224 protein-coding genes and 2 tRNA genes are annotated in these 197901 nt (G+C 68.1%); 114 read left to right on the top strand and 112 right to left on the bottom strand.

Going from position 1 to position 197901, the window contains the following annotated elements; all coding sequences use genetic code 11:
* Positions 1 to 462 (top strand): calcium-binding protein (locus tag H0B54_RS14395; protein WP_425490040.1); only part of this gene is annotated, 462 nt, incomplete at its 5' end.
* 92 nt (positions 463 to 554) lie between these two features.
* On the opposite strand, the gene H0B54_RS14390 is transcribed toward H0B54_RS14395, so the two are convergent.
* Entirely contained in the window at positions 555 to 1463 is a 909-nt protein-coding gene (locus tag H0B54_RS14390) for a LysR family transcriptional regulator (protein WP_188260893.1), read from the bottom strand.
* 107 nt (positions 1464 to 1570) lie between these two features.
* Between H0B54_RS14390 and H0B54_RS14385 the strand changes: the two genes are divergently transcribed.
* The 8 genes from H0B54_RS14385 to H0B54_RS14350 all read left to right on the top strand — a co-directional run bounded on the left by H0B54_RS14385 (position 1571) and on the right by H0B54_RS14350 (position 8007).
* Positions 1571 to 2302 (top strand): SDR family oxidoreductase, encoded by a 732-nt coding sequence (locus H0B54_RS14385; protein WP_188260892.1) that lies wholly within the window; start codon positions 1571 to 1573, stop codon positions 2300 to 2302.
* Positions 2303 to 2312: 10 nt separating this feature from the next.
* Positions 2313 to 2825: a carboxymuconolactone decarboxylase family protein gene (locus H0B54_RS14380; protein ID WP_188260891.1), complete on the top strand. Its 513-nt coding sequence runs from the start codon at positions 2313 to 2315 to the stop codon at positions 2823 to 2825.
* Positions 2822 to 3187, top strand: coding sequence for an Atu4866 domain-containing protein (locus tag H0B54_RS14375; protein WP_188260890.1), 366 nt, complete (start codon positions 2822 to 2824; stop codon positions 3185 to 3187). The genes H0B54_RS14380 and H0B54_RS14375 overlap by 4 nt, the downstream gene beginning before the upstream one ends.
* A 176-nt stretch (positions 3188 to 3363) precedes the next feature.
* Positions 3364 to 3993 carry a calcium-binding protein gene (locus H0B54_RS14370; protein ID WP_188260889.1) on the top strand — a complete coding sequence of 210 codons (630 nt, stop codon included), beginning with the start codon at positions 3364 to 3366 and terminating at the stop codon, positions 3991 to 3993.
* Positions 3994 to 4075: 82 nt separating this feature from the next.
* Positions 4076 to 5806: a type I secretion system permease/ATPase gene (locus H0B54_RS14365; RefSeq protein WP_188260888.1), complete on the top strand. Its 1731-nt coding sequence runs from the start codon at positions 4076 to 4078 to the stop codon at positions 5804 to 5806.
* Positions 5807 to 5820: 14 nt separating this feature from the next.
* Complete coding sequence (locus H0B54_RS14360; RefSeq protein WP_188260887.1) at positions 5821 to 7158, top strand: HlyD family type I secretion periplasmic adaptor subunit; 1338 nt, start codon at positions 5821 to 5823, stop codon at positions 7156 to 7158.
* A gap of 262 nt (positions 7159 to 7420) precedes the next feature.
* Positions 7421 to 7771, top strand: a complete 351-nt coding sequence (locus H0B54_RS14355; RefSeq protein WP_246472521.1) for a hypothetical protein — start codon at positions 7421 to 7423, stop codon at positions 7769 to 7771.
* Entirely contained in the window at positions 7768 to 8007 is a 240-nt protein-coding gene (locus tag H0B54_RS14350) for a hypothetical protein (RefSeq protein ID WP_188260885.1), read from the top strand. Before H0B54_RS14355 ends, H0B54_RS14350 begins: the two co-directional genes overlap by 4 nt.
* 35 nt (positions 8008 to 8042) lie before the next feature.
* Here the strand turns inward: H0B54_RS14350 and H0B54_RS14345 are convergent, their stop codons facing one another.
* From H0B54_RS14345 to H0B54_RS14290, 12 genes are all read right to left on the bottom strand, one after another.
* A complete protein-coding gene (locus tag H0B54_RS14345) occupies positions 8043 to 8291 on the bottom strand; it encodes a hypothetical protein (protein ID WP_188260884.1) in 249 nt (82 codons plus the stop codon).
* 70 nt (positions 8292 to 8361) lie between these two features.
* A complete protein-coding gene (locus tag H0B54_RS14340) occupies positions 8362 to 9015 on the bottom strand; it encodes a glycoside hydrolase family 19 protein (RefSeq protein ID WP_246472520.1) in 654 nt (217 codons plus the stop codon).
* 64 nt (positions 9016 to 9079) lie between these two features.
* Positions 9080 to 9601 carry a gp53-like domain-containing protein gene (locus H0B54_RS14335; RefSeq protein ID WP_188260883.1) on the bottom strand — a complete coding sequence of 174 codons (522 nt, stop codon included), beginning with the start codon at positions 9599 to 9601 and terminating at the stop codon, positions 9080 to 9082.
* Complete coding sequence (locus H0B54_RS14330; protein WP_188260882.1) at positions 9598 to 9999, bottom strand: hypothetical protein; 402 nt, start codon at positions 9997 to 9999, stop codon at positions 9598 to 9600. The genes H0B54_RS14335 and H0B54_RS14330 overlap by 4 nt, the downstream gene beginning before the upstream one ends.
* Positions 10000 to 10009: 10 nt before the next feature.
* A complete protein-coding gene (locus H0B54_RS14325) occupies positions 10010 to 12415 on the bottom strand; it encodes a glycosyl hydrolase family 28-related protein (RefSeq protein ID WP_188260881.1) in 2406 nt (801 codons plus the stop codon).
* A 17-nt stretch (positions 12416 to 12432) separates the two neighbouring features.
* Positions 12433 to 13122 carry a YmfQ family protein gene (locus H0B54_RS14320; protein ID WP_188260880.1) on the bottom strand — a complete coding sequence of 230 codons (690 nt, stop codon included), beginning with the start codon at positions 13120 to 13122 and terminating at the stop codon, positions 12433 to 12435.
* Positions 13110 to 14165 (bottom strand): baseplate J/gp47 family protein, encoded by a 1056-nt coding sequence (locus H0B54_RS14315; RefSeq protein WP_188260879.1) that lies wholly within the window; start codon positions 14163 to 14165, stop codon positions 13110 to 13112. Before H0B54_RS14315 ends, H0B54_RS14320 begins: the two co-directional genes overlap by 13 nt.
* Positions 14158 to 14601, bottom strand: a complete 444-nt coding sequence (locus H0B54_RS14310) for a phage GP46 family protein (RefSeq protein ID WP_188260878.1) — start codon at positions 14599 to 14601, stop codon at positions 14158 to 14160. The genes H0B54_RS14315 and H0B54_RS14310 overlap by 8 nt, the downstream gene beginning before the upstream one ends.
* A gap of 2 nt (positions 14602 to 14603) precedes the next feature.
* The gene (locus H0B54_RS14305) at positions 14604 to 15140 is read right to left on the bottom strand and encodes a phage baseplate assembly protein V (protein WP_188260877.1); all 537 of its coding nucleotides are present in this window, start codon (positions 15138 to 15140) and stop codon (positions 14604 to 14606) included.
* Positions 15137 to 16267 carry a phage baseplate assembly protein gene (locus H0B54_RS14300; protein WP_188260876.1) on the bottom strand — a complete coding sequence of 377 codons (1131 nt, stop codon included), beginning with the start codon at positions 16265 to 16267 and terminating at the stop codon, positions 15137 to 15139. Before H0B54_RS14300 ends, H0B54_RS14305 begins: the two co-directional genes overlap by 4 nt.
* Positions 16264 to 17490, bottom strand: a complete 1227-nt coding sequence (locus H0B54_RS14295) for a DNA circularization protein (RefSeq protein WP_188260875.1) — start codon at positions 17488 to 17490, stop codon at positions 16264 to 16266. The genes H0B54_RS14300 and H0B54_RS14295 overlap by 4 nt, the downstream gene beginning before the upstream one ends.
* Positions 17491 to 17492: 2 nt before the next feature.
* Positions 17493 to 19247, bottom strand: a complete 1755-nt coding sequence (locus H0B54_RS14290) for a tape measure protein (RefSeq protein ID WP_188260874.1) — start codon at positions 19245 to 19247, stop codon at positions 17493 to 17495.
* A 75-nt stretch (positions 19248 to 19322) separates the two neighbouring features.
* Here H0B54_RS14290 and H0B54_RS14285 point away from each other — a divergent pair, with 75 nt between their 5' ends.
* The gene (locus H0B54_RS14285; RefSeq protein ID WP_188260873.1) at positions 19323 to 19796 is read left to right on the top strand and encodes a hypothetical protein; all 474 of its coding nucleotides are present in this window, start codon (positions 19323 to 19325) and stop codon (positions 19794 to 19796) included.
* A 128-nt stretch (positions 19797 to 19924) separates the two neighbouring features.
* Here the strand turns inward: H0B54_RS14285 and H0B54_RS14280 are convergent, their stop codons facing one another.
* From H0B54_RS14280 to H0B54_RS14200, 17 genes are all read right to left on the bottom strand, one after another.
* Complete coding sequence (locus H0B54_RS14280) at positions 19925 to 20065, bottom strand: hypothetical protein (RefSeq protein ID WP_188260872.1); 141 nt, start codon at positions 20063 to 20065, stop codon at positions 19925 to 19927.
* Entirely contained in the window at positions 20062 to 20361 is a 300-nt protein-coding gene (locus H0B54_RS14275) for a phage tail assembly protein (RefSeq protein ID WP_188260871.1), read from the bottom strand. The genes H0B54_RS14280 and H0B54_RS14275 overlap by 4 nt, the downstream gene beginning before the upstream one ends.
* Positions 20361 to 20726: a phage tail tube protein gene (locus H0B54_RS14270; protein ID WP_188260870.1), complete on the bottom strand. Its 366-nt coding sequence runs from the start codon at positions 20724 to 20726 to the stop codon at positions 20361 to 20363. Before H0B54_RS14270 ends, H0B54_RS14275 begins: the two co-directional genes overlap by 1 nt.
* Before the next feature lie 15 nt (positions 20727 to 20741).
* Positions 20742 to 22232, bottom strand: coding sequence for a phage tail sheath subtilisin-like domain-containing protein (locus tag H0B54_RS14265; protein WP_188260869.1), 1491 nt, complete (start codon positions 22230 to 22232; stop codon positions 20742 to 20744).
* Between the two features lie 3 nt (positions 22233 to 22235).
* Positions 22236 to 22394, bottom strand: coding sequence for a DUF2635 domain-containing protein (locus tag H0B54_RS14260; protein WP_188260868.1), 159 nt, complete (start codon positions 22392 to 22394; stop codon positions 22236 to 22238).
* Positions 22395 to 22403: 9 nt separating this feature from the next.
* A complete protein-coding gene (locus tag H0B54_RS14255) occupies positions 22404 to 22982 on the bottom strand; it encodes a phage tail terminator protein (protein WP_211109374.1) in 579 nt (192 codons plus the stop codon).
* Complete coding sequence (locus H0B54_RS14250) at positions 22979 to 23413, bottom strand: HK97-gp10 family putative phage morphogenesis protein (RefSeq protein WP_188260867.1); 435 nt, start codon at positions 23411 to 23413, stop codon at positions 22979 to 22981. The genes H0B54_RS14255 and H0B54_RS14250 overlap by 4 nt, the downstream gene beginning before the upstream one ends.
* Positions 23410 to 23745, bottom strand: coding sequence for a phage head closure protein (locus H0B54_RS14245; RefSeq protein ID WP_188260866.1), 336 nt, complete (start codon positions 23743 to 23745; stop codon positions 23410 to 23412). The genes H0B54_RS14250 and H0B54_RS14245 overlap by 4 nt, the downstream gene beginning before the upstream one ends.
* Positions 23745 to 24053 carry a head-tail connector protein gene (locus H0B54_RS14240; protein WP_188260865.1) on the bottom strand — a complete coding sequence of 103 codons (309 nt, stop codon included), beginning with the start codon at positions 24051 to 24053 and terminating at the stop codon, positions 23745 to 23747. Before H0B54_RS14240 ends, H0B54_RS14245 begins: the two co-directional genes overlap by 1 nt.
* Positions 24054 to 24056: 3 nt before the next feature.
* The gene (locus H0B54_RS14235; protein WP_188260864.1) at positions 24057 to 24299 is read right to left on the bottom strand and encodes a hypothetical protein; all 243 of its coding nucleotides are present in this window, start codon (positions 24297 to 24299) and stop codon (positions 24057 to 24059) included.
* A 48-nt stretch (positions 24300 to 24347) separates the two neighbouring features.
* Complete coding sequence (locus tag H0B54_RS14230) at positions 24348 to 25550, bottom strand: phage major capsid protein (protein ID WP_188260863.1); 1203 nt, start codon at positions 25548 to 25550, stop codon at positions 24348 to 24350.
* Between the two features lie 28 nt (positions 25551 to 25578).
* Complete coding sequence (locus tag H0B54_RS14225; protein WP_188260862.1) at positions 25579 to 26235, bottom strand: HK97 family phage prohead protease; 657 nt, start codon at positions 26233 to 26235, stop codon at positions 25579 to 25581.
* Positions 26232 to 27449, bottom strand: coding sequence for a phage portal protein (locus tag H0B54_RS14220; protein WP_211109373.1), 1218 nt, complete (start codon positions 27447 to 27449; stop codon positions 26232 to 26234). The genes H0B54_RS14225 and H0B54_RS14220 overlap by 4 nt, the downstream gene beginning before the upstream one ends.
* A gap of 14 nt (positions 27450 to 27463) precedes the next feature.
* Positions 27464 to 29155, bottom strand: coding sequence for a terminase large subunit (locus tag H0B54_RS14215; protein WP_188260860.1), 1692 nt, complete (start codon positions 29153 to 29155; stop codon positions 27464 to 27466).
* 3 nt (positions 29156 to 29158) lie between these two features.
* The gene (locus tag H0B54_RS14210; RefSeq protein WP_188260859.1) at positions 29159 to 29500 is read right to left on the bottom strand and encodes a hypothetical protein; all 342 of its coding nucleotides are present in this window, start codon (positions 29498 to 29500) and stop codon (positions 29159 to 29161) included.
* Positions 29501 to 29715: 215 nt separating this feature from the next.
* On the bottom strand, positions 29716 to 30114 hold the full coding sequence (locus H0B54_RS14205; RefSeq protein ID WP_188260858.1) for an HNH endonuclease: 399 nt from the start codon (positions 30112 to 30114) through the stop codon (positions 29716 to 29718).
* A 92-nt stretch (positions 30115 to 30206) separates the two neighbouring features.
* Positions 30207 to 30395 (bottom strand): hypothetical protein, encoded by a 189-nt coding sequence (locus tag H0B54_RS14200; RefSeq protein WP_188260857.1) that lies wholly within the window; start codon positions 30393 to 30395, stop codon positions 30207 to 30209.
* Positions 30396 to 30470: 75 nt separating this feature from the next.
* Between H0B54_RS14200 and H0B54_RS14195 the strand changes: the two genes are divergently transcribed.
* Together H0B54_RS14195 and H0B54_RS14190 are read left to right on the top strand one after the other, a co-directional pair.
* Entirely contained in the window at positions 30471 to 30752 is a 282-nt protein-coding gene (locus tag H0B54_RS14195) for a type II toxin-antitoxin system RelE/ParE family toxin (protein ID WP_014241542.1), read from the top strand.
* Positions 30753 to 30754: 2 nt separating this feature from the next.
* Complete coding sequence (locus tag H0B54_RS14190) at positions 30755 to 31057, top strand: addiction module antidote protein (protein ID WP_188260856.1); 303 nt, start codon at positions 30755 to 30757, stop codon at positions 31055 to 31057.
* 88 nt (positions 31058 to 31145) lie between these two features.
* On the opposite strand, the gene H0B54_RS14185 is transcribed toward H0B54_RS14190, so the two are convergent.
* The 12 genes from H0B54_RS14185 to H0B54_RS14130 all read right to left on the bottom strand — a co-directional run bounded on the left by H0B54_RS14185 (position 31146) and on the right by H0B54_RS14130 (position 36806).
* A complete protein-coding gene (locus tag H0B54_RS14185; protein WP_188260855.1) occupies positions 31146 to 31424 on the bottom strand; it encodes a hypothetical protein in 279 nt (92 codons plus the stop codon).
* Between the two features lie 208 nt (positions 31425 to 31632).
* On the bottom strand, positions 31633 to 32319 hold the full coding sequence (locus H0B54_RS14180; protein WP_188260854.1) for a hypothetical protein: 687 nt from the start codon (positions 32317 to 32319) through the stop codon (positions 31633 to 31635).
* A 2-nt stretch (positions 32320 to 32321) separates the two neighbouring features.
* The gene (locus H0B54_RS14175) at positions 32322 to 33065 is read right to left on the bottom strand and encodes a hypothetical protein (protein ID WP_188260853.1); all 744 of its coding nucleotides are present in this window, start codon (positions 33063 to 33065) and stop codon (positions 32322 to 32324) included.
* Entirely contained in the window at positions 32995 to 33957 is a 963-nt protein-coding gene (locus H0B54_RS14170; RefSeq protein WP_188260852.1) for a hypothetical protein, read from the bottom strand. The genes H0B54_RS14175 and H0B54_RS14170 overlap by 71 nt, the downstream gene beginning before the upstream one ends.
* Positions 33954 to 34157 carry a hypothetical protein gene (locus H0B54_RS14165; protein WP_188260851.1) on the bottom strand — a complete coding sequence of 68 codons (204 nt, stop codon included), beginning with the start codon at positions 34155 to 34157 and terminating at the stop codon, positions 33954 to 33956. The genes H0B54_RS14170 and H0B54_RS14165 overlap by 4 nt, the downstream gene beginning before the upstream one ends.
* Before the next feature lie 6 nt (positions 34158 to 34163).
* Complete coding sequence (locus H0B54_RS14160; RefSeq protein ID WP_188260850.1) at positions 34164 to 34706, bottom strand: hypothetical protein; 543 nt, start codon at positions 34704 to 34706, stop codon at positions 34164 to 34166.
* Entirely contained in the window at positions 34703 to 34885 is a 183-nt protein-coding gene (locus H0B54_RS14155) for a hypothetical protein (RefSeq protein WP_188260849.1), read from the bottom strand. The genes H0B54_RS14160 and H0B54_RS14155 overlap by 4 nt, the downstream gene beginning before the upstream one ends.
* A complete protein-coding gene (locus H0B54_RS14150; RefSeq protein WP_188260848.1) occupies positions 34882 to 35415 on the bottom strand; it encodes a DUF2312 domain-containing protein in 534 nt (177 codons plus the stop codon). Before H0B54_RS14150 ends, H0B54_RS14155 begins: the two co-directional genes overlap by 4 nt.
* Positions 35412 to 35840 (bottom strand): DUF1064 domain-containing protein, encoded by a 429-nt coding sequence (locus tag H0B54_RS14145; RefSeq protein ID WP_188260847.1) that lies wholly within the window; start codon positions 35838 to 35840, stop codon positions 35412 to 35414. The genes H0B54_RS14150 and H0B54_RS14145 overlap by 4 nt, the downstream gene beginning before the upstream one ends.
* Positions 35840 to 36118: a hypothetical protein gene (locus H0B54_RS14140; RefSeq protein WP_188260846.1), complete on the bottom strand. Its 279-nt coding sequence runs from the start codon at positions 36116 to 36118 to the stop codon at positions 35840 to 35842. Before H0B54_RS14140 ends, H0B54_RS14145 begins: the two co-directional genes overlap by 1 nt.
* Positions 36118 to 36342 carry a hypothetical protein gene (locus H0B54_RS14135; protein ID WP_188260845.1) on the bottom strand — a complete coding sequence of 75 codons (225 nt, stop codon included), beginning with the start codon at positions 36340 to 36342 and terminating at the stop codon, positions 36118 to 36120. The genes H0B54_RS14140 and H0B54_RS14135 overlap by 1 nt, the downstream gene beginning before the upstream one ends.
* The gene (locus H0B54_RS14130) at positions 36342 to 36806 is read right to left on the bottom strand and encodes a hypothetical protein (RefSeq protein WP_188260844.1); all 465 of its coding nucleotides are present in this window, start codon (positions 36804 to 36806) and stop codon (positions 36342 to 36344) included. Before H0B54_RS14130 ends, H0B54_RS14135 begins: the two co-directional genes overlap by 1 nt.
* 28 nt (positions 36807 to 36834) lie before the next feature.
* Between H0B54_RS14130 and H0B54_RS14125 the strand changes: the two genes are divergently transcribed.
* Positions 36835 to 36978 (top strand): hypothetical protein, encoded by a 144-nt coding sequence (locus tag H0B54_RS14125; RefSeq protein WP_188260843.1) that lies wholly within the window; start codon positions 36835 to 36837, stop codon positions 36976 to 36978.
* Positions 36979 to 36981: 3 nt separating this feature from the next.
* Positions 36982 to 37173 carry a hypothetical protein gene (locus H0B54_RS14120; RefSeq protein WP_188260842.1) on the top strand — a complete coding sequence of 64 codons (192 nt, stop codon included), beginning with the start codon at positions 36982 to 36984 and terminating at the stop codon, positions 37171 to 37173.
* 182 nt (positions 37174 to 37355) lie between these two features.
* Here H0B54_RS14120 and H0B54_RS30530 read toward each other — a convergent pair whose 3' ends face one another.
* A complete protein-coding gene (locus H0B54_RS30530) occupies positions 37356 to 37592 on the bottom strand; it encodes a transcriptional regulator (RefSeq protein ID WP_188260841.1) in 237 nt (78 codons plus the stop codon).
* A gap of 123 nt (positions 37593 to 37715) precedes the next feature.
* On the opposite strand from H0B54_RS30530, the gene H0B54_RS14110 reads away from it, so the two are divergent.
* Positions 37716 to 38123 (top strand): helix-turn-helix transcriptional regulator, encoded by a 408-nt coding sequence (locus tag H0B54_RS14110; RefSeq protein WP_188260840.1) that lies wholly within the window; start codon positions 37716 to 37718, stop codon positions 38121 to 38123.
* 785 nt (positions 38124 to 38908) lie between these two features.
* On the opposite strand, the gene H0B54_RS14105 is transcribed toward H0B54_RS14110, so the two are convergent.
* The 3 genes from H0B54_RS14105 to H0B54_RS14095 form a co-directional block, all read right to left on the bottom strand.
* Entirely contained in the window at positions 38909 to 39616 is a 708-nt protein-coding gene (locus tag H0B54_RS14105; RefSeq protein ID WP_188260839.1) for a hypothetical protein, read from the bottom strand.
* A 238-nt stretch (positions 39617 to 39854) separates the two neighbouring features.
* Positions 39855 to 40130, bottom strand: a complete 276-nt coding sequence (locus H0B54_RS14100; protein WP_188260838.1) for a hypothetical protein — start codon at positions 40128 to 40130, stop codon at positions 39855 to 39857.
* Between the two features lie 30 nt (positions 40131 to 40160).
* Entirely contained in the window at positions 40161 to 40448 is a 288-nt protein-coding gene (locus tag H0B54_RS14095) for a hypothetical protein (RefSeq protein WP_188260837.1), read from the bottom strand.
* Between the two features lie 274 nt (positions 40449 to 40722).
* Here H0B54_RS14095 and H0B54_RS14090 point away from each other — a divergent pair, with 274 nt between their 5' ends.
* The 17 genes from H0B54_RS14090 (at position 40723) to H0B54_RS14010 (ending at position 49340) form a co-directional block, all read left to right on the top strand.
* Positions 40723 to 40899: a hypothetical protein gene (locus tag H0B54_RS14090; protein ID WP_188260836.1), complete on the top strand. Its 177-nt coding sequence runs from the start codon at positions 40723 to 40725 to the stop codon at positions 40897 to 40899.
* 27 nt (positions 40900 to 40926) lie between these two features.
* Positions 40927 to 41316, top strand: a complete 390-nt coding sequence (locus H0B54_RS14085) for a hypothetical protein (protein WP_188260835.1) — start codon at positions 40927 to 40929, stop codon at positions 41314 to 41316.
* Positions 41316 to 41516, top strand: a complete 201-nt coding sequence (locus H0B54_RS14080) for a hypothetical protein (protein WP_188260834.1) — start codon at positions 41316 to 41318, stop codon at positions 41514 to 41516. The genes H0B54_RS14085 and H0B54_RS14080 overlap by 1 nt, the downstream gene beginning before the upstream one ends.
* A 53-nt stretch (positions 41517 to 41569) precedes the next feature.
* On the top strand, positions 41570 to 42322 hold the full coding sequence (locus H0B54_RS14075; protein WP_188260833.1) for a hypothetical protein: 753 nt from the start codon (positions 41570 to 41572) through the stop codon (positions 42320 to 42322).
* Between the two features lie 88 nt (positions 42323 to 42410).
* Complete coding sequence (locus H0B54_RS14070; protein ID WP_188260832.1) at positions 42411 to 42737, top strand: hypothetical protein; 327 nt, start codon at positions 42411 to 42413, stop codon at positions 42735 to 42737.
* Complete coding sequence (locus H0B54_RS14065; RefSeq protein WP_188260831.1) at positions 42737 to 43492, top strand: hypothetical protein; 756 nt, start codon at positions 42737 to 42739, stop codon at positions 43490 to 43492. Before H0B54_RS14070 ends, H0B54_RS14065 begins: the two co-directional genes overlap by 1 nt.
* A complete protein-coding gene (locus H0B54_RS14060; protein ID WP_188260900.1) occupies positions 43492 to 43656 on the top strand; it encodes a hypothetical protein in 165 nt (54 codons plus the stop codon). The genes H0B54_RS14065 and H0B54_RS14060 overlap by 1 nt, the downstream gene beginning before the upstream one ends.
* 10 nt (positions 43657 to 43666) lie before the next feature.
* The gene (locus tag H0B54_RS14055) at positions 43667 to 43912 is read left to right on the top strand and encodes a hypothetical protein (RefSeq protein WP_188260830.1); all 246 of its coding nucleotides are present in this window, start codon (positions 43667 to 43669) and stop codon (positions 43910 to 43912) included.
* Between the two features lie 3 nt (positions 43913 to 43915).
* Positions 43916 to 44131 carry a hypothetical protein gene (locus tag H0B54_RS14050; RefSeq protein ID WP_188260829.1) on the top strand — a complete coding sequence of 72 codons (216 nt, stop codon included), beginning with the start codon at positions 43916 to 43918 and terminating at the stop codon, positions 44129 to 44131.
* Complete coding sequence (locus H0B54_RS14045) at positions 44128 to 44898, top strand: hypothetical protein (RefSeq protein WP_188260828.1); 771 nt, start codon at positions 44128 to 44130, stop codon at positions 44896 to 44898. Before H0B54_RS14050 ends, H0B54_RS14045 begins: the two co-directional genes overlap by 4 nt.
* A gap of 1 nt (position 44899) precedes the next feature.
* Positions 44900 to 45550 (top strand): ERF family protein, encoded by a 651-nt coding sequence (locus H0B54_RS14040; protein WP_188260827.1) that lies wholly within the window; start codon positions 44900 to 44902, stop codon positions 45548 to 45550.
* Between the two features lie 5 nt (positions 45551 to 45555).
* Complete coding sequence (locus tag H0B54_RS14035; protein WP_188260826.1) at positions 45556 to 45909, top strand: DUF968 domain-containing protein; 354 nt, start codon at positions 45556 to 45558, stop codon at positions 45907 to 45909.
* Complete coding sequence (locus tag H0B54_RS14030; RefSeq protein WP_188260825.1) at positions 45906 to 46418, top strand: hypothetical protein; 513 nt, start codon at positions 45906 to 45908, stop codon at positions 46416 to 46418. The genes H0B54_RS14035 and H0B54_RS14030 overlap by 4 nt, the downstream gene beginning before the upstream one ends.
* A 38-nt stretch (positions 46419 to 46456) precedes the next feature.
* Positions 46457 to 46804, top strand: a complete 348-nt coding sequence (locus H0B54_RS14025; RefSeq protein ID WP_188260824.1) for a hypothetical protein — start codon at positions 46457 to 46459, stop codon at positions 46802 to 46804.
* A 24-nt stretch (positions 46805 to 46828) separates the two neighbouring features.
* Positions 46829 to 47068 (top strand): hypothetical protein, encoded by a 240-nt coding sequence (locus H0B54_RS14020; protein ID WP_188260823.1) that lies wholly within the window; start codon positions 46829 to 46831, stop codon positions 47066 to 47068.
* A 10-nt stretch (positions 47069 to 47078) separates the two neighbouring features.
* Complete coding sequence (locus H0B54_RS14015) at positions 47079 to 48143, top strand: hypothetical protein (RefSeq protein ID WP_188260822.1); 1065 nt, start codon at positions 47079 to 47081, stop codon at positions 48141 to 48143.
* A 165-nt stretch (positions 48144 to 48308) separates the two neighbouring features.
* Positions 48309 to 49340, top strand: a complete 1032-nt coding sequence (locus H0B54_RS14010; RefSeq protein WP_188260821.1) for a hypothetical protein — start codon at positions 48309 to 48311, stop codon at positions 49338 to 49340.
* Positions 49341 to 49367: 27 nt separating this feature from the next.
* Here the strand turns inward: H0B54_RS14010 and H0B54_RS30225 are convergent, their stop codons facing one another.
* Positions 49368 to 49490, bottom strand: coding sequence for a hypothetical protein (locus H0B54_RS30225; RefSeq protein WP_281390045.1), 123 nt, complete (start codon positions 49488 to 49490; stop codon positions 49368 to 49370).
* Between the two features lie 71 nt (positions 49491 to 49561).
* Here H0B54_RS30225 and H0B54_RS14005 point away from each other — a divergent pair, with 71 nt between their 5' ends.
* Together H0B54_RS14005 and H0B54_RS14000 are read left to right on the top strand one after the other, a co-directional pair.
* Positions 49562 to 49921 (top strand): hypothetical protein, encoded by a 360-nt coding sequence (locus H0B54_RS14005; RefSeq protein ID WP_188260820.1) that lies wholly within the window; start codon positions 49562 to 49564, stop codon positions 49919 to 49921.
* A gap of 235 nt (positions 49922 to 50156) precedes the next feature.
* A complete protein-coding gene (locus tag H0B54_RS14000; RefSeq protein ID WP_188260819.1) occupies positions 50157 to 51242 on the top strand; it encodes a tyrosine-type recombinase/integrase in 1086 nt (361 codons plus the stop codon).
* Between the two features lie 81 nt (positions 51243 to 51323).
* On the opposite strand, the gene H0B54_RS13995 is transcribed toward H0B54_RS14000, so the two are convergent.
* The 7 genes from H0B54_RS13995 to cysE (H0B54_RS13965) all read right to left on the bottom strand — a co-directional run bounded on the left by H0B54_RS13995 (position 51324) and on the right by cysE (H0B54_RS13965) (position 56457).
* Positions 51324 to 51398, bottom strand: a tRNA-Met gene (locus H0B54_RS13995).
* Positions 51399 to 51529: 131 nt separating this feature from the next.
* Complete coding sequence (gene mnmA / locus H0B54_RS13990) at positions 51530 to 52663, bottom strand: tRNA 2-thiouridine(34) synthase MnmA (protein ID WP_188260818.1); 1134 nt, start codon at positions 52661 to 52663, stop codon at positions 51530 to 51532.
* 138 nt (positions 52664 to 52801) lie between these two features.
* Positions 52802 to 53131 carry a ferredoxin family 2Fe-2S iron-sulfur cluster binding protein gene (locus H0B54_RS13985; RefSeq protein WP_035672428.1) on the bottom strand — a complete coding sequence of 110 codons (330 nt, stop codon included), beginning with the start codon at positions 53129 to 53131 and terminating at the stop codon, positions 52802 to 52804.
* Positions 53132 to 53176: 45 nt separating this feature from the next.
* On the bottom strand, positions 53177 to 53842 hold the full coding sequence (gene hscB / locus H0B54_RS13980; RefSeq protein ID WP_188260817.1) for a Fe-S protein assembly co-chaperone HscB: 666 nt from the start codon (positions 53840 to 53842) through the stop codon (positions 53177 to 53179).
* 142 nt (positions 53843 to 53984) lie between these two features.
* The gene (locus H0B54_RS13975; protein ID WP_188260816.1) at positions 53985 to 55097 is read right to left on the bottom strand and encodes a cysteine desulfurase family protein; all 1113 of its coding nucleotides are present in this window, start codon (positions 55095 to 55097) and stop codon (positions 53985 to 53987) included.
* A 26-nt stretch (positions 55098 to 55123) separates the two neighbouring features.
* The gene (locus H0B54_RS13970; RefSeq protein WP_014239836.1) at positions 55124 to 55606 is read right to left on the bottom strand and encodes an Rrf2 family transcriptional regulator; all 483 of its coding nucleotides are present in this window, start codon (positions 55604 to 55606) and stop codon (positions 55124 to 55126) included.
* A gap of 77 nt (positions 55607 to 55683) precedes the next feature.
* Positions 55684 to 56457, bottom strand: a complete 774-nt coding sequence (gene cysE / locus H0B54_RS13965; protein WP_343068939.1) for a serine O-acetyltransferase — start codon at positions 56455 to 56457, stop codon at positions 55684 to 55686.
* Positions 56458 to 56722: 265 nt separating this feature from the next.
* On the opposite strand from cysE (H0B54_RS13965), the gene H0B54_RS13960 reads away from it, so the two are divergent.
* A complete protein-coding gene (locus H0B54_RS13960) occupies positions 56723 to 57385 on the top strand; it encodes an alpha/beta hydrolase (protein ID WP_137140188.1) in 663 nt (220 codons plus the stop codon).
* 17 nt (positions 57386 to 57402) lie between these two features.
* On the top strand, positions 57403 to 57546 hold the full coding sequence (locus H0B54_RS13955; protein ID WP_188260814.1) for a hypothetical protein: 144 nt from the start codon (positions 57403 to 57405) through the stop codon (positions 57544 to 57546).
* Between the two features lie 11 nt (positions 57547 to 57557).
* On the opposite strand, the gene H0B54_RS13950 is transcribed toward H0B54_RS13955, so the two are convergent.
* Positions 57558 to 58652 carry an anhydro-N-acetylmuramic acid kinase gene (locus H0B54_RS13950; protein WP_425490038.1) on the bottom strand — a complete coding sequence of 365 codons (1095 nt, stop codon included), beginning with the start codon at positions 58650 to 58652 and terminating at the stop codon, positions 57558 to 57560.
* 94 nt (positions 58653 to 58746) lie between these two features.
* Between H0B54_RS13950 and tyrS the strand changes: the two genes are divergently transcribed.
* Positions 58747 to 60000, top strand: a complete 1254-nt coding sequence (tyrS, locus tag H0B54_RS13945) for a tyrosine--tRNA ligase (protein ID WP_188260812.1) — start codon at positions 58747 to 58749, stop codon at positions 59998 to 60000.
* 167 nt (positions 60001 to 60167) lie between these two features.
* Here tyrS and H0B54_RS13940 read toward each other — a convergent pair whose 3' ends face one another.
* Positions 60168 to 63800, bottom strand: a complete 3633-nt coding sequence (locus tag H0B54_RS13940; RefSeq protein WP_188260811.1) for a YhdP family protein — start codon at positions 63798 to 63800, stop codon at positions 60168 to 60170.
* Positions 63801 to 63902: 102 nt separating this feature from the next.
* On the opposite strand from H0B54_RS13940, the gene H0B54_RS13935 reads away from it, so the two are divergent.
* Complete coding sequence (locus H0B54_RS13935; protein WP_188260810.1) at positions 63903 to 66911, top strand: bifunctional [glutamine synthetase] adenylyltransferase/[glutamine synthetase]-adenylyl-L-tyrosine phosphorylase; 3009 nt, start codon at positions 63903 to 63905, stop codon at positions 66909 to 66911.
* On the top strand, positions 66908 to 67408 hold the full coding sequence (gene bcp, locus H0B54_RS13930) for a thioredoxin-dependent thiol peroxidase (RefSeq protein WP_188260809.1): 501 nt from the start codon (positions 66908 to 66910) through the stop codon (positions 67406 to 67408). The genes H0B54_RS13935 and bcp overlap by 4 nt, the downstream gene beginning before the upstream one ends.
* A 39-nt stretch (positions 67409 to 67447) precedes the next feature.
* On the opposite strand, the gene H0B54_RS13925 is transcribed toward bcp, so the two are convergent.
* Both H0B54_RS13925 and parA read right to left on the bottom strand, forming a co-directional pair.
* On the bottom strand, positions 67448 to 68443 hold the full coding sequence (locus H0B54_RS13925) for a glycosyltransferase family 61 protein (protein ID WP_188260808.1): 996 nt from the start codon (positions 68441 to 68443) through the stop codon (positions 67448 to 67450).
* 39 nt (positions 68444 to 68482) lie between these two features.
* Positions 68483 to 69130 carry a ParA family partition ATPase gene (parA, locus tag H0B54_RS13920; protein ID WP_188260807.1) on the bottom strand — a complete coding sequence of 216 codons (648 nt, stop codon included), beginning with the start codon at positions 69128 to 69130 and terminating at the stop codon, positions 68483 to 68485.
* Positions 69131 to 69241: 111 nt separating this feature from the next.
* Here parA and H0B54_RS13915 point away from each other — a divergent pair, with 111 nt between their 5' ends.
* The 3 genes from H0B54_RS13915 to H0B54_RS13905 all read left to right on the top strand — a co-directional run bounded on the left by H0B54_RS13915 (position 69242) and on the right by H0B54_RS13905 (position 72607).
* The gene (locus tag H0B54_RS13915; RefSeq protein ID WP_188260806.1) at positions 69242 to 70213 is read left to right on the top strand and encodes an L-threonylcarbamoyladenylate synthase; all 972 of its coding nucleotides are present in this window, start codon (positions 69242 to 69244) and stop codon (positions 70211 to 70213) included.
* 190 nt (positions 70214 to 70403) lie between these two features.
* Positions 70404 to 71840: an FAD-binding oxidoreductase gene (locus H0B54_RS13910; protein WP_188260805.1), complete on the top strand. Its 1437-nt coding sequence runs from the start codon at positions 70404 to 70406 to the stop codon at positions 71838 to 71840.
* A 101-nt stretch (positions 71841 to 71941) separates the two neighbouring features.
* Entirely contained in the window at positions 71942 to 72607 is a 666-nt protein-coding gene (locus H0B54_RS13905; protein ID WP_188260804.1) for a hypothetical protein, read from the top strand.
* A 16-nt stretch (positions 72608 to 72623) separates the two neighbouring features.
* Here H0B54_RS13905 and H0B54_RS13900 read toward each other — a convergent pair whose 3' ends face one another.
* Positions 72624 to 73652, bottom strand: a complete 1029-nt coding sequence (locus H0B54_RS13900) for a lysozyme family protein (RefSeq protein ID WP_188260803.1) — start codon at positions 73650 to 73652, stop codon at positions 72624 to 72626.
* Positions 73653 to 73877: 225 nt separating this feature from the next.
* Here H0B54_RS13900 and H0B54_RS13895 point away from each other — a divergent pair, with 225 nt between their 5' ends.
* The 4 genes from H0B54_RS13895 (at position 73878) to H0B54_RS13880 (ending at position 76834) form a co-directional block, all read left to right on the top strand.
* Positions 73878 to 75677 (top strand): acyl-CoA dehydrogenase, encoded by a 1800-nt coding sequence (locus tag H0B54_RS13895; protein WP_188260802.1) that lies wholly within the window; start codon positions 73878 to 73880, stop codon positions 75675 to 75677.
* 136 nt (positions 75678 to 75813) lie between these two features.
* Complete coding sequence (locus H0B54_RS13890; RefSeq protein WP_188260801.1) at positions 75814 to 76056, top strand: hypothetical protein; 243 nt, start codon at positions 75814 to 75816, stop codon at positions 76054 to 76056.
* Positions 76053 to 76490, top strand: coding sequence for a hypothetical protein (locus tag H0B54_RS13885; protein ID WP_188260800.1), 438 nt, complete (start codon positions 76053 to 76055; stop codon positions 76488 to 76490). The genes H0B54_RS13890 and H0B54_RS13885 overlap by 4 nt, the downstream gene beginning before the upstream one ends.
* A 68-nt stretch (positions 76491 to 76558) precedes the next feature.
* Entirely contained in the window at positions 76559 to 76834 is a 276-nt protein-coding gene (locus H0B54_RS13880) for a hypothetical protein (RefSeq protein WP_188260799.1), read from the top strand.
* 6 nt (positions 76835 to 76840) lie between these two features.
* Here the strand turns inward: H0B54_RS13880 and pcsA are convergent, their stop codons facing one another.
* The 9 genes from pcsA to H0B54_RS13835 all read right to left on the bottom strand — a co-directional run bounded on the left by pcsA (position 76841) and on the right by H0B54_RS13835 (position 86217).
* Positions 76841 to 77602 (bottom strand): phosphatidylcholine synthase, encoded by a 762-nt coding sequence (pcsA, locus tag H0B54_RS13875; protein ID WP_343068938.1) that lies wholly within the window; start codon positions 77600 to 77602, stop codon positions 76841 to 76843.
* Between the two features lie 81 nt (positions 77603 to 77683).
* Positions 77684 to 79030 carry a glycolate oxidase subunit GlcF gene (glcF, locus tag H0B54_RS13870; RefSeq protein ID WP_188260798.1) on the bottom strand — a complete coding sequence of 449 codons (1347 nt, stop codon included), beginning with the start codon at positions 79028 to 79030 and terminating at the stop codon, positions 77684 to 77686.
* 7 nt (positions 79031 to 79037) lie between these two features.
* Entirely contained in the window at positions 79038 to 80291 is a 1254-nt protein-coding gene (gene glcE, locus H0B54_RS13865) for a glycolate oxidase subunit GlcE (RefSeq protein ID WP_188260797.1), read from the bottom strand.
* A gap of 23 nt (positions 80292 to 80314) precedes the next feature.
* Positions 80315 to 81802: an FAD-linked oxidase C-terminal domain-containing protein gene (locus tag H0B54_RS13860; RefSeq protein WP_188260796.1), complete on the bottom strand. Its 1488-nt coding sequence runs from the start codon at positions 81800 to 81802 to the stop codon at positions 80315 to 80317.
* Between the two features lie 117 nt (positions 81803 to 81919).
* Positions 81920 to 82444, bottom strand: a complete 525-nt coding sequence (locus H0B54_RS13855) for a methyltransferase domain-containing protein (RefSeq protein WP_188260795.1) — start codon at positions 82442 to 82444, stop codon at positions 81920 to 81922.
* A 172-nt stretch (positions 82445 to 82616) separates the two neighbouring features.
* Positions 82617 to 82742, bottom strand: a complete 126-nt coding sequence (ykgO, locus tag H0B54_RS13850; RefSeq protein WP_012973122.1) for a type B 50S ribosomal protein L36 — start codon at positions 82740 to 82742, stop codon at positions 82617 to 82619.
* A 131-nt stretch (positions 82743 to 82873) separates the two neighbouring features.
* A complete protein-coding gene (locus H0B54_RS13845) occupies positions 82874 to 83839 on the bottom strand; it encodes an SAM-dependent methyltransferase (protein ID WP_188260794.1) in 966 nt (321 codons plus the stop codon).
* Between the two features lie 149 nt (positions 83840 to 83988).
* Positions 83989 to 84933 (bottom strand): penicillin-insensitive murein endopeptidase, encoded by a 945-nt coding sequence (gene mepA, locus H0B54_RS13840; RefSeq protein WP_188260897.1) that lies wholly within the window; start codon positions 84931 to 84933, stop codon positions 83989 to 83991.
* Between the two features lie 150 nt (positions 84934 to 85083).
* A complete protein-coding gene (locus H0B54_RS13835; RefSeq protein ID WP_188260793.1) occupies positions 85084 to 86217 on the bottom strand; it encodes an ABC transporter permease in 1134 nt (377 codons plus the stop codon).
* Between the two features lie 144 nt (positions 86218 to 86361).
* Between H0B54_RS13835 and H0B54_RS13830 the strand changes: the two genes are divergently transcribed.
* Positions 86362 to 86730 (top strand): hypothetical protein, encoded by a 369-nt coding sequence (locus H0B54_RS13830; protein WP_188260792.1) that lies wholly within the window; start codon positions 86362 to 86364, stop codon positions 86728 to 86730.
* Between the two features lie 68 nt (positions 86731 to 86798).
* Here H0B54_RS13830 and H0B54_RS13825 read toward each other — a convergent pair whose 3' ends face one another.
* The 3 genes from H0B54_RS13825 to H0B54_RS13815 are packed head-to-tail and all read right to left on the bottom strand — an operon-like array spanning position 86799 to position 89343.
* Positions 86799 to 87740 carry an ABC transporter ATP-binding protein gene (locus tag H0B54_RS13825; RefSeq protein WP_188260791.1) on the bottom strand — a complete coding sequence of 314 codons (942 nt, stop codon included), beginning with the start codon at positions 87738 to 87740 and terminating at the stop codon, positions 86799 to 86801.
* Complete coding sequence (locus H0B54_RS13820) at positions 87737 to 88696, bottom strand: HlyD family secretion protein (protein ID WP_188260790.1); 960 nt, start codon at positions 88694 to 88696, stop codon at positions 87737 to 87739. Before H0B54_RS13820 ends, H0B54_RS13825 begins: the two co-directional genes overlap by 4 nt.
* Positions 88693 to 89343, bottom strand: a complete 651-nt coding sequence (locus H0B54_RS13815) for a TetR/AcrR family transcriptional regulator (RefSeq protein ID WP_094307461.1) — start codon at positions 89341 to 89343, stop codon at positions 88693 to 88695. Before H0B54_RS13815 ends, H0B54_RS13820 begins: the two co-directional genes overlap by 4 nt.
* 367 nt (positions 89344 to 89710) lie before the next feature.
* Between H0B54_RS13815 and nifA the strand changes: the two genes are divergently transcribed.
* From nifA to H0B54_RS13750, 13 genes are all read left to right on the top strand, one after another.
* On the top strand, positions 89711 to 91591 hold the full coding sequence (gene nifA / locus H0B54_RS13810; RefSeq protein ID WP_188260789.1) for a nif-specific transcriptional activator NifA: 1881 nt from the start codon (positions 89711 to 89713) through the stop codon (positions 91589 to 91591).
* Positions 91592 to 91713: 122 nt separating this feature from the next.
* Positions 91714 to 92604: an adenylate/guanylate cyclase domain-containing protein gene (locus tag H0B54_RS13805; RefSeq protein WP_188260788.1), complete on the top strand. Its 891-nt coding sequence runs from the start codon at positions 91714 to 91716 to the stop codon at positions 92602 to 92604.
* Between the two features lie 285 nt (positions 92605 to 92889).
* On the top strand, positions 92890 to 94446 hold the full coding sequence (nifB, locus tag H0B54_RS13800) for a nitrogenase cofactor biosynthesis protein NifB (RefSeq protein ID WP_188260787.1): 1557 nt from the start codon (positions 92890 to 92892) through the stop codon (positions 94444 to 94446).
* Between the two features lie 79 nt (positions 94447 to 94525).
* Positions 94526 to 94717: a 4Fe-4S binding protein gene (locus H0B54_RS13795; protein WP_014239802.1), complete on the top strand. Its 192-nt coding sequence runs from the start codon at positions 94526 to 94528 to the stop codon at positions 94715 to 94717.
* 44 nt (positions 94718 to 94761) lie between these two features.
* A complete protein-coding gene (locus tag H0B54_RS13790) occupies positions 94762 to 95295 on the top strand; it encodes a hypothetical protein (protein ID WP_188260786.1) in 534 nt (177 codons plus the stop codon).
* Positions 95292 to 96065 (top strand): 4Fe4S-binding leucine-rich repeat protein, encoded by a 774-nt coding sequence (locus H0B54_RS13785; protein ID WP_188260785.1) that lies wholly within the window; start codon positions 95292 to 95294, stop codon positions 96063 to 96065. The genes H0B54_RS13790 and H0B54_RS13785 overlap by 4 nt, the downstream gene beginning before the upstream one ends.
* 34 nt (positions 96066 to 96099) lie before the next feature.
* On the top strand, positions 96100 to 96396 hold the full coding sequence (locus tag H0B54_RS13780; RefSeq protein WP_188260784.1) for a nitrogen fixation protein NifZ: 297 nt from the start codon (positions 96100 to 96102) through the stop codon (positions 96394 to 96396).
* Positions 96397 to 96419: 23 nt separating this feature from the next.
* Entirely contained in the window at positions 96420 to 96731 is a 312-nt protein-coding gene (locus H0B54_RS13775) for a nitrogen fixation protein NifZ (RefSeq protein ID WP_188260783.1), read from the top strand.
* A gap of 34 nt (positions 96732 to 96765) precedes the next feature.
* Positions 96766 to 97917: a cysteine desulfurase family protein gene (locus H0B54_RS13770; RefSeq protein WP_188260782.1), complete on the top strand. Its 1152-nt coding sequence runs from the start codon at positions 96766 to 96768 to the stop codon at positions 97915 to 97917.
* 76 nt (positions 97918 to 97993) lie between these two features.
* Positions 97994 to 98203, top strand: coding sequence for a putative nitrogen fixation protein NifT (gene nifT / locus H0B54_RS13765; RefSeq protein WP_094307453.1), 210 nt, complete (start codon positions 97994 to 97996; stop codon positions 98201 to 98203).
* Between the two features lie 5 nt (positions 98204 to 98208).
* Positions 98209 to 98493, top strand: a complete 285-nt coding sequence (locus H0B54_RS13760; RefSeq protein WP_145622397.1) for a hypothetical protein — start codon at positions 98209 to 98211, stop codon at positions 98491 to 98493.
* Between the two features lie 14 nt (positions 98494 to 98507).
* Positions 98508 to 99704: a DegT/DnrJ/EryC1/StrS family aminotransferase gene (locus H0B54_RS13755; protein WP_188260781.1), complete on the top strand. Its 1197-nt coding sequence runs from the start codon at positions 98508 to 98510 to the stop codon at positions 99702 to 99704.
* A gap of 97 nt (positions 99705 to 99801) precedes the next feature.
* Positions 99802 to 100692, top strand: a complete 891-nt coding sequence (locus H0B54_RS13750) for an SIR2 family protein (protein ID WP_188260780.1) — start codon at positions 99802 to 99804, stop codon at positions 100690 to 100692.
* A 165-nt stretch (positions 100693 to 100857) separates the two neighbouring features.
* On the opposite strand, the gene H0B54_RS13745 is transcribed toward H0B54_RS13750, so the two are convergent.
* The 5 genes from H0B54_RS13745 to H0B54_RS13725 all read right to left on the bottom strand — a co-directional run bounded on the left by H0B54_RS13745 (position 100858) and on the right by H0B54_RS13725 (position 104722).
* The gene (locus tag H0B54_RS13745; RefSeq protein ID WP_188260779.1) at positions 100858 to 101484 is read right to left on the bottom strand and encodes an FMN-dependent NADH-azoreductase; all 627 of its coding nucleotides are present in this window, start codon (positions 101482 to 101484) and stop codon (positions 100858 to 100860) included.
* 149 nt (positions 101485 to 101633) lie between these two features.
* Positions 101634 to 102401 (bottom strand): class II glutamine amidotransferase, encoded by a 768-nt coding sequence (locus H0B54_RS13740; RefSeq protein WP_188260778.1) that lies wholly within the window; start codon positions 102399 to 102401, stop codon positions 101634 to 101636.
* A 75-nt stretch (positions 102402 to 102476) separates the two neighbouring features.
* On the bottom strand, positions 102477 to 102905 hold the full coding sequence (locus tag H0B54_RS13735) for an ArsC/Spx/MgsR family protein (RefSeq protein ID WP_188260777.1): 429 nt from the start codon (positions 102903 to 102905) through the stop codon (positions 102477 to 102479).
* Between the two features lie 8 nt (positions 102906 to 102913).
* Positions 102914 to 103807, bottom strand: a complete 894-nt coding sequence (gene draG, locus H0B54_RS13730; RefSeq protein WP_188260776.1) for an ADP-ribosyl-[dinitrogen reductase] hydrolase — start codon at positions 103805 to 103807, stop codon at positions 102914 to 102916.
* 27 nt (positions 103808 to 103834) lie between these two features.
* Entirely contained in the window at positions 103835 to 104722 is an 888-nt protein-coding gene (locus tag H0B54_RS13725; protein WP_188260775.1) for an NAD(+)--dinitrogen-reductase ADP-D-ribosyltransferase, read from the bottom strand.
* 343 nt (positions 104723 to 105065) lie between these two features.
* On the opposite strand from H0B54_RS13725, the gene H0B54_RS13720 reads away from it, so the two are divergent.
* The 15 genes from H0B54_RS13720 to H0B54_RS13650 all read left to right on the top strand — a co-directional run bounded on the left by H0B54_RS13720 (position 105066) and on the right by H0B54_RS13650 (position 120817).
* Entirely contained in the window at positions 105066 to 106316 is a 1251-nt protein-coding gene (locus H0B54_RS13720) for a hypothetical protein (protein ID WP_246472519.1), read from the top strand.
* Between the two features lie 270 nt (positions 106317 to 106586).
* Entirely contained in the window at positions 106587 to 107468 is an 882-nt protein-coding gene (gene nifH, locus H0B54_RS13715) for a nitrogenase iron protein (protein WP_014239786.1), read from the top strand.
* A 141-nt stretch (positions 107469 to 107609) separates the two neighbouring features.
* The gene (gene nifD, locus H0B54_RS13710; protein WP_094305955.1) at positions 107610 to 109049 is read left to right on the top strand and encodes a nitrogenase molybdenum-iron protein alpha chain; all 1440 of its coding nucleotides are present in this window, start codon (positions 107610 to 107612) and stop codon (positions 109047 to 109049) included.
* Between the two features lie 30 nt (positions 109050 to 109079).
* Complete coding sequence (nifK, locus tag H0B54_RS13705; RefSeq protein WP_188260773.1) at positions 109080 to 110639, top strand: nitrogenase molybdenum-iron protein subunit beta; 1560 nt, start codon at positions 109080 to 109082, stop codon at positions 110637 to 110639.
* A 217-nt stretch (positions 110640 to 110856) separates the two neighbouring features.
* On the top strand, positions 110857 to 111387 hold the full coding sequence (locus H0B54_RS13700) for an RrF2 family transcriptional regulator (RefSeq protein WP_094305888.1): 531 nt from the start codon (positions 110857 to 110859) through the stop codon (positions 111385 to 111387).
* A 146-nt stretch (positions 111388 to 111533) separates the two neighbouring features.
* Positions 111534 to 112742, top strand: a complete 1209-nt coding sequence (locus H0B54_RS13695; RefSeq protein WP_188260772.1) for an NAD(P)/FAD-dependent oxidoreductase — start codon at positions 111534 to 111536, stop codon at positions 112740 to 112742.
* Positions 112743 to 113181: 439 nt separating this feature from the next.
* Entirely contained in the window at positions 113182 to 114669 is a 1488-nt protein-coding gene (locus H0B54_RS13690; RefSeq protein WP_188260771.1) for a methyl-accepting chemotaxis protein, read from the top strand.
* 189 nt (positions 114670 to 114858) lie between these two features.
* Positions 114859 to 116262 (top strand): nitrogenase iron-molybdenum cofactor biosynthesis protein NifE, encoded by a 1404-nt coding sequence (gene nifE, locus H0B54_RS13685; RefSeq protein WP_188260770.1) that lies wholly within the window; start codon positions 114859 to 114861, stop codon positions 116260 to 116262.
* 5 nt (positions 116263 to 116267) lie between these two features.
* Positions 116268 to 117668: a nitrogenase iron-molybdenum cofactor biosynthesis protein NifN gene (gene nifN / locus H0B54_RS13680; protein ID WP_188260769.1), complete on the top strand. Its 1401-nt coding sequence runs from the start codon at positions 116268 to 116270 to the stop codon at positions 117666 to 117668.
* A 47-nt stretch (positions 117669 to 117715) separates the two neighbouring features.
* The gene (gene nifX, locus H0B54_RS13675) at positions 117716 to 118117 is read left to right on the top strand and encodes a nitrogen fixation protein NifX (protein ID WP_188260768.1); all 402 of its coding nucleotides are present in this window, start codon (positions 117716 to 117718) and stop codon (positions 118115 to 118117) included.
* A 4-nt stretch (positions 118118 to 118121) separates the two neighbouring features.
* A complete protein-coding gene (locus H0B54_RS13670; RefSeq protein WP_114860858.1) occupies positions 118122 to 118586 on the top strand; it encodes a NifX-associated nitrogen fixation protein in 465 nt (154 codons plus the stop codon).
* Between the two features lie 10 nt (positions 118587 to 118596).
* Positions 118597 to 118803, top strand: coding sequence for a CCE_0567 family metalloprotein (locus H0B54_RS13665; protein WP_094305893.1), 207 nt, complete (start codon positions 118597 to 118599; stop codon positions 118801 to 118803).
* Positions 118804 to 118978: 175 nt separating this feature from the next.
* Positions 118979 to 119272: a ferredoxin III, nif-specific gene (gene fdxB, locus H0B54_RS13660; protein ID WP_094305894.1), complete on the top strand. Its 294-nt coding sequence runs from the start codon at positions 118979 to 118981 to the stop codon at positions 119270 to 119272.
* Positions 119273 to 119362: 90 nt separating this feature from the next.
* Entirely contained in the window at positions 119363 to 119953 is a 591-nt protein-coding gene (locus H0B54_RS13655; protein ID WP_188260767.1) for a nitrogen fixation protein NifQ, read from the top strand.
* 90 nt (positions 119954 to 120043) lie between these two features.
* Positions 120044 to 120817: a hypothetical protein gene (locus H0B54_RS13650; RefSeq protein WP_188260766.1), complete on the top strand. Its 774-nt coding sequence runs from the start codon at positions 120044 to 120046 to the stop codon at positions 120815 to 120817.
* 86 nt (positions 120818 to 120903) lie between these two features.
* On the opposite strand, the gene H0B54_RS13645 is transcribed toward H0B54_RS13650, so the two are convergent.
* Positions 120904 to 121401 carry a hypothetical protein gene (locus H0B54_RS13645; protein ID WP_188260765.1) on the bottom strand — a complete coding sequence of 166 codons (498 nt, stop codon included), beginning with the start codon at positions 121399 to 121401 and terminating at the stop codon, positions 120904 to 120906.
* A gap of 281 nt (positions 121402 to 121682) precedes the next feature.
* Here H0B54_RS13645 and H0B54_RS13640 point away from each other — a divergent pair, with 281 nt between their 5' ends.
* From H0B54_RS13640 to H0B54_RS13585, 12 genes are all read left to right on the top strand, one after another.
* Positions 121683 to 122063 (top strand): HesB/IscA family protein, encoded by a 381-nt coding sequence (locus H0B54_RS13640; protein WP_188260764.1) that lies wholly within the window; start codon positions 121683 to 121685, stop codon positions 122061 to 122063.
* 47 nt (positions 122064 to 122110) lie between these two features.
* Positions 122111 to 123028, top strand: coding sequence for a Fe-S cluster assembly protein NifU (gene nifU / locus H0B54_RS13635; protein ID WP_188260763.1), 918 nt, complete (start codon positions 122111 to 122113; stop codon positions 123026 to 123028).
* 3 nt (positions 123029 to 123031) lie between these two features.
* Positions 123032 to 124237 (top strand): cysteine desulfurase NifS, encoded by a 1206-nt coding sequence (nifS, locus tag H0B54_RS13630; RefSeq protein ID WP_145679125.1) that lies wholly within the window; start codon positions 123032 to 123034, stop codon positions 124235 to 124237.
* Between the two features lie 262 nt (positions 124238 to 124499).
* Positions 124500 to 125645 (top strand): homocitrate synthase, encoded by a 1146-nt coding sequence (nifV, locus tag H0B54_RS13625; RefSeq protein WP_188260762.1) that lies wholly within the window; start codon positions 124500 to 124502, stop codon positions 125643 to 125645.
* Between the two features lie 13 nt (positions 125646 to 125658).
* Entirely contained in the window at positions 125659 to 126537 is an 879-nt protein-coding gene (cysE, locus tag H0B54_RS13620; RefSeq protein ID WP_211109371.1) for a serine O-acetyltransferase, read from the top strand.
* Positions 126538 to 126554: 17 nt separating this feature from the next.
* Complete coding sequence (gene nifW / locus H0B54_RS13615; protein WP_188260761.1) at positions 126555 to 126878, top strand: nitrogenase-stabilizing/protective protein NifW; 324 nt, start codon at positions 126555 to 126557, stop codon at positions 126876 to 126878.
* A 347-nt stretch (positions 126879 to 127225) separates the two neighbouring features.
* Positions 127226 to 128077 (top strand): electron transfer flavoprotein subunit beta/FixA family protein, encoded by an 852-nt coding sequence (locus H0B54_RS13610; RefSeq protein ID WP_188260760.1) that lies wholly within the window; start codon positions 127226 to 127228, stop codon positions 128075 to 128077.
* 53 nt (positions 128078 to 128130) lie between these two features.
* Positions 128131 to 129210, top strand: coding sequence for an electron transfer flavoprotein subunit alpha/FixB family protein (locus tag H0B54_RS13605; RefSeq protein WP_188260759.1), 1080 nt, complete (start codon positions 128131 to 128133; stop codon positions 129208 to 129210).
* A gap of 30 nt (positions 129211 to 129240) precedes the next feature.
* On the top strand, positions 129241 to 130542 hold the full coding sequence (locus H0B54_RS13600; RefSeq protein ID WP_188260758.1) for an FAD-dependent oxidoreductase: 1302 nt from the start codon (positions 129241 to 129243) through the stop codon (positions 130540 to 130542).
* Positions 130539 to 130832 (top strand): ferredoxin family protein, encoded by a 294-nt coding sequence (locus H0B54_RS13595; RefSeq protein WP_094305907.1) that lies wholly within the window; start codon positions 130539 to 130541, stop codon positions 130830 to 130832. The genes H0B54_RS13600 and H0B54_RS13595 overlap by 4 nt, the downstream gene beginning before the upstream one ends.
* 221 nt (positions 130833 to 131053) lie before the next feature.
* Positions 131054 to 131353, top strand: a complete 300-nt coding sequence (locus H0B54_RS13590) for a hypothetical protein (protein ID WP_188260757.1) — start codon at positions 131054 to 131056, stop codon at positions 131351 to 131353.
* Positions 131354 to 131567: 214 nt separating this feature from the next.
* Positions 131568 to 133559, top strand: a complete 1992-nt coding sequence (locus tag H0B54_RS13585; protein WP_188260756.1) for a methyl-accepting chemotaxis protein — start codon at positions 131568 to 131570, stop codon at positions 133557 to 133559.
* 53 nt (positions 133560 to 133612) lie between these two features.
* Here the strand turns inward: H0B54_RS13585 and H0B54_RS13580 are convergent, their stop codons facing one another.
* From H0B54_RS13580 to recD2, 4 genes are all read right to left on the bottom strand, one after another.
* Complete coding sequence (locus H0B54_RS13580) at positions 133613 to 136594, bottom strand: DUF3369 domain-containing protein (protein WP_188260755.1); 2982 nt, start codon at positions 136592 to 136594, stop codon at positions 133613 to 133615.
* Positions 136595 to 136744: 150 nt separating this feature from the next.
* Positions 136745 to 137464 (bottom strand): Crp/Fnr family transcriptional regulator, encoded by a 720-nt coding sequence (locus H0B54_RS13575; RefSeq protein WP_188260754.1) that lies wholly within the window; start codon positions 137462 to 137464, stop codon positions 136745 to 136747.
* A gap of 220 nt (positions 137465 to 137684) precedes the next feature.
* Entirely contained in the window at positions 137685 to 138290 is a 606-nt protein-coding gene (locus tag H0B54_RS13570; protein ID WP_094305911.1) for a cold-shock protein, read from the bottom strand.
* Positions 138291 to 138641: 351 nt separating this feature from the next.
* Complete coding sequence (recD2, locus tag H0B54_RS13565; protein ID WP_211109370.1) at positions 138642 to 140837, bottom strand: SF1B family DNA helicase RecD2; 2196 nt, start codon at positions 140835 to 140837, stop codon at positions 138642 to 138644.
* A 240-nt stretch (positions 140838 to 141077) separates the two neighbouring features.
* Between recD2 and H0B54_RS13560 the strand changes: the two genes are divergently transcribed.
* Positions 141078 to 143249, top strand: coding sequence for a malate synthase G (locus tag H0B54_RS13560; protein ID WP_188260894.1), 2172 nt, complete (start codon positions 141078 to 141080; stop codon positions 143247 to 143249).
* Between the two features lie 177 nt (positions 143250 to 143426).
* On the opposite strand, the gene H0B54_RS13555 is transcribed toward H0B54_RS13560, so the two are convergent.
* Positions 143427 to 143501: transfer RNA gene (locus tag H0B54_RS13555), tRNA-Val, on the bottom strand.
* 233 nt (positions 143502 to 143734) lie between these two features.
* Here H0B54_RS13555 and H0B54_RS13550 point away from each other — a divergent pair.
* The 3 genes from H0B54_RS13550 to H0B54_RS13540 all read left to right on the top strand — a co-directional run bounded on the left by H0B54_RS13550 (position 143735) and on the right by H0B54_RS13540 (position 147458).
* Positions 143735 to 144613, top strand: a complete 879-nt coding sequence (locus H0B54_RS13550) for an N-formylglutamate amidohydrolase (RefSeq protein WP_188260753.1) — start codon at positions 143735 to 143737, stop codon at positions 144611 to 144613.
* Positions 144614 to 145075: 462 nt separating this feature from the next.
* Positions 145076 to 146473, top strand: a complete 1398-nt coding sequence (otsA, locus tag H0B54_RS13545; RefSeq protein WP_094305913.1) for an alpha,alpha-trehalose-phosphate synthase (UDP-forming) — start codon at positions 145076 to 145078, stop codon at positions 146471 to 146473.
* A 10-nt stretch (positions 146474 to 146483) separates the two neighbouring features.
* Entirely contained in the window at positions 146484 to 147458 is a 975-nt protein-coding gene (locus H0B54_RS13540) for a glucokinase (RefSeq protein ID WP_188260752.1), read from the top strand.
* A gap of 7 nt (positions 147459 to 147465) precedes the next feature.
* On the opposite strand, the gene H0B54_RS13535 is transcribed toward H0B54_RS13540, so the two are convergent.
* A complete protein-coding gene (locus H0B54_RS13535) occupies positions 147466 to 148059 on the bottom strand; it encodes a uracil-DNA glycosylase (RefSeq protein WP_246472518.1) in 594 nt (197 codons plus the stop codon).
* A gap of 101 nt (positions 148060 to 148160) precedes the next feature.
* On the opposite strand from H0B54_RS13535, the gene H0B54_RS13530 reads away from it, so the two are divergent.
* Complete coding sequence (locus tag H0B54_RS13530; RefSeq protein ID WP_188260750.1) at positions 148161 to 148562, top strand: 4a-hydroxytetrahydrobiopterin dehydratase; 402 nt, start codon at positions 148161 to 148163, stop codon at positions 148560 to 148562.
* A gap of 175 nt (positions 148563 to 148737) precedes the next feature.
* Positions 148738 to 149922 carry a glycosyltransferase family 4 protein gene (locus H0B54_RS13525; protein ID WP_188260749.1) on the top strand — a complete coding sequence of 395 codons (1185 nt, stop codon included), beginning with the start codon at positions 148738 to 148740 and terminating at the stop codon, positions 149920 to 149922.
* Positions 149923 to 149925: 3 nt separating this feature from the next.
* On the opposite strand, the gene H0B54_RS13520 is transcribed toward H0B54_RS13525, so the two are convergent.
* The 10 genes from H0B54_RS13520 to minC all read right to left on the bottom strand — a co-directional run bounded on the left by H0B54_RS13520 (position 149926) and on the right by minC (position 159927).
* Positions 149926 to 151128, bottom strand: coding sequence for an aminotransferase class V-fold PLP-dependent enzyme (locus tag H0B54_RS13520; RefSeq protein ID WP_188260748.1), 1203 nt, complete (start codon positions 151126 to 151128; stop codon positions 149926 to 149928).
* Positions 151125 to 151520: a cupin domain-containing protein gene (locus H0B54_RS13515; RefSeq protein WP_188260747.1), complete on the bottom strand. Its 396-nt coding sequence runs from the start codon at positions 151518 to 151520 to the stop codon at positions 151125 to 151127. The genes H0B54_RS13520 and H0B54_RS13515 overlap by 4 nt, the downstream gene beginning before the upstream one ends.
* Positions 151517 to 152515 carry an N-acetyl-D-Glu racemase DgcA gene (gene dgcA / locus H0B54_RS13510; protein ID WP_188260746.1) on the bottom strand — a complete coding sequence of 333 codons (999 nt, stop codon included), beginning with the start codon at positions 152513 to 152515 and terminating at the stop codon, positions 151517 to 151519. Before dgcA ends, H0B54_RS13515 begins: the two co-directional genes overlap by 4 nt.
* 79 nt (positions 152516 to 152594) lie before the next feature.
* A complete protein-coding gene (locus H0B54_RS13505) occupies positions 152595 to 153701 on the bottom strand; it encodes a methyl-accepting chemotaxis protein (protein ID WP_188260745.1) in 1107 nt (368 codons plus the stop codon).
* Positions 153702 to 154131: 430 nt separating this feature from the next.
* Positions 154132 to 155442, bottom strand: a complete 1311-nt coding sequence (locus H0B54_RS13500) for a methyl-accepting chemotaxis protein (protein WP_188260744.1) — start codon at positions 155440 to 155442, stop codon at positions 154132 to 154134.
* On the bottom strand, positions 155417 to 155965 hold the full coding sequence (locus tag H0B54_RS13495; protein WP_188260743.1) for a PAS domain-containing protein: 549 nt from the start codon (positions 155963 to 155965) through the stop codon (positions 155417 to 155419). Before H0B54_RS13495 ends, H0B54_RS13500 begins: the two co-directional genes overlap by 26 nt.
* Before the next feature lie 234 nt (positions 155966 to 156199).
* Complete coding sequence (locus H0B54_RS13490) at positions 156200 to 157579, bottom strand: CRTAC1 family protein (protein WP_188260742.1); 1380 nt, start codon at positions 157577 to 157579, stop codon at positions 156200 to 156202.
* A 240-nt stretch (positions 157580 to 157819) separates the two neighbouring features.
* The gene (minE, locus tag H0B54_RS30525) at positions 157820 to 158215 is read right to left on the bottom strand and encodes a cell division topological specificity factor MinE (protein WP_094305925.1); all 396 of its coding nucleotides are present in this window, start codon (positions 158213 to 158215) and stop codon (positions 157820 to 157822) included.
* Entirely contained in the window at positions 158212 to 159009 is a 798-nt protein-coding gene (gene minD, locus H0B54_RS13480) for a septum site-determining protein MinD (RefSeq protein WP_425490036.1), read from the bottom strand. Before minD ends, minE begins: the two co-directional genes overlap by 4 nt.
* 159 nt (positions 159010 to 159168) lie before the next feature.
* Entirely contained in the window at positions 159169 to 159927 is a 759-nt protein-coding gene (minC, locus tag H0B54_RS13475; RefSeq protein WP_211109368.1) for a septum site-determining protein MinC, read from the bottom strand.
* A gap of 740 nt (positions 159928 to 160667) precedes the next feature.
* Here minC and H0B54_RS13470 point away from each other — a divergent pair.
* From H0B54_RS13470 to H0B54_RS13420, 11 genes are all read left to right on the top strand, one after another.
* Positions 160668 to 161405, top strand: coding sequence for a PhoH family protein (locus H0B54_RS13470; RefSeq protein WP_188260741.1), 738 nt, complete (start codon positions 160668 to 160670; stop codon positions 161403 to 161405).
* A gap of 287 nt (positions 161406 to 161692) precedes the next feature.
* Positions 161693 to 163837: a bacteriohemerythrin gene (locus tag H0B54_RS13465; protein ID WP_188260740.1), complete on the top strand. Its 2145-nt coding sequence runs from the start codon at positions 161693 to 161695 to the stop codon at positions 163835 to 163837.
* 12 nt (positions 163838 to 163849) lie between these two features.
* On the top strand, positions 163850 to 164110 hold the full coding sequence (locus H0B54_RS13460) for a hypothetical protein (RefSeq protein WP_188260739.1): 261 nt from the start codon (positions 163850 to 163852) through the stop codon (positions 164108 to 164110).
* Positions 164111 to 164182: 72 nt separating this feature from the next.
* Complete coding sequence (locus tag H0B54_RS13455; protein ID WP_094305930.1) at positions 164183 to 164785, top strand: SCO family protein; 603 nt, start codon at positions 164183 to 164185, stop codon at positions 164783 to 164785.
* A gap of 176 nt (positions 164786 to 164961) precedes the next feature.
* Positions 164962 to 165324 carry an AtpZ/AtpI family protein gene (locus H0B54_RS13450; RefSeq protein ID WP_014239729.1) on the top strand — a complete coding sequence of 121 codons (363 nt, stop codon included), beginning with the start codon at positions 164962 to 164964 and terminating at the stop codon, positions 165322 to 165324.
* 12 nt (positions 165325 to 165336) lie between these two features.
* Positions 165337 to 166080 carry a F0F1 ATP synthase subunit A gene (locus H0B54_RS13445; RefSeq protein WP_094305931.1) on the top strand — a complete coding sequence of 248 codons (744 nt, stop codon included), beginning with the start codon at positions 165337 to 165339 and terminating at the stop codon, positions 166078 to 166080.
* 73 nt (positions 166081 to 166153) lie between these two features.
* Positions 166154 to 166378 carry an ATP synthase subunit C family protein gene (locus H0B54_RS13440; RefSeq protein WP_014239727.1) on the top strand — a complete coding sequence of 75 codons (225 nt, stop codon included), beginning with the start codon at positions 166154 to 166156 and terminating at the stop codon, positions 166376 to 166378.
* An 87-nt stretch (positions 166379 to 166465) separates the two neighbouring features.
* Positions 166466 to 167116 carry a F0F1 ATP synthase subunit B family protein gene (locus H0B54_RS13435; RefSeq protein ID WP_188260738.1) on the top strand — a complete coding sequence of 217 codons (651 nt, stop codon included), beginning with the start codon at positions 166466 to 166468 and terminating at the stop codon, positions 167114 to 167116.
* Entirely contained in the window at positions 167113 to 167592 is a 480-nt protein-coding gene (locus tag H0B54_RS13430; RefSeq protein WP_172428638.1) for a F0F1 ATP synthase subunit B family protein, read from the top strand. Before H0B54_RS13435 ends, H0B54_RS13430 begins: the two co-directional genes overlap by 4 nt.
* A 97-nt stretch (positions 167593 to 167689) precedes the next feature.
* Positions 167690 to 168490: a DODA-type extradiol aromatic ring-opening family dioxygenase gene (locus H0B54_RS13425; protein WP_188260737.1), complete on the top strand. Its 801-nt coding sequence runs from the start codon at positions 167690 to 167692 to the stop codon at positions 168488 to 168490.
* A 192-nt stretch (positions 168491 to 168682) separates the two neighbouring features.
* The gene (locus H0B54_RS13420) at positions 168683 to 170755 is read left to right on the top strand and encodes an ATP-binding protein (RefSeq protein ID WP_188260736.1); all 2073 of its coding nucleotides are present in this window, start codon (positions 168683 to 168685) and stop codon (positions 170753 to 170755) included.
* Between the two features lie 19 nt (positions 170756 to 170774).
* Here H0B54_RS13420 and H0B54_RS13415 read toward each other — a convergent pair whose 3' ends face one another.
* The 13 genes from H0B54_RS13415 to fdhD form a co-directional block, all read right to left on the bottom strand.
* Positions 170775 to 171473: a class II aldolase/adducin family protein gene (locus tag H0B54_RS13415; protein WP_188260735.1), complete on the bottom strand. Its 699-nt coding sequence runs from the start codon at positions 171471 to 171473 to the stop codon at positions 170775 to 170777.
* Between the two features lie 183 nt (positions 171474 to 171656).
* A complete protein-coding gene (locus H0B54_RS13410; protein ID WP_188260734.1) occupies positions 171657 to 172661 on the bottom strand; it encodes a WD40 repeat domain-containing protein in 1005 nt (334 codons plus the stop codon).
* Positions 172662 to 172760: 99 nt separating this feature from the next.
* Positions 172761 to 173138 carry a hypothetical protein gene (locus H0B54_RS13405; protein ID WP_188260733.1) on the bottom strand — a complete coding sequence of 126 codons (378 nt, stop codon included), beginning with the start codon at positions 173136 to 173138 and terminating at the stop codon, positions 172761 to 172763.
* Between the two features lie 11 nt (positions 173139 to 173149).
* Positions 173150 to 174211: a formate dehydrogenase subunit gamma gene (locus H0B54_RS13400; protein ID WP_188260732.1), complete on the bottom strand. Its 1062-nt coding sequence runs from the start codon at positions 174209 to 174211 to the stop codon at positions 173150 to 173152.
* 46 nt (positions 174212 to 174257) lie between these two features.
* Positions 174258 to 174452: a hypothetical protein gene (locus tag H0B54_RS13395; RefSeq protein ID WP_137115813.1), complete on the bottom strand. Its 195-nt coding sequence runs from the start codon at positions 174450 to 174452 to the stop codon at positions 174258 to 174260.
* Positions 174449 to 175045: a formate dehydrogenase FDH3 subunit beta gene (gene fdh3B, locus H0B54_RS13390; protein ID WP_014239715.1), complete on the bottom strand. Its 597-nt coding sequence runs from the start codon at positions 175043 to 175045 to the stop codon at positions 174449 to 174451. The genes H0B54_RS13395 and fdh3B overlap by 4 nt, the downstream gene beginning before the upstream one ends.
* Positions 175046 to 175065: 20 nt before the next feature.
* Positions 175066 to 177954, bottom strand: a complete 2889-nt coding sequence (locus H0B54_RS13385; RefSeq protein ID WP_188260731.1) for a formate dehydrogenase subunit alpha — start codon at positions 177952 to 177954, stop codon at positions 175066 to 175068.
* Positions 177955 to 177969: 15 nt separating this feature from the next.
* A complete protein-coding gene (locus H0B54_RS13380) occupies positions 177970 to 178170 on the bottom strand; it encodes a hypothetical protein (protein WP_038529100.1) in 201 nt (66 codons plus the stop codon).
* Between the two features lie 163 nt (positions 178171 to 178333).
* Positions 178334 to 178945, bottom strand: a complete 612-nt coding sequence (locus tag H0B54_RS13375; RefSeq protein ID WP_188260730.1) for a molecular chaperone TorD family protein — start codon at positions 178943 to 178945, stop codon at positions 178334 to 178336.
* 289 nt (positions 178946 to 179234) lie between these two features.
* On the bottom strand, positions 179235 to 179828 hold the full coding sequence (locus H0B54_RS13370; RefSeq protein ID WP_188260729.1) for a DUF3306 domain-containing protein: 594 nt from the start codon (positions 179826 to 179828) through the stop codon (positions 179235 to 179237).
* A 137-nt stretch (positions 179829 to 179965) separates the two neighbouring features.
* Positions 179966 to 180460 (bottom strand): DUF3305 domain-containing protein, encoded by a 495-nt coding sequence (locus tag H0B54_RS13365; protein ID WP_094305942.1) that lies wholly within the window; start codon positions 180458 to 180460, stop codon positions 179966 to 179968.
* On the bottom strand, positions 180457 to 181083 hold the full coding sequence (gene mobA, locus H0B54_RS13360) for a molybdenum cofactor guanylyltransferase MobA (protein WP_188260728.1): 627 nt from the start codon (positions 181081 to 181083) through the stop codon (positions 180457 to 180459). Before mobA ends, H0B54_RS13365 begins: the two co-directional genes overlap by 4 nt.
* A complete protein-coding gene (fdhD, locus tag H0B54_RS13355) occupies positions 181073 to 181954 on the bottom strand; it encodes a formate dehydrogenase accessory sulfurtransferase FdhD (protein ID WP_094305944.1) in 882 nt (293 codons plus the stop codon). The genes mobA and fdhD overlap by 11 nt, the downstream gene beginning before the upstream one ends.
* 119 nt (positions 181955 to 182073) lie before the next feature.
* On the opposite strand from fdhD, the gene H0B54_RS13350 reads away from it, so the two are divergent.
* Positions 182074 to 182769, top strand: coding sequence for an ABC transporter permease (locus H0B54_RS13350; protein ID WP_188260727.1), 696 nt, complete (start codon positions 182074 to 182076; stop codon positions 182767 to 182769).
* Positions 182770 to 182900: 131 nt separating this feature from the next.
* Positions 182901 to 183737 (top strand): ABC transporter substrate-binding protein, encoded by an 837-nt coding sequence (locus H0B54_RS13345; protein WP_094305946.1) that lies wholly within the window; start codon positions 182901 to 182903, stop codon positions 183735 to 183737.
* Between the two features lie 92 nt (positions 183738 to 183829).
* On the opposite strand, the gene H0B54_RS13340 is transcribed toward H0B54_RS13345, so the two are convergent.
* Complete coding sequence (locus H0B54_RS13340; protein WP_246472517.1) at positions 183830 to 185053, bottom strand: D-alanyl-D-alanine carboxypeptidase family protein; 1224 nt, start codon at positions 185051 to 185053, stop codon at positions 183830 to 183832.
* Positions 185054 to 185592: 539 nt separating this feature from the next.
* Between H0B54_RS13340 and H0B54_RS13335 the strand changes: the two genes are divergently transcribed.
* Complete coding sequence (locus tag H0B54_RS13335; protein WP_343068934.1) at positions 185593 to 186246, top strand: hypothetical protein; 654 nt, start codon at positions 185593 to 185595, stop codon at positions 186244 to 186246.
* Positions 186247 to 186266: 20 nt separating this feature from the next.
* On the opposite strand, the gene H0B54_RS13330 is transcribed toward H0B54_RS13335, so the two are convergent.
* Positions 186267 to 187028 carry a proteasome-type protease gene (locus tag H0B54_RS13330; protein WP_188260724.1) on the bottom strand — a complete coding sequence of 254 codons (762 nt, stop codon included), beginning with the start codon at positions 187026 to 187028 and terminating at the stop codon, positions 186267 to 186269.
* A gap of 420 nt (positions 187029 to 187448) precedes the next feature.
* On the opposite strand from H0B54_RS13330, the gene H0B54_RS13325 reads away from it, so the two are divergent.
* The 4 genes from H0B54_RS13325 to clpA all read left to right on the top strand — a co-directional run bounded on the left by H0B54_RS13325 (position 187449) and on the right by clpA (position 191845).
* Positions 187449 to 187985 (top strand): phasin family protein, encoded by a 537-nt coding sequence (locus H0B54_RS13325; RefSeq protein ID WP_094305950.1) that lies wholly within the window; start codon positions 187449 to 187451, stop codon positions 187983 to 187985.
* 268 nt (positions 187986 to 188253) lie between these two features.
* A complete protein-coding gene (locus H0B54_RS13320; protein ID WP_188260723.1) occupies positions 188254 to 188739 on the top strand; it encodes a phasin family protein in 486 nt (161 codons plus the stop codon).
* Positions 188740 to 189194: 455 nt separating this feature from the next.
* Complete coding sequence (gene clpS, locus H0B54_RS13315) at positions 189195 to 189521, top strand: ATP-dependent Clp protease adapter ClpS (protein WP_038529118.1); 327 nt, start codon at positions 189195 to 189197, stop codon at positions 189519 to 189521.
* Positions 189522 to 189529: 8 nt separating this feature from the next.
* The gene (gene clpA / locus H0B54_RS13310; RefSeq protein ID WP_014239699.1) at positions 189530 to 191845 is read left to right on the top strand and encodes an ATP-dependent Clp protease ATP-binding subunit ClpA; all 2316 of its coding nucleotides are present in this window, start codon (positions 189530 to 189532) and stop codon (positions 191843 to 191845) included.
* Positions 191846 to 191926: 81 nt separating this feature from the next.
* Here clpA and H0B54_RS13305 read toward each other — a convergent pair whose 3' ends face one another.
* On the bottom strand, positions 191927 to 192133 hold the full coding sequence (locus H0B54_RS13305; RefSeq protein WP_188260722.1) for a YegP family protein: 207 nt from the start codon (positions 192131 to 192133) through the stop codon (positions 191927 to 191929).
* Between the two features lie 139 nt (positions 192134 to 192272).
* Between H0B54_RS13305 and H0B54_RS13300 the strand changes: the two genes are divergently transcribed.
* Positions 192273 to 193385, top strand: coding sequence for a CaiB/BaiF CoA transferase family protein (locus tag H0B54_RS13300; protein ID WP_188260721.1), 1113 nt, complete (start codon positions 192273 to 192275; stop codon positions 193383 to 193385).
* 16 nt (positions 193386 to 193401) lie between these two features.
* Here the strand turns inward: H0B54_RS13300 and H0B54_RS13295 are convergent, their stop codons facing one another.
* Entirely contained in the window at positions 193402 to 194715 is a 1314-nt protein-coding gene (locus H0B54_RS13295; protein WP_188260720.1) for a pentapeptide repeat-containing protein, read from the bottom strand.
* A 180-nt stretch (positions 194716 to 194895) separates the two neighbouring features.
* Between H0B54_RS13295 and H0B54_RS13290 the strand changes: the two genes are divergently transcribed.
* Entirely contained in the window at positions 194896 to 195372 is a 477-nt protein-coding gene (locus H0B54_RS13290) for a nucleoside deaminase (RefSeq protein WP_109068644.1), read from the top strand.
* A 6-nt stretch (positions 195373 to 195378) separates the two neighbouring features.
* Here the strand turns inward: H0B54_RS13290 and H0B54_RS13285 are convergent, their stop codons facing one another.
* On the bottom strand, positions 195379 to 196587 hold the full coding sequence (locus tag H0B54_RS13285; RefSeq protein WP_188260719.1) for a GNAT family N-acetyltransferase: 1209 nt from the start codon (positions 196585 to 196587) through the stop codon (positions 195379 to 195381).
* An 89-nt stretch (positions 196588 to 196676) separates the two neighbouring features.
* Positions 196677 to 197144 (bottom strand): RidA family protein, encoded by a 468-nt coding sequence (locus tag H0B54_RS13280; RefSeq protein ID WP_094305964.1) that lies wholly within the window; start codon positions 197142 to 197144, stop codon positions 196677 to 196679.
* Between the two features lie 423 nt (positions 197145 to 197567).
* On the opposite strand from H0B54_RS13280, the gene H0B54_RS13275 reads away from it, so the two are divergent.
* On the top strand, positions 197568 to 197901 hold a 334-nt coding region (locus H0B54_RS13275), incomplete at its 3' end, for a flagellin N-terminal helical domain-containing protein (protein WP_484463094.1).

The following is a 197901-nucleotide window of genomic DNA, read 5'->3' as shown; positions in this document are numbered from 1 at the left end:
GACGACACGCTCAGCGGCGGGGCGGGCAACGACACGGCGCTGGGCGGGGCGGGGCGCGACCTGATCGGGCTCGGCGCGGGCCATGACCTGGCCAATGGCGGGGCGGGCAACGACACGCTGTTCGGCGAGGAGGGCGACGACACGCTGTTCGGCGGGGCGGGCGACGACGTGCTGCACGGCGGGGCGGGCAACGACGTTCTGTTCGCCGACGGCGGGGCGGACACGCTGTGGGGCGGGGCCGGGGCGGACGTCTTCGCCTTCGGGCGGGCCTCGGGCGGGTCGGTGGTGATGGACTTCGAGGTTGGGGTGGACCGCTTGGCCTTCCACGAGGCGGGCATCGACCTGGGCGCGGTGATCCGCTCGGCGCGGGTGGAGGGCGGCAACACCACGCTCGACGTCGGCGGGGGCAACCGCATCACCATCCTCGGCCAGACCGGCAACGTCGCCGCCTGGTTCGGCTGAGCGGCGTCGCAGCGCGCTCCGCAAACGAAAGGCGTGTGCCGGAACCTTCGGGCTCCGGCACCCGCCCTTTCCTTTTCAGGACGTGGGGGCGTTCACGTGATCGGCCGGCCGCCGTTCCGCGCCCGCAGATGGTCGATGAGGGCGCGCAGCCGCGGCGGCACCGTCCGGCGGCTCGGATAGTAGAGATGGAAGCCGGCGAAGGGCGGACAGAAATCCTCCAGAACTGCCAGCAGCGCGCCGCGCTCCAGATGGGGCCGGAAGGTCTCCTCCATGCCGCAGGTCAGGCCGGCACCGGCCAGGGCCAGCCGGACCATCATCCCCATGTCGTTGGTGGCGACCCGCGGATTCACCGCGATGTCGAAGTCGCGGCCATCCTCGGTGAACTCCCAGCGGTAAGGCGCCACGTCCGGCGCCGGGCGCCAGCCGATGCAGCGGTGGGCGAGAAGGTCGCGCGGATGGGCGGGGCGGCCCGCCTGCGCCAGATAGGCCGGTGAGGCCACCACCAGCTGCCGTTGCTTGGTGGAGACCGGCACCGCGATCATGTCCTGCTCGATGGCCTCGCCCAGCCGGACACCCGCGTCGAAACCCGCCGCGACGATGTCGAACTCCTCGTCCGTCACCAGGATGTCGATGCCGACCGATGGGTAGGCGGCCAGGAAGCCGGCCAGCGCTTCGCCTTCCAGGATGCTTTCCGCAATGGACGAGACGGCCAGCCGCAGCGTTCCACCGGGCGCCCCGTGCGTCGAGGCGATGACCTCCAGCGCCGTGCCGATCTCCGCCAACGCCGGGCGCGTCGCGGCGAGCAGATGCGCGCCCGCGTCGGTCAGCCGGACGCTGCGCGTCGTCCTCTGGAGAAGCGGCACGCCGATCCGATCCTCCAGCCGACGGACCGCCTGGCTGACGGCGGAGCGGGTGACGCCCAGGCGCTCGGACGCCCGGCGGAAATTGAGCGTCTCGGCAACCGCCAGAAACGCCGCCATGCCTTCGAAGGGATCGCTCATTGGTTAGATATGCTAACCAGCCCGTTCATAATTGGCAACTCGAACTATCGATCATCGGATCATAGCTTGTCTCCATCACCGCAACGATCGACGGAAGGGAGCATGACATGACCGCGATCACCGACAAGACGATCCTCATCACCGGCGCCTCCAGCGGCATCGGCGAGGGCACCGCCCGCGTCCTCGCCGCCGCCGGCGCGAAGCTGGTGCTTGGCGCCCGCCGGACGGACCGGCTGGAGGCGCTGGCCGCCGACATCCGGGCCGGCGGTGGCACCGCGGAGGTCCGCCCGCTGGACGTGACGAGCCGCGAGGACATGGCCGCCTTCGCCGCCTTCGCGCGGGAGCGGTTCGGGCGCATCGACGTGCTGGTCAACAACGCCGGGGTCATGCCGCTGTCTCCCATGGCCTCGCTGAAGGTCGAGGAGTGGGACCGCATGATCGACGTGAACATCCGCGGCGTGCTCTACGGCATCGCCGCGGTGCTGCCGATCATGAACGGCCAGGGCTTCGGCCAGATCATCAACATTGCCTCCATCGGGGCGCTCGCCGTTTCGCCGACCGCCGCGGTCTACTGCGCGACGAAATACGCCGTGCGGGCCATTTCCGACGGGCTGCGCCAGGAAAACGAGCGGTTGCGCGTCACCTGCGTCTGCCCCGGCGTCGTAGAATCGGAGCTGGCCCACACCATCACCGACCCGGAGGCCGAAGAGCTGATGCGGGCCTACCGCGCCGTCTCCATCAAGCCCGACGCCATCGGGCGGGCCATCCTGCACGCCATCGAGCAGCCGGACGACGTGGACACCAACGAGATCGTGGTCCGTCCCACGGCCAGCCGTTGAGGAGGGCAGCATGACGTTCGGCACCGACACCCGTGCCCGCAATCCCGCGCGCCTGCGCGCGTTCGTTGCGGCGGGGCTCCTCGCCGCGGTTCCGGCGATGCCCGCCACCGCCCTGGCCACCGCCCTGACCACCGATGAGCGCGCCAAGCGCGGCGGCGAGGTGGTCCGCAGCCTGAACAACGGCCAGCCCCAACCCACCCTGGAACGGATGCGCGAGGAGTTCCCCTTCCTGGCGGAGGCCACCGAGGCCTACGCACTGGGCGACGTCTGGTCCCGGCCGGGGCTGGACACGCGGACCCGCCAACTGGCCGCGGTCGCCGCCTTCGCTGCCATCGGCGAGACGGCCTTCATGAAGATCCACGCCGGCTACGCGCTCAACGCCGGCGTCTCCGAGGACGAGTTGAAGGAGATCGTCTACATGGTGACCGTCCCCGCGGGCTTCCCCCGCGCAATCTCCGCCGCGCGCACCCTGTCGGACCTGTTTGCCGAGCGCCACCCGTCGGCGGAGGGAAACACGCCATGAAACGCGCACTCGCCCAGACCGCAACCCTGACCGCCGCCCTGCTCGCCGCCGGCGCCGAGGCCCTGCCCGACCGGAAGGCGCTGGCCCAGACCGCCGACCGTTCCGCCATGGAGAGCCCGCCGCAAGCGGATCACCCCTATGTCGGCCTGTGGGTGACGGAGGACGGCCGCATCCGCCATGAGCTTCTCCCCAACGACCGCTACGTCGAGGCGCGGGGCAACCGGGAGAAGGCGTATCAGGGCCGCTATCGGGTCACCGGCAACCACATCGACTATTGGGACGACACCAGCTTCACCGCCGACGGCGTCTTCATCGACGGAGTGCTGCACCATGCCGGGATGATCCTGCACCGGCGGCGCTGACCGCCGCGCATTTTCTCTCCTGACTGAAAATGTGAAGTGGACAACAGTGCCGGATGCCCGATCCGGGAAGAATGGCTGTGCAAGGGCGAGATCTTCAGAGCGAAACGGCAAGAATAAAGCCGAATGAAGCATCTCTCCTTGCATGGCACAATCCCCTGATCCGAAGGAAACGCATCATGGCAAACGTCTATGGCACCAACAACGCCGACTTCCTCGACATGATCAAGTACGGTGTCAGCAATGACTACGTGCAAGGCTATGACGGCAACGACACCATCCTCGGCTGGTACGGCAACGACACGCTGGATGGCTGGAACGGCAACGACGTGCTCTACGGCGAGTCGGGCAACGACCTGCTGATGGGCTATTACGGCACCGACACGCTCTATGGCGGCAGCGGCAACGACCAGCTCTACGGCGAGAGCGGGTACGACAAGCTCTACGGCGGCGAGGGCAACGACACGCTGAGCGGCGGCGACACCTTCGACGACCTCTACGGCGGCATGGGCAAGGACCAGATGACCGGCGGGGCCGGGGCCGACTGGTTCTTCTTCGAGACGAAGGACAGCGGCGACATCTACGCCGGCAACGCCGACACCATCACCGACTTCAAGGACGAGGACCAGATCTGGCTGAAGGGCAACTACAGCTACGCCGGCTCGACCAGCGCGCCCGCCGACGGCCAATACAGCATCTGGCAGAAGGACGGCAACTACGTCGTCACGTGGAACGCGGCCAACGACACCGGCTTCCACGACCTGATCGTGAAGGGCGACAACCCGATGGGCGACATCTCCTTCTACTGATCCGCCTGACCGAGGTACCGGGCGCGCCGTCCTTCCCGGCGCGCCCCTTTCCCTTCTCCCAGACGACAGGAGCGCCCTTCCCATGGCCGCAAGGGAATCCCGCCACAACTCTCCGGCAGGCCCACCCGCCCTGCGCGCGATCCGGCGGCGCATCATGACCGGCCTCGCCGCCGCGGGCGGGTTCAGCGTCTTTCTCGCCCTCATCCAACTGGCGATGCCGCTCTACACGATGCAGGTCTACGACCGCGTGCTGGGCAGCCGCAGTGTGGAGACTCTGGTGGCCCTGTCGCTGCTGGCGCTGGGCTGCTTCGCGGTGTTTGGGCTGGTCGAGGCGATCCGCGGGCGGCTGACCCAGGCCATGGGCCATCTGGCGGCCCGCAGCCTGACCATGGACGCGCTGGAAGCGTCGATGGGGGGCCTGCTGCGCGGCGGCGCCAGCCGCCCGGCCCAGGTGCTGCGCGACGTCAACGAGCTGCGCCAGTTCCTGTCCGGGCCGAGCCTCACCGCGCCGCTCGACGCCGCGCTCAGCCTCGTCTTCCTGCTCTTCCTGACACTGATCCATCCGCTCTACGGCCTCGTCTGCGGGGCGAGCATCCTGTGCCTGGTGGGGATGAGCCTGCTCGGCCGCCTGCTGACCATGCCGGGCGCCGCGGAGGCCAACCGCGCCCTGTGCCGCCACGGCGCCGAGATCGAGGCGGCGTCGCACAGCGTGGAGGCCGTTGCGGCCATGGGCATGATGGGCACCCTGCGCCGCCGCTGGCAGGCGGTTCAGGACGACCATCTGGCGCTGGTCAACCAGACCACGGGACGGTCGCAGGCCGTCGCCTCGCTCGCCAAGGTCTCCCGGATGGCGGCCCAGGTGGCGATCCTCGCCGCCGGCACGATGCTGGTGCTGGACCGGCAGGTGTCGCCGGGCAGCATGCTGGCCGCCTCCATCCTGATGGGCCGAGCGCTGGCGCCCTTCGAGCAGCTGATCGACTCCTGGCGGAACTGGTCCTCGGCCCGCGAGAGCCTTCGCCGTCTGCGCGGCCTGTTCATGGCGGATGCGGTGCCCGCGCCGGCCGCGCCCCTGCCCCGCCCCAGCGGTTCCCTGCTGCTGGACCGCGTGACCTACGTCCCGCCGGGGTCCGACCGCCCGACTCTGCGCGGCCTCTCCTTCTCGGTGGAGCCCGGGGAGGCGGTGGGCATCGTCGGCCCCTCCGCGGCGGGCAAGTCCACGCTGGCCCGGCTGCTGGTCGGCGTTCTGGAGCCGACCCAGGGCGGGGTCTATCTCGACGGCCACAATGTGTGGCGCTGGCACCGCGACGACTGCGGGCGGCATGTCGGCTATCTGCCGCAGGGCGTCGGCCTGCTCGGCGACACCGTGGAGGACGCCATCGCCCGTCTGGGCGAGCCCGACCCGGCGCTGGTCACCGCGGCGGCGCGGCGGGCCGGCGTGCATGAGATGATCGGCCGCCTCCCCGACGGCTACCGGACGTCGATCGGCGAGGGCGGCGCCCGGCTCTCCGGCGGGCAGAGGCAGCGCATCGCCCTCGCCCGGGCCCTTTACGGCGATCCCCGCCTGATCGTTCTCGACGAGCCCAACGCGAACCTGGACCAGTCCGGCGAGGCGGCGTTGCTGCGCGCCATCGCCGAGGCCAAGGCCGGCGGCGCCGCGGTGGTGGTGATCGCCCATCGCCGCTGCGTCCTCGACGCGGTGGACCGCATCGTCGTGCTGCGCGACGGCATGATCGACCAGACCGCGACGCGGGCCGAGATGGTCCGGCGTCTGGGTACCGCCACACCGCAGCCGGCCGCTGCCGCCACCATCTGATTGGAGACTTCGAGATGACGACGACCGACACGATGCTGGGCCGAAGCGCCATCCCTGCGGAGCAGCGCCGCGCCGAGCCCTCCATCGGCGGAGCGGTGCGGGCGGGCTGCGCGGCGATCGCCCTGGCGCTCGGCGCCGGGCTCGGCTGGGGCTTCCTGGCCCCGCTGGACAGCGCCGCCCACGCGCCGGGCACGGTGGTGGTGGACGGCAACCGCAAGACCATCCAGCATCTGGAAGGGGGCATCGTCGCCGAACTGGCGGTGCGCGACGGCGACACGGTGGCCGCCGGGCAGACCCTGCTCCGCCTGGAAGGGACGCAGAGCCGCGCCACCCTGGAGGAGCTGTCCGCCGAACAGGCCGCCGCCCTGGTCCGCATGGCCCGCCTGCGCGCCGAATACGCCGGGCAGCGCGCCTTCTCCGTCCCGGCGGAGCTGGTGGATGGGAGCAGCGCCGCCCGGCGCGCCCTGGCTGTGCAGCAGCAGTTGTTCGCCGCCCGCTGGACCCGCCACGACGGCGATATGGCCGTGCTGCGCGAGCAGCGCCTCCAGGCCGAGCGCGAGGTGACCGCCCACCGCGCCCAGGAGCGCGCGGCGGCCGAACAGATCGTCTTCATCGAGGAGGAACTGGCCGGCGTTCTGGACCTCTTCAACAAGGGGCTGGAGCGCAAGCTGCGGGTTCTGTCGTTGAAGCGCGCCATGGCCGATCTGGCCGGCACCCGCGATCAATCCCGCGCCCGCGCTTTGCTGGCCGAGCAGGCGGTGACGGTCGCCGACACCCAGCTCCATGCCAAGGAGACGGCCCGCCGCTCCGACATCGCCGCGGAGATGGAGGAGGCGCAGAACGCCCTGGACCAGACCGCCGCCCGCCTGAAGGCCGCCCGCGACGCGGTGGAGCGCACGGAGATCCGCGCGCCCGTCCCCGGCCGCGTGGTCGGGCTGACCGTTTTCACCGTGGGCGGGGTTGTGAAGCCGGGCGAGCCGCTGATGGACATCGTTCCCGACAGCGGCCCGCCGACCATTGAGGCGCGCATCGACCCGTTGGACATCGACGTGGTGAAGGCCGGCCAGACCGCGCAGGTCCGCCTCAGCGCCTTCAAGCCGCGCCGCACACCGGCGATCGACGCCACCGTCGTAGACGTGTCCGCCGACCGCCTGACCGACCCGACGACCCATGCCCCCTACTTCGTGGCCCGCATCCGCCCACTGCCCGGCGCGCTGGAGCGCATCGGCCCGGCGGCCCTGCATCCGGGCATGCCCGCCGACGTGCTGATCGCGACCGGCCAGCGCCGGGCCATCGACTATGTGCTGGCACCGTTGCAGGACGCCATGGCCCATGCATTGACGGAGGATTGAGGGGGAGCGCGGCTTTCCACGCCAGCCAAAGAAAAAGCCCGCCAAGTCGAAGACTTGACGGGCTTTCGTGATGGTAGCAGCGGAGGGATTTGAACCCCCGACCAAGGGATTATGATGCCGCTGTCATTTCTCTGTATTCCAATGGGTTACCATAGACGAGCGCGTCTAACCGTTCACGCCGGGTCAATGGCTTACGAGAAATTTGTCTAACCAGAAACGGGCCTCTTGTTCTACGTCCGTTCCCATGGCAGCATCAGCCCCCATGAGCCACGACTATCCCCCTCGCGCGATCCATGAAGCCGCCATCGCCATGGCCGGCGGGCCGGAGCTTTGGAAGCAGATGGGACCGGAGATCCAGGGCCAGTACATCGGGTGGGCCGAGCGCGCGGCCCCGGCCCTGATGGGCGGAGGGGCGGTCCCGTGGAGCGAATTGGCGATCCCAGTCCGGCTCGCCCTCTCCGACTGCCGCGGATCGCTGACTCAGAAGAAGGCCGAAGGGGCCGCGCTGGACATCATCACGAACAAGGTTCTGGAGCGGCTTGAGCGGTGCGGCTATACCGTGTTCGCTGGCCGCCCCGCAGAGGCCCCCAAGACACACAGTCCAAAGCTATGACCTACGCTGAGCTTATCCAGGCGATCAACACCGGCCGCCGGGAGCCGGGCGGATGCACGCCGCCCGTTGTCGATGCCGTCATGGCCGAAGGCGAGGAAACCCGCTTGACGGTCAACGCGATCCTCGGGTGGGAAATCCGGCATGGGCGAAAGGCCGGAGCTGGAGACGAAGCCGCTGTGATGGAACTGCGCGCCACGCTCGTCGCCAATATGGAGGCGGCCCAAGCGAAGGGGTAACCGGGCCGCCTCCTTACCGGGGCGCCCCTGCCGTCTCACGGGGCACCCTGCCCCACCTGACGGGCCGCCTCATCCGCCTTCACGATCACGTCACGGGCGGCGGGCGGCACGAGGTAGGCCACAGACGGCACGATCCCTGCGATGATGTAGCCGATCAGGTCGGCGGGAATGTCCACGTCGGCATACTGGCGCAGGAGCGAGGCAATCACCGCTGCGGCGACGCCGGCAAGGCCACCGGCCCAGACCTTGCGAGCGGGGATCATGGTGGACATGCGGAACATCATGGGTGCCTCCTTTCAGGCGCGAAAAGCCCGCCGCGGAGGTCCGGGCGGGCTGGGGTGGGGGAAACGTGGTTCAGGCCACGGCGACAGGAGAAATGCCCAGCGCTTCCGAGGCGAGGGCATACCGGGAAAGCCGGTCCTCCTGACCGTTCAGGCCGCCGTTGATGCGCCGGGTGATCGCCTCCAGCTCTCCGGCATCGGCCAGCCTGTTCAGGCCATTCACCGTCCAGAACCATACGGCAGAGGCAACGGCGCCGTCAGGCGTCTCCAGCCACGCTGGCATGGCCTCCAGCGGCTTGCCAGCCCATCCGGAACAGCGCTGGTAGTTGTCGCGCCCGGTGATCTGGATAAGCCCCCTGCCCCGGTATCTCCAGCCGTCGCCGCTCGCCTCAGGCCCGTTGCCCATGCGGTCGCCGTAGACGCGGTTGGCGATGCGCTCCGGCTGGCGGGCATAGGCGGTCGCCGTCGCCGCGTCCCGGAAGCGCTGGGGCCACGTCTTGCGCAGCCCTTCCGCCGAGTAGTTCAAATTCTCGGTCCACACGCGCAGGCCGCCGGACTCATGCCCCACCTGGGACAAGAAGGCCGCCACCCGCTGCGGCGTGTTGATCGCAGCAGGAGGCAGGCGCGCAGCCATGGACGCGGCGAAGGCCGGCAACTCCCGGCCAGTCGGGAACAGGCGTTGCAGCAGGTCGAGCGTCACCGCCGCGCCGGAAGGCACGTTGCTCATCGGGTCCTCCAGAAATGCGAAAGGCGCCTCGCGGGCGCCGGGGGATTGGAGTGTTGTCGCGGTGTCACTTGCCGATGGCGAAATACGAGAAAGCCGCTGCGGAACTGGCGACAAAGCCGGTCCCGTTCCAGGTAAAGCTCTTGAACGTCGCGCCCGTCTGGCTTTTCGCCGATGGCCCATAGACCGTCACGTTGTTGGTCGCCCAGGTGCTGGCCGTGTTCTCCGCCGGGAACGCGTGCCAGCAGGCGGTCGGGAACGCCTTGTCAAACGTGACCGTGCAGCTGCCGGCGCTCATGACCCCGGAGCCCCAATTGAAGAGGATACCGCCGGCCAGCATGATGTGCCCGGTCGCCGAGGCGTTGCGGTCGTTCAGCCCCAGCGCCTGGGCGAGCTGGTCATACTGGCCTGGGTCCAGCGTGATCCCGCAGGCCTCGATCGCGCGGGCGATCTCCTCTTGGAAATGGTTGAACATGCCGGCGTTCAGCGTGGTAGCGGGGTCGCCGGTCAGGGTGGACCCGTCTTTGAAGCCGGGTTTGCCGGCGCCGAACAGGTCCACCGCGCGGGTGGGGGTATCGATGCGCTTCATTTGGCTTCACCGTTCTTTTGAGAGTCCAGTTCGGCGACGCGCGCCAAGAGAGCGTCACGCTGCTGGAGCAGCCGGTCCACGGTCCCGACTGCCTGGGCGAGTTGCCCTTCCGCAGTGACGCGGGCCTGCGTCTCCGCCTCCAGGGCCGCTACCGCGGCGCCCAGATCAGCGTCGGATGCGGCCTTGGCCGTGAGGGCGTCGGCCTGCGCCTGGGTTAGGAGGTCGGCCAGCGGGAAGCCGGGGGCCGTGTCGAGCGTCAGCGGTTCGGCCGCGCCGAGGCTTTCGGCGCGATGCTCGCCATCGATCGTGATGTAGCGGTACTGGACGTGTGCGCCGGCCAGACGGCCCGCTTGGTCCCACCGGATCAGTAGTTCGTAGGGGTGCTTGGTCGTCTGCATTTCGATCCTCTTAAGAAACGACGGCGCGGTCCGTGACGCGCCGCCAGTTGGTGCCGTCCGCGAAGGCCGGGACAGCCCCGCCACTCTCGTTTGAGACGTAGATTTCCTTCCCCGCCACGCTGGCGCTGGGAAGGGTCGCCACCGTGTACGAGCGAAGGCAGATCAAGCGGTTAGGGTCCACGACTGAGGTCCCGCCGCTGCGCAGCTCTCCCCCCGCCTCCAGGTTGAGGTTCCCGCCGCTGTCGATGGACACCAGCGAGACGGTATCCGCGTTGTTGCGCCAGATGAAGCCGCCGCCGCCGAGGACTTCGCGGCGGTTGTTGGACCCGTCCGTGTACGAATAGGCGTGCGCCGACCCGGTCCCGGAGAGCCGCAGCTTGTGCCCGTTGCTCAACACGATGGCCGCGGCGCTGTACGTCGCCCCGCCGCTGTTGATGAGCGACGTCATCGAGGCCCCCGACGCCCCGGAAAATCCGGCCCCGGAGACGCCGCCGCCCAACACGATGCCGTTGGTGAAGGACCCGCCGCCGACCCCGCCGACCTGGAGTGCCGGCCCGAGACCGGGGAGGTTGAAGGCGTTGATGTAGACGCCTCCGGTCCCGCTGTTGACCGTCGTCCCCGTGGTCGGCTGAACGTCAACTTCCAGGCCGACGATCTTCGTGTTCGTCGTGCCCGAGACGTTGCCCGCGATGATGTTGCGGCCAAAGACCGTGCTGTTGGACGCCTTCGCAATCGCCACATCGATCCCGGCCACCACATCCGCCGGACAACCGTCGTTGACCGCGTAGGTGAACGTCGTGGCGACGGGGCTTCCTGCCGTGGTCCCGCCCGCCGTCGTGCTGTCGAAGGTCCGGCTTGCCGCGGTGTGGGCATAGGTTATGCCCGACCAGATGCCAGCGATGTCCTCGACTTTCTGGCTTCCAGCCTCCAGCAGGTTGTCCACCTGCATCTTGACCCCGGCGATGGGCGCTTGGTTGCCCAGGGCATAGCCCGTGAGGTTGACACGGTTGTCCGCGCCGCTGTCGCTCGCCGCGCCGCTGTTGGCCTCGCTGAAGGAGAAGCGGTTCCCGGACGCACTCGGGCCGAGGATGACCGACGTCCCGCAGTCCTGAACGTGCCCATCGAACGACCCCGACGAGACCACGCCGCTGAACGCGACACCTGCCGTCTTGGCCCCGATGATCGAAACGCCCGAGACCTTCGGTGACAGGCTGGTTCCGGCGACGATGATCCCGTTTTCTTCGACACCAGATGGGCTTGAGCAGTTGATCCACCCGCCGGAAATCCCAAGGTGCTGGACGTCCGTTGCCGAAACGCCGCTGCCGTCGAAGTCGAAGCCGGACGTGTTGCGCAGCACCTCAAGGTTGGCGAACTTCACATCCTGCGCGCCGTTGATCTCAACGCCGTTAGCGCGGACGTCAACGTGCAGGTTCGCGAAGTGGGCGGCGAGGATCGTGTTGGGGCTGGCCCCGTTGGTCAGCCGCAAGCCGGCGGTGTTTGGCCCCAACTCGCAGTTGGTTGCGTAGATGCCCTCATACCAGCCATCGACCCACGTCCCCCAATTCGCGTAGGAGACGCGCACCCCATTCCAGTAGTGGCCGAGCTTGGCGACGTTGCCCGAGCTGTCCAGCAGGATGCCGTAGCGCATCGTCCAGCAGTCGGCCTGCGTCGGCGCCACCGCCTGAGCAGACCCGAGCACGCGCACGTTGTTCATGACCGTGCCGGAGGCGTTGGTCAGCCACAGGCCATGGGACAGGCCGCCCGTCAGCGGGACATGGCCGACCAGCACGTTCTGCGCCGTGAACAGCGGCAGAGCGCTCGTTTCCGCCGGCCACTCGCCACGCACCGCGGCAAGAGCGGTCGACGCGGAGCAGACGAAGGACACGTTGGTTAGGCGCAATGACTTCAGGCGGCCCGCCCCTGGGCCACTCTGAACCACGTTGGTCGTGGTGGCGGTATAGTGAAGGCCGTGACCGCTGTGCACGATGAGAAGCTGCGCAACCGACGAGCCATCCGCCTCAATGGCAAGCGGGACGTCAGCACAGGTCAGATCGTCCTCCAGCCTGTAGTAACCACCGGCCGGGACCCGCAGAACGCCGCCGCCGCGCTCAACGAGATGGTCGATGGCCTGCTGGAAGGCGGGAGCGTCATCCGTTTCGCCGTCACCCACCGCTCCGAAATCGAGAACGTTGGCGACCTCCCCGGCCCTGTCGTCGAGCGTGCGCCCCCGCACCGTCACTGCGTCGCCAGGACCATCCTCCCGCAGCAGCGGGAAGCCGCCGGGCGTCTCGCCATCGTGGACGGTCAGGGTTTTTTTGTCCGTGTCGATGATCAGTTCACGATCCAGCCCCACGACGGACGCAAGCTGGCTCGTCGGGCCGCCCAGGAGGGCGACCCGCTTCAGGTCTTCGGTCATGCGGATGCTCCTTGGGCTTAGAACGAGCCCCAGTCTTCAGTTGCCTCGGGGCCGCCGATCAGGTCCAGCGTGCCCCAGTCTTCCGCCGCGCCGCCGTCGCGCAGCCAATCTTCGTCGGGTAGGTAGCCGAACAGCGCCACCGTATGCGCCGGCGCCGCCCGGCGGACGACGCACTCCAGCACCGCCGATCCCCATGCGCGCAGCGCCTCGTCGCACCCGCTGGTCGCGGTGAACGTGTAAGCCCCAGCCCTCACCGGCACGTTCAGGCGCCATGCGTGCGGCCATCCCACATCGGCCGTGTTCAGCGCCGCGCTGCAGGCCGATCCGCAGGTGAAAGCCGCGAACTCGGTGATCGTGCAGCCGGGATACCCCATGCTGGCGGCCAGCCCGATGAAGAACGCCCGGCTTTGCCCGCCCCGCGCCGTGATCTGCGCGGCAAGCCGTCGGCGCCGCTCGGCCAGACCGACCGCCGGGCCGGTGCAGGCGTCCGGCAGACCGGCGTTGCGCTCCCAGGCCGGCAGCATTTCCAGCGTGGTCCGCGAGTCTGCTTCATCGAGCAGGCCCAGCGCCCGGTTGTGGACGCGCGCCAGCCCGTCGGCGATGGCCTGGAGCAAGGGATCATCCGACGGCCACGCCGGACCGGTTGGGCGCAGGCCCAGAAGCAGCCCGTAGTAGTCATCGCCCGATGCTGCGCTCACGACAGCCATGTGATCGCCCCCAGCGTCGCGATGTGCCCGGCCGGCGACACCACGTCATCTGTCGGCGACACAAGGTCATGCCGGTATTCACCGGTCGCCAACGAGATCGCCTCGCGCAGACGGGACAGGTACAGCGTCCCTCCGGGCTCGGCTTCGCGCGACAGGAAGTCGCGCAGTTCCGCTTCAACCGCGGCGCGGGTTGCCGCTCCATCCGGGGTGAGACGGATCGACAGAGCCAGAGGATCGGCCACCGGCGCGAAGACCGTGACTGCGGCGGTGACCGGCCGCAGGGCGTCGATGTGGGTCTGCACCAGCGCAACATCGCCGACGGCGGGGATGATGTCCGCGCGCCCGTCGCACACAAAGGTGACCCCGACCGACCCGATCCCCGTGTGGAAAGGATAGACCCAGGCGCGGGTTACTCCAGCGACTTCCAGAGCCCAGGCTTCATAATCCGCCGCGTTGCCGCCGTGCGGGGGCTCCTGGATGCGCGCGATCAGGCGCGCCCGCAAGGCGTCGTCGGCTTCGATGTCGGCGCCGCCACCGATGGCCGCGACCACCGCCGTTGACTGCGCCCCGGCGATGGGACTTGCCAGCGTGAGAAGCGCCCCGGCCGGCAGGTTCCCGGCCGCTCCGGCAGTGGCCGCGGCGACAGCGACGGTCGCCGTTCCGCCGGTAGCGGTCGCGTTGGCGGTCACCGTGTAATCCCCGACGCCCGCGCGCTGCATCACCGTCCCGGCGGCGATGGTCACGCCATTGCTGGCCGTGATGGTCACGGTTCCGGTGGCCGCGGTTGCCGCCTTGCGCGCGACACCCCAGAGCGAGGCGTGCCGATCCAGATAGGCCGTAGCCGCCGTGTCCGGCAGGATCTGCGCCGCCAGGAAATCGATGAAGCCGTACACGCTGTGCAATGCCCCCGCCTGAACGCGCGCCTGCACCTCGCCGTCTGCGCGGCGCAGCACCTCGTCCACCCCAAGGCGCGCCAGGACGTCGGCTCGAACCTGCTCGATCAGCTCGGACAGCGTTGGCCTGGTGTAACCGGTGTCAGCCATTGATCGCCTCCCAGGCGTTGTCGAAACGGATGTCGGTGGGGGTCCCGTCCCGCCGCCAGATGCGGCAGATCAGCGACAGGCCATCGGGTCCGCGCCGGTCTGCGGTCACCTCGACGCGCTGCGCCACGCCGTCGGCGACCAGCCATGCAAGGGCCTCCTTGGCATACTCGCGGGCGCGATTGACCGTCTCCTGCGTCAGCTTCTCGCGGCTCAGCAACCAGAGCCTGGACCCGATGCGGTCGCCGGTCACCGTTGGGAAGGTGTCCCCCCACCATCCCATTTTCTGGTCAGCCGGCAGCACGTCGCCGGGCTTGGCCCGCCCCCAGGTGAACAGGGACATGAGCACCGCCCTGGCGAGCGGGTCGCCCTTGGTCAGGTCGAGCGAGAGCGGCGCGCCGTCGATGACGACGGTGCGGTCCTGCTGGAAATAGCTCATGGCTACATCCCTTGGTTTGGGGCCCCGGTCGTGCCGCCGCTGTCGCCGGGATGGGTGTGGCTGTCGTAGACGCCGCGCATCTCGTCCATGGTCCGACCGCCCGTGTCGCAACGGTCGCGCACTTCTCCGGTCACTTCCAGCAGCGGCGTCTCGATGCGGACTTTCGCGGCGGCCTTGATGACCAACTCTCCGCCGCGCTTGATGCGGATCTCGTCTCCCTCGTCGGTGTAGATGCAGACCTCGCCGGGCTGGAGGTCGCCAGGGCGATGGCGCGCATCGGACACCGCCGCGGCAATGCCGTGGCTGCGGTCCCCACCAACGAACACAACCACCGCCGTTGCCCCCGGCAGCGGGTGCGCGGTGAAGCCGTAGGGCTCGGCGTGCTCCACACCGTCCTTGGCCTCGTCCGCCAAAAGCTGGACCTGTACAACCTGCGCGCCGGCCTGCCCCACCGCCGTGACGATGCCGCGGGCCAGCATATTTTGGATGCCGCGCTTGAGCGGCGCGGCAAGCTTCGAGAAGGCGCGGGCGTCCATCATTTGAACTCCACCACGGTTTCGCCCGGCTTGGCCCCGGAGCCGCCCTTCTTCTTGGCGTCCGGAGACTCCGGCAGAAGCTCGTACGCGGCCATTGGGGCAACAGTCAGCGTCGTGGTCGTGCCGCTTTCCGATAGACCGTAGGTCACTTCGGCAACCAGCATGTCTAGGCTGAAGCCAAGGATCGGGTCACGGACGTGGACGATCTGGTTCGGCTCCCACAGGGCGCCGCTTGCCTGTCGCCATCCCTGCACCGTGTAGCTTGCCTGATAGCTCTTGCCGGCGCGGTGCGCAGCCTCGAACCGCGCCCGGTCACGGGCGCTCACGCCGTCCGGCTGACCGTCGGCGACGATGACGAGAACGCGCTTGCGCTTGATGCCGCTGTCGGCCTGCCGCGCCTGGACTTGGCTCGTCGCCGCCGCGGGCTTGCTGTTGCCGGAGAAGTCGATCAGCGTCGCCTTCGCGTCGCTCTCACTGCCCTGTCTCTGCCCCTTCACCACGTATTCGCTGAAGCGGTCCCTGAAGTCGAGGTCGGCCGATCCGGAAAGAACGTTCTCCCCGACCACGAGCGCCGTTGTCGCCTTGGCCGAACCCGCTCGGGTCAGGACCAAGCGCCCTTGCGCGTCGTCTGTGGACAGCAGCGCACGGAGCTTGAGCAGGCGGTCGATGCTCTCGAACACGCTCTCTCCAGGCTGGAGTTGGTGGTCGGCGATGGGCGCCCCGGTATCCACCACAGCGATCACCGGCACGCCGTAAGGGGCCGCCATGTCCGCCGCGATCTGCTCGATCTTCCGCCCTTTCCATTGTCCCGGCGCATTGATGGCGGAGCAATCCACCAGATCGGCCGTCCTGGACCTCCCCTTGACGCCGACGGTCACGGAGGTTGCGTCGTAGGTGATCGGCGTCCCGTCCACATAGCCGGTCAGCACCAGATCGGAGCCGATGTAGACCTTGCACGCATCCCCCGGCGCTATGCGGCGCGGTACATCGGAGCCCGGCCAACGGTCGGTGACCACCAGGGTGAAGTCGCGGGCCTGCCGGTCGATGCCGGCGGAAATGCTGACGGCCTTCCAGCCCCCATAGTCCGAGCCGTTGACCAGCAGCCGCACCCGGTCGCGTTCCTCCGTCATGCCAGCACCTTCAGCGGTTCGGGCGGCACGAAGCCGGGATGCGCGATGCCGTTCCGGGCCACGATCTCATCCCCCCGCCCGGCATCCTCGTACAGGTCGTAGGCCAGCACGAGCGATGGCTGCACAGTGCTCGGCGTGACGGTGGACAGCCGGGCCGATCCAGCGGAACGGGAGGTGATGTCCTGCACCACCGCCACCCGCAGATCGGTGAGCGCCCGGAATGTGTCGTCCGACACGCCAGGCCGCATCGCCTCCGCGTCGATCTGCGCGGCCAGCCGGTCGCGGGTCTGGATCGCGTCATCGTAAACCGGCCATTCGGCGTCCGCCGCGGTGCGGGCCGACTGCACCAGAGCGCCGCGACGAAACAGGCTGGCCGTCGCCTCGCTGTTGGCCGCCTGCTGCCGCCTGGCTGGCGTGCTGACCGCGTAGGATGGCGGCGGCGGGCTGTAGCCGGCAACCTGTGAGAGTTCGCCCAGCCGGGACGCGGGAGAACCGACAGCGCCGGCGGGCGACGCAACGCCCAAGGTCGATCCCCCGCCTCCTCCGCCCCCGCCGCCGAAAGCGGCGAAGAGGTTCATGACCCGACCGCCCAGGGACATCGGCACCCCAAAGAGTTCGGTCAAATCCCCGAGCAGGCCACTCGCCAGCTGCCGCCACCCTCCGCCACCACTGCGCATGGCCCGTTCGGCGAAGCCAAGCGCCGACGTGAAGTCCGCCACCGCCGCCTGATCCACGAAATCCGGGACGCCCTCGATGCCGAAGGCGCTCGCGAAGTCGCCGATTGCCGCACTGGACAGCGCGTCCGCCTTAAGCCTGGACGTCTCCGCTGTGTTGACCGTGGCGCTGGGGAATGTCAGTTCCCCGGCCTCCACGAAGGACAGCGAGAAGCGGCACAGCCCGCCCTCGTCGCGGCTGTGAGCCACTCGGCATTCGCCGTCGGCGACCACCTGCAGCGTGCCATACTGCGGGTGGACCAGCTCGCCGGAGCCGGCCTCCTCCAACGCCGCCAGCAGGCGGCCCCGCTGGGCCATGTAGTCCGGCCCGATGACGTAGGCGGTCAGGGTGATCTTGCGGGTGGCCCGCCCCAGGTCCTCGGCATAGGGCTTATCGCGCTGCGGGTATTCATGGAGCTGCACGCGGCGGCCGGCGGTCAGGTCGTCGGAGTCCACTTTGAAGGGAACCCCGCGGAAGGACGCGGGCCGGAGTTGGTCACGCCATGCCATGGTCAGTACCCCAGGGCCATGGAGCGGTAGCCGACATCGGTGTTGAGGTCCACGCCCGCGGTCTGCGTGCGCGTCTCAACCCGCGTGCCCGGCGGCGCCCCGTTGATGTTGATGTCCACAGCACCGCGAAGCTGCTGGCCCTGCGCGCTCGCCACGAGGGCCGGGCTTGGCGCCGGCGCCATGGGGCCGGTCGGGGCCGCAGCGGGCTCCACCGTCAGCCCGAGCTTGTCCGTCACCCAGGATGGCAGGGCGCTCGTCAGGCCAGCGATCTGCGCCCGCAGCGCCCCGGCGATGTCGATGTTGAACAGCGACTTGATCCAGTCGGACACCTTTGTGAAGATGGCGCCGATGGCATCGCCCCATCCCGTGAACCAGTTGAGCAGCCCCTGCCCGATCTGCTTCAGGCCCTCCATCGCCGCGGCGAAGTCGCCGGTGAAGACGCCCTTCACAAAGACGACGAACCCGCCGAAGATCTCCTTTACCGCCTCCCACATCCGTTCGAACCACGGCGCGACCTGATCCCAATTGGCGTAGATCAGGGCGGCCGCGCCAGCGATGAGGAGCGCCGCGGCGATCACCGGGTTCGCCGCCAGCACGGCAGCCAACTGGATGAAGGCCGTCATCACTGAAGCGATGGCGGCAACCACCGGCAGCGCAAGAACCATGGCAAGGCGGGTCGCCACCGTCTCGACGGAGGTGAAGTGCGCGATCACCGGCTGGAGGAAGGGCAGCATTGCTTTGATGGCGGTTCCGATCCGCTCAAACGCGCCCGGCACCGACTCCACTTGGCTCGGGTCCAGGTCGGATACCCGCGTGTAGCCGAACAGGAACTCCCGGAGGTCCCGCACCGCCGTCTTGATGTCGAAGCCGGAGAACGCCGCCCGCAGGTTCGTCACCGCCGTGACCATCAGGTCGCTGATGTCGGTGGCGATCCGCTTGAGCGTGCCGTCCTGCTCCCACTGGTTCAGCATGTCGAGGAAGTCTTTCAACTGGTCCTTCATAACGTTGAAGTACCCAGCATCGCCGATCATCTTTCCGAAGCGCGCGAACGAGTCCATAAGGTTGGACCACAGGCCGTCCCAAGTTGCCGAAAGTTTGTCCATCCCCCCGTCAAACCCCTTGAGAGAGATGATTTTCATCATGGCCTTTTGCATTTGCGCGGCATCACCTTTCTTGACGACGCCCCGCATGGCTTGTCCAAGCCTGTCGGTAAAGTGAAGCGTTACTTTGTCTCCGTTGGTGTCCGCCGTAATCTGGAGCGCCTCCTTCAGTCGCTCATATTCACCCGTCTGCGCGTCGGCGAGCGCCTCAACAAGGGCTTCCAACGGCTTCCCACCAGCGGCGGCCGCATCACCGAGACTTCTTAGGACGCCGTTCATTGGGTTGATGCCGTAGGCCTTCAACTTGACGAAGGCGTCGGTCACCTCCGCCAGTTCGTAGGGAGTTTTGGCCGCGAAGTCGCTGATCCAGTCCATTGAGGCTTTCGCCTTCTCGGAACTCCCTTCGATAGTTTCCAAAATGGTCTGGAACTTCTCGAACTGCGCCGACACGCCGAGAACGGCTTTTCCTCCGGCGGCCACCGCAGCGACGCCACCAGCGCCGAAGATCGCACCGACCCCCAGCGCGCCGAGCCGAGAGCGCATGTTCTGCGCCGCCGCTCCGACGTCCTGCATCGCCTTGGCCGGGGCCTTCAAGGACGCCACAACCCCTTTCATGGGGCCAGACACCTTGTCCACAACGGAGATGACGGCCTTCATGTTAAAGTTTGACATGACTCGACTCTGCCCCCTGTGGTTTTTAAGCTCCTCCGGCTTCAACCGAAGGAGGATGCGATGAAGATCGCCGCCCGTGTTTTTGGTGGATTATCTCTACTAATAGCTTGCATCGGATCGGCGGCTGCGGCTGATCCGATCGTCAACATTCCAACAATCTATTTACAGAATAAGGCTGATGTTCAGAAGCAGTTAGGGAAGCCATCTAAGTGCGAAAAGATCAAATACGGCGACAAATGCTACTATAAATCAGGAAATGTGAGCGTGGTCTTTATTAACGGCGCCGCGGATTGGATATCTGTCGATAACATTTCAATTCCGTACAACGAAAACTCTCTTCTTTCTCTAGGTCTTGCCGCAAGCAAGGCAACATTTGCGAATGAGCACATCATTCGCTGGGACGATACTTTTCATGAAGCAGCGGCGCCAAACGCGAGTGGAGAGACTGAAATGCTTATGATCCTCAGCTTGAGCCTGTTCCCAGGCAAGCCTGGGGAGGCGTCGAGCGTTTACGTCAAGGTGGCAACAAAGTAGCCATCTCTCGTTTTGCCCAGACACAAGGGCGGCCCATCTCCGGGCCGCCCCTTCCCTGTCAGGCGGGGAACATCGGCTCAAGGAAGGCGACAGTCGCCACCCCCAAGCGCCCCAAGAAGTAGCTTCCCTCACGACTGCGCGCGCCGGAGTTCTTCCCCGATGCGCGCCGTCTGAGCCTCAAGGACCAGCAGCCGGGAGATGGTCAGGCGATCCATCTCGCTCGGCTGCATCTTCCAGGCCCAGCCGATGTCGTGGAACCGCTCGATCAACCCTCGTCCGCCGGACTCTGGCTCTGATCCCCATCCCCGAAAAAAGGGATGATGGTCGCCATGCAGGCGTTGAAATCCTGCGCCGTCATGGCCTTCACGCTCGACGGCGGGACGGCGGCAAGGCGGGAGATGTACTTGACGATGACGCCGGCCAGCGGGGTGAACGAGCCGTCCCCGCTCATCTGGAGCGGGTAGCCGCAGACCATGATGTCTTCGCAGTTCGGTTCGCGGAAGGTCAGGGTCCTGACCTCCTCGCCATGCGCCTGGATCGGCTTCTTGAGCGTGACGGTGCTCATCACTTCATCTCCTCGCACTTCATGCCCTCGAAGGTCACCGAAACCTGACCTTCGCCGGCGTCGAGCTCCAGCGCGCCGGCCACCCAGGCGTTGCGCAGGGTGTAGACCTTGCCGTTCGCCAGTTCGGCGGTGATTGTCGCGTCGGTGATGGCGCGCAGCGTTTCCAGCGACAGGCCACCGATGTCCGAGAGGTCGGCGGAGATCGACGGGACGCGCGGCGTCTCCTTGTAGCCGTGCACGCCGTCCATGCCGGCGATGCCTTCACGCTCGATGCTGTCCGGGGACACGGTGAGGCTGCCGCGCAGGGCATATTGGGCGCCGTCCACCTTCAGGTAGCAGACGCCCGCGATGCGGTTGTTCGCCATGGATCAGGCCCTCCTTCAGGCCGTGTACTGGAGACGGAACTGCGCCAGCACGGCGAAGACGCGGAGCTGGTTCACGAGGTCCGGCGGGTAGAGGACGTTGATGCGGTTCGGATCGGTGCTGTCACGCTCGACCACGAGGTTCGCCTTGAAGGCGGCCATGTTCTCGACCAGGCCAAGGGACTCCATCTCGCTGTACTGCGCGATCAGTTCCGCACGGATGATCTTCGGGGTGACGATGGCTTGGCCGGCGCCGAAGGACGTGCCGTCGTTCGCCAGCTTGTGCCGGGCGAACTTGGTCGTGATGGCGTTGCGCATGCGGCGAATGATGGTCGCCAGCGTGAACAGCGTCTCGACATCCAGGAACGACGGGTCCGGCTGGCCGAAGGCGTTCTTCTGGTAGGTCGTGATCGCGCGCTCGATGCGCACGGTGCCGTCGGCGCCGACCATGTGCGTTGCCACGCCGTCGAACAGCAGGATTTGCCGTTCGGACAGTGTGAAGCGGCTCGGCACCGGGGCGGCCAGCACGCCGACCAGCGGCAGCGTCTGGAGCGGGCGGGCCGGGTCGGCGCGCAGGCTCTTGGCCGCCTGCGCGGTCAGGGCCGCGGCCCACTCCCAAGGCGGGGTCGGGCTGGCGCTGTAGCCGATCACCGTCGCGTGCGGGTCGTTGCGCAGGTTGCCGAAGGTGGACAGTTCCGAGACGGTGCCACGCTTGGCACCGAAGACGTGGCCGAACACCTGCCTGGACCACGACCACCGACCCGTCTGGTCATCCATCAGCGTCTTGATGGCGTCCAGGCTGGAAGTGTCGGCATAGGGGCAGGCGATGAAGTCGAACGGCTCGTCGCCCAGGGCCGCAAGGCCGGCGGCCAGGGACGGAGCAGTCGCGCCGCTCGTCATCGCCGTGACCCCCGCCGTCAGACCGGGCGGGGTCGCCTCACCGCCCTGCGCGCCGCGGTAGTTCAGCCGGAGGTCGATGTCGTTGCCGAGCGGCCCCTTGTTCTTGGCCGTCAGGGTGACCGTGCCAGTGTCCGCCGCCGCAGTGACCGGAAGGTCGGTGTTGGCGTTGATCGCCGCCGCAAGCGCGGTCGCAACGGTCGCGCCGCTCGCCCCGGTGGCGACGCCCTGCTGGACCCGCTTCCCGGCGATGTAGAGCGACAGCGCGCCGGCAGCGGTCGCCGTGCCGGTCAGAGCCACGGTGCCGGTTGCCGCGACCGCGGCGCCATCATCGGCGAGCGGCAGGCACCAGACTTCGCCGAAGTCGTCGTTGATGCGATAGGCGGCCATCGCCAGGGCCAGCATGGAGCCGGCGCCGAACAGGGCGCGCGCCTGATCCGCGCTCGACACTTGGACCGGAACGCCCGCGGTGGCGGCGCCGGCGGGCAGCATCTGGCCGATCAGAAGCGCCCGCTGGTCCTGCGTGAAATAGCCGGCCTGCGATCCATCGACCTCCGCATAGAAGAGGGGCACGCGGATGTTGCTCGGGATGCTGGAGAAGCCAACGGACATGGGTTACGCCTCCTTCTTCGCGGGCTTCGCCGCGGCGATGTCGCCGTCCTGCAGGCGGCGCATCCAGTACTGGTCTTCGGGAACCTCGCGGCCCGCGCTGGGCAAAGGCTCCCCCGTCACCGGGTCGCGAACGAGCAACCCGGCCTTGGGCTTCACGAACATGCGTGGCTCCTAGGTCGTGGGGATGGTGAAATCGCCCTCGGCCTCGGGGCGCCCATCGGGGCCGGGAGAGGCGAGGTTCGGGTCGGTCGGGTCGATGGCATCGACGGTTGTGTGGACGCCTTCCAGAGCGGGCAGTGCGTCGAGGTCAGCTCCCTGGCCGGTCATATCGGCCGATATTCCAAGGTCGGCGCCGAAATCGAACTGGTAGTACAGCCGGGCGCGGTCCATGTGGATCACCCGACCGCCCTCGTATTCGATCCAGCCGTGTCTATCGGTAGGACACCAGCCGAGCAGAGCACGCCACAGCGCGGCGCGAAGGTCGTCCAGCTCGTCGGCGGCGGCCTGCCCGCGCTCGTCGGAGCGGTTGGACACCACGACCACCACGGCGAAGGCGTCGCGAATGTCCTGCTCGTATTCGTTCTGGCCCTTGACCGCTTCGGCGCTGTCCTCCAGTGGCAGCACGTAGGCCGCCGGCACCGTGAGGTTGCTCGCCTCGGGGATCGGCTTGAAATCGGCGGCCCCGGCCACGCGGTTCGCGAAGGCGGGACAGCGCGCCCGCAGGCGCTGAATGATCGGGGACAGCTTCATCGCGGCACCAGCGAGTCACGCAGCGCGGAGCGGAGCAGCTTGCGGATCGGCTCCTCGTGGCGGTGCAGGGCTTCGTCCATAAACGGGCGGGCCTCCATCTTCTCGGTGCCGAAGGCAAGGAAACGGGCGTAGAAGATCCGGCGCGGCGCCGGACCGACGGACATCGACAGGCCGTCCTTGTCCAAGGTCCGGTAGTAGATCGACCGTTGCAGGGCGCCGGTCAGCTTGGCCGGCGGCGATCCAGGGGCCGACGCGCGGTGCAGAAAATCGCCCCACACCCGATAGCGGCGCCCTGCCCCCTTCTTCTTTCCGGCCAGCTTGCGGCCTTCGCGCCGCACCAGCGCGGCCCCGGCGCGCACCGCCTTGCGGAGCTTGCGGCGGTCGAAGTCGATGGTCCGATGCCCGAGCAGCCGCTCGTGCAACTCGATCATGGGACACCCCCCAACTCCTCGACGTCCAGAACGGTGAATTCTCGCGCCGTCCCTAGATCCGCCGACCGTTTCACCCGGTAGCGTCTGCCGTCGGCGTCGATGACGTGTTCGGCGGTGACGTCCTGCCGACGCCGTATCGTGATCCGGTGCGTGACCATGTTCCCGGTTTGCACGCTCCCATAGTAGATGCCGCCGCCGACCGGCTCGACCTTGGACCAGACCCGAGCCACCTCGGGGAAGCTCTGATCGATGCCGTCCACGACGTCGGGGAACTCCTGCCACCGCCGGATCACCGCCCGGCGGTTCAGGTCGCCTGCCGATGGGCGCTGCATTACGCGACGCTCAGCTTGCGGTGCGGCCACAGCAGCCGCTCGACGGTCGGGTTTACCGTGTGGCTGGTGCCGACGATGGATGCCTCTCGGTTGGCGTAGAGGTCGCCAAGGATCAGCAGTATCGCAGCCTTTACAGAAGCCGGCACAGGCACCTCATCGCCGTCGACGTTGGTCCACGGCACTGGACGGTTCAGGACCTGCGCGGCAAGGTCTTCGGCAGCGGCAAGCTTCAGATCGATGTCGGCGTCGTCATCCGTGCCATCGACGCGGAGATGCGCCTTCGCCTCCTCCAGAGTGACGACGCTCATGGATCACCCCTTGGCCTTGCTCGTGACCTCGGCTTTGTTCGCCGGCGCCCCCTCAATCTTGTCTTCGGGTACCGGCCCCTCCGATTTCTGGCGCTCCTCGTCGCCGTCGTCCGCAAGCGCCTCCAGGGCGCCAAGGCGCAGTAGGTTGGCGGCGTCGATGGGGAACATCTCCCGCAACTCGCCGGGTCGATAGAACCGGTCCCCGTCCATCGGGCGCAGAACGCGGTAGGTCTTCTTGTCGGCCATGTGGCTCTCCTGATAGGGAAGAGGCGGCCCGTAAGCCGCCCCGCCCGATTACGTCACGCGGCCGAAGTCGCCGTAGATGAAGGCTTCCGGCCGGTAGACGGCCAGGGCCAGCCGCTCCTCGCAAAGCATGGTGACGAGGTTCTTGACGAAATCGTCCTCGTTCTCCGTGGCGATCTCGACGCGCGCCAGCCAGCGGTCGAACACCTGGGCGCCCATTTTGAAGGCGCCGGTCAGGAACTTGTCGACCGAGATGGCCTGGGTCGTGACCACCGGCAGCCCCCAGAGCGTCGGGGCGATGGAGCCCTGCGGGTTGCCGATGATGTAGCGGCCCTCGCTGTCCTTCAGGGTCTCGATCCAGGCCCAGTCGATGGGGTTCAACACGTGGCCGGTCGCCGGCAGTTCGGCGAGGGCCGCCTGCAGCATGGCGAGGCGCAGGACGTCGATGCTGGTCGGGCTGGTCAGGGTGATCGGCGCGCTGTAGGCGGTCGCCTGCGGGATGATGCCGAGCAGGTTCTGGCCGGTGCCGTCGCCGTTCAGGAGCTGCGTCTCCTCCTTATAAGCCAGCCCGTAGCGAAGCCGGCCGTCGATGTAGGAGGCGAGCTGGGCCGCGTCATCGAGGATCTGACGGGACGCCTTGGCGTGGTGCGCGATGACCTTGGCCGTGGTGGTCACCAGATCGAACTTGATGTCGGATTGCGGCTTCGCCGCGCCTTCCGCCACCATGCCGGCGTTGTTGGTGAAGCCCGTCTCCTTGACGTACTCCAGCGCGTTCCCGTCCATGCGGCCGGGCGTCAGGAGGTCGCGGATGGTCATCCGGCGGTTCGGCAGGCCGACGATGCCGGGGATGCGGGTGGTCTGCACCAGATCTCCCGCGGCGCCCGCCGTGTCGGTGGTCGCCGAGGTGATGGTGGCTTTCACCTGAAAGTCGACACGCCCGCGCGGCTGGACCTGCCCCAGGAAACTCTTGACGCGCTCGTCCTCCACGAACTGCTCGCCGAGGGTCTTCTGCTCGTCAGTGCCCTGCTTCTGACTGCGGGCGGCCTTCTGTTCCAGCTCGGCCAACTGCTCGGCGATGGCGTTCAGCTTCAGCAGCGCCTCGTCGGCCTTCTCCTTGGTGGAGGCGGCGACCTTGCCGGTCTCCTTGGCCTCGGTCAGGGCCTTCTCGGCGATGGTCTTGGTCTCATCCAGCGCCTTGTCGAAGGACGCCTTCACCTCCGCGGCCAGCTCGGCCGCGCTCTTGTTCTCGCTCATGTGGGGGAACCCCTGGATGATTGGTGGGTCAGCGGCTCAGCAGGGCCGCCAGGAACTCGGTCGCATCACTCGCCTTCGCCTCGGGCTCCCCCCGAAGATGCGGCGACGCCTTGCCGGCGATGGCCGCAGCAAGGCTTTTCGAGAAGCCGCCTGCATCCCGCAGGAACTCCTCAAACTCACGGACGGTCGGCAGGCTGCCGGCCTCCAGAATGGATTTCACGGAGGTCACCCGCGCCTGGATGTTCATGGGCATGGTGACCAGCGAGATTTCCCGCAGGTCCAGCTTCTTCAGCCGATAGACCCCGCGGCGCTTCTCGTCCTCGACCATCCCGCCGGCCGGGATGCGATAGCCGATGGACATGCCGCCGAGCGCCTTCGCCTTCAGCAGCCCATGGGCACGCTTGGCGAGCGGGTCGTCATCGATCAACAGTTGCCCGCGCACGTAGAGGCCCTTCGTGTCCTCGGCGATGTCCTTCCAAATGCCAATGGGCTCCCGCTGGTCGTGCTGCCAGAGCATGGGGATGGCCCGGCCATCAGCCTTTGCCTTCACCACGCTCTCGATGAAGGCCCCCGGCTCAACCACGTCGCCGCCCTGATCGACGTTGCCGAACGTCGAGGCGTAGCCCTCGAACTCGCCAGCGTCGCCGGTGGACTTGGTTTCCAGGGCGAAATCGAAGGTCTTCATGGCTTGGCCTCCACGGGCTTGCTACCGCTCTGGCCGGTGCCGGCCTGCGTGATCGGAACGTTCTGCATCTGCATGCGCGGCACGTCGCCGCCCTCCACCGGTGGCAGGTTCTCCAACGCACGCACCTCGTTGATGACCATCACGCCCTTGTCCAGCATGACGCCGTAGAACTGCGCACGCGCCGCGCTGTCGCCGCGCAGCAACCCCTCAAGGTTGAACTCAACCGTGATCCCGGCCGCCCGATCCTGTGGCGTGAGAAGCTGCTTTTCGATGGCCTGCTCGATACGCTTCAGCCGGCGGCGCAAGGTGAACTTCTGGAACCCTAGGGTCTGTTGTTCCAGGCCGGTGCCCCAGGATGTCGATTTTTCCGTATGACCCACCATGAACGGTGGAACGCCGAAGAACCGGCATATCTCTTCGACTGAAAAGCCTCGCGATTGCAGCATCTGCGCATCTTCTGGCTTGATCGTGATGGCTTCTAGCTTGCTCCCACCCTCATTGATGAAAGGACGCCCAGTATTGACGGCGCCGATGTACTTCTCGGTCAGGCTCGTCTCGGCGATCTTCCTCTGTTCATCGGTCAGAAATTTATCGAAGGTCAGCGCCATTGACGGTCGCATGCCGTTCTCGAACATCTTTCCGGCCGCCCGATCAATGGCTGTCGCCAAGCCGAAGGTATGCCGACCGAAAGCCAACGTGGAATGCCCGCCAAGCGGAGAGCCTCCGAACCCACGGATGTGCAGCATGTCGCGCTGCATCACCTCGTGGGTTTTCCCGTCCTCTGACCAGCGGTATCGCAACTCGCCAGACGCGGAGCGATCCACCGTCATGATGCTCGGCTTGATCGGCGTCAGCGCGACCACCCGGCCGCCGGCCCGGCTGATCGGCGCGTAGGCATTGCCCCACAACTCCATCCCGGACACCGCGTATTCCCAGAAATCGACTGCAGTCTGGTCGGCGTTCGGACTGTCGTGCAGCACGCGGTAAAGCGGGTGATCCTTAGCCACCTCGCGGTCGCCGTTGGCGTTGGTCCGGTAGACCATCAGCGGCAGCGACGCGATGGTCCCAGCCAGCAGGTTGGTGCAGGCCCATACAGCCGACAAAGCCAATGCGCTGGTTTCGGTGACGACCTCGCCAGCATGGCTCGCCGCACCTTGCGGCGCCCATCCAGTCGGGTCCGTCAAGGACAGGGCCTTGCGCACGAAGCCGGCCATTTTGCGCCATAGGTTCATCGTGCCCTCGACAAACTTGCGAAGAAGTTGTTGATCCCACCGCCGCGGGCTTCAGGGTTCGTTGCCATCAGCGCCACCGCGTCGAAGACCGCCATCAGCGGGTCGATCTTGGCGTTCCCGCTCGCCTGCTTGGTGATCGACACGGCGTTGCCCTTCGGCTCCGCCTTGGCGTTGCCCACCGACCAAGCCATGAGAGGGCGCCCGCCGTGCACGATGTCGCCGCCGGCCAGCTTGCGCTCCGTCGTCTTGATCGCGCTGTTCAGCTTCCAGCCCTGCGGGATGCCGATAATCCGCTCGATGTCGATGCCGCGACCGGTCAGCTCGTCCACGATATCGCCGATGCCAGCGGCGTCCACGCCGATGCCCTTGTCCGCCAACAGACCAGCGTGTTCGACCCGCATCACGATGTCGGCGACCGCGGCGACGTCATCGCCGGGCTGGTCCACAATCGCCAAATCCCCGTCGTCCTGGAAGCCGAGCAGCCGGGCCGCTTCCTGCTTGCGCCGCTCCAGAACGATCCTGTGTGCCCACGCCTTGTTCCACAGCAGCCACTTCCGTGTTTCCCGGCACCGGCCAAGCACGGTCAGGCCGAGCAAGTCGTCCAGGCCGCCGCCGTCGATGCCGACAACCACAACTTCGGAGCGCTCCAGCAGAGCCTCCAGCGTCAAGGCGCGGTCGATGTTCGCCGGCTTGTCCCAAAAGTCCGCCCCGGCCCATCGGTCGGACCGCAGCGCCAAGCCGATTTCAACGTTCAGATGCTTGGACAGGAAGCCGCGCAGCGACTCCTCACCGGCCGCCGCCGCCTTGTCGAACTCACGCTCCAGGAACTCCTCATCGACCGATGCCCCAAGGTTCGGGTTGGTGACGTAGAAGTTCGCCTTGTTCCGATGGCCGTCCTGCTTCAGAACCCGTTCCGGAAACTCGTACAGGACCGGCAAGAACCGCTTGTCCTGGATCCGGCCGTCCCGAACGCCGCGGGCGTATTGCAGCTTCTGGCGGAAGACGCCGGCCGGCGGGTCGTCGCTCTGCGTCGTGGCGTAGATCACGAAACCTTCTGGCCTCGACGCCAGACCACCAATCGCCTCGCGCAGCATGTTCTCCGCGTTGGGCCGCTTGCCGAACAGCCATAGCTCATCCACCAGCGTGCCGATGGCCTTCTTGCCGGATACCGTGTCGCTGTCCGCCGCGATGACCTTCAGCGTCGCCTTGGTTTGCCGGTGTGTGATCGTCCGGACGTGCTCCTGAACGTGCAGGAGGTCGGTCAACTCGGGATCGGCGCGGATCATGTCGCGCGCCGGGAAGAAGCTGTTGTTCGCAACCTCGATGGTCGGGGCGATGATCTGGAATTCCCCCGACAGCCGCCAGTTCCGCAGCAACGCCGTCATCATGATCCCGGAAGCGCCCGTCGATTTGGCGTTTTTCTTCGAAATCAACAGGAGGTATTCGGTAATCAGCCGCCGCCCGCTGTTCGGGTCGTAGGAACCAAAGATCGACGCGACGAAATCCTTCAGCCAGGGCCGCGCCGCATCGCCCATCATCGGGCTGCCGGGCGCATCCACGATCCGGAGCTGGTTGAACACGTCAAGCGCCGCTTCGGCTTCCGACGGAAATAGCGGGGCGAATGGGATCAGGCTCTGCCTGTTGAGGATGCGATCCTCCCAATCCGGGCAGGCCGTGGTCCAGTCCATCGCTTACCTCGTGTTGTCCACCGCCAGCTTTGGCGGAGCCGGCGGGGCGAAACGGCCTTGCGCCGCAGCCTTCGCCGCCTCCTCCTTCTGTTCCTTCTTGCCCGCCACCGCTGCTTCCATCTTCGGGTGCTGGAAGGGCATCGCCGCTATGGCCAGCCGGATTTTCGCGTCCATCGGCGCGTCGTCGCGGTTGATGACGTCCATGGCGAAGTCCAGGGCCGTTTTGAACCGCTTGGACTCTGGGGGCGCAGCCTCAAGCGTGCGCTCCACCGCCTTTTCCTGCTTGCTGGCCTTGGTCGCTCCCTTGGGACGACCAGCGCCCGCCCGATAGCCGCCTCGCGCCATTTGATTTACCTCCGCTCACCACCCTGCAAACCGTTGACATCACGCGCTGAAATTCAAACGCGCCGGCTGTCCGGAAATCAAACAGGGGGATATTTTCTCTCGATGAGTGGGGTCGCGGTCTTCAGCCACGACGCGCTCCGAACTTTTACCGCCCCCCTCCCGTCGTCCGTTGCGCCTTATGCCGTATAAGGCAGCGCAACTTTCTTTCGCGCCTCCTACCCCCGACGGGCGAAGCCCTGATCCCGCGCCGTACGCCCCGAGTGGCAGGGCCTGCACAGTACCCGGAGGTTGGAGCGCTCAAGCCGGAGGTCAGGACGATCCTGCACGCTCTCAATGTGGTCCACCTCAGCGAAGGGCGTGGTCGCCGTGGCTTCGCTCTTGCGCAGGACCACCAGCGTCCCGCACCGTTCACATCGACAGCCGCGCTCTATGACCACCGCGTCCCGCAGCTTCTGCCATTCGCGGTCGTAGCCGCGCTGGTGCGCGCTTCCACGCTGCCGGTCAAAGAAGCGCTTGCGGTCCTGTTCTGTATGGGGCGCCGGGATGAACACCCTGCCGGTGCGGGGCTCAAGAGTGCCGATACGGGAGCCAAGCGAGCGGAGCTTGCCGGCCATGCTTCACCTCCCGGTCATCCGGACCACAATGGCCACCAGAAGGACTGCACCAGCACCAGAGGCCAGGGCGATGATGGACAGGGTGTAGGCGGTCACGCCGGCTCTCCCATCAGCGGCTCACCCCCGATGCCTTCGGGCCATGCCGTCGTCTCGGTGAGGATGGCGTCAGCGCGGCGGGCGCGGGCCTGGGCGTCGATGCGGCGTAGCTCGGCGTCGTGAGCGTCGGGGCCACAGGTGCAGCCGTCTCCCGTCATGCAGGTCTCGGCACAGCGTCCGGTCATGGCGTGACCTCCATTTGTAGCCTGTAGGATACGTTTTCCATTGACGTCATGTAGCTCACAGGCTACATTGTTCCTATGAAGACGATCCGCACCACTCCCGAATACGACGCTTGGTTCGCCGGTCTCCGCGACACCCGCGCTCAGGGCCGCATCGATGTCCGCCTGCGCCGCCTGTCGCTGGGCAACGCGGGTGACGCCAAGTTCTTCGACGGGATCGGGGAACTCCGCATCGACTACGGCCCCGGCTACCGAGTGTACTTCGTGGAGCGCGGTGACGTGATCGTCCTGTGTGGTGGCGATAAGCGGACCCAGCCCCGCGACATCAAGACCGCTAAGAAGCTGGCAGAGGAGTATTGACCATGGCAAAGGCTACCAAGGTGTGGGACCCGGCGGAACGCCTCACCACACCGGAGGCAATCGCCGACTACCTCGATGCCGCCCTGGAAGATGGCGACCCGAAGGTCATTGCCGCCGTCCTGGGCGATATCGCCAGAGCCAAGGGCATGGCCGACGTGGCGCGGACTGCCGGGCTGTCCAGGGAGAGCCTGTATCGAGCGCTCAGCGAGAACGGCAATCCCTCCCTTGCCACCGTGCTTGCGGTGACAAAGGCGTTGGGCATCTCTCTGTCGGCGCGGCCAGGGGGCGACGCAGACGCCGCCTAACGCCTTTGCCCCATGCGCTGCCGCGCCGCCTCGATGACCGCGACCATGGAGGCCAGCACGCCGGAGGGGATGTCCAGGAGGGAGAGCATCAGGCGTCACCGGTGGCCGGGCGGGTGCGGAGCGCGCTCTCGATGCGCTGCAAAGACCCGCGGACGTCGTGCACGCTCTGCTCCATGCGGGCCATGCGCTCGCGGAGGTCGTCGTGGTCGTCCACCCGTTCCTTGAGTAAATCCAGGGACCGGGCGAGACCGTCGATCATCGCGTCACGCTTGGCGGCATTCCAGCTCATGCGGATCATGAACCACAGGAGGCCGGCTAAGGGCACGGCAGCAGCGCCGGCCATGGCGAGGAGGTCGGATGGCTGCACGGCAGTGTCCTTGGTGGGGGATCAGCGGGCGCGCACTGGGGGAGAAGCGACCGGGGCATACCGATGCGGCGCGCGCCCGCTGAACTCGGGGGAACGTTCGTTCCGAATGGGGAAACGACGAAACCCGCCGCGGATTTCTCCGGGCGGGCTACGCTTAGCGCTACGTGGTGCAACGTACCACCAAAGATGCGTTACTATTCCCCATCCGTCAAGCACAATTCCTGCCACCTTTGGCATTTCCTCTGCCCCGTTTGCGCAGGTCGCAGTAGAGGCTCATGGCCTCCCGGAGCGCGTCGGCGACGGAGCCGTTCCGCATGCAGCGGGCGGCCTCCACCTCGTTGCAGGTCATGCCCTCCACGATCACGTCGAGCACCGGGCCGGTCTGCCAGCGGCGGGAGTCCTTGCGGATCCTCCTGGCGGCCATGGCCCGCTCCGCCATGGCGTCCACCCACGCGTTGTAATCCTCCTGCACGCGCACGGCCCATTCCGTCTCGGTCTCGCCGTCGGAGCGGCCGGGGCCGCCCAGGCGCTCCATCGAGCACGCCTTCAGCCCCATGCCGGCGATGATGATCGTCACCGCGGAGCGGATCAGGTGGGCGGCGTCGTACTGCTCCTGCGAAAGCCCGCGCTCCGGGCCGCGATTGAGCAACAGGACCAGCGTGTCAGGGCGGAGCTTGGCGCGGGTCTGCGCCGTGCCGCGGTCGTTCTCGTGGACGTCCACGACAATCCCGGTCTTTCGGTCCCGGTGCCGCCCGAAGCCGTCGAGGAAGTCCGCCCGCGCCTCCTGGCGCATCAGCTCGCGCCGGGCCTCGTCGGCGGCGATGGCCTGCTTGACGGCAAGTCGCGTCCGCTCGGCCTTGGTCAGCACATCGGTCGCGGCCAGTGCAGTTTCCATTCTCAGCCCTCCATGCGGCGCGCGTGGGAGGCGGCCGGCGGTTGCTGCATCGCGCTCCATGGCGTGTTGGGGCGTTCGATCTTCCGGAAGCCGGCCAGCCCTTCGGCGACACGGCGGCGGGCGGCGGCGGTGCTGTCGTCTCGCACCTGGCGGAGGTCGTCACGCTCGGCGGGCATGGCCTTCACGGGGCCTTCGGAAAGGGCCTGTAGGGCGGCCTCCTTCGCGGCGGCGGCGGCGGCCAGTTCCGCCGGGGTGCGCTCGCGCGGCGCGTCGGACGGCTCTGCGGCGCGGGCCTTGGCGTCCATGTCGGCGCGCATCTTGGCCGTGCGGAGGCGGCGGAGGCGGTCGGAGCGCTCCCGCATTTCAGCTTCGGCGCGGGCGCGGATGTCGCCGGGCGTCGGGAGGTTCCGGTAGGCGTGCCGGTCAACGGTTGCCTTGACCGCATCGGCCAGGATGTCGCCGGGGATGTCGGACAGGGCGTCGCGGTAGCCGCGCACGATCTCCGCCACCTGGGCGCGGCGCACGCCCGGCTGTCCGCCCTGCTGTTCGGTCGGTTCCAGCGGGACAATCCCGAACCGCTGCACCCACTCGACCAGCGGCTTCATCGCGATGGCGAAGGCTTCCGGGCTGGCCGGCGCGGCGTGCTGCTCGGCGGCGGCGATCAGTGCCGGGAGCTTAGTGCGCTCGCCAGCCGGGACCGGCTCCGCAGGCGTCCAGCTCTGGAGCCACGATGTCGCAGCCGTCAAGGATGCCGCCAAGGCCGGAGTCAGGGTCGAATTCGAACGAGCGGGCAGCGGGACGACGTTGCTGGGCGGCAGGCTGTCGAGGCTTTCGGTCATCGTAACCCCCTTCGAGGAGCTTGTTCGCGTTCTTGGGCTTGAGCATGAAATCGAGGTCGGCGCGCCAACCGCTGGCGTTCTCGCCGGTCAGGAAGGGGCTGCCGCGGACCCGCTGGCAGAACTCCGTCCAGCGCTCGAGGCTGCCCTCGAACGTGTCGTGGAGGCGGCGGCGCAGGGCGGCTTGGCGGCCCTTATCCAGGCCGCGGGGCACTGGCAGCACATCGCCGCACACGTCCCGCCAGATGGCGGCCATGGCCTTCAGCGTCTCGACGGAGGCGGTTTCCGTGCGATCCAGCTTGATCAGATCCGGCTGGGCTTCGTCCGCTGGCTCGGCGGCGACATCCCTAGAGGCGTCAGCCTCTAGGGTAAGTTCTTTCCCTGTATTCTCTTTTGTATCGGTCGCGTATCGGTCGCGTATCGGAAGCGTATCGGCTTCCGTATCGGGAAGCTGCTTAGCGATACGCGCCGGAACCTGATATTCGTCGTATTTGCAAATGGTTAGGATAAGGCGACCGTTCTCAACGATACGCGTCACCATCGTATCGGTTTCAAGACGGTCGATGAACCGCTGCACCGTGCCGAGAGACCAACCCCAAGCTTCCGCGAGGTAGCGGTAGGCGCAGCACAGTTGCCCACGCTTCAGGTCAACCCACTTCCCGCCGACGTTGGAGCGCGTGTCCTTCCAGGCGGCCTCTTCGATCAGCCAAGCCCAGGCCGCTCGCTTGCAGAACGGGTCGCGCTTCCCGCCAAGGGCCGGGTTGTCCATCCACCCACGGTGCATGAGGTAGTAGCCGGTCATGCGGCGGCCCTCCTGCGCTGATACTTCATCGCGTCCCACCACGCGGCGACGACATGGGAGGCGTCATGCCATGTGATGGCCGAGCGATAGGCGACCGGGCGGCCAAGGATCGCCTCAACCACCTGACGGGCTGACAATCCGCTCCGCCGCGCCCACGCGCAGTGCTCGGCGGCAACTTCAATTGCGGTCAGTCGGCTCATGGCGCCCTACTCCGCCGCTATGGAGGGGAGGACACCGACGAACAGGCCAAGGGACTCCAGGCGGACGCGGATGATCTCGGCGATCCACGCGCCCTCGTCGCTGCACTGCTCGTAGTCGCTGGCTCCCTGTGCGTCGGCGAGGAGCGCCGGGAAGGCCCGCAGGAAGGCAGCGTTCATGATGCCGCGCTGCCGGTCGGCGCTCTGCACGATTGGCGAGAGCCAATACAGGCAGGCCAGCACCAGGGAGCGCGGGTACATGCTCACGCCGTTCTTGGTGACGGCGAAATGGACGATGCCATCCACGGCGGCGATCAGCAGCCGGCGCGTGGGCCACGGGAGATCTCGGAAGTGGTCATCGAAGGCGACGATCAGATCGCGCATCACCGGGGCGTAGGCCGCGGCCATGCTCGGCGGGGCCTTGCCTTCAGCAAGCGCGGTCGTGACGACGCAGTTGAGGATTGACGCGGGGATGGCGTTCTCGACGCGGGCCTTGTAGTCGGCGTTGTTACGGACCAGCGCGGGGATGCGGAAGCCGGCGGGCTTGGTCATGCGGATGCACTCCCCTTGCGGCGGGCGGCGCGCATGGCCTTCACATCCTGCGCGAGAGCCGCGGTGATGAGCCTCTGGAGATCCCGGCGGCGGAACATCCGCTTGCCCTTCGGAGCCGCGTCGGCGGCCCGCTTGGCTTCGTCCAGGTCGGCTTTCGTGATGGAGCGGCGGGGCTTCATGGGCGGGCCTCAGCGCGCATGTGCCCATCGGCGCCGGCAATGAAGGAGGTCGGCAGGTCAGCCGGCCAGTCGGCACGCCCGGCGCCTGGGGAGATGTGCAACTCGGTGCCCGGCGGGAACTTCGCCGAACGCTGAATGCGCTCGTCGCCGCACGCCAGACCTTCGGCCATGCGTCGCACCGGGTCGAACACCTCGCCGGTCTCCGGATCGAAGCCGTCCGGCTCCTTCGCCTTGCTGGCGGCGATGGCCTGCTCAATCGGCGTCGGCTCGGTCTCGGAGGTCACGACACCCAGCCGCGTGCCGGTCACGTTGGCGTACAGGATCAGGTCGTTGATGAACTCCGCTTCCTTGTCGTTCGTGTCCTTGCGGCGGATGGCGACCAGCTTATCCAGGGCCTTGACGTTGAAGCCCGCGCCCTTCACCTCGGCGCGAAGCTCCTTCAGGTCCTCCTTCAGACCGTCGATCTCGTCCAGAAGGCGCTCCATGCGGTCGGCGAACTGCTTGATCATGTCTTGAGCGGTGGCGGTCATGCCTGGATCTCCGTGATGCGGATGCCGTAAAGGGCTTCCACGAGGCGTTTCTTGAGCCGGTAGACCGGGGTCCGGACGCCCTTGACGTCCTCCGTCACGGTCTCGCCAGCCCGGCGGTATTCGAAGTCGGCAATCCACTTCCCGATGCGGATGCCGTTGACGGTGATCTCGTAGGGGACCTGGAGGCGCAGCCCGGCGATCAGCCCGGCGCGCTCCTCCAGCTTCAGCGCAGCGTACCGGGCGGCCTCGGCCTTGCTGTCGAAGGTGATGCCGTCCACCGGGGTCTTCTCAGCGCCGAACTTGTTGGCCCGCCTCTCGGCCAGCACCTCGTCCCGGATGCGCTCGGCCAGGCGCACGTTGCCGATCTGGCGCTGCGCGTCAGGCCCAAGGCGGGCGAGGTCGGAGGAGGAGAAGCGCGCCGACATCAACCGTCCGCCTTCTTCCGCCGGCCGGCGGCAGAGATGGCCGCCCGTGTGTTGGCAGACACGCGGCGCTTGGCGGTGCCAGACCGGCGGGCGCGGGCCATGGCCTCCAGCTTTGCGGTAGCCGCAGCCAGATCGCCGGGCTTGATCGTCACCACCGGGACCAGCTTCTCGGCGACGGCCCGGCGGACTTGCTCCGCCATGTCAAGGGCGGCAGCGCGGGCGCCGAGAGGGCGGGCCATGGTCAGGGCGGTTACGGGGTCCAGGGCACGGTGATGCATCACACAGCCTCCCCGGCCTGAGCCTTGCGGCGCTCCGGCTCCGGACACCCCAGCGCCAGAAGGACCGAGCGGGTGAGCGGCTCGAAGGCCACGGTGCGGGACTTCTGCTTGACCGGCGGCAGAGCGTCGAACTTGTCCCGGTCCCCATCGCTGTCCAGGCGGAGCCGGTAGGCGTTGTGGGCGACGGCGGCGACCAGCTCGGGCGTTACGATCGGGAGCGACATCACGCGGCCTCCCGGCGGAGGCGGGCCTTCAGCGCCCCAATGACCGAGACACGGCGGCCAGCCAGAGAGCCACGGCCTGAACCGCCGCTCGCAATGTCTGCCGCAAGGTCCGCCTGCTCGGCGGAGAGCTGGGTGTCGAGGGCGGCTTGCCGGGCGTCGAGGCGGCGTTCATGGATGTCCTTCACGGTGGCGATGGGGTGGATGACGCGGGTCACGAACGCCATGCCTTCGCGGGCGATGATGGTGACCAGATGCTTTCCGGTGGGGCCGGTGCTGAGCCACTGACCGGCGGTGCGGCGGCAGACGCCATAATCGGCGGCAATGTTCTCACGCACCTTGCGGTCGTCGTACTTGTCCCGGAAGTAGCGGCGAAGGAGACGGGCCAAGTCCTTCATCTTGTCGGCAGCTTGGGCAACCTTGCTGCCCCGGTTGGGGCGCACAACGCCCTGAGATTGAATGTCCATGTAATCCCCCGATTACTACGATTGAGGCATGACGAACGACCCAAAGGCCGCTCAGGTCGCCTCAGCTATTGTGACTTTGCTCCGTCTGCTGGCCCGCATGGCGCCGCGAAAGGCGCTGCTGTGCCTGGAGCTGGCGGAGCAGTTGGAAACTGAATTCGCGAAGGAGCCCTGACCGATGGCCCGACCCTGTCCGCCGAATGGACTGGCCCGCGCCGCGTGGTTCCGCGAGACCGCCGCCGAGGTCGAAGAGACCGACCCGAAGCAGGCGATCTACTGCCGGGGCATCGCCGACCAGATCGAGCGGCGCGAGATGGGCGCCCTGCCCCTGGTCCGGCTGATGCACGACCAGAGCCCCAACCAGAGCTGAGGCGCGAACGTGGCAGGCCATCACCCCACAGAGGGACCCCGCCCACACCCATGCACCCGTGACACCGGCCCGGAAGGACCGGTACGCTCGGCGCGTGATATGCTGGAGGGGAACCCTGTGCCCAGCGCCAGCGGCGAGGCGCGCGGCGAGGAGGCAGGCGTAGTCAGCCATGGCCGGGCCTCCTATGCGCGGGCTTCGTGCTGGGGCGGGCGGCGGCGCGGCTTGGCCGGCGGATACAGATCGGGGCGCAACGCGGACCGGGATACTTTCCCTCCCGTCGCCTCCTCCACCTGGATCACGCGTTCCGGCGGGCACCTCCGCCACTGAGAAATGGCTTGGCTGCTGATTTGGAGGCGGCGCCCCAGTTCTGCCGGTCCACCCACTGCCGCTATCGCTTGAGAGAGAGCATGGTCTTTCATCCCCCTAATGTAAGCGACGCTTACCTCACTTTGCAAGCAAGAAACGTAAGCGACACTTGCGTTGAGTTCCGTAAGCCGAACTTTCACAGTCTGGCTTTGCCGCTTCCGGAAAAGCCAGCGATCATGGACCTGCCGAAGAGCTTACGAGACGCGCGGAAAGCCAAGAAGCTGACCCAAGACAAGGTGGCCACCCAACTTGGCGTGTCCCGCCCAGCCGTAGGTCAGTGGGAAAGCGGCGAGACAACTCCGGAACCGAAGAACCTTCTCGGGCTCGCTCGGCTCTACGGTCTTGACGTCGAAGCACTAGCCGATCTTCTCCCAGGCGGGGCGGCAGCCGTCTTTCGAGCCTACTCCGCGCGCAATCACGCCATGTCTGCCGCGGCTCATGACCTCACGGACGAGGAATGGGGCTTGGTGCTGATATATCGTCAGCTTCCCGATGAGGATAAGGCGTGGCTGTGGGAGCAGATCCATCGAGAAGCACGGAGGGCCGGCATCTCTCTTGATGACGCTGGACAGCAGCCTGAATAATCCGGGCCACGGCCTCGGGCGGCAGCCTCCGCAGCGCTGCCACCAGGAGACGTTCATCGCTAGACAACATTGCGCCATGCGGCGGCGCCCCCTCAGCTTTCCCCAACCGTTCCTCAGCGCCGGTCATTACGCTTCCCCCAGAACGAAAAGTGAACAAACCTTGTCACAGATGCGCGAGCTAGTCCACCGCTAGCTTGACGGCTGTCCCATTTGAAGGACTTCAATCCTGCTATGGCGGCGCGCGCTGATCCCGGCGGGGAGCGGGGCAAACATATGCGCGTATGCAATAATGGGTTCCCAATTCCACACCTCTCGTGCAACAGTCACCAATGCCGCCGGTAAGGTGCGGACGGTGAGTTGCGGCCTTCAGCGCTGATGCGCCGCAGCAATACCCGGTGAGGTGGGACTCTGAGGGCTGGGGCGGGAGTCACGATCCCTAACCAGTCCTTCCGCCTTTGGGCTTAGGCGGGAATGAACTCTACCGAGTGCCCTTCTGCTATTGGTAGAGCTTTTTTATTTCATACCCGTAACCAACGCGAACTTAGCCGCATACTGAAATATGTAAAATCCCCGCAACCCCTTCATTTCCCTTAAGGTTGCAAGCGTATGCCCTTGGGGTGCGGCAGGTTGACGCAGGCGTTAGGCTGAGAATGGCACAGCGCATCCATGTGATGAACATCACATGCCCGGCGGCCACCCCAGGGCAAGCAGCCAGCCCGCCGCTGAAGTGCAAACCCGGAAACGCGAAGGGCGCCCGAAGGCGCCCCGGAGAGACAGTGCGCGGCCTATTCGCTGGCCGGCGGCGTGATAGTGGGCCATAGATTGGCAATCTGTTCACAAGCGGCTTCAATGTCCTTCATCCGCTGCTTAACAGATTTGGCACCCTCGTGAATGGTCCCGGAACCCACGTCGATCACAAAGCTGATGCGATGATCCACCGCGCCGTCGTCGATATGGAACCACCGAAAATACTCCTGCAATCCTGCGGAAATATACCCAGCGCAATCGGTCGTTAGGCTGCTTGATGATGGGAAGTGCAACTTCACGCCACCAATCGTCGGCTTTCCCTTGGTGTTCTTCCCGGTCAGGATAACCTCTGGACGGACGCTGATATCGACATTGCGTATGCGCAGTGACTGAGATTGCTGAGGGGCCAGCTTTGGGGTTGCGCCGAAAAGATTAATATCATCAACAATGTTGATGAATTTGTCGATAGCCTCGATGTTGCCGGAATTTCTTCTCTGCTCATAAGTATTTGCCGGAACCTTCTGGTCTAATACTGCAATACGCTTTTCGAGAATGCTTTGATCCGACAGACCGTTTGCTATAAATTGCGAAATAACCTCTTGCGCATCGCGATAGTATGTTGTAATGTACGGCGGCGGGTACTTCTGATCCCTGATGATCCGGGTTTGTCTCGCCGCTTTGGCAACAATGTATTCGCTCAGCTTGTTTATGGACATGCGCGGGTCGTTATTCGCCTTAGCCATCATGCATTCCTATGGATGAGGGGTGAAATCATGGAAGAGTTCTTCGCCGAGGCCGTGATATCGGATAGGCGCTCGCTATGCATCGGACCCATCACTCGAGAAGAGGCAAGCAACATCGAAGGCGGCTCGACGTCATTGGGGATTGGCCTTTATCTGTTGTCCATAGACAGAACCGATCCATCCTCCCCTCCGGAAGTGCTTGCTCAGTTAACGTCTGATGAGGCCGCGAAGAAACTGGCCGCTATCCTGCGCGCCGTAGGGGGGCGGTAACCCCCTCTGCCAAATCACCTACAGCGGATCCCTCGCCTATCCGCTCCATCACCCTCGCCAGGATTTCCGCCATGGCGTCGGTGGCCTCCAGCGGCACGCCCGGCCATTCCGCGGCGATCTTGGTGAGTCCGTTCATCCCGGCCTTGATGGTTGCCAATGGGTCCGCGCTCATCATGCAGCGCTCAAGGACAAGTAGCTCCACCAGCAACTCCAGGGCCGCCACGCGGGCGGACAGGTCTTCGGCCATCTTCCCCTCCCTCACCTCAACCACGCGGGCTTAGCGGCCCGGCGCCAGCTCGGGGCGCTTTCCCCTGAGTCGCAGCAGATCAAAGGCCAGCCATAGGGCCTGCGGGATGGCGTAGACGCTCACCGCCTTGAGCGGGGCGAACGCCCCTTCATCAGCGAGCCCCATTCCGCCGACCAGGGCAGCGATCAGCAGCGACACCGCGTTGGCCAGCACCAGCTTCCTGGCGCCGCCATCCCAGCTCTTCAGAAGCCACAGCATCAAAGCCCTGAGGAAGAAGGTTGGCACGAGGCCGCCGACCATCTGAGCAACAACCGCCATCGACACATACCCTCGCATGAGCGCCCGACGTCACGCGCCACCGTGACGAGTATGGGCGAGATTGCGCCTCTCCGACAATGTAAGCGTCGCTTTCATTTTTTTGTTGCACATCGCCGTAAGCGTCGCTTACTATTCCTCTCACGCCACCCCTCTTCGGGATCACCGATCAGCCGGATGGGGTGGCGGTTCCTCCCTAGACTCACCGCCGGGCCGCGCTCCATCCAGCAGCGCCCGGCGGCCTTCTCGGGGAAGGGAATTCAACGAGGGGGAACCGATGACCGCCACCGAACGCGCCGCACAGAGCCGCCGCATCGTCTCCAACCGGCTTTACGCCGACGCCTACAAGCCGCAGCCCGCGACCGCCACCACGCCGTACCAGAAGCCGCGCCTGTCCGCCTACTGGCTGGAGCAGAAGTGCGCCGCTGATTACGCGCTGGACGCCACGGCCTGACCACCACAGCACACGGGGGACACCAACATGACCAGCACGCCGAAGTTCATCACGCTGACCGACACGGACGGCAACAAGGAGCGCGTCAACGCCGATCACATCACTTGGTACACCGCCAATCGCAAAGGCGGATCGCGCGTCCTTCTGATCGACCATGACAGCGCGAATTACTACGCCGAGCCCCCCGAGCAGATCGACGCGATGCTGGGGGTGGACGGTACCAAGCGGGTTAGCGACGCCGATAGGGCTTCCATCAGGGCCGTGGCGTTCTGGGAAGCTATGGCCGCCGTCGCTGACATGATCGACCCGGACAGCGACCCGAAGTGGCCGACAAGCCCCGCTGCCGTCCGTATCGCCAAACTCCACAAGGCGGAATGCGCCGCCCTCTCTGCGGCCACCGGCACGGGAGAGGCGTGATGACCAGCGCCCCCAACTACTCCCCGGCCCCGTCTCTGATCGACTGGCTGAACCGCGGCGGCCTCGCCGATGTCCGCGAAGGGGCGGAGATGTTCGCCGCCTTCGCCGACTTCGGCCAGATGTTCGGCGAGCCTGACCGCGGAGACGCCGAGTTCGCGGCCATGCTCCACGGTCGATACCTGGACCTGTTGGCCGCCTGACCGCTCCTCTCGCTCCACACGCCCGCCGGATACCGACAAACAGGAGACAGCCCATGAAGATCAAGCGTGTAGTCGTGTGGTTCTCCTGCGGCGCTGCCTCTGCCGTCGCGGCGAAGCTAGCGCTGAAGAAATACCGCGGCGAGCACGAGGTGGTGATCGCATACACCGACACCGGAGCCGAGCACCCGGACAACGAGCGGTTCATGGCCGATTGCGTCAGGTGGTTCAACGCGCCAGTCGAGGTGCTAAAGAGCCCGGAGTTCGCCGACACATGGGCGGTATGGGAGAAGCGGAAGTTCGTCTCCGGGATCAGCGGGGCTCCCTGCACTGGCGAACTCAAGAAGGCTCCGCGGTGGGCATTTGAGCGGCCGGGCGACCTGCATGTCTTCGGCTTCACCGAGGAGGAGCGGCGCCGCTCTGATCGCTTCCGCGAGCAGAACCCGGATGTTTGGTTAGAGACGCCGCTGATCGACGCCGGGCTGCGCAAGGCCGATTGCCTCGCCATGATCGAGCGCGCCGGGATCGCTATCCCTGCAGTCTATTTGCTCGGCTTCCAGAACAACAACTGCCTGCCGTGCCCGAAGGCCACCAGCCCCGGCTACTGGAACCGGATGCGCCGCCACTTCCCAGAGCAGTTCAACCGCATGGCCGAACTGTCCCGCAGGCTCGGCGCCAGGCTGGTCCGGGTGAACGACGAGCGCCTGTTCCTGGACGAACTGGACCCGGCCATCGACTCCAGCGAGGTCGAGCCAGACATCGAATGCTCAATCCTCTGCCACATCGCCGCTCAAGACATCGCCGCCTGACCGTACGCCAGCGGCCACCCCGCCGCCGGCTACCGAGAGCGGATCACCGGTCCGCTGCCGATAGCCGAGACACCAAGGGAGACCCCCTATGCTGATGACCGAAGAACAGGCCCGTACCAAGTGGTGCCCGAAGGCACGGGCCTCTGACCAAGCCGAGCCCCCGCTTTCCATCAATCGCGTGCGCACCAACAAGCCGGATGGTGATTGCCTTTGCATCGCCTCAGACTGCATGGCGTGGCGGTGGGCCGGCGAGAAAACCGCTTACCAACGCCTCGTGGGGCGCAATGACCCGACGCCGGAACCGCCGTGGGCGCCGACTGGTCGCGTGTCGACGGCCGGACGGGAGGTCTGGGAAATGGATGCTGGGAGCCGCCAAGGCTTCTGCGGCGCCTTCGGCAAGCCGGAGGCCGCGTGATGCGTGACATCCCGATCATCTTCAGCGCGCCGATGATCAAGGCGCTGCTTGCCGGCAGCAAGACGCAGACGCGCCGCATCCTGAAGCCGCAGCCGAAGACGTTCGCGGTCGATGACAAAGGAACGATGTGCGACGTCGGGCTACAGCACCTCGAAGGCGACCCGCGTCCGCGCATCTGGCTCTGGAAGAACGGCGCGGGCGTGCTGACCGAACAGAAGGTGCGCTTTGCGGTCGGCGACCGGCTGTGGGTCCGGGAGACGTGGGCCGAGACGTGGGAGAAGCGCCCATGGTATCGCGCGACGCCTGAAGACGGCCTCCACCCTATAAAGCCGATCCCCTCCATCCACATGCCCCGCCGGGCCTCCCGTCTGACGCTGGTGGTGGAGGGCGTGAAGGTCGAACGGCTCCAGGATATCAGCGAAGAGGACGCGCGGGCGGAAGGGGCGACGCAGCGCGACACCGGTTTCCGCGAATGCCAGATGTCGGTCGATGGTGGCCAGACATTCCAGACCGCACGTTGGCCTGCTGACTCTTGGCCCATGAATTGGGAGGAAGCCGAGCACAGAGCCCGCACCAGCCCGTACGCCAAGCGCCTCGCGGACTGCGCCCTCGGCTCTGCGCGCATGGCATTCGCCAACTATTGGCGGCGCCTGCACGGAGATGACGCCTGGGCTGCTAACCCGTTCGTCGTCGCCCTGACCTTCACCGTCATCCGCTCGAACATCGACGCCATCCCCTCGCAGGAGGCCGCGTGATGCGCTCCGCCCTCGAAGACCCCGCCGTCAGCGGCCCCATCGCGGAAGCTGACATGGACGCTGCCGAGCTTGCCTTCGTGATCGTCTTCACCAGAGCCGCCGCCATCGTCTTCACCACCATCGGCCTCGGCCTGTATGCGGCCGTCAACTTCTTCCTGCCGTGAGGGACACGCCATGACCGCAATGCTCTCCACGCCGATCCGCGCTCACAGCACGGACTACATCGACACCCTCTACACCGTCGCGGAGTCCCTGGAGGAGCAGCCGCAGAAGCTCTACGGCGCCATCCGCTCCGTGGTCGATACCGTCCAGGAGTGCCGGGACGAAGTGTCCGCCGCCATCGAGGCCCACCCGGAAGTCGCCGCCGCCCTCCTGCCGACGCTGACCAAGCTGCGCCGGCTCGCTCGCACGGGGCACTGAGCCATGGCCTGTCTCCACCGCCTTGCTCCAGACGAGCGCGCCGACCTGATCGAGGCGCACCGTCACGCCGCAGCCCTGAAGGCCATCATCGACCGGGTGTTCGCCAACGCGTCCCCGGACCTTCACGACGAGATGACGTGGCTCGTCGCCAACGTCACCGATGCCGCCTCCGACTTGGCCGGCATCGTCTCCAACACCGAGCCGATGAGCTTCCGATGAACGCGATCACCCGCATCCACGCCGACGATGCCGCGGAGAACCCGCGCGCCGTGATCGGCAGCAACGGCGCCCCGGAGCCGACCCCGTTCGAGAAGTCCGAAGCCGAAGTCTCCAAGCTCTACGACGAAGCCGCGCTGTGGCTCGACGGTGCAACGGTGGACAGCCAGGAATTGGCGGACGGCATCGCCAACCTGCTGAACATGATCCGCGCCGCGGAGAAGGCCGCCGACGCCGCCCGCAAGGCAGACAAGGAGCCGCACCTGAAGGCCGGGCAGGCGGTGGACGCCGCCTATAAGCCGATCCTGGAGAAGGCGAAGCTCGCCACCGACGCCTGCAAGAAGGCTCTGGCCCCGTGGCTGGAGAAGCTGGAGGCGGAGAAGCGCGCCGCCGCCGAAAAGGCCCGCCAGGATGCGGACGAGAAGCGCCGCGCCGCTGAGGCCGCCATCCGCGCCCGTGACGCCGCCAATCTGGAGCAGGCGGCCGCCGCCGAAGCGCTGCTGAAGGAGGCGCAGAAGGCCGAACGCGCCGCCACCAAGGCGGAGAACGACGGCGCCAAGGCCGGCAACGGTCAGTTCGGCCGCGCGGTCTCCCTGCGCACCATCCACGCGCCGGTCATGACCGACCCCCGCGCCGCCGTCCTGCACTACTGGGCCGCCAACCGGGACGAGATGACCGCCATCCTCCAGGGCTTCGCCGAGCGCGACGTTCGCGCCGGCAAACGCGACATCCCCGGCTTTGAGATCCGCACCGAACAGAAGGCCGTCTGAGATGCAGACCAGCGACAGCATCGCCGCCATTTCCGCCGCACTCGCCAAGGCGCAGGGGGCCATCGAAGGCGCGAAGAAGGACAGCGAAAACCCGCACTTCCGCAACAAGTACGCCGACCTGTCCAGCGTGTGGGAAGCCTGCCGCACGCAGCTCGCCGCGAACGGGATTGCGGTTGTCCAGGCCCCCGGCACGGACGAGAACGGGGCCGTCACGCTCACCACAACCCTTGCCCATTCGTCCGGCGAATGGATGCGCAGCGTCATGGCCTGCAAGCCTGCGAAGGCTGACGCCCAGGCGCTCGGCTCCGTCATCACCTACCTGCGCCGCTATTCGCTGGCCGCCATGGTCGGCGTTGCGCCGGAGGACGACGACGGCGAAGCAGCCAGCGGGCGCGGCGGGCAGGGCAAGGACCGGGACACCGGCATGACGCCATCCGGACGCCAGCAGGAGCCGACCGATGGCGAGAAGGCCGCCGCCGAGACGATCCGCATGGGCATTGAGATGTCCGAGACGCCGGACGAGCTGACCAATTTCTGGCGTGAGCACATCAAGCACCTCCGCGAGCTTCCCAAGCCGCTCTATGAGGAGCTGGCGCGCGTCGCGGGCGACCGGAAGAAGCTGCTGACCACTCCGGCCCACGCCGCGGAGTGACGGCCATGCTCCCCGCCCGCCTCCCCAAGCGCAAGACCGACACCGGCCGCCCACAGCGCGACCGCTGCCCCGGCCACCTCGCCTTCGTCCGCCAGCACGGTTGCTGCGTCCCCGGCTGTCAGGGCCGCCCCATCGAGGCCGCCCACGTCCGCACCCACGGCGACGGCGGCATGGGGATGAAGCCCAGCGACGACCGCGCCATCAGCCTGTGTTCCGAGCATCACCGCCAGCAGCACAACGTCGGGGAGCTGGAGTTCCAGCGCCGGCACTGCATTGACATGCTGAAGCTGGCGCGGGAGTTCGCCGCCGCCTCCCCGGCCTGGAAACGCTACCTCGCGAAGAAGGCGCAGGGGCTATGACCAACCCGATCCCGTTCCGCTGGGAAGGCGACTGCTTCACCCCCATGCCGGGCTTTGGGAAGCGCTGTGACGAACTGTTCGTTGTCGGTCAGGCATACCGGCTGGTCGAGCAGGAGGACCGTTCCGCCGCCTCGCATCGCCACTATTTCGCCTGCATCAACACGGCGTGGGAGAACCTGCCCGAGCGGCTGTCCGCCGACTTCCCCACCCCTGACCATCTGCGCCGCTTCGCCCTGATCCGTGCCGGATACGCCGACAGCCGCACGCTGGTCGCGTCGTCCAAGGCGGAGGCCGTCCGTCTGGCTGCCTTCGTCAAGCCGATGGACAGCTATGCCGTCGTGGTCGTGACGGACGCCACGGTGACGGTGTGGACGGCCCGCAGCCAGTCCGCGAAGGCCATGGGGAAGAAGGACTTTCAGGAGTCCAAGGACGCCGTACTGGACGTGATCGCCGGGTTGATCGGCACCGATCCCGCCACGCTGTCCGCCCAAGCCGGTCAGGCCGCCTGACCCTCCCCACCTGACCACGCGCCTACTGGAGACACGCCATGACCGAGCCTGCCTACAATCCGCGCAAGCGCTTCGTTGGCGAACTGGACGCGACATCCATCGCCACAATTCAGGGGTGGGCTATCGCGCGTTACAACGACAACAACAGCACGACAGCCACCAACGAAGGCAACGCCCGCCTCTCCGCCGCCTCCGACAACGCCGTCCTCGAACTTGCCGAGCGCCTTGGGTGCAACGCCGTGGAACTGGCGGAGAGGCTGGAGAACGGCGGGCTGGTCAAGGTTGCCGCGTTCCTTGAGGCCATCGTGAACGGCACCGGCGAGCCGGAGACACGCGCCGTCGCCCGCGCCGCCCTTTCCCACCTGACCACCCCCGCGCCGCGCTGAGCGCAGAGCGCAAGGAGAGAGACCATGACCGATTTGACCTATGTGCCGCCGGAGCCTCCCGCGCGCCCCTTCCGCGTCGGCGATGAGGTGGAAACCGTTAACCGCAACGGCGACGCCATGGGCCGCCAGCACATCACCCGCGTCAAGGGGAGGATCGTCACCACCGACTGCGGCCGGACGTGGACGAAGGATGGATGGTGGTATGGCGATACCAGAGCCTACCCGTTCCCGAGCATCCGCCATCCCGCCACGTCCGCGGCCTGAGGAGACACCCATGAGCGACAAGATCACCGCCCGCCGCAGCCGCGAACCCTTCGAAGCCCGCGGGCGCTTCATCTGGGGCGGCCCGACCGAACACGACGCCATCGTCGGCGAGGTCTACGACAACGGCCAGCCCTTCCCGGAGGAGATGGCGAAGGTCTGGGCCGCCTCCTACCAGATCATGTTCCCGGCGCTCGCCGAAATCCGGAACCGTGCCCGTTCGGCCGTCCTCGGCGATAGCGAGTATCCGTTGCTTGACCTCGCCTGGATCGCCGACACGGCGGCCAATGCCCTGCCGGTCCCGACCATCGGCGATGTGAACGGCACCGCACCGGAAGCGCCCCGCCGCTCCTCCGTGCAGGAGGCCGCCCCGGCCGTACCGCCGCTGGGAAAGCTCATAGCCCTGGCTTCTTGCGTCGAGGAGAAGGTCAACGCCGAAGGTGGCGAGGCGACCGTTCCCCGGATCGTCGCGCTGACGGTTGCGGCCATCAACGAAGCCGCTGCTCAGGAGGCTGCCCAGGCAACTGCGGCGGACGGGGTGCCGGAGGTGGGCCTTCGGGACGCCGCTGAAAGCGTACTTGATCTGGTTGAAACGCTGTCCGATGGGGACTTGACGATTGCGGGCAGGAGGGAAATCGCTGATTTGCGGTCCGCTCTCAGTGGCACCCCGGTTTGCGCGAAGATCATCCCCTACACCGACGAGGACGACCGGCCTGATCCCGCCATGAACGGGCTGGTAATGCTCGCCATCGGCCGCGACGTCGATGCGCCTGACCACGTGCTGGACCGCATCCCGGATGACGCGGCCGAAACCCTGGTCCGGCTGCTTTCCTCAGCGCCCGCCGCCCCCACGGCACAGGGGCAGGTGCAGGGGTGGCAGCACCCCAGCGCCGCCCCGACCGAGCGTGGGGCGCCGATCCTGCTCAAGTTCCGCGTCGCCGGCGAAACCCACATCGCAGAGGGAAGCGTCACCGATGGCGGGTGCCTGTGGGTGCCTTACGTCTCGTTCCACCGTGACGACCCGTCCGTCTTTGGCGTTATCGCCCTCCCCTCCGCCCCCTCCGCAGGGGAGGCGTAAGGCCATGGACCACATCATCCTCTTCGCCACGCTCGTCTTTCGCCCGCACCCCTATGCCCGCCCGTGCCATCCGTGGTGGAGGGCATGGACGGATTGCTTCGTTGGGCCTGTCGAGGCGTGGCGCCTCGCTGGCGTTCTCGCTGATTGCCCGAAGGACTGACCGCCATGACCACCGACACCGCCCCGCTGAGCGCGCCGCAGATGACCACCCTGGACGAATACCTTTCCCGGCTCCCCGCCGAGCAGCGCCAAGCCATCGTTGACGGAGGGAAGGATGTGCTGATCAACGCCCTGTCCGCGCGCGTCGCGGAGCTGGAGGTGGACAACAAGCGGCTGAAAATCGAGTGCGTGTCCTGGAAGAGCCTTTACGAGCGCTTCGCCGGTCACCTTCGCCGGGCCTACAACGTGGCCGTGAAAGCTGGCGGTTCGCCACGGCACGGCGAGTTCGACACTGCGGAAGCCGTAGCAGATGTGGTCGGCAGCCGCGATGCTTGGAAGGCCCGCGCCACCCAGGCGGAGGCCCTGCTTTCCGACCTCTGCCGCCTGACCGGAGCCGAGAGCCACGCCGCCGCCGTCTCTGTCGTCGCCACGATGCTGGCCGGGGCTGATGCCCAGGCATACGGCGGAGTGGTGCGTGTCTATGCGGAGGAGAAGGCGGCACGGACCAAGGCGGAGGCCGAGCGGGACGAGGCGCGGGCGGACCTTTCCCGCGCCCTGGACAAGGCCAACCGTGAAGCTGACGAGATGACCGACCGCTGGCACGCCGACCAAGCCGCCCTCTCCGCTGCCGAGGCGCGAGAGGCGCAGATGCGGGAGGCGCTGACTGTGGCCGCTGATCGGCTGGCTTACATCGCTGGACTCGAAACGCCGTCAGCAGCCCCTATGCTCGCCAGTATCGCGGCAGCATCTGTTCGCTCCGCCCTGTCTCCCGCCCAGCCGTCGCAGGGCGCGGACCCGCTCGTCACCGCCTACGACAACGGCGTGGACCATGCGTGGGGCGTCGCCAAGCCGCTCGCCGAGGCTGCCGAAGGCGTCATCAACTGGTGCGACTTCGCCATGTCCCAGCCCGGCGAGTTCGACCCGCACGGCGTCCGCAACCTGTCCGGCCCGGCCTTCGACAAGCTGCGCGAGGCGGTTGGTGAGGCCCGAGCTGCCGGCCTCCTGACCACCGAGACGACGGAGGGCGGGAATGAGTGAGCGCAAGCTGACGGACGCCGAAGCGCGTCACCTCGGTTGGATTGCTGACGTCGAGAAGAAGGGCGGCGTGATGACGGCCTTCACCGCAGCCATGGTGTCGTGGGCACATTCTGCGGGGATGGCATCCATGAAGCCGGCCAGCAGGTTCATGGTGCGGCCCTCACTCACCCCGGCGGGCCGAGCCGCCCTTTCACAGCACCGGGAAGCGCAGGGAGGCGGGAATGGGTGAGCGCATCAGCGTGAAGAAGCGGGCGGGCCTGACGTGGGGCGAGTCCGTGGCCGTCGCCCGCAAGCGGATCAAGGATGGACCGTACCTGATTTCCCGGCATGGCGGATGGTTTCGACCGAAGGCCCAAGGCTACACCAACCATTTGTCGGAGGCCGGCATCTTCACTGCCGACGAGGCGCGCCGGTACATCGATGTGGACGGCCTGTCCGTCGTGCCCGCCGGCCACGTCATCACCGGGATCGATTGGGAGATAGCCGACCTCGAAAAGCGGCTGGCGGCGGCCAAGTGCCTTCGGGCGGCCATTGCCCAGCACGCGCCCGCGGTCGGCGCAGCGCAGGGAGAGGGGGAGTAGGATGGCGGTGAATGCTGAACGTCTCCCGGATTGGCCGCGCCTTCTCAACAAGGAATTGGCCGCCGCCTACATCGGGGTTTCCACCGCGAAACTCGCCGCGCTCCCTATCTCGCCGGTTCGGATAGGCTCCCGAGTCGTCTACGACCGGCGGAGCCTTGACCGGTGGGCTGACAACCTTGGGGGGCCCGCGGCGCCGGACGACCCCATCGACAAGCTTCTGGACAGGCTGTAACGAATGCTGGTCAGGCTGAAGGGCATCAAGACGTACCGGTCCAAGGGCAAGGTCTACCACTACCACCGGGCGACGGGGACGCGGATCGTCTCCGAGCCCGGCACCGCTGCCTTTGTCGAGGAGGTGCGCCGGCTCGATGAAAAGGCCCTGCAGGTCGCTGACCGCCCAGGCACCCTTGGCGGGCTGATGGCGGCCTATCGCGCCAGCCCTGAGTTCGCCCGCCTGTCCGATACGACCAAGGCCGATTACCGGGAGGTCATGGACTACCTGCAGCCACTCGCCGACGTCGCCTTGGCGCGCATCGACTCCCCGTTCGTCCTGAAGCTCCGCGACAAGACGTTCGCCAAGCGAAAGCGGCGGTTTGCCAACTACGTCCTGGCCGTTCTGTCCATCCTGCACAACTGGGGCACGCCGCGCGGCATCACCACCGGGAACCCGGCGGAGAAGGTGCCCAAGGTGGAGCGCCCGCGGAAAGAGGCCGAAGCGAACCGGGCATGGAAGGCAATCGAGCTGGAGACAGTCATGCTGGCCGCGCCGGACGAACTCCGGGTCCCGATCGCCCTTGCCGCCTTCGCCGGCCTGCGCCAGGGCGACGTGATCCGCCTGCCATGGACGGCCTACAAGGGTGGCGTGATCGAGTCGCGGCAGGCCAAGACGGGCGATCCGATCTGGGTGCCGGTCCACTCCGAGCTGCGCGCCCTTCTGGATGCGGCGCGGGACCGCCTCCCTACCCTTGCTGAGAAGCTGTCCGCCAAGGGCAAGCCAATCCCGACCACCATCGTCATTGGACAGCGCGGCGAGTCGTTCACCGAAGACGGGTTCCGCGCCCGCTTCTTCAAGCTGGTTCGTGAACTGGAAACCAAGGAGTGGGTGTGGCCCGGCCTCACCTTCCACGGCCTGCGGCACACCGCCGCCACCATGCTCGCCGACGCGGGATGCGACACGCGCGACATCCAGGCTGTGCTTGGGCACCGGACGGCGGCCATGTCGGAGCACTACGCCAAGGAAGCGGATCGGAAGCGCCGAGCGTCGGCGGCAATCACCAAACTGGAACGCGCGCGGAACAGCGGAGGCGGTGACGGTGTCTAACCGATTGTCTAACCGCCCAGAGTGGCAGTGACCCAGAAATGAAGAAGGCCAGCCAACCCCTTGGATTAGCTGGCCTTTTGATGGTAGCAGCGGAGGGATTTGAACCCCCGACCAAGGGATTATGATTCCCCTGCTCTACCACTGAGCTACGCTGCCATCGTGCTTACCATCATCTCCCGGCGCGGTCCGTTTCGGTGTTGGCCGCCGCGGTTCGTGCCGGGGCCGCTTATGTATTCCAGGGGGACCGGGGTGTCAACGCCGAAATTTCACTTTTTGCGAAGTTTTCGTCAGGCCCCCGTTCCGGCAATCCAGCCGCCGCCCAGCACCCGGTCGCCCTGGTAGACGACGCAGGCTTGGCCGGGGGCCACGCCGTATTGCGGCTCGTGCAGCTCGGCCTGCGCGGTGCCGTCCGCACCCAGCCGCCACAGCGCCGGGGCCGGCGGCTGGGCGGAGCGGAGCTTCACCTCGACCTCAAGCCCCTCGCCGGGGGCCAGGGCGGGGCCGAGCCAGTTGACCTCGCGGATCGTCACCACGCTGCGCGCCAGATCGCGGCGCGGGCCGACGACGACGCGGCGCTGGCCGGGCTCCAGCCGGACGACGAACAGCGGCTCCTCCTCGCCCCGGATGCCGCCGATGCCCAGCCCCTTGCGCTGGCCCACCGTGTAATGGACCACGCCGCGGTGGCGGCCCAGGACGCGCCCGTCGACATGGACGATATCGCCGGGCTCGACCGAGCCGGGGCGCAGCTTCGCCACCACGTCGGCGTAGGAGCCGTTGGGGACGAAGCAGATGTCCTGGCTGTCCGGCTTGGCCGCCACCTCCAGCCCGTGGCGCTCGGCCAGGGCGCGGGTCTCCGGCTTGGTCAGGCCGCCCAGCGGGAAACGCAGGAACTCCAGTTGCTCGCGCGTCGTGGCGAACAGGAAATAGCTCTGGTCGCGGCCGGGATCGATGGCGCGGTGCAGTTCCGCCCCCGCCGCCCCCTGGACGCGGCGCACGTAATGGCCGGTCGCCAGGGCGTCGGCGCCGAGGTCGCGGGCGGTGTTCAGCAGGTCGCGGAACTTGACCCGCTGGTTGCAGCGCACGCAGGGGATCGGCGTCTCGCCGCGCAGGTAGGTGTCGGCGAAGTCGTCGATCACGTCCTGGGAGAACTTGCCCTCGTAATCCAGCACATAGTGCGGGATGCCGATGCGGTCGGCCACTTGACGGGCATCGTAGATGTCCTGCCCGGCGCAGCAGGCGCCCGGCTTCTGCAGGGCGATGCCGTGGTCGTAAAGCTGGAGCGTGATGCCGACCACGTCGTAGCCCTCCTCCCGCAGCACGGCGGCGGTGACGGAGGAATCGACGCCGCCGGACATGGCGACGACCACGCGGGTGTCCTGGGGACGTTTGGCGATGCCGAGGGAGTTGGCGTAGGAGATCATGGCGCCCTATATGGGCCGGTTCCCAAAAAATTCACCACCGGGAAACCGGCGCGCCTGCCCGCTCGCGGGCACGGCGCCCCCGGTTCTCCGGTGGCGGGTGCAGACCGCGGCGGCCCCGGAAGGCGCCGCGGCGGTGCGTCAGCGCATGGCGTTGTTGGTGCCGCCGGGCAGGCGCACGGCCAGACCGTCCAACTCCTCGCTGATGATGATCTGGCAGCCCAGGCGCGAGGTCTTGGTCAGGCCGAAGGCGAGGTCGAGCATGTCCTCCTCGTCCTCCGATGCCTCGTTCAGCACGTCGAACCACTCCGGCTCCACGATGACGTGGCAGGTCGAGCAGGCGAGCGAGCCCTCGCAGGCGCCTTCCAGGTCCAGGCCATGCTTGTGCGCGACCTCGAGCACGGACAGGCCGAGCGGAGCGTCCACCTCGTGGCGGGTGCCGTTCGGCTCGATGAAGGTCATCTTGGGCATTGGGGTGCTCTCCTGAACAAAGGCGTCGGTGTGCGGTGGCGATGGTTAGAGTGTCTTCGGAACAAGGCCGGAGCGCCGCGTCCGGGATTCGGCCGCCAGCGCCTCCAACCGCTCCAACCGCGCGAGGATGCGCGCGGCGTTGTCGGTCTGCCCGTTGCGGAAGGCAATGGCAAGATACTTGATGCAACTTTCCACGCGTTGCCCGATGTCCTGAGCCAGCCGGTCCACCGCGGCGACGTCCGGGGCGCCGTCCAGCCGGTCGGCGAGCGCCGTCACCTCCTCGTCCTCCTCCGCGGTCAGCGCGGCGGAGGGAGCGTTCAGCAGATCCAGCAGATAGCGGGCGCGGCGCACCGGGTCGCGCAGCGTCTCATAGGCTTCGCCCAGCGCATCGGCCTGGGCGCGGGCGTTGGCCTGCTGCCGCGCGCCGCGCGCCGCGAAACGCTCGGGGTCCATGGCGCGGGAGAAGCCGGCGTGCTGGCGGGCCAGCGCCTCCGGCTCGATGTCGAAGCGGCGCTCCAGACCCAGCCGGGTGAAATGGTCGAGCGGGCGCGGCGCCTGCACCGCCCCGCAGGAATGGCAGAACATCGCGCGCGCCGCGACCGAACGGCCGCACAGCCAGCACGGCTCCAGATCGCCGTCGATGGTCCCGGCGATGCCCTTGGGAGCCTCCCCTTTGGGAAACCGCGGCGGGCCGGAATCGGATGTCGTCATGCTTGCCGTCCGTTGAAACGCTGCACAGGTCGGCGGTGAGGCCGGCGGGTCGCCGTCCCTTCGGCCGGGTGATACCCAGAAGCGGGGCGCCGCGCAACCTTACACGGCCCGCGGCGGGAGGAGGAGACCAATGGAAAGGCGATTACGCCGCAGGGGCACGCGCCAGCCTTGCCGCCATGGCGGCGTAGGCGGCGGCAAAACGCTCCACCGCCGCGTCGTCGCTGTCCCAGCCCAGGCTGACCCGGATGGCGCAGGCGGCGTCCCCGGCGCTCTCGCCCATGGCGGACAGGACGTGGGACGGCTTCACCTTGCCGCTGGAGCAGGCCGAACCGGCGCTGACCGCCACCCCGGCGAGGTCCAGCGCCATCACCTGCGTCTCCCCCGCCACGCCGGGCAGCAGCAGGTTGCTGGTGTTGCCGACCCGCGCCGCGCCGGCCCCCATCACCCGCGCGCCAGGAACGGCGGCGAGCGCAAGCGCCTCCAGCGCGTCGCGCAGGGCGGTCAGGCGGGCGCTGTCGGGAAGTTCCTCCCGCGCGAGGCGGGCGGCGGCGCCGAAGCCGACGATGCCGACAACGTTCTCGGTGCCGGCGCGGCGGCGCTTTTCCTGCCCGCCGCCGCGGATCAGCGCCTCCGGCTCCAGCCCGTCGGCGAGGATCAGGGCGCCCACGCCGGCGGGACCACCGATCTTGTGGGCCGACAGGGTCAGCAGGTCGGCGCCGAGCGTCGCAAGGTCGAGGGACAGGCGGCCGGCAGCCTGCACCGCGTCGCAATGGACCAGCGCGCCGTGCGCGTGGGCGATCCGCGCCGCCTCGGCCACCGGCTGGATCACGCCGGTCTCGTTGTTGGCGAGCATCAGGGAAACTAGGGCGGGTCCCTGTCCGTCGGCGAGCAGGCGGTCGAGCGCGGCGAGGTCGGCAACGCCGTGGCGGTCCACCGGGATGCGGGCGGCGCCGGGAACCGCCTCCAGCACCGAATCATGCTCGATGGCCGACGTGACGACCGCCCGGCCGGGAAAGCCGCGCAGCGCCAGATTGTTGGCTTCCGTCCCGCTGCCGGTGAAGAAGACCTGGGCCGGCCGCACCCCGGCCAGGGCGGCGACCCGGGCGCGCGCCTCTTCCACCGCGCGGCGGACCGTGCGGCCGAAGGCGTGCACCGACGACGGGTTGCCGGCGAGATCCATGGCCTGGATCATCGCCGTCTTCACCGCCGGCTTCAGAGGCGCCGAGGCGTTGTGGTCGAGATAGACGCGGGTCATCGGGACGAAGGCCGGAGGGCGCTCCCTTACTCCGCCGCGACCGCAGCGCCCTCGTCCGCCGGCTGCGGGCCGCGGATGGTCAGGCTGCTGGTGCCGATGATCCGCCGCTCCACCACGTCGGCCACGGTGACCGAGCTGAGATACATGTGGATCTGGTTGCCCAACTCCTCCCACAGGTCGTGGGTCAGGCAGCGCGAGCGGTTGGTCCGGCAGCCCTGCGGCGTGCCGTTGGCGCAGCGGGTCGTGCGGATCGGCTCGTCCACCGCCAGGATGATGTCGGACACGCGGGTCGCGTCCGCCGGATGGGCCAGCAGATAACCGCCGCCGGGACCGCGCACGCTCTTCACGAGGCCGCCCTTGCGCAGCTTGGCGAACAGCTGCTCCAGGTAGGAGAGCGAAATCTCCTGCCGGTCGGCGATGTCGGCAAGGGCGACGGGGCTCCCCTGGCTGGTGGCAGCAAGATCGACCATGGCCATGACGGCATAGCGTCCCTTGGTGCTGAGTCTCATTTTACCCTCCTTACCCTTCCTTCACCCCGGCCCGACCGTTCAGCGGATCGGCGCCAAGCCTCGTGTTTGTGTTTGGTTCAACAGGACGCCGCCGGACCGCTGTCGGCGGACACCGGCTCGCGCACCCCATTGTCGGTCCGGACGCTCCCGTTGGGACTGCCCGATGTTTCGTATACGGATGAATTATGCGCGCCACCGCGCTCCGATTCCAGTTCCTCGACGCGCCGGCGCAGGGTGGACACCTGATCGAGCAGGCCGTTCAGCGCGCGCGCCACCGGATCGGGGATGTCGCCGCAGGGCGTGCCGTAGGGCATGAACTTCTGCGTCTCGACGCGGTCGCGCGTCACCACCGCCTTGGCCGGGATGCCGACCACCGCGATGCCCGGCGCCACGTCAGCCACCACGACGGCGTTGGCGCCGACGCGGGCGCCGCGCCCGATGGTGATGGCGCCCAGCACCTTGGCCCCCGCACCGACGATCACGCCGCTCTCCAGCGTGGGATGGCGCTTGCCCTGGTTCAGCGAGGTGCCGCCCAGCGTAACCCCATGATAGAGCATCACATCGTCGCCGATCTCGGCGGTCTCGCCGATGACGACGCCCATGCCGTGGTCGATGAAGAAGCGGCGCCCGATGGTGGCGCCCGGATGGATCTCGATGCCGGTCAGCGCCCGGGCGATCTGCGAGACGGCGCGCGCCAACAGATGCCAGCGGCGATCCCAGCAATAGCGCGCGACGCGGTGCAGGACGATGGCGTGGAAGCCGGGATAGCACAACGCGACCTCGGCCCGTGACCGCGCGGCGGGGTCGCGGGCCATGATACCGTCGATCTCTTCGCGAAGATGCTTGAACACCGGAACACCCGCCGTGGTATAGTCCGCCCTCTTGCCGGAAGAGGTGATCTTTCGCAAGAGCCCTCGACCCGTGCCTCGTCGGTCGCGCGGGTTGCCCTGGAAGGACGCATCGACGCATATATGATGACCAAGCAAAACGGTCAAGAATTGTGTGCGAAAAATCCATGCTTGTCCATGGGCAACCACGTCCGCTTGCCGTGGCGTCCGCTCACCGCTCCACCGGTGGTCCGGATCACCTTATATTCGCGTCAGGATCGCCGTTCCCATGCCTGAAGTGATGATCAACGGTCCGGCCGGACGGCTGGAAGGGCGCTACACACACGGCACGATCCCCAACGCGCCGGTGGCATTGCTGCTGCATCCGCACCCGCATCACAACGGGACCATGAACAACAAGGTGGTCTTCACCCTGTTTCAGTCCTTCACGAAGCGCGGCTACTCCGCCCTGCGCTTCAATTTCCGGGGGGTTGGCCGCAGCCAGGGCGCCTACGACAAGGGCGAGGGGGAGCTGGCCGACGCGGCGGCGGCGCTGGACTGGCTGCAGACGCACAACCCCAACGCCCCGGTCTGCTGGATCGCCGGGGTGTCCTTCGGGGCGTGGATCGGCATGCAGCTTCTGATGCGCCGCCCGGAGATCGATGGCTTCGTGTCCGTCTCCCCGCCGGCCAACCTGTTCGACTTCTCCTTCCTGGCGCCCTGCCCCTCCTCCGGGCTCATCATCCACGGCGACAAGGACGAGCTGGTTCCGGGGGCGGCGGTGAACAAGCTGGTCACCAAGCTGTCGCACCAGAAGGACATCCGCATCGACCACCGCGTGGTGCCGGGCGCCAACCACTTCTTCGCCAACCGCAGCGACGATCTGGCGGTGCAGGTGGACGACTATCTGGACCGCGCGATGGGCAACCCCGTCGCCGCCGTGGCGGAATGAGTGGCGGAGTGGCCGTCGTGAAGGCCCTTCGCCTCACCTTCCTCGCCGGCTTCGCGGCGCTCCTTCTGTCCGGCTGCAGCAACGCCCAGATCGCCAGCACCTTCGGGAACTGGTGCAAGCACGCCGACAACTGCACCGACAACAGCCGCCCGCGCCCGTAACCGCCTCACCCTCACCCCATCGGGTGGAAGCGCCCGCCGCTCATCGGCCGGGGCACGCCGGTCGTGGCCGGCAGGCTGAGCGGCAGGCCCTTGCGGCTGCGCACCGCCAGATAGGCGAAGGCCTCGGCCTCCAGCGCATCGCCGTTCCAGCCCACCGCCTCCACCGGATCGACGGGCACGCCCAGCCGGCCGACCAGCATGCCCATCAACGTCGCGTTGTGCCGCCCGCCGCCGCAGACGAGCCAGCGCAGCGGTGCCTCCGGCAGATGCGGGACGATGCGGGCGACCGACGCGGCGGTGAAGGCGGTCAGGGTCGCCGCGCCATCCTCCACCGACAGGCCGCGGACGGGCGCCGGGTCGAAGGCGTCGCGGTCCAGCGACTTTGGCGCCGGCAGGTCGAAATAGGGATGGGCGAGCAGCGCCGCCAAGGCGCCCTCGTCCACGTTGCCCCGCGCCGCCAGCGCGCCGCCGGAATCGTAGCGCGCGCCCTGGCCGGACAGCACCCAGTCATCCACCAGCGCGTTGCCCGGCCCGGTGTCGCAGGCAATGACCGCGTCCGCGTCCTCCCCGATCCAGGTGACGTTGGCCACGCCGCCGATGTTCAGCACGGCCAAGGGCCGCGGCAGGGCGTCGGCCAGCGCGCGGTGGAACAGCGGCACCAGCGGGGCGCCCTGCCCGCCCGCCGCCACGTCCGCCGTGCGGAAATCATTGACCACGGCGATGCCGGTCGCCCGCGCCAGCCGCGCGCCGTCGCCGATCTGCCAGGTGCGACGCTGCGCCGGGTCGTGGAAGATCGTGTGGCCGTGGAAGCCGATCAGGTCCACCGCGGCGGCCTCCGTCCCGGCCTCCGCCAGCAGGCGGCGCACGGCGTCGGCGTGGGCGTCGGTCAGGGCCTGCTCGACCGCCTCCACCGGCCCCTTGCCGCCGAGGCAGGAGCGCAGCTCGGCACGGAAGCCGTCCTCGTAGGGAATGGTCACGAAGGCCAGCGGCTCCACCCGGCGCTCGCCGTCGGTGCGGACCAGCGCCGCGTCGATCCCGTCCATGGAGGTGCCGCTCATCAGCCCGACGACCGTCTGCATTCCCTGCCTCATTCTATCGGGCCTCATTCCCCTATCGAGCTGGCCCCGAGAATTGTGGGGCCGCGCGTTCCATGCTAACAGACGCGACCCTGGACCCTACCACGACAGCCGGATCGCGGCCATGACGACGCTGACATCGGATTTCCTCCGCACGCTGCAGGAACGCGGCTTCATCCACCAGTGCACCGACCTCGCCGGGCTCGACGAGCGCGCGGCGAAGGGGCCGATCATCGCCTACATCGGCTTCGACTGCACGGCGGACAGCCTGCATGTGGGCAGCCTGCTGCCGATCATGATGCTGCGCTGGCTGCAGAAGACCGGCCACAAGCCGATCGTCCTGATGGGCGGCGGCACGACCAAGATCGGCGACCCGTCGGGCAAGGACGAGGCGCGCCAGCTCCTCACCGACGAGGCCATCAACGCCAACATGGCGGGCATCAAGCGCATCTTCGGGCGCTACCTGTCCTTCGGCGACGGCCCCACGGACGCGGTGATGGTCAACAACGCCGACTGGCTGGATGAGCTGAAATACATCCCGCTGCTCCGCGACATCGGCCGGCACTTCACGATCAACCGCATGATGACCTTCGAATCGGTCAAGCTGCGGCTGGACCGCGAGCAGCCGCTGACCTTCCTGGAATTCAACTACATGATTCTCCAGGCCTACGACTTCGTGGAGCTGTTCCGGCGCGAAAAGTGCCTGCTCCAGATGGGCGGGTCGGACCAGTGGGGCAACATCATCAACGGCGTCGAGCTGGGCCGCCGCACCGACGGGGCGGAGCTGTTCGGCCTGACGACGCCGCTGCTGACCACCTCCTCCGGCGCCAAGATGGGCAAGACCGCCGCCGGCGCGGTGTGGCTGACCGCCGACAAGCTCAGCGCCTATGATTTCTGGCAGTACTGGCGCAACACCGAGGACGCGGACGTCGGCCGCTTCCTGCGCCTCTACACCGAGCTGCCGCTGGACGAGGTGGCGCGGCTGGAGTCCTTGGAGGGCGCCGGCATCAACGAGGCCAAGAAGATCCTCGCCCACGAGGTGACCAAGCTCGCCCACGGCGAAGAGGCCGCCCTGGAGGCCGCCGAGACCGCCCGCCGCACCTTCGAGCAGGGCGCCGCCGCCGAGGGCCTCCCGAGCATCGACGTGCCCCGCGCCGAGCTTGAGGCCGGCGTCGCGGTGGTGGACCTGCTGGTCTCCGCCGGGCTGGCCGCGTCGAAGGGCGAGGCGCGCCGCCTCATCAAGGGGGCCGGCGCCAAGATGAACGACGCCGCCATCCCTGACGAGGCCGCCAAGGCCACCGCCGCCGATTTGAACGCCGACGGCGTCATCAAGCTGAGCGCCGGCAAGAAGCGTCACGCGCTGGTCAAGGCGGTGTGAGGCAACGCTGAATCCCTCTCCCGCCCCGGGAGAGGGTGCCCGCGACAGCGGGCGGGTGAGGGTAAAGCCTGGGAGCGGGCACCAGCCCTGTTGCCGGCACCCTCACCCTCCCGCCGCATTGCGGTGGGTCCCTCCCTCTCCCGGGACGGGAGAGGGAAAATCACCCCCTACTTCTCGAAGGTCCCCGGCGAGGGCGCTTCCTTGCCGTCGCCCCCGTCGCCCAGGAAGAACAGATTGCGCAGGAAGCCCGGCGCCAGCATGGCGAGCGGGTTCACCGTCACGTCCGGGTCGCCCAGCGGGCCGCGGACGTGCCAGGTGGCGCTGAAGATGCCCTGCCCCTCGCCACCGCTCAGCGCGTCGCCCAACAACGGGATCTGGCCGATCAGGCGGTTCAACCCGTAGATCGGCACGATGGTGCCGCGCAGGTTGGCGGTGTCGGTCTCGATGTCGATTTCCCCTCCCAGGGTGAGGCCGAGCGCGGAGCCAGAGGTGCGCAGGTCCTTGATCGTCAGCAGGCGCCCATCCTTGCGGTAGTCGCCGACCGCCCGCCCGAACCGGATGCCCTTGCCGCCGCCCATCAGCTCGGCGAAGCCGGAGGGAGAAATGGAGTTCAGGATACGGGCCAGGACCGGCGGGTCGACGAGAGCGTAGTCGGTCAGCTCCATCCGGCCTTCGATGGCGGCGTCGGCCCGCGGCTCCACCGTGCGGCCGGTGATCGCCAGCGCGCCACCCTGCACCCGGTCGTTGATGTCGAGCGCGCGGAAGGTCGTGCCCGCGTCGCTGGCCGAGATGGCCACCTCGTAGAACCCCTGGGCGCCCGGCAGGTAGCGCAGCGACACCGTCCCGTCGCGCCCCGCCCGGGCCGTCACGTCGAGCGCCGTCCAGGACAGGCGGTCGCGCTTGATCCGCCCGGTCACGTCGGACAAATGGCGGCCATCCCCGAAGACAACGCGGTTCAGCTTCAGGTCGAAATCGAGCGGCAGCGGCTTCTCGTCGCTCGGCCCCTGCTTCTTGCCGCCGGGAGGGTTGGCCTTGCCGGCCAGGACGCGGGCGTCCAGGCTCTGGCCGGTGATGGTCCCGGAATAGCCGCTCTTGCCGCCGTCATGCACGGTCACGTCGGCCTTCAGGTCGGTCTGTCCGACGGCCATCTGGCTGACCGCCACCTTGGTGACGGCCATGGTCTGCGGTGCGAGGTCGACGACCGCCTGGGCGCGCAGCCCCCCGGCGTCGACCGACAGGCCGGTGATGCGGGTCACCCGATCCTTCTGGAACTCCAGTGCCAGCTTACTGGTGCCCGGCACGCCGGGCTTCTTCTCCCAGCCCAGTTCGTCGATGCGCAGATGGGTCTTTTCCAGGTTCAGCCCGGCGGTCAGGCCGAAGCGGCGGCGCTGGTCGACGGTGAACAGCACGTCCGCCCCCAGCGGCCCAGCGACATGCTCGCCGAGGTCGATGCCGTGGCTGCGCAGGTCCTGGGCGTCCACGTCGCCCTTCACGGCGATGCGGGTGCGCGGCCCCTTGGCGGTGGAGGTGAACTGCTCCTTCCAGTCGATGCTGACGGGGATGCCATCCAGCTTGGTGTTGCCCTTCACCGTCATGGCGTTCATGTCGAGCGCCAGCGTCAGGTCGCCCTCGGTCGCGGTCAGCCCGGCGGCCACCTTCTCCACCCCGACGCCGCGCAGCTTCGCCGCGACGTCCAGATTTAACTGCTCCACCTTCAGGTCGACCAGCAACGGGAACTGGAAGTGGAGCTGCGCGTCGGCCTGCCCCTGCGTGCGCTTGGGGTCGAGGTCGAGGCGGCTGGGATAGCCCAGCGGCGGGCTGTCCAGAACGGTCAGGATGGTCCGCACCGGCCCGCGGACCGGGACGCGGATGTCCATGGTCTCCTTGCCGGTGTCCAGGCCGCCGATGACGATCGTGCCCTCACCGAGCTGAACGTCGTCGATGCGGCCACCCTTGGTGTGGATGGTGAAGGTCTTGCCGTCGGTGGACACCTCCGCCGCCACGCCTGCGACCTTGGGCAGCGGGTGGAAATAGTCCACCGTCATGTCCTCGGCCTGGATGCCGGCCTGGAAATGCGTCACGTCGATCGCCGCGAGGTCGGACAGCGGCCCGCTGGCCCGGACGGTGGCCGTCGCCTCCGGCACGACGCCGCGCGACAGGTTTTCGGTCACCCACTCCCGCGGGTTCTTCCCCACCCCCAGCGGCCACAGCCGGGGCAGCTCGTCCGCCGGCACCCGCTTGGCCGTCACCGCGGCCTCCACCGACAGGCGGGCGTCCGGCGTGCCGAATTGGTCGATGGTGGCCCGCGCCGTTCCCTCCACCGTCGGCCCGCCGAGGTCGACCGCCAGCCGCTCCACGTCCAATTGGCCCGAGGCGCGGTCACCGGCCACCGTCAGGGCGGCGGAGGCGACGGGCAACGGCTCCGGGAACAGGTCCGGCCGAACGACGCGGCCGGCGCCGGCCCTCAGCTCCGCCCGGCCGCTGCGCGGCTGCGCGTCGGGGTCCAGCTCCAGGCTGGCCGTGCCGGACAGGGGGAGTTGCGCCGCGGCCAGCGGCGCCAGCGCCGGGGCGAGCCCGGCCAGCGCGGCGGGCACCAGCCCGTCGAGCCGCGCGGCCAGCGACGCGCCCTTGTCGGGAACCTGGGTACCGTCGAGGTCGAGCGAGGCCCGCTTGCCGTCCGCCGTCAGGTCGAGCCGCAGGCTGCCGCTGCGCTGCCCGCCCTGCTCCCGAAGGTCGCCACGCCCGACCATCGCCATCCCGTCGAGCGCGAGGTCGAGCCGCTCCAGCTCCGCCCGCCGGCCCGGTACGTCCAGCCCACCGCGCAGCCGCAGGCGGTCGACGCGGTAGGGATCGGGCCGCAGCGCGGGCAGGCTGACCTCCCCCGCGCCGCCCTGCAGATCGAAGCTGAAGCGCACCGGCTCGAACCGTGAATCCAGCGTCGCGTCGATGCGCCCGCCCAGCGGCACGGTCACCGCGGAGAGCGGCGCCAGCAGCGGGCCGATCTTGGCCAGCGCCGCCGGCTGCAAGCCGTCGAAGCGGGCCGACAGCGCGGTTTCCGCGTCCGCCATGCGATGGACGCCCGACGCCTCCACCGCCGCCGTCTGCCCGTCGAGGTCGAGGAGCAATTGCGCTCCGCCGACGATCTCCGTCCCGTCGCGGGTCAGCACGATGTCGGCGCGGTTGGCGTGCCAGGAGAGCCCCAGCATCCGGTTCGTCACTGTCAGGTCGGCGCCGACGACGCTCAGCCGCCGCAGCAGTCCCAACGGGCGGGCGATGTCCGGGGGCTGCATCAGGGTGGAGACGATCTCCCCCGCGAAATCGGGGCCGTCGTCCGGCTCGTCCTTCTCCGGCTCGCCGGGAGACGGAATCGAGCGCACGTCGAAATCCAGGCTGCCATCGGCCCGGCGCACCACCTGGAGGCGCGGTCGCACAAGGTCGAGCCGGGTCGGCGACAGCTTGCCCTGGAACAGCGCGCGCACGGAGAAGCCGACGCCCAGCTCCGGCACCGCCGCAAGCTCGTCGCCCTCGGCGTTGACCGCGTGCACGTCGATGGCCCGCAGGTCCAGCCGGGTCAACCCGTCGCTCTCCTCCTCGTCCACCCAGGACAGGACGAGCTGGCCGACATCGACGCGGTAGCGGCCCTGCGGGTCGCTCAGCGCCCGCTCCACATAGGGAGTCAGCGGGTCGAGCGCGATCGGCCCCTGGGCCAGCCGCCAGGCGAACAGCCCGCCGGCGGCGCCGACGACGACGACCGCGCCCGTGGTGGTCCAGGCGAAAATCTTCGCGGTGCGCCGGATCACGGTCGGTGTCCCGGCGACGATGCCCGCGTGTTGTCACAGTTGACCGAACCCTCGCGACCGCGCACCTTCCTGCTCAGTTCTTGTGCAGGGATAGCCGCGACCATGACCACCACGCTGCCGAAACCCTTCGACACCGCCCTGGCCGAACGCGGCTTGGAGCGCTGGCGCGCCGAGGCGGCGAACGCCGCGGACAGCGTCGGCGACGATACCGGCGGCGACGCCCTGCGCGCCTGGGCCGAGGCGTACGCCGATTCGGCTGAGGGCCGGGCGCTGATCGACGCGGTGTGCGGCAACAGCCCGTATCTCGGCCAGATCCTGACGCGCGAGTTGCCCTTCGTCCGCGAGATGGTCACGCAGGGGTACGGCGACACCTTCGCGGCGCTGCTGCGCCGGCTGGAGGCGGACTGCGCGGAGGAGCGCAACATCGACCGGCTGATGACCGCCCTGCGCGTCGCCAAGCGGCGGGCGGCGCTGCTGATCGCGATCGCCGACATCACCGGTGCGTGGGAACTGGAGGCCGTCACCGGCGCGCTGTCCGACATCGCCGAGACGTCGGTGCGGATGGCGGCGAACCACCTCCTGCGCCGCGCCGCGGAGGCGGGGACGCTGACGCTGCCGGAACCGCAGCGGCCATGGGTCGGGTCGGGCCTGATCGTGCTTGGCATGGGCAAACTTGGTGCGCGCGAACTCAACTATTCCAGCGATATCGACCTGATCGTCCTGTACGACGACGCCGTCGTGCAAACGCCCCAGCCGGACAACCTCGCCCGCACGTTCATTCGTATCGCGCGCGATCTTGTCCGCATTATGGATGAACGGACCAAGGACGGCTACGTCTTCCGTACAGATCTGCGGCTGCGCCCCGATCCCGGGGCCACGCCGCTCGCGGTGTCCGTCTCGGCGGCCGAAATTTATTACGGCAGCGTCGGGCAGAACTGGGAACGCGCGGCCATGATCAAGGCCCGCCCCATCGCCGGCGATCCGGAAGCGGGGGCGCATTTCCTGCGTTTCCTCGAACCGTTCGTGTGGCGGCGCCACCTCGACTTCGCGGCCATCCAGGACATCCATTCCATCAAGCGTCAGATCAACGCCCACAAGGGCCATCGTGAAGTGACGGTGAACGGCCACGACATCAAGGTCGGCCGCGGCGGAATCCGCGAGATCGAGTTCTTCGCCCAGACCCAGCAGCTCATTTTCGGCGGGCGCGACATCCGCGTGCGCATCGCCCCCACCCTGCTGGCGAATAAGGCGCTCTGCGCCATCGGCCGCGTGCCGGAGGCGGCGGTGGAGGAACTGGAGGAGGCCTACCGTTTCCTGCGCCGGGTCGAGCACCGCATCCAGATGACCGACGACCGCCAGACCCACCAGATCCCGGCCGACGACGAGGGGGTGGCGCATCTGGCGACCTTCCTCGGTTACGTTCAGGTTGAGGACTTCCGTGCGGACCTGCTGGCCCAGCTCGGCCGGGTGGAGGACCGCTACGCCGAGCTGTTCGAGGAGGCGCCGTCGCTGTCCGGCCCCGGCAACCTCGTTTTCACCGGCACCGACGACGACCCAGGAACGGTGAAGACGCTGGCCGGCATGGGCTACCGCGACCCCAGCCGGGTCATCGCCGTGGTCTCCACCTGGCACCGCGGGCGCTACCGCTCCACCCGCTCGGGCCGCGCGCGGGAACTGCTGACCGAGCTGGTGCCGGCCATGCTGAACGAGCTGGCGAAGACCCCTGCCCCGGACGACGCGCTGGTCAAGTTCGACAGCTTCCTGGAGCGGCTGCCGGCGGGGGTCGGGCTGTTCTCGCTGTTCATCGCCAACCCCTGGCTGCTGGCTCTGGTGGCGGAGATCATGGGCACGGCGCCGCAGTTGGCCGAGACGCTGTCGCGCAACCCGTCGCTGCTCGACGCCGTGCTGTCGCCCGACTTCTTCGACCCGCTGCCGGACGCCGAGGGGCTGACGCCGGAGTACCGGCGCTTCATCGCCGGGGCGCACAATTTCGAGGATGTGCTGACCCTGTCGCGGCGCTGGACCAACGACCAGCGCTTCCGCGCCGGGGCGCACATCCTGCGCGGCATCACCGACGGCGACCGCTGCGGCCCCTTCCTCGCCGATCTGGCCGACGTGGTGGTGCCGGAGCTGGCCGCCCGCGTGGAGGAGGAGTTCGCCGCCCGCCACGGCCGCATCCCCGGCGGCGCCTGGGTGGTGGTGGCGATGGGCAAGCTGGGCAGCCGGCAGCTCACCATCACCTCCGACATCGACCTGATCGTGGTCTACGAGGTGCCGCCGGGCACCCGCCAGTCGGACGGGACCAAGCCGCTGGCCCCCAACGAGTATTACATCAAGCTGACGCAGCGTCTGACCAACGCCATCACCGCCCCGATGGCCGACGGACGGCTGTACGAGGTGGACATGCGGCTGCGCCCGTCGGGCAATGCCGGGCCGCTCGCCACCGCGCTGGACGCCTTCACCGCCTATCAGACCAAGGACGCCTGGACGTGGGAGCACATGGCCCTGACCCGCGCCCGCGTCATCGGCGGCGATCCGGCGCTGGCCCGCAAGGTCGAGTCGGCCATCCGCGGCGTTCTGACCGGCCCGCGCGACCCGGCCAAGGCGCTGTGGGACGTCGCCGACATGCGCCGCCGCATCGACAAGGAGTTCGGCACCACCAACCCGTGGAACGTCAAATACGCCCGCGGCGGCCTGATCGACATCGAGTTCACCGCCCAGTATCTTCAGCTCCGCCACGGCCACGCGCATCCGGAGATCCTGTCCATCGCCACCAGCCGCGCCCTGCTCAACGCCGCCGCGGCCGGACTGCTGGCGCCGGAGGTGGCCGAGGAGCTGGTGGCGACGCTGAAGCTGTGGCGCCGGGTGCAGGGCTTCCTGCGGCTGACCACCGACGGCGTGCTCGATCCGCGGCAGGTGTCCCCGACGCTGCGGGAGGGGCTGTCCCGCGCCGCCTTTCCGGACGAGGAGCCGGCGGTTGACTTCGCCGCGCTCGACAGCAGAATCCGGGACATCGCCGCCCGCGCCCACCGCCATTTCGTGGCGCTGGTCGAGGAGCCGGCGTCAAGGCTGCCTCCCCCAGAGACCAACGAAGAAGCCAAACTCCCATGAGCGAAGCCACCAACGCTAGTGAGACCCAAGCGCCCGCCATCGAGGCCGGCACCCCCGCCCCGGACTTCACCATGCCGACCGACGGCGGCGGCAGCGTCACGCTGTCCGCCCTGCGGGGCAAGCCGGTGATCCTGTATTTCTACCCGAAGGACGACACCTCCGGCTGCACGTCGGAGGCCTGCGGCTTCCGTGACCAGATCCCGGACTTCAGCGGGCTGGACGCCGTCATCATCGGCGTGTCCAAGGACAGCGTGGCCAGCCACGACAAGTTCAAGGCGAAGTACGATCTGCCCTTCACCCTAGCCTCCGACAAGGAGACCGGCGTCGCCGAGGCCTACGGCGTCTGGGTCGAGAAGAGCATGTACGGCCGCAAGTACATGGGGCTGGAACGCGCGACCTTCCTGATCGACAAGGACGGCATCGTCCGCAACGTCTGGCGCAAGGTAAAGGTCACCGGCCATGTCGCCGCGGTGCTGAAGGCGCTGCAGGCGCTGTGATCGTTCCGGAATGCGGTGGGGGCATCATCCCCCGCCGCGTCAGCGGACGCCGACCCCGGCGAGGAGGTCGTGCAGGCCATCGAGCGGAACGACGTAGTCCCGCTCGATGATGTTGGGATGACTGTCGGGCTGTTCGATGCAGGCGAGATCGCGATAGCGCATCCCCCGCTGGGCGGCGAGATTCCCGAAGAAGGGCTGCAGAACGCGGCCACGAAGCTCAATCAGGGTGGCGCCCGCCGGAGCGAACAGGATGTTGGTCAAGGCCGCGCCGTGGCAGCCGACGATCAGTTCCGCGCCGCTGAACAGGGCCATCTGTTCCTCGAAGGTGAGGCTTCCCGGATCGACGGCGAGGAAACCAAGCGGCCTCAACGCCTCCGCCACCTCGTCCTGGTTCACGGCGAAGCGCTTTGTGGTGTTCCTCCGCAGGACGAACAGCCGCTTCGCCCCGCTCGGCGCCGGCAGGACGTCGCGGGCGTGGTTCAGCACCACATTCCAGATCGCCACCGCCTGCGACCGCAACGGAAGCGGCACGAGGCAATCGGGATAACCGCTCCAATCGCTGCGGCTGACGTGCAGGTCCAGCGTGTCGAGCTTCAGCCCGGCCATGAAGAGGCGCAGCGAGGCCGCCTGCCACGGGTTGGGAGCGCCGTCCATGATGACCCGCCGCTCCGCGCCGTCCGGGGCGATCGCGCCGAAGACCAGACGCGGCAGGGAATCCAGGCACCAATGGAAATAATTGTCGTTGCCGCCCATCGCCAGATATTTGCCGGGCGGCTCGGGCTGGGCAAGCGCCTTCAGGAAGACCGGCGAGGGGGGCTGCCCCACCATCCCGTAGGCCATCTCATGAAACATGCCGAAATGCGGCCGGAAGCAGCGCAGATCCGGCGTCACCGGGAACATCAGGTGGTTGTTCAGAACGCAGCGGTCGAAGACGGCCGCGACCGGGTTGCCGTCGCTGCCCCGCAGGAGGTGGCCGAGATGCGGGTTGGCCGTCAGATGCTCGACCAGATCGACGCTCTGTATCGTGCCGTCCATGCAACCCCCCATGCCGGTGCCGGTGCAAGCGTCCCGGACTCAGCCGGCGCGGGTCAGGATCTCCTCGGCCAGCGCCTGCATCTCCGCCGCCGCCTGGGTCTTGCGCGCCGCCTCGGTCACCGACAGGCCGGACAGCAGGGTCCCGGCATAGGCGGTGCGGTTGCCGATCTGCGACTCCGCGATGTCCACCGCCGGCGGGTTCACGAGGTCGCGCACCCGCGCGATCAGCTCGTCGGCGATGCGGGCGCGCGGCGGCACGCGGTTCAGCACCAGCAGCAGGCGGCGCTTCTCCTGCGCGGCGAGGTCCAGCGTCGGCTGCACCGCCCACAGGTCCATCGGGCTGGGCTGCACCGGGGCGATGACGAGGCTGGCGGCGCGCACGGCGATGCGGGCTTCCGTCTGGGCGTGGGGCGGGCTGTCGATCAGCACGATGTCGTGGTCGCGGGCCAGCTTCTCGACCTCGGTCTGGGTGCGCCAGCCGTTGATCTGGACGTGGCTGAAGCCGGGCTCCCCGCCCGTGGCCTCCGCCCGCACCGCCTGCCAGCGGGTCAGGCTGCCCTGCGGGTCGATGTCCACCGTGGCGACCGAGCGCCCGAGTTGCATCCAGGCGATGGCGAGATGGGCCACCAGCGTGGTCTTGCCGGCCCCGCCCTTCTGCTGAGCCACGGTGAAGACCTTGCCCGCCATGCCCACACCCATCATTTGGTTGTTTATCGCGCACACCCGTCATAAGGCTTGGACCGAGCCGGCGCAACCGCGCGAATTGACTTCATCCCCCGACGCTTTACAAATCGTCCCGTGACCGACAAGCATCCCGACATCATCCCCGCCACGCCCGCCGGCCTTGCCCGCGCCGGCGAGGCCCTGCGCAGCGGCGAACTGGTCGCCTTCCCGACCGAGACCGTCTACGGCCTCGGCGGCGACGCCACCGACGACCGGGCCGTGGCCGCGATCTTCGCCGCCAAGGGCCGCCCGCAGTTCAACCCGCTGATCGCCCATGTGCCCGACCTGGAGTCGGCCGAGGCCATCGCCGTGCTCGACGAGCGCGCGGTGGAGCTGGCCCACCAGTTCTGGCCCGGCCCGCTGACCCTGGTGCTGCCCCGCCGCGCCGAGGCCGGGCTGTCGCTGCTGGTGTCCGCCGGGCTGGACAGCGTGGCGGTGCGCGTGCCCGCCCACCCGGTGGCGCAGGCGCTGCTCAAGGCCGCCGGCAAGCCGATCGCAGCACCCAGCGCCAACCGCTCCGGCGCGGTCAGCCCGACCGCCCCCCACCACGTCATCGAAAGCCTGGGCGACCGGGTGAGCATGGTGGTGGCCGGCGGGAAGTGCCAGGTCGGGGTGGAGTCCACCGTCCTCGACCTGACCGGCGAGACGCCGGTGCTGCTGCGCCCCGGCGCGGTGCTGCGCGAGGAGATCGAGCGGCTGATCGGCCCCATCCAGCTTTCCGCCGGCAACCCGGACGCCCCCAAGTCGCCCGGCCAGCTGGAAAGCCACTACGCCCCCAACGCCCCGGTGCGGCTGAACGCCACGAGCGCCGAGGAGGACGAGGCGTTCCTGACCTTCGGCCCCGACCGCTTCATCCGCGGCGGCAAGGCCCGGCTGAACCTGAGCCTCCAGGGGGACCTGAACGAGGCGGCGGCGAACCTGTTCGCCCATCTCCGCGCACTCGACCAGGAGGGCGCCCGCGCCATCGCGGTGATGCCGATCCCGGACGAGGGGCTGGGCGTGGCCATCAACGACCGGCTGCGGCGGGCCGCCGCCCCGCGGGGGTGATGGATCGGGGGTAGTGGAAAAACGGACGGCGAGGCGATAAGAGTCTCGCAACGAGCCCCCACCCTCCCGCTTCGCGGGTCCCTCCCTCCCCCGCTTGCGCGGGAGAGGGACAGAAAGCCCCCTCCCCTGCGACAGCGGGGGAGGGTCGGGGTGGGGGCAATGCTCTCTCCAGCCCCCGGACCGTCCGCCCATGACCGCCGCCAGCCCTGCCGCCAGCCTCGCCGCCGTCCTTGACCAGATCCGCGCCGTCGTCGGCCCGAACGGCCTTCTCACCGCGCCGGAGGATATGGCCCCCTACCTGTCGGAATGGCGCGGGCGTTTCAAGGGCAACAGCCCGGCGGTGGTCCGCCCGGCCAACACCGAGGAGGTCGCGGCGGTGGTGAAGATCTGCGCGGAGGCCGGCATTCCGGTCGTCCCGCAGGGTGGCAACACCAGCCTCGTCGGCGGCTCCATTCCCTACGAGGAAGGGCGCGAGATCGTCATCAGCCTGTCGCGGATGAACAAAATCCGCGGCATCGACACGCTGAACTACACCATGACGGTGGAGGCCGGCGTCGTGCTGAAGACCGCGCAGGAGGCCGCGAAGGACAAGGACCGCCTGCTGCCGATGAGCCTGGGGGCGGAGGGCACCTGCCAGATCGGCGGGCTGATCTCCACCAACGCCGGCGGTATCAACGTGCTGCGCTACGGCAACATGCGCGACCTCGTGCTGGGGTTGGAGGTCGTGCTGGCCGACGGGCGCGTCTGGAACGGCCTGCGCAGCCTTCGCAAGAACAACACCGGTTACGACCTGAAGCACCTGTTCATCGGGGCGGAGGGCACGCTGGGCATCGTCACCGCCGCGGTGCTGAAGCTCTACCCGCGCCCGCGCCAGGCGGAGACGGCCTTCATCGCCGTGCCCAGCCCCGCCGCCGCTATCGAACTTCTGGCCCGCCTGCGCGAAGCGTCGGGCGACGCCGTGGCCGCCTTCGAGCTGATGTCGCGCCGCTGCCTGGAGTTCGCGCTTCGCCATGTCGCCGGCACCATCGACCCGCTGTCGGAGCCGTCGCCCTGGTACGTGCTGACCGAGCTGACCGCCGGCACCCAGTCCGACGCCTTCCGCGAGACGGTCGAGGCGGCGCTGGGTGAGGCCTTCGAGGCGGAACTGGCCACCGATGCCACCATCGCCCAGTCGGAGACCCAGGCCAACCAGCTCTGGTTCATCCGTGAGGCCATCGTCGAGGCGCAGAAGTTCGAGGGCGGCTCGATCAAGAACGACGTGTCGGTCCCGGTGTCGCGCGTCGCCGAGTTCATCGAGCGCGCCGAGGCCGCCGTGGCCGCGGCTTGCCCCGGCATCCGCCCGACCCCCTTCGGCCATGTCGGCGACGGCAACATCCACTTCAACCTCAGCCAGCCGGAGGGCGCCGACACCGCCGCCTACCTCGCCCGCTGGGACGAGATCTGCCACGTCGTGAACGAGGTCATCTTCGACCTGGACGGTTCCATTTCCGCCGAGCATGGCGTGGGCCGCTTCAAGAAGGACGAGATGCCGGTCATCAAGAGCCCGGTCGAGTTCGACCTGCTGCGCGCCATGAAGGCGGCGCTCGACCCCAAGGGCCTGCTGAACCCCGGCAAGATGCTGCCGTAAGGGGCGCTGCTCTAAGAGGTGCCCTGCCTGCCCCGTGCGACCTTTCGCGGTTCCGGCCTGTTCGTAGGGAGTCGGTCGGTAACCGCGGAACGGAGGCGGCGATGCTTCTCGCGATGTCGGCGTGGATGCGCCTGATGCTGGGCGAGGCCGAGACGGCGCCGGTGCCCGGCACCTCCACCACAGGCGCCCTGCCGCCGGAGCGGGAGCGCATCCGCCGTGCGGTGCATGAAGCCGTGACCGCCCACCCACTGCACCGCGAGCTGGTCCACACCCACCGGCTGGGCGGCTGCCAGTACTATGCCTTCGCCGGGGCGATTCTGCTGGAGGCTCTGGGCCACGGGCGGGCCGAGGTCGCGCTGGGCCGCGTGGCGTTCCGCAAGTCCGTTGCCCATGGCCGGGCGCGCTGGCTCGGCTATCCGGCGGCGGCCGCCGACGTTCGTCCCCCCGATCCGGCCCAACGGCGGCAGGAGGCGGAATCCTTCCCGTTCCACGCCTGGATTCGCCTGACCGGCCCCGGCGGGCGGCGGTTCCTGATCGATTTCGACCTGACCAACGTGCTGCGGGAGGTGCGGCTGCGCGAGCCGCGCCATGCGGCGGGCCTGCGCTACCAGCCGCCGGCCTTCTGGGGAAGCGCCGCGGCGGCGCACCGGGCGGGGTTGCGGTTCGAGCCGCACCGCCGGCTGACCGCCGACGCGCTGCTGCCCGGCGACCGCCGGGTCTTCGCGGCCATCGCGGCGGAAGCCCGCGATCGCCTCAAGAACGTGTAGCCTGGCGTTCCGCCGCTCAGGCGGCGGTCGCGGTCGTTTCCGTCGTACCGGCGACGGTCCCTTGCCCGACCACCTTGGACAGGCCCAGCCCGAGGCCCAGCCCGGTGTGCTCGTTCTGATCCGTACGGACCGGCTGGTCGCGCATGCGGCGGTTGTCCTTGTCCTCGCCGTCCTGGCGGCGGCCGCGGGCGGGCTTGCCGGAAATGCTGTCCACCTCGTCCGGCGTCTCCAGCGCGTTCAGGGCCAGCACGTGGTAGATCGACAGCGGCGTGCCGTTCAGGGCCTTCTGCGGCATGCTGGGCACCTGGGTCGTGAAACCGTCCGGCATGTCCTGGCGGCGCACCCGGTCGATGGCGGTCTGGGCCGGCGCGAAGTCGGCGTTGGGCGTCTCCGCGAATTTCGTCGCGAAGCGGTCGTAGATGTCCTTCAGCGACTTGGCCCGCCCGGTGTCCTTGTCGAAGAACACCGCCTTGTTGGCCGAGGCGGCGTCGGGGAAAAGCTCCTTGGCGGCGCGGTTGGGGTTGTCCTGCATGGCGTTCAGGAACTTCGACGCTCCGCCCGCCCCCAGGAAATGCGCCATGTAGAGTTCGGTGGAGCCGACCTTCCCTTTGACCGTGTCCTCCAGATACTCCTTGTTGTCGCGGGTGTATTCCGCGGCCATCAGGGCCGAGGCGTTGGGGTCCTTGCGCAGGTCCAGGATCTCGCGCTTCAGGTCGGGATCGGTGACGTAGGGGCGTCCGTCGCCGCGCGTCTGGATCGCGTTGGCGTATTTGGCATAGCCGTGGTCCGCCCCATGGTCGCGCATCGTCGCCAGCCACGTGCTGTCGATGAACTGGTAGAGCCCGGTCGCCGAGGAGGAGGAGGACTTCACGTCCGTCCGGTACCCGCTCTCCACGGCAGCTTTTTCCATGAGGTAGGAAAAATCGACCCCGGTCTTGGCGCTGGCGTTGCGGACCGCCGCCTCGACATTTTCCGGCCCGCGGGTGGTCTTCGCGGCCTGGACGGCAGATTCGGCCTGACGGGCAAGGGCGGCGGCGATGGTCATGGGAGGAACCCCTGTGAGCGGTGCTGCCCCACTCTTGCAACCGCGATGCCAAGTCCGGCGCCCTCTCCTGCGTCGCAGGCGCGCTGTTCGCACCGCAACCCAGATGCCAATATTCATGCCCGACGGCGAGGCTCGCCATGCACCATTCGGTACGGTATGGTGACGCGCACGTAAACGCCCAAGAAGCATTCACGCACAACCGGGTCACGGGAGGCCGCTCCATCCATGATTCCCTACACCGCTCCGGTCGATGACCTCCGCTTTGTCCTGAACGAGGTGGTCGGCCTCGAAACGGTCGCCGCGCTTCCGAACTGCGATTCGGCGGCCCCCGATCTGGTCGACGCCGTGCTGGAGGAAGCCGGCAAGTTCGCCTCCGGCGTTCTCGCCCCGCTGAACCGGGTCGGCGACAAGGAAGGCTCGGTGCTGGAGAACGGCGTGGTCCGCACGCCGACCGGCTGGAAGGACGCCTACAGCCAGTTCATCGAGAGCGGCTGGAACAGCCTTCCCTTCGAGCCGGAGTATGGCGGACAGGGCCTGCCCTGGACCGTGGCCTTCGCGGTGAACGAGATGTGGCAGGCGGCCAACCTGTCCTTCGGCCTGTGCCCTCTGCTGACCCAGGGCGCCGTCGACCTGCTGACCGAGCACGCCAGCGCGGAGCAGAAGGCGCTCTATCTGCCGAAGATGATCGCCGGCGAGTGGAACGGCACCATGAACCTGACGGAGCCGCAGGCCGGCTCCGACCTCGCCGCCGTGCGCACCCGCGCGGTGCGGGCGGAGGACGGGACCTACCGCATCACCGGTCAGAAGATCTTCATCACCTACGGCGAGCATGACCTGACGGACAACATCGTCCATCTGGTGCTGGCCCGCCTGCCCGACGCGCCTCCGGGCATCAAGGGCATCAGCCTGTTCATCGTGCCGAAGTTCCTGCCGAACGCGGACGGCACGCCGGGCGCGCGCAACGACCTGCGCTGCGCCAGCCTGGAGCACAAGCTGGGCATCATGGCCAGCCCCACCGCGGTCATGGCCTTCGGCGACGACGGCGGCGCCACCGGCTTCCTGGTCGGCCAGGAGAACCGCGGCATCGAATACATGTTCACCATGATGAACAACGCCCGCCTCGGCGTCGGCATCCAAGGCGTGGCGATCGCCGAGCGCGCCTACCAGCAGGCCCGCGACTACGCCAAGGGCCGCGTGCAGAGCAAGGATCTGGCCGACCCGAAGGGCTCCGGCGTCGCCATCATCCGCCACCCGGACGTGCGCCGGATGCTGCTGGACATGCGCGCCAAGACGGAGGCCGCCCGCGCGCTGGCGCTCTACGCCGGCACCCAGCTCGACGTGTCCCGCCACCACGAGGACGCCGCGGTACGCGCCGCCGCCACCGCCCGCGTCGACATCCTGACCCCCATCGTGAAGGCGTGGAGCACCGACATCGGCTGCGACGTCGCCTCCACCGGCGTGCAGATCCACGGCGGTATGGGCTTCATCGAGGAGACCGGCGCCGCCCAGCATTACCGCGACGCCCGCATCACCCCGATCTACGAGGGCACCAACGGCATCCACGCCAACGATCTGACCTTCCGCAAGACCGGCCGCGACGGCGGCGAGTCGGCCCGGACCTTCATCGCGGAGATGCGCGCCACGGTGGCGGAGCTGGAGAGCGTCCCCGGCGACGACATGGAGGCGATCCGCACCAACCTGTCCGCCGGTCTGGACGCGCTGGAGCAGGCGGTGGCCTGGGTGGTCAAGACGCAGGCCGACGGCGACCTGCGCGCCGCCGCGGCGGGGGCCGTGAACTATCTGAAGCTGTGGGGCACGGTGGCCGGCGGCTGGATGCTCGCCCGCTCCGCCGCCAAGGCGCTGGAGGGGCTGCGCCAGCCCGGCGCCAACGCCCCCTTCCTGGAGGCCAAGCTGGTCACCGCCCGCTTCTACGCCGAGCAAATCCTGGCCCAGGGGCCGGGCCTGCTGCTGCCGATCCTGACCGCCCACCGCACGGTCATGGCGCTGAGCGAGGAGCAGTTCTAAGCAAGGTCATGCCCCATCACTATGGCGGTTCGGCCACAGCAAGCTGAAACGCGGCCGGCGCCCAACGCCGGCCGCAACCTTTGCGGTTAATCCGCGTTCCCCATTCGATCGAGACGTCTCAAAGGGGAAACGCCGCATGCGCACCGCCGCCCTTCTCGCCTTCACCCTCGCTGCTGCCGGAGCCTCCGCCGCCACCGCCCAGACCATGGACGGTCCGGCCGAGTCCCCCTTCCACGTCGGCGCGCAGGCCAGCACGCTGGGTCTGGGGCTGGAGGCCGGCTACCGGGTGAATCCGATGTTCGGGCTGCGCCTGGGCGGCAACATGTTCACCTCAGCACCGACCGCGGCATCTCCGGCGTCGATTACGACCTGGATGTGAAGCTGCGCAGCTTCGGCGCGGTGCTGGACGTCTATCCGGTCGCCGGCACCGGGTTCCGCATCAGCGGCGGCGCGCGGATCAATTACAACAAGGCCGACCTGACCGGCACCCTGTCCGGCCCGCGCAGTTTCGGCGGGGTGGTGGTCACGCCGCAGCAGGCCGGCCAACTTGACGGCGAGGCCAAGTTCGACCGTTTCGCCCCCTATGCCGGCGTCGGCTACAACGGCACGGTGTTCAGCCCGAATTTCAGCGTCGGCGTGGATCTCGGCGTGCTGTTCCAGGGCAAGCCGCGCGTCAGCCTGACCGCCCCCGGCGTGGCGACCACGCCGGTCATCGCCGCCGTGCTGGAGGACCAGCGCCGCGAGGTGGAGGATTCGATCCGTGCCGCCCGCTTCTGGCCGGTGGTCTCCATCACCGCCTCCTACCGCTTTTGATGGAGGGCGGGCACCAACCGCCACCGTGAACCGTTACGCCTCCATGGATCAACTGTGGAGACCAGTCCATGGCTCATCGTAACGGGATTCGCACCGCCGTCCTTGCCCTGCCGCTGCTGGCCCTGCCGCTGCTGGCCGCCTGCGACGACCAGCAGTCGGCGGAGAAGACCGGCCAGGAGATCGGGCGCGCGGTGGACCAGACCGCCGAGCGCGTGGGCGAGGCCGCCAAGGGCATCGGCGCCGAGGCCGGCCGCATGATGCAGGACGCCGGCGCGGCCATCCAGCAAAAGGCCCGCGACGCCAAGGACGACATCAACCGGGAGACCGCTCCCGAGAAGCCCTGACGCGTCCTACGCGTTCGCCGGCCCGCGCAGCGTCCGCCACGCGCAGATCGCGGCGTAGTAGGCGCTGCTGGCCAGCCAGACATACCAGACGGCGTCGGGGCGGTCCGGATACAGGACCACCAGCGCCGCGCTGGAGGCCAGCCAGGCGCCGCTGACCAGAAGATTCAGGCGCATCCAGCGGCGCACCCGGAAGGGATGCAGGAATTTGACCGTCGTGAAGGTCAGCAGGCCGAGGACCAGCACCACGGCCGTGTTGATCCATGGGTCGAGCGCCAGAATCCACAGATAGAGCGCGACCACGTTCCAGATCGCCGGGAAGCCGACGAAATAATAGTCGCCGCTCTTCATCCCGGTGTTCGAGAAGCAGTAGAGCGAGGTCATCATGATGAAGGCGGCCAGCGCGACGCCCAGCCCGTCGGGAAGCAGGCCGAAGCGGTACATGAAGACCGCCGGGACGACGACGTAGGTCAGATAGTCGATCACGAGGTCCAGCGCCGACCCGTCGATGCCCGGAAGCACCTCCTTCACAGAGGCGCGGCGGGCCAGCGTGCCGTCGACCCCGTCGACCACCAGCGCCAGCCCCAGCCAGCCCAGGCACGCCTTGGCCTCGCCGTTGACCGCGGCGAGCAGCGCCAGCAGCCCCAGCACCACGCCGCTGCCCGTGAAGGCGTGCACGCCCCAGGCCGACAGCCGTCGCACGATCCCGTAACCGCCGTCGCGACGGTGGCTGTCGGCCTTGAAACCGCCTTCCTTCAAACCGGTGTCCACTGGATGCCTCTTCGTCCCGTTGGCGCCAACCTAGCCATACGGCGCGAAAAGTCCAAGCGGGTCGGTGGTCCCTCTTCCAGCCTACTCCGCCGCGCGAGCCGCAGCACCCGGCGCCTGGGCGGGGCCAGCGAAGGCCGGGCTGTCCCGCAGCGCGTCGGGTTTCGGGCCGCCGGTCGCCCAGTCGAGCAGCTCCACCGTATGGACGACGGGCAGCCCGGTCCCCGTGGCGATCTGGGTGATGCAGCCGAGGTTGCCGGCGGCGATGGCGGCGGCCTTCGTGCTTTCGATGTTGCGGACCTTGCGGTCGCGCAACTGCACGGCGATCTCCGGCTGGAGCATGTTGTAGGTGCCGGCGGAGCCGCAGCAGATGTGCGCCTCCGGGATCTCCTTCACCTGGAAGCCGGCGCCGCGCAGCAGATGACGCGGCGGGTCCTTGATGCGCTGGCCGTGCTGCATCGAGCAGGCGGAGTGGTAGGCGATGGCCTGCCCCGTCTCGATCACTGGGGCGGACAGTCCGACCTCCGCCAGGAACTCCGTCACGTCGCGGGCGATGGCCGCCACGCGCAACGCCTTGGGCGCATACTCCGCGTCCTCGCGGAACTGGTAGGCGTAGTCCTTCACCGTGGTGCCGCAGCCCGAGGCGTTGATGATGATGGCGTCCAGCCCCTCCCCGTCCATCTCGGCGATCCAGGCGTCGATGGTCTTCCGCGCCGAGGCGTCGCTGAGATCGGTCTTGCCCATGTGATGGGTCAGGGCGCCGCAACAGTCGGCCCCCTTGGCCACCACCACCTCGACCCCCTGGCGGTTCAGCAGGCGGATGGTCGCCTCGTTGATCTGCGGGGCCAGCACCTGCTGGGCGCAGCCGACGAGCAGGGCGGCGCGCTTGCGGCGCGGCCCGACCGCCGGATGGGTCCCTGGACGGTCGCTGTGGCTCGGCCCCGGCACCGTCTTCGGAGCCAGCGCCAGCAGCGCGCCCAGCCGCCCCGGCAACAGCCCGGCGAAGGGCTTGCCGAACCAGGCGGCGATCAGGGCCAGACGAAAGAGCCGCGGGTTGGGCAGCACGCGGGCCAGCAGGTCGCGGATGGCGCGGTCGGCGGGCGGGCGGGCGTGGGTCGCCTCGACATGGGCACGGGCGTGATCGACCAGATGCATGTAATTGACGCCCGACGGGCAGGTCGTCATGCAGGACAGGCAGGAGAGGCAGCGGTCGATGTGCTTCACCTGATGCTCGGTGGGCGGCCCGCCCTTCTCCAGCATGTCCTTGATCTGGTAGATGCGGCCACGCGGGCTGTCCAACTCGTCGCCCAGCAGGACGTAGGTCGGACAGGTCGCCGTGCAGAAGCCGCAATGGACGCATTTGCGCAGGATCGCCTCGGAATCCCGGTAATCGGCGTTGGCGAGCTGGGTGAGCGTGAAGTTCGTCTGCATGGATGCCTTACACTCCCGCGTACATGCGGCCGGGGTTCAGGATGCCGCAGGGATCGAAGCTCTCCTTCACCCGGCGGCTCAGCGCCATCACCGGGTCAGGCAGGGGGTGGAACACCTCCGCCGTGGTCCGCACGTCCTCGGGCGCACGCACCAGAGTCGCGTGGCCGGCGGTGCCAAGCGCGCCGCGGATCGCCACGGCGGTATCGGGGGTTGGCGCCACCGCCGCCCAGAGCAGCCCGCCGCCCCAGTCGAAATACAGCTCCGCGTCCAGCGCCCAGCGGATCGACTCCGCCACGCGCGGCCCTTCGGAGGGCTGGACGGAGATTTTCCAGACGTGGCGCGAATCCTGGTCTCCACCCCGGCCCTCTTCCGCTGACGCCGGGGAGGTGGCAGGGCAAAAATACGCCACGTCCCGAATCTCCCTCCACACCGCCAGCGACTCGTCCCGGTCCAGCACGGCGTCGGCGCCAAGCTCCTCCTTCAGCGCGGCGACGCGGGCGGTGACGGACGGGCCGAAGCCCTCCACCCGCACCAGCGTGACCGCCCCGCCCACCGCGGCGACCGCCCGCACCTGCGACCGCGCTGCCACCGCGGCCGGCAGATGGGCGGCACCGGACACGTCATAGGGACTCTGCAACGCCGCGGTCAGCGCCGCGACGGCCCCGGCATCCTCGCGCCCGGCCAGCAGCAGCGTCCGGCAATCCTCCGGCGCCGGCAGCACCTTCACGGTCAGCTCGGTCAGCGCGGTCAGCGTGCCGAAGGACCCGGCCATCAGCTTGGGCACGTCGTAGCCGGTGACGTTCTTCACCACCTTGCCGCCGCCCTTGTAGAGGTCGCCGCGCCCGTTCACCCCCTCGATGCCCAGCGTGTGGTCGCGGGCGGAGCCGGCGCTGATGCGCCTTGGCCCGGCCATCCCGCTGGCCACCACCCCGCCCAGCGTCCCCTGCCCCTCCGGCTGTCCGAACAGCGGCCCGAGGTCCTGCGGCTCAAAGGCGAGCTGCTGCCGGCGCTCCGCCAGCATCGGCAGGATTTCGGCCATCGGGGTGCCGGCCTTGGCGGTCAGCACCAGTTCCTCCGCCTCGTAGGCGACGACTCCGGACAGGCCGGAGAGGTCCAGCGTGTAGGCGGTCTGGATCGGACGCCCGAGGCCGCGCTTGGACCCAGAACCGGCGACGTCCAGCGGCGTTCCTTCCGATAAGGCCCAGCGCACGGCGTCGGCGGCCTGGGCTGCCGAGTCGGGCTTGACGGTGGTCACGGTCATGCGGGTGGCCTCAGAATGGGGGCTCAGAATCGAGGAATGTCGGGGAAGCGCAGCTCCCCCTTGTGGATGTGCACGCGGCCCAGTTCGGCGCAGCGGTGCAGCTTGGGGAAGACCTTGCCGGGGTTCAGCAGCCCGTCGGGGTCGAAGGCGCATTTGATGCGCTGCTGCTGATCGAGATCGACCTCGTCGAACTGGTCGGTCATCAGGTCGCGCTTCTCCACCCCGACGCCATGCTCCCCGGTCAGCACGCCGCCGACCTCGACGCACAGGCGCAGGATGTCGTTGCCGAAGGCCTCCGCCCGCTCCAGCTCGCCCGGCTTGTTGGCGTCGTAGAGGATCAGCGGGTGCAGGTTGCCGTCGCCCGCATGGAAGACGTTGGCGACCCGCAGGGCGTAGCGGTCGGACATCTCCTGCATGCGGTGCAGCACCAGGGGCAGCGCCTTGCGCGGGATGGTGCCGTCCATACAGTAGTAGTCCGGGCTGATGCGCCCCACCGCCGGGAAGGCCGCCTTGCGCCCGGCCCAGAAGGACAGCCGCTCCTCCTCCGAGGTCGAGACGCGGGAGTAGCAGCAGCCTTTGGACCGCGCGATCTCCGCCACCTGATCGATCAGATGGTCCACCTCCGCCGCCGGGCCGTCCAGCTCGACGATCAGCAGGGCCTCCACGTCCAGCGGGTAGCCGGCATGGACGAAATCCTCCGCCGCGTGGATGGCCGGCTTGTCCATCATCTCCATGCCGCCGGGGATGATGCCCGCGGCGATGATGGCGGCCACGCAGTCGCCGCCCTGCTCGCTGGTCGGGAAGCCGATCAGCACCGCGCGGGCGGTGGCCGGCTTCTTGAGGATGCGCACCGTGACCTCGGTCACCACCCCCAGCAGCCCTTCGGAGCCGGTGACGACGCCCATCAGGTCGTAGCCGCCGGCATCGAGATGCTTGCCGCCCAGCCGCAGGATGGTGCCGTCCATCAGCACCATCTCCAGCCCCAGCACGTTGTTGGTGGTCAGCCCGTATTTCAGGCAATGCACCCCGCCGGAATTCTCGGCGATGTTGCCTCCGATGGTGCAGGCGATCTGGCTGGAGGGGTCGGGCGCGTAATAGAAGCCCTCGTGCGCCACCGCGTTGGAGATGCCGAGGTTGGTCACCCCCGGCTGCGTCACCACGCAGCGGTTGGCGACGTCGATGTCGAGGATGCGGTTGAACTTGCCCATCCCCAGGAGCACGCCGTCGGCCAGCGGCAGGGCCCCGCCCGACAAGGACGTGCCGGCGCCGCGCGGCACCACCTTCACCCCCATCGCCTTGCAGGTTCTGAGCACTTGGCTCACCTGCTCCGTCGTGCTGGGGAGCACCACAACCATGGGAAGTTGGCGGTAGGCGGTCAGCCCGTCGCATTCATAGGCGCGCAGTTCGCTTTCGTCGGCGATCACCCCCTCGCCGGGCACGATGGCCCGCAGCGCTGCGATGATTTCGCGTCGGCGCGCGATGACGCCGTCGTCGGGCGCTGGCATCCGCATGGCCGGCCGTCCTCCCCCTCTTTTCGGTCGCCGGGGTTGTTCCTGCGGCGTTCCTCTTTCAGAGGTAGCATCGAAGCCGCGCCGGCACCAGTCCCCCTTTTGACGCCCGCCACCCGGTCAGGCCGGAGCGGGCGCCTTCTGAAGCGTCGACAGCAGGTGGAAGCCGCGCCATTCCTGCGACAGGACCCGGAAGGCCCCGCGAAAGCCGTAATTGGCCGCCCAACGGTGCTGGTCGTCGAAGTAGAGGGCGAAGGTGTTCTCGGTGATGATGTTGACGTGGGTGGGGTCCTGGAACGCCTCGGCGTGCGGATAGGCCGGGGTCTGGGCGTAGAAGAGCCCGTCCGGCTTCAGAACGCGGTGGATCTCATCCATCAGCGCGATGAAGCTGTAGCGGCGATGCGGCGCGTAGACGATTCGCGGAACATGCTCGATCACATCGAAGGCAGTGACATAGTCGAAGTGCCCGTCCTCGAAGGGAAGCGCATCCACAGCCAGATCCGCCGTACGGATGTGCGGTGCGGGGTGCTCCTCGACGTCGAGCCCGAACAGTTCGCTCGCAGAGAAGGGATTCTTCGGGTTGGGACCGCACCCCAGATCCAAACTTCTGGTGACTAAACTTCTGGCACCCAAACTCTTGGTCATCCAACAACTCCGGATCGCACAGGCGGCCTGAAATTGTCCGGATTCGATGCGGCTTGCAACCGGAACAAGCACCAAGCATGCAAAACGCGACGCCGCGCCGTCCCAAGGGAACGGCGCGGCGTCGCGTTCAACAACACAGCACTCGTCGGCCGGGCGGACCCGGCCGTCGGTCTCAGCCCTGGCGGGCCTTGAAGCGCGGGTTCTGCTTGTTGATGACGTAGACGCGGCCCTTGCGGCGGATCACGCGGCAGGCCTTGTGGCGCGTCTTCATCGACTTCAGAGAGTTAACGATCTTCATAATTCTTCATCCTGGTCGGTCGGCGGCTCGATCGAAGGCGCGCACCATAGTGCGGCGCACCCCCGCTGTCAACGCCCCCCGCGCGCCCCTCTCACGGTTGCGGTTGTGGAGGCGGAGAGCCGCCTCGCCCCCTACTCCGCCGGCTTCAGCGCGTAGAAACGGCAGACCTTCATGCCCGCCTCGATGGCGGAAACACGGCGGACCCACAACTCCACCTCGTCCATCACCGCGATCTTGGTCTCGTGGTCCATATGGTGGCGTTCCAGATGCTCGACCAACCCCTGGATGGCGCTCACGATCAGGCCACGGTGGGTGTCGGTGATGTCCTCGGCGATTCGCAGGTCCAGGTTCCGCTGGGCGAAGGCGGCGGCCATCTGGTCCTTGGACCACAAATGCGGCTGCATCGGCTCCTTGTCGCACCAGACCTGCACGGCCTTGGCCCCGGCCAGGGCCGGTTCGATCACGTAATCGGTCATCAGCAGATGGCCACGCGGCTTCAACGCCAGTTCCATCCCGTCGAACAGCTGGTCCTTGCCGCGGACGGAGAACATCCCCTCCTTGTAGACGATGGCGTCCACGCGCTTGGGATAGCTGAAATTCTCCGGATCGTAGGTTTCGATCGGGGCCTTCTTCTCCAGCCCCTCCTTGAAGGAGCGGATCATCCCCTCCTTGGCCAGAAGCTCCGACGCCTCCAGCCCGGTGACCCAGCAGCCGTACTTGCTCGCCATCGTGCGGCTGGTGCCGCCCAGACCGGCGGACAGGTCCAGCACGCTCATCGCCGGATTGAGGCCGAGCGGCTTGACCAGATAGGGGATGTGGTCGTGGCCGCCCGGCGTGTTGAAGCCCTCGCCCCACAGCTTCTCCGCCACCTCGATCCGGTTGGCGCTCCACAGCGGCTTGCCCCAGCGGTTCACGCCGGGGCCATGGCCCCGGACGGCGGGCTGGACCGGAGCGGCGCCAGCCTGCGGCTTGCCGTCCCCCTCCCCACTCTTGCCCTTCAGGCCGGAGAGGTCGTACCCCTCCCACCAAGCGTGAAGGCGGGTCTTGAGCGTGATGCGGGGAGCGCCCGCGTGATCGTGTCCGCTGTTATCGCTCATCGCCTTCGCGCCTGCCCCGTTGCCTGGACCGCCGGACGACCGGTTCGTTCAGGCGGCGGACATGGTGTTTCCGCCACCCGAACGAATTCATTCCGGGTTTCACAGTATCCGGGCGCTCCATTCGTGCAAGCGCAAAATCCTGCGTCACATTACCGTAACGCCTTCTCCCCGTGCGAATCGTCCACAGCGGCGACCCGCGTCCCGGCGGCGCGCAGCACCGCGCTGCAGGAGGGCGGCATGCTGACGTGGCGCGGCTGCGGCTTGCCGTTGTGCCTCTCCACCACCGGGTAGACGGAACCGAGCCAGGATTCGACCTCGTCGCCACAGCCGTCGCCGTCGGGAATGTCGCGCTGGTCCTCGCACTGCGGGCTCCCCGCCGGACAGCCCAGCCGGATGTGCATGTGCCCGTCATGGCCATGCCAGGGGCGCAGCTTGCGCAGGAAGGCGCGGTCCGGCCAGGAATGGCGACACATGGCGAGCTTGATCGCCGGGTTCACGAAGATCCGTGTCACGCGGGGGTCGCTGGCGGCGATGCGGACGAGTTGGGCCTGCCGTTCCGACCAGTCCTCGGTGACGCGGACGCGCCCGTAATCGACGTACTTGATCTCGGTCAGGCTTTCCCGCGCGTTGCGGCCCATCGGCGGGTGGTCGAGCCGCAGCCAGACGTCGGCGTCCAGCCCGATCTGGTGGCTGGCGTGGCCGAAGCTCATCGGGCCGCCGCGCGCCTGCCCCATATCGCCGATCAGCGCGGTCCCCAGCCCGGCCGCCGCGACCTTCCGCCCGAACCCCTTCAGATAGTCGATCAGTTCCGGGTGGCCGTAATAGCGTTGGCGGGACATGCGGATCACCTGGTAGCCGGTGCCTTCCCCCGGCAGGGCTTGCGCCCCCGTGATGCAGCCCGCGGCGTAGCCGCCGATGGACTGGGCCGGCCCCAGGGCGGGACCGCTCACCTGACTCCAGGCGATGGAATTGGGAGCCGGCGGCGAGGGCTTCTTCTTCTTGTGCGATCCGGCTTCGGCCGGGCCGGCGAGAGCAGCGGCGATCAGAGCCGCCGCGAGAATCCCGACCGTCGGGCCAACTGCCAAGCGCCGCATCATCTTCCCCCACGGACCGCCAATCGGGAAAGATTAGAGCCAATGTTTCTTAACGAAACGTGAGGCTCACGCTCATGTCACAACCGATTTCGACTTGGCGCCGACGCCGGGCGGCGACGATGAAGGGCCGCCCCACCCCCCGTTTACTGCTCAGTCCAAGGTTTGCCGGTAGCGTTTCAGCGCGACGACGGTGACCACCGCCAGGAAAGCCAGCAGCGCCGCCACCTCCCCCGCGATCTCCGCCGGGCCGTTGCCTTTCAGGAGGATGCCGCGGACGATGCGCAGGAAATGGGTCAGCGGCAGCACCTCCCCCACCGCCTGCGCCCAGCCGGGCATGCCGCGGAAGGGAAACATGAAGCCGGACAGCAGCATCGACGGCAGAAAGAAGAAGAAGGACATCTGCATCGCCTGAAGCTGGTTCTTCGCCACGGTGGAGAAGGTGAACCCCACCGCCAGATTGGCGGCGATGAACAGCACCAGCACAACCGACAGCAGGCTCAGGCTGCCGACGATGGGCACGCCGAACAGCAGCCGGGCCGCCAGGACGATGATGACGACCTGGATGTAGCCGACCAGGATGAAGGGCACGATCTTTCCCAGCATCACCTCGAACGGGCGGACGGGCATCGCCAGCAGGTTTTCCATCGTTCCGCGCTCCCGCTCGCGGGTGACGGCCAGCGCGGTCATCATCACCATGGTCATGGTCAGGACCACCCCCATCAGACCGGGCACCACATTGTACTGGGTGATGCCCTCCGGGTTGTAGCGGCGGTGGACACGCAGCTCGACCGGGTCGGGGGTGGAACGCAAATGCGCGAGCGGCCCGATCAGGTCGGGGTCCAGCGCCTGCCGCGCGATGGTCGACAAGGCACCCAGCGCGTTGCTGGTCGCCGCCGGGTCGGTCGCGTCGGCCTCGACCAGCAGGACGGGCCGCTCGCCCCGCTGCAGATCGCGGGCGAATCCGGCGGGGATGGTGACGGCGAACTGCACCCGTCCCTCCGCCAGCAGGCGGTCAAGCTCGGCCGGGCTGTCGGCGCCGCGGGTCACGTCGAAATAGCCGGAATTCACCATGGCCGACACCAGCGTGCGCGCGAAGGGGCTGGGGTCGGCGGCGTGGACGGCGGTCGGCAGGCTTTTCGGGTCGGAGTTGATGGCGAAGCCGAACAGCACGAGCTGGAGCACCGGCACCCCCACCATCATGGCGAAGGTCAGCCGGTCGCGCCGCATCTGAATGAATTCCTTCACCATCACCGCGACGAAGCGCGCAAAGGAAAACCGCGCCATGACGCCCCTCCCCAACCGTGCATTTCAAAAAAGAAACACAACCTTCTACTTCAGCTCCACACCGAGCGACTTGACGACCGTTGACATATCGAAATTGCTTCAAGCACCGTCCGAAAGGATTAAATCGTATGCGGGAGACATACCGTGACATCTATTCTTGCCAAGGGTGCCGCTGCCGTGGCCGCCCTGTTCCTGTTTCATGGCGCCGCCATGGCCGGGCAACAGGATTTCACCATCGCGAACGAGACGGGCTACGCGCTGAAGCACATCTATGTCAGCGAGTCCGCCAACGAGAAGTGGGACGAAGACATTCTCGGCCGCGACGTCCTTGATGACGGCGAGGAATTCGAACTGAGCTTCGACAAGGCCGAGAAGACCTGCAAGTGGGACATGAAGGTCATCTACGACGACGGCGAGTCGGCGGTCTGGCAGAACCTGAATCTCTGCAAGATCTCCAAGCTGACGCTGCGCTGGAACAAGAACACGGGCGTGACCTCCGCGTCGATCGAGTGACCGCGCGCCGTCCCCGCACCGGCTTTCGCAAGGCTGTGGGGACGGCCTGATCCTGCCCACCGGCGCGGTCATGCGAAGTTGTCCGTGCTGCGGTTCATCAGGTGGATGAACACGTCCTCCAGCGTCGGATCCGTCCGCCGCACCAGCAGGCCCGGGTCGGCGGCCCACGGGCGCAACGCCGCCTCCAGGTCCGCACCGTCGCCCCCGCTGACATGCAGCCGGGCGCCGAAGGCGGCGACCATCTCGACACCCGGACGGTCGCGCAGCGCCGCCGCGACATGCCCGAGGTCCGGCCCGCCCGCCCCCCGCGCGCCGACCTCGTAGGTGACCAGCCCCGATGTGGCGATCACCTCCTCCACGCTGCCCTGGGTCATCAGCCGGCCGTAGGCGAGGTAGGCGATGGCGTGGCAGCGTTCCGCCTCGTCCATGTAATGGGTGCTGACCAGCACGGTCAGCCCGTCGCCGGCCAGCCGGTGGATCTCGTCCCAGAATTCCCGCCGCGCCTTCGGATCGACGCCGGCGGTCGGCTCGTCGAGCAGCAGCAGCTTCGGCTCGTGCAGGATGCAGGCGGCCAGCGCCAGACGCTGCTTCCAGCCGCCGGACAACTCCCCCGCCAGCTGCGCCCGCCGGTTGCCCAGCCCCAGCCGCTCCAGCGCCGCGGCGACCTTGGTCCTCCGGTCCGGCAGCCCGTACATGCGGGCGACGAAATCCAGATTCTCGGCGATGCTCAAATCCTCCCAGAAGCTGAACTTCTGGGTCATGTACCCGACCTGCCGCTTGATGGCGGCGCTCTGGCGGCGGATGTCGAGCCCGAGGCAGGTCCCCTCCCCCGCATCGGGGGTCAGCAGCCCGCAGAGCATGCGGATGGTCGTCGTCTTGCCCGACCCGTTCGGCCCCAGGAAGCCGTAGATCTGCCCCCGCACCACCCGAATGGAGAAGCCGTCCACCACCGTCTTGGTGCCGAAGCGCTTGACCAGACCGCGCACGTCGATGACGGCATCTCCGGTCATGGCGGCAATTCCACGTCCACCGGCAAACCGGGGGGCAGGCCGGGGTTGGGCGTCGCCCCGTCCTCCAGCCGCGCCTCCACGCGGAAGACCAGCTTCTCGCGGCTGCCGACGCTGTAGATCACTGGCGGGGTGTATTCCACCCGCGGCGCCATATAGGTCACGCGCGCCGACAGGCCGGGCGGACAGCCGTCGCAGCGCACCGTCACCCGGTCCCCCGGACGGACGCGGGCCATCAGCGGCTCCGGCACAAAGAAAACCAGCTTCCGCTTCCCCGGCGGCAGCAGCGAGACCACCGGGGCGCCCGCCGGCACCCATTCGCCTGGGTTGAACAGCGTGTCCTCGACCAGCGCCGCCTCGGGCGCCGGCGGAGCCAACTCGGCGAGACGCTTGTCCGCCTGGGCCAGCGCCGCCTCGGCCTGGGCCACGGCGTCCTCGGCGGCGCGGATCTGGTCGGGGCGGGCCGGCAGGTTGGAGACGGCCAGTTGCGCGGTCAGCTCCTCCAGCCGCGCGCGGTCGCGGTCACGGGTCGCGCGGGCGGCGTCCAGCCGGTCGTCGGAACTGACCTTGCGCGCCACCAGCGTCTGCTGCCGCGCCAGTTCCGTTTCGGAATAGCGCAGCGCCGCCTCGGCCTGCGCGCGCTGGGCGGCCACCACCGCCAGCTCGTCGGGGCGCCGGCCCGTCCGCAGGTCGGCCAGTTGCGCCCGCGCCTGCCCCAGCGCGGCGGCCAGCCGGTCGCGCTCCGCCCGCGCGCTGGTGCGGTCGAGCGCGAAGAGGGGGGCGCCCGCCTCCACCCGCCCGCCGCGCGTCACCGCCAGCGTGTCGAGCGTCCCGGCCACCGGGGCGGCGATGCGCAGATACTCGCCCTCGGCATAGCCGTGGGCCAGCGGCACGGCGTCCCCGCCGCCCAGTCCGAGGACGGACAGGGCCGCCGCCAGCGTTTCGGCGACCCAGCTCATGACGGCGGCCCTCCCTCCGGGGCGAGCGTCCGGCGCAGCGCGTCGAGATGGGCGGCCAGCAGCGCCGCGACGTCCGGCGGGCGACCCTCCAGAGCCTCGAAGGAGGAGCGCCACAGCGCGCTCATCAGCATCGGCGCGACGATCAGCCGGACGGTCGAATCGACGTCCACCGGGCGGAACTCCCCGCGCGCCATGCCGCGCTCCAGAACCGCCGCCAGCAGGGCGAAGGCGCGGCGGATCACCTCGTCGTAATAGAAGCGGGCAAGATCGGGGAAATTGCCGGCCTCGGCGATGATCAGCTTGGGAATGGCGCCGGCACGGGATTTCAGGATGCGCGTCGCGAAGAGCGTCAGCAGCGTTTCCAGCACGGCGAAGCTCGGCCCCTGCGCTCCGGCCAGCAGACGCTCGGCCATGTCCAGGTTGGGCAGGATGGCCTCGCGGACCACCGCCTTGAACAGCTCCTCCTTGTTCGGGAAGTAGAGGTAGAGCGTGCCCTTGCTGACCCCGGCCTGCGCCGCGACGTCCTCCAGTCGGGCCGCCGCGAAGCCGCGCTCGCCGAAGACGGTCAGGGCCGCGTCGACGATCTCCCGGGGGCGCGCCTCCTTGCGGCGGCGCCAGCGCGGAACGGCGGGATCATTCTCCGGCATGCCGTCCTCCAGGGTGGAGAAAATATTACTGACCAGTCAGTTATTAGCTGGTTCCCGGCTGAAATTCCAGTTTTCTCAAGGGTTGTGCCGTTCTGCCGCAGCCATAAGTCATTGTGCACCGCAGCAACTGATATGCAAAAGGGCTTGCCTTTCGACCGAGAGTTTCCGAAACTTTCGACAGTCCGCAGCGCGAACGGCTTGTCACGGAAGCACGCGGGGCGGGCGCACCGGTGGTCAATGGCGCCGATCAGCAACGAGCGCACACCCCACCCCGGGAGGAACGGTTCAAGGCGCCGTGCCGGGATCAATGCGACGAGCGCGCTGGTGCGCGGCGTCCGGAGTCCCGGTTGAGCAGGGGGTGTCGATCATGCCGGGTGCAATGCGCCAGTCCACGTCGAACCTGGAGCTGCTGACCATCTATGAGGTCAGCAAGATCCTCGGTTCCTCTCTCGACCTCCAGCAGACGTTGCGCGAGGTGCTTCGCGCGCTGGCCTACCAGCTCCAGATGCACCGCGGGCGCGTCTATCTGGTCGGCGAGGACAATGTGCTGCGGCTGGTCGCCGCGAACGGCCTGTCGAACGAGGCCGCAGCCCAGATCGAATTCCGCGACGGGGAAGGCATCACCGGCCGCATCCTGAAGACCGGCATGCCCGCCGTCGTCCCGAACCTGGCGGAGGAACCGCTGTTCCTCAACCGCACCGGCGGGCGCGAGGATCTGGACGAGCAGGTGGCCTCGCTGGTCGGCGTGCCGATCAAGGCCGCGGGGGTGGTCGTCGGCGTGCTGACCATCGACCGCATTTCCGATGAAGGGCCGCAGGGCCATTTCGGCAGCGACGTGCGCTTCCTGACCATGGTCGCCAACCTGATCGGCCAGACCGTGCGCCTGCACCGCACCGTGGCCGAGGAACGCCGCTTCATGATGCGGGAAACCTTCCGCATGCAGAAGGAGCTGCGGCCCATCGCCGCCCCGATCAACGACGTGGTCTGCACCAGCCCCAACATGCTGGAGGTGATGGCCCAGGTCCACCGGGTGGCGCCCTTCAAGTCCACCGTGCTGATCCGCGGCGAGAGCGGCACCGGCAAGGAGCTGATCGCGCGCGCCATCCACAACATGTCGCCGCGTAAGGACGCCCCCTTCATCCGCGTGAACTGCGCCGCCCTGCCCGAATCGCTCCTGGAATCGGAGCTGTTCGGCCATGAGAAGGGCGCCTTCACCGGCGCGCAGAAGGACCACAAGGGGCGGTTCGAGCTGGCCTCCGGCGGCACGCTGTTCCTCGACGAGATCGGCGACATCTCCCCCAACTTCCAGGCCAAGCTGCTGCGCGTGCTGCAGGAGCAGGAGTTCGAGCGGGTCGGCGGGTCCAAGACCATCAAGACCGACGTCCGGCTGATCTGCGCCACCAACCTGAACCTGGAGGAGGCGGTCGGCCACGGCAAATTCCGCGCCGACTTGTATTTCCGCATCAACGTGGTGACCATCCACCTGCCGCCGCTGCGCGAGCGCCGCCAGGACATCGGCCCGCTGGCCCGCCATTTCGTGGCGAAGTTCGCCAAGGACAACGGCATGACCCTCGTCATGGAGGACGAGGCGCTGGAAATCCTGAACCGCTGCACATGGCCCGGCAACGTGCGAGAGCTGGAAAACTGTATCGAGCGCGCGGCCACCCAGTCGCGCGACGGCATCATCCGCACCGAGTCCCTGTCCTGCAGCCTCAACCTCTGCAACTCCTCGGTGCTGTTCCAGTACCGCACGCTGGGCGCGTCGGTCGGCGGGCTCGCCCCGTCCATGGGGCCGGGGGCCGTCAACCGCGTTCCTCCGGGACGTCCCGGCGGTCCGGCGCCGGCCAACGCGCCGAAGACCCCGGCCATGCCCGCCCCGGTGCCGGAACCGGTGAGTGCCGGCGGCGCGTGGCCGGCCTGCGCGTCGGGCTGTTCCGCCGGCCCGTCGCCGGTTTGCGGTGCCGCCCAGCCGGTGGTTCCGGTTCCTCTGATCCCGCTGCCCCTGCCGGAGCCGAGCGCGCCCGCCGCCGCGGCTCCCGCGCCCGCATCGGCTGCCAATGCCGCTGCGCCGCCCGCCGCGGAGGTGCCGCTGGACGAGCCGGAGTCGGGCTCGCTGCGCGACCGCCTGCTCTGGGCGATGGAGCGCACCGGCTGGGTGCAGGCCAAGGCCGCCCGCCTGCTCGGCATGACGACCCGTCAGGTGAGCTACGCTCTGCGCAAGTACAACATCGAGATCAAGCGCTTTTGACGACCAGGGCACAGCACAGCCCCTTTCTCCCCTGCGGAATAAGGGGCATGCCGCTGCACAACCGGGACAGGTGCCCGGGTGTGTGTTAACCTCCCGGCACTCTCCCCGGTTGCCGCAGATTTATGGAAAAGCCTCTCGCCCTCCTCTTCGTGGACATCGCCGACAGCACGCTGCTCTACGAACTGGCGGGTGACCGCAAGGCCGCGGCGCTGACCCAGCGGGTGCTGGAGGGCCTGCGCCGGATCGTCGGGGAGAATGACGGCACGGTGGTGAAAAGCCTGGGCGACGGGCTTCTGGCCTGCTTCCCCATGAGCGACGGCGCCACCCGCGCCGCGCTCGCCATGATGGAGCGGCAAGGGGAGTTCGGACTGCGGCTGCGCGCCGGGCTGCATTTCGGCCCGGTGATCGCCGGCCCCGGCGATCTCTACGGCGACGCCTGCAACGTCGCCGCCCGGCTGGAAGCCATCGCCCGCCCCGGCGAGATTCTGGCGACCGACGATCTGGTCGACCGCCTCTCCCCGGCCCTGCGGAAGCGGGCCCGCCTTCTGAACAGCGTTTCGGTGAAGGGAAAGGCGGCCCCGGTCCGAGTCCACCAGATCCGCGACGGCGACGCCACGCCGGAGGCCGAGGACAATGCCACCGTCGGCCTGCCCCCGTCCGAGCCCGGCAGCGGGCGCGGCCTGCCCTCCCTGCGCCTGTCCGGGCGCGGCGCCGACGCGACGCTGACCCCACTGCTGCCGCGCGTCACCGTGGGACGCGACGAGGGCTGCGGCCTGCGCATCCCGTCGCGCCGCACCTCGCGCCAGCACGCGGTGATCGACTTCAGCCGCGGCGGCTTCCTGCTGACCGACCATTCGACCAACGGCACTTTCATCCGCACGGGCGACTCCCCCTCCCTGCTGCTGCGCCGCGATTCGACGAAGCTAACTGGCCGCGGGCTGATCGGGTTCGGGGGAGAGCCACTGCGCCCGGACGAGGACCATGTCCTGACCTTCCAGGTCGGGAGCGCGTGATACCCCCTTATCATAGGGCAACGCAGTTGGCCTTCTTAACCCTCTCCCCTCCGGGGAAAGGGGACTTCAAACATGATCGCCGCCCCTTGTCAGGACCCCGACAGGCGGCGTGTTTGTCGGCCATTGTTTGGCTTTGTCCGCCTTTGTCGGATTGCCGACATGGCCCACAGGCCCGACACAACCGCCTAACCCACTGGAACTCCACAATTCATCCGGTTGGCCCCGAACTTGCTTTTAACGACCCGACCAAGGGCGCCGACGGCGCGGCTGGGAAGGGAGTGGACGATGGCCAACGTTATTTCGCTCGACAGCATCCTGGGCGTGGGTGAGCTGAAGGCCCCCGCCGAGGCGCCGCCCGCCGCCGCCTCCGGCTGCGCGTCCTCCTCCTGCGGGTCGTCGGATGGCCCCGCCGACATGGCGCCGGAGGTGTGGGAGAAGGTGAAGAACCACCCCTGCTACTCCGAGGAGGCGCATCACTATTTCGCCCGCATGCACGTCGCCGTGGCGCCGGCCTGCAACATCCAGTGCAATTACTGCAACCGCAAATACGACTGCTCGAACGAGAGCCGGCCGGGCGTGGTCTCCGAGAAGCTGACCCCCGATCAGGCGCTCCGCAAGATCATGGCGGTGGCCAAGGAGATCCCGCAACTCTCCGTCATCGGCATCGCCGGCCCCGGCGACAGCCTGGCGGCGGGCGGCAAGAACACCTTCAAGACGTTCGAGATGCTGGCGAAGAAGGCGCCGGACCTCAAGCTGTGCCTGTCCACCAACGGTCTGGCCCTGCCCGACCATGTGGACACCATCGCGAACTACAACATCGACCACGTCACGATCACCATCAACATGGTCGATCCCGAGGTCGGGCAGCACATCTACCCCTGGATCTTCCACGACCACAAGCGCTGGACCGGCCTGGACGCCGCCAAGATCCTGCATGAGCGCCAGATGCTCGGGCTGGAGATGCTGACGTCGCGCGGCATCCTGGTGAAGGTGAACTCCGTCATGATCCCGGGGATCAACGACGAGCACCTGATGGACGTGAACAAGGCGGTGAAGTCGCGCGGCGCCTTCCTGCACAACATCATGCCGCTGATCTCCGACCCGGCGCACGGCACGCATTTCGGGCTGACCGGCCAGCGCGGCCCGACCGCGCAGGAGCTGAAGGTCCTGCAGGACCAGTGCGAAGGCGGGGCCAAGCTGATGCGCCACTGCCGCCAGTGCCGCGCCGACGCGGTCGGCCTGCTGGGCGAGGACCGCGGTTCCGAATTCACCATCGACCAGATCGAGGCGATGGGCGAGGTGGAGTACGACCAGGAGGCCGCCCGCACCTACCGCGAGCATGTCGAGGGCGAGCGCGCCGGGCGCCACGCCGCCAAGGCCGCAGCGCAGGCCGACGTCGCCGAGACGATCGGCACCGACGTGCAGCCGATCCTGATCGCCGTCGCCACCAAGGGCGGAGAGCGCATCAACGAGCATTTCGGCCACGCCAAGGAATTCCAGATCTACGAGGTCGGTCCGAAGGGCGCCAAGTTCGTCGGCCATCGCCGCGTCGACCAGTATTGCGAAGGCGGCTCGGGCGACGAGGACGCGCTCGGCGGCGTGCTGTCGGCGATCAACGATTGCACCGCGGTTTTCGTCGCCAAGATCGGCGGTTGCCCGTCGCAGAACCTCAAGGACGCGGGCATCGAGCCGGTTGATCGCTTCGCCTTCGAATACATCGAAGAGTCGGCATTGACCTACTTCAAGGACTACGCCGAGCGCCTCGGCCAAGGTGCGATCAACGCACGCGAGGGGCAGGACGCGGTGATCCGCACCGGCGCCTTCACCGCCCTGCGCGCCTGATACCCAAGAGACCGACCAGAACCCACGGATTTACCCGGCGGCCCACCGCAACAGCCGCCCCACCTGCAAGGAGAGTGTCATGGCTTACAAGATCAAGGCTTCCGACTGCACCGCCTGCGGCGCCTGCGAGGCCGAGTGCCCGAACAACGCCATCAGCTTCAAGAAGGGCGCCTACGCCATCAACGCCGACCTGTGCACCGAGTGCAAGGGCCAGTTCTCCAGCCCGCAATGCGCCTCGGTCTGCCCGGCCGACTGCTGCGTCCCGGCCTGATCGCCCGAAACCCCTCTCCCGTCCCATCACGGGAGAGGGTGTCCATGGAGCGCACCGCCATGCTGGACGAGGTGGATGAAGGCTGGCTCAACCGCCGTTACTACGGCGGCGACCTGCCGCCCGAGGCGGAGCGGTTCCTGCATCTCGCCGCCGCCAGCCACGCCGACGCCGAGGCGGCGCAGCGCCATCTCGCCCGCGCCGCCGAACTGGCGCCGGGGCACCGGCTGGTCGATCTCGGCCATTACAAATTCCACTTCTACAAGGCGAACCTGGACGCCGCCCTGCTTTACGGCGAGCGGATGCTCGGCCACGCCATGGCGGCCATCGGCTTGAACCACACCGACTGGCGCGCGGTCAGCGCGGATCACGCCGACTTCGCGGGTCTGGAGCCGGCCCCGCGCCTGTTCCTGTTCGCCCTGACCGCGGTCGGCTACCTGCATCTGCGCCTGGGCCGTCTGGCCGAAGGGCGCGAGGCCCTGAACAAGGTCCGGGAACTGGACCCGAAGGACCGCTTCGGAACCACCCGCCTGCTCGCCGCCGCCGACCGCTACGAAGCCGGCCCGGAGGACGACGCATGAGCGACGACATCGACAAGGCGCTGGACTGGCTGGGCAACCCCGTCGATTGCAACGGCTGCGCCTGCCGCGACCGTCTGGCCAAGGGGCGCTGCGAACCGCTGCGCGCCTGCGTGCAGGACCGCTACGCCAAGCGCATCCAGCGCTTCTTTCAATGGAACGACGATCTGGCCGGCGAGCATCTCGACCATCCCTATTTCGAGGTCCGCGCCAACGCCGCCCGCTTCGCGCCGATCTTCATCGTGCCGCGGCTGATGGACGACCCCGACGAGACGGTGCGCGCCGCCGTCGCCCGCCGCCTCCCCCGCCGCCTGCTGCTGAAGATGCGCGGCGACCCCGACCGAGAGGTGCGCATCGCCGTCGCCTCCCGGCTGGAGGACGCCGACCTCTCGCCGCTGATGCGCGACCCCGATTACTCCGTGCGCCTGCGCGTCGCCCGCCGCGTGCCCGAGGGCATGCTGCCGGCGATGATGCACGACGAGGACCCGGAAATCCGGCTGGAGGTGGCCAACCGCATCGGGCTGGAGTGGCTGATGAGCATGGCCTGGGACGACAGCGCCCGCGTGCGCATGGTCGTCGCCCGGCGCCTGCCGCCGGAAAAGCTGTCCGCGCTGACCGGCGATGCGGACTGGTGCGTGCGCTTCGTCGTCGCCAGCCGCCTGCCGCCCGAAGACCTCGCCCCGCTGACCGAGGACCCGGTGGACGACGTCCGCACCGTGGCGCAGAAGCGCCGCGCCGGACTGCCCGCCACCGGCGACCTGATCCCCGACTGACCGGCCCCCCACTGACCGGACCAAGGAGCACCGAATGCGCGAACGCGCCCGCGATCCGAACGAACCGATCGAACTGGAAGATCGCCCCGCCTTCGAGGAGGGCCAGAAGGTCCGCGCCCTTCGCGACGTGCGCAACGACGGCACCTATCCCGGGCGCCCGATGGGCGACTTCCTGATCCGCACCGGGGACGTCGGCTATGTGAAGTCGATCGGAACCTACCTGCAGATGTATTACATCTACGGCGTCGATTTTTACGAGAAGCGCATCATCGTCGGCATGCGCGCCAAGGAACTCGAACTGGTCGACGCCCGCTGCAACGACCCGCAATGACCTTCCCGCCTGAGGAGCACGCGATGAGCGACGCCGTCACCGAAGCGAAGAAGCCCGGCTTCATCCCGCCCCGCGAACCGCTCTACGACTGGGGCCTGATGGTCACCGCCGCGGTGGACCTCCACAACGACGGCAGCCACCCCAACGCCGAGGACGGCGCGCTGCTGGCCCCCAAGGGCACGCCCGGCACCATCGTGCGCATCGGCCACGCCGAGGGCACGCAGATCCCCGTCTATCTGGTGGAGTTCCCGGCCGGCGTCGTCGTCGGCTGCCTGGAGGAGGAGATCGTGCCCGCCGACGGCCGCCGCCGCGGCGTCCCCGGCGTGATGGACTGACCGCCCGCTCCGTGCCACGGCCTGCGATGGACCCATGATCTATCTCGACAACAACGCGACGACCCCGCTGGCGCCCGAGGTGCGGGAGGCGATGCTGCCGCACCTGTCCGGGGAGTTCGGCAACCCCTCCAGCCCGCACGCCGCCGGCATGGCCGCCAAACGGGCGGTGGGCGAGGCGCGCGCCCAGGTGGCGGCGCTGGTCGGCGCGAAGGCGGCTGACATCCTCTTCACCGCCAGCGCGACGGAGGCCAACCACACGGCCTTGCTCGGCACGCTGCGCGCGCTGGCCGCGGAGCGTCCGGAGCGCCGCCACCTCGTCACCACGGCGGTCGAGCACCCCTCGACCCTGATGCTGGCCGGGGATCTGGAGCGGCAGGGCTGGCGGGTCACCGTCCTGCCGGTTGACGGCACCGGCACCATCGCGCTCTCCGACCTGCGCGACGCGGTGACGGCGGAGACGGCGCTGGTCTCCGTGATGTGGGCGAACAACGAGACCGGGGCGATCCAGCCGGTCGGCGCCGCCGCCGACATCGCCCAGGCGTGCGGCGCCCTGTTCCACACCGACGCGGTGCAGGCCGCCGGCCGGCTGCCCATCCGGGTGGACACGGTGAACGCCGACCTGCTGACCCTGTCCGCCCACAAGATGCACGGGCCGAAGGGCATCGGCGCGCTCTGCATCCGCAAGGGGGTCCCCTTCGCCCCGCTGATCCACGGCCATCAGGAACGCCACCGCCGCGGCGGGACCGAGAATGTGCCGGCCATCGTCGGCTTCGGCGCCGCCGCCGGCCGCGCCGCCGCCACGGTGGCGGAGGCCGGGGAGATGGCGATCCTGCGCGACCGGCTGGAGCGCGGCGTGCTCGCCGCCTGGCCGGGCAGCCGGGTCAACGGCGAGGGGGCGGCCCGCCTGTCCAACACCAGCAACATCCGCTTCGCCGACCCGCAGGGCCGCCCGCTGGACGCGGAGGAACTGCTGATGCGGCTCGACCGCGCCGGCATCGCGGTCTCCATGGGGGCAGCCTGTGCTTCCGGCGGCAACGAACCGAGCCACGTCCTGACCGCCATGGGCCTGACCCCGGCGGAGGCGGCGGCCAGCCTGCGCTTCTCCCTCAGCCGCTACAGCACGGCGGAGGAGGTGGAATCGGTCCTCAACGAGTTTCCCGCGCTCTACGCGCGGATCGCGGCCTGACCATACGACAGCCAAACACAAGACGACTGGCCAAACACAAGACGACTGGCCAAACACAAGATGACTGGAGAGTGACATGAAGGTGATGCTGCGCAAGGCCGGTGAGCAATACACGATCTACGTCGCCAAGAAGGATCTGGAGGAGCCCATCGTCGAGATGGAGAAGCCCGGTGTGTGGGGCGGCTGGGTCAAGGTCGCCAACGGCTGGACGCTGGACATGCCCGAGATGCCGGCGGACACCCGCCTGCCCATCACCGTCGAAGCCAAGAAGCGCGGCGCGGAGTGACCACCATGGCCCTGACTCCGGAACGGATCGACGCCATCGCCGCCCTGGCCGGCAGGCTCTTTGCGGACGGCACCCGGCTCGACGCCGTGGTCCGCGCCGTGCGCGAGGCGAACCCGGACCTGTCCAACGTCACCGGGGCGCACGCCGCGGTGATGGCGGAGGACGCCTTCCGGGAGGAGCCCGGCTTCAACCTCTACCTCGTGGACGGCACCAACCATTGCTGGCTCATCACCAACAAGCCGGAGACGGCGACCGGCGTGGTGATCGCGCAACGGGACGAGGACGACTGAATAAGGATCGCGGAATGACGATGCCCCCGGACAACTCGGCCGAAGACGAAGAAAGCAGCGAACTCGGCGACTACATCCCGCTGATCGACCCGGACATTTCGGAAGCGGAGGTGGCGGTCATCAGCCGCATTCTCACCTCCGGCAGCCTCGGCGACGGGCGGATGACGGAGGGGTTCGAGGAGGCCTTCGCCGCCTGGCTCGGCCGCGCGCACGCGGTCGCGGTGTCCAGCGGCACCATCGCCACGCTGATGGTGCTCAAGGCCTACGGCATCGGGCCGGGGGACGAGGTTCTCTGCTCCCCCTTCGGCTGGCATCAGGTGCAGCACGCCATCGCGCTGGCCGGCGCCGAGCCGGTCTTCGTCGACATCGACTACTGGCAGCACACCATCAACCCGGCGAAGGCCGAGGCGAAGATCACGCCGCGGACCAAGGCCATCCTGGCCGGCAACGTCAACGGCCACCCCGCCCATTGGGACGAGCTGCGCGCGCTCGCCACCGACAAGGGGCTGATCCTGATCGAGGATTCGACCGAGGCGATCGCCTCCTCCTACAAGGGAAAGCTGGTCGGCAGCTTCGGCGACTGCGCCATCTTCGACTTCTCCGAACCCGGCGTGCTGGTGACCGGCGAGGGCGGGATGATCGTCACCGACGACCGCAACCTCGCCCACCAGCTCCGCTACCTGCGCCGCCGCGAGATGGAACACCGCAACACGGTGGTCATCACCCGCACCATTCCCTTCCAGGCGGGCATGAGCAACCTGACCGCGGCGCTCGGCCTCGTCCAGTTGAAGCGCCTGCCGGAGATCCTGGCGAAGCGCCGGGAGGTGGTCGCCCACTACGAGGCGGCCATGGCCTCCTTCGAGGGCATCAAGCCGCCCTACAAGGGGCCGGGCGCCGACGACGTCCATCCCATGGTCTACGCCGTCCACCTCGGCACCCGCTTCACCGCCTCGGGGCGCAAGGCGGTGCTGGAGGATCTGGCGACGCACGACGTCGAGGCGTCGGACTACGGGCAGGCGCTCTACACCCAGCAATATTACCAGGAGCGCGGCGCCAGCCGGGCCGACTGCCCGGTCTGCCAGAAGACGGTCGACCGCGTGCTGGCCCTGCCGCTGCACCACAAGGTCACCGCCGACGAGGTGCAGTTCATCGTGGACACGCTGAAGGACGCCACCGTCAACACGGGGGCGGGCGCGGCGATCTATTTGTAAGCAATTTGTAAGCAATTTTTCCCTCCCCTGCGAAGCGGGGGAGGGCCAGGGAGGGGGCAAGCGTTCCCACCACGCCACCCAGCCGAACGGGGTTAGCATGACCGACACCGCCGTCCTCGACAGCACGGACACCAGCACGGACACCGACACCATCATCGCGGACATCGCCGCGGCGCTGAAGGCGCGGGGCGTGGTGCCCTATCTCGGGCCGGGCGCCTTCGCGCTGCTGCCGGAGGCCGACTGCCCGATCCCGCGCACCTCGCTGGAACTGGCGCAGCGGCTGAACGCCAAGGTCGCCGCACCGGGCCGCATCCGCAGCCAGCTGACCGCCGTCGCCCAGTTCATCGAATCGCGGCGCCACCGCAAGACGCTGGACGGCATCCTGAACGAGATCTTCAAGCGCGAGGTTCCGGCGACGCCGGTTCACGCGTGGCTGGCCGCCCTGCCCGCCCCGCCGATGATCGTCGATGTCTGGTACGACAACACGCTGGAAAGCCTGCTGACCGCCGCTCCGGACCGGAGTTGGGGCCAGATCCAGGGCCTGTCCCACCCGCAGGGCGTCGGCGAATGGGTGAAGTACTACGCGCCGGGCGGAGCGGAGGTCGAGGCCGCCGCGGCGTCAAGCTGGGAGACACTGCTCTACAAGCCGTCGGGCAGCGCCGCCCCGGCGGGGAACTACCTGATTTCCGACAGCGACTTTGTCGAGATCCTGACGGAGATCGACATCCAGACGCCGATTCCCGCCGTCGTGCAGGAACGACGGGCGGGCCGGAGCTTCCTCTATCTCGGCTGCCGCTTCGATCAGGAAATCCAGCGCACCTTCGCCCGCCAGATCACCAAGCGATCTGCCGACCGGCACTGGGCGGTGATCGAGGGCGAGCTGTCGAAGAACGAGGCGCGCTTCCTGGAGCTGCAGAACATCACCCGCATCGACCTGCCCCTGGACGAGGCCGTCCGGCGGATCAGTGGCGCGATGGGGACCAATTAAAGCAAGCGCGTTGCGAAGCTTCCCTCTCCCCCCTGGGGAGAGGGTGGCCCGAAGGGCCGGGTGAGGGGGGTGCGCGTGGCGGACCGTCCGGCACACGTGCAACCCCCTCCCCCTAACCCTCTCCCCGGAGAGGAGAGGGGACACCGAGAGGGAACGCGGCGATCCTTACGCCGCGACCGGGGTCGCCAGGGCGTCGATCTCCTGCTGGGCGGCGGCCAGCGCCTTGGCGCGGGCATCCGGACCCATGCCGACGCCCTCGGCGCGGATCACCGTCACGTCGGTGACGCCCAGGAAGCCCAGCACCGTGCGCAGGAAGGCCTCCTGGTGGTCCAGCGCGCTCATCGCCGCGTTGGTCGAGTAGACGCCGCCGCGCGTCGAGGCGATGTAGACCTTCTTGCCGCCGGCCAGACCGACCGGGCCGGTCTCGGTGTAGCGGAAGGTGCGGCCCGCCTGGGCGATGCGGTCGATCCAGGCCTTGAGCTGGGTCGGGACCGTGAAGTTGTACATCGGGGCGCCGATCACCACGACGTCGGCGGCCAGGAACTCGTCGACCAGCGCGTCGGTCAGGGCCAGTTCCTCCTGCTGGCGGGCGGTCAGGCCCTCCAGGTTGCGGAACTTCACGACCTGCATCAGCTCGCCGGTCAGGTGGTCCGGCGGAGCGACGGTGAGGTCGCGGTGCGAGACTTCGGCGTCCGGAGTCGCCTGGCGCAGCGCCGCGACGATGGAGGCGGTCAGCTGGCGGGAAACGGAGGCGTCGCCCAGCGGGCTGGAGTCGATGTGAAGGATCTTCATGGTCACGTCTTCCTGTCCGGGAAGCGGGGCGCCGGTCCGGCACCGTCACCGCTTCGGTTTGTCTCGGGAGTGACCATAAGCCCGCTTACGCCAATCGATTGAGCCCCGATTTCGCCAATCTTCGTTGCACAAATCAGAACAATCCTCGATCAGCGCACCCGATTGCCGCCCTTGAACACGACCATCTCGCCGCCTTTCATGACGGTCCAGTTCTCGTCGCGGGTCAGGGGGCGGGTGGCGACGACCGTCACCACGTCGTCGGGCGTCGTCTCCTTGGCGAAGTCGACGCTCATGTCCTCGTCGATCAGCGTCGCCGGACCGAAGGGGGCCTTGCGGGTCAGCCAGGCGAGGTTGGTCGCGCAGTGGCACCACAGGTACCGCCCGTCGCTGAGCAGCATGTTGAAGACGCCCAGCTTGCCGAGATCGGTGGCGAGGTCGCGGATGAGCCGCATCAGGGCGCCGCTGCTCTTGGGCGGCTCCGGATACTGCATGCGGATCTGGTCGAGCAGCCAGCAGAAGGCGTGTTCGCTGTCCGTCGTCCCGACCGGCTCGTAGAAGGTCAGCGTCCGCTCCTTGATGCCCTTGAGCTGGCCGTTGTGGGCGAAGGTCCAGACGCGGCCCCACAGCTCCCGCGTGAAGGGGTGGGTGTTCTCCAGCGACACCCGGCCGCGGTTGGCGCGGCGGATGTGGGAGATCACCACGCAGGACTTGATGGAATAGCTGCTGACCAGCCGCGCGATCTCCGACTCGCAGCTCGGCGCCGGGTCGTGGAAGGTGCGGCAGCCCTTCCCCTCGTAGAAGGCGATTCCCCAGCCGTCGCGGTGCGGACCGGTCTGCCCGCCGCGGCGCATCAGGCCGCGAAAGCTGAAGCAGATGTCCGTGGGCACGTTGGCGCTCATGCCCAGGAGTTCGCACATGGATCGGCCCCCATCGCAGATGTGTCGGGTGTCAGACAGGTCGGGGGCAAACCTACGACAGTCCGGCTCGTCCCGTCACCCCTTTGCGGGTGGTGGGCAGGGCGGCATCCCGGCACGGGCGCAGCCTTCCAGCTTGCCCTCCGGCGCGCCGGCGGCCAGACCGATCCAGGCGTCCACCCGCTCCGCCTCGAAACCGCAGTCGCGGCGGTCGCCCACCCGCATCAGCGGGCGGCGGATCAACAGCGGCGTCTTCAGCATCAGCGCCAGGGCTGCGGCCTCGTCCAGCGCGTCCGGATCGACCTCCCCGCTCTTCACCGCCGGGGCGGCGCGGTTGAACCAGTCGGCCACCGGGCGGTCGCCGAAGAAGGGGCGCAGGAGGTCCACCGTCCAGGGTTCGGACAGCAGGTCGCGGGCGTGGACGGTGTGCCCGGCCTCCGCCAGCAGCGCCTTCTGGCGGTTGTTGCCGGCGCAGCCGGGCTTTTCGAAGAAGATCACGTCGGCCATGGTCGCGGTCACCCCTGCTTGAGCGCCGGGGAGCGGGCGAGCAGCCCGTCCACCTGGGCGCAGATTTCGTCGTGGACGTCGCGGTCGAGCTTGCGCAGCCAGCGCGGCGGGATGGTCTCCACCCCGTAGGTGGCGCCGGCCAGCATGCCGGCGAGGGCACCCGTGGTGTCGGCGTCGCCGCCCTGGTTGACGGTCTCGACCACGCAGGATTCCACGGAGTCGGTCTGAAAGTAGTAGTGCATGACCGTCTGCATCGTATCGACGATGTAGGCGGTGGACAGGCCCCGGTAGGGCTGGAATTTGAACTGCCGGTGCTTCGCGATGAGCTTGTTCGATTCGTCACGCACGTCGCGCACGCCGCCGCCCAGCACCAGACGGCGCACCATGTGGCCCAGCGTCAGGGTCGCCGCGTCGGACATGGCGTTGCAATGGGTGATGTGCGCCTGCTCCACCGTCCAGCGCTCGAAGGCCGCGTCGTCGCCCAGCGTCGCCAGGGCGATCGGCAGGTTGCGCATCGCCGCCCCGTTGCCGGCGTGGTACTCGCTCTCCGGCTCCGACAGGGTGCCGTGCATGATGAAGCGGCGGATGCCGCGCCGTGTCGTGTCCCCGACATCGACGGGGATGCCCCTCAGCCAGACGGCGAACTCCTCCGCGGCGCGGCGGGCGTCCCATTCCGGGGCGGCCAGGATGGCGCGGCCGAGATGGATCGACATCTCGGTGTCGTCGGTCACCTGCCCGGCGGGCAGCTTGAGCCAGCCGCCGCCCTTGATGTGCTTGTGCACGCCGTATTGGTGGGCGATCTCGCCCTTTGTCAGAAACTCGACGGTGGCGCCCAGCGCGTCGCCGCAGGCCAGCCCGAGATAGGCGCCCAGCGCGCGTGAGCGGATGGAATGGTCAGTCATGGGCCGGATCTGTCCCGCGATCGGTTGTCAGAGAAGCGACACCCCCACCCTGTAGTCCCCGCCGACGACCAGATACTCGCCCTCCCCCTTGAAGGGGTAGCGGGGCAGGATGTCGCGGAAGAAGACCACCTTGGTGAGCGGCACCCAGGTTTCGAGGATGTAGTCCCCGAACTGGCCGGCGATGTCGCGCTCGATGGAAAAGGAGCTGAGGTTGTTGAGGCGCAGGACCGCCGTGCGCTTGTCGGGGCGCGCGACGATGTGGTGCTCCTCGAAATCGTTGACGCCTCGGTAGAGCCGGATGTGGCTGGCGCGGGACGGCATCGGCGCGTCCGGCCAGCCGCGGCGCATCCACCACTGGCAATACTCGTACAGCAGGTCGAGCTGCAGGTTGATGTTGTTGTTGTGGAAGCGGGTGGAGACCTTCTCCTCCCCATAGGTCCGCCACGCGTCGGAGGCGAAGCGGAGGATCGGCTCCTTGTGAAAGGTGGGCAGCAGGCCGAACCGGCTCTCCACCCAGCCCTTCAGCACCGCACCCTCGGCGTTGTTGCTGTCGAACAGCCACCCCTTCAGCAGGCGCAGGTAGCTGGCGCGGTAGCGCCGCCGCCCGTCCGTGCCCTCGGCGCCGGAGAAGTCCGGATTCAGTCCGAAGGTGAAGGCCATGTAGTGCTGGAAGATGTCGGCGGCGATCAGGCTGTTCGGGCTCTCGTCGAGCGCTTCGAACAGCACGGCGTGGTCGCTGCGCGTGCCGCCGATGCGCAGGCGCCGCGGCTCGTCGTTGAAGGATTCCGCGCACAGCGCGTCCGCCGTCACATTCAGCAGGTTGGTGCGATGCGCCTTCAGCGCCAGCGGCGAATCCGGATCGATCCGCCGCCCCCGCGCATCCCGCAACCCACCGCTCGCCGAACCGTCCGCCATGACATTCCAAAATCCACAATTCTTTCATGGATACAGCGAACCGGCCCGTCCGCCAAGGGTCCGCGTCACCGCAGGGCGACGTCGACCAGCCCTCAATGCATTTCGAATTCGAAAACAATTCGGCTAAACAGCCGAAACAACTTTTGGCTTACTCCAAATATCTAAAAAATATCCGTTTGAACGGATAGCGAGACGACACCATAGTTCTTCGAACGGGATTCAGTGCACCGCAAGACGAGGCAAGGCCATGTGGCCGATGAAGCGTAAGGAACAGGAGACGCGCAACCGGTCGGTACAGCCGCCGCGCGTTCTTCTTCCTTCCGCCGTCTCGGAAAAGATGCCGATGCGTTCGGGACGGCCGCCGGTTCCGCTGCGCGGCGCCAGAGAGGCCCACGACGCCGTGACGCTCGCCCGGCTGCTGCGCGGCACCATCACCCCGCTGCGCGGCGACGAGGTGCTGGCCCTGCTGGAGCCCCACCGCCCGCGTCTGGTGCCAAAGCCGGTCAACCCGCTGGGCGCCATGCTCGGCCAGCCGCAGGGCCGCCTGCTGGAGGCGCTGCTGCGCCCCACCGCGCCGATCATCCTGGACGTTCTGCTGCCCCGCCTGCGCGATCATCTGATCGACCGTGTCGTCCACAACAAGGGCGCCGCCGAGGACGGTCTGCCCGGCGCGCTGGAGGTGGCCACCGCCCTGCGCGCCCTGGTCGCCCTGCTGCGCGGCGCCGGGCGCGGGGCCATACTGTCGGTGGTGTCGGCCATCGAGGCGGACGCCCGCGCCGACGCCGACCGGCTGGTCCGCGGCGAGGCGCCCGTCGCGGGCGCGGAGGACGACGCGGCCGGCGTCGCGGGGGGTGCCACCGCCGGCGCCATGGACAGCCTCGCCCACGCCCTGCTGCGTTTCGAGGCGCGGCGGCTGATGCTGGAGACGTTGGGGGCCACCGTCGCCCTGCGCGACGTCGTCTATCAGTCGCGCCGCCTGACCCGCCACGCGCTGCGCCGGGCGGCGGAGGCCATGGACGGCTTCGGCGCCGACCGCGGCATCAAGGCGCTGCACGCCAGCCTCGCCACGCTGGCCTCGGTGGACGGGCTGCTCGTCGTCGCCCTGCGGAACCTCGACGACCAGGAGGAGCATCGCGAAGAGGCCAACGCCTTCGTCGAGCCCGCCGACCGCAAGGCGATGAACGATTGCCTGTCGGCGGCGTGGCGGCTTTCCGACACGCTGTTCGATCTTGTCGGAAAGGCCGCCAACGGCGGCGACCTCGACGAGCTGCTGTTCGAGGCGCTGCTGCGCCAGCTCCGCTCCCTGCACCAGTTCTGCACCGACCTCGACCATGCCGGGCGGCCGGCGGTGCTCGACACGCTGGAGCGCCGTCTGGCCGAACGCAGCCGCGCGCTGGCCGGGATCGCCGGGGAGCGTCTCGTCGGCATCCTGCTGGCCCGCCCCGCCGACCCGGCCAAGGCGCGCCGCCTGCTCGCCCGCGGCCAGTCGCTGGCCCAGCTCCTCTACGACATGGGCCAGGACGGCGACGAGCTGGAGGCGCTGGCGCTGCGCCTCGTCGTCGCCCGCGACGCGCTGAACCACACCGCCGCCTGAGCCGCAAAAGCGCCATTCGGGCGTCGTCCACCCATCCCATCCGTTTCATTGCGAGAGACCCGACAAAATGTCGGGCTTTGTCGGGTATGTCACAGGCCCGACAAAGCGGACCGCGCTCGTCCGCAATCTAATTTTTTGCTCATTTTCAATGACTTAAAAATTTTCTGCGAACTGGCACGGGGGATGCAGAGAAGGGGTCGAAGCGGCCGCTGGGCAGGCCGCCCCGGAATTGAAGACACCCTGTAGACCCAAGCAAAGGAGTAACCTCCCATGTCTTTGCGCCAGATTGCGTTCTACGGTAAGGGCGGTATCGGCAAGTCCACCACCTCCCAGAACACCCTGGCCGCGCTGGTCGAGCTGGATCAGAAGATCCTGATCGTCGGCTGCGATCCGAAGGCCGATTCGACCCGCCTGATCCTGCACGCCAAGGCGCAGGACACCGTGCTGCACCTCGCCGCCGAAGCCGGCTCGGTCGAGGATCTGGAGCTCGAGGACGTTCTCAAGATCGGCTACAAGGGCATCAAGTGCGTCGAGTCCGGCGGTCCGGAGCCGGGGGTCGGCTGCGCCGGCCGCGGCGTGATCACCTCGATCAACTTCCTGGAAGAGAACGGCGCCTACGACGACGTGGACTACGTCTCCTACGACGTGCTGGGCGACGTGGTGTGCGGCGGTTTCGCCATGCCCATCCGCGAGAACAAGGCCCAGGAAATCTACATCGTCATGTCCGGTGAGATGATGGCGCTCTACGCCGCCAACAACATCGCCAAGGGCATTCTGAAGTACGCCCACAGCGGCGGCGTGCGCCTCGGCGGCCTGATCTGCAACGAGCGCCAGACCGACAAGGAAATCGACCTCGCCTCGGCCCTGGCCGCCCGCCTCGGCACCCAGCTCATCCACTTCGTGCCGCGCGACAACATCGTGCAGCACGCCGAGCTGCGCCGCATGACCGTGATCGAGTACGCGCCGGACAGCCAGCAGGCCCAGGAATACCGCCAGCTCGCCAACAAGGTCCACGCGAACAAGGGCAAGGGCACCATCCCGACCCCGATCACGATGGAAGAGCTGGAAGAGATGCTGATGGACTTCGGCATCATGAAGTCGGAGGAGCAGCAGCTCGCCGAGCTCCAGGCCAAGGAAGCCGCCAAGGCCTGACACCTGGATCCCTGACGGGGCACAGGTCTGAACTGGCCCCCTCCCCAGCCCACCCCGCCTTCGTGCGCGGGGTGGGAGAGAGGGGGCTCGGTCCCGCGCTGAAGTGGCGCGGACAATGAGAGCATGCAGGAGACTGGCACCATGAGCCTGTCCGTGAACGAAGGCGTCGACGTCAAGGGTCTCGTCGACAAGGTTCTCGAAGCGTATCCCGAGAAGTCGCGCAAGCGCCGCGCCAAGCACCTGAACGTGCTGGAGGCCGAGGCGAAGGACTGCGGCGTCAAGTCGAACATCAAGTCGATCCCCGGTGTGATGACCATCCGTGGTTGCGCCTACGCCGGTTCCAAGGGCGTGGTGTGGGGTCCGATCAAGGACATGATCCACATCTCCCACGGGCCGGTCGGCTGCGGCTACTACTCCTGGTCCGGCCGCCGCAACTACTATGTCGGCGACACCGGCGTGGACAGCTGGGGCACGATGCACTTCACCTCCGACTTCCAGGAGAAGGACATCGTCTTCGGCGGCGACAAGAAGCTGCACAAGGTGATCGAGGAGATCAACGAGCTGTTCCCGCTCGTCAACGGCATCTCCATCCAGTCCGAGTGCCCGATCGGCCTGATCGGCGACGACATCGAGGCGGTCGCCCGCGCCAAGTCCGAGGAGCTGGGCAAGCCGGTCGTTCCGGTCCGTTGCGAAGGCTTCCGCGGCGTCTCCCAGTCGCTGGGCCACCACATCGCCAACGACGTCATCCGCGACTGGATCTTCGAGAAGACCGAGCCGAAGGAAGGCTTCGTCTCCACCCCGTACGACGTCACCATCATCGGTGACTACAACATCGGTGGCGACGCCTGGGCCAGCCGCATCCTGCTGGAGGAGATCGGCCTGCGCGTGATCGCCCAGTGGTCGGGCGACGGCACGCTCGCCGAGCTGGAGAACACGCCGAAGGCGAAGGTGAACCTCATCCACTGCTACCGCTCGATGAACTACATCGCGCGCCACATGGAAGAGAAGTTCGGTATTCCGTGGATGGAGTACAACTTCTTCGGCCCCTCGCAGATCGCCGAGTCCCTGCGCAAGATCGCCGCTCTCTTCGACGACACGATCAAGGAGAACGCGGAGAAGGTCATCGCCAAGTACCAGCCGATGGTCGACGCCGTCATCGCCAAGTTCAAGCCGCGGCTCGAAGGCAAGAAGGTGATGATCTACGTCGGCGGCCTGCGTCCGCGCCACGTGGTCGACGCCTACCATGACCTGGGCATGGAGATCGTCGGCACGGGTTACGAATTTGCCCACAACGACGACTATCAGCGCACGTCCCACTACGTGAAGGAAGGCACGCTGATCTACGACGACGTCACCGCCTTCGAACTGGAGAAGTTCGTCGAGGTGATGCGTCCGGACCTCGTCGCCTCGGGCATCAAGGAAAAGTACGTCTTCCAGAAGATGGGCCTGCCCTTCCGCCAGATGCACTCCTGGGATTACTCGGGTCCGTATCACGGCTACGACGGCTTCGCGATCTTCGCCCGCGACATGGATCTGGCCATCAACAACCCCGTCTGGGGCATCATGAAGGCTCCGTTCTAAAGCGGCCTCTGGAAGATAGGAGTAATGAGCATGTCCCACCCCGTTTCCCAGAGCGCCGACAAGGTCATCGACCACTTCACGCTCTTCCGTCAGCCCGAATACAAGGAGCTGTTCGAGCGCAAGAAGACGGAGTTCGAGTACGGCCACTCCGACGAGGAGGTCGCCCGGGTTTCCGAGTGGACCAAGTCGGAAGAGTACAAGGAAAAGAACTTCGCCCGTGAAGCGGTCGTCATCAACCCGACGAAGGCCTGCCAGCCGATCGGCGCGATGTTCGCGGCCCAGGGCTTCGAAGGCACCCTGCCCTTCGTCCATGGTTCGCAGGGCTGCGTCGCTTACTACCGCACGCACCTCACCCGCCACTTCAAGGAGCCGAACTCCGCGGTCTCCTCGTCGATGACGGAAGACGCGGCGGTGTTCGGCGGCCTGAACAACATGATCGACGGCTTGGCCAACGCCTACGCGCTGTACAAGCCGAAGATGATCGCCGTGCTGACAACCTGCATGGCCGAAGTCATCGGCGACGACCTCTCCGGCTTCATCAACAACGCGAAGAACAAGGAAAGCGTCCCGGCGGATTTCCCGGTTCCCTTCGCCCACACCCCGGCCTTCGTCGGCAGCCACATCGTCGGCTACGACAACATGATCAAGGGCGTCCTGACCCACTTCTGGGGCACGTCGGAGAACTTCGACACCCCGAAGAACGAGACGATCAACCTGATCCCGGGCTTCGACGGTTTCGCGGTCGGCAACAACCGCGAGCTGAAGCGCATCGCCGGCCTGTTCGGCATCGACCTGACGATCCTGTCGGACGTGTCGGACAACTTCGACACCCCGGCCGACGGCGAGTACCGCATGTATGACGGCGGCACCACGCTGGAGGCCACGAAGGAGGCCGTCCACGCCAAGGCCACCATCTCCATGCAGGAATACTGCACCCCGCAGTCCCTGCAGTTCATCAAGGAGAAGGGCCAGCAGGTCGCCAAGTATAACTACCCGATGGGCGTCACCGGCACCGACGAGCTTCTGCTGAAGCTGGCCGAGCTGTCCGGCAAGCCGGTCCCGGCGGAGCTGAAGCTGGAGCGCGGCCGTCTCGTCGACGCCATCGCCGACAGCCACACCCACCTGCACGGCAAGCGCTTCGCCGTGTACGGCGACCCGGACTTCTGCCTGGGCATGTCGAAGTTCCTGATGGAGCTGGGCGCCGAGCCGGTGCACATCCTGTCCACCTCCGGCTCGAAGAAGTGGGAGAAGCAGGTTCAGAAGGCGCTCGACGCCTCGCCGTTCGGCAAGTCCGGCAAGGCCTACGGCGGCAAGGACCTCTGGCACCTGCGCTCGCTGCTGTTCACCGACAAGGTCGACTACATCATCGGCAACAGCTACGGCAAGTATCTGGAGCGCGACACCAAGATCCCGCTCATCCGCCTGACCTACCCGATCTTCGACCGCCACCACCATCACCGTTACCCGACCTGGGGCTACCAGGGCGCTCTGAACGTGCTGGTGCGCATCCTGGATCGGATCTTCGAGGATATGGACGCCAACACGAACATCGTCGGCGAGACCGACTACTCGTTCGATCTGGTGCGCTGACTTTCCCCGGCCGGCGCGGGGTCTCCATCCCCCCGCCCGGCCGCTTCCCCGGAGAGCCGGAGTCCGCCGCAAGGTGGGCTCCGGCTTTTCCTTTTCCGGCCCGCAGCCTCCCGGCGCGCCATAAACGCCGACAAACTTTATCCGCGTTTTTCCGCTTGCGCCCCATAACGCGGACTGTTACGGTCTGTGTTGTCGAGACCGTTGGACGGGCCGCGCCATGGCACACCTCACCGCAAGCGTCGAATACGGCATCCACTGCCTGCTCTGGCTGGCCGCCGCCGGCGATACGCCGTTGAGCAGCCGGGATCTGGCGGAGTTGCAGGGCATCTCCCCCTCTTTCCTCGCCAAGATTTTCCCGAAGCTGGAGAAGGCGGGTATCGTCACGGCCAGCGAAGGGGTGCGCGGCGGCTACCGCCTCGCCAAGGCGCCGTCGGACATCAGCTTCCTCGCCATCGTCGATGCCATCGAAGGCGAGAAGCCGCTGTTCGACTGCCAGGAGATTCGGGGCCGCTGCGCGGTCTTCGACGACGCGCCGCCGAGTTGGGCGACCTCCGGCGTCTGCGCCGTCCACGCCGTGATGCTGCGCGCCGAGAAGGCGATGCGCGACACCCTGGCCAAGGAGACGCTGGCCAGCGTCGGCGAAACCTTCGGACGCAAGGCCCCGCCGGAGTTCCAAGGCGACGTCCAGACCTGGATCGACGCGCGCCTCAACGCCCGCGCCGCGTCACGGACACGGCAAACACCGTAGCCGGCCTCCGTCGCCGGCCCGACCACCACGCCTCATCCAATGCCCTGAATCACCTCCCGGACCTCCGCCGGACGGACGGGATGGCTGCCGCGCACCCGCGCGCCAGAAGGCTCCCCCCTGTCCGGCTTTCAGAAGGAAACAGAGTCATGACCCAGCAGATCGTCATCGCCGGCTCCGGTTTCGCCGGATTGTGGGCCGCCCTGTCCGCCGCCCGCGCGGTGGCGCTGGCCGGCCGGGACAGCGACGTCGCGATCACCGTCGTCTCGCCGGCCCCGCAGCTCCACATCCGCCCCCGCCTCTACGAAGCGGTGCTGGAGGGCATGGCGCCGGACCTCACGGCGCTGTTCGATGCCGTGAGCGTCCGCCACGTCCCCGGCGTCGTGACAACGATCCACGCCGACCGCCGCGCGGTGGACGTCACCGGCACCGACGGCGCCCTCGTCACCCTGCCCTACGATCGCTTCGTCCTGGCCGCCGGCAGCCGCCTGTTCATCCCACCCGTTCCCGGCCTCGCCGAGCACGCCTTCAACGTCGACCAGCTGGACAGCGCGCGCGCCCTCGACGCCCATTTGAAGGCCCTCGCCGCCCAGCCGGAGACGGCGGCGCGCAACACCGTGGTGGTGGCCGGCGGCGGCTTCACCGGCATCGAGACGGCGGCGGAGATGCCGGACCGGCTGCGCGCCATCCTGGGTCCGGACGCCAAGGTCCGCGTCGTGGTGGTCGAGCAGGCCCCGGCCATCGGCCCCGACCTCGGCCCCGTGCCGCGCCCCGTGATCGAGCAGGCGCTGGCCGAATGCGGCGTGGAGATCGTCGCCGCCACCGCGGTCGCCGCCATCGACGCCGGGGGCGTGACCACCGCCACCGGCGAGCGCATCGCCGCCGCCACCGTCGTCTGGACGGCGGGCGCCCGCGCCAACCCTCTGGCCGCGCAGATCGCCGGCGCGCATGACCGGTTCGGGCGCGTCCCGGCCGATCCGTTCCTGCGGGCGATCGGCAGCGATGGGATCTTCGTCACCGGGGACGTGGCGCGAGCCGCCACCGATGATCTCGGCAACGTCGCCGCGATGTCCTGCCAGCACGCCCTCAGCCTGGGCCGCGTCGCCGGCCACAACGCCGCGGCGGAGCTGGTCGGCTTGCCCCTCCACCCCTACAGCCAGCCCAAATACGTGACCTGCCTCGATCTCGGCCCGTGGGGCGCGCTCTTCACCGAAGGCTGGGACCGGCAGGTCCGGCTGACCCGCGAAGAGGGCAAGGCGGTGAAGCGTGAGATCAACACCAAGTGGATCTACCCGCCCCAGCCGGACCGCGACGCCGTCTTCGCCATCGCCAATCCCGACTATGTGATCGTTTCCTGACAGTGGCCCCGCGGAGCCGCGCTTCTTGCCACCGCAGGGTCACGGCTCCGCACGAGGGTTACTTCCGGTGGAATGTCCGGAGCGCCTGAGCCAGCGCCCTTTGCAGGCGCACCCTCCTCACAGCTTTCCATGGAAAGGAGACAACAGGCAGCGGCCTATGTTGTTTTTGCACAAACACCCGTGATGCCCTTCGGTTGAAGAGCAGAGACATTCAAACCTTAGGTTCCGGGCGCTTACCACCGACAGAATGCCCACAATATCAACAAAAAATTGCGCCCGATTACCTATGCGCCGAGCCGAATATCTTAGCGAATACAATCATCGCCGAAACGATATGGCACTCTACGGCGCAGCATAAACACCAATTAATCGTTTTTTTATATAAATTGCCTATAACCTCAAATCCTCATTCCCTTTTTGCCCCATAAGGACAATCAACATGCCCTTTAAAACCTTTCTAAGGTCGGCAGACACGGAAGCAACGGAAATAACCAGCGCATTAGACAAATCTAATGGCATAATTACTTTTGACACATCTGGCAACATATTGTCGGCAAATGACCAGTTTCTCCGATGCATGGGATACAGCCTCGAGGAAATCAAAGGAAAGCATCACCGGATATTCGTCGACCCGAATCTCCATGACAGCCCGGATTACAAGGATTTCTGGGAGCATCTGCGCCGGGGTGAGTTCCAGTCCTCCCTGTACAAGCGCATCGGCAAGGGCGGGCGCGAGGTCTGGATCGAGGCCTCCTACAACCCGATCAGGAACCGCCAGGGCGTCACCCACAAGGTGGTCAAGGTGTGCACCGACGTCACCGAACGTCATCGGGAACACCTCGATCTGCGCGGCAAGGCGGAGGCCATCTCGAAATCCCAGGCGGTGATCGAATTCACCCCCGACGGCACGGTCATCACCGCCAACGAGAATTTCCTGTCCCTGCTCGGCTACACGCTGCCGGAGATCGCGGGGCGCCACCACAGCACCTTCGTCGATCCGGCGGAGCACGGCAGCGCGGATTATCGGGCCTTCTGGGAAAGCCTGCGGCAAGGCCGTTTCCAGGCCGCCCAATACAAGCGGATCGGCAAGGGCGGCCGCGTGGTGTGGATTCAGGCCTCCTACAACCCGGTGTTCGACACCAGCAACCGTCTGAGCAAGATCGTCAAGTTCGCCACCGACATCACCCGCCAGGTGGAACTGCTGGATCAGTTGAAGGCGCTGATCGACAACAACTTCACCGAGATCGACACCGCGCTCACCGCCGCCGGCCGGCAGGCCGAGGACGCCGCCCAGCGGTCGGGCGCGACGCAAGGCACGGTCCAGACCGTCGCCGCCAGCGCGGAGGAACTGGCCGCGTCGGCCCGGGAGATCGCCGACAGCATGATCCGCTCCCGTCAGGCGGCGAGCACCGCGATGGACGAGACGGGGAACGCCGACCGGGCGGCGGCGCGCCTGACGGAGGTCGCCAAGGCGATGGGCGGCATCGTCGATCTGATCAGCTCGATCGCCAGCCAGATCAACCTGCTGGCGCTCAACGCCACCATCGAGGCGGCGCGGGCGGGCGAGGCCGGGCGCGGTTTCGCGGTCGTCGCCAACGAGGTCAAGAATCTCGCCAACCAGTCGGCCAACGCGACCGCCCAGATCTCCAAGGAAATCGAAGGCATGCAGGCGGTCTCGTCCGACGTGGTCACGTCGCTGGGCAACATCCGTCAGGCCACCAGCAACCTGATGGAGTTCGTCACCGTCTCCGCCGGGGCGGTGGAGGAGCAGAGCGCGGTGACCGGCGACATGTCCACCAACATGCAGAACGCGTCGGCCTCGGTCAGCGCCGTCGACCACAACATCGGCGCCATCAACGCCGCGATCGCCCAGATCGCGTCGGCGGTTTCGGAAACCAAGGAAGCCGCCAAGGTGCTGGCCCGTTGAGGGCGCGCGCCATGCGCGGCCTGCCATCGCCCCACGCTGTGCGATACCCGACAAAGTCCGCGATTGTCGGGTATCGCACACGAGGTCACTCATCCTAACTTATTGAATATAAACAACTCACTCTTTGGCACGCTCCCTGCATATGACCGACCCACAGGCGCTGATGTCGGCCAATGGCGGGAGAAGGTCATGCTCCAGGAAAAGCTCCAGGACGTCTTCAACGAGCCGGGTTGCTCCACCAACCAAGCCAAGTCGGAAAAGGAGCGGAAGAAGGGGTGCTCCAAGGCTCTGAAGCCGGGGGCCGCCGCCGGGGGCTGCGCCTATGACGGAGCGATGATCGCGCTCCAGCCGATCGCCGACGCCGCCCACCTCGTGCACGGACCGATCGCCTGCCTCGGCAACTCCTGGGACAACCGCGGCACCAAATCGTCGGGCCCGCAGCTCTACCGCACCGGCTTCACCACGGACATGTCGGAACTCGACATCATCCACGGCGGCGAGAAGAAGCTCTACAAGGCGATCAAGGAGATCGTGCAGCAGTACGATCCGCCGGCCGTCTTCGTCTACCAGACCTGCGTCCCCGCCATGATCGGCGACGACATCGAGGCGGTCTGCAAGTTCGCCGCGAAGAAGCTGGGCAAGCCGGTGATCCCGGTGATGGCGCCGGGCTTCGTCGGGTCGAAGAACCTGGGCAACAAGCTGGCCGGCGAGACGCTGCTCGACCACGTCATCGGCACCGTGGAGCCGGAGGTCACGACCCCGACCGACATCTGCATCGTCGGCGAATACAATCTGGCCGGTGAGTTGTGGCTGGTGAAGCCGCTGCTCGACGAGATCGGCATCCGCATCCTGTCCTGCATCTCCGGCGACGGGCGCTACAACGAGGTGGCGCAGGCCCACCGGGCGCGGCTGACCATGGTGGTCTGTTCGCAGGCGCTGGTGAATGTCGGGCGCAAGATGCAGGAGCGCTGGGGCATCCCCTATTTCGAGGGCTCCTTCTACGGCGTGTCGGACATGTCGGACACGCTGCGCACCATGGCCCGCATGCTGGTGGAGCGCGGCGCCGACAAGGCCATCATCGACCGCACCGAGGGCGTCATCGCCCGCGAGGAGAGCCGCGTCTGGCGGCGCCTGGAGCCTTACAAGCCGCGCTTCGACGGCAAGCGGGTCCTGCTGTTCACCGGCGGCGTGAAGAGCTGGTCGATGGTCACCGCGCTGGAAGGCGCCGGCCTGACCATCGTCGGCACCTCCACCAAGAAGTCCACCAAGGAGGACAAGGAGCGCATCAAGAAGATGAAGGGCGAGGAGTTCCACCAGTGGGACGACCTGAAGCCCCGCGACATCTACAAGATGCTGCGCGACAGCGAGGCCGACATCATGATGTCCGGGGGCCGGTCGCAGTTCATCGCGCTGAAGGCCAAGGTGCCGTGGCTCGACCTGAACCAGGAGCGCCACACCCCCTACGCGGGCTATGACGGCATCGTCAACCTGTGTGAGGAAATCGACAAGACCCTGTCCAACCCGATCTGGCGGCAGGTGCGTCTGGCCGCCCCCTGGGAATCCAAGCCGGACTCCAGGCCGGTGGGAGCGTAACCGCCATGGGCACCATCCAGCGCTTTCCCCACTCCGCCAAGGCGGCCTCCACCAACCCGCTGAAGATGAGCCAGCCGCTGGGCGCGGCGCTCGCCTTCCTCGGCGTGGACCGCTGCATGCCCCTGTTCCACGGCAGCCAGGGCTGCACCGCCTTCGGGCTGGTCCTGCTGGTCCGCCATTTCCGCGAGGCCATCCCGCTCCAGACCACCGCGATGGATCAGGTCTCCACCATCCTCGGCGGCTACGAGAATCTGGAGCAGGCCGTCCGCACCATCCACGAGCGCAACGCGCCCGCCCTGATCGGCGTCGCCACCACCGGCGTGACCGAGACCAAGGGCGAGGACATGGCCGGGCAATATTCGCTGTTCCGCCAGCGCAACCCCGCCCTGGCCGGCCTGAAGCTGGTCTTCGCCAACACCCCGGACTTCTCCGGCGGGTTCGAGGACGGCTTCTCCGCCGCGGTGACCGGCATCGTCGAGGAGGTGGTCCAGCCGTCGGAAACGACCGTGAAGGGCCAGATCAACGTGCTGGCCGGCTGCCACCTGTCGCCGGGCGACGTCGAGGAGCTGCGCGACATCATCGAGAGCTTCGGCCTGTCGCCGATCTTCCTGCCCGACCTGTCCCTGTCCATGTCGGGCCGCCAGCCGGACGACTTCACGGCGACCTCGCTGGGCGGCGTGACAGTGGAGCAGATCGCCGCCATGGGCGCGTCGGAGGCCACGCTGGTGATCGGCGAGCACATGCGCGTCGCCGCCGCCGCGCTGGAACTGAAGACCGACGTGCGCAGCGTCTTCTTCGACCGGCTGACCGGGCTGGAGGCGTCGGACCGCCTTGTCCGCACCCTGTCAGAGCTGTCGGGCCGCCCGGTGCCGGCGAAGCTGCGGCGCCAGCGCGAGACGCTGGTCGACGCCATGCTGGACGGGCATTTCTTCTACAGCCGCAAGCGGATCGCCGTCGCGCTGGAGCCGGACCTGCTCTACGCCGTCACCAGCTTCCTGTCGGACATGGGGGCGGAGGTGATCGCCGCCGTTTCTCCCACCCAGACCGCCGTCCTGGAGAAGCTGAAGGCCGCGACCGTCATGGTCGGCGACCATTCCGACGTGGAGACGCTGGCCCGCGACGCCGACCTGATCGTGTCGAACTCGCACGGGCGGCAAGGGGCGGCGCGCATCGGCGTGCCGCTGCACCGCATGGGTCTTCCCATGTTCGACCGGCTGGGCGCCGGGCTGAAGGTCCATGTCGGCTACCGCGGCACGCGCGAGCTTCTGTTCGAGATCGGCAACCTGTTCCTGTCCCGCGAGATGGACCACGACGAGCACGGCCACGGCCATGCCCACGGTCACGGGGACGGGCATGAACACGGCCAGCACTGCGGGAGCGGATCATGCGGATGCAGCGCCGGCTGAGTGTGGTGGGCCAGGCCGAGGAAGGCCGGCCCCGCAAAGGAGGTTCCATGAAGGTCGCTTTCTGCACCCAGGACATGCAGCACGTTGATGCGCATTTCGGGTGGGCCAAGAACATCGTGATCTACGAGGTGGACAAGGCCGGCTACACGATGGTCGAGACCTGCCAGTTCGGCGGCTCGATGTTCGAGGATGGCAACGAGGACAAGCTGATCCCGAAGCTCGACGCGCTGGCCGACTGCGCCATCGTCTACCTGTCGGCCATCGGCGCCTCCGCCGCCGCCCGCGTGGTGGCGAAGAAGATCCACCCCGTGAAGGTGGAGGCCACGGACAGCATCACCGCGCTGCTCGACCGTCTGGTCGAAACCATCAACGGCAACCCGCCGCCCTGGCTGCGCAAGGCCCTGAACGCCGGCCAGCCGCAGGAGCTGGCCTTCGACGAGGAGGATTGAGAGCATGACCGACACCACCGTGGCCGCCGGGAGCGACCTCGCCGAGGCCTTTCTGAAGACTCTGGTCATGCTGTTCCGCGCCGAAGACAGCTACGGCGCCTGGGAAGGCAAGAGCGACGAGACGATCCTCGCCCCCTTCATCCTCGACAAGGAGGCCCGCGCCGCCATCCCGATCATGGGCGACCCGGACCCCGATACGCTGTGGCGGCTGGAGCTGTTCTACAAGGCCGTCGGCATCACGGTCGAGAAGCAGACCGGCCACATCGCCTCCCCCATCATGAAGATGAGCCACGAGGGCTTTGGCCGCATGGTGCTGACCACGGGCCGGCTGGTCGTCGTGTCGAAGCATCTGCGCGACGTCCACCGCTTCGGCTTCCCGTCGCTGGAGAAGCTGGCCGCCGACGGCGCCAAGATCGTCGAGGAGGCCGTCGCGCTGATCCGCAAGTATCCCGACGTCGCCGATCTGTGAGGATTCCGCCATGTCCGACATCGACGCCCTGAAGGACGAGGTCAAGAAGCTCAACGCCCGCGCGACCCAGAAGAAGATGGACCTGCACGACCTGTCGGAGGAGCTGCCGCAGAACTGGCAGTCGATCCTCCAGGTCGCCCAGGAGACCTACGACGCCTACAAGACTCTGACCGAGAAACGCGCCGAGCTGAAGGCGCTGGAGAAGGCGTCCGCCTGAGAGCGCCTGTTTGGACACCTTGCCCCCACCCTAACCCTCCCCCGCTTCGCAGGGGAGGGAACGGACGCCGCTTCGCAAAAGGCCCCCTCCCCTGCGCAGCGGGGGAGGGCCGGGGTGGGGGCAACGTCCATTCCCACCAAAAACCCCGACAACAAGCCCGATTGAGGAGCAGACGATGGCTGAGTTCGTGACCGGCACCACCCGAGGCGGCGCCGCCTGGACGCCGAAATTCGTGGAGAGCGTCGACCAGAAGATGTGCATCGGCTGCGGCCGCTGCTTCAAGGTCTGCGGCCGCGACGTGCTGGAGCTGATCGGCATCACCGAGGACGGCGACATTGTCGACGCCTTCGACGACGAGGCCGAGAAGAAGGTCATGAGCGTCAAGAACGCCGGCAACTGCATCGGCTGCGAGAGCTGCGGCAAGGTCTGCTCCAAGAACTGCATCACCCACTTGCCCCAGGCGGCCTGACGGCCGCCGAGTTGGTCTGACACGGCCTGACGGCCGCCCAAACTTATCGATGACGGCCTGACGGCCGCCCGCCCCCGGAGGACCCACGCCATGGGCATCCTGCACGCCGCCCCGCCGGGGGCGGGCGACACCACGCGGCTGTACCGCTGGCTGACCGACCGCCAGGGACGCTGCAACGTCTTCGACGCGCACCTGTTCGCCTGCATCCTGGCCCGCCGCTGGCCGGCGGGTCCGGGCGCGCTCGGTCTCGACGAGCGGGCGCTCGGCCAGCTTCTCGAGAAATACTTTCCCGATGCCCTAGCCCAGGGCATCCCGGTTCCCGACAGTTCCCCCACTCCCCTGCCGCCGCTGCTTCGCGGCGAAGTGGACGACATCGCCGCCCTCCTGCTCGCCCACCGCTCGCTGGGCATCGAGGAGGAGGAGTGGCTCGCCGCGATCGTCGCGCGGGCGATGCTGGACCGTGGCGAGCTCTGGCGGGACCTGGGGTTGGCTGGCCCGAGCCACCTCGCGGCGCTGATGGAGCGCCATTTCGAACCCCTGGCGCTTCTGAACGCCACCGGCACCCGCTGGAAGGTTTTCCTCTTCCGCTTCCTCTGCGCGCGGGACGGGCTGATCCCCTGCGGCGCCCCGGTCTGCAACGATTGCGGCGCCGAAGCGGTCTGTTTCGGAGCCGCCGAATAGAAGCTTGCCGTTCACAGCCGTCCCCGACGCGTCGTCCAGTCAACAGCCATGATCCGAGCCGGATATGGTGAATCCACGGAGCGGACGACCATGCGGAAAAGCGAAAACAGGAACATCGCCGGCTACAACAACAGTCTGGGGCGGTTGCCATACTATGCCTTGAACAAGCAAGGCGGCTGGGAGGAATTCACCGAAGAGAGCTTTATCCGATTAACGAACCTGCAATTCCGTTGGTACATCCCCCAAAAATACAACCTGGATGACTACAGAACCCTGACCATCGATGCCGCGGTTTCTCCGCAATTATTGCTGATGGATGAGTTCGATTTTGAAGAAAAGAAATCCTACAAATATGTGGCGGGAGCCGCCTTCAAAACAAAGATCGGCTATTGGGTTCTTCAGCAAATCGGCCGGAACAATTGCGGAAGCACCTGCGCCGCGATGCTGGGTCTCGACAACAATTTCTGGAACGCAGACCGCTACATAAGCACACAAGACCTTCCATCGCTCAAGAGCGACACCGATCTAGTGATTGAAGCGAACGAGTATTTCGGGGGAAGCCCCTGGCAGCTGGTGATCGACGCGAACGGTTGCTCCGACAGCAAGGACGAGCCGCGGGTCGAGGCCTGGATCACATCCGGCGCCAGCATGAAGGAGTCCTACATCTACACGGTCGGCAGCCACTACATCATCGTGGACGCGGTCTACTCCCGGCTGATCGACAATGAATTCGAGCCGTGGGCGCTGGTGCGCGATCCAACGGCGGGGTGGCAGATCACAGTTCCTCTGTCCTCGATCGTCAAAGCCATCGGCGACCAGACAAAGGCCGTCACCCGGCTGATGATCGCCAGCAGAACGGGCTGACCGTCACGCGAAGGCATTCCTCCACGCGCGTTGGCCGGTGTCATCCCGCATGGGTGCCTTCGCGGGCACCTGACGGCAGTTCTTCTCTATTCCGTCTCGATCCCGCGGGCCAGAGCGGCGATGACGCCGTAGCCGACCCGGTCCTGTGGGTCGATCTCCGCCAGCTTGGCGAGGATCGCCCTCGCCGCCTCCACCCGCCCGCTGCGCAGGCTGATGAAGGCCAGCGCCTTGAGGGTGAACAGGGTGAAGCGCGGCGGCCCTTCCTTCGTCCAATCCGCGCTGTCCGCGCCCAGGCTCCGCCAGTCCCCGGCATAGCCGCCCTCGCGCGCCGCCGCGTCCAGCCCGATCGTCGCCACCCGCTCCGCGTCCGCGAAGCGCTTGCGGTTGAAGTAGAATTTGTAGAGCGCGTAGAAGACCGGCAGGACGCGCGGCCCCATCCGGTGGGCCTCCCACAGCAGGGCCTCGCAGGCCGCGGCGTCGGGGCGGGCCTTCACCGCCTCCTGCAGCTTCTCGTCGATGTGTTCCGGAACCTCGCCGAAGGCCATCCGCCCGTTGGACATCCGCAGTTCGACCGGCCGCTCCATCACCCGTCCCCTTCCGTTGTTTCGCGATACCGTGCGCCCGACCGACAATCCTGTATGGGCCGCAAGCCTGTTTCGCAAAAGCCCATAATTAAATTGTGCGTCCTTTCGTCGCAGGATGTCGCAAACCCGACATGGTCCCGACCCGACAATTGTCGGGAAGGCGTCAGCCCTCTGACCTGACAATCTTTGAAAATCAGTTACTTACAATTTGGCACGCCGCTTGCTGATCCTATGACCAGGAACGGTCGGCATGCCCGACGGAGCATTTGGAGGCGGCAGACATGGTGACCCTGACGGATGCGGCGGTGAACACCCTGGAGCGCGTGCTGGCGAAGTCCGGCGGCGCCGCGGCCGGACTGCGCATCGCGGTGGCCGACGGCGGCTGCGCCGGCATGAAGTACCAGATGGGGCTGGAGGCCACGGCGGGCGACGAGGACGCCGTGCTGACCTTCGGCCCGGTGACGATCTTCGTCGATCCGGCCAGCCAGCCCTTCCTGACCGGCGTGGTGGTCGATTTCGTCGAAGGGGTCGAGGGCGCGGGCTTCAAGTTCGACAACCCGAACGCGACGGGCAGCTGCGGCTGCGGCAAGTCCTTCTCGGCGGGACCGGGGGGAAGCTGCTCCTCCGCGCCGTCGGCCGGCGGCTGCGGCACCGCCCACTAACCCCGAACACACTCCCCCACCCGGTAACGCGGGAAAGGCAAGGCGTCATGTGGAACTACACCGACAAGGTCAAGGAACACTTCTTCAACCCGAAGAACGCCGGCGCGCTGGATGAGGCGAACGCCGTGGGCGAGGTCGGGTCGATCACCTGCGGCGACGCCCTGAAGCTGATGATGAAGGTCAACCCCGACAGCCAGGTCATCGAGGACGCGAAGTTCCAGACCTTCGGCTGCGGCTCGGCCATCGCGTCCTCGTCGGCGCTGACGGAGATGATCATCGGCAAGACGGTGGACGAGGCGCTGGCCGTCACCAACCGCGACATCGCCGAGTATCTGGGCGGCCTGCCGCCGGAGAAGATGCACTGTTCGGTCATGGGCGCCGAGGCGCTCCGCGCCGCCATCGCCAACTTCAAGGGCGAGGAGTGGGTGGACGACCATGAGGAAGGCGAGCTGGTCTGCAAGTGCTTCGGCATCGACGCGGCGATGATCGAGCGCGCGGTGACCGTCAACAGCCTGACCACGCTGGAGGAGGTCACCCACTACACCAAGGCCGGCGGCTCCTGCCAGACCTGCCATGAGAAGATCGAGGAGGTGCTGGAGGCCGTGCTCGCCAAGACCGGCGCGCTGGCCCCGCCCAAGGCCCACGCTCCCGGCACGGTCGGGCTGGACGCCATCAAGCCGCTGGCCCCGAAGGCCGAGGCCACCCCGGCGAAGCTCACGAACGTGCAGCGCATGCAGAAGATCATGTTCGCCATCGAGGAGCTGCGCCCGCAGATCCAGCGCGACGGCGGCGACGTGGAGCTGGTGGACATCGACGGCAAAGACATCTACGTCCGCCTGACTGGCGCCTGCTCCGGCTGTTCGCAGTCCGCCGGCACCATGATGGGCGTGCAGGCCAAGCTGGTCGAGGCGCTGGGCGAGTTCGTCCGCGTCAAGCCCGCCTCCCTCCTGCCAGTGGGAGCCTGAGCCATGACCGCACAGGGAATATACCTGGACAACAACGCCACCACCCGCGTCGATCCGGAAGTGCTGGCGGAGATGCTGCCCCTGTTCACCGAGCAGTTCGGCAACCCTTCCTCCATGCACGGCTTCGGCGCCGCGGTGGGCGGCAAGATCGAATGGGCGCGCAAGCAGGTGCAGGCGCTCCTCGGCGCCGCCCATGACAGCGAGATCGTCTTCACCTCCGGCGGCACGGAGAGCGACAACACCGCCATCCTGTCGGTGCTGGAGGCCTATCCGAAGAAGAAGAGCATCGTCACCAGCGTGGTCGAGCATCCCGCCGTTCTGGCGCTGTGCGACTATCTGGAGAAGAAGCGCGGCTACACCGTCCACCGCATCGGCGTGGACAACCGGGGCAACCTCGACCTCGACGCCTACAAGGCGGCGCTGGGGCCGGACGTCGCCATCGTCTCGATCATGTGGGCGAACAACGAGACCGGGACGATCTTCCCGATCGAGGAGCTGGCCCAGCTCGCCAAGGCGGCGGGGGCGGTGTTCCACACCGACGCGGTGCAGGCGGTCGGCAAGATCCCGATGACGCTCGCCACCAGCGCGGTGGACATGCTGTCGCTGTCCGGCCACAAGCTGCACGCGCCCAAGGGCATCGGCGCGCTCTACGTCAAGCGCGGCCTGCGCTTCCGCCCGATGCTGCGCGGCGGCCACCAGGAGCGCTCGCGCCGCGCCGGCACGGAGAACGCGCCGGGCATCGTCGGGCTGGGAGCGGCGGCACAGCTCGCGCTCATGCACATGACCGACGAGAACACGCGGGTGAAGGCGCTGCGCGACAAGCTGGAGCAGGCCATCCTGGCTGCGGTTCCCAACTGCTTCGTCACCGGCAACCCGGCCAACCGCCTGCCCAACACCTGCAACGTCGCCTTCGAGTACATCGAGGGCGAGGCGATCCTCCTGCTGCTGAACGAGGCCGGCATCGCCGCCTCGTCGGGGTCGGCCTGCACCTCCGGGTCGCTGGAGCCGAGCCACGTGATGCGGGCCATGGGCGTGCCCTACACCGCCGCCCACGGCGCCACCCGCTTCTCCCTGTCGCGCGAGACGACCGAGGAGGAGATCGACCGGGTGATCGCGGTGGTCCCCGGCATCATCGCGAAGCTGCGCTCGCTGTCGCCCTACTGGTCGCAGGCGGGCGCGCCGAAGGAGTTCGCCCCAGTCTATTCGTAGAAATATCTATTCGTAACACCGAGATCGCAGGCCGGGCCGGGCCCGCGCCCCGGCAACCCGCCCGACGACACCCGCCGGGACGCGGTTCCCCGGCCCGGTCTGCGACACAACACCCTGGCTCCGTTGCCCCCACCCTAACCCTCCCCCGCTTCGCAGGGGAGGGAATCAAGGCCCTCCCCTGCGAAGCGGGGGAGGGAGGGGACCCACGCAGTGGGGAGGGTGGGGGCAATCACCGCGACGCATTCGCATCGAGGCTCATGTCATGCCGATGGCCGGTTCCACCATCATCAACGACACGACGCTGCGCGACGGGGAGCAGACGGCGGGGGTCGCCTTCACGCTCGACGAGAAGATCGCCATCGCCCGCGCGCTCGACGAGGCCGGCGTGCCGGAGCTTGAGATCGGCATCCCCGCCATGGGGCCGGAGGAGCGCGAAGGCATCCGCGCCGTGGCCGCGCTGGGGCTGAAGGCGCGGCTGATGGTCTGGTGCCGCATGCACGACACCGACCTGAAGGCGGCGCTGGACTGCCAAGTCGGCTTCGTCAACCTGTCGATGCCCGTCTCCGACATCCACATCACCAAGAAACTCAAGCGCAGCCGCGCCTGGGCCTTGTCGGAGATCGAACGCAAGATCAAGACGGCCCGCGACCACGGGCTGGAGGTCAGCCTGGGCGGCGAGGACTCCTCGCGCGCCGACATGGATTTCCTGATGGCCGCCGCGACCGTGGCGCAGGAGGCCGGCGCCCGCCGCTTCCGCTTCGCCGACACGCTGGGCGTGCTCGATCCCTTCCAGACGCGCGCCTGCATCGAACGGCTGCGCCGGGCCACGGACCTGGAGATCGAGATCCACGCCCACGACGACCTCGGCCTCGCCAACGCCAACTCGCTGGCCGCCGTGCTGGGCGGGGCGACCCACGTCAACACCACCGTCAACGGCCTGGGCGAGCGCGCCGGCAACGCCCCGCTGGAGGAGGTGGTGGTGTCGCTGAAGGTGCTCTATGGACAGGACACCGGGGTGGACACCCGCAAGCTGGGGGGGATCTCCGACCTTGTGGAGCGCGCCTCCAACCGGCCCGTGGCGGTCAACAAGTCCATCGTCGGCGACGCCGTCTTCACGCACGAGGCCGGCATCCATGTCGACGGGCTGCTGCGCGACCGCGCCACCTACCAGAATTTCGACCCCGCCGAGGTGGGGCGCGAGCACCGCATCGTGCTGGGCAAGCATTCCGGCACGGCCGGGGTGAAGATGGCCTACGGCCAGCTCGGCATCGCCTGCGACGACGCCACCGCCCAAGCGGTGCTGCCGCGGGTCCGCGCGCTCGCCACCCGCGCCAAGCGCGCTCCGACGGCGGAGGAGCTGCGCGCCTTCCACGACGACGCCACCCGCTGGAGCGTCGTCTCCTCGTGATGCGGAGGACTCCATGGCCGCGATCGACGCCCACCCGGACCTCGCCATGACGGAACCCAGCCTGTGGCGTTTGCTGCGCGAGGACGTCGCCTGCGTCTTCGACCGCGACCCGGCGGCGCGCAACGTCTTCGACGTGCTGACCTGCTATCCCGGCATTCACGCGCTGGTGGTCCACCGGCTGTCCAACGCCATGTGGCGGCGGGGGCTGCGCTGGCCGGCACGCTTCCTGTCCTATCTGGCCCGCGCGCTGACCAACATCGACATCCACCCCGGCGCCACCATCGGCCGCCGCTTCTTCATCGACCACGGGGCCGGTGTCGTCATCGGCGAAACGGCGGAGGTCGGCGACGACGTGACGCTCTACCACGGCGTGACCCTGGGCGGCACCTCCTGGACCAAGGGCAAGCGGCACCCGACGCTGGGCGACGGCGTGCTGGTCGGGTCCGGGGCCAAGATCCTGGGACCGATCACCGTGGGCGCCCAGTGCCGCGTCGGCGCCAACTCGGTGGTGACCAAGGACGTGCCGGAGGGCATGACGGTGGTCGGCATTCCCGGCCGCGTCGTCCGTCCGGACACCCAGCGCCGGCTGGCCGCCCACGGCATCGACCTCGACCACCATCTGATGCCCGACCCGGTCGGCAAGGCCATCGCCTGCCTGATCGACCACATCAACCGCATCGAGGCCCGGTTGGAAGCCCACGCGGCGGAGGAGGCCACGCGCCCCGCCCCGCCCCACCCCGCCCCGCCGCTGAGCGCCATCCGGCTGGACGACCTGCCGCTCGACGGCATCGTCTGCCGGAGCTGCGGCAACCTGTGCGACCAGGACGCCTGCGGCGACCGCAATCACGATAACCACGACGCCGGCGCGCGCGCCGATCATTACGTCATCTGAATGGAAAGGACCCCGCCATGAGCTTCAAGGACGATCTGGAGGATCTGGAGACCGCGGAGGACTTCCTGCGCTTCCTCGGCGTCACCTACGAGCAGCGCGTGGTGAACGTGAACCGCCTGCACATCCTGCAGCGCTTCCACGACTATCTATCCGCCGACACCGGCATGGAAGGGCTGGACGACGAGGGCATGGCCGCCCGCTACAGCGCCCATCTGCAGCGCGCCTATCAGGACTTCGTCGCGTCCAACGCCATCGCCGAGAAGACCTTCAAGGTCCATCAGGAGGAGGCCAAGCGGATGGCCGACCGCTTCGTCCCGCTGGACGCCCTGCTGCCGACCTGATCCCTTCCCATCGTTCGCTTCCAGAACGGCCTGCGGACCCGCCCACCGGCGAGCGTCCGCGGGCCGTTCCGCTTTCCGGCCATCCTCCGCCTCGGCCGGCCGTTGTCGGGTTTGTCCCATAGGCGACAGAGGGCGCAGGAGGGCCGGGATCGCGTCGGGCCGCGGCACACACCCCCTGTTGAGAAGCCGACACGCCGGTCCTTTGTCGTTTTTGCGACAATCTCTCAATCGCCATAAAATCCGTCAAATTCAACGTCTTACCGCGCCAGCACGGAACTGGCACGCCGCTTGCTGATAGGACCATAGCCACGCCGCGCGACAGGCGGCGGAATGTCAAGGAGACCGGGATGCACATCGTTGTCTGTATCAAACAGGTGCCCGACAGCGCCCAGATCCGCATCCACCCCGTGACGAACACGATCATGCGTCAGGGCGTCCCGGCCATCATCAACCCCTTCGACCTCTTCTCGCTGGAGGAGGCGCTGCGGATCAAGGACAAGGTCGGCGCCCGCGTCACCGTCCTGACCATGGGGCCGCCGATGGCCGAAACCTCGCTGCGCAAGGCGCTGTCGCTGGGCGCCGACGATGCGGTGCTGCTGACCGATCGCAAGTTTGCGGGGTCGGACACGCTGGCGACCTCCTACGCCCTGACCTCGGCGATCCGGAAGCTGTCGGAGGAGGAGACGGTCGATCTGGTCTTCTGCGGCAAGCAGACGGTCGACGGCGACACCGCGCAGGTCGGTCCGGGCATCGCCACGCGGCTGGGCTTCCAGCAGCTCACCTACATCACGAAGATCGAGTCGATCGACCAGGGCGCCAAGGAAATCGTCGTGCACCGCCGCTCCGAAGGCGGCGTGCAGGTGCTGAAGACCGCCCTGCCCTGCATGATCACGATGCTGGAAGGCACGAACACCATCCGCTTCGGCAAGATGGACGACATGTTCCGCGCCGCCCGCTACGGCCTGAAGACCTGGAACAAGGACACCACCGGCGCCGAAGAGACGAAGGTCGGGCTGAAGGGCTCGCCCACCGTCGTGTCGAAGGTCTTCGTCCCGAAGCCGCGCGCCCAGAAGGCGACGATGGTCGAGGCCGAGGCCCCCACCGCCGAAGCCCAGGCCGCCGCCGCCGTGGACGCCATCTTCGGCGCCCAGCCGAAACTCGCCGACGAGCTGCTCGCCCGCGCCGCCGCCGGCCTGTGACGCGCTGGCCTTGACGCGCCGTTCCTGACGAATCCTCCGCCGGAGACATCCCGATGAGCGAACCAAGCAAGCCGCAGGGACGCAAGTTCCAACTGCCCGAGCACCTGAAGGAATACAAGGGCATCTGGGTGATCGTGGAGCAGGAGCGCGGCTCCGTCCATTCCGTGTCGTGGGAGCTGGTGGGCGAAGCCCGCAAGCTCGCCGACAAGCTGGGCGTCGAGGTGGGGGCCGTGGTGCTGGGCGCCGACAGCCCGGAGCTGAACGCCATCTGCGGCGACGCCTTCACCTACGGCGCCGACGTCGTCTACAAGGTGACCGACCCGGTCCTGGCCGACTACCGCACCGATCCCTACACGCGGGTGATGACCGACGTGGTCAACACCTACAAGCCGGAGATCGTGCTGCTGGGCGCCACCACGCTGGGCCGCGATCTCGCCGGCGCCATCGCCACCACGCTCGCCACCGGCCTGACCGCCGACTGCACCGAGCTGGACATCTACATGGACAACCGGTCGCTGGCGGCCACCCGCCCGACCTTCGGCGGCACCCTGCTCTGCACCATCCAGACGCTGGCCTACCGCCCGCAGATGGCCACGGTGCGGCCGCGCGTGATGTCCATGCCCGACCGCGACGACAGCCGCACCGGCCGCGTGGTGGAGGTGTTCCCGGCGCTGCGCGAGGACGACATCATCACCAAGGTGCTGAGCTTCATCGCCGACCGCGAGCAGAACGAGGCGCAGCTCGCCTTCGCCGACATCATCGTCGCGGCGGGCAAGGGGCTGGGCAAGCCGGAGAACCTGAAGCTGGTCTTCGACCTCGCCAAGGTTCTGGGCGGCGAGGTCGGGGTGACCCGCCCGCTGGTCCAGGCCGGCTGGACCGGCTTCGACCGCCAAGTCGGGCAGACCGGCAAGACGGTGCGCCCGAAGCTCTACATCGCCGCCGGCATCTCCGGCGCCATCCAGCACCGGGTCGGCATGGAGAAGTCCGACCTGATCCTGGCCATCAACACCGACCCCAACGCGCCGATCTTCGACTTCGCCCATCTCGGGCTGGTCGGCGACGCGCTGACCATCCTGCCGGCCCTGACCGACGCTTTCGGCAAGCGCCTCTCGGTCAACCGGCTGGCCGGCTGAACATCCGGACGAACAGGAGCCACAAGGACCATGGTCGAAAAGTTCGACGCCATCGTCATCGGTGCCGGCCCGTCCGGCAACGCGGCGGCCTACACGCTGGCCAAGCAGGGCCTCAACGTTCTTCAGCTCGAGCGCGGGGAGTATCCCGGCGCCAAGAACGTCCAGGGCGGCATCATGTACGCCGCCGAGCTGGAGAAGATCATCCCGGACTTCCGTGAGGATTGCCCGACCGAGCGCCACATCATCGAACAGCGCATCTGGCTGCTCGGCGACGACAACTACATCGGCACCAACTACCGCTCGGACGCCTTCAACAGCGACAAGCCGAACCGCTACACGATCATCCGCGCCAACATCGACAAGTGGTTCTCCGAGAAGATCCGCGAGGCCGGCGGCCTGCAGATCTGCGAGACCACGGTGACGGAGCTGATCCGCGACGCGTCCGGCAAGGTCATCGGCGTGCGCACCGACCGCGAGGGCGGCGAGATCCACGCCGACGTGGTCATCATGGCCGACGGCGTGAACGCCCTGCTCGCCCGCCGCACCGGCTTCCAGCAGGAGCTGGCGCCGCAGAACGTCGCGCTGGCGGTCAAGGAAATCCTGTTCATCGATCCCGAGCTGATCCAGCAGCGCTTCGGCCTGAAGGACGAAGAGGGCGTGGTCATCGAGATCATGGGCAAGGTGACCAAGGGCATGGTCGGCACCGCGTTCCTCTACACCAACAAGGAATCGCTGACGATCGGCATCGGCTGCCTGATCTCCGACTTCAAGGAGGGCGCCATCCCGCCTTACAAGATGCTGGAGGATCTGAAGAACCACCCCGTCATCAAGCCGCTGATCGAAGGGGCGGAGATGAAGGAATACGCCGCCCACATGATCCCCGAGGGCGGCTACAAGGCGGTTCCGCAGCTCTTTGGGGACGGCTGGATGGTGGTCGGCGACGCCGCCCACTTCAACAACGCCGCCCACCGCGAGGGCTCCAACCTCGCCATGGCGTCGGGCCGCATGGCGGCGGAGACGGTGATCGAGCTGAAGCAGGCCGGCAAGCCCTTCAACGCCGCCAACCTCGCCGCCTACAAGAAGAAGCTGGACGACAGCTTCATCATGAAGGACCTGAAGAAGTACCGGAACCTGCCGGGCATCATGCACGAGAACAAGCAGTTCTTCGGCGCCTATCCCGACACGCTGACCGCCGCCGCCCACAGCTGGTTCACCGTGGACAGCGTGGACAAGAAGACGAAGGAGAAGGAGATCATGAAGTCCTTCGTCAAGAAGCGCTCGATCATGGGTCTGGTCGGCGACGCAATCAAGCTGGTGAGGGCCGTGCGATGAGCATCGTGGTCAAGATCGAAGAGAAGCTGTACCAGAACCGCTACATCGTCGACGAGAGCCGGCCGCACATCCAGATCCGCAACGACGCGGTCTGCAAGTCCTGCGAGTCCCAGGCCTGCACCGTCTGCTGCCCGGCGGCCTGCTACACGAAGAACGAAACCGGCAGCGTGACGCTGGCCACCGACGGCTGCCTGGAATGCGGGACCTGCCGCGTGGTCTGCCAGGACAAGGAAAATATTCAGTGGGACTACCCGCGGGGCGGCTACGGCATCAGTTATAAGTTTGGTTGAGGAACGCACCGGCGGTCCTACGGCCTTCGCCGCTGGCCTGCCGGTCGTCTCCCTCTCCTATCCGCCATGACTAGAACCCCTTCCCGCCCTGCGGGGAGGGGTTTCTTCGTCGTGGGCGCGCCCCCGCCCCACCCGAATTTTCAACCGCCCGGTGGATGCGGAAGGGACGGACGTCGCACATATCCGTTGTATCGAGACCTGCAAGACGAGGGAGACGGGAAATGCAGCTTCGTGTCTGCTTCGAGAACATGAAGTCGGTCAATGTCAACGACGCGTCCATGATGCGGCATTACGCCGAAAGCTATCTGGCCGACTTCCGGCCGGAATGGGCCGGCTTCATCATGCTGCCGCACAACGAGACGCAGCGCGCCACCATGGAGCCGGCTTGGCAGATGCTGATCCGCAACGCCACGCCGGACACGGAACGGCGACTGGTCGAGTATGTCCGAGGCAACCCGATGGCCGCCTACCATGTGCACATTTATCGCCGGGACCACGGCAATGAAATAAAGATTCACTGAAACTTTCTAAACTCTCGCCGCAACAAGGAATGACAAGCAGCACAACATCATAAATCCATCCAAAAGACCGCCGCCCCACGTCAAACATATTACCGACTATAGCCAAGGAATGGCGGCGGTCTTTTGATTTTATTTACTTATTGAACCGCACAGTGGCGCTCGCAAGAAAACGCAAACAAGCGGATCTGAATCCGCTGCAAGAAGGGAGCGCGTCATGCGATTCACTATCAAATTCATATTGCTTTCGGTTCTCAGCCTGTTGGGTGTCCTGCTGGCGCTGAGCGATCTGGCAGGGCTGCGCGCGCTCAACGTGGCGAACGGGAATCTCCGCACGGTTCATGATGAGCGCGTTTTGCCCTTGCGAGACCTCAAGATCATCTCCGACGCTTATGCCGTCTTCATCGTCGATGCCTCGCACAAGGTGCGCAATGGCAACTTCACATGGGACGAAAGCCTGTCTTCCGTCCGCAAGGCCAAGGACGACATTCGCGAGCGCTGGAACGCCTATCTCGGCACCGACCTCGACCCGGATGAGACGGCGCTGGTGAATGGGATCAAGCCGGACATGGCCAAAGCCAACGCGACGGTGGAACGGTTGATCGGCGTCCTGTCGGGTCGGGACACCGCCGCGCTGGACGCCTTCGTGAAGAGCGACCTGTACCAGACGATCGATCCCGTCACCGACGGCATCAGCCAACTCATCGACCTTCAGGTGCGGGTCGCCGGGGAGCGCTATGCGGAGGCTCAGGCCACCCACGCCACCGCCAATTTAACCTCCCTGGTGCTCCTGGGGATCGGCGCTGTGATGGTGATCCTGGGTATGGCGGTGGTGGTGCTCCGCGTCGTACGGCCGGTGGCGCGGCTCACCGAGACGATGCGGCGCATCGTCGGAGGCGACTATGACACCATCGTGCCAGCGGCCGGCGGGCGCGACGAGATCGGCGCGATGGCCCGGGCGGTGGAGGTGTTCAAGGCCAACGGGCTGGAAAACCAGCGCATGCGCCAGGAGCAGGCACGCCAGCAGGAGCAGGCCGAGGCTGCCAAGCGCGACGCGCTGGAAACCATGGCCCAGACGGTGGAGCGTGAAACCCGCAACGCCGTGGACCGGGTGTCCGAACGCACCGGGCAGATGGAACGCAACGCCGCCGCCATGGCCCAGTCGGCGAGCGCGGTCGGGGCGAACAGCCAGTCCGTGGCCACCGCCGCGGAGCAGGCCCTGCACAACGCCCAGACCGTCGCCGCCGCCTCGGAGGAGTTGGCCGCCTCGATCCGCGAGATCGGCACCCAGGTGGCGCAGGCCAGCAGCATCACCCGCGTCGCCGTGGAAAAGGGCAATCAGGCGCGCGGCACCATCCAGTCGCTGTCCGACGCCGTGCAGAAGATCGGCGACGTCGCCCAGCTCATCCAGAACATCGCGAGCCAGACCAATCTGCTGGCGCTGAACGCCACCATCGAGGCCGCAAGGGCCGGCGAGGCCGGCAAGGGATTCGCCGTGGTGGCCAGCGAGGTGAAGAATCTGGCAAGCCAGACCGCACAGGCGACCGAGGACATCGCCCAGCAGATCGGCGAGATCCGGGCGGCGACCGGTGGCGCCGTGGCCGCCGTCTCCACCATCACCGGCAGCATCGCCGAGGTGGATCAGGTGGCCGGAGCGATCGCCGCGGCGATGGAGGAACAGGCCGCCGCGACCCAGGAGATCAGCCGCAGCGTCAACCAGACCGCTGAAGCCGCGCGCGAGGTCTCCCACCGGATCGCCGAAGTGTCGAGCGAGGCGAAGGCCACCGGCGACCGCGCCGCCGACGTGCGCGTCATCGCCGACGACGTCTCCGGAAGCATCGACGAACTGCGCGGCGTCCTGGTCCGGGTCGTCCGCACCTCGATGAGCGAGGTGGATCGCCGCCGCGAGACCCGCTATGCGGTGGACCTCCCCGCCCGCGCCGACACCCCGGACGGCAGCCGGATCTGCCGCCTGGAGAACCTGTCCTCCAGCGGCGCCGCGCTGCAAGTCTGGGACGGTGCCACGAACGGCACGCGCGGAACGCTGCGCATCGATGGCTTCGGCATGCCCCTGCCCTTCGCCGTCGTGACGGTGGGCGCCCAGAGCTGCCATGTCCGTTTCGACTTGCCGGACGAGGCGAAGGCCGGATTCGAAGACTGCTTCAACGCGCTGGTCCGCGACCGTACCCTGCGGCCCATAGCCGCCTGAGGGGGGCCGCCTGAGGGGCCGCCGGATCGACGGCTGGGGCCGGCGGCGGTTCGCTAAGCCGGCGCCATGCCATGAATGTACGCGGCGGCACGGCCCAGCTCCCGATCGGCGCGGGCAACCAGCGCACCGATGCCGTCCAGCCGCTGGTCGACGCAGGCCAACTCGATGGCGTCGCTTGCCGCCGCCAGGTCCCGCGCGCCCACCGTGCGGGAGGACCCCGCCAGCTTGTGGGCCGCCTGACGCACGCTGTCCCAATCCGCCGCCTCGTGGGCGGCGACCAGACGGTCGCGGCTGGCGCTGTTGGAGACGATGAACTCCTGCAGCAATTGCCCGACGAACTCCATGTCCCCGTCGAACAGCGTCGCCAGAACGCCCACGTCGATGGGCGGCGCGTCGGAGCCGGCCGCCGGCGCCGCGGTGGATGCGGAGGGAGCCGGCGCCGGTTCGGACGCGGGCTTGGATGGCAGGTGGCGGTCCAGCAGGCGGCGCAGTTGGCCGATCTCAACCGGCTTCGACACGGCGTCGTCCATCCCCGCCGACAGGCAGCGTTGCGCCTCGCCGGCCATGGCGTTGGCGGTGACCGCGATGATGGGCAGGCGTGGACGCCCTTTCGCCGCCTCTTCGGCACGGATCAGCCGGGTCAGCTCGAATCCGTCCATCTCCGGCATCTGGCAGTCGGTCAGCAGAAGCGCGTAATCGCCGTTGCGCCACAGGGCCAAGGCTTGGACGCCGTCCTCCGCCAGGTCCGCCGCTTGGCCGAGCAGGGCGAGCTGCCGCTGGATGACCTGCCGGTTGGTCGGATGATCCTCGGCCACCAGGATGCGTGGCGGGGACGCCGCTCCGTCCCCCGTCAAGGAAGCCGTGGACAGTCCGGGATGCCCTGTGTCGGCCTCGACCGCCGGCCCGCGGCCCGCGGCGGCCAGCACGGCGCGCACCAGATGACCGCGGCGCACCGGGCGGGCGAGCCCGACCGCATCGATCAAGGCACCACGGCCGCCCAGCAACACCCGTCCGCGCGCCAGCCCCGGCGCCGCGGCGTCCAGCGCCTGCAAATCCCCCTCGGCGGTGGTGAGCACGACGTCGCAAGGCGTGCCGGGCGGCAGCGCCTGAATCCCCGCGATGGCGTCCGGCGCATCCAGCAACACGGCGCCGTCGGTGTTCAGGTAGCGGGCGAGGAATCGCCGTTCCTCCGCGTCGGCCGCCAGGAGCAACACCGATAGTCCGGCCAAAGGCGGAGCCGCGACACCCATGGCGTCGCCGTCCGGGGCGAGATCGGCGGTGAAGGTGAACCAGAAGGTGGAGCCGCGGCCCGGTTCGCTCGCCACGCCCACCTCGCCGCCCATCAGCTCGGCCAGACGGCGGCAGATCGACAGCCCCAGCCCCGTCCCGCCGAAGCGCCGGGTGGTCGAAGCCTCGGCCTGGGTGAAGGGACGGAACAGCTGGGCCTGCGCCTCCTTGGCGATGCCGATTCCGGTGTCGGTCACGGCGATCCGGATCGTCGCCCGCCCGTCCTCGAACCGTGCCAGTTCAGCCCGGATGCGCACCGAGCCGGAGGGGGTGAACTTCACGGCGTTGCCGGCGATGTTGAACAGCACCTGCCGGATGCGCACCGAATCGCCCATAACCAGCGGCGGCAGGTCGGGATCGACGTAGGTGACCAGCGTCAGGTCCTTCTGCCGCGCCGCCGGGGCCAGCGTCTCGGCCACGCCCTCCACCACCGCGGACAGCGACACCGGAGCGCGCTCCAGATCCAGCCGCCCGGCCTCGATCTTCGAGAAATCCAGGATGTCGTTGATGATGGTCAGCAGCGCCCCCGCCGAATCGCGCACCACGGAAACCAATTCCTGCTGCTCGGGAGTCAGCGGCGTGTATTCCAGCAGTTCCAGCATGCCCTGGACGCCGTTCATCGGGGTGCGGATCTCGTGGCTCATGGTCGCCAGGAACAGCGACTTGGCCTGGTTGGCAGCCTCCGCTTCCGACCGCGCGGCCTCCGCCGCCTCGGTCGCGGCGACCAGTTCGCGGGTGCGGTCGGCCACTTGGCTTTCCAGGTTGCGGTTCAGCGCGGTCAGCTCTTCATAGAGATGCACGTTGTCGAAACCGACCGCGACCTTGGAGCAGAAGACCTCCAGCAGCCGCTGTTCATCCTCCGTCAGGGGGCGCCGGTGGCTGATGTGGAACACCGTGTCGTGGTGCCGCGAAGTGGAGCGGAAGACCAGCAGGCTGCGCTCCCGCTCGTAGCGGTTCCGCCCGTCGGCCAGCGCCTGGGTCACCGCCTCCGCCGCCTCCGCCGGCAGGGCGGCGCGCACCGGCTTGCCCTCCGCCGCCGCGTGAATGCCGCTGGCCCCCAGCACCAGCGGGTCGCGCGCGGCGCCGCCGGTTTCCTCCTCCGTCCAGCGGCTGCACAGGGCGATGCCGTCGCAGGGCGGACAGATCTCCGCGATCTTCGACACCGCGCCGCGGACGAATTCCGCCATGGTCCGCTTGTCCAGCAGGGCGGAGGATGCGTCCAGGATGCGCTCCAACCCCCGGCGGTGCTCCTCAATGGCGGTGATGTCCTGATAGCCACGCAGGGCGGCGACGACCGAGGTGTACAGTTTCTGCGCCGTCAGTTCCGTCTTCGATTTGTAGTCGTTGATGTCGTAGTTCAGGATGACGTCGCGTTCCGGCGCCTGCCCCGGCTGGCCGGTGCGCAGGATGATGCGGACGCGCCGGTTGTTCAGCTCGCTGCGGATCATGCGCACCAGCCGAAGGCCGGCGTCGTCGGATTCCATCACCACGTCCAGGAGCACCACGGCGATGGCCGGATTCTGCTCCAGCAGGCTGCGCGCCTCGGCCGCGGTTCCGGCGGACAGGAACTGCGCGGGGCGTCCTTCAAAGGTGAAGCCGCGCAGCACCATCTTGGTGGTCGCGTGGATGGCCGGATCGTCGTCGACGATCAGGATGATCCAAGGATCGGCGGGCTCCGGCGCCGCTTCCTTCGCCGTCTCGGCCTCGATGCCCGGCTCGTCGTCGGCGAAAAGAAACTCGTCGCTCATCGAACTCCCTCCGCGCCGTCGGCAGCCTCTGGTCGCGGGAGGATATCACAGCGCCACCGCTCGTGAACATGCTCCTGCGGCCCGCCACAACCCTTCATCGGCAGGGCGTCGCGACCGACGACAACCCCAGACTGCGCCACGCCCGCACCGTCAGCCGCCGGTGTCGCCACCGGAGTCGGCGTTGCAGAAACGGCGCAGCGCGTCCAGGTCGGCGACGGACACCGCGCCCCCCTGCGTCTCCACCCCCACCCCACGCAGCTTCGCCAGCGCGCGGGAAAAGGTCTCCGGCTGCATGCCGAGGCGCCGCGCGACCAGCGCCTTGTCGAAGGGCAGAGCGAAGTTGGCCGCACCCGATCCCTCCGGGCAGAAGCGCAGCAGGAAGCTGCCGACCCGCTGGGCGGTCGGCTGGACCTGCAATTGCTCGATCTGCTGGACGAGGTGGCGCAGCCGCACCGACAGGGACCCCAGCATGGCAAAGGCGATCTGCTCGTCCTCGCGCAGGCAGCGGGCGAAGCCCTCCGCCGTCAGGGTCATGACGCGCGAGTCGGCCACCGCCTCCGCGCAGACCGGGAACTTGCCGCTGGCGAACATGGCGGCCTCGGCGAAGGTCTCGCCGGGGGCGACGATGGTCACCACCGCCTCCGCCCCGTCGCGGGTCAGGCGGTAGAGCTTCACCCAGCCGTCGAGCAGCGCGAAGAAGCGGTCGGCATCCTCATCCTGAACGAACAGGGTGGTGCCGCGTGGCACCATGCGCACCTGGGCCGTGCTGACGAGCAGCTCCAGCGACCGGTCGGGCAGGCGCCCGAACAGCGCGTTGGACCGCAGCGTCGCGGCGTCCTGGGGCCGGAAGCCCGGCGGATCGTTCCTCATGCCTTCCCTCACCTTCTCACCCTCCAGCGGTCCCGGCCCGGACAGCCGGTGGGCGGGGCCATTCCGCCCGGCCACTGTCGCAGCATGCACAAGCTTTGGGCAAGACAGGGAATCACCGCGACGATGCGGATGCCTCGGGCACCGGCATCCGGGACCCGGAAACGAACCGGGGCGCCCCCTCGCGGAAGCGCCCCGGCCGTTCTTCAGAGGCTGAAGAGGCTTAGCGGTACTCGACCTTGCCGGCCTCCGGACCCTTCTGGCCCTGGCGGACGGTCACGCGCACCTGATCGCCTTCCTGGAGCGTCTGCATGCCGGAGCGACGCAGAACGTTCACATGGACGAAGACGTCCTTGCCACCGGTGCTCGGCGTGATGAAGCCGAAGCCCTTGTCGGCGTTGAACCACTTGACGGTGCCGTCGACCTCTTCGCCGCCGCCGGCGTCGTTGCCCCAGCCGCCGCGGTCGTAACCGCCGCCGCCGCCGTAGCCGCCACGGTCATAACCGCCGCCGCCAAAGCCACCGGCGCCGCCCGTGCGGGCCGGACGGGCCGAACGGGTCGCGGTGGAGGTGTCCACGGACTGGATGGAAGCAACCTGCGGACCCTTCGGGCCGCGGGCGAGGTCGCAAACGATGGTGGCGCCTTCGTCGAGCGCGTCATAGCCGGCGGCCTGGACCGCGGAGACGTGCAGGAAGGCGTCGGGCGAACCGTCCTCGGGTGACACGAAGCCGAACCCCTTGGTGGGGTTGAACCACTTCACAGTGGCGGTGACGTTGGCCTTGGTGATCTCGGGAGCGCGGTAGCCCTGACGGGGCGGGCGGTCGAACATGTGTCTTCAAGCTCATAGAGGATGCCGAATTATCTTTGTCACAGGGTACGGGCCATCCGTCAAGCACGCCAAAGGCCAGACGCCCTTTCCTGCGACATTCGGCCAAGGGGATGTCTGTCCGTTCGGAAGGGGTATCGGTCCCGAAGGAGCCCGGTGCCGTCCCCGTCGCCCTCTCGGCCCCCGCCCCCTCCGCAGCCCCGAGAGAAGAGGGATTTCCTTTGCCAATTGAACAGGTTAGGAGATTTTCAACAGCGCGCGGCGAGGCGCACGCCGCACACAGGCGCAGGCACCGCAAACGGCGCGCGCATACGTCTGTGACAAAATCCCGACATGGTTGTCTTCCGCCAAGGGTCATAGTGACGACAGCCATTCCCCCAGCTTCGTCCAACGCCGCCGTCCCTGCGTCCCACGCACCGCCATGGCGAGCGCGCGGCGCTGGCCGAGCATGATCACCAGCCGCTTGCCCCGCGTCACGCCCGTATAAATCAGGTTGCGGTGGAGCATCGTGTAATGCTGGGTCACCACCGGGATGATGACCACCGGGTATTCGGACCCCTGGCTCTTGTGGATCGTCGTCGCGTAGGCAAGAACGATCTCGTCCAATTCTCCGAAATCATAGGCCACAGGGCGACCGTCGAAAGTGGCGGTCAGCGTCCCCTCTTCCGGATCGACGGCGGATACGATGCCGAGGTCGCCGTTGTAGACCTCCTTATCATAGTTGTTCTCGACCTGCATGACCTTGTCGCCGGGACCGAAGGTCCAGCCGAAGCGCTCGACTCGGGACTCGCCCGGCGGGTTCAGCACCTTCTGCAATTCGATGTTCAACGACCGCGCGCCGAGGCCGCCGCGGTTCATCGGGCAGAGGATTTGCACGTCGCGCACCGGGTCGGCCCCGAATCGGCGGGGAATGCGGTCGCGCACCATCTCGATCAGCTTCGCCACCCCGGCCTCCGGAGTCGCCGCCTCGACGAAGTAGAAGTCGCTGTCCTCGCCGGCCTTCGGCGTCTCCGGCATCTGGCCGGCGTTGATGCGGTGGGCGTTGACGATGATGCGGCTGGTCGCCGCCTGCCGGAAGATTTCGGTCAGCCGCACCACCGGCACCGCGCCGGAGGCGATCACGTCGCCCAGCACCTGCCCCGGCCCGACCGAGGGCAACTGGTCCACGTCGCCGACCAGAAGCAGCGCTGCCCGCCCCGGCACGGCGCGCAGCAGGGCGTTCATCAGCGGCACGTCGACCATGCTGGTCTCGTCCACCACCAGCAGGTCGCAGTCCAGCGGGTTGGTCTCGTCGCGCTTGAAGCCGCCGGCCTGCGGGTCGGTCTCCAGCAGGCGGTGAATCGTCCGCGCCTCCAGGCCGGTGCTCTCGCTGAGCCGCTTGGCGGCGCGCCCCGTCGGGGCGGCCAGCGCGATCGACACGCCCTTGGCCTTCAGCATGGTCAGGATGCTGTTCACCAGCGTCGTCTTGCCCACCCCCGGACCGCCGGTGATCACCAGCAGCTTCGACGTCGCCGCGTGGCGCAGCGCCTCCCGCTGTCCCTCGGCCAGCGTGATCCCGGCCTTCGCCTCCACCCAGGGAATCGCCTTCTCCGCGTCGATCTCCGGCCAAGGCACGGGACCGCCGGCCAGCCGGCGCAGCCGCTCGGCGATGGCCCGCTCCGCACGGTGGAGCGCGGCCAGGAACAGGCAGGGCTCGCCGCCCAGGCTGTCGGCGACCACCGCGCCGTCCTGCCGCTCCAGGTCCGCCGCGGTCTCCAAAATGGACGCGTCGATTTCCAGCAGCTTCACGGCCAGCGGGATCAGCTCCGCCACCGGCACGCCGCAATGGCCCTGGTCCGTCGCCTCGGCCAACGCATAGCCGATGCCGGCCCGCGCCCGGATCATCGCGGTCTTCTCGATGCCCAGCCGGGCGGCCACCGCGTCCGCCGTCTTGAAGCCGATGCCGCGGATGTCGCGGGCCAGCCGGTAGGGGTTCTCGGTGATGAGCTGGATGGCCTCCGGCCCGTAGGTCTTGAAGATTCGCACCGCGCGCGAGGTGCCGACCCCGTGGCTGTGCAGGAAGATCATGATCTCGCGGATCACCTTCTGGTCGGCCCAGCCGGCGATGATGCGTTGCGCCCGCTTCGGCCCGATGCCGGTGACCTGCCGCAGCCGGTCCGGCTCCTGCTCGATCACGTCGAACACGGCCTCGCCGAACGCCTTGACCATCTTCTTCGCGTAGACCGGCCCGATGCCGCGGATCAGGCCGGAACCGAGATACTTCTCGATCCCCTCCACCGTGGTCGGCGGGGTGGCGCGCAGGAAGTCGGCCTTGAACTGGAGCCCGTGGTTGCGGTCGTTCACCCAGGCGCCGCTGGCCTGCACGAATTCCCCGGCGCCGATGGTGGCGGCGTGGCCGACCAGCGTGACGAGGTCGCGCTGGCCGCGCACCTTCAGCCGCAGCACGCAGAATCCCGTCTCCGGGCTGTGGAAGGTCACCCGCTCCACCAGCCCCGACAGCGGTTCCCGCGGGGGTCCCGCCGCGGTGGAGGCATCGCCGGATATGCTCATGCCACCCAACATAGGTGCTGGCGGGCCTTTGGGGGAGTTCCCCGCGCAACCGCCGCAGCGCGGCAATTCGGAGGAAGACCGCGGCGCCGCGAATGTGTACCTTGTCGCGCGAACCCCGCGCCGGACACCGGACCGAACGGACCGCGCCGGAGCGGGCTTGCGGTGAAAAAAACGTCAGCCAAAGAACGACAAACCGAAAAACCGCGGTGTCTACGACTTCGGAAGGAAAGAGCAGCAATGGTGACGGAACGCATTCAGGTTGGCGGCTTGCAAGTTGCCACGGAGCTTCACCGCTTCATCGAGAACGAAGCCCTGCCGGGCACCGGCGTGACGCCGGAGCAATTCTGGTCGGGCCTTGACGCGATCCTCCACGATCTGGCCCCGCGCAACCGCGCGCTGCTGGCCAAGCGGGACGCGTTGCAGGCCCAGATCGACGAGTGGTACCGCAGCCGCCGCGGCCAGCCGCTGGACCGCGCCGCCCACACCGAATTCCTCAAGGAGATCGGCTATCTCCTGCCGGAAGGCCCGGACTTCGCCGTGACGACCGAGAACGTCGATCCGGAGATCTCCACGACCGCCGGCCCGCAGCTCGTCGTGCCGGTGATGAACGCCCGCTACGCGCTGAACGCCGCCAACGCCCGCTGGGGCAGCCTGTACGACGCGCTCTACGGCACCGACGCCATCCCCGACACGGACGGGGCGGAGCGCACCGCCGGCTACAACCCGAAGCGCGGCGAGAAGGTCATCGCCTTCGCCCGCGACGTGCTCGACCGCGCCGCCCCGCTGTCCGACGGGTCGCACGCCGACGCCGCCGGCTACACGGTGGACAACGGCCGCCTCGTCGTCGCGCTGAAGGACGGCCGCGCCACCGGGCTGGCCGAGCCGGAGCGTCTGGTCGGCTACAACGGCGCGCCGTCCGCCCCGACCGCCATCCTGCTGGCCGACAACGGCCTGCACATGGAAATCCGCATCGACCGCAGCCACCCGATCGGCAAGACCGATGCGGCGGGCGTCGCCGACCTCGTGCTCGAATCCGCCCTGACCACCATCCAGGACTGCGAGGACTCCGTCGCCGCCGTGGATGCCGAGGACAAGGTGCTGGCCTACCGCAACTGGCTGGGCCTGATGACCGGCACCCTGACCGCCAGCTTCCCCAAGGGCAGCGGCACGGTGGAGCGCCGGCTGAACCCCGACCGCAGCTACACCAGCCGGAACGGCGAGACGATCACGTTGCCGGGCCGCAGCCTGATGCTGATCCGCAACGTCGGCCATCTGATGACCAACAGCGCGGTCCTGCTGAAGGACGGCAGCGAGGCACCGGAGGGCATCCTCGACGGCATGATCACCTCGCTGATCGCGCTGCACGACGTCAAGGGCGCCCGCCTCAACAGCCGCGCCGGCTCCGTCTACATCGTGAAGCCGAAGATGCATGGGCCGGAAGAGGTCGCCTTCGCGGACGAGCTGTTCGCCCGCGTCGAGGACGCGCTGGGCATCGCGCGCAACACGCTGAAGATGGGCATCATGGACGAGGAGCGCCGCACCACGGTGAACCTCAAGGAGTGCATCCGCGCCGCCGCGGCGCGCGTGGTGTTCATCAACACCGGCTTCCTCGACCGCACCGGCGACGAGATGCACACCGCCATGGAAGCCGGCCCGATGATCCGCAAGAACGACATGAAGTCGTCCGCCTGGATCAAGGCCTATGAGGACTGGAACGTGGACACCGGCCTGCTCTGCGGGCTGAAGGGCCACGCCCAGATTGGCAAGGGCATGTGGGCGATGCCCGACCGCATGGCCGACATGCTGGCCGCCAAGGTCGCCCACCCGCAGGCCGGCGCCAACACCGCCTGGGTGCCCTCGCCCACCGCGGCGACGCTGCACGCCCTGCACTACCATCAGGTCAACGTCGCCGCCCGCCAGGAGGAGCTGGCCCGCCGCGAGCGCGCCAGCCTGGACGCCATCCTGACCATCCCGCTGGCCGACCGCCCCAACTGGTCGGAGGAGGAGATCCAGCAGGAGCTGGACAACAACGCCCAGGGCATCCTCGGCTACGTCGTGCGCTGGATCGACCAGGGCGTGGGCTGCTCCAAGGTGCCGGACATCAACAACGTCGGGCTGATGGAAGACCGCGCCACCCTGCGCATCTCCAGCCAGCACATCGCCAACTGGCTGCTCCACGGCATCACCACCGAGGCGCAGGTCATGGAGACGATGAAGCGCATGGCCGCCGTGGTGGACAAGCAGAACGCCGGCGATCCGCTCTACCGCCCGATGGCCGCCGACTTCGACGGCAGCGTCGCCTTCCAGGCCGCCTGCGACCTCGTCTTCAAGGGCCGCGAGCAGCCGAACGGCTACACCGAGCCGGTGCTGCACCGCCGCCGCATCGAGGCCAAGGCGAAGGCCGCCGGCTGAGCCGACGCGCCATCCGGCACGCATCGGAGGCCCTTCCCCGTTCGCGGGGGAGGGCCTTTTTCTTTGCTCAAGGCCAGTGCGCCCGCTGGGCCCAGACACGGCAAAGCCCAGACCAGACACGGCAAAGCCCAGATATGGCGAAGGCCGGAAACCCGTCTGGGTTCCGGCCTTCGAGGATGGTGGGCGCGACAGGGATTGAACCTGTGACCCCTACGATGTCAACGTAGTGCTCTCCCGCTGAGCTACGCGCCCATCCGTGTCGCCGGTCGGTTCGGGGTTCGGCATCCGTCTTGCGTCCCGTCCGGCGTGGGCGTGGGGTGTACCATCATCCCGGAGGTCTGGCAAGCCCGGATTTCACTTTTTTGCCGCCCGCCGACGGAGGCCCCGTTTTTTCCCGCCGACGGGACACCACGCGCCCCCCTCTGTTGAGGCGCGAGCGGGACGGTGCGTGACAGAGCCGCCCAGGTCCACTACATCACAGTGCCATGGATGCTTCCGTCGACGCCGCCACACCGGAGCCGGCCTTCGAACTTCTGGCCCCGGACGAACAGACCAAGCCGCTGGTGCTGGCCTCGCCGCACAGCGGCAACCGCTATCCGGCCGAGTTCCTGGCGGCGGCGCGGCTCGACCCGCGCGCGTTGCGCAAGTCGGAAGACTGCTTCGTCGACGAGATCTTCGCGGGCGCCCCGGCGCTGGGCATACCGCTGATCCGCGCGCTGTTCCCCCGCGCCTTCCTGGACGTCAACCGCGAAGCCTACGAGCTGGACCCGGAGATGTTCGCCGACCCCCTGCCGCCCTACGTCAACACGCGCTCGCCGCGCGTGGCCGCCGGGCTGGGCACCATCGCGCGGGTGGTCGCCAACGGGGAGGACATCTACCGCGGCAAGCTGCGCTTTTCCGAAGCGGTGCGGCGGGTGGAGCAGTGCTACACGCCCTACCACACGGCGCTGCGCCGTCTGGTCGAGGACACGCGCGCCCGATTCGGCCACGCGGTGCTGGTCGACTGCCATTCCATGCCCTCCCCGGGGCTGGGCGACCGCGACAACCGGCGCAGCGACATCGTTCTGGGGGACTGCTTCGGCAATTCCTGCGCCCCCGTGGTCACCGAGACGGCGGAACGCTTCCTGCGCGGCCTGGGCTACACGGTCAGCCGCAACGCGCCCTACGCCGGCGGCTACACCACCCGTCATTACGGGCGCCCGCGCCAGGGCATCCACGCGCTGCAGATCGAGATCAGCCGCGACCTCTACATGGACGAGGCCACGCTGTCGCGTCTGCCCTTCCTGACCGTCCTGACCCGGCACATGCACGAGATGGTGGACAACATCGCCCACCTGCCTCCCAGCCCCCTTGCCCCGCGCTGACCAGCCCGTCGCGCACCGGGCCGCGCACAAAAAAAGGCCGGGGCAAAGCCCCGGCCCGAGTCTAGGGAGGAAACGCCCAAGAAGTGCGTTACGGCATCGCCCGCATCGCAGACACGATCGATGCCGCACTGCACAATATGATGGAGCCCCGCTCAGGGATCAAGAGGGAAAATGATTTTTCATGTCATTCAATGGCTTAATCGAAGTTAAGACACAGCTCGGGCGCAGCGCAAACAGCCATTTATGCTGCATTGCACACAGAATCCCGGCCCTGCTTCCGCACAATCTGGGGCTGGCGGCGCGCCCGCCAACCCACCCCGGTCCTTCGGCATAATCCATCCGACCGATAGGGAACCAACCCTCCATACGGTCGTTTTGTCCCTGCGCGTCCCGGGGTCTGCCCCGCCACGCGCGATTCGGCCGCCGTTCCAAGCGGTCGTCCGGCACCGGAGAACCACCCACGTGAGCAGACTGGTCGTCGTATCCAACCGCGTCGCCCCCATCGACGAAGGCAAACAGGCCGCCGGGGGCCTCGCCGTGGCCGTGCTGGCCGCGCTGAAAAAGACCGGAGGCATCTGGTTCGGCTGGAGCGGCACGGTGGTCGAGGAGGAATCGCAGAGCGAGCCACGGCGCACCGATGTCGGACGCCTGACCTACGCGACGCTGGACCTCAGCCGCCGCGACTTCGAGGAATATTACAACGGCTTCGCCAATCAGACCCTGTGGCCGCTGTTCCATTACCGCGTCGGCCTGATCGAGGTCAGCCGCCGCACGCGCGAGGGCTACAAGCGCGTCAACGGCTATTTCGCGGAGAAGCTGGTCCCGCTGCTGCGCCCCGACGACATGGTGTGGGTCCATGACTACCACCTGATCCCGTTCGGGGAGGAGTTGCGCCAGCGCGGCTGCACGCAGCGCATGGGCTTCTTCCTGCACACCCCCTTCCCCGCGCCGGAGATCCTGGTGGCCCTGCCGAACCACCGGGAGCTGATCCGGGAGCTGTGCGCCTACGACCTCGTCGGCTTCCACACCCAGGTGGATCTGCGCAGCTTCGCCGACTACATCCGGCAGGAGTTGGACGGCGAGGTGGAGGACCGCGGCCCCGAGGGCGGCATGCTGATTCACGCCTTCGGACGCACGCTGCTGGCCCGTGCCTTCCCCATCAGCATCGACACCGAAAATCTCGTGGGCATCGCCGAGACCGCCGTGCGCTCCCGCCACACCGAGCGGCTGAAGGAAAGCCTCGTCGGGCGGCGGCTGATCATCGGGGTGGACCGGCTCGACTACTCGAAGGGCCTGCCGCAGCGCTTCCAGGCCTTCGAGCAGCTGCTGGCGGCCTACCCGGAGCATTGCAACCGCGTCTCCTTCCTCCAGGTGGCGCCGCCGAGCCGGGAGGACGTGCCGGAATACATCGCCATCAAGCGCGAGCTGTCGGAGCTGTCTGGTCGCATCAACGGGCGCTTCGCCGAGTTCGACTGGGTTCCCATCCGCTACCTGAACAAGAGCTTCGGGCGGCGGGTGCTGGCCGGCTTCTACCGCACCGCCCATGTCGGTCTGGTCACCCCGCTGCGCGACGGCATGAATCTCGTCGCCAAGGAGTATGTCGCCTGCCAGGACGCCGACGATCCCGGCGTGCTGGTGCTGTCCACCTTCGCCGGGGCCGCGCGGGAACTCGATTCGGCTCTGATCGTCAACCCCTTCGACATCGAGGCGGTGGCCGACGCCCTCCAGCGCGCCCTGACCATGTCCCTGCCCGAGCGCAAGGAGCGCCACGCCGCGATGATGCGCATCCTGCGCAGCCACGACATCGGCTGGTGGCGGGAAAGCTACGTCGATGCCTTGACGCGCGCGCCGTACGGGTGAAACTGATTTTATGACCACAGACAGCAATGCCGCATCCGGCCCCGTCACCCTGGTCGCCGACATCGGCGCCACCAACGCCCGCTTCGGCCTGATCGACGGCGCGGGCATCCATGGTTCGCGCGTGCTGCGCTGCGCCGACTTCCCGTCGCTGGAGGCGGCGGCGCTGGCCTATCTGGGCGGTGTGGCGCACGACGCCCGGCCCAGCCGCGGCGCCTTCGCCATCGCTGGCCCGGTGACCGGCGACGCGGTGCTGATGACGAACCGCGGCTGGTCCTTCTCCACGGCCGAGGTGCGCGGCAAGCTGGGGCTGGAGCGGCTGGTCGTCATCAACGACTTCACCGCCGTCGCCCTGTCGGTGCCCCGCCTTACCGCCTCCGACGTCCATCAGGTAGGCGAGGGAGCGCCGGTACCGGGCCGCGTCGTCGGCGTGGTCGGGCCGGGCAGCGGGCTGGGCGTATCGGGGCTGGTGCCCGGCCCCGAGGGCTGGACCGCGCTGGCCGCGGAGGGCGGCCACGTCACCATGGCGCCTGTCAGCGACCGCGAGAGCGCCGTGCTGGCCCAGCTCCGCAAGAGCTTCGACCATGTGTCGGCGGAGCGGGTGCTGTCCGGGCCGGGGCTGGTCAACCTCTATCAGGCGCTGTGCGTCCTCGACCACCAGGAGCCGGAACCCTTCACCCCGGCCCAGGTGTCCGACGCGGCGACCGCCAACACCAACCCCCATTGCGTCGAGGCGGTGGAGATGTTCTGCGCGATGCTCGGCACCGTGGCGGGCAACCTCGCTTTGACGCTGGGCGCGCGCGGCGGCATCTACATCGCGGGCGGCATCGTGCCGAAGCTGGGTCCCCTGTTCACCCACTCCCGCTTCCGCAAGCGCTTCATGGAGAAGGGGCGGATGCGCGACTTCCTGGCCCCCATCCCGACCTACGTCATCACCCACGAGCTTCCCGCCTTCCTCGGTCTGGCGGAGGCCGCCGAGCGGGCATAAAGGCGTTTCAGGCCGTTAGCCGCGAGGCGGCCAGCGTCAAGTCGGCCAGGAAGGTCGGCTGTTCGGCGAGCTGGCCGCGCAGGATGTAGCTGGGGTGGAAGGTCGCCACCACCTCCGCCCCCGGCACGAGGCGGCAGGGCTGGACCGTGCCGCGCAGCTGCATGATCCCGTTCAGCCCGGTCAGCGCCCACAGCGGCGTGCGGCCCAGCGCGACGATGACGCGGGGGGCGAAGCCCTCCAGCGTCCGCTGCAGATGCTCGATCTCGCCGGAAAACTCCGCCAGCACCCAGTCGGAGGCGCCGAACGGCCCCCAGCGCTCGTCCAGCGCCCGCCCCTCCTTCTTGGCGCGGGTGCGCGACGCGAAGAAATGCCCCACCTTGTTGCCCGGCGGCTGGTAACGGAAGACGTTGGCGACGAGGCATTCCGCCCGCTCCACCCCCGCCGCCTTCAGCGTCTCGTCGAGGAGCTGGCCGCTGCGCCCGACGAAGGGCACGCCGCGCCGCGCTTCCTCCGCTCCCGGCGCCTCCCCCACGATGGCGAGGCGCGGCCCGGCGGCGGTCTTCGTGGGCTGCTGGTAGTCGGCGAAGGGCAGGTCCGTCATGCGCGCGTCCATGGTTGGTCGTGAGGCTTGCCGCCGGGAGGCTTCGGCCCCAGCATTGTTCGAAACGAGGAGTTCGAACCAACAACACCGGAGGGCACGAGATGGCGACACAACAGGAGCTGGCGGGAAAGAGCTGCGAACCCTGCCGCGGCGGCATCCCCCCGATGGACCGCGCCATGGCGGAAAATTATCTGGTGCAGGTGCCCGGCTGGTCGATCAAGCCGGACCCCGACCGGCTGGAGCGCGACTACCGCTTCTCCAACTTCCGCGAGGCGCAGCGTTTCGCGATGCGCGTCGGCGACCTGTGCGAGGCGGAGGGCCACCACGCCGAGATCCTCTATGGCTGGGGCCATTGCACCGTCACCTTCTGGACGCACAAGATCAAAGGTCTGCACGAGAACGACTTCATCATGGCTGCCAAGGTCGAGGGGCTGATGGACGAACCCTACGCCCCGGTGTCGGAGTCCATGGGCGACGTCTCCCCCACCGCGCGCCACGGCTGATTTCTTCGCCTTCTCCTCAACTTTTTCTCCTCTCGCCTTCGGGGAGAGGGTTAGGGTGAGGGGGTTGCGCGTGTCGTTACGTCCGGCACAAGCGCACCCCCTCACCGGCCCTTCGGGCCACCCTCTCCCCAGAGGGGAGAGGGTTACGCCACCGCGCCAGCCCGGAGCACGCCCCATGCCCAACGCCCAGCCCACCGTCATCCAATGGGGCCTGTCCAGCTACAGCGGTTGGGGCGTCAACGGGTTGCAACTGGCGCTGAGCTGGACGCGCAGCGGGCGGCTGGTGCCGGTCTGCTCGCTGCCGCTGCGGCTGGAAGACATCGCGCTGTCTCCGCTGGAATGGCGGCGCATGGCCGGCTTCGTCCGCGAGTCCGAAACGCTCTGCCGGCAGATCGCGCCCCATGCGGGGCAGGAGATCGGGGTATCGGTGCCGGTGCTGCGCGGGCTCGGCAACAACCTCGTCGGCAGCCGATCCGTGGAGGGCGTGACTCTGAAGGGCCAGCCCACCGTCGGCGTCTGCTATCTGGAGGACACCGCCATCGACGCGGAGGGCCGGGCGCGGGCGGAGCACTGCGCGGCCATCGTCGCCGGGTCCAGCTTCGTCGAGCGGGTGCTGACCGGCGCGGGCATCGGGCGGGTGCGCACGGTGCTGCAGGGCGTCGATCCCACCCACTTCCATCCGGCGCCCAAGGTCGGCTGGTTCAAGGACCGCTTCGTCGTCTTCTCCGGCGGCAAGCCGGAATTCCGCAAGGGGCAGGACCTCGCCCTGCTCGGTTTCCGCGCCTTCGCCGAGCGCCATCCGGAGGCGCTGCTGTTGACCGCTTGGCACAACCCCTGGCCGGAGAGCGCCCGCTCGCTGGAGGCCAACCCCGCCGTGGCGCCGGTGCGCTTCCACGAGAACGGCGCGTTCGACGGCGCTGGGTGGGCCGCCGCCAACGGGTTGCGCGCCGATCAGGTGTTGGACCTCGGCCCGGTGCCCAACGCCGACATGGCCCGCATCCTGCGCGAGGTGGACGTCGGCCTGTTCCCCAACCGGGGCGAGGGCGGGACCAACCTTGTCGCCATGGAATGCATGGCCTGCGGCGTGCCCGCCATCCTGTCGGCCAACACCGGCCATCTCGACCTGATCGGGGCGGACACCTGCGTCCCGCTGACCCGGCAGGGCACCATCCGGACCGACTTCGGCACCGACGGCTGGGGCGAAAGCGACGTGGAGGAGATCGTTGCGGCGTTGGAGCGCCTGTGGGCCGACCGTGCCCGCGCCGCAGCCATCGGGCGAAACGGCGCCGCCTTCCTGGCCGGGCTGAGCTGGGACCGCTACGCAGACGGGGTGGCGGAGGTCGTGGAGGCGGTGCTGTAGCGCCTACAGCGCCTTCACCGCCGCCAGAAGCCGCTCCACCTCCGCCTCGTCGTTGTAATAGTGGGGGGAGGCGCGCACGACCTCGGTCAGGCCGCGGGCGTCCATATCGAAGGGGGTCGAGGGCGCGGAGGACACCGACAGGTTGATCCCCTGGCCGCGCAGGGCGGCCTTGATGGCGCGCGGGTCGCGGCCATCCACCGTGAAGGTGACGATGGCGCAGCGCTCGGCCCCGAGATCGCGCACCGTCACGCCGGGAAGCGCGGCCAAGCGGCGCCGCAGCGTGTCGGCCAGAGCGAAGGCGCGGTCGCGGATCGCCTCCAGCCCCCAGGACAGCGCGTAATCCACCGCCACCCCCAGCCCGAGCCGGGCGGCGGTGTTGCTCTCCCACAGCTCGAAGCGGCGGGCGTCGGGGCGCATGGTGTAGCGGTCCGGCCCGGCCAAAGCGGCGCCGCTGTGGTCGAGCGTGTGCGGCTCGATGCGGTCGAGCCAGTCCTTGCGGACATAGAGGAAGCCGGTGCCCCGCGGCGCGCGCAGGAACTTGCGCCCGGTCGCCGACAGGAAGTCGCAGCCCAGCGCCTCGACGTCCACCGGCATCTGCCCCACCGTCTGGCAGGCGTCGAGCAGATAGGGGATGCCGTGCCGCCGGGCCACCCGCCCGATGGCGGCCGCCGGGTTGACCAAGCCGCCGTTGGTCGGGATGTGGGTGATGGCGATCAGCTTGACCGGACCCTTCCCCGGCTCCCCGATCATCGCCTCCAGCGCCGCGACGGAGGTCTGGCCGGTCTCGTCGCTCGGGATCACCTCGACCAGCACGCCGGTGCGCCGGGAGGCTTGCAGGAAGGGGATCAGGTTCGCCGCGTACTCGGCGCGCGCCGTCAGGATGCGGTCGCCGGGCCGGAAGCCCTCCCCCGGCAGGGCGGCCAGCGCGTTGAAGGCCATGCCCCAGGCCGCCGTCGCGTTCTCTGCCAGGGCCACCTCCTCCCGCGAGCAGGCGAGCAGGCGGGCCACGGAGTCGTAGACGCCCTCCAGCCGGCCATTGGCGTGCTCGGCCGCCTCGTAGCCGCCGATGGTGGCCTCCAGCGCCAGATGCGCGGTCACGGCGTCCAGCACCGGCTGCGGCGGCAGGGCGGCCCCAGCGTTGTTGAAATGGGCGACCTGCCGGGTCCCCGGTGTCTCCGCGCGGGCGCGCGCGATGTCGATGGTCATTCGCCCTCCCTCTGCCCCGGTGTGTCCGGTGGTTGTTTCTCGCCGATGTGCACCGCCAGCCAGACGGTCGGGGCGGCACGATCGGTCCAGGCCACGCGGTGCCGCCGCCGGGCGGGGATCATCACCCAGTCGCCGGGTCCAAGCGCGCGCTCCGCCTCGCCCTCAAGCTGCAACCCTGCGGCGCCCTGGACGACGAGCACGAACTCGTCCCAGTCCTGATCGTACCAGAAGCCGTCGGGGGACGCCTGACCGGTGGACAGGATGCGCTCGATGCGCACCGTCCCGGACGACGCCGTTTCCGCCAATGTCGTGAAAATCTCGTCCGGCAAAGATCTGGCCGGCAGGGCACCGGACGGCAGGCCCGCCAGCAGGTTGCCGGCCGGGACGCTCATCCCCAGAGTTCAGGGGCGGGGGGGAACAGAGTTCCACCCTCGTAATGCAGGGCCGGCGTGCGGTCCTCGGCCAGCAGCAGCGGCCCGTCGAGATCGACGTAGCGCGCCCCCTGGGCCAGCAGGACGGCCGGCGCCATGGCGAGCGACGTGGCGACCATGCAACCGACCATGATGTCGAAGCCGGATTCCTGCGCCGCCTGCTTCAGCAGCAGCGCCTCGGTCAGGCCGCCGGTCTTGTCCAGCTTGATGTTCACCACCTGGTAGATGCCCTTCAGCCGGTCCAGCGAGTCCAGCCCGTGGCAGGATTCGTCGGCGCCGAGCGGCACCGGGCAATCGATGCCGCGCAGCGCCTCGTCCTCGCCGGCGGGCAGCGGCTGCTCGATCAGTTCCACTCCCAGATCGGCCAGCACCGGGGCGAAGCGGCGGAGCATCTCCAGCGTCCAGGCCTCGTTGGCGTCGACGATCAGACGGGTGGTCGGGGCGGCCTCGCGCACCGCACGCACGCGGTCGAGGTCGCCCTCCCCGGTGAGCTTCATCTTCAGCAGAGGATGGTCCGCCGCCCGCGCCTTGGCGGAGGCGGCCATGGCCGCGGGCTCGTCCACGCTCAGCGTGTAGCAGGTGGTCAGTTTCTTCGGCGCGTCGGGCAAGCCGGCGAGCCGCCACGCCGGTTTGCCCGCCTGTTTGGCCTCCAGGTCCCACAGCGCGCAGTCCAGCGCGTTGCGCGCGGCCCCCGGCGGCAGGAGGGTGCGCAGCCGCTCGCGGTCCAGCCCGTCCGCCACCGCCCCGGCCAGGGACTCCAGCGTCTTGACGGTCTCGTCCAGCGATTCCCCGTAGCGGGCGTAGGGCACGCACTCCCCACGGCCCCGCTTGCAGGATTCGACCACCTCGGCGACCACGACCTCGGCCTCGGTCTTGGCGCCGCGCGATATGCGGAAGGTCCCCGCGATGGGGAAGGTATCGCGGCGGACATAGAGACGGCGGGCGGTGGACGACATGCAACTCTCCAGCAACGCGGCGGACCCGAAGTGTAAGCAAACCCGCCGCGATGACCAGAGCAGGGTGCGAATGCCAGCCTTACCCGTGGAGCCCGGCCCCGTTCATTCCCGCGCGCCCACCCATACCGGAGGTTGTGGGCGCCTGCTGCTGGCGCGGGTCCGGGTCCTGCACGATCACCCCGTACCAGCCCAGCCCCTTGTAGGTCTCGTAGCCCGGCGTCAGGGCGTAGCCGTAGGTGCGCCCGGCGGCGTCGGCGTAATGGCCCATGCTCTCTCCGCTGCGGCGGAGCTGAACGGTCTCGCTGAGGATGCCCCGCCCGTCGGAGGAGGCGATCACCCGGTGCCGCGCGTCGAGCAGAAGGCAACGCGAGCGGGAGCGCTCTTCCTCCTCCAGCCGAACGCCCTGGACGACGGCGGCGGCCTGCGGTTCCCAGTCGAAGAAGATGCCCAGCACGCCGATCGGATCGCCGTCCGTCTCGCCGCCGCGCCGGATCGCGGTGGCGTAGGTGGCGACCACACGGTCCTCCAGCCGGCCGTTGCGCGCCACGTCGCCCACCGTGAACTCGCCGCCGTTGCGCGTGGCCAGAGCCTGGCGGAACCACGCCTCGTCGCCCACGCGGGCGCCCCGGGCACCGGGGTAGCGGCCCGGACGGCCGGTGGCGATCACCTCCCCCTTCAGGTCGGCGATCCACAGGTCCAGATAGACGGTGTAGGACTCCAGGATGACGCTCAGCCGGTGCGAGGCGTGCTGGCGGCTCTCCTCCGTCGGGTCGGCGGCGCAGTCCACCACCGCGCTGTCGGTCGCCCACCAGCGCACGTCGCAGGACCGCTCGTACAGGTTCCGGTCGATGATCTCGATCATGTTCAGCGACAGGTCGGCCAGACGCCGCCCGTGCATCTCCTGCACCATGGCGCTGCCGGTGGTGGTCAGATGGTCGACGCGCGAGACGATCTCCGACCGCAGCTCCTTGGTGATGGTGTTCACCTGCTTGGAGATCTCGGAGACTTCATTCGCGACCACAGCAAATCCGCGCCCGGCATCCCCCGCCCGCGACGCTTCGATCAGGGCGTTCATCGCCAGCATCTTGGTGCGGCGGGTGATGTCTTCGATCAAGGACACCTTCCGGGAGGCGACGTCCAGGACGCCTCGGGAAAGCTCGAACAGTTCGTTTCCGGCCACACTCATCCCGAACACCTCTGTGAGTTTGGTGGGATATCTTTTTTTAGACGTCCAACCATCAAACGCTGTGCCAAACGCACATTGGGAACCATCTGGACGAGCAAAGCCTTGGAACGCCTGCGTTTTCACGCAAGCCCCCGGGGTCGACCTCAACGTTCTTGAGATATCAGTTTCGAAATTGTGATGAATTCGGCGTCATATTGGAGTCCGAACAATCACGTGCGGCACCGATGTTGCCGCACCGCACCCCACGCATCGCGTGCGCCGCAACAAAAACACCGGTTTCTTCTAAAAAATGAGACAAAAGGTCGCATGGACCCCGCCCGCCGCTCCGACACTGCTTAGTACACAAGCAAATGCCGAGCGGCTGATCAATGCCTACCTTTTAAGCAAGCGCATTTTTTGGGCAAAAGAGGCCGAACTGCACAAGAATGCGTCAGGCAACCTTGCTCATCTCATCGAGGAAAAGTTGCACTTCGCGCGTCAGCCGGTCGGCTTGGACGGTCATCCGCTCCGACGCGGCGAAGACCTCGTGTGCGGTGCCGCTGGTGCGCTCGGCGGCGGTGGTGACGTCCTGGATGTCCTCGGTGACGGCGCGGGTGCCGGCGGCGGCCTGATCCATGTTGCTGACGATCGCGCGGATCGCCGAGCCCTGCTGCCCGATGCCCGCGGCGATGCCGCCGGCGATCTGGTTGATGTCCTGGATGGTGTGGCCGATGCCGACGATGGAGGCGACCGCCACGTCGGTGGAGGACTGGATGCCGGCGATCTGCCCGGCGATGTCGCCGGTGGCCTTGGCGGTCTGGTCAGCCAGCCGCTTGACCTCCTGCGCCACCACGGCGAAGCCCTTACCGGCCTCGCCGGCGCGGGCCGCCTCGATGGTGGCGTTGAGCGCCAGCAGGTTGGTCTGGCTGGCGATGTCGTTGATGAGGGTGACCACCTCGCCCACCGTCTTGGCGGCCCCCGACAGATCGGCGATCAGCGCGTTGGAGCGCTCGGCCTCGCCCGCCGCGTTGGCGGCGACCTTGGCGACCTCCTCCACCTGGCGGGCGATCTCCCGGATCGAGGCCGACAGTTCCTCCGTCGCGGCTGCGACGCTGCCGACCGAGGAGCCGGTCTGCGACGCGGCGGCGGCCACCGAGGACGCCTTGCCGGTGGCGGTCTGGGCGTCGGTCTCCATGGTGCGGGCCGACATCTCCAACTGGTGGGCGGTGCCGGACACCTGCTCGCACACCGCGCGGATCTGCGTCTCGAAGCGGTCGGTCACCCCGGCGAAGCCCTTCACCTTGGTGGCGATGGCGTCGGTGGCGGTGTTGATGGTGCGCGACGCGTGCAGGAAGTTGCCCTGCATGCCCTTCAGCACGATCCGCCGGAAATATTTGTTGGCCGACACGTAGCTCATCGACGCGGTAGCCTCGCGGATGAAGGCGTCGGTCCGGTCGATCGAGTCGTTCAGGGCGTGCATCAGCTCGCCCAGGTCGCCCTTCTCCCGCACATTGACGACCCGCGCCTCGAAATCGCCGCGCGACACCGCCTGGCAGACCGCCACCGCCTGCCCCACCGCGGCGCGGGCGCGCACCATGCACAGCATGACGCCGACCAGCGCGGCCAGCGCGGCGGCCCCGATCCCGATGCGCAGCGGCGCGCCGCCGACGTCCAGCGAATCGGTCACCAACAGCGCTGCGACGAGCAGCGCGGCGACCGCCCCGAGCCCGAACGCCTTAGAGAGAGAAGACGAATTCGTCATACCCGATCCCCTTCTCCGTCAGCAGTCCGACAACGGTGGCGAAGGCCTCGTTCATGCCCTGCTTGCGGTCTTCGTGGCGGTTTTCGATGTCGAGAAGCGTGCGGTACAGCGGCACCACCTTGTCGATCGCGCCGCGGTCCGGCACCCGGCGCGACGAGTGGTAGCCGACCAGCCGACCGTTGACGTCGTAGCTGGGGGTGACGTGAGCGAAGACCCAGTAATGGTCGCCGTTGCGCGCCCGGTTCACGACGTAGGCGAAGATCTCCTGCCCCGCCCCCAGCGTGTCCCACAGCAGCTTGAACACGCAGCGCGGCATGTCCGGGTGGCGGACGATGCAGTGCGGGGCGCCCATCAGCTCCGCCTCGCTGTAGCCGGCCACGCGCTGGAACACCCGGTTGGCGTAGGTGATCCGGCCCTTCAGGTCGGTCTTGGAAACGATCACCTCATCGGCGTCGAAGAACCGCTCGACCCCGGTCAGCGTCCGGTCGCGGAGGCCGGGACTGAGAACAGCGCTGTGTGCCATGTGCCTGCGGTCGCGGGCCGAGAGCCCGGCGCCCCCTTATTGGTTCGCGGTCGGTTACAGGGCGTACATCTCCCCATCCGCGCGTTCCCGTCGGGCACTGGCGGACGCCGCAAAATAAAGACCATGCGGGTTATACAAAAGATTAAATTTGTTGCCGGGCGGAAATATGATTCAGCTCAACCGTCCGCTTGACACCGCTCAACCGTGGACCGGACGCAACGATGTGCCGTCGGCTCACTCCGGCGGGTAGGGAACGGTCAGCAGCCGGCCGATGGGCGGATTCTCGACGATCGCCGTCATGCCGTCCGGCCAGCGCACCTCCAGCCGTTCCACCGACCGGGCGCTGCCCAATCCGAAATGGGCCACCGGCTCCATCTGGCAGAGATAGCCCGATCCCGCGCAGACGGACCGGCGCTGCCGCCGCCCGTTGGCCGTGCAGGTCACCACCGCGCCGCGGGCCGGCGCGCCGTAGGGGGTCAGCGGCAGCACACGCAGCCACCCGTTGTGGTTCGCCGCCGTGCGGTAGAGCGACAGCGGCTGCGGCGATCCGCCGCCCAGCCCATTGCCGTGCGCGACAAGGAGTTCCAGCCGTCCGTCGCCGTCGATGTCGGCCACCGCCGCCCCGGTCCCCATCCCCTTGGGCTCCAACGCGTCGCCGAGATCGATGGCCTGCCAGCGGTCGTCGCGCCACCCGAACAGGCGGTTCGGTTCGCCGTGCAGGTTGAAGAACAACTCTTCATAGCCGTCGTTGTCGAAATCGGCGGCGATCACGCTGGACACCCGGCCCGGAAAGGACATCTCGGGATCGGCCTCGTCCACGAAGCCGCCGCCGGAGCGCTGGACGAACAGGCGCTGCGGCCCCTCCCAGGCGCCGACCAGCAGCCCGAACCCGCCATAGCCCGGCCCGTCCACCGCGGTCACCGCCCGCCCGGCGAAGCGCGAATCGGCGACTCCGCGTTCCTCGGCGATCTCCTCGTAGGTTCCGTCGCCCAGGTTGCGGAACAGGAAGTTCGGCCCACCCTCGTTGCAGGCGAACAGGTCCACGCGGTCGGACAGGAACGGCAGGGCGAGCAGCCCGCGCCCGGCGCCGATCAGATCGATGCCCGCGTCCTCCGCCGCGTCCTCCAGCCGCCCGCGGCGGCTCAGCTCGAACAGGCGGAAGGGGCCGCCGTCCGCCGCCACGACGAACCCGTAGCGGCCATGGCCGTGCCGGTCCATGGCGACCACCGAGCGCCCGGCGACGCGGTTCGCCATGCCGGCGTTCTCCGGCTGGGCCAGCAGGTCGAGCCAGTGCTTGCCGAAGCAGGCGAACAGCCGGTCGCCCATCTCCTTCGGCCCGCTCGCCCGGTCGGAGTTCAGGACGTACAGCTCTTCCCGCCCGTCGCCGTCCACGTCGGCGGCGGCGATGGCGACCGCGCAGCCCGAGGCGTCGGCCAGCAACGGCCCGGCGATGTCCACCAGCCGGGAGCCGTCCCATTTGAGGACGAGGTTGTTGGTGGCGTAGCCCGTGACCACCAGTTCGAATGCCCCGTCACCGTCGACGTCGGTCACGGTGATGCCGTTGGACAGGCGCGGCTGGTTGCCGTCGATCAGCCGCGAGCATTCGAAGAACATCGGCCGCCACTCCCTCACTGCCGCGACGACGCCCGGGGAGGGTTTGGCCCGCGAAGGCCGGTCCCTGACGGGCTCTAATCCGTTGATACCTCTTCGAACGGCGGAGGTAAACCCGCACGGAAGTCCAGCCTGCCGAGGAGCTGCGGCCTATGACCGCGCGGGAAGCGTCCCGGAGGGCATGAAAAATCCCGCCGCAGCGGGCCGGCTGCGGCGGGATCGGTTCACGGAGCGCAAGGACGCTCAGCGGCGCTTCTTCACGCCGCCGTTGGTCAGGGCGCCACCCGCGGCCAGCTTGACCGGATCGGACTCGTCGCCGTCCTTGGCCGCCGGACGGTTCCCGGCCACCGCCAGCTTGGCGCTTTCCTTCAGCGCCTTGGCGGCCGCCTCGCGGGCCGGCAGCTCGATGTTCAGCTCCAGGGTCGAGCAGTCACCGCCGCGGTCAAGCTTCACCTCGACCTTGTTCTGGTCGATGTCGATGTACTTGGCGATGACCGCCAGAAGCTCCTGCTGGAGCATCGGCAGATAGTCCGGCCCGGTCCGCCCGGCGCGCTCGTGCGCCATGACGATCTGGAGCCGCTCCTTGGCCTGGACCGCCGACGCGCGCGGGGCGGACCGGAAAAAGCTGAAGATGCTCATGCGGACCTCCGGAGGAGGCGGCTGAACAGGCCCTTCTTCTGGGGCGTGACGAAGCGGTGCTCAACGTCCTCACCCAGGAAGCGGGAGACCGCATCGAGATAGGCCTGGCCGGCGTTGGACGCCTCGTCGAGGATGACCGGCATGCCGACGTTGGAGGCGCGCAGCACCGCTTGGCTTTCCGGGATCACGCCGAGCAGCGGGATCGCCAGGATCTCCAGCACGTCGTCGACCTTCAGCATCTCGCCGCGCTCCACCCGCTCCGGGTCGTAGCGGGTGAGGAGAAGCTGCTGGGTCACCGGCTCCAGCCCCTGCTCCGCCCGGCGCGAGCGGGAGGCCAGCACGCCGAGGATGCGGTCGCTGTCGCGGACCGAGGAGACTTCCGGGTTGGTCACGATCACCGCGTGGTCGGCGAAGTACAGCGCCATCAGCGCGCCGCGCTCGATGCCCGCCGGGCTGTCGCAGACGATGTAGTCGAAGTCCTTGGAGAGTTCGTTCAGAACCTTCTCCACGCCTTCGCGGGTCAGGGCGTCCTTGTCGCGGGTCTGCGAGGTCGGCAGGATCGACAGGTTGTCGATGCGCTTGTCCTTGATCAGCGCCTGGCTCAGCTTCGCTTCGCCGTTGATGACGTTGATGAAGTCGAACACCACGCGCCGCTCGCAGCCCATGATGAGGTCGAGGTTGCGCAGCCCGACGTCGAAATCGATGACGACCGTCTTGAAGCCGCGCAAGGCGAGTCCGGTCGCGAAAGCGGCGGAGGAGGTCGTCTTGCCGACGCCGCCCTTGCCGGAAGTCATGACGATGATCTTGCCCAACGGAGCTTCTCCCACGTTCCTAAATGTTGCCGCCAAGGTCCGGTTACCGGGTTACGCAGATCAGGGTCTGTGCTGGGCACGCTTTGCGTGACACCGTCCTCGCACAGAGGGCCGTTCGACAGAAAGCGCTCAAAAGCGTCATCACTGGGGCTCCATGTGAAGATAGCCGTCGCGCAGGAAGATCTGCACCGGCTTCTTCAGCACGTCGTTCCCGAAATCCTCGCTGACGCGGTACAGCCCGGCCACCGAGACGACCTCGGCCTCCAGGCTGTGACAGAAGATGCGCGCGTTGGTGTCGCCGGACACGCCGGCCAGCGCCCGGCCGCGCAGCGCGCCGTAGACGTGGATGTTGCCGTCGGCCACCACCTCCGCGCCGGGGGACACCGGGGCGGTGATGACCAGATCCGTTTTTTCCGCGTAGATCTGCTGGCCGGAGCGCACCGGCTCGGTCACCAGCAGCGCCGGGCGGTAGACCGGCTCGGGCGGCGGAGCCGGGATCGGGGCGGCGCCGGCCTGCGGATCGGCAGGGGCGGCGGCGGACTCCAGCTTGGCGGCACGGCCGGCGGGCATCGGGGTCAGCCCGGCGGCGAGCGCCCCCTCGTGGACCGCGCGCGGCCCGCCCCGGAAGCCGACCGGCAGCAGGTACAGCGCGCGCAGGTTGGTCACCAGGGCGGCGATGTCGAAGCGCGGGGTGTCCTCCGTCAATTCCTCGAAATCGAGGACGACGGGGGCGTTCCGGAAGAAATTTGGCGCCTGCCGGACCTTGACGGCGAGCTGGGTGAAGAAGTCCGGCGACGCCGGATCATTCACCTTCAGCACCATCATGGTGAAGGAATTGCCCCGCAACTGGAACGGACCGTCCCGATCGGCACCCTGCCTGGCGCTGCTCACCGCTGCCATCCTGCTTGTGTTCCTGCCGAATCCGCGTCGTCCGCATGTCTGGGGCCATCGGCCAGGCACCAGGGCGGAAGGGTCAACCACCCGGGTTCTAGCGGCGCGGACCCCATCCGTTCAAGCCTTTCCCGGCGCCGATGGAGTGACAACCACCGGACACACGCGCCATCGGCCGGAACAGGGCGTCCCCGTCCGGGCTGAAGGTCCATGTGTTGCGTCAGCGGAAGGTCTCACTACAAAGTATGGTAATGGAACCGGATTCGCCGGGCAAAGGGTTTTGCAGGGATATGCCCTTTTCGCGCTGCGGCATCTTTCCCTCGCCACAGCACTCGCAAAGATGGTCAGCGCGACCTCGAAACATCCCCTCGTCGCAGCGCCGGCGGGTTCCCTCCGCCTCTGGCGGTAGCCCGTCGCCGCTGCGCCTCCACCTGCGGCTCATCCACAACATCTTGTGTGAATCTTTTGCGATGCCCGCAATTTCGCCTGACCTTCGCCGCCGCGCGCCCTATGTTTGTGATGTGAGGTTCCTATTCTGACGAAGAGGTTCCGCTTGCATCCTGCTTCGTTCCCGAGCGTCCGATTGTCGCCGGCACCCCATGACGGGCGCAGCCGACGGGACGCACGCCTCGCACCGGCAAGCCAGACTCCGGCCATCCTGTTGCACAGCAACATCGACGACCTCCCCTTGCGGGAGGTTTTTTTGTGCCCGGAGCCGCCGCCCACCAACGTGACGTTAGGAGAGCGATATGGCCAAACGCCAGACCAAAGGCAGCGCCGTTTCAGCGTCCGAGTCGACGGTCCACCCACTGTTCCCCGCCGCCGGCTGGGACCCCGTGGGCGGCGCCGACCGCCGCGACCAGAGCTATCTCCGCAAGGTCAAGCCCCAGAGCCCCAACCAGAAGAGGCTGATGGAGGCGATCAAGGACCATAACCTCGTTGTGGCGCTCGGCCCCGCCGGCACCGGCAAGACCTATCTGGCGATCTCCTCCGCGGTGGAGGCGCTGGAGGAGGGCAAGGTCGACCGCATCGTGCTGTCCCGCCCGGCGATCGAGGCGGGCGAGAGCATCGGCTACCTGCCGGGCGACATGCACGAGAAGATGGCCCCCTTCCTGCGCCCGCTCTACGACGCGCTGAGCGAGCGGCTGGGCGCCAAGCGCCTGCGCGCCCTGATGGCCGACGGCACCATCGAGATCGCGCCCGTGGGCTTCATGCGCGGGCGCACCCTGAACAACGCCTTCGTGGTGATCGACGAGGCGCAGAACTGCACCTACGCCCAGATCAAGATGCTGCTGACCCGCCTGGGCTGGCATTCCACCATGGTCCTGACCGGCGACCCCGACCAGACGGACCTGCTGGACAACCTGTCGGGTCTGGCCGACATCGCGCGCCGGCTGGAGGCGGTGGAGGGCATCGCCGTCGTCCGCCTGAGCGAGACCGACATCGTCCGCCATCCCCTGGTCGCTAGCATGCTGACCGTGCTCTGACGTCGTCGGCAAACGAACGGCGCCGGCGCTTTGCCCGCGGCGCGCCGACACAACTGCGGGAGGCCTTTTGGCCTCCCTTTTCTTTTTTTGCAGCGCGGCACGCCTTTCCTTGCGAACGTTTGGAGGGATGCCCGCGACGTTTTCTCACCATGAGTTGATCCGCCTTGACGACGATCAGGCCCTCGGAGCAAAAGTAACAAAAAATTTAGCAGAATTTCCGGACGGCCATCGTCCCGTCCGGGGCGGCGCATTTGCGCCGGACAAAGAAGATTCCGGAGGAACGTCAGGTGTTCGAGCGCATCAGCATCAAGGGTAAGATCTCCGTCATCCTGGGCGTCGCGGCCGTCGGGCTCGCCCTCATTGCGGCCGTCAGCCTGTTCGGCCTGCGTGCCGAGATGATGAAGGACCGCCAGGACAAGACCCGCAGCGTGGTGGAGGTTGCGCACAGCCTCGTCGCCCATTACGAGGAGATGGAGCGCAAGGGCACCCTGACCCGCGACGCCGCCCAGGCGGCCGCCAAGGACGCGCTGCGCCGGCTGCGCTACGCCGGTTCGGAGTACTTCTTCGTCATCGACCGCGCGCAGCGCATGATCATGCACCCCATCCGCCCGGAGATGGACGGACAGGACCAGTCGCGCACCGCCGATCCGAACGGCAAGCTGCTGTTCGTCGAGATGACCCGCGTCGGCGTCGCGGCGGAGGGCGGCTTCGTCGATTACCTGTGGCCGAAGCCGGGTCAGGCGGAGCCGGTGCCGAAGATCTCCTACGTGCGCGGGTTCGAGCCCTGGGGCTGGCTGATCGGGTCGGGCATCTATGTGGACGACGTGGCCGCCGCCTTCCGCGAGGCCGCCCTGTTCCTCGGCGGGCTGGGGCTGCTGATCGCCCTGGTGGCGACGGGCATCGCCCTGCTGGTCAGCCGGGCCATCGTCGGCCCGCTGCACGCGATGACCGGGGTGATGCAGACGCTCGCCGGAGGCGACACGGCGGTGACGGTGTCCGGCACGCAGCGCGGCGACGAGATCGGCGTCATGGCCCGCACCCTGGACATCTTCCGCAACAACCAGATCGACCTGCAGCGCCATTGGGAACGCCAACAGGTGGAGCATCGCGTGACCGGGCAGCGCGCCCGCGCCTTGGAACGGCTGACCGAGCGATTCGACGCCACGGTCAGCGCCATGGTCGGCACGGTCGGGCAGGCGGTGCAGGCGCTGGAGAACACGGCGCGCTCCCTGTCCGACACCGCCGACCGCAACATGCGCGAGGCGGCCTCGGTCGCCGGTGCGTCGCAGCAGGCGTCGGTGAACGTGCAGACCGTCGCCGCCGCCGCCGAGGAGTTGAGCAGCGCCATCGCGGAGATCGGCACCCAGGTCGCCACCTCCTCGCACATCTCCATGGAGGCGGTGAACGCCTCCCGCCAGGCCAGCGAGCGCATCGACGGGCTGGGCCACGCCGCGCAGAAGATCAACGAGGTCGCCGACCTCATCACCAGCATCGCCAGCCAGACCAACCTGCTGGCGCTCAACGCCACCATCGAGGCGGCGCGGGCCGGCGAGATGGGCAAGGGCTTCGCCGTGGTGGCGGGCGAGGTGAAGAATCTCGCCGGCCAGACCGCCAAGGCGACCGAGGAGATCGCCGCCCAGATCAGCGAGGTCCAGCAGGCGTCCCACGGCGCCGTCACCGCCATCCGCGAGATCGCCGGGATCATCGCCCGCAGCGACGAGATCGGAACCTCCATCGCCGCCGCGGTCCAGCAGCAGGGCGCGGCGACCGGTGAGATTGCCCGCAGCGCGGGGGAAGCGGCGCAGGGCACGCGGCAGGTTTCCACCAGCATCGACGAGGTCTCGGCCTCCGCTCTGGAGACGGAAAAGGCCGCCAACAGCTTGCTCGACGCCGCAGAGAGCCTGGCACAGCAGGCCGGGTCCCTGCGCGCTCTGGTGGATGCCTTCCTGGTCAATGTGGAGGCGATCAACAGCGCGGAACTGGCCACCCTCTTCGCCCCCGGCGGTGAGGATGTCTTCATGCCCTGGAACGACACGCTGGCCGTCGGGCAGGAGGACATCGACAACGACCACATGATTCTGGTCGCGCTGATCAACCGGGCGGCCCGGCGCATCCGGGGCGGCGAAGTGCCGCAGGCCATCGGGTCGGCCATCGACCAGCTCGTCGCCTACACGGTCCTGCATTTCGAGGAGGAGGAGCGGGTGATGCAGCGGTCGGGCTATCCCGACTTCGTCCAGCACAAGGCGCAGCACGACGCCCTGCGCAAGCGCGTGGCCGAACTGAAGCAGCGCTTCGCGGCCGGGGAGGCGCGGGTCGGCGACGATCTGCTGGCGCTGTTCCGCGACTGGCTGACCGGCCACATCCAGCGTTTCGACAAGCGCATCGGCAACCATCTGGCCCGTCCGGGAGAGCCGACGCGCAAGGCGGCGTGAGGAGCGTCCGGCATGGCGGAGTTTCTGAGTGACCTGTTCATCAACGCCCTTCCAAAGCTGACCGCCGCGCTGCTGGCCTGGGCTCTCGTCAGCTTCGTCGTCCGGAAGCCCCGCCTGACCTGGCTGCTCCTCGCCCTGCTGCCGGGCGGCATCGCCACCATCGCGGTCTACGCCGCGACCGGCACGGTGAGCGGCACCGCGCTCGCCCTGATCGTCCTGACCATTGCGCCGGCGGCGCTGGCGCTGCGCTGGGCCGCGCGGCGCCTGTGGTGAGCGCGCGATGCCCCGCCCTGGGCATAATTGCCCTCTTGACCTGGGCGGCGCGCCGCCCCATTCCAGTCGGTCATGAAAGCCCGACTCATCCGCATCGCCGCCGCCTCCGCCGTGGGGCTCGTGATCGCCGCCGGCATCGCCTGGTGGCAGGTCGAGAACGCCTCCAGCACGGTGCAGAGCAGCGTGCCCATCGGCGGTCCCTTCACCCTGACCGACCAGGACGGCAAGACGGTCACCGACGCCGACTATCGCGGCAAGTACCTGCTGATCTACTTCGGCTACACCTATTGCCCGGACGTCTGCCCGACGGAGCTGGGCACGATGGCCCGCGCCATGGACCTGCTGGGCGTGCAGGCGGACAAGGTACAACCGATGTTCATCTCGGTCGACCCGGAGCGCGACACGGTGGCGCATCTGAAGGACTATGTCGGGCTGTTCCACCCCAATCTGGTCGGGCTGACCGGCACGCCGGAGCAGGTCAAGGCGGCGGCCAAAGCCTACCGGGTCTATTACGCCAAAGCGCCGCAGGAAGGCGGAAAACCGGAGGATTACTTGATGGATCACTCCAGTTTTCTTTACCTGATGGGACCCGACGGGCGCTTCCTCGGGGTGTATCCGGCCGGCACCACCGCCGACCGCGTGGCCCAGGATCTGGGCAGCCGCATTGCCGGCTGACGGAAAACACGAGCGGAGCCGCGCCCTTTGACCCGGTAATACCAAGGTTTCGGCGCGGTTTCGTTGGGTTTTCAAGCACTTGTATTAAGGGTTTTGCGACTTGACAGGGTTGTGCCCTGTCCGTATGGTCTCGCCGCTTTCGCGTGGCTGCGAGACAACGGGGACAACGAAGCGACATGAGCGACGAAAAGCCCCCGCCGTCTCTGGCAGAGCTTGACGCCCGACTGAAGAAGGCGCGTGAAGGGAAGGAATCGCAGAGCGGTCCGGGGAAATATCACCGGCTGCCGCAGAGTCCTCTCGGCATCGCCTTCCGAATCGGGACCGAGCTGGTCGCTGCCATGATCGTTGGCGTCGGTGGCGGGCTTCTGCTCGACCGCTGGCTCGGAACGGCGCCCTGGGGATTGATCGTCATGTTCTTCCTCGGCGCGGCGGCCGGAATTCTGAATGTCTACCGGGCCATCACCGGGCTCGGATTAGCCCCCGGCTACCGCCGGGCCCGTGAGGATGACAACGAGCGCCCCAACGGCGACGCACACTGAGCGAGGACGACCTTGGATCCGCTGCACCAGTTCCAGATCAACCCGATCCTCCAGATCGTGATCGCCGGGTATGACGTGTCCTTCACGAACTCGGCCTTCTTCATGGTCGTGGCGGTCGCGCTGATCTACGCGCTGCTCGTCTTCGGCATGTCTGGCCGCGCCCTGGTCCCGGGCCGCCTGCAGTCCCTGGCCGAGATCTTCTACGAATTCGTCGCGAACATGGTTCGGGACAACGCCGGGCACGACGCCCGCCCGTACTTCCCGTTCGTCTTCGCGATCTTCATGTTCGTGCTGTTCGGCAACCTCGTCGGCATGATCCCGTTCACCTTCACCTTCACCAGCCACATCATCGTGACCTTCACGCTGGCGGCGACGGTGTTCGTGTTCGTGACCGTCCTGGCCCTGATGAAGCACGGCCTGCATTTCTTCAGCTTCTTCATGCCGCACGGCGCGCCGGTGGCGCTCGCCCCGATCCTTATCCCGATCGAGGTGATCTCCTACCTGATGCGTCCCGTCAGCCTGTCGATCCGACTGTTCGCCAACATGATGGCCGGTCACACCATGCTGAAGGTGTTCGCGGGCTTCACGGTTATGATGATCAGCGGTCTGGGCGCCGTCGGCTTCCTCGCCGGCCTCGTCCCGCTGGCCATCAACATCGCGCTGACCGGCTTCGAGTTCCTGGTCGCGTTCCTGCAAGCCTACGTCTTCTCGATCCTGACCTGCCTGTACATCCGCGACGCTCTGGAACTGCACTGAGCACCAGCGCCGACCCGGATCATCCCTTCACCTTTTTCTCCACAGTTCACCCTTACCTAGAGGAATGAGTACCATGGAAGCTGAAGCCGCCAAGTACGTCGGTGCCGGTCTGGCCGTTATCGCCCTCGCCGGCGTCGGCCTGGGTATCGGCAACATCTTCTCGACCCTGATCGGTTCGATCGCCCGCAACCCGGCCGTCCAGCCGAAGGTCTTCCCGATCGGCATTCTGGGCTTCGCGCTGACGGAAGCCGTCGCGCTGTTCGCCCTGCTGATCGCCTTCCTGATCCTGTTCGCCTAAGGCCCGAGCGAACTTCACATTTCGCTCTGACGCGGCGCCGGGCTCTCGAAGTTTCGGCGCCGCATTCTTGCCTAGGGGGACCGATCCATGCCGAACCTGTTGGCCAAGCGACGGCTGGTCCGCTGGTCGGGTGCCGCGGGCGCCTCGCTCGCCACTCTGACCGTGCTTGCCGGTAACGTCCTGGCGGCGACGGCGGAGCACGCGCCGGACGCCGCCCATGGCGGCGAGCATGCCGCCGGCGGCCTGCCGCAGCTCAATCCCGCCACCTTCCCCACCCAGATCTTCTGGCTGGCGCTGACCTTCATCACCCTCTACTACCTCCTGTCCAAGAAAGCGCTGCCGCGCGTGGCCGAGGTTCTGGAGGAGCGCCAGGAGCGCATTTCGCGCGACCTGAGCAAGGCCGCTTCGCTCAAGGAAGAGGCCGAGGCCGCCATGGCCCAGGTCGATCAGTCCCTCGCCGGGGCCCGTTCCGAAGCCCAGGCCCTGATCGCCCAGGTCGCCGCCGAGATCGACGCGAACAACCACGCCCGTCAGGCCCAGTTGAACGCCGAGAACGCCGAGCGTCTGCGCAGCGCCGAGGCGAACATCGCCGCGGCCAAGGAGCAGGCGATCGCCAACGTCCGCTCCATCTCCGCCGACATCGCCCGTGACGTCGCCGGCCGTCTGGCCGGGCTGAACGTCGACGCGGCCCAGGCCGATGCGGCGGTCGCCGCCGTGATCGAGGAGCGCCGGTCATGAACACGCCTGAAATGTGGGTCGCCATCGCCTTCATCATCTTCGCCGCCCTGGTGTGGAAGAAGGCGTCCGGCGCGATCACCGGCCTTCTCGACGCCCGCGCCGAGAAGATCCGGGCGGAACTGGACGAGGCCCAGCGCCTGCGTGAAGACGCCCAGGCGCTGCTCGCCAACTACCAGCGCCGTCAGCGCGACGCGCTGAAGGAGGCCGAGGCCATCATCGCCCACGCCCGCGAGGAGGCCGACCGCCTCCGCTCGCAGGCTGGCGCTGATCTCGAAGCCTCGCTGAAGCGCCGCGAGGCCCAGGCCATGGACCGCATCGCCCAGGCGGAAGCCGGCGCGCTGGCCGAGGTCCGCAACCTGACCGTCGACATCGCCATGGACGCCAGCCGCCGCATCCTGGAAACCGGCATCCAGCCGGCCCAGGCGGACAAGCTGATCGACCAGTCGATCGCCGAGCTGCCGAAGCACCTGCACTAAGATCGTTGCTCCACCGGCAACGGTCTTTCGAAAAACCCCGGCCTAGGCGCCGGGGTTTTTCTTTGGTGGAATGGTCCGGCAACCCGGAGCCCATTCCATGACCACGACCCAGCCGGCCACCGCCCTGCCCTCCCCCTTTCCCAGTGTCTTCGTCTCTCACGGCGCCCCCACCCTGATCATCGAGGATTCGCCGGGTCGCCATTTCCTGGCCGGTCTGGGCACGCGGTTGGGCCGCCCGAGCGCGGTGATCGCCGTGTCGGCCCACTGGACGACCCAAGGGCCGGCGATCAGCGGGGCCGCCCGGCCGGACACCATTCACGATTTCTACGGCTTCCCCCGCGCCCTCTACGCGATGCGCTACGCGGCCCCCGGCGCCCCGGCGCTGGCCGAGCGCGTGCGGGCACTGGCCGGCGCCGCGGTGGACCCCGGCCAGGGGCTCGACCATGGTGCCTGGGTGCCGCTGATGCTGATGTATCCGGAGGCCGACATTCCGGTCGCCCAGCTGTCCGTCCAGCCCGGCGCCACCGCCGCCGATCACATCGCGCTGGGCCGCGCGCTGGCGCCCCTGCGGAAAGAGGGCGTGCTGATCCTCGGCAGCGGCGGCGCCGTCCACAATCTCGGAGATTTCCGCTTCGGTGAGCGCGATGCCGCCGGCTGGGCGGAGGATTTCGCCGACTGGCTCGACGGGGTGCTGACGGCGGGCGACGCGGCGTCCCTGGCCGGCTGGAAGACGCTCTGCCCGCAGGCCAAGGCGGCGCACCCCACCGACGAGCATTTCCTGCCCCTGCCCGTGGCCTTCGGCGCCGCTGGCAACGCGGTGCGGACGGAGCGGCTTCACACCGGGTTCGAGCATGGCAGCATCGGCATGCAAGCCTACGCCTTCCACGGCGCGGTCTGAGGCGGGACCGGAGATGTTAAAAGGGGGCTGAATCCGACGCACTTGTCTGTTTGCGCCGTTGCGTCGCCAAGCTACAATCCGCGCCACCCGTCCGTGCACACGGAGGGGTTTCTGACAACGTCGGGCTTTTCCCGCCCGCAACCTTCGGCCGGATCTCGTGGCTTACGAACGACAGCGCGTACGGGACGTGGCGTGAAGCGGAACGGAACCCTGCCCCGGTCCGGCGACGCCCCTCCCCCTCTCGGTGCCCCAGCCCGCCTCACGCGCTCTCTTTCGGGGCTTGGCTTCCTGCGCCGCCTGGACGAACTGACGCTCGCCGCGCGCGTCGGGCTGGGCTTCGCCGTGGTGCTCGGTCTGGTGCTTCTGCTGGCGCTGATCGGCGTGGCGTCGCTCTACGGGGTCAGCCGCGAGGTGGGCACCTTCTCCGGCCACGCCGACGCATCGCAGGCCGCCGCCGATCTGGACATCGGGCTGCGCGATCTGGAGGTCTCCGTCCGCGACCATCTGGCCGAGGGCGACCAACAGAGCCTGCTCGACGCCGGCCTGCGCCGCGACGGCCTGCTGGAGCGGCTGACCGCCTTGACCGGAATGGTGCAGGACGATGCCGACCGCCGCTCGGTGGAGGGCGCGCGCAGAGCGCTGGACGCTTACTGGAGCGGCTTCGAGTCGCTGGTCGCCCTGCGCGGCGAGCGCGCCCGTCTGACCGAGTCGGTGCTGGAGCCGCAGATTTCACAGATCCGCGCCGGGCTGGGCCGCCTGAAGGACGCGGGCGGCGTCGATTCGGCGGCGCTGGCCGGCGACGCGACCGTCGCGATCCTGATGATGCAGGACCATCTCGGCCGTTACGTGGCGCGGCGCGACGACCGCGACTCGCTGCGCATGCGCGCCGAGCTGGGCAACGCCCGCGCCAAGCTGGCCGAGATGAACCGTTACCTCTGGGTCCCCGGCACCCGCCAGACCATCGACGAGGTGGAGGCGGCGCTGGCCGGCATCGACGGGGTGCTCGACGGCATCGAAACCTCCCTGGCCGACGAGGACGGGCTGCGCGCCGAGCGGCTGACGCCGAACGCCGCCGCCGTCGCCACCCGCGCGGCGGAGATCCGCCAGCGCAACGACGCCGTCGCGGCGGAGTTGCGCGGCGGCCTGGCCGACCAGTCCTGGCGCACCCTGCGCATCGCGCTGTGGGCGGCGCTGGCCGTGACGCTGGCCGGTCTGGCGATGGTCTGGTTCGTCAACCGCCGGGTCGCCCGTCCGGTCGCCGGCATGGCCGCCGCCGTGACCTCGCTCGCCGCCGGGCGGGCCGACGTCGCCCTCCCGCCGGACGAGGGGGCGGACGAGGTGGCCGCCATGGCCCGCGCCGTCCGCGTCCTGCGCGACAACACCGCGGAGATGGAGCGCCAGCGCCAGGAGGCCGCCGAGCGGCACGGCCAGCTGCTGCGCGACAAGGAGCGCGCCGACGCCGCCAACGAGGCGAAGACCCATTTCCTGGTCAACATCGGTCAGGAGCTTCACGCCCCGCTCAACGAGATCGTCGCCTCCAGCCAGTCGCTGATGGGCGAACTGCACCGGCTGGGCGCCGGGGAGCTGGCGACCGACATCGAGCAGATCCAGTGGACCGGCGAGCAGATGCTGACCCTGGTCGATGCGATCCTCGACTATGCCCGGATCGAGGCCGGCAACATGGACGTCGTGCTTCAGGATTTCGACGTGCACCGGCTGCTGATCGAGGCGCGGGAGCGCACGCTGCCCGCCGCCGACCTCAACGGCAACGAGGTGACGCTCCAGGCCGAGGCCGCGGCGCTCGGCCAGATGTATTCGGATTTCGGCAAGGTCCGGCAGGCGCTTCTCAACCTGCTCGACAACGCCTGCAAGTTCACCCAGGGCGGCACCGTCCTGCTGGCTGCCGAGCGGGTCGAGCGCGACGGCGAGCCCTGGCTGCGCTTCACCGTGACCGACAGCGGCAGCGGCTTCGCCACCAGCCAGACCGCCCGGCTGTTCCAGCCCTTCGTCCAGGGCGGCAGCGGCGCCAAGCGGCGCGGCGCCGGGCTTGGCCTGACGCTGGTCGGCCATTACGCCGCCATGCTCGGCGGTGACATCGAGGTGGCGAGCGAGCCCGGCCAGGGCACGCGCGTCACGGTGGCCCTGCCCGCCTACTACCAGCCCCCGGCGGAGGAGCGCCCGCTCCAGGTCGGCACCGCCGGTGCGGCGAAGCGCCCGCTGGTCACCATCGCCCCCCTTCGCCCGGTCGCCCAGTTGGCCTCCTGACGCCTGGAGTCGTTGGCCGTCAGGCCTCGCGCGGGCGGGCGGTGTCCTCCGGCGCGGCGCCATCGTCGGGCGGCAGGCCGTACTTCATGCGGCGCATCTTCTCGGCGACGCGCGCGATCTCGTCGGGGGGCAGGATCACCGGCTCGCCCAGCAGATGGGCATGGAGATATTGGCGGGCCAGCGTCTCCACCTCCACCGCCAGGGCCAGCGCGCCCTTCGGCGTCTTGCCGAGCACGATCATGCCGTGGTTGGCCAGCAGGCAGGCCAGCCGCCCGTCCAGCGCCGCCACGGCGTGGTCTGACAGCTCCTGCGAACCGAAGGTGGCGTAGGGGGCGCAGCGGATCGAATCGCCGCCGGCCAGCGCCACCATGTAATGGAAGCTGGGAATGCCCCGGCCATGGACGGCCAGCGCCGTTGCGAAGGTTGAATGGGCGTGCAGCACCACGTCCACGTCGGGCCGCGCCTTCAGGATGTCGCGGTGGAAGCGCCACTCCGACGAAGGCCGCCGCCGGCCCACATAGGTTCCGTCGAAGCCCATCTCGACGATGTCCTCGGGCGCCGTCTCGTCATAAGGCAGGCTGCTCGGCGTGATGAGGAAGCCGCCCTCCACCCGCACCGACAGGTTGCCCGACGCCCCCTGGTTGATGCCCGACCCGTTCATGGCGAGGCAGGTGTCGATGATGGCGCGGCGCGGCGCTGGGTGGGACAGGCTGGTCATGGGCGGTTGTCTCGCTTGTGAAACAGTGCGCGCCTCCCGTACCCCTCTCCCGTCCCGGGAGAGGGAGGGACCCGCCGCAACGCGGCGGGAGGGTGAGGGTACAGCCAAGGAACTGCGCCTGGATTCTTGATTTTACCCTCACCCGGCCCTTCGGGCCACCCTCTCCCGGGACGGGAGAGGGGATCATGGACGCTCCGCGTCCGCCTTGCTCGTCAGGTCCCAATGGCGGACCACCGCGTCGTAGCCGGCGGACAGGGCGCTCTGCCCGTCCGGGGTGAAGGCGACCGCCAGGACCGGTTTCTCATGGCCGCGGAAGGAGGCGAGCTGCCGCCCGGTGGCGATGTCCCACAGCCGGACGCGCCGGTCGCCTCCTCCACCGGACAGCAGGGTCCTGCCATCGGGTGCGACGGCGACGGAGGTGACGAAGCCGCTGTGTCCGTAGAGGGTCCGCAGGAGAGTCCCGGCCTCCAGGTCCCACAGCCGCACCGTCTCGTCGCTGGACGCCGTGGCGGCCAGCCGCCCGTCGGGGGACAGGGCCAGACCGTTCACACTGCCCTCATGCCCTTCCAGAACCGTTATCTCCCGCCCGGTCGCGGTGGCCCAGACGCGGATTTGGAAGTCGTAGCCGGCGGAGACCAGCCGCCCGCCGTCCGGGGTGTAAGCTACGGCGTTGACGTTGGCGCCATGCCCTTCCAGCACCCGCAGCGCGGTGCCGCTCTCCGGGTCCCAGACGCGGATGGCGAAGTCCCAGCCCGCGGAGGCGAAGCTGCGGCCGTCCGGCGCCACCGCCAGACCGGCGACCGTGCCGGTGTGGCCTTCGAAACGGCGTAGCGACCGGCCGCTTTCCAGGTCCCAGAGGATGATGGCGGAGTCGCGGCTGCCGGTCAGGGCCTGTTTGCCGTCCGGCAGGAAGGCCACGGCGGTGACACCGGCGGCGTGCTCGTGGAAGGAGGCGCGTTGGGAACCGGACGCGAGGTCCCAGAGGATGGCCGAATAGTCCCAACTCCCCGTCAGGACGCGGGCGCCGTCAGGCGACACGGCGACGGCGTTGACCATGGCGCCGTGGCCGATCAGGTCGGCGGCGCGGGACAGCAAGGGAGCGCTCAGGACAGGTGCGGCCGCCGCCAGCGCGAGCAGCCGGCGGCGGGTGTGGCGCGGTGGGTTCCCCGGATGACGCCCAAACCCCATGCCCGAACCACCTCCCGGAAAGGAAAAGACCGGCGGCCTCGCAGCCGCCGGTCAGGGGGTAACAGGTATCGGCGCCAAGTGTCCTTGGCGCCCGACCTTTCAGCGCCACGTGTGCCCGCGGGCGACCGCGGGGTTGTTGGAGGTCCGGTTCGGCTCGTAGCTGCCGCCCTGGGGCAGGCTGTAGCCCGCCGCGTGGTGGCGGAAGGGCGGCAGCGTCAGGCCGGTCGCCGCATCGACGGTCAGGGTGTTGACCATGAAGGCGGCGTTGCCGGCGGTCCCCGGCATCATGGCGGCGACCTTGTAGACGGCGGTGCCGTCCTCCAGCGCCGCCTCGGTCACGCGCAGGACCTGCACGTTGTAGGTCTGCTCGACGATCCGCTTCACCTCGTCCGCCGGCTTGGCCGCCGGAGAGGTCTGGGCGGCGGCCGGAGCGGCGACCGCCCCGGCCAGCAGCAGGCCGATCAGGAAAGAGCGCATGGATGGGATCCTCACTCGGCGGGCGCGCGGTGGCGGCCATGGTGCGAACGCGGAGTCTCGCCCGTCACCTCCTGAACCCACAGCGAATGGTGCTCGCGCGCCCACTGGAGTTCGACGTCGCCCGTGCCCATCGCGTCGAAGGCGCCTTCCATGCCGACCGAGCCGATGTAGATGTGCGCGATGATGACCGCGGTCAGCACCACCGCCACCGCGGCGTGGATCAGCTGGTAGAGCTGCATGTCGGCCATCGAGGCGAAGGAGAAGGGCCACAGGAGCTGCACGCCCGTGAAGCCCAGCGCCGCGCCGCCCAGCACCGTCGCCCAGAAGATCACCTTCTGGCCGGCGTTGAACTTCTTCGCCGCCGGATGCACGCCCTTGCTGAACAGCCCGCCGGCCTTCAGCGCCCAGGTGATGTCGTTGCGCTCCGGAATGTTGTGCTTCACCCACATCACGAAGATGAGGAAGATGCCCAGCATGAAGGCGAAGCCCAGGTAATTGTGGGCGAACTTGCCGTACTGGGTCATCGTGGCGAACGCCTCCGGCCCCAGCAGCGGCAGGACGGTGTAACGCCCGTAGAGCACGTTCAGCCCGGTGAAGGCCAGGATGACGAAGCTGCCGGCGGTCAACCAGTGCACGCCGCGCTCAAAGGCGTTGAAGCGCTGGATGGTCCGGCCGGTCTTCTGGCCGTCGATCCGAATGCGCCCGCGCACCAGGAAGAACAGGACGAGCAGCCCGATCATGCCGCCCAGCGCCCAACCGCCATAGGTGGACAGCGGGCCGTTGCGGACCGAGCGCCACAACTCCCCTTCCGACTGCACCAGCACGCCGGCGCTCTTGTTGGGGATTGAGACGGTGCCCTGCTCGCCGGAGCGGACCCCGCGCCACATGTCGGTCTTGGAGGTGCCGTCCGCCGGCTGGCTGGCGACCGGCGGGAACGCCTCCGCCGCTGACGCGGCCGAGACGTTGGCCATGACCAGGGTCAGCGCCAGCATGGCGATGCCCAGAAGCACGATCTGGAACGGCGACCGGAACCAGCCCTCGGCCGGCCCGCCCTTGGAACGATTCGACGTCATTGCGTCAGCCCTTCCCTTGAGAAGCGCGCCCATCGGAAACGCCCTCTCAAAAACGCTGGCCGGCCGAGCGCTGCTGGAGCGCCTGGACCTGATCCGCGGACAAATGGCTGTCCGCGGCGCCGCGGTAGACGCCCTTCTCCAGATGGATCGGGCGCGCCTGCTCCTCCTCGTTGCACCCCGCCAGAAGCGGGGTGACGAGGAGAAGCGCCATCGCACAGACGGTGCGGCGGATCACGGTCACGACCCCGCCTTCATCTGATAGGCGGTGCCCCAGCCCCAGGCGCCGGACCCGAAGCCGCGGGCGACCACGCGCTCGCGGTAGATGTCCGACACCTTGTCGCCGTCACCGGCCAGCAGGGCCTTGGTCGAGCACATCTCGGCGCAGAGCGGCAGCTTGCCTTCGGCCAGACGGTTGCGGCCGTACTTCTTGTACTCCGCGTCCGTGTTGTCGGCCTCCGGGCCGCCGGCGCAGAAGGTGCACTTGTCCATCTTGCCGCGGGTGCCGAAGTTGCCGGCCTGCGGGTACTGCGGGGCGCCGAACGGGCAGGCGTAGAAGCAGTAGCCGCAGCCGATGCACAGGTCCTTGTTGTGCAGGACCACGCCCTGCTCGGTCTGGTAGAAGCAGTCGACCGGGCAGACGGCCTTGCAGGGCGCGTCGGAGCAATGCATGCAGGCGACCGAGATCGACCGCTCACCCGGCTTGCCGTCGTTGATGGTGACGACGCGGCGGCGGTTGATGCCCCAGGGCACCTCGTGCTCGTTCTTGCAGGCGGTGACGCAGGCGTTGCATTCGATGCAGCGGTCCGCGTCGCAGAGGAATTTCATGCGGGCCATGGTGATGAACTCCTAGCGTCTCAGGCCGCCGAGATACGGCAGAGGGTGGTCTTGGTTTCCTGCATCTGCGTGACCGAGTCGTAGCCGTAGGTCGTGGCGGTGTTCGCCGCCTCGCCCAGCACGACCGGGTCGGCGCCCTGCGGGTACTTGGAGCGCAGATCCTGGCCCTGGTAATGGCCGCCGAAGTGGAAGGGCATGAAGGCGACGCCGCGGCCGACACGCTCGGTCAGCATGGCCTTGACCTTCACCTTGCCCTTTTCCGCACCCTCGACCCAGACCATCTGGCCGTCCTTGATGCCTGCGTTGTTGGCATCGAACGGGTTGATCTCGACGAACATGTCCTGCTGCAACTCGGCGAGCCAGGGATTCGACCGGGTCTCGTCGCCGCCGCCCTCATACTCGACCAGACGGCCGGAGGTGAGGATGATCGGGTACTCCTTCGACACGTCGCGGTCCTGGATGGACTTGTAGAGCGTCGGCAGGCGCCAGGACTTGGTGTCCTTGTAGGTCGGGTACTCGGCGACCAGATCGCGGCGCGGCGTGTAGAGCGGCTCGCGGTGCACCGGCACCGGGTCCGGGAAGTTCCAGGCGACGCAGCGGGCCTTGGCGTTGCCCGGCGGGTTCAGGCCGTGCTTGATCGCCACGCGCTGGATGCCGCCCGACAGGTCGGTCGTCCAGGACACCGCGCCGATCTTCTCGCCGCCGATCTTGCGGATCACCGCCATTTCGGCCTCGGTGAAGTCGCCGGCCCAGCCCAGCTTCTCCAGCATGGCGTAGGTGACTTCCGGATAGCCGTCCTTGATCTCCGACCCGACCGGGTAGGAGCCTTCGGCCAGCAGCGTCACGCCGTTGCGCTCGACGCCGAAGCGCGCGCGGAAGGCGCCGCCGCCCTCGGCGACCGGCAGGGAGGTGTCGTAGAGGTTGGCGGTGCCCGGATGCTTCATCTCCGGCGTGCCCCAGCAGGGCCACGGCAGGCCGTAATAGTCGCCGTCGCACGGGCCGCCGTTGGCGCGCAGCGTGGTCTTGTCGAAGGTCGCCTGATGCTGCATGTGCAGCTTCAGCCGCTCCGGCGACTGGCCGGTGTAGCCGACCGACCACATGCCGCGGTTCCACTCCCGCGTCGTGTCCTCGATGTCCGGCTCGTTGCCGTGGAGCTTGATGTTCTTGAACATCGGCTCGGCGAAGCCGAACTTTTTGGCGAACAGGTACATGATTTCATGGTCCGTCTTCGCCTCGAAGAGCGGCTCCATGATCTTGTCGCACCACTGGACCGAGCGGTTGGACGCGGTGCGCGACCCGACGGTCTCGAACTGGGTGGCGGCGGGCAGCAGGTAGAAGTTGTCCTTGCGGTCGGACAGGACGGCGGTCATCGTCGGGAACGGATCGACGACGACCAGCAGTTCCAGCTTCTCCATCGCCTTCTTCATGTCGGGAAGGCGGACCTGGCTGTTCGGCGCGTGACCCCAGAAGACCATGCCCTTGATGCTCTCGGGTTGGTCCATGTTCTCCTTGGCTTCCAGGACGCCGTCGAACCAGCGGGACACCGGGATGCCGGTGGCCTCCATCAGCTTCTTGTCCTTGAAGCGGGCCAGCACGTCCTCGTACGGGACGTCCCAGACGCGCGCCCAGTGGCGCCACGCGCCCTCCGCCAGACCGTAGTAGCCGGGCAGCGAGTCCGAGGTGACGCCGAAGTCGGTGGCGCCCTGCACGTTGTCGTGGCCGCGGAAGATGTTGGTGCCGCCGCCCGTCACGCCGACGTTGCCGAGCGCCAGCTGGAGCACGCAGTAGGCGCGGGTGTTGTTGTTGCCGATGTGGTGCTGCGTGCCGCCCATGCACCAGACGAGCGTGCCCGGACGGTTGGAGGCCAGCGTGCGGGCGACGCGCTTCAGCTGCGAGCCCGGAACGCCGGTGACCTTCTCGACCTCCTCCGGGGTCCACTTGGCGACTTCGGCGCGGATCTCGTCCATGCCGTAGACGCGCTTGGCGATGTACTCCTTGTCCTCCCAGCCATTCTCGAAGATGTGCCAGAGGATGCCCCAGATCAGGCCGACATCGGTGCCGGGACGGAAGCGGATGTACTCGTCGGCCTTGGCCGCGGTGCGGGTGAAGCGCGGATCGGCGACGATCAGCGGGGCGTTGTTCTGCTCCTTGCCCTTGAGGATGTGGAGCATGGAGACCGGGTGGGCCTCCGCGGCGTTGGAGCCGATGAAGAACATCGCGCGCGACTTCTGGATGTCGTTATACGAGTTCGTCATGGCGCCATAGCCCCACACGTTCGCCACGCCGGCGACGGTGGTGGAATGACAGATGCGGGCCTGATGGTCGACGTTGTTCGTGCCCCAGAAGGCGGCGAACTTGCGGATCAGGTAGGCCTGCTCGTTGCTGTGCTTGGCCGAGCCGAGCCAGAAGACCGAATCCGGGCCGGACTTCTCGCGGATCGCCAGCAGCTTGTCGCCGACCTCCTGGATGGCTTGGTCCCAGGAGATCCGGGTCCACTTGCCGTCCACCATCTTCATCGGGTAGCGCAGGCGGCGGTCGCCGTGGGCGTGCTCGCGCACCGCGGCACCCTTGGCGCAGTGGGCGCCCAGGTTGATCGGGCTGTCGAAGCTCGGCTCCTGGCCGATCCACACGCCGTTCTGCACCTCGGCGGTGACCGTGCAGCCGACCGAGCAGTGGGTGCAGACGTTCTTGACCAGCTTGACCGGCGCGCCCCCGGCGGGGGCGGCGGTCACCGCCTCGGCCTTCTTCACCATGCCGAAGGGCATCGTGGCGGCGATGGCGGCGCCACCGGCGGCGATGCCCGAGGTGCGGAGGAACGAACGACGGTCGACGATGTTACCGGTCAAGCCGGAAACCATCTTCGCGAGCGAACGGCCGCCGGAAGCAGCCGCCTTCTTCTTTGTCAGCATGTGCGGCGGTCCTTCTTAGAAGCGGCTCAGTTCGTAGACCGTCCGGACATGGTCGGTCTCGCGGTAGCCCTGGGCGGGGGCGGGCTCGGCGGCCTGCACCGGCTCCGCACCCGCCACGGCGCCCACGGCGGCGGCGCCCAGCGCGCCAACGCCCAATCCAGCCGCGCGGAACAGGTCGCGCCGCGCAAGCGTGGTCTTTTCCTTCTTGTCCGTCATAGCTTCACCCTATTCTTCGCGGCTTCCCCGAGACTGAAGACCGATGTGCCGCCCGGTTTCCGGGCCTTGTTTTCAGCGTTTCCGGACCGGCCTTGTCGTGAGCCGGTCTCGTTGTTTTGTTGTCTGTTCGGCGGCGGTGCCGGTGTCCGGTCACGCCGTCCTTTCACGCTGTCATGTCGAAGGCTTTCCCCTCGACCTCCAGATACCGGTGACCCAGCGTGCCCACCGCGCGGTAGAAGGCGGCGGACGGCGTGGATTCCAGATCGGTGAAGAACCTGCCGGCCCAGGAGCCGATGTGGCGGTCGAAGAAGCGGCGCTGCTCCTCCAGATCGGCCGGAGCGCCGAAGGCGCCGGTGATCAGACCCGTCATCATCTCGGCCAGGGCGGCGATGTGGTCTTCGGGTTCCTTCACATCGTCGGCGCGGGCGATGCCCAGCAGCGCCATGTCGCCGCGCAGCTCGGCCAGCGGCTTTTCGTGAAGGAAACCTGTGAGATAGTAGGACCCGTAGGGGGACAGGATGCCACCGCCGACGCCGATGAAGAGGGTGTTGAACTCCTCCTCCACCGCGGCGGCGTCCGTGCCGCGGGCGGCCTCGGCCAGACCGCGCAGCGCCTGCCCGAGGGGGCTCGCGTCGCCGTCCAGCGCCGCCAAGGCGGCCAGGAAATCCCCGCCGGGCGGGCGGGCAAGCAGATGCGCCAGCAGCGCGTAGAGCTGCGCCCGCTGCATCTCCTCCGGCGGCAGGGCCGACGGATCGTGTTCACCGGTCGAAGACACGGCGTTCATCCCTCCCGACACGACAAAAGGGCCAGATCGGCAAAATCCCGGCACCCGGCCCCACCGTCGCGACAACGGCGGCGCATTGGCTCGCCCGTTGCAGGCTCACGGCGTCATGGGCCGGCGCCCGAGACGCCCTGGACCGACAACCTCATATTGCACCTGCGAAAAGCCTCGCCATATCAGGGGCTTAACGATCAGGTTGGGGCTATTAAAGGGCAGATTTGCGGTGTTTGTCAACAAAGGTTGACTCAGAAGTGTGCTTACCGCGACTTGGACTGGACTGGCGCTATGCCTTTTTCATCATATCGATGTCCGGTTCATGCGAAGCAGAGGGGATCTGCTCCGGCCCCGAACTTTCGGGAACAGCCGCCTTTTCTTTCCCGCCTTCGTCGGCCTCGCCGTCCGCGGCTGTCTCGTCCGTCTTCCCAGCCGCCTTCTCAGCTGCTTCCTCCGCGGCGTCGAGGAAGCCCTTGCCGACGCGGTAGAGCGTCTTCACCGGCGAGGAGCCGGTGAACAGGCTGGCGTAATCGTCGGCGTAGTCCTTCAGTCCATCGTCGTTGGCGAAGACCGGGTCGGAGGTCCACAGCTTGCGCAGCGCCTGCCGGTGCAGGTCGTCCGGGACCTCCGCCCGCAGGAAGGGGGTGAAGTCGGACTCCAGCGTCAGCTCTTCGACGGGTGGGAGGTCCTTCAGCGGGTCGTCGGCTTCAGGCGCGGCTTCCGGAGTGGTCTCGGCCGGTTCGGACGCCGCCTCGGCCGGAAGCTGCGCGGGCGGTTCCTCACCCGGCGGCGGCTGTACTGGCTCCAGGGCCGGCTCCGGGGCTGGGGCGACGGGCTGCCGCTTCAGGCGGGACCAGCGGGAGAGGAAGGATTCGTCGGTCATGCTGTGCGTCTCGGGGATTGCCGGACCTTGCCCCCACCCAACCCTCCCCCGCTCTGCAGGGGGGCTTTTCTCCTCCCCCTGCGAAGCGGGGGGAGGTCGGGAGGGGGGCGCGGCGCCGGAGCCCCATCAAGAATTCATCATCCCTGCTTCGGGAAGTGCCGCTTGCGCTCGCGCTTCACGAAGGGGACATCCACATGGTGCTGCTCGGTGAAGTCGCGGACCAGCGCCGTGACCTCCGGCGGCATCGGCACCGTCTCCACCATCTCCACGCCGCTCACCTGATAAGCTTCGCATTCGTGGGCGGAGGCGGTGACGACGAAGGGCACGACGCCCCCCGGCTCGCCCGTCTCGTCCGGGCGCAGCACGACCCAGAGGCGCGGCGGCTCCTGCGACAGGTTCAGCTTGTAGCCTTCGGTGTCGCTGCGGAACAGCTCCAGCGGCAGGGTCGCGGCGTGGAAGTGCGCCCAGCCCTCCCCCTCGCGCAGCAACCGCCAGGGACCGTCGACCGGCGGGGCGCCGGGGATCACCGAGACCGGACGCCACGCCCAGTCCGCCCAGGCGCTGGCGCCCTTGCGGCGCTCCAGAACGATGCCCAGGGCCATCGTCTCGGTTCTGTTCAGCGCTTCGCTCATCGGACCAGTCCCGCCGCCATCAGCCGTTCCGCCTCCGCCAGATCGTCGGGGCGGTTGGTGTTGAAGAAGGGGTCTACCGGATCGGTGGCGAAGTCGGCAATGGCCAAGCGGTGGCGGGCGGTCCAGGTGTCCACCTTGCGCATGTCCTCCTCCACCATGGCGCGGCGGAGATCGTCGGCGAGATCCACCCGCCACAGCCCGAAGACCGGATGCTCCTGCCCGTCGGAGCGGGCGCAGGCGAGGTCGGCGCCCTCGCGCTCCACCGCCGCGACCAGACGCGCGACCAGATCGTTGGGGATGAAGGGCGCGTCGGTGGCGAAGCTGGCCAGCCAGCGGCACTGCGGCGCGTTGGCCCGCGCCCACTCCATCCCGGTCAGCACCCCGGCCAGCGGTCCGGCGAAGCCCTCCACCACGTCCGCCGCCACCGGCAGACCGAAGGCGGCGAAGCGCGCCGGGTCGCCGTTGGCGTTGAGCACCAGCGGTCCGACCTGCGGGCGCACCGTGGCGACGATGCGCTCCAGGATGCTGCGCCCACCGAGCGTGCGCAGGCTCTTGTCGCCGCCGCCCATGCGCCGCGACAGGCCGCCGGCCAGCAGGACGCCGGCAACGCCCTCACTCGTCATCGCGGCTCCCCTTGCGCTGGTGGCGCCCGCCCTCGTCCCCGACCGCGGCCGGGTCGGCGTCGAAGTCCAGCCGGTCGGTGCCGGCCAAAGCGAGGAAGCGCTTGCCCTTGGCCCGCCCGACCATGGTCAGGTTGGCCTGCCGCCCAAGTTCCACCCCCCAGGCGGTGAAGCCGGAGCGGGAGATCAGGATCGGGATGCCCATCTGCACCGTCTTGATGACCATCTCCGAGGTCAGGCGCCCGGTCGTGTAGAAGATCTTGTCGTGCGCCGGCACGCCGTGCAGGTGCATGTAGCCCGCCACCTTGTCCACCGCGTTGTGCCGTCCGACGTCCTCCATATAGACGAGGGGACGGTCGTCCTGGCACAGCACGCAGCCATGAATGGCCCCGGCCTCCAGATACAGGCTGGGGGTCAGGTTGATCTTCTTCGACAGGGCGTAGATCCAGGAGGTCTTCAGCCGCGCGTCGGGGTTCAGCCGCACCGACTCGAAGGTCTCCATCACGTCGCCGAAGGCGGTGCCCTGGGCGCAACCGGAGGTCAGCGTCTTCTTCTTGAGCTTCTGCTCGTAGTTCGTGGCGCGCTCGGTGCGGACGACGACGGTGTCGATCTCCTCGTCGTAGTCGATGCCGGTGATCCGGTCGTCGCGCTTCAGCATGTTCTGGTTGAGCAGATAGCCCACCGCCAGATAATCGGGGTAGTCGGCGATCGTCATCATGGTGACGATCTCCTGCCCGTTCAGATACAGCGTCAGCGGCCGTTCCACGGTGACCGACGCCTCCACCGGGCGCCCGTCCTGATCCAGCCCGGAAACGCGCTCCGTCAGCTTGGGATTCGCCGGGTCCGGCCTTATGGTGAATTCCGAGAGGTCCATAACCGGAAGAGTGGGGAAGATTGCGCGCCGGGGCAAGCGGCGGATGATCGGCTCCCGCAAGACGGAAGCGATGCGGCCCCGATTTGACGCGCGAGCGCCTGGTATGCACGAGTACCCTTATGCATGAGTTCGGTCTGGCCTTCGTCACCGCCTTCCACCTGATCGCCGACCTTGATCCCGGTCTGGTGGGGATCGTCGGTCTGTCGCTCCGCGTCAGCCTGACCGCCGTCCTGCTGTCGGCCCTGATCGGCCTGCCGCTGGGCGCCGCCGTGGCCGCCTTCCGCTTTCCGGGGCGGCGCGCGGTCACCCTGTTCCTGAACACGGCGATGGGGCTGCCGCCGGTGGTGGTCGGGCTGATCGTCTATCTGATCCTGTCGCGCTCCGGCCCGCTCGGCGTGTTGGGGTTGCTGTTCACCCCGACCGCGATGATCGTGGCCCAGACCGTGCTGATCGTGCCTATCGTCGCCGCCCTGACCCGCCAGATCGTCGAGGATCTGCTGATGGAGTATGGCGATCTGCTGCGGGTGATGGGGACCGGGCCGCTGACCACCCTGTTCACCCTGCTGTCGGAGGCGCGCTGGAGCCTGCTGACCATCGTGCTGGCCGGCTTCGGCCGGGCCTCGGCCGAGGTCGGGGCGGTGATGATCGTCGGCGGCAACATCGACCGGGTGACCCGCGTCATGACCACGTCCATCGCGCTGGAGACCAGCAAGGGCGACCTGCCGCTGGCGCTCGGCCTCGGCGTCATCCTGATGACTCTGTCGCTGTCGGTGAACCTCGCCGCCGCCATGGTGCGGGAGACGCGGCGGGCCTGACCGGCTTCCACGCTGCGGATCGGCGGTTGCAGCCCCAATTCTGGAAAATTTGCAAAGCCGTTCGAACTTTCCCATAGTCGCCGCCAGAGCCTGCAACCAAGGCGGGCGAAAACATGGAGAGGGATTGTCCGATGCTGCGCCGTTCTTTCGTGCTGGGATGCGCCGCCGCGGCGGCTCTGCTGCTCGGCTCCGTTCAGCCGTCCACCGCCGCCGACCGCTTCATCACCGTGGCCTCCACCACCTCGACCGAGGATTCGGGCCTGTTCAAGTCGATCCTGCCGAAGTTCACCGAGAAGACCGGGATCGAGGTCCGTGTGGTCGCCAAGGGCACCGGCCAGGCCATCGACATCGCCAAGCGCGGCGACGCCGACGTGCTGTTCGTCCACCACAAGCCGTCCGAGGACAAGTTCGTCGCCGAGGGCTTCAGCACCGAGCGCAAGCCGGTCATGTACAACGACTTCGTGATCGTCGGCCCGAAGGCCGACCCGGCCAAGGTCGGCGGCAGCAAGGACGTCTCCGCCGCGCTGAAGGGCATCGCCGCCGCCAAGGCCCCCTTCGTGTCGCGCGGCGACGACAGCGGCACCCACAAGTCGGAGCAGGCGCTGTGGAAGACCGCCGGCGTCGATCCCACGACGGGTGACGGCTGGTACCGCGCCATCGGCCAGGGCATGGGCGCGACGCTGAACACCGCCGCCGCGGTGAACGGCTACGCCATGACCGACCGCGCCACCTGGCTCAGCTTCAAGAACCGCGGCGACCTCGACATCCTGGTGGAAGGCGACAAGCGCCTGTTCAACCAGTATGGCGTCATGCTGGTGAACCCGGCCAAGTTCAGCCACGTCAAGGCCGCCGACGGGCAGGCCTTCGTCGATTGGCTGGTCTCCGCCGAGGGCCAGCAGACCATCGCGGACTACAAGATCAACGGCAATTCGCTGTTCTTCCCGAACGCCAACGAGCCGGGCGTCTGACCGGCCCCCGCCCCGCGGACACGAAAAAAGGCGCAGCCCCGCGGCTGCGCCTTTTTCATTGGGCGGAAAAGAGCGGGCGGAAAAGAGCCGGCCTACAGCTTCTCGTTCGGCGACACCGTAACGCAACGGTGGCCGCTGCGGGTCAGCTCCGAACAGACCTTGCGGGCGGTCCGCTCGTCGAGCCCGACCATGCGGGCGCGGTAGACGGTGGAACCGTTCGCCTTCACCGGCGTCACCGCCGGCTTGGCGGCGCGCAGCAGGAAGGGCGCCTGCTTGGTCGCTTGGTTGAGCGCCCGGTTGCTGGCCTCCCGCGTGGAGAAGGCGCCGATCTGCACGCCCCATTTCGACCCATCGGCCTTCGTGTCGGCCTCCTCGTCGCTGAGGCGGGCCGGCGGGCGGACCGCGGCGGGGGTGGAGACGGTGGAGGCGAGCTGCGCAATGGTCTCCGGCTTGGCCGACGGTTTGCCCTTGGCGGTCGTGCGCGGCGCGTCCTCGTCCCCGGCGCGGGCGACGACCGGCGCCTCCGAACCGCGACTCGGCTTGTCGAACGCCTTGTCCAGGATCGCTTCCATGCGGGCGTCGCGCGAGGCCGCCGACTTGCCGCCCAGCACCACGGCGACCAGCCGGCGCCCGTCGCGCACCGCCGACGCCGCGAGGTTGAAGCCGCTGGCCACCGTGTAGCCGGTCTTGATGCCGTCCATGCCCTCGTAGCGCGACATCAACCGGTTGTGGTTGTTCAGGCTGCGCCCGCCGTAGACGAAGTTGCGGCGGCTGAAATAGGGGTAGTAGCGGGAGTGGTCGGACAGCATCGCCCGCGACAGGATGGAGAAGTCGCGCGCCGTGGTCAGCTGCTCCATGTTCGGCAGGCCGTTGGAGTTGCGGAACACGGTGTTGCGCATGCCCAACTCGCGGGCCTTGCGGGTCATCATCTCGGCGAACTTGGCCTCGCTGCCGCCCAGCGCCTCCGCCAGCACCACCGAGGCGTCGTTGGCCGACTTGGTGACCAATCCGAGGATCGCCTGCTCCACCCGCAGCGTCTTGCCGGCGCGCAGCCCCAGCTTGGTCGGGGACTGCGCCTCCGCCCAGGCCGACACCGGCAGCGACTGGTCCAGCCGCAGCCGCCCCTCGTCCAGCGCGTCGAAGGTCAGGTAGAGCGTCATCATCTTGGTCAGGGACGCCGGATAGGTGAGGGTGTCGGCGTTCTCCTCATGCAGCACCTCACCCGTGCGGGCGTCCACGACGATCGCCGCGTATTTCGCGGCCAGCGCCGGCAGCGGCGCCAAAAGCACCGTCCCCAGGGCCAGAACGGCACCCAAGCCATAGATGCGCCGAACGAAAGGGGTAACGCCGAAGGCACTTCCCAGAGTCGAACGTCCATTCGCCAAACGTTCTGCGGCCTGTTCCCCCTCTGTTTCGCGCCCGCGCCAAGCGAACGCCAAAAGCAGGCTTCGAACGGTCTGGCCCGTTACGCTCATGATGCCCCCGCCAAAGGCTAATACTTGCTGTTTGACGCAATGGTAAATTCCATGCAAATCAGTGTCTAGCGACAATTCGTTAATTTGCCGCTTCGATTTCTTCCGCGACGCTGTGACGAAATTGGATTAGCCGGGGACCCGTGCGGGGCGAGCCGCGTTGAAGGAGCGCGACCGTCGATCCATCTTCCCGGAAGCGCAGGACGATCTCCCCCTTCTGACTGGACGCGAGGCATCCCATGACACGCCCGCCCGAGCGACGCCCGACGACTCCGCGCGCTTCCCTTCGGGACGGACGAAGAGGATGGATCGCGAGGGCGGCGGGGCTGGCGGCGGCTGGGCTTCTTACCGGCTGCGCCTCGGTTGGGCCGACCGACAACCCGGTGGCACGCAAGCTCACCTGGGTCAGCTACCTCAACGGCGACGACCTGCGCGCCGCCTGCACCAAGGGGGAGAGCGACCGCTACCGGCTGGTCTTCAACGCCGACTATCAGAAGCATGTGCGGACCTACGACATCGTCGGCGACCGCGGCACCGGCGGCGCGCTGGTCGAGGCGCGCGTGCTGGAGGCCACCGACCTCGCCCGCATCGACTTGGACGACCCGGCGGCGGTCGCCCGCGGCCCGGTCGCCAAGGCCCAGCTGTCGCCGCGCCAGTTCGCCCTGTTCGTCCTGCGCCTCTACGAGAGCGGCGCCTTCGAGCCGGCGCCGAGCGGGGTGCGCCTGCCGTCGAACGGAGTCTACTGGCTGATCAACGGCTGCCGGCGGGGAAGCTGGTTCTTCAACGCCTACCCCTACCCGTCCGACCGCTTCTCCGACATCCGTTTCGACGGGCCGCTGAAGGAACTGGACGGCAGCGTTCAGGGGACCGGCGTGCCCTACCCCGCCCTGCCGCGCCCGCAGGACGCGCCGCGCACCCTGCCGACCGGCGGGCAGGTGGACAGCGCGGGCGTGGTGTTCGAAGTCCAGGTGGGCCGCGAAGGGCTGGTCGGCCCGACCGCGCCCTTCGGCTCCTGGCTGTTCGCCGGGAGGGAGTAGCTGGAGCAACAGGCCCGGCCTCAGACCACCTCTTCCTCAGCCACCGCCGCCCGCGCGCCCGCGGACAGGAGCGTGTCCACCCAGGGACCATCCGGCATGCGCCGAGCCAGCTCGGTGATGTTCCGGTTCCACCACAGGCGCTGCTCGACCAGATCGTCATAGTCGAAGTTCGACTGGCGCCACAGCCGCTCCTGGGCGTTGAAGGTCACCATGTCGATGGGGAAGCCGACGTCGTTGGACGAGAAGCGCGTGCTGTCGAAGGACAGGTAGGCGATCTTCAGCGCCGTCTGCATGTCCGTGTTGTAGGACAGCGCGCGGTCCAGGATCGGCTTGCCGTAGGCGGTGGCGCCGATCGACAGGTAGGGCGTGCGCTCGTCCACCTCGATCCAGTTGCCCTCCGGATAGACCAGGAACATGTAGGGCTCGCGGTCCTCGGCGAGCTGGCCGCCGATGATGGCGTGCAGGTTGAAGGCCAGCTTGGACGCCTCCAGCGCCTCCTTGTCCTCGGCCGCCACCTGGCGCAGGCAGGCCGTGAAGGCCGACAGCGCGTCCAGCATGGTCGGGTAGGTCTCGCCGCGGCGCCGGGACATGTCGCGGCGCAGGTAAGCCAGCGTCTTGTCGCGCACGCTGCGCAGGCCGGAGTTCAGGATGAAGAAGCGGTCGCCGCCGCTGCCCACCATGGTCACCTTGCGCGCGGACGACAGCTGCGAGCCGCTGGTGATGCGCCCGTCCGACAGGCCGATCAGGCCGTCGCGGGTCTTGATGCCAAGGCAATAGGTCATGAAAGAACGTTCCCGAACTGAAAGCTGCGACGTTCCGCCGCGGTTGGTCTGACCTTTGGCCGAAGCGCGTCCCTTCGGCGGGCAGGGTAGGATTGGGCAGGATTGGCGGTAAAGCTTTCGTAAAGGCTCCGCCCAGTCGAGCCGAAGTGGATCGGTTTTCCCCTGTGGCGGAGCGGTGGAGCTTGCGCCGTACCGACCAAGCAAAGGGGCTAGGCTCAACTGATATATTGTGCGGCGCACAAGATTCTTTGTTGACTCCACGGACGATCGCCCATAATTTGGTCATTGCTGCAGTGCAGCATTTTCGGGCCCGGCACCGTCCGGGCCACCCCCAACGCAGCCGGTCTGCGCCCCGCAGGCGGACGGTCCGCCGATCCGGGTTTTGCGCGCCGGGCTTCGACGAAGGAAGGAACGCAAGGCATGACGACCGTGACGAAGGCCAAGCCGGCCCCCGCCCCCACCCAGGCATTCGAGAGCGCCGCCGCCCAGGCCAAGGAGCAGGTCGAGGGCTTCGTCAAGGCTGGCCAGGAGCAGGCCGCGAAGACGTTCGAGCAGACCGCCTCCGCGACCAAGGAGCAGGTCGAGAAGCTGTCGGCCCAGCTCCTGAAGATCTCCGCCGAACTTCAGGCCCTGAACAAGGCCAACGTGGAAGCGCTGATCCAGAGCGGCAGCATCGCCACCCAGGGCGCCGAGGAGCTGACCCGCGAGGTGACCGCCTACGCCCAGGCCTCCTTCGACAAGTCGGTCACCACCGGCAAGGCCCTGCTGACCGCCAAGTCGCTGAAGGAGGTCGTCGATCTCCAGAGCGAGTATGTGAAGGCCAGCTTCGACGCCTTCGTCGCGGAGTCCTCCCGCCTCCAGGGCATCGGCACCCGCGTTGCCACCGCGGCCCTGACCCCGCTGAAGGACCGCGTGTCGGTCACCGTCAGCACCCTGTCCAAGCCGATCGCGGCCTGACGCGGCCGCACGCCAGAACCACGAAGCCCGGCCGTTCCCCAACGGCCGGGCTTCGCGCGTGAAGAGGCCGGTCGGGTCGCGCCAAAGTTTTTGTGCAGCGCACAAAATCCCGTTGACAAGCGCTGTCCCCTGCCTTAAGTTTAGCCATGCTGCATTGCAGCATCGACCCGACGCCCGAAGCCACGGGGTCGTTGGTCGGATCATCCGCGCGGTCGCCAAACGGTGGGTCCAGCGCGGGTCAACCCGATGAAATTCGAGGAGCCGTTCCATGACCGACAAGTTCGCCGCCGCCACCAAGACCTTCGAAGACGCCGTGTCCGCCGCCAAGCAGAACGTGGACGGCCTGGTCAAGGCCCAGCAGGAGCAGTTCGAGAAGGCCTCGGCCCAGATCCTGAAGGGCTTCGACGAGCTGACCGCCCTGACCAAGGGCAACGTCGACGCCGTCGTGAAGTCGGGCACCATCGTCGCCAAGGGCGCCGAGGAAGCCGGCAAGCAGGTCGCCTCCTTCACCCAGTCCTCGCTGGAGAAGAGCGCCGCCACCGGCAAGGCTCTGCTGGCCGTCAAGACCGTCCAGGAGCTGGTCGAGCTGCAGAGCAGCTTCGCCAAGGCGAGCTTCGAGACCTTCGTCAAGGAGAGCGCCAAGCTGCAGGAGCTGTCGCTGAAGACCGCCAAGGACGCTTTCGCGCCGATCAACGACCGCCTCCAGGTCACGGTCGAGGCGCTGTCCAAGCCGGTCGCGGCGAAGGCCGCCTAACAGCGCCAGCCCCAGACGACCAGCCTGAGGCAAAATGTCCCGGAGCCAGCAATTCCACAGACCCGGCCGCAGGGCCGGGGCGGCTCCCACCTCCGCCGCCCCCGGGACGCTACCGTCCGGGGGTGCGGACGGCGCAAGGCGGTACCGCTTTAAATCCTGCCGCCTCACGGCGTTGTGAAGTTCCGGGAAAGCCCGGCGGTGCAGACCGCCGGGCTTGTTTCTTTTGGGCGCGAGGGACATGTACAGGGTGCGGGCCGTGCTATTTTTGGCACGCTGGCGCGGCAGTTCTGCCGCAATATCAAATGCCTTCCACCAATTCCGGGGTAGCCGGGCAGGTCTTGTTCCGAATGGGCCTCTCCCAAATGGGGACTCACCGAAAACGGCCCCTTCCCACCGCGCCCCGAGTTCTCATATCATTCATGCGACGTACATCGCGATGTTGACCTGTTGAGACCATGGCCGAAAACGACAAGCACGGCGACGAGGGCACCACCACGGGCGTGGTTATCAAAACCAAGCCTAAGACTAAAAAGCCCTCGATGTATAAGGTCTTGATGTTGAACGACGACTACACACCTATGGAATTCGTCGTTCATGTCTTGGAGCGCTTCTTTGCCAAGTCGCGCGAGGAGGCGACACGGATCATGCTGCATGTGCACCGGCGGGGTGTGGGCTTGTGCGGCGTGTTCACCTACGAGGTGGCGGAGACGAAAGTCACGCAGGTGATGGACTTTGCGCGCCAGCACCAGCACCCGCTGCAATGTACGCTAGAAAAGGATTAAGGCCACAGATGCTGTCGCGTAACTTGGAACAGACGCTGCACCGAGCCCTGGCCCATGCGAACGAGCGCAGGCACGAATACGCGACGCTCGAACACTTGCTGCTCGCATTGACCGAGGATGCCGATGCAATGGCCGTCTTGCGCGCTTGTGGGGTCGATCTGGACCGCCTGCGCGCCGAACTCTCGGATTACCTCGACAACGAGCTTGCGAACCTGATCACGAACAGGCCCGATGATGCGAAGCCGACGGCTGGCTTCCAGCGGGTGCTGCAACGCGCGGCCATCCACGTCCAGTCGTCGGGGCGTGAAGAGGTGACGGGAGCAAATGTGCTCGTCGCCCTGTTCTCTGAACGCGAAAGCCACGCGGTCTATTTCCTGCAGGAGCAGGAAATGACCCGTTTCGACGCGGTGAACTACATCTCTCACGGAATCGCGAAGGCCCCGGGCCGCTCGGAAGCGAAGCGCGTTACCGGAGCCGACGAGGACGCGGCGGCGGAGAAGGTCGTGAAGAAAGGCAGCGAAGCCCTAGAGGCTTATTGCGTCAACCTGAACAAGAAGGCGGCCAGCGGGAAGATCGATCCGCTGATCGGACGGGAGCAGGAGGTCGAGCGGACCATCCAGATCCTGTGCCGGCGGTCGAAGAACAACCCGCTGTATGTCGGTGACCCCGGTGTCGGCAAGACCGCCATCGCCGAGGGGCTGGCCCGCCGCATCGTCCATGGCGAGGTTCCGGAGGTGCTGAAGGGCGCCACCATCTTCGCGCTCGACATGGGCTCCCTGCTCGCCGGTACGCGGTACCGCGGCGACTTCGAAGAGCGCCTCAAGGCCGTCGTCTCCGAACTGGAGGCCACGGAAGGTGCCGTCCTCTTCATCGACGAGATCCACACGGTCATCGGCGCCGGTGCGACCTCGGGCGGTGCGATGGACGCCTCGAACCTGCTGAAGCCGGCCCTCGCCTCCGGCTCGCTGCGTTGCATCGGTTCGACGACCTACAAGGAATACCGGAACTATTTCGAGAAGGACCGGGCGCTCGTCCGGCGCTTCCAGAAGATCGACGTTAACGAGCCGACGGTCGAGGATGCGATCAAGATCCTCCAGGGGATCAAGACCTACTACGAGAAGCATCACCGGGTGAGCTACACCAACGACGCGATCCGTTCGGCGGTGGAGCTGTCCGCGAAGTACATCGGCGACCGCAAGCTGCCGGACAAGGCCATCGACATCATCGACGAGGTCGGCGCCGCGCAGATGCTGCTGCCGGAGAACAAGCGGAAGAAGAAGATCTCCGTCAAGGACGTGGAGGCGGTGGTCGCCAAGATCGCCCGCATCCCGCCGAAGTCGGTCAGCCGTGACGATAAGGAAACGCTCCTCAACCTGGAGCGCGACCTGAAGACCATGGTCTTCGGCCAGAACAAGGCCATCGACGCGCTGGTCTCCGCCATCAAGCTGGCCCGCGCCGGCCTGCGCGAACCGGAGAAGCCGATCGGCAACTACCTATTCACCGGCCCGACCGGCGTCGGCAAGACCGAGGTGGCCCGCCAGCTCTCCCTCACGCTGGGCATCGAGCTGACCCGCTTCGACATGTCGGAGTATATGGAGCGGCACACGGTCTCCCGCCTGATCGGCGCCCCTCCGGGCTATGTCGGGTTCGACCAGGGCGGCCTGCTGACTGACGCCATCGACCAGCATCCGCACTGCGTGCTGCTGCTCGATGAGATCGAGAAGGCCCATCCGGATCTGTTCAACATCCTGTTGCAGATCATGGATCACGGCAAGCTGACCGACCACAACGGCAAGACGGTGGACTTCCGCAACGTCATCCTCATCATGACCTCCAACGCGGGCGCCGCGGACATGGCCAAGCCGGCCATCGGCTTCGAGCGCGAGCGTCGGGTCGGCGAGGACATGGAAGCGGTGGAGAAGCTGTTCACGCCGGAGTTCCGCAACCGTCTGGATGCGATCATCCCCTTCGCGCCGCTGACCCAGGAGGTCATCAACCGCGTGGTGGACAAGTTCATCATGCAGATGGAAGCGCAGCTCGAGGACCGCGGCGTCACGATCGAACTCGACGATCAGGCCCGCGAGTGGCTGGGCAAGAAGGGCTACGACCCGCTCTACGGCGCGCGTCCGCTGGGCCGCGTGATCCAGGAGCACCTGAAGAAGCCGCTGGCGGAGGAGCTGCTGTTCGGCAAGCTCGCCAAGGGCGGTCTGGTCAAGGTCACCGTGAAGGACGACAAGCCCGCCTTCGAGTACACCGAAGGGTCGCGCAAGCGGCGCTCCGGCGACGAGGACGAGGACGAGGTCGTGCACGAACTGGCGGAATGACGCCGCGTCGCACGGAACGCGAAAAAGGGGGCCGCAAGGCCCCCTTTCTTTTTGTCCGGCTTCCGGTGAGCCGACCGGCGCTCATTCCTCGACCAGGACGACCGCGTCGTTGGAACTCTTCATCAGGGCGATGCCGTGCAGGCAGTCGCGCTCGGCCGTGTAGCCCTCGCTGCTGACGGCGATGGCCTCGCCGTTGGCCGCGTGGAAGGTCCAGCGCCATTCGTTGCGGTGATCCTTGTAGACCTTGTACTTGAGAGCCTTGTGTTTGGAAGCCTCGCCCGCGGACATGTTTTCCTCCTCGCCGATGGTCTGATACGGACGGTGGCGGCGGCACAAACGTGAAGGGCGGACGGTTGCATTCCCGATGCCGCATCACGGACACTCTTCCCAGGCGGCACCCCCAGAACGAAGAATGAGGAAACGCATCATGCCCCTGCCCTTCCTGAGCGGACTGCGCGTCATCGACCTTGGCCAGTATCTGCCGGGTCCCTACGCCGCCCAGATGCTGGCCGACCTCGGCGCCGAGGTGGTGAAGGTGGAACCGCCGAGCGGCGACCCGCTGCGCCAGATGGGCCCCACCGACGCCGACGGCACGACCGCCGCCTACAAGCTGCTCAACGCCGGCAAGACCGTCATCCGCCTGAACCTGAAGGACGATGGCGACCGCGGCGCCTTCGAAAGGTTGATCGCCGGGGCCGACGCCCTGGTGGAAAGCTACCGCCCCGGCGTGCTGGACAAGTTGGGGGTCGGCCATGCCCGGCTGCGCGCGTTGAACCCGCGGCTGGTCCACGCCAGCCTGTCCGGCTGGGGCAGCAGCGGCCCCTACGCGCGGCGGGCCGGCCATGACCTGAACTACATGGCGGTCGGCGGCGGGCTCGACTCCTCGGGCACGCCGGACCGCCCCTCGATCAGCCACCCGCCGGTCGCCGACTTCGCATCGGCCCAGCAGGCGGCGCTGGCGGTGGTCGCCGCCCTGTTCGGGCGCCAGCGCAGCGGCGAGGGTTGCTTCCTCGACCTGTCGATCATGGAGACGGTGCTGGGCTGGCAGGGCTTCAACCTGACCGCCGACGCCCGCGGCGAGGTTCCGGCCCGCGGCGAGGCGCTGCTGTCGGGCGGGGCCGCCTGCTACCGAATCTACCGCACCGCCGACGGTCGCTTCGCCACCCTCTCGGCGCTGGAGGCCAAGTTCTGGCAAGGCTTCTGCGAGGCGGTGGGACACCCCGACTGGACCGCCCGGCAAACCGACCCGCTCCCCCAGACCGCCCTGATCGCAGAGGTGGACACCCTGTTCGCCAGCCGCAGCCTCGCCGACTGGAAGGCTCTGCTCGATCCCGTGGACTGCTGCTTCGAGGCTCTGCCGACGCTGGCGGAGATGCCGGACCACCCGCACATCGCCGCCCGTGGCCAGATCCGCGTCACGTCGGGGCCGGAGCCGCTGGTGGAGACCCTGATGGGCCTGCGCGTCGATGGCGGGAGCCCGCCCGAACGGGCTCCCCTGCGGGAGTCCACCGCCGCCGCGGTTCTCGCTGCTTGGACGTGAGGGTTACGAGGTCGTGTTATAGGGCGATGAGGGGGCCGCCGCCGTCGCGGGGCGGCCGCGCATTGAGCGGGCCGCGGCGGGCGCCCATCAGGCTGGCCTTCGACAGGTTCGCCGCCGCGTCGTCGCAGCCGCGCAGGTCGGCGGAGGCGAGGTTGGCCATCTCGAAGCTGGCGCCGGCCAGCTTGGCCCCGGTCAGCCGGGCGCCGCGCAGGTCGGCGGCGGCCAGGGTGGCGCCGGTCAGGTTGGCGGGCCAGCTCCGCCCGGTCGGGGTGCCGTCCGGGTTGCGCAGGTCCACCATGCCAAGGTCAGCGCCATGGAGGTCCGCCCCGGTCAGGTCGACCCCGCTCAGATTCGCCCCGGTCAGCACCGCCTGGTCCAGCCGCGCCCGGCGCAGGCTGGCCCCGCCGAAATCGGCCAGCGAGAGCGAGGCGTTGGACAACCGGGCCTCGTCCAGATTGGCGTCGCGGAACACCCCGCCCGACAGGTCGCAGGCGGTCAGGTCCAGCCCGCGCAGGTCCATCCCGGTGAAGTCCGCCCGCAGCCCGGCCCCTCCACCGCTGTTGATCCACAGGATATGGGCGTCCAGCACGCTGCGCACCGGCAGCGGCAGGGCGTCGGCGTTCTTCATGTAGACGGCGCCGCTGAGGTTGGCGCCCTGCGTGTCGGCCACGGTCAGGTCGACGTTGCGCAGGGTCGCCTCGCGCAGGTCGGCGTTGCGCAGGACGGCACGGGTCAGGTTGGCGCCGTTCAGCACCGCCCGTTTCATCTTGGCCCCGCTGAAGTTCGCCTCGGTCAGATCGGCCCCGGCCAGATTGGCGGCGAACAGGTTGGCGTTGCTGAAGTCGCCGCCCGCCGTCGAGGCGTTGGCCAGCTCGGCGTGGCTGAGATCGGCGCCCTTGAAGCTGACGCCGTCCATCCGGGCGTCCGTCAGGTTGGCGGGCCGCCGCTCCTCCTCCTCGTCCTCGCGCCCAGAGCGGTGCACCATGATCTGGCCGGGGCGCAGGTCGGCCCCCTCGAAGTCGGTGCGGGTCAGGTCGGCCTTCAGGAAGTTCGCCCCGCGCAGGTCCGCCCGCGCGAAGGAGGACCCCACCAGCTTCGCCCGGCTGAAATTCGCCCCGAACAGGTCGGACATGGCGAAGCTGACCTCCTCAAGCTGGGCATCGGAGAAGTTGCCCTGGGTGAGGATGGCCGTTTGCAGGTTGAAGCCCTTCAGCCGCAGCCTCGACAGATCGACGCCCTTCGCCTGAAGACGCACACCGCCCGGCTTCAGTTTGAGATAGAATAGATGGTCCCGCACCTGCTTCAGGAATTCCATGGTGCGGTCGGTCATCGGGCTGGTCCGTCGGTCGGCTGGTCCCGCCCACACTACGCTTTGCGCAGGGTCAGTAAAGGGGAAATCCCCAATCGTCCGCCGCCCCTGCAATGCCGCGGGCGCATGCCCGGCCAAGGCTGTGGATCAGTCATCAAACGGTTGAACGACAACACGGTTATGGTTCGGGAGAGGGATAACATGACGAGTTTCGACACGGATTGCCTGCGCCGTGCCATCGCGCTCAGCCGCACCCACATGCAGGGCAACGCCGGCGGCCCCTTTGGTGCGGTCATCGCGCGGGACGGGCGGATCATCGGCGAGGGCTGGAACTGCGTCACCTCCACCAACGACCCGACGGCGCACGCCGAGGTCGTCGCGATCCGCAACGCCTGCCGCGACCTCGGCAGCTTCAGCCTCGCCGGGGCGACCGTCTACACGAGTTGCGAGCCCTGCCCGATGTGCCTGTCGGCCATCTACTGGGCACGGATCGGGCGCATCGTCTACGCCAACGGGCGCGACGACGCGGCGGCCATCGGCTTCGACGACGCCTTCCTCTACACCGAGATCGCCCTGCCGCTGGAGCAGCGAGCCATCCCCATGCAGCGCCTGCTGGCCGGCGAGGCGCGCGCCGTCTTCGACGAATGGGCCGCCCGGCCCGACCGCGTTCCCTACTGATCGGCCCTATTGCTCCGACACGCCATCCCGGCGGTAGGGTGACAGTTCCATCAGCGCCTCGCGCTCCGCCGCCACGCCGGGCCGCTCGCGGCGCAGGTAATCGGCGATGGCGCGGTGGAAGCCGGGATCGGCCACCCAGTGGGCGCTGTAGGTCGGCACCGGCAGATAGCCGCGCTGGATCTTGTGCTCCCCCTGGGCGCCGGCTTCGACCCGGCCGAGGCCGCGCTCGATGGCGAAATCCAGCGCGCGGTAATAGCACGCCTCGAAATGCAGGAAGCGGTAGCTCCCGTCGGAGCCCCAGTTGCGACCATAGAGGGCGTCGCTGCCGATCAGGTTCAGAGCACCGGCAACCCATTCCCCCCCGTCCTCGCACATCACCAGCATGATCCGGTCGGCCATGGTCTCGCCCAGAAGGCGGAAAAAGGCCCGGTTGAGATAGCCGCCGCCCCATTTCCGGTCGGCGGTTTCCAGATAGAAGCGGTGGAAGGCGTCCCAATGCTCCGGCTTCAGATCGGCGCCGGTCAGGCTGTGCAGCCGGACGCTGCTCTCCGCCACCTCGCGCCGCTCCTTGCGGATGGCCTTGCGCTTGCGGCTGTTCAAGGTGCCCAGGAAGTCGTCGAAGCTGGCGTAGCCGCGGTTCTCCCAATGATACTGCACGCCTTCACGGAGCAGCCAGCCGGCTTCGCCGAGGCGGCGCCAGTCGCTCTCCTCCGGAAAGGTGACGTGGACGGAGGAGACGCCGTAGCGCCGGGCCACCTCTTCCATCCCCTGGATCAGGGCGCCGGCGACCGCCTCCATCCCCTGGATCGAGGCGCCGGGCCGGACGAGAAGGCGCGGCCCCGGCACCGGGGTGAAGGGCACGGCGCATTGCAGCTTCGGATAATACCGCCCTCCCGCCCGCTCATAGGCATGGGCCCAGGCGTGGTCGAAGACATATTCGCCGTAGGAATGGTTCTTCAGATAGAGGGGCACCGCGCCTATGATCCGCCCCGCCCCGTCGAGGGCGGCGAGGTGGCTGGGTTGCCAGCCGGTGCGGCCGATGGCCGATCCCGATTCCTCCAGCGCCAGCAAAAAGGCGTGGCAGAGAAAAGGGTTGTCCGGCCCGGCGCAGGCGTCCCATTCCTGCGGATCGGCCAGACCGATGCCGGTCAGGACCTTGACGGTGATGGCCTCCCCGGCACCGGAGCCGGCGCCGCTGTCCTTGCCGTCGGGCATGCTCTCTCCTTCGCGGGTACGCCGAGGGAGGTGGGCGCTTTTCCGCGCTGCGGCAAGAGGCCCGCCCCTCCCCCGATCGTGGACCCCGATCAGGCCAGTTCGAGGATTGCGTCCACCTCGACGGCCACGTTGCCGGGCAGCGACGGGGCGCCGACCGCGGCGCGGGCGTGCTTCCCGGCGTCGCCGAACACCTGCATCATCAGTTCCGACGCGCCGTTGATGACCAGCGGCTGGTCGTGGAAGTCCGGGGTGCCGTTCACGAAGCCACCCAGCCGCAGCACGCGCACCACCCGGTCAAGATCGCCGCCGCAGGCCGCCTTCGCCTGGGCGATGATGTTGAGGGCGCACAGACGCGCCGCCTGCTGGCCTTGCTCCACCGTGAAATCCTGGCCCAGCTTCCCGACGAAGCGGCGCTCGCCGTTCCACACGGTGACCTGCCCCGACACGTAGAGCGTGTTGCCCGACTGGGTGTAGGGCACATAGGCCGCCACCGGGGCCGCCGCCTGCGGCAACTCGATCCCCAACTCCTTCAGCCGCGCCTCGATGCGTCCGGCCATGGTCATCCCTCCGTCTTCGTTGCGGGCGCCGAGAACATTCCGATGCCTGGCGGCCCGATGGGTGGCGCCCCGATGGGTGCGACACACCGACGATAGCCTCCTCCTCCGTCGGCACCAAGAGCTTACCGGCGCCCTGCGCGCGCACTCCGACCGGCCGTCCAACTGGGAAGTTTTGTCCCGGGGTCCGGGGCGCAACACCCTTTCTGCCCGGCAAAACTTTCCGCCGCCCTAGGAAGGGCCGTCCGGCCCGCCAAGGCCGACTCATCGCGCAAGCACCAACTATATCCTGAAAAATCAGCAACTTGCCGACAAGTTCGTGAATTGGCACGGGTCTTGATAGGGGAGGATCGCGCAAATGCACGTTGCCTCGCTTCGGTTTCAAGCACCAGCCGCGGGGCGAGCCTCAGAAGGAGACTTGGAACCATGGCCATCAACGACGTCACCCTCACCGCGTCAATGCGCACGAATCTGCTGCAGTTGCAGAGCGTGAACGACAAGATCGGTGTCAAGCAGAACATCCTCTCGACCGGCAACAAGATCAACTCGGCGCTCGACGGCCCGACTTCGTTCTTCGCAGCGAAAAGCCTGACCCAGCGCGCCGGCGACCTGTCGTCGTTGAAGGACGCCATGGGTCAGTCGATCAGCACCATCAAGGCCGCCGACAAGGGCGTGACCGCGATCGAAAGCATGATCGAGCAGGCGCGCGGTCTGACCACCGCCGCCTATTCCGCTCTGGGCACCGACGCCGGCTCCGTCG

The sequence above is a fragment of the Azospirillum tabaci genome, from assembly GCF_014596085.1.
Classification (GTDB): Bacteria; Pseudomonadota; Alphaproteobacteria; order Azospirillales; family Azospirillaceae; genus Azospirillum; species Azospirillum tabaci.
This window is presented reverse-complemented; position numbering and strand designations above follow the sequence as displayed.

Bases quoted from the DNA above. Each gene is read 5' to 3' on its own strand.
- H0B54_RS14390 (WP_188260893.1), bottom strand. From the start codon at position 1,463: ATGAGCGATCCCTTCGAAGGCATGGCGGCGTTTCTGGCGGTTGCCGAG.
- H0B54_RS14385 (WP_188260892.1), top strand. From the start codon at position 1,571: ATGACCGCGATCACCGACAAGACGATCCTCATCACCGGCGCCTCCAGC.
- H0B54_RS14380 (WP_188260891.1), top strand. From the start codon at position 2,313: ATGACGTTCGGCACCGACACCCGTGCCCGCAATCCCGCGCGCCTGCGC.
- H0B54_RS14375 (WP_188260890.1), top strand. From the start codon at position 2,822: ATGAAACGCGCACTCGCCCAGACCGCAACCCTGACCGCCGCCCTGCTC.
- H0B54_RS14370 (WP_188260889.1), top strand. From the start codon at position 3,364: ATGGCAAACGTCTATGGCACCAACAACGCCGACTTCCTCGACATGATC.
- H0B54_RS14365 (WP_188260888.1), top strand. From the start codon at position 4,076: ATGGCCGCAAGGGAATCCCGCCACAACTCTCCGGCAGGCCCACCCGCC.
- H0B54_RS14360 (WP_188260887.1), top strand. From the start codon at position 5,821: ATGACGACGACCGACACGATGCTGGGCCGAAGCGCCATCCCTGCGGAG.
- H0B54_RS14355 (WP_246472521.1), top strand. From the start codon at position 7,421: ATGAGCCACGACTATCCCCCTCGCGCGATCCATGAAGCCGCCATCGCC.
- H0B54_RS14350 (WP_188260885.1), top strand. From the start codon at position 7,768: ATGACCTACGCTGAGCTTATCCAGGCGATCAACACCGGCCGCCGGGAG.
- H0B54_RS14345 (WP_188260884.1), bottom strand. From the start codon at position 8,291: ATGATGTTCCGCATGTCCACCATGATCCCCGCTCGCAAGGTCTGGGCC.
- H0B54_RS14340 (WP_246472520.1), bottom strand. From the start codon at position 9,015: ATGAGCAACGTGCCTTCCGGCGCGGCGGTGACGCTCGACCTGCTGCAA.
- H0B54_RS14335 (WP_188260883.1), bottom strand. From the start codon at position 9,601: ATGAAGCGCATCGATACCCCCACCCGCGCGGTGGACCTGTTCGGCGCC.
- H0B54_RS14330 (WP_188260882.1), bottom strand. From the start codon at position 9,999: ATGCAGACGACCAAGCACCCCTACGAACTACTGATCCGGTGGGACCAA.
- H0B54_RS14325 (WP_188260881.1), bottom strand. From the start codon at position 12,415: ATGACCGAAGACCTGAAGCGGGTCGCCCTCCTGGGCGGCCCGACGAGC.
- H0B54_RS14320 (WP_188260880.1), bottom strand. From the start codon at position 13,122: ATGGCTGTCGTGAGCGCAGCATCGGGCGATGACTACTACGGGCTGCTT.
- H0B54_RS14315 (WP_188260879.1), bottom strand. From the start codon at position 14,165: ATGGCTGACACCGGTTACACCAGGCCAACGCTGTCCGAGCTGATCGAG.
- H0B54_RS14310 (WP_188260878.1), bottom strand. From the start codon at position 14,601: ATGAGCTATTTCCAGCAGGACCGCACCGTCGTCATCGACGGCGCGCCG.
- H0B54_RS14305 (WP_188260877.1), bottom strand. From the start codon at position 15,140: ATGATGGACGCCCGCGCCTTCTCGAAGCTTGCCGCGCCGCTCAAGCGC.
- H0B54_RS14300 (WP_188260876.1), bottom strand. From the start codon at position 16,267: ATGACGGAGGAACGCGACCGGGTGCGGCTGCTGGTCAACGGCTCGGAC.
- H0B54_RS14295 (WP_188260875.1), bottom strand. From the start codon at position 17,490: ATGGCATGGCGTGACCAACTCCGGCCCGCGTCCTTCCGCGGGGTTCCC.
- H0B54_RS14290 (WP_188260874.1), bottom strand. From the start codon at position 19,247: ATGAAGGCCGTCATCTCCGTTGTGGACAAGGTGTCTGGCCCCATGAAA.
- H0B54_RS14285 (WP_188260873.1), top strand. From the start codon at position 19,323: ATGAAGATCGCCGCCCGTGTTTTTGGTGGATTATCTCTACTAATAGCT.
- H0B54_RS14275 (WP_188260871.1), bottom strand. From the start codon at position 20,361: ATGAGCACCGTCACGCTCAAGAAGCCGATCCAGGCGCATGGCGAGGAG.
- H0B54_RS14270 (WP_188260870.1), bottom strand. From the start codon at position 20,726: ATGGCGAACAACCGCATCGCGGGCGTCTGCTACCTGAAGGTGGACGGC.
- H0B54_RS14265 (WP_188260869.1), bottom strand. From the start codon at position 22,232: ATGTCCGTTGGCTTCTCCAGCATCCCGAGCAACATCCGCGTGCCCCTC.
- H0B54_RS14260 (WP_188260868.1), bottom strand. From the start codon at position 22,394: ATGTTCGTGAAGCCCAAGGCCGGGTTGCTCGTTCGCGACCCGGTGACG.
- H0B54_RS14255 (WP_211109374.1), bottom strand. From the start codon at position 22,982: ATGAAGCTGTCCCCGATCATTCAGCGCCTGCGGGCGCGCTGTCCCGCC.
- H0B54_RS14250 (WP_188260867.1), bottom strand. From the start codon at position 23,413: ATGATCGAGTTGCACGAGCGGCTGCTCGGGCATCGGACCATCGACTTC.
- H0B54_RS14245 (WP_188260866.1), bottom strand. From the start codon at position 23,745: ATGCAGCGCCCATCGGCAGGCGACCTGAACCGCCGGGCGGTGATCCGG.
- H0B54_RS14240 (WP_188260865.1), bottom strand. From the start codon at position 24,053: ATGAGCGTCGTCACTCTGGAGGAGGCGAAGGCGCATCTCCGCGTCGAT.
- H0B54_RS14235 (WP_188260864.1), bottom strand. From the start codon at position 24,299: ATGGCCGACAAGAAGACCTACCGCGTTCTGCGCCCGATGGACGGGGAC.
- H0B54_RS14230 (WP_188260863.1), bottom strand. From the start codon at position 25,550: ATGAGCGAGAACAAGAGCGCGGCCGAGCTGGCCGCGGAGGTGAAGGCG.
- H0B54_RS14225 (WP_188260862.1), bottom strand. From the start codon at position 26,235: ATGAAGACCTTCGATTTCGCCCTGGAAACCAAGTCCACCGGCGACGCT.
- H0B54_RS14220 (WP_211109373.1), bottom strand. From the start codon at position 27,449: ATGGCCGGCTTCGTGCGCAAGGCCCTGTCCTTGACGGACCCGACTGGA.
- H0B54_RS14215 (WP_188260860.1), bottom strand. From the start codon at position 29,155: ATGGACTGGACCACGGCCTGCCCGGATTGGGAGGATCGCATCCTCAAC.
- H0B54_RS14210 (WP_188260859.1), bottom strand. From the start codon at position 29,500: ATGGCGCGAGGCGGCTATCGGGCGGGCGCTGGTCGTCCCAAGGGAGCG.
- H0B54_RS14205 (WP_188260858.1), bottom strand. From the start codon at position 30,114: ATGGCCGGCAAGCTCCGCTCGCTTGGCTCCCGTATCGGCACTCTTGAG.
- H0B54_RS14200 (WP_188260857.1), bottom strand. From the start codon at position 30,395: ATGACCGGACGCTGTGCCGAGACCTGCATGACGGGAGACGGCTGCACC.
- H0B54_RS14195 (WP_014241542.1), top strand. From the start codon at position 30,471: ATGAAGACGATCCGCACCACTCCCGAATACGACGCTTGGTTCGCCGGT.
- H0B54_RS14190 (WP_188260856.1), top strand. From the start codon at position 30,755: ATGGCAAAGGCTACCAAGGTGTGGGACCCGGCGGAACGCCTCACCACA.
- H0B54_RS14180 (WP_188260854.1), bottom strand. From the start codon at position 32,319: ATGGAAACTGCACTGGCCGCGACCGATGTGCTGACCAAGGCCGAGCGG.
- H0B54_RS14170 (WP_188260852.1), bottom strand. From the start codon at position 33,957: ATGACCGGCTACTACCTCATGCACCGTGGGTGGATGGACAACCCGGCC.
- H0B54_RS14165 (WP_188260851.1), bottom strand. From the start codon at position 34,157: ATGAGCCGACTGACCGCAATTGAAGTTGCCGCCGAGCACTGCGCGTGG.
- H0B54_RS14160 (WP_188260850.1), bottom strand. From the start codon at position 34,706: ATGACCAAGCCCGCCGGCTTCCGCATCCCCGCGCTGGTCCGTAACAAC.
- H0B54_RS14155 (WP_188260849.1), bottom strand. From the start codon at position 34,885: ATGAAGCCCCGCCGCTCCATCACGAAAGCCGACCTGGACGAAGCCAAG.
- H0B54_RS14150 (WP_188260848.1), bottom strand. From the start codon at position 35,415: ATGACCGCCACCGCTCAAGACATGATCAAGCAGTTCGCCGACCGCATG.
- H0B54_RS14145 (WP_188260847.1), bottom strand. From the start codon at position 35,840: ATGTCGGCGCGCTTCTCCTCCTCCGACCTCGCCCGCCTTGGGCCTGAC.
- H0B54_RS14140 (WP_188260846.1), bottom strand. From the start codon at position 36,118: ATGCATCACCGTGCCCTGGACCCCGTAACCGCCCTGACCATGGCCCGC.
- H0B54_RS14135 (WP_188260845.1), bottom strand. From the start codon at position 36,342: ATGTCGCTCCCGATCGTAACGCCCGAGCTGGTCGCCGCCGTCGCCCAC.
- H0B54_RS14130 (WP_188260844.1), bottom strand. From the start codon at position 36,806: ATGGACATTCAATCTCAGGGCGTTGTGCGCCCCAACCGGGGCAGCAAG.
- H0B54_RS14125 (WP_188260843.1), top strand. From the start codon at position 36,835: ATGACGAACGACCCAAAGGCCGCTCAGGTCGCCTCAGCTATTGTGACT.
- H0B54_RS14120 (WP_188260842.1), top strand. From the start codon at position 36,982: ATGGCCCGACCCTGTCCGCCGAATGGACTGGCCCGCGCCGCGTGGTTC.
- H0B54_RS30530 (WP_188260841.1), bottom strand. From the start codon at position 37,592: ATGAAAGACCATGCTCTCTCTCAAGCGATAGCGGCAGTGGGTGGACCG.
- H0B54_RS14110 (WP_188260840.1), top strand. From the start codon at position 37,716: ATGGACCTGCCGAAGAGCTTACGAGACGCGCGGAAAGCCAAGAAGCTG.
- H0B54_RS14105 (WP_188260839.1), bottom strand. From the start codon at position 39,616: ATGATGGCTAAGGCGAATAACGACCCGCGCATGTCCATAAACAAGCTG.
- H0B54_RS14100 (WP_188260838.1), bottom strand. From the start codon at position 40,130: ATGGCCGAAGACCTGTCCGCCCGCGTGGCGGCCCTGGAGTTGCTGGTG.
- H0B54_RS14095 (WP_188260837.1), bottom strand. From the start codon at position 40,448: ATGGCGGTTGTTGCTCAGATGGTCGGCGGCCTCGTGCCAACCTTCTTC.
- H0B54_RS14090 (WP_188260836.1), top strand. From the start codon at position 40,723: ATGACCGCCACCGAACGCGCCGCACAGAGCCGCCGCATCGTCTCCAAC.
- H0B54_RS14085 (WP_188260835.1), top strand. From the start codon at position 40,927: ATGACCAGCACGCCGAAGTTCATCACGCTGACCGACACGGACGGCAAC.
- H0B54_RS14080 (WP_188260834.1), top strand. From the start codon at position 41,316: ATGACCAGCGCCCCCAACTACTCCCCGGCCCCGTCTCTGATCGACTGG.
- H0B54_RS14075 (WP_188260833.1), top strand. From the start codon at position 41,570: ATGAAGATCAAGCGTGTAGTCGTGTGGTTCTCCTGCGGCGCTGCCTCT.
- H0B54_RS14070 (WP_188260832.1), top strand. From the start codon at position 42,411: ATGCTGATGACCGAAGAACAGGCCCGTACCAAGTGGTGCCCGAAGGCA.
- H0B54_RS14065 (WP_188260831.1), top strand. From the start codon at position 42,737: ATGCGTGACATCCCGATCATCTTCAGCGCGCCGATGATCAAGGCGCTG.
- H0B54_RS14060 (WP_188260900.1), top strand. From the start codon at position 43,492: ATGCGCTCCGCCCTCGAAGACCCCGCCGTCAGCGGCCCCATCGCGGAA.
- H0B54_RS14055 (WP_188260830.1), top strand. From the start codon at position 43,667: ATGACCGCAATGCTCTCCACGCCGATCCGCGCTCACAGCACGGACTAC.
- H0B54_RS14050 (WP_188260829.1), top strand. From the start codon at position 43,916: ATGGCCTGTCTCCACCGCCTTGCTCCAGACGAGCGCGCCGACCTGATC.
- H0B54_RS14045 (WP_188260828.1), top strand. From the start codon at position 44,128: ATGAACGCGATCACCCGCATCCACGCCGACGATGCCGCGGAGAACCCG.
- H0B54_RS14040 (WP_188260827.1), top strand. From the start codon at position 44,900: ATGCAGACCAGCGACAGCATCGCCGCCATTTCCGCCGCACTCGCCAAG.
- H0B54_RS14035 (WP_188260826.1), top strand. From the start codon at position 45,556: ATGCTCCCCGCCCGCCTCCCCAAGCGCAAGACCGACACCGGCCGCCCA.
- H0B54_RS14030 (WP_188260825.1), top strand. From the start codon at position 45,906: ATGACCAACCCGATCCCGTTCCGCTGGGAAGGCGACTGCTTCACCCCC.
- H0B54_RS14025 (WP_188260824.1), top strand. From the start codon at position 46,457: ATGACCGAGCCTGCCTACAATCCGCGCAAGCGCTTCGTTGGCGAACTG.
- H0B54_RS14020 (WP_188260823.1), top strand. From the start codon at position 46,829: ATGACCGATTTGACCTATGTGCCGCCGGAGCCTCCCGCGCGCCCCTTC.
- H0B54_RS14015 (WP_188260822.1), top strand. From the start codon at position 47,079: ATGAGCGACAAGATCACCGCCCGCCGCAGCCGCGAACCCTTCGAAGCC.
- H0B54_RS14010 (WP_188260821.1), top strand. From the start codon at position 48,309: ATGACCACCGACACCGCCCCGCTGAGCGCGCCGCAGATGACCACCCTG.
- H0B54_RS30225 (WP_281390045.1), bottom strand. From the start codon at position 49,490: ATGAACCTGCTGGCCGGCTTCATGGATGCCATCCCCGCAGAATGTGCC.
- H0B54_RS14005 (WP_188260820.1), top strand. From the start codon at position 49,562: ATGGGTGAGCGCATCAGCGTGAAGAAGCGGGCGGGCCTGACGTGGGGC.
- H0B54_RS14000 (WP_188260819.1), top strand. From the start codon at position 50,157: ATGCTGGTCAGGCTGAAGGGCATCAAGACGTACCGGTCCAAGGGCAAG.
- mnmA (WP_188260818.1), bottom strand. From the start codon at position 52,663: ATGATCTCCTACGCCAACTCCCTCGGCATCGCCAAACGTCCCCAGGAC.
- H0B54_RS13985 (WP_035672428.1), bottom strand. From the start codon at position 53,131: ATGCCCAAGATGACCTTCATCGAGCCGAACGGCACCCGCCACGAGGTG.
- hscB (WP_188260817.1), bottom strand. From the start codon at position 53,842: ATGACGACATCCGATTCCGGCCCGCCGCGGTTTCCCAAAGGGGAGGCT.
- H0B54_RS13975 (WP_188260816.1), bottom strand. From the start codon at position 55,097: ATGACCCGCGTCTATCTCGACCACAACGCCTCGGCGCCTCTGAAGCCG.
- H0B54_RS13970 (WP_014239836.1), bottom strand. From the start codon at position 55,606: ATGAGACTCAGCACCAAGGGACGCTATGCCGTCATGGCCATGGTCGAT.
- H0B54_RS13960 (WP_137140188.1), top strand. From the start codon at position 56,723: ATGCCTGAAGTGATGATCAACGGTCCGGCCGGACGGCTGGAAGGGCGC.
- H0B54_RS13950 (WP_425490038.1), bottom strand. From the start codon at position 58,652: ATGAGGCCCGATAGAATGAGGCAGGGAATGCAGACGGTCGTCGGGCTG.
- tyrS (WP_188260812.1), top strand. From the start codon at position 58,747: ATGACGACGCTGACATCGGATTTCCTCCGCACGCTGCAGGAACGCGGC.
- H0B54_RS13935 (WP_188260810.1), top strand. From the start codon at position 63,903: ATGACCACCACGCTGCCGAAACCCTTCGACACCGCCCTGGCCGAACGC.
- bcp (WP_188260809.1), top strand. From the start codon at position 66,908: ATGAGCGAAGCCACCAACGCTAGTGAGACCCAAGCGCCCGCCATCGAG.
- H0B54_RS13925 (WP_188260808.1), bottom strand. From the start codon at position 68,443: ATGGACGGCACGATACAGAGCGTCGATCTGGTCGAGCATCTGACGGCC.
- parA (WP_188260807.1), bottom strand. From the start codon at position 69,130: ATGGCGGGCAAGGTCTTCACCGTGGCTCAGCAGAAGGGCGGGGCCGGC.
- H0B54_RS13910 (WP_188260805.1), top strand. From the start codon at position 70,404: ATGACCGCCGCCAGCCCTGCCGCCAGCCTCGCCGCCGTCCTTGACCAG.
- H0B54_RS13905 (WP_188260804.1), top strand. From the start codon at position 71,942: ATGCTTCTCGCGATGTCGGCGTGGATGCGCCTGATGCTGGGCGAGGCC.
- H0B54_RS13900 (WP_188260803.1), bottom strand. From the start codon at position 73,652: ATGACCATCGCCGCCGCCCTTGCCCGTCAGGCCGAATCTGCCGTCCAG.
- H0B54_RS13895 (WP_188260802.1), top strand. From the start codon at position 73,878: ATGATTCCCTACACCGCTCCGGTCGATGACCTCCGCTTTGTCCTGAAC.
- H0B54_RS13890 (WP_188260801.1), top strand. From the start codon at position 75,814: ATGCGCACCGCCGCCCTTCTCGCCTTCACCCTCGCTGCTGCCGGAGCC.
- H0B54_RS13880 (WP_188260799.1), top strand. From the start codon at position 76,559: ATGGCTCATCGTAACGGGATTCGCACCGCCGTCCTTGCCCTGCCGCTG.
- glcF (WP_188260798.1), bottom strand. From the start codon at position 79,030: ATGCAGACGAACTTCACGCTCACCCAGCTCGCCAACGCCGATTACCGG.
- glcE (WP_188260797.1), bottom strand. From the start codon at position 80,291: ATGACCGTGACCACCGTCAAGCCCGACTCGGCAGCCCAGGCCGCCGAC.
- H0B54_RS13860 (WP_188260796.1), bottom strand. From the start codon at position 81,802: ATGCGGATGCCAGCGCCCGACGACGGCGTCATCGCGCGCCGACGCGAA.
- H0B54_RS13855 (WP_188260795.1), bottom strand. From the start codon at position 82,444: ATGACCAAGAGTTTGGGTGCCAGAAGTTTAGTCACCAGAAGTTTGGAT.
- ykgO (WP_012973122.1), bottom strand. From the start codon at position 82,742: ATGAAGATCGTTAACTCTCTGAAGTCGATGAAGACGCGCCACAAGGCC.
- H0B54_RS13845 (WP_188260794.1), bottom strand. From the start codon at position 83,839: ATGAGCGATAACAGCGGACACGATCACGCGGGCGCTCCCCGCATCACG.
- mepA (WP_188260897.1), bottom strand. From the start codon at position 84,933: ATGCGGCGCTTGGCAGTTGGCCCGACGGTCGGGATTCTCGCGGCGGCT.
- H0B54_RS13835 (WP_188260793.1), bottom strand. From the start codon at position 86,217: ATGGCGCGGTTTTCCTTTGCGCGCTTCGTCGCGGTGATGGTGAAGGAA.
- H0B54_RS13825 (WP_188260791.1), bottom strand. From the start codon at position 87,740: ATGACCGGAGATGCCGTCATCGACGTGCGCGGTCTGGTCAAGCGCTTC.
- H0B54_RS13820 (WP_188260790.1), bottom strand. From the start codon at position 88,696: ATGAGCTGGGTCGCCGAAACGCTGGCGGCGGCCCTGTCCGTCCTCGGA.
- H0B54_RS13815 (WP_094307461.1), bottom strand. From the start codon at position 89,343: ATGCCGGAGAATGATCCCGCCGTTCCGCGCTGGCGCCGCCGCAAGGAG.
- nifA (WP_188260789.1), top strand. From the start codon at position 89,711: ATGCCGGGTGCAATGCGCCAGTCCACGTCGAACCTGGAGCTGCTGACC.
- H0B54_RS13805 (WP_188260788.1), top strand. From the start codon at position 91,714: ATGGAAAAGCCTCTCGCCCTCCTCTTCGTGGACATCGCCGACAGCACG.
- nifB (WP_188260787.1), top strand. From the start codon at position 92,890: ATGGCCAACGTTATTTCGCTCGACAGCATCCTGGGCGTGGGTGAGCTG.
- H0B54_RS13795 (WP_014239802.1), top strand. From the start codon at position 94,526: ATGGCTTACAAGATCAAGGCTTCCGACTGCACCGCCTGCGGCGCCTGC.
- H0B54_RS13790 (WP_188260786.1), top strand. From the start codon at position 94,762: ATGGAGCGCACCGCCATGCTGGACGAGGTGGATGAAGGCTGGCTCAAC.
- H0B54_RS13785 (WP_188260785.1), top strand. From the start codon at position 95,292: ATGAGCGACGACATCGACAAGGCGCTGGACTGGCTGGGCAACCCCGTC.
- H0B54_RS13780 (WP_188260784.1), top strand. From the start codon at position 96,100: ATGCGCGAACGCGCCCGCGATCCGAACGAACCGATCGAACTGGAAGAT.
- H0B54_RS13775 (WP_188260783.1), top strand. From the start codon at position 96,420: ATGAGCGACGCCGTCACCGAAGCGAAGAAGCCCGGCTTCATCCCGCCC.
- H0B54_RS13770 (WP_188260782.1), top strand. From the start codon at position 96,766: ATGATCTATCTCGACAACAACGCGACGACCCCGCTGGCGCCCGAGGTG.
- nifT (WP_094307453.1), top strand. From the start codon at position 97,994: ATGAAGGTGATGCTGCGCAAGGCCGGTGAGCAATACACGATCTACGTC.
- H0B54_RS13760 (WP_145622397.1), top strand. From the start codon at position 98,209: ATGGCCCTGACTCCGGAACGGATCGACGCCATCGCCGCCCTGGCCGGC.
- H0B54_RS13755 (WP_188260781.1), top strand. From the start codon at position 98,508: ATGACGATGCCCCCGGACAACTCGGCCGAAGACGAAGAAAGCAGCGAA.
- H0B54_RS13750 (WP_188260780.1), top strand. From the start codon at position 99,802: ATGACCGACACCGCCGTCCTCGACAGCACGGACACCAGCACGGACACC.
- H0B54_RS13745 (WP_188260779.1), bottom strand. From the start codon at position 101,484: ATGAAGATCCTTCACATCGACTCCAGCCCGCTGGGCGACGCCTCCGTT.
- H0B54_RS13740 (WP_188260778.1), bottom strand. From the start codon at position 102,401: ATGTGCGAACTCCTGGGCATGAGCGCCAACGTGCCCACGGACATCTGC.
- H0B54_RS13735 (WP_188260777.1), bottom strand. From the start codon at position 102,905: ATGGCCGACGTGATCTTCTTCGAAAAGCCCGGCTGCGCCGGCAACAAC.
- draG (WP_188260776.1), bottom strand. From the start codon at position 103,807: ATGACTGACCATTCCATCCGCTCACGCGCGCTGGGCGCCTATCTCGGG.
- H0B54_RS13725 (WP_188260775.1), bottom strand. From the start codon at position 104,722: ATGGCGGACGGTTCGGCGAGCGGTGGGTTGCGGGATGCGCGGGGGCGG.
- H0B54_RS13720 (WP_246472519.1), top strand. From the start codon at position 105,066: ATGCGTTCGGGACGGCCGCCGGTTCCGCTGCGCGGCGCCAGAGAGGCC.
- nifH (WP_014239786.1), top strand. From the start codon at position 106,587: ATGTCTTTGCGCCAGATTGCGTTCTACGGTAAGGGCGGTATCGGCAAG.
- nifD (WP_094305955.1), top strand. From the start codon at position 107,610: ATGAGCCTGTCCGTGAACGAAGGCGTCGACGTCAAGGGTCTCGTCGAC.
- nifK (WP_188260773.1), top strand. From the start codon at position 109,080: ATGTCCCACCCCGTTTCCCAGAGCGCCGACAAGGTCATCGACCACTTC.
- H0B54_RS13700 (WP_094305888.1), top strand. From the start codon at position 110,857: ATGGCACACCTCACCGCAAGCGTCGAATACGGCATCCACTGCCTGCTC.
- H0B54_RS13695 (WP_188260772.1), top strand. From the start codon at position 111,534: ATGACCCAGCAGATCGTCATCGCCGGCTCCGGTTTCGCCGGATTGTGG.
- H0B54_RS13690 (WP_188260771.1), top strand. From the start codon at position 113,182: ATGCCCTTTAAAACCTTTCTAAGGTCGGCAGACACGGAAGCAACGGAA.
- nifE (WP_188260770.1), top strand. From the start codon at position 114,859: ATGCTCCAGGAAAAGCTCCAGGACGTCTTCAACGAGCCGGGTTGCTCC.
- nifN (WP_188260769.1), top strand. From the start codon at position 116,268: ATGGGCACCATCCAGCGCTTTCCCCACTCCGCCAAGGCGGCCTCCACC.
- nifX (WP_188260768.1), top strand. From the start codon at position 117,716: ATGAAGGTCGCTTTCTGCACCCAGGACATGCAGCACGTTGATGCGCAT.
- H0B54_RS13670 (WP_114860858.1), top strand. From the start codon at position 118,122: ATGACCGACACCACCGTGGCCGCCGGGAGCGACCTCGCCGAGGCCTTT.
- H0B54_RS13665 (WP_094305893.1), top strand. From the start codon at position 118,597: ATGTCCGACATCGACGCCCTGAAGGACGAGGTCAAGAAGCTCAACGCC.
- fdxB (WP_094305894.1), top strand. From the start codon at position 118,979: ATGGCTGAGTTCGTGACCGGCACCACCCGAGGCGGCGCCGCCTGGACG.
- H0B54_RS13655 (WP_188260767.1), top strand. From the start codon at position 119,363: ATGGGCATCCTGCACGCCGCCCCGCCGGGGGCGGGCGACACCACGCGG.
- H0B54_RS13650 (WP_188260766.1), top strand. From the start codon at position 120,044: ATGCGGAAAAGCGAAAACAGGAACATCGCCGGCTACAACAACAGTCTG.
- H0B54_RS13645 (WP_188260765.1), bottom strand. From the start codon at position 121,401: ATGGAGCGGCCGGTCGAACTGCGGATGTCCAACGGGCGGATGGCCTTC.
- H0B54_RS13640 (WP_188260764.1), top strand. From the start codon at position 121,683: ATGGTGACCCTGACGGATGCGGCGGTGAACACCCTGGAGCGCGTGCTG.
- nifU (WP_188260763.1), top strand. From the start codon at position 122,111: ATGTGGAACTACACCGACAAGGTCAAGGAACACTTCTTCAACCCGAAG.
- nifS (WP_145679125.1), top strand. From the start codon at position 123,032: ATGACCGCACAGGGAATATACCTGGACAACAACGCCACCACCCGCGTC.
- nifV (WP_188260762.1), top strand. From the start codon at position 124,500: ATGCCGATGGCCGGTTCCACCATCATCAACGACACGACGCTGCGCGAC.
- cysE (WP_211109371.1), top strand. From the start codon at position 125,659: ATGGCCGCGATCGACGCCCACCCGGACCTCGCCATGACGGAACCCAGC.
- nifW (WP_188260761.1), top strand. From the start codon at position 126,555: ATGAGCTTCAAGGACGATCTGGAGGATCTGGAGACCGCGGAGGACTTC.
- H0B54_RS13610 (WP_188260760.1), top strand. From the start codon at position 127,226: ATGCACATCGTTGTCTGTATCAAACAGGTGCCCGACAGCGCCCAGATC.
- H0B54_RS13605 (WP_188260759.1), top strand. From the start codon at position 128,131: ATGAGCGAACCAAGCAAGCCGCAGGGACGCAAGTTCCAACTGCCCGAG.
- H0B54_RS13600 (WP_188260758.1), top strand. From the start codon at position 129,241: ATGGTCGAAAAGTTCGACGCCATCGTCATCGGTGCCGGCCCGTCCGGC.
- H0B54_RS13595 (WP_094305907.1), top strand. From the start codon at position 130,539: ATGAGCATCGTGGTCAAGATCGAAGAGAAGCTGTACCAGAACCGCTAC.
- H0B54_RS13590 (WP_188260757.1), top strand. From the start codon at position 131,054: ATGCAGCTTCGTGTCTGCTTCGAGAACATGAAGTCGGTCAATGTCAAC.
- H0B54_RS13585 (WP_188260756.1), top strand. From the start codon at position 131,568: ATGCGATTCACTATCAAATTCATATTGCTTTCGGTTCTCAGCCTGTTG.
- H0B54_RS13580 (WP_188260755.1), bottom strand. From the start codon at position 136,594: ATGAGCGACGAGTTTCTTTTCGCCGACGACGAGCCGGGCATCGAGGCC.
- H0B54_RS13575 (WP_188260754.1), bottom strand. From the start codon at position 137,464: ATGAGGAACGATCCGCCGGGCTTCCGGCCCCAGGACGCCGCGACGCTG.
- H0B54_RS13570 (WP_094305911.1), bottom strand. From the start codon at position 138,290: ATGTTCGACCGCCCGCCCCGTCAGGGCTACCGCGCTCCCGAGATCACC.
- recD2 (WP_211109370.1), bottom strand. From the start codon at position 140,837: ATGAGCATATCCGGCGATGCCTCCACCGCGGCGGGACCCCCGCGGGAA.
- H0B54_RS13550 (WP_188260753.1), top strand. From the start codon at position 143,735: ATGGATGCTTCCGTCGACGCCGCCACACCGGAGCCGGCCTTCGAACTT.
- H0B54_RS13540 (WP_188260752.1), top strand. From the start codon at position 146,484: ATGACCACAGACAGCAATGCCGCATCCGGCCCCGTCACCCTGGTCGCC.
- H0B54_RS13535 (WP_246472518.1), bottom strand. From the start codon at position 148,059: ATGACGGACCTGCCCTTCGCCGACTACCAGCAGCCCACGAAGACCGCC.
- H0B54_RS13530 (WP_188260750.1), top strand. From the start codon at position 148,161: ATGGCGACACAACAGGAGCTGGCGGGAAAGAGCTGCGAACCCTGCCGC.
- H0B54_RS13525 (WP_188260749.1), top strand. From the start codon at position 148,738: ATGCCCAACGCCCAGCCCACCGTCATCCAATGGGGCCTGTCCAGCTAC.
- H0B54_RS13520 (WP_188260748.1), bottom strand. From the start codon at position 151,128: ATGACCATCGACATCGCGCGCGCCCGCGCGGAGACACCGGGGACCCGG.
- H0B54_RS13515 (WP_188260747.1), bottom strand. From the start codon at position 151,520: ATGAGCGTCCCGGCCGGCAACCTGCTGGCGGGCCTGCCGTCCGGTGCC.
- dgcA (WP_188260746.1), bottom strand. From the start codon at position 152,515: ATGTCGTCCACCGCCCGCCGTCTCTATGTCCGCCGCGATACCTTCCCC.
- H0B54_RS13505 (WP_188260745.1), bottom strand. From the start codon at position 153,701: ATGAGTGTGGCCGGAAACGAACTGTTCGAGCTTTCCCGAGGCGTCCTG.
- H0B54_RS13500 (WP_188260744.1), bottom strand. From the start codon at position 155,442: ATGACGAATTCGTCTTCTCTCTCTAAGGCGTTCGGGCTCGGGGCGGTC.
- H0B54_RS13495 (WP_188260743.1), bottom strand. From the start codon at position 155,965: ATGGCACACAGCGCTGTTCTCAGTCCCGGCCTCCGCGACCGGACGCTG.
- H0B54_RS13490 (WP_188260742.1), bottom strand. From the start codon at position 157,579: ATGTTCTTCGAATGCTCGCGGCTGATCGACGGCAACCAGCCGCGCCTG.
- minE (WP_094305925.1), bottom strand. From the start codon at position 158,215: ATGAGCATCTTCAGCTTTTTCCGGTCCGCCCCGCGCGCGTCGGCGGTC.
- minD (WP_425490036.1), bottom strand. From the start codon at position 159,009: ATGACTTCCGGCAAGGGCGGCGTCGGCAAGACGACCTCCTCCGCCGCT.
- minC (WP_211109368.1), bottom strand. From the start codon at position 159,927: ATGGCAGCGGTGAGCAGCGCCAGGCAGGGTGCCGATCGGGACGGTCCG.
- H0B54_RS13470 (WP_188260741.1), top strand. From the start codon at position 160,668: ATGGCCAAACGCCAGACCAAAGGCAGCGCCGTTTCAGCGTCCGAGTCG.
- H0B54_RS13460 (WP_188260739.1), top strand. From the start codon at position 163,850: ATGGCGGAGTTTCTGAGTGACCTGTTCATCAACGCCCTTCCAAAGCTG.
- H0B54_RS13455 (WP_094305930.1), top strand. From the start codon at position 164,183: ATGAAAGCCCGACTCATCCGCATCGCCGCCGCCTCCGCCGTGGGGCTC.
- H0B54_RS13450 (WP_014239729.1), top strand. From the start codon at position 164,962: ATGAGCGACGAAAAGCCCCCGCCGTCTCTGGCAGAGCTTGACGCCCGA.
- H0B54_RS13440 (WP_014239727.1), top strand. From the start codon at position 166,154: ATGGAAGCTGAAGCCGCCAAGTACGTCGGTGCCGGTCTGGCCGTTATC.
- H0B54_RS13435 (WP_188260738.1), top strand. From the start codon at position 166,466: ATGCCGAACCTGTTGGCCAAGCGACGGCTGGTCCGCTGGTCGGGTGCC.
- H0B54_RS13430 (WP_172428638.1), top strand. From the start codon at position 167,113: ATGAACACGCCTGAAATGTGGGTCGCCATCGCCTTCATCATCTTCGCC.
- H0B54_RS13425 (WP_188260737.1), top strand. From the start codon at position 167,690: ATGACCACGACCCAGCCGGCCACCGCCCTGCCCTCCCCCTTTCCCAGT.
- H0B54_RS13415 (WP_188260735.1), bottom strand. From the start codon at position 171,473: ATGACCAGCCTGTCCCACCCAGCGCCGCGCCGCGCCATCATCGACACC.
- H0B54_RS13410 (WP_188260734.1), bottom strand. From the start codon at position 172,661: ATGGGGTTTGGGCGTCATCCGGGGAACCCACCGCGCCACACCCGCCGC.
- H0B54_RS13405 (WP_188260733.1), bottom strand. From the start codon at position 173,138: ATGCGCTCTTTCCTGATCGGCCTGCTGCTGGCCGGGGCGGTCGCCGCT.
- H0B54_RS13400 (WP_188260732.1), bottom strand. From the start codon at position 174,211: ATGACGTCGAATCGTTCCAAGGGCGGGCCGGCCGAGGGCTGGTTCCGG.
- fdh3B (WP_014239715.1), bottom strand. From the start codon at position 175,045: ATGGCCCGCATGAAATTCCTCTGCGACGCGGACCGCTGCATCGAATGC.
- H0B54_RS13385 (WP_188260731.1), bottom strand. From the start codon at position 177,954: ATGCTGACAAAGAAGAAGGCGGCTGCTTCCGGCGGCCGTTCGCTCGCG.
- H0B54_RS13380 (WP_038529100.1), bottom strand. From the start codon at position 178,170: ATGACGGACAAGAAGGAAAAGACCACGCTTGCGCGGCGCGACCTGTTC.
- H0B54_RS13370 (WP_188260729.1), bottom strand. From the start codon at position 179,828: ATGACCGACGAATCCTTCCTCTCCCGCTGGTCCCGCCTGAAGCGGCAG.
- H0B54_RS13365 (WP_094305942.1), bottom strand. From the start codon at position 180,460: ATGAGCGAAGCGCTGAACAGAACCGAGACGATGGCCCTGGGCATCGTT.
- mobA (WP_188260728.1), bottom strand. From the start codon at position 181,083: ATGACGAGTGAGGGCGTTGCCGGCGTCCTGCTGGCCGGCGGCCTGTCG.
- fdhD (WP_094305944.1), bottom strand. From the start codon at position 181,954: ATGGACCTCTCGGAATTCACCATAAGGCCGGACCCGGCGAATCCCAAG.
- H0B54_RS13350 (WP_188260727.1), top strand. From the start codon at position 182,074: ATGCATGAGTTCGGTCTGGCCTTCGTCACCGCCTTCCACCTGATCGCC.
- H0B54_RS13345 (WP_094305946.1), top strand. From the start codon at position 182,901: ATGCTGCGCCGTTCTTTCGTGCTGGGATGCGCCGCCGCGGCGGCTCTG.
- H0B54_RS13330 (WP_188260724.1), bottom strand. From the start codon at position 187,028: ATGACCTATTGCCTTGGCATCAAGACCCGCGACGGCCTGATCGGCCTG.
- H0B54_RS13325 (WP_094305950.1), top strand. From the start codon at position 187,449: ATGACGACCGTGACGAAGGCCAAGCCGGCCCCCGCCCCCACCCAGGCA.
- H0B54_RS13320 (WP_188260723.1), top strand. From the start codon at position 188,254: ATGACCGACAAGTTCGCCGCCGCCACCAAGACCTTCGAAGACGCCGTG.
- clpS (WP_038529118.1), top strand. From the start codon at position 189,195: ATGGCCGAAAACGACAAGCACGGCGACGAGGGCACCACCACGGGCGTG.
- clpA (WP_014239699.1), top strand. From the start codon at position 189,530: ATGCTGTCGCGTAACTTGGAACAGACGCTGCACCGAGCCCTGGCCCAT.
- H0B54_RS13305 (WP_188260722.1), bottom strand. From the start codon at position 192,133: ATGTCCGCGGGCGAGGCTTCCAAACACAAGGCTCTCAAGTACAAGGTC.
- H0B54_RS13300 (WP_188260721.1), top strand. From the start codon at position 192,273: ATGCCCCTGCCCTTCCTGAGCGGACTGCGCGTCATCGACCTTGGCCAG.
- H0B54_RS13295 (WP_188260720.1), bottom strand. From the start codon at position 194,715: ATGACCGACCGCACCATGGAATTCCTGAAGCAGGTGCGGGACCATCTA.
- H0B54_RS13290 (WP_109068644.1), top strand. From the start codon at position 194,896: ATGACGAGTTTCGACACGGATTGCCTGCGCCGTGCCATCGCGCTCAGC.
- H0B54_RS13285 (WP_188260719.1), bottom strand. From the start codon at position 196,587: ATGCCCGACGGCAAGGACAGCGGCGCCGGCTCCGGTGCCGGGGAGGCC.
- H0B54_RS13280 (WP_094305964.1), bottom strand. From the start codon at position 197,144: ATGGCCGGACGCATCGAGGCGCGGCTGAAGGAGTTGGGGATCGAGTTG.